Origin of the sequence: Streptomyces asoensis, from assembly GCF_016860545.1 — a bacterium.
In the GTDB taxonomy this organism is placed as follows: Bacteria; Actinomycetota; Actinomycetes; order Streptomycetales; family Streptomycetaceae; genus Streptomyces; species Streptomyces asoensis.
Map to the genome: position 1 here is coordinate 1602398 of NZ_BNEB01000002.1, position 230686 is coordinate 1833083.

Here is a 230686-nt window from a genome sequence, read left to right on the forward strand (position 1 = left end):
TCTCCTACTGGGCGCGCGGCAGCGGTCAGCAGCCCGAGTCGGGACCGCACTGCGCACCGGCCGCCTACGTCGTCGACCACCTCGACCCGGCCGGCACCGCGGCGGTCACCGGTTTCTGGGAGCGCCGGCTGCTGACGCCCGCCGTGCGGGGACTGCTGAGGACGGCGGGCGGCGCCTTCTTCGAGGACTCCGTCGAGCTCGAGACGGACGGTCTGACCTGGACGGCCTCCCTGCCGGACGCCTTCGCCCGGCACACCGGCCGGCCCCTGCTGCCCTGCCTGCCCGCCCTGATCCTCAGCGGCGGCAATCAGGTGTTCGCCTTCGAGGCGCAGCTCACCCGGCAGATCCGGCACGACTTCTGGGAGACGTTCTCGGACCTGTTCAACCGCCACCACGTCCGCGCGCTGCGGGACTGGGCCCACTCGCTCGGCATGTCCCTGCGCTCCCAGCCCTACGGTCTCCAGACGGACGCGATCGAGTCCGCGGCGCTGCTCGACATCCCCGAGGGCGAGTCCCTCGGCTTCAAGAACCTGGACGACTACCGCTGTCTGGCCGGCGGCCGGGACATGGCCGGGCACACGGTCCTGTCCTGTGAGGCGGGCGCCTACAACGGCACCGCGTACAGCACCACTTGGGACCGTTTCCTGCGCACCATGGGCGGCGCCTACGCCGCGGGGGTCAACCAGACCGTCGTCCACGGTTTCTCCTACGCCACCGTCCCCGGCGCGAGCTGGCCGGGCTTCGCCGCCTTCAGCCCCTACAACGGCGGCCCCGGGTACGGCGAGTCGTGGGGGCCGCGGCAGCCCAGCTGGCAGCACGTGCCGGACATCGCCGCCTACCTCGGCCGCGTGCACGGCGTCCTCCAGTCCGGTACCGTCCGCGCCGATGTCGCCGTCTTCCGGCAGACCGGTTACGCCGCCACCGGGATCGGCGCCTCCTGGTTCACCGCGACGGGCGTACCGCTCGGCTGGAGCCATCAGTTCCTCAGCGGACCGCTGCTGGACCTGCCGAACGCCACCGTCTCGGGCGGCCGGCTCGCCCCGCACGGACCGGCCTACAAGGCCCTGTTCGTCGAGGGGGACTTCTTCTACTCCTCCACCCCCACCCTCGCCGTCGCCGACGCCCGCCGCATCCTGGCCCTGGCCGGAGCCGGACTGCCGGTGGTCCTGCTGGGCGCCTTCGACCAGCCGCTCACGCCGGGCGTCCCCGACGACGGCGAGAGCGACCGGCTGCGCGACCTCCTCGGCCGTCTGCTCGCCCTGCCGAACGTCACCCGGGTCACCGACAAGGCCGCCGTCGCGGACGCGCTCGCCGGGCTCGGCGTCACCCCGGACGTGCGTCACGCCACCGCCTCCACGCTGCTCAACGCCCACCGCGTCTCAGGGGACACCGACTTCTACTACCTCTGCAACGGCAAGCACGCGGAGACCGTCAAACCCGCCGTCGCCGCGATCGACCACGAGGTGACGCTGCGCCACACCCGCCGGACCCGGGGCGGCACGACGATCCCGTATCTGCTGGACCCCTGGACGGGCGAGGTCTCACGGATCGCCCGGTACGCCGAGCGGGACGGCGACGTCACCGTGCGGGTCGCACTCCAGCCCGGCCAGGTCATGATCGTCGCGCTGGGCCGCCCGGGCCTCTTCGGCGACCGCGGCGGCGCACGGCCGCACGTCGTCGACTCGGACGCGTCCGAAGTCCTCTTCAAGGGCCGGGCGCTGACGGTCCGTTCGACCGGGACACGGACCCTCACGACGCGTCTGTCCTCGGGCCGTACGGTCACCACGGCACTCCCGGCCGTGCCCGCTCCCCTCAGCCCGGGCAGCTGGCAGCTGGAGGTCGAGGACCGGTACCCCGGACCGTCCCCGACCCGCACCGAGTACGTGCGCCGCACGCTGACCCTCGACACCCTGCTGCCCTGGTCGCGGATCCCCGAACTGGCCGACTCCGCGGGCATCGGCCGGTACCGGACGACCGTCGACCTGCCGTACGACTGGACCTCCTCGCACGGCGCCCATCTGGAGCTCGGCCAGGTCTCGGACACGGCCCGCGTCACCGTCAACGGCGTCGCCGCGCCGCCGCTGGACCGGCTCCACCAGGTCGTGGACGTCGGCTCCCTGCTCAGGCGCGGCCGCAACGTCATCGAGGTGGAGGTGGCGGTCCCTCTCGTCAACCGGCTCCGGGTCACCCAGCCGGCGGTCTTCGGCGCCGTCGCCCGGCAGGACCACGGTCTCGTCGGTCCGGTACGCCTCGTGCCGTACGCGCAGGCCACCGTCGGCTGAGGCTGAGGCTGAGGCTGAGGTCGGTGTCGGGCGGTGGATGCGGGCGGCCGCCGCCGGGAGGGGTGAGCAGGGCCGGTCCGGGTGGGCGTCGGGCCGTGCCGTCGGACCCGGTCCGACGGCCGAAGTGACCGCGGTCCGGGGCCCTTTCACCGACCTTCGGCACGTGGAGGGAGACCATCGGCCGACTGCGGCTGCCGCGTCCGCTCCGGCACCGTGAGCGCATGGAGCGGACGAACAGGATCAGCAGGGCCGGGTTCCTCGCGGGGACCGCGGCGGTCGGCGCGGCGGCCGCGCTGGGACCGGCGGCAGCGGCGCACGCCACCGGGCGGCGGCGCGGGCTGCGGCGCAGAGGGGTCGTCTACACCGTCGGGGAGGGCGAGACCCCGGCCACCGGATGGAACGCCGAGCGGATACGGGCGGATCTGCGCGCCGTCCGCCGCGATCTGCACGCCGACACGGTGGACGTCACCGGTGACGGCGTCGAGCGCCTCGCGGCGACCGCGGCCGAGGCCGCCGAGAACGGCCTGCACGTCTGGCTCCAGCCCACGCTGGGGGACGTGCCGGCGGCGGACATCCTCGACCACCTCGCGGAGACCGGCCGGATGGCGCAGCGCCTGCGTCGCCAGGGCGCGAGCGTCGACTTCAGCGTGGGCTGCGAGTTCTGGCTGTTCGTGCCGGGCATCGTGCCGGGGGACACCGTGCTGGAGCGGGTGCGCAACCTCATGAACGGGACCTTCGACCCGGTCGTCATGCAGCGGCGGCTGGACGCGTTCACGGCGCGCGCCGCCCGGACCGGCCGCGCGGTCTTCGACGGCCGGCTGTCCTACGCCGCCGCACAGGACGACCGGGTCGACTGGTCGCTGTTCGACGTCGTGGGCATCGACTACTACTGCTCTTTCCCCCGCCCGGCCGACCACGTGCGGGAACTGCGCCGCCATCTGCGGTGGGGCAAGCCGCTGGCCGTCACCGAGTTCGGCACCTGCGCGTACGTGGGGGCACCCGACACCGGGGGCATGGGATGGGACGTGGTCGACCACGACAAGGATCCCGCGGAGATCAAGGGCCACCTCGTCCGCAGTGAACGCACCCAGGCGGACTACGTGGCAGGGCTCGTCGACGTGTTCGAGGTGATGGGACTGTACGCGGCGATGGCCTTCGAGTTCGTCACCCCGGACGCCCCGCACCGCCCCGGCGACCCGCGTCACGACCTGGACATGGCCTCCTACGCGATCACCAGGACCGTCGAGAACCGCCCGGGCCGGCCCGAGTGCGGTTGGCACTGGGAACCCAAGGAGGCCTTCCACGCCCTGGCCCGCCGGTACGCGGCGGCGGTCGCACGCACGCCGCACCGGGGCGGCGCCCGTCGGTGAATCGGGCCCGAGGGGCGGCGGGCGCCGTACGGACGTTCCGCGGTTGCCGTCCCGCGTGAGGAATGGAGCGGCCCTTCGCGGTTACTCCGGTGTCATGGCAGGAACATCGAGACCCGGACCCGACGGACTCACGTCGTCGGCGCCCGGACAGGAGCAGACCGCGGGCCCCGACGAGCAGGTGGAGCGGCGGGCGCCGGACGGACCGGGGAAGTTGCCGAAGCGGTCCTGGGCGGCCGTACTGAAGGGCACGCTGCGGGAGTTCAAGGACGACGAGCTGACGGACCGGGCCGCGGCACTGACGTACTACGGCGTCCTGTCGCTCTTCCCGGCCCTGCTGGTCCTGGTGTCGTTCCTCGGCCTTGCGGGGAAGTCGGCGACCGACGAGGTGCTGGCCAACCTGCGCAAGGTGGCGCCGGGATCGGCCCGGGACATCATCAGCGACGCGGTGCAGCAGTTGCAGGGGCGGGGCGGTGTCGGCTCGGTGATGGCCGTCGTCGGTCTCGTGCTGGCGGTGTGGTCCGCCTCCGGTTACACGGCGGCCTTCATCCGCAGTGCCAACGCGGTGTACGACATGCCCGAGGGCCGGCCGGTGTGGAAGGTGCTGCCGCTGCGCGTGGGCGTGACGGTGGTGCTCCTGGTGCTCGCGGTCGCCAGCGCGCTGATCGTGGTCTTCACCGGCGGCCTCGCCAGTCAGGCCGGAGCCGCGCTCGGCATCGGGGACACGGCGCTGACGGTGTGGTCGATCGTCAAGTGGCCCGTGCTGGTCGTGCTGGTCACGATCATGATCGCCCTGCTGTACTGGGCGACCCCCAACGTCCGCGGCCGCGGCCTGCGGTGGATCACGCCCGGGAGCGTCCTGGCGCTGCTGATGTGGCTGGTCGCCTCGGCCGGTTTCGCGTTCTACGTGGCCAACTTCGGCTCCTACAACAAGACCTACGGCACTCTCGCGGGAGTGATCGTCTTCCTGGTGTGGCTGTGGATCAGCAACATCGCGATCCTGCTCGGCCTGGAGTTCGACGCCGAACTGGCCCGCCAGCGCGCGGTCGCCGGCGGGCTGCCCCGGGACGAGGAACCCTACGTACAGCCCCGGGACACCCGCGCGTGGAGCGACGAGGAGAAGCGGCGGGTGGAGTGAGCCCGCGGCTCACCGCACGGGGAAGCCGAAGGTGTACCCCTGCTGACGGAGCCACGGCAGGATCTCGCCCAGGGCCGCCACGGTCTGCGAGCGTTCCCCGCCCGCGTCGTGGAAGAGGATCGTCGGGCCGCCCGCCACCTCGCTCTTGACGGTGGCGACGATGGCGGCGGTACCCGGCCGCTCGAAGTCCTTGGTGTCGACGTTCCAGCCCAGCGGCCGCATCCCGCGGGAGGCGGCGAGGGTGCGGCTGTAGGGGGTGAAGGCACCGCCGGGCGCACGGTAGTACTGCGGCCGGACACCGCCGGACGCCTCGGTGATCATCCGCTCGGCGTCCAGGATCTGCTGCGACTGGTAGGACTCCGGCTTCTTGTCCATGCTCGTGTCGTGCGAGACCGTGTGGTCGCACAGCCGGTGACCGGCCGCCACCACGGCCTTGACCAGGTCCGGGTGGGCCTTGGCCTGGGTGCCGACCATGCAGAACGTGGCCTTCACCCCGTTCTCCCGCAGCACGTCGAGGACCTTTGGCGTCCACTCGGGGTCCGGGCCGTCGTCGATGGTGATGTTGACGGCGTGGGCGCCGCCTTCCGAGGCGTGGGCGATGTCCACCGACACCTTGGCAGGGGCGGAGCCCGCGGCGGACGGGCGCGCCTGGGCTCCGGCCTGGCTGCCGCCGGCGGGGCCGGCCTGCGCGGTCCATACCGAGGTGGCGGCGGCCACCGCCGTCACGCCGACCGCCGCCGCGAGTACCCGGCCGTACCATCCCCGCCCGCCATGCCGCGCCATGTCTGCCCTGTTCTCGTCGTGTCCGTGGATCGCCGTGTGTGGGGTGATCCCGTGCAGCTGTGATGACGGTGAAAGGGCGTGCCGGGATCCGCCTGTTACGGATCGCGGACATTTCTGCGCAGGTTCCGGGACGAAAGCGGGTCCGTCCCGGCAACCAGGGGGCGGGGAGAGCCGGTTGGTCCCTGTGTTCAGGGCCGCAGCGCGACGCACAGCAGGGCGGCCGGGCCCGGCGCGGCGGCGAACCGGGTGGTGAACGCGATGCCCGCCGCGTACTCGTCGGCGGCGCACTGGCCCTTGTACCGCCCCTGGGCGAAGTCGCCCCCGTTGTCGTCGGCGGGCCGGTTGTCGGACCGGTCGAACCAGACGGTCCGCCCGGAGCGGCCCAGGGCGCTGCCGGCGGGCACGCACAGCGCGGCCGACACGCGTTCGCCACGGCGGCTGTAACCGATGAGGAACTGACCGGCGGGGCACTGGAATTTGGTGTAGCCGCCCGCCCAGTCGCCGCCGGAGGGCACGTACCGCTCGTCGGTGACGACCGTCTGTGCGGCGCTCGTGGCGCGCAGGTCGCCCGCCGACGTGTCGGTGCACAGGCCCCGGCCGCCGGAGTGGCTCAGACCGATCAGCCGCAGACCGTCCGGGCACGCCGCCTTGGAGGCTCCTTGGTCCCAGTCCCCGCCGGCCCGCACCCGCCGGGACTGCACGGCGTCGCCGTGATCCGTGGTGAGCATCCGGCGCACGGGTACCTGGGGGACGGTCCCGGTGCGGGACGCGGCGGTCATCAGGTGGTTCCAGGCGGTGCCGCGCCAGTCCGCCTGGTCGAGGAGGCCGTACCGGCGCCCGGCGGTGTCGTAGCGCAGGAGGGCCCAGTCGTCGTGGCCTTCCCAGCCGACGAGGGGCCAGTAGGCGAAGTCGGCGTCGTGGTCGGCGAAGTAGTCGGTGATGTTGCCGAACCAGGTGCGGGCGGCGGCGCCGGTCTCCTGGGAGCCGATGCCGAACTCGCTGATCCACAGGGGCGCGGTGTAGTGCTGTCCGTCCCCGGTCACGAAGAAGGCCTGGTCGGTGAGGGTCTGGAACAGCTGGTCCCTGGTGAGGTCCTGGTAGCGCGCGTCGTGCGTCTCGCCGATCCCGGTGGCGCCGCTGTGCCGGGGGCCGGTGTAGCCGTAGAAGTGGGCCGAGTACACCAGCTTGTGGCTGTCGAGGAGGGTGTGCGACAGCGTGCGGACGGGGGCGAGCGTGGGGCGCTCGTGGGGCAGGCCGTCCACGGGCAGCCCGGTCCAGTTGATGCCCTCGACGACGATGAGCAGGTCGGGGTTGCCCTCGGTGAGGATGCGGTCCGCGGCGAGCTGGGCGGCCGCGTACCAGTCGTGGTTGTCGCCGAGCCCCCAGTTGGGGTCGTCGAGCACGTCACGCCGTACCTCGTTGTAGAGGTCCGCGCCCACGACGCGGGCGTTCGCGGCGTAGCGGCGGGCCATGAAGACCCAGTCGTCCGCCCATCGCCCGGTGGACTGGCCGCTGTTCCAGCGTTCGTTGCCGTCCACGCCGCAGCACCAGCGCGAGGTGTTGGTGTGGTTGTTGAGGACGACCGCGAACCCGTCCCCGGTGAGCGCGGCCACGACGGCGTCGTAGACCTGGAGGGGCGTCCTGCCGCGCAGTTCGGGGTTGGCCGCGACGGCGGTGTCCGGCACCGGGGCCGTCGCGTGGATCATCTCGTTGGCGAACGGCAGCCGGATGCTGTTGATGCCGAGCCGGTGGAAGTCGGCGAGCAGGGCGGACAGCGGGGCGCGGTCCAGGCCCAGGGGGATGTCGGAGGAGTTCTGGCCCGCGTGGTGGTTCGCGGGGTCGGCGGCGCTGCCGCTTCCGGACCAGGAGCCCTGGGCACCGTCCCAGTTGGCGGACTTGAGACGGAAACGCTGTCCCTGGGCGTCGACGACGTAGCGGCCCCGGGTGGACAGGGGAGGCTGCCAGGTGGCGGCCGCCGGGGCGGTCGCGGTCGCGGCCGGGGTCCCGGCGGGGACGGTGACCGGGACGGCGGCGAGCGCGGTGGGCGCGGGGGTCAGCAGGGCGAGAACGGCACCTGCTGCTGTCAGGTACTTGACAAGTCTGGAGGTCTGCATCCGGTCCTCTGCGGGGCGCGGCGGGGGTGGCGAACGGCGGACGACAGCCTACGAAATCCGCGCCGCGATGTCCCGGGGCCGGACGTACGGATGTGCGCCCGTCCCTCGGCCGCCGACGGCCACCAATCAATACTTGGCGCCCCGCCGTCCGTTCATGGCGCCCGGCGCCGGCTCCTTCGGGGAGCCGGCGCGCGAGGACCGGACCGGCGGCGGTCGTCACCAGGTGTGCGCGACGTCCACCACGAGGTGGTCGGCCAGCCGCTGCACGCGGAACGGCAAGCGGGCGCGCACGCCGAGTCCGAACTGCGTCACCCCTTCGAAGCTCCCGGCGTACCGGGTGTCGCGGAAGGTGCTGTACCCGGCCAGGTTCACGCCCGGCAGCGGCTGCGCCACCCGGCCCGGATAAGTGGCGGCCCCCGTCCGGGGGTCGTAGGCGGGCGCGTTGACCCGCACCTCCAGGATGGCTCCGCCGCCGACGGGGATGAGCCGGCCCGACGCGTCCTGGTAGAGCCGGTCGACGTACGCGACCGAGAAGCCCAGCGTGTCCGCGCTCGCGCCCGGCACATCGACGACGAACCGGTCGTAGCAGTCGTGACGGCCGGTCCTGACGTCGGTCAGCGGTGTGGCGGTGCCGGCGTCGTAGGCCTTGGCGAGGCTGCCCCAGCCGGTGGGGCAGGCGGCGACCGCCCGTGCCGTCGCGGCGGAGGCGGTGCCGGCCGGGACGGCGGCCACGCCCAGCGTGGCGGCCAGAAGAGCGGCGGCGGCCCATACGGTTCTGCTTCGCACCATGATCTCCCCCAGAGGTCGTGTGTGTCGGATATGAAGTGAGACAACCCGAATGCCCCAGAGGTTGCACAGATCTCCCACCGGATGCGGCCCCGTCGCGCGCCGGACCCGGGCGCTCCCCGGGGAACTCGCCGGGTGGGCGGCGCGGCGCTCCGGCTCACCAGCCGGTCGCCAGGAGGTGGTTGAGCAGGAGGGCCAGCACCGCCTGCGCGGTGAGCCAGGCACGCGGGCGGGTGAGGAACGCGCAGGACGGCAGGAGCCAGACGACGAACGGGAGCCAGATGCGCTCCGTCTCCGCCTTGCTCATGCCGGACAGGTCGGCCACCAGCAGCGCGAGCAGCGCGGCGGACACGAGCAGGGCGAGCCGGACCTCCGCGTCGGGACGGCGCCGCTCCTGCGGCCGTCCGGCAGCCGCGCGGCGGTGGCCCCGCAGCGCCGCCCCGGTGCGCCGCAGCCCGGCCGCCGTCGCCGCACCCGTGATGAGGACCGTGCAGGCGAGATTGGCCCACACCCAGTAGCCGTAGGGGCGCACGCCGCCCGCGCCCTGCCGGTAGCGCGTGACCAGCAGCCGGTACGCCTCCCACCAGTCGAATCCGGCGAGGGTGAACGCCACCGGCACGACGGCCGCCCCGGCGAGCAGCGCGACGAGCAGGTGCGGACGCTCCCGGACCCGGCCCCGGCCGAGCAGCAGCACCGTCGCACCGATCAGCGCGACGAGCGTGAGGCCGTACGACAGGTAGCAGGTCAGGCCGAAGAGCAGACCCGCGCCCGCCGCCCCGCCCCACGTCCGCATCCGTGCGGGCCGGGAGGCGCCCGGGTCCTGCCGTGCCGTGACCGCCAGCGCGAGCAGTGCCAGGGACCACGCGGCGACCGCCGTGAAGTAGGCGTCGGCGGAGGTCCCCATCCACACCGCCGCCGGGGCCAGCACCAGGAAGGGCGCCGCCCGCCGGGCGAGCCGCTCGTCGGCCAGGGCGCGCACCGCCACCAGCACCGCCACGCACGCCGTCGCCCCGACGACGACGCACCAGGTGCCGGCCCAGCCCCCGCCCCGCAGCCCGGCCCGGTCGAGCAGCACGAACGTCAGCGTGGCCGCCGGAGGATGACCGGCGACGTGCGCGGGCCAGTTCTCGGGCGAGCCGAGGAGGATGTGCCCGGTGAAGCCGCGCAGCGCCGCCGGGATGTCGTGGAAGCGGCCGACGGCCTGGAGGTACTCGTGGCGGGTGGTGAGCCGGTCGGCGACGCCCCGCTGCCAGCCGTCGATCAGGGCGAGGGAGAGGATCCAGGCCGTGGCCGAGCCCCAGCAGGCCGCGAGCAGCGCCCGCCAGGGGAGCCGTGCCGCCAGCGTCGGGCCGTGGACCACCGTCAGGGCCGCGAGCAGCACGGACGCCGGTGTGCCGGGCCCGACATGCGGGTCCCAGCTGCCCAGGACGGGAGGCCAGTGCACCCGCAGGGTGTGGTGGGTGTGCTCGATGTGCAGGCCGATCAGCACGGCCGCGGTGACGAGCAGGACGGCGGCGCCCGCCGCGTACAGGTCGCGGCGGACGCCACGGCGCACGCCGTCGTCGGCCTTGTCGGAGCGGGAGGCGCGCGGTCCGGTGCTCAGCTGGGTGCGGTTCACATCGGCACGCTAGGCCGGGAAGCAGGGCGCGGGCCGTCGTCCGGGCCGGACGTCAGCGTTTCGTCATGGGTCGCGCGCCCTTTACCCGGGGTCCCGCGGCCTACGGTCGGGGCATGCGAGACGACTCACGGCTCCCCACCTCTCCCGCCTTCTGGCGCAGTCCGCTGCGCGGCCCCTGGTTCACCTCGGTGCTCGGGCTGGTCCTGCTCGTCGGTGTCACCGTGCTGTTCGTGACCGGCCTGGCCTCGTACGCCGCCTACAACCCGGACCTCTCCCCGGTGAACGACAAGACCCCGGACAAGGGGATCCTCGGCTTCTACCTCTTCGCCTGGCCGACCGACCCGCACTGGCTGTACCGGCTGACCCAAGGTGTCCACGTCACCCTCGGCATCACCCTCGTCCCCGTCCTGCTGGCGAAGCTGTGGTCGGTGGTGCCGAAGCTGTTCGCCCTGCCGCCGGCCCGCTCGCTCGCCCACGCACTCGAGCGGATCTCCCTGCTGCTGCTCGTCGGGGGCGCCCTGTTCGAGTTCACCACCGGCGTCCTCAACATCCAGCTCGACTACGTCTTCCCCGGCTCCTTCTACCCCCTGCACTTCTACGGCGCCTGGGTCTTCTTCGCCGCGTTCGCCGCCCACGCCGTCCTGAAGACCCCGGCGGCCGTACGCAACCTGCGCCGGCTGCGCGCCGAGGACGAACCGGCACCCGCCGCACCGGCGGACGAGACGGGACGGGAGCTGGTCGCCCCGTCTCCCGACGCCCCCACCGTGTCCCGGCGCGGGGCGCTCGGGTTCGTCGGGGGCGGCTCGCTGCTCCTGTTCGCCACGACGGCCGGACAGAGTTTTGACGCGCTGCGCGGCACCGCCCTGCTCGCTCCGCACGGCGGGGCCGACCCGGGCGGCCCGGGCGGCTTCCAGATCAACAAGACCGCCGCGTACGCCGGCGTCACCGCCGCGCAGACGCGGGAGGACACCTGGCAGCTCGTCGTCACGGGGCGCACGGGCACCGTCCGCCTCGACCTGGACCGGCTCCACCGGCTGCCCCTGCACACCTCGTCGCTGCCCATCGCGTGCGTCGAGGGCTGGTCCACCTCGGACCAGCGGTGGCGCGGCGTACGGCTGCGGGACCTGGCCGCGCTCGTCGGCCACGACGGCGATCCGCCGGACGTGATCGTCGAGTCCCTCCAGCTGCACGGCGCGTTCCGGCACGCCGCGCTGCGCGCGAACCAGGTCGCCGACCCGCGCTCCCTGCTCGCCCTGTACGTCAACGGTGGGCCGCTGACCGCGGACCACGGATACCCGGCGCGGGTGATCGTCCCCGCGGCGCCCGGCGTCCTCAACACCAAGTGGGTGGCCCGGATGACGTTCGGAGAGGTGCGATGACCCCGGCACGACGACGCCCGTTGATCGGCAGCCCCTTCCAACTCCTGCTGCTGGCCTGCTCGTTCGCGCTCGCCGCGTACGCGGGGGTGCGCCTGCTCGCCGACGACTGGTTCGGGGTGGCGCTGTGGTGGGTGGGGGCCGCCCTGCTCCACGACCTGGTGCTGCTGCCCCTGTACGCGACGGCCGACCGGGCCGTCCTGCGAGGGCTCGGGGCGGCCGGACACCGGAGCCGGGCCATGTACGTCCGGGTTCCGGCCGCGCTCTCGGCCCTGCTGCTGCTCGTGTGGTTCCCGCTGATCAGCGGGATGGTGGACGTCCGCTACCGGTCCGCCACCGGCCGCTCGGCGGAGGGGTACCTCGACCACTGGCTGCTGATCACCGCCGTGCTCTTCGGCGGCTCGGCGCTGCTGCTCGCGCTGCGGCTGCGCAGGGCCACGAAGGAGCGGCCGCCGGCCGTCCACTGACCGGCCGTCCGCCAGCCCTCCCGCCCCGCGTACCCGAGCAGGGCGGGAGTGCCGAGCCGGGCCCAGGGGAAGACACGGCCGGTGCCGGGAGCCTGGGGCAGACCGACGACCTCGACCTCGGCGCGCTCGTCCACGTCCACCGGCAGGGTCTCCGCGATCAGCAGGCCACCGGGCACCACCAGGGCGGCCGTCCGCCGAAGGAGGGCGAGCGGATCGCCGCCGATGCCCACATTGCCGTCGATGAGCAGGACGGTGCCCCAGCGTCCCTCACCGGGCAGCGGATCGAAGACCGAGCGCCGCAGCGCCTGCCCGCCCAGCCCCAGGGTGTGCGCGACGGCGGCCGCGCTGACGTCGATGCCCAGCACCGCCCGTCCTCGCGCGGCGAGTTCGGCCACCAGCCGGCCGGGCCCGCAGCCCACGTCGAGGACGGTCCCCTCGCAGCGGTCCAGGATCCCCAGGTCGGCCGGGTCGGCGCGGGCGCACCAGCGTTCCACCTCCAGGGGCAGGAGCCAGCCGTCGGCTCGGCGCAGGAACAGCGGCCCCCGGCCGGCGCGCACGGCGTCGTCATAGGGGTCCGCGGCGGCCCAGGCGGCGCCGGCGCCCGCGCTGCCGGCGCCCGCAGGTGCGGGACCCGGGGCGGCGGCCGGGTCGGCGGCCCCGGTGAGGTCGTACGCGGTGCTCACCGGCCCGCCGCCGCCGTGAATCCGGCCAGCCGCGCGGCGAACCTGCCGTGCGGCGCCGACGCGGCGACGGCCGTCGCGTCCGGGGCGGTGTCGACGTCGCGCAGACACGGCAGGTCCCGCACCCGTAGCCCGGCGCCCACCAGCCGGGCCCGCTGCACGGCGCCGGTCAGCGCCGTCGACATGGGAACGCCCCGCAGCAGGGCGGGATCGGGCTCCGCGAGCCCCAGCGCCCAGAAGCCCCCGTCCTGCGCCGGACCGAAGTAGGCGTCGCAGCCCTCGAAGTCGGCCGTCAGCAGCTCCGGCGTCACCTGCGGGGTGTCCATCCCGATCAGCAGGGCCGGACCGTCGCACCGGCCGAAAGCGTCCGCGAGGCGCTCGTCGAGCCCGCCCCCGCACTGCGCCACGACGTCGAAGCCGGACGGCAGCCAGGGGCCGGGCGCGCCGTCGAGCACCAGCACACGGCGGGTCGCCGGGGCGGCCGCCACGGCCCGCAGCGTGTCGGCCAGCGCCGCCTCCGCGAGCGCCGCCGCCTCCCGCGGGGTGAACGGCGGGGTCAGCCTGGTCTTCACGCGCCCGGGCCGGGGTTCCTTCGCGATGACGAGCAGGGTGGTCACCGGGCCGCCTCCTCACGGGCCGGAAGGCCGCCGAGGACGCGGCTCATGTCCCGCACCGCCTGCCAGGTCCCGCGCCAGGTGCCGGTCACCTTCGAGTCGCCCGTGCGGGGCAGGTAGGGGACGTCGTGCTCGGCGATCCGCCAGCCCGCGTCCGCCGCCCGCACCACCATCTCCAGCGGGTAGCCGCTGCGCCGGTCGGTGAGGCCGAGGGCGAGCAGCGGCTCACGCCGGGCGGCCCGCAACGGGCCCAGGTCGTGCAGCCCGAGTCCGGTGCGGCGGCGCAGCAGCCGGGCGAGCGCGAGGTTCCCGGCCCGGGCGTGCGCGGGCCACGCGCCCCGGCCCTGCGGCCGTCTGCGGCCGAGCACCAGGTCGGCCGCGCCGGAGCGCACCTCCTCGACGAACGGCACAAGGAGCGCCGGGTCGAGCGAGGCGTCGCAGTCGCAGAAGCACACCACCTCGGCGGTCGCGGCGGTCAGTCCGGCGTGGCAGGCGGCGCCGAACCCCCGCCGCGGCTCGTGGACGACTCTCGCGCCCAGCGCGCGGGCGATCCCGGCCGAGCCGTCGGTGGAGCCGTTGTCCACGACGAGGGCCCGCCAGCCGTCCGGAATACGGCCTAGCACCCAGGGGAGGGCCTCGGCCTCGTTCAGACAGGGGAGCACGACGTCTACTTCTGTGTCCGTGGTCACGGTCTCACCCTACGAATACGAATCGGGCAAAACGGGCTACGGCTCCTTACGAAACGCGGACGTCGGGGCGCCGGGCCCCCGCCGACGCCGCACCCGGGGGAGCGCGGTGCGAGGCTGGGCGCATGCAGCAGTCGTACGAGTCCCCGCCCTCTCCACCGGGACCGGCCCGGGTCCTGGTCGTCGACGACGACCCCACGGTGTCGGAGGTGGTCGCCGGCTACCTCGACCGGGCCGGCTACGTCGTCGACCGGGCGGACGACGGCCCCACCGCCCTGACCCGGGCCGCCGCGCACCGGCCCGACCTGGTGGTGCTGGACCTGATGCTGCCCGGCATGGACGGCCTGGAGGTCTGCCGGCGGCTGCGCGGACACGGGCCCGTGCCGGTCATCATGCTCACCGCGCGCGGTGAGGAGGACGACCGTGTCCTCGGGCTGGAGGTCGGCGCCGACGACTACGTCACCAAGCCCTTCAGTCCGCGCGAACTCGTCCTGCGGGTGGAGTCGGTGCTGCGCCGCAGCCGGCCCGTGACGGGCGGGCGGACCCTCGGCGCGGCCGGTCTGACCCTGGACCCCGGCGCCCGCCGCGCCACCAAGGACGGCGAGGAACTCGCCCTCACCCTGCGAGAGTTCGACCTCCTCGCGTTCTTCCTGCGGCACCCCGGGCGGGCGTTCGGCCGCGAGGACCTCATGCACGAGGTGTGGGGCTGGGAGTTCGGCGACCTGTCCACCGTGACCGTCCATGTGCGCCGGCTGCGCGGCAAGGTCGAGGACGACCCCGCCCGACCCCGTCTGATCCGCACGGTGTGGGGTGTGGGCTACCGCTTCGAACCCGGCCCCGCGCAAGAGGGGGAGTGACCGTGCGCGACACCCTGCTCATCGCCCTGTTCGCGTTCGTCGGCGCCGCGGCCGCCGGGCTCGTCGGCGCGGGCGCGCTGTGGCTGCTGCGCCGCCGCTCGTTCGTCGCCTCGCTCACCGTGGTGGCCGCCGTCGCCGTGACCGCGATGATGGCGGGCACCCTCGCCGTGGCGCAGGCGATGTTCCTGTCGGGGCACGACCTGAGCGTGGTGACGACGGTCGTCGCCATGGCGGCCGTGGTCTCCCTGGTCACCGCGCTGCTCCTCGGCCGCTGGGTGGTCGCCCGCAGCCGCGAACTCACCCGTGCCGCACGCTCGTTCGGCGACGGCGGCGCCTTCACCGCGCCCGACGGCCCGACAACCGCCGAACTGGACGCGATCAGCCGCGAACTGGCCGCCACCAGCGCGAGACTCGCCGAGTCCCGGGACCGCGAACGGGCGCTGGAGACGTCCCGACGTGAACTCGTCGCCTGGATCTCGCACGACCTGCGCACCCCGCTGGCCGGACTGCGCGCGATGTCGGAGGCACTGGAGGACGGCGTGGCGGCCGATCCGGCCCGTTACCTGCGGCAGATCCGCACCGAGGTCGAGCGGCTCAACGACATGGTGGGCGACCTGTTCGAGCTGTCCCGCATCCACGCCGGTGCGCTCGCGCTCTCCCCCTCCCGCATGTCGGTGTACGACCTCGTCGGCGACGCCCTCGCCGGGGCCGACCCGCTCGCCCGCGAGCACGGCGTACGGCTCGTCGGCGACCGCGTCGAGCCGCTCCCGGTCGAGGTCGACGGCAAGGAGATGAGCCGGGTGCTGGGCAATCTGCTCGTCAACGCCATCCGCCGTACCCCCGCCGACGGCACGGTCGCCGTCGCCGCCGAACGCTCGCCCGCCGGGGTCGTCGTGTCCGTCACCGACGGCTGCGGCGGCATCCCGGAGGAGGACCTGCACCGGGTCTTCGACACCGGCTGGCGCGGCACCCACGCCCGGACACCCCCGGCCGGCGCGGGACTGGGCCTCGCCATCGTGCGCGGCATCGTGGAAGCCCACCAGGGCCGGGCCTCGGTCCGCAACATCCCGGGCGGCTGCCGTTTCGAGGTAACCCTCCCATCGGCCCCCTGAAGCCCGACGCCCCCCGGCCCACGGGCCAGGGGGCGCACGCCCCGCGGCTCGCCGCCGCCCCCCGGGCCGGACGCCCCGCGGCTTGCCGCCGTCCCCGGCCCGGATGCCTTGAGCCCTCACCGCCCCGGGCCGGACGTTCCGCTGGCTGGGGCCGGGCTGGATCCGCTCGACCTGGGGGCGGGCCGAACGCCCCCGGCTCGCCGGCTTGGGTCGGATGCCCCCTGGCCTCCGGGGTCGGGCTGGATCCCCCTCTGGCGGGCCCAGCCGGATGCCCTCGGCCTGCGGGCCTGGGCGGGATGCCCTCGGGTCGCAGGCCCAGGCCGGGTGTCCGCTGACCTGCGGGCTGGGGCCGGATGCCGTTCGGGGCTCGGGCCGGGGTGTCCGACGGACGCCCCGGTCAGGTTTGCGCCTCGTGGAGCCCCGCGCGGGCGAACTCGCGCATGCCCTCCTCGAAGCCGATGCGGGGGCTCCAGCCCAGGTCGGCGCGGAGCCGGGCGGAGTCCGCCGTGATGTGGCGGACGTCGCCCAGCCGGTACTCGCCCGTGACCACCGGGTCGGGCCCGCCGTAGGCCGCGGCCAGGGCGCGCGCCATGGCGCCCACCGTGCGCGGCTCACCGCTGCCGGTGTTGTAGGCCGTCAGCGTGCCGCTCGCCGCGCCGGCCTCCAGCGCCGCCACGTTGGCGTCGGCCACGTCCCGTACGTGCACGAAGTCCCGTCGCTGCCGCCCGTCCTCGAAGACGCGGGGTGCCTCGCCCCGGGCGAGGGCGGAGCGGAAGAAGGAGGCGACCCCGGCGTAGGGGGTGTCGCGGGGCATCCGGGGGCCGTAGACGTTGTGGTAGCGCAGCGACACCGCCGTCCCGCCCGTCGACCTGGCCCAGGCGGCGGCCAGGTGTTCCTGGGCGAGCTTGGTCGTGGCGTACACGTTGCGCGGATCGGCGGGAGCGTCCTCGGCGACGAGCCCCGGGGCGAGGTCCCGCCCGCACACCGGGCACGGCGGCTCGAACCGTCCCGCTTGCAAGGCGGCGACGGCCCGCGGCAGCGGCCGGACCACCCCGTGCTCGCCGCACTCGTAGCGCCCCTCCCCGTACACGACCATCGATCCGGCCAGCACGAGCCGGGGCACACCGGCCCCGGCCATGGCGGCGAGCAGGACGGCCGTCCCGAGGTCGTTGCGCGAGACGTACTCCGCCGCGTCCGTGACCCCGTCGCCGAGCCCGACCATCGCCGCCTGGTGACAGACGGCGTCGACGCCGTCGAGGGCGCGGCCGACGGCCACGGGGTCGCGCACGTCCGCGTCGGGGTCCTGCCTTACGTCGTACACGAGCGCCTCGTGCCCGCGGGCGCGCAGGGCGTCGACGACATGGGACCCGATGAACCCGGCACCGCCGGTGACCAGTACACGCATGAGGCCACGCTAGGGCCGCGGCCGGGCCGGCCCCCGTGACCCGCCCGGCACGTCATCACTCCGTAAGACCCGCCATCAAGAAGCCGCCGGTCGAGGTGACCCTGGCCCGGCCTGTGGGACGCGGGCCGCCAGGGGTACGCGGTGCGCGTCACCGATGTGAGCGAGGCACCGTCCGAGAACCCGGCGGGGGCGTCCGGGTCCGCACATGTCGCCCAGCCGGTGATCCGGCGGGCCTTCACCGTCTACGACCTGCACGCGCGGGACAGGGCGGCGCCGGTCCACTCGTCCGCCGCGCCCGCCGCGGACTGAGCCCCGGGCGTCCCCCGCGGGGGAGGCTCGGGGCGCGGCTCGGCGCCGGCCGGGGGACGCCCCCGGCCGGCGGCGGGTGACCGGCCGGTCAGAGCTGGCCGGACTCCGCGATGGTGACCTTGGCCGAGGTGGCACCGCTGCGCGAGCCGTAGGACTCGATCTTCTTGACGAGGGCCATGCTGGACTCGTCGGCGACCTCGCCGAACACGACGTGCTTGCCGTCGAGCCAGTCGGTGACGACCGTCGTGATGAAGAACTGCGAGCCGTTGCTGTTCGGGCCCGCGTTGGCCATGGACAGCAGGCCCGGACGGTCGTGCTTGAGGTCGAAGTTCTCGTCGGCGAACTTCTCGCCGTAGATGCTCTTGCCGCCCGTGCCGTTGCCGCGGGTGAAGTCGCCGCCCTGGAGCATGAACTGCGGGATGACGCGGTGGAAGGAGGAACCGGCGAAGCCGAAGCCCTTCTCCCCGGTGGCCAGCGCGCGGAAGTTCTCGGCCGTCTTCGGGACGACGTCCTCGAAGAGGTTGAAGGTGATCCGCCCGGCGGGCTCGTCGTTGATGGTGATGTCGAAGTAGATCTTGGTGGTCATGGTTCTATCCTGCACGCTCCCGGCGGCACAGCCGAATCGAGGGGTCGTGTCGGTCGCGCGGACCCCCCTTGAACAGCCCTTTCACCGGCCCGTCAGTCGACCGGCCAGGTGTGGGCGGGGGCGTTGAGATGCATGTAGTCGATGTACAGCCGGGTCATGCGGCGCAGCGCCTCGTGGCGGCCCACGTGCGCGAGGGCCGTGATGTGGTGCAGGGTCTCCTTCTGCCAGACCGCTCCGTTGCGGCCCGTCACGCACCGCTGCTCGATGATCCCGAGCAGCGGCTCCCGCCAGGCCGCGTCCATCCCGGACAGCTCCAGCCCCCGGTGGGCCAGCGGCAGCAGCCGCCGCAGGACGAGCTCGGGCACCGGTACCTCACCCATGCCCGGCCAGTACAGCCGGGCGTCGATGCCGTGGCGTGCCGCCGTGTGCAGGTTGTCCTCCGCGGCCCGGAACGACATCCGTGACCAGACCGGCCGCTCGTCCTCGACCAGGGCCCGGGTGAGCCCGTAGTAGAAGGCGCCGTTGGCGAGGGTGTCGGCGACGGTCGGACCGGCCGGCAGGCAGCGGTTCTCCACGCGCACGTGCGGCCGGTCGCCCGCGACGGCGTAGACCGGGCGGTTCCAGCGGTAGATGGTGCCGTTGTGCAGGGTCAGCTCGCCCAGTTCCGGCACGTCCCCCGCCGCCAGCGTCTCGCGCGGGTCCTGTTCGTCGCACAGGGGCAGCAGCGCGGGGAAATAGCGCAGGTTCTCCTCGAAGAGGTCGAACACGCTGGTGATCCAGCGCTCCCCGAACCACACCCGGGGCCGTACCCCCTGCGCCTTGATCTCCTGCGGCCGGGTGTCGGTCGCCTGCTCGAACAGCGGGATGCGGGTCTCGTGCCAGAGTTCCTTCCCGAACAGGAAGGGGGAGTTGGCCGCCAGCGCCACCTGCACGCCCGCCACGGCCTGTGCCGCGTTCCAGTACGGGGCGAACTCCTCGGGGGAGACCTGGAGATGGAACTGCGTGCTGGTGCAGGCGGCCTCCGGTGTGATCGTGTCCGCGTAGGTCCGCAGCCGGTCGACACCGTCCAGCTCGATGTGCAGGTCCTCGCCCCGCGCGGCGAACACCTGGTCGTTGAGCAGCCGGTAGCGGGCGTTCTCCGACAGCGCCGACTCGCCCACGTCCTCCTGTCGCAGCGTCGGGAGGACACCGATCATGATCAGACGCGTGCCGACCGACCTGGCCCGCTCCTCGGCGTGGTTGAGCGCGGCACGGATCTCGGCCTCCCAGGCGTCGGGGCCGCCCTGCGTCAGCCGGCGCGGCGGTACGTTGATCTCCAGGTTGAAGCGGCCGAGCTCCGTCGACCAGGCGGGGTCCGCGATCGCCTCCAGGACGTCGCTGTTGCGCATCGCCGGCTCGGCCTCGTCGTCGACGAGGTTCAGCTCGATCTCCAGGCCCACCTGGGGCCGCTCGGCCTCGAACCGTGACTCGCGCAGCATCCGCGCGAACACGTCCAGGCACTCCTGCATCTTGATCCGGTACCGGCGGCGGTCCTCTCGGGTGAAGACCAGCGCCGGGACGTCACGTCCCATCGGCCCTCCCGGCTCGCCCCTCGTCGGACGCCCCTGCCTCCAGCGTCGCACCACCGGACGCCCCTCACCATGCGGAGCCCCGCTCTCAGGGCCCGGCCAGGCGGGACACCTCCCGTTCGGCGTCCCGGGCCGCCGTCCGCGCCCCGGCCACCGCCTCGCCGGCCGTCCTCCGCCGCTCCCGCGCCTCCCGCAGCTCCTCGTCGGCCCGCCCGGCGTCCTCGCGGGCCTGCCGCAACCGCTCCTCGCTCTCGCTCACGTGCCGGTGCGTCCGGTCCGCCAGGTCACGGGCCTCCTCGAGCGAGGCCTCGGCGTCGGCCCGTGCGGCCTCCAGCTCGCCGAGCCGCCGCCCGGCCTCCTCGGCCGCCCGACGGGCTTCGGCGAGCTGTTCCCGCCGACGGCGGCGCCGCTCGGCGACTTCGTCCTCGGCCCGGGACCGCGCTTCCGGCCGCTCGGGCCCCGGCCGGGCGGGCCGGCGCGCGGGACGGGCCGCCGCGCCGCCGGAGGGGAAGTCGGCCGGCGGGACGAGGGCGCTCTCCAGCCGCCCGGTGGCCCACCGGTCCGCCGCGTCCTGGTCGGCGAGCACGGCGCGCAGGGTGGACTCCACGTCCCGCAGCGCCGTCTCCGACAGCCGGTGCCCCGCCTCCCGAGCCAGCTCGGCAGCCTGGCGCGACAGCGCGCAGACCACGCTCCGGCGCTGCTCGGACAACTCCTTGACCCCGTCGGCGTCCAGGGTCCGGTACGCCTCGCGCAGCGCCCGCCCCAGCTCCAGGAACCGCTCGCTCTCCCGCGGCTGTGTACGCAGCAGCACATTCGCCGCCCACGCGGCGAGCGTGGGGCGCCGGGCGGCGTGGATCCGCCGGGCGTCGTCCGCCCGCCCGTCCCGCTTCGCCGCGACGGCCAGCTCCTCACGCCGGGCGACGAAGCCGGACGGCGGCGTGGCGTACAGCCCGTCGAGCAGGTCCTCCACGTCGTGCCGCGCCCCGGGCTTTCCGCCCTTTCGCACCATGACCAGCAGATTCCACCCGGCCGGGCGCCCGCGCATCCCGGGGCCCGGCCGTGGTGCGGCACCCGCACGCACGGGGAACGCCGACGGGCGCACCGGATGCGTCGTCAGGGCGGCGGGAGCAGACTGAGGGCGTGACTGGCATGTACACCAAACAGCAGGCGGGGGCGCCCGGTGATGCGTCCGCACCCTCGCAGTCGGTGGCACTCGCGGCCATGATGTTCGCGGTCGCGATGACGTTCATCGACCAGACCATCGTGGCGATCGCCGCGCCGGACATCGTCAGCGAACTGGGTCTGTCCGCCTCCGGCATGCAGTGGGTGGTCAACGCCTATCTCCTCGCCCTGGCCGCGTTCTTCGCGCTGGGTGGACGTCTCGCGGACCTGCTGGGCCCCCGGCGCGTCGTCGTCGTGGGCACCCTGGTGTTCGTCGTGTCGTCCGTCCTGTGCGGCTGCGTGCCCCGAGGCGACTACGCACTGGCCTGGCTCGTGGTCTTCCGGTCGACGCAGGGGCTGGGTGCCGCCCTGCTCTTCCCCGCCGCGCTCGCGGTCGTCGTGGCGGTCTTCCCGGTGGAGCGACGCGGTCGCGCGCTGGCTCTGTTCTTCGGCGTCACCGGCGCGCTCACCGCGATCGGACCGCTGCTCGGCGGCTGGCTCACGGACTGGACCTGGCGGGCGATCTTCTGGGTCAACGTACCCGTGGCGATCGTCGCGTTGATCCTGACGGCGCTCGCCCATGTGTCGGACCGCCGCCGCGAAGAATCCCTGGACGTGCGGGGCGCGGTCCTCATCGCGATCGGCATGGGCGCGAGCGTCCTCGGGTTCCAGCAGGCGTCTGCCTGGGGCTGGGACAGCGTGCTCACCTGGGTCTGCATCGTGGGCGGTCTCGCCGTGCTGTGGCTGTTCTGCCGGTACGAACTGCGCACCGCCCACCCGCTGGTCAGGCTCGCCGTCTTCCGCGACCGTGCCTTCGTGGTGGACGGGCTCGTGCTGTTCTTCGCCATGCTCGCGTTCGTCCCGCTGTTCTTCTTCGCCTCCGTCTACGCGCAGGTGTCCCTGAGCGCCTCGCCCAACCAGGCGGCCCTGTACCTGCTGTACTTCTTCGTCGGGTTCGCGCTGGCCTCGCAGTGGGGCGGGCGGATCCTCGACAAGCGGGGCGCGCGGCCGGCCATGAAGACCGGGTGTCTGGTGGGCGCCGTGGGGTTCGCGCTCTGGGCGGGCAAACTCACCGACCTGTCCATGCACGACCAGTGGCCCTACGCCGCCCTCTCGGGGGCCGGGATCGGCTTCATCCTCGCGCCCGCCTCGACCGACGCCGTCAACCGGGCGATCGACGCCTCGTACGGGGAGGTCACCGGCATCACGCAGACCATCCGCAACTACGCGGCGAGCGTGGGCCTCGCCATCTTCGGCACCCTGCTGACCCACTCCATGACCGACAACGTCCGCGACACGCTGGAGTCGCGCGGTGTGCCCCCGGCGACCGCCGACAGCGCGGCGCGGGGCGTCGCCGAGGCGATCACCGGCAACGCCGACGACCGGCAGCTCACCGGCTCCGGCCCGGTCGCGCGGACGGTGGAGCAGGCGATGTCCTCGATCCGGGCGGACTTCGCCGAGGCCAACCAGTACGTGTTCTACGGGATGGCGATCGCCCTCGGCATCGGCTACCTGTGCGCCCTGCGGCATCCCGGCGGCACGATCGGCACGGAGCGGAACGAGGCGGCACCGGCACCCGGCGACCGCACGCCGGCCGGCGGCCGTCCTTCCTGACGGGGACGCGGGCCGGGGCGACGGCGGCAGGAGGCAGCCGGGAACGACGGCGGCGGGCCCGGCGGTACCGGAGCCGGGGAAACGCGCGGCCTCCCCGGCCCGCGCGGGTCAGCGGCTGCGAAAGACGCTGGTCGTGAAGAATCCCGTGGCCGCGGCGCTGAGCAGGGCACAGACGGCGAAGAGGGCGGTACGTCGCATCGGGGGGCCTTTCCGGTGAGGACGGTCGGTCGTCCGGGGGACGGGTTCTGCACAACGCCGGCCGCCCCCGTCCCGCTTCGCCGCGCGCCCCACCCCCACCCGTACGGATGCGGCCAAGCGGGTCCGTACGCCCGGGAACCCGCTCCCGCCGGCCGGGCGGTTTGCGCGTCCGGCCGGCCCGTTCCGCGGCGCGCCGAGCGGCTCCGCGACAGCCCGGCCGGCGGACACCGGCCCGTCCCGTACGGCGCCCGGGGGCCGTCGGCCGGGCGGCGGTTCAGCTGTTCGCCTCCTGCGTCCGCACCGGCCGCCGCAGCAGATAGGCGGCCGCGCCGGAGACGAGGACGGCCATGCAGGCGATGAACACCAGCCCGGCGCCCTCGAGTCCGAGGGGACCGACCAGCACGCCCACACCGATCACCGGCAACGAGATGCCCGTGTAGGCCACCACGAACAGCGCCGAGATCACCGCCGCCCGCCGGTCCGCCGGAGACGCACCGGCCACCGCGGACAGCGCCCCGCGGAACGCCAGCCCCTGCCCGCCCCCGCCCACGAGGGCGCTCAGCACCACCAGGGCCAGCGAGTCCCACAGCAGCGCGCCCGCGAGCAGCGCCAGTCCGGTCAGCAGCGCCGCGCTGCCCAGCGGCAGCGACCGGCCGACCCCGACCCGCCCGACCACCGACTGCCCGGCGGTGGAGGCGAAGAAGGCCAGCGCGACGACCAGACCGCTCACCGCGTGGTTGTCCACGTCCAGCGATTCGGCGAGGAACGCAGGGCTGACAGAGGTGAACACGCCGAACAGCGCGAACCCGACGAACGAGGCGATCGCCGCCGGTCCGAACACCGGCCGCACCCGCGGCGGCAGGCCGGGTCGCTGCGGCCGCACGGCGCTCACCGGCGCTCGGTCGCGCACGGTCTCCGGAAGCCGCAGGACGACGGCGACGGAGCAGGCCACCAGGGCCAGATGCACGGCGAACGGCAGGTACAGCGGCCAGGCGGCGTACTGCGCCAGCAGTCCGGCGAGCAACGGCCCGCAGCCCAGGCCGCCCATGTTGGCGGCGGTCGCGACGAAGGTGGCCCGTGACCCGCCGCCGGACGGCGCCAGGTCCATCACGTACGCCGTGGCCGCCCCGGTGAACAGACCGGCGGACAGCCCCGACAGCAGCCGCCCCGCGTACAGCCAGCCGACGCCGGTGGCGGCGAGGAAGCAGAGGGCGCTCGCCGCCGCGCAGCCCAGGCCGACCAGCAGCACCGGCCGTCTGCCCACCGTGTCCGAGGCGTTGCCGGCCAGCAGCAGCACACCGATGACCCCGAAGGCGTACACGGCGTAGACGACCGTGACGGTCAGCTCCGAGAAGCCGAACTTCTCCCGGTACAGGCCGTAGAGAGGGGTCGGCAGCGTGGTGCCGGCCATGCACACGGCGAAGACGGCGCCGCCGAGCAGACAGGGGAGCCATCCTCGCCGTTCACGGTCCATGCGGGCGACAGTAACCCCGGACGCGGCCGCCCGCGGCCGGGCGGGACGGGACCCGCCGCCCCGTCAGCCGCCGCCCGGGGAAGGCGGCGACAGACGTCCGCGGTCGAACCAGTCCCTGGCCCGCTCCCCGCCGACGAGACCCACCAGCAGGGCGCCCGCGGCCGATCCGGCGCTCCACGCGGCGTGATGGACCAGTCCCGCGGCCGCGCCCGCCACGGCGAAGCCCCAGCCGACGGCCGCGGCGGCCCTGCGCACCCGGCCGCCGCCCTCGGCGAACCGCGCCGCGACGGCCAGCGCCGTCACCGCGGTCGCTCCGCACGCGGCGGCCGCGAGCAGCAGCACGGCGAGGACCGGGCCGCCCAGCGCACCGGACTCGAAGCCGGCCGCGGCGACCGCCAACCGTCCGGCGCAGACGAGGCCCGACACGCCCAGCAGGAGGAGCAGAGCGCGGGCGCACCGTGCGGTGCCGGGCATTCGGGTCATCAGGGGATCTTCCGGGAAGGGCGGGCGTCGGCACCGGCGGTGCGCGAGACGCGACCGGCCGGCCGGGCCACCGTAGTCGCGCCGCCCGCGCCCCGGCACCCCTCGGACGAAGGCGGCGACCGGGATGTGACGGCCCTCCTTGCACGGACGCCATCGCACCGGTGAGTCTCTCCTCGCACGAATTTCCGAGGAACTGTTATCCGGCGCGTCCACAGGGATCCCCCATGTGACGGACAACAGCGTCCGGCGTCGAGGACAGGGAAGTCGCAATGAGTACACGGCACACGGCGGAGGCGCTGGTCACCGCTGCACGATCGGGCGACCAGGCGGCCCAGGACGCGCTCGTCGGTGCGTACCTCCCGCTCGTCTACAACATCGTGGGCCGGGCGCTGAACGGCTCCGTGGACGTGGACGACGTCGTGCAGGACACCATGCTGCGCGTCCTGGACTCGCTGGACGGACTGCGGGACCCGGCGAGCTTCCGCTCCTGGCTGGTGGCGATCGCGATGAACCAGGTGCGGGCGCACTGGCACCGGCAGCAGCCCGCCCAGGGCGCGATGGACGAGGCCGACGACGTCGCCGACCCGGGCGCCGACTTCGTCGACCTGACGATCGTCCAGCTCCAGTTGTCCGGCCAGCGGCAGGAGACCGCACGCGCGACCCGCTGGCTGGAGCCCGACGACCGCGGACTGCTGTCCTTGTGGTGGCTGGAGTGCGCGGGCGAACTGACCCGCCCCGAGATCGCCGCGGCCCTCGCCCTGTCGCCGCAGCACACGGCGGTCCGCGTCCAGCGGATGAAGGCTCAGCTGGAGGCGGCCCGTGTCGTGGTGCGGGCGCTGGACGCGCGCCCGCAGTGCCAGGAACTGCGCGCCGAACTCGCGGGCTGGGACGGCCGGCCCTCGGCGCTGTGGCGCAAGCGCGTCGCCCGGCACGCGCGCGGCTGCGCCCGGTGCTCGGGCCTGTGGAGCGGGCTGATGCCCGCCGAAGGGCTGCTGGCGGGGCTGGCGCTGGTCGGCGTGTCGTCCGCGCTCCTGGCGAGGACCGGCTCCGCCGCGGGCACGGCGGTCGCCGCCGGCTCGGCCTCCCCGCTCGACGGGACCGAGGACCTGGGCGGACTCGTCCCCCCGGTCGGTCACCGTGCCGCCAGGGACCGGACCGGCTCCCGGGCCGACGCCCGGCGCAGGCGGCGCACCCGGCGCAGGGCGGTCGGCGGCGCGGTCGTGGCCGCCTGCGTGGCGGGCGGGGGCTTCTGGTACTTCGGCACCCAGCCCGACGACGGCACGCAGAAGAGCACCGCCGTGCAGCCCGCGGACGACGTGCTCGTCACCGGCAGTCCCACCCCGGACGCCGCCCGCGGCGCCTCGCCGTCGCCTTCCTCCTCGCCCACCCCGTCCCCGTCCGCGTCGGCGTCGAAGTCGCCTGCCGCCGGCTCGAAGCCTTCGCCGCGCGCGAGCAGGACCGCGTCGGCGGCGGCCCCCGTCAAGTCGCCCGAGCCCGAGCGGTCCGCGTCCAGGACCCCGATCGTCATGTCCGGTTCGTCGTCCCGCTCCAGCCAGGTGATCGCCCTGGTCAACGAGGAGCGGGCGAAGGCGGGCTGCGGCCCCCTCACCGAGGACCCCCAGCTGCGCCGGTCCGCCCAGGGCCACTCCGACGACATGGCCGCCCGCGACTTCTTCGACCACGTCAACCCCGACGGGGCCGACCCCGGTCAGCGCATCACCGCCGCCGGGTACCGCTGGTCCACCTACGGCGAGAACATAGCCAAGGGGCAGCAGACGGCCGAGTCGGTGATGACGTCCTGGATGAACAGCGAGGGCCACCGCGCCAACATCCTGAACTGCTCCTTCAAGAACATCGGCATCGGGATCCACGACGGGTCCGGCGGCCCGTGGTGGACCCAGAACTTCGGCGCAAAGCTGTGACCCGGTGCGGGGCGGGCGGCCGCCCCGCACCAGGGCTCACTCCGCGGCCGGCGGTGCGGGCGGCGCCAGATGACCGCCCGGATCCCGCAGCAGCTCCGTGCCGGCCGCGTCGGCCAGCATGCGCCGCACCGCGGGCGCGGGCATCCGCACCACCACCGGCTCCGGCAGGGTGACCTCCTGCACGGCCGTCGCACGGCGACCCTCACGCACCCGGTCGGCCACCTCGGCCACCACCCGGACCGTCAGCGTGAACTGCACCAGCACCGACTCGGACTTGGGCTTGTGCAACGGCATCGACCCCGCCCCTCCGGCGGCGGTCGCGGTGGAGCCGCCCGAACCGTCCACGGCGCCGAGGAACTGGTTGAGCCGGAACTCGTCCGCGTTCAGCACCCCCGCGCCGAGCAGACCGCGCGCCGACCGGCCGTGGTCGTTCGCCTGCTGACCATCGGCACCCGAAGGGCGCGGTGCGTCCAGCCCGCTCTGCGCGACCGTCTCGAAGGTCATCTTGTCGCCCACGCCCAGCACCCGGCCGCCACTCAGCCTGGCGTGCAGCGAGGCGCGCAGATCCTGCCCCGACGCGCCGGTCGCGTGCACCGGCGGCAGGTCCACGCCCGCGGCGGTCAGCAACGGCAGCGCCGCCGTCAGCCACTCCGTGGAGACGGCCTCCCGCAGCAGGTGGAACGCCGCCTCACCGCCCGTGCGGAACCGTGCGCCGCCGCCCGCCCGCCGGACCGCGTCGTCCACCGCCTGCTGCACCCGGGGCGCTCCCCGGAACCCGTTGACCTGGGCCTCCATCGGCAGCCGGACGCCGGACGCCCGCCAGGGGCCGAGCCGGTCGGCGCCCGCGTCCTCGGCGGCCGCCGCGCGCGCCCCCGCCTGCCGGGGCGGCACCGGCACGATCCGCGACAGCGCCCGCAGATCCGCGGCGAGCACCCGGTGGGTCAGGCTCAGCCCCTTCTGCGCCGCGAGAGCCACCCGGCGGTCGCCCGAGAAGACCTCCAAGGTGGCCTCGATCGGCAGATTCATCAGCGCCGACGGAGCCGAACCCGCCTCGGCGACGGTCTTGACGCCCAGCTGCGCCCGCCCCACGCTCGCGGAGCGGCGCGCGTCGCTCGCGGCGAGACCGAGGCCGCCCGCCGCGCCGAGACTCTTCAACTGCCCGGCACCGCCGTCCGGTTTGCCCGACCCGGCGAGGATCGCCTCGACGCCCCGGCTGTCGCTCTCGTCGTGGGCCGAGGCCCGCTGGGCGGCGGCCGAGGTGATGTACTCCATGTCCCGGCCGTCGGACGCGGTGTCCACATAACTGCCCTGACCGGTCCTGCGGACACGGAACACCGCCCGGTAGGGGCGCTTGCGCCCGTCGAGCAGCTCCACCCCCACCCCGCCGTCCATCGCGCTCGACAGCAGGCCCGCCGAGCCGTCGCGGTCGAGCACCCGCAGCAGCCGCTGCACGTTGTCGTTGCGGTCGGTCAGCCGGGTGCGCGGCAGCAGGTCGTCGGCCAGGGACGCGCCGAGCCGGCCGCGGACCGCCTCCAGCAGCGGCACGAAGTCGGGCATGTCCTCGATCATGCCGAAGCCGAGCGGCAGCGACCGGTCCAGCGCGGGGACCGGAGCCGGGGGGAGCAGGGGCGCGCTCCCGGACGCCGCGCCGGTGTGCGTCCCGGCCGCCGTCGACGACCCTGCCCGCTCCTCGGCCCGCGCCTTCCCGTCGGACCGCGCCGCCTTTCCGGACGAGCCCGCCGCCTTCCCGTCGGCCCGCGACGACGACGTCCCGGACGACCCCGCTGCCGTGGGCACCGTGCCCGACCCCGGGGCCGCACCGTCGCGCCGTTCCTCGCCCGGCAACCTCAGTCCGGCGGCGCGCACCTGACGCTCGGTGAGCCACACCGCGACCCCACCGGGCACCGTACGGCCCCCGCGCGACACATACGGTCCGCCGCCCGTGACCGCGACCTCCGCGACCATCCGCACCACCAGATCGCACTGGACGAGATACAGCGGACTCTTGCGGGAGGTGTGCGCGTTGCGTTCGACGGTCCCGACCAGGGTGGACGCCGTCGTGTCGCCCTGACCGAGCGTGCGGCCCGCCGAGACACCTTCGGCGAGCCGCCACTCGGCGCCGTTCTCCGACCCCGTCAGGCCGCCCTGCACGGTGACGTGACGACTCTTTCCCTCCTGCCCGGTGACCTGGTGGCCGCCCAGCACGAAGGTCTCGGTGCCCGCGCCCGTGCCCTGGTGCACGATCCGCGGCCGGGTCAGCGCGAACCGGGTGCCGACCGCGCCGTCGAGCCCGGCCAGCCGCCGTGCGTGCCGCAGGTTGCGCACCACCCAGCCGGACGACACTCCCTGCCGCAGCGCCGCGGTCACCGCCTGCGGACTCAACCGGTCCTCGATCGCCAGCCGCGGCGCGAGACCCTCCGTCTCCAGCGCGCGGTCCTCCCGCGCCTCGCGGTTGCGGGCGGCCGCACGCGCCAGCAACTCGAAGGCCAGGTCCCGCACCGGTTGAGCGTCGCCGACGGTCTCCACGAGCGTCCAGTCGCGCACGCCCCGCACGCCGCCCATCTGCCGGGCCGTCAGACCGGCCAGGTCGCCGATGCCGGCCGCCGCGAACTCCACCCGCGGCTCACGGTGACGTGCCGTGCGGGTGGCGGTCGCCTCGTCCAGGCCCCGCTTGGAGTCGCCGTCCAGGGTGAACGCGCTCGGCGTGAGCAGACGCACGTCCTGCGGGTCGAGCGGCAGCGTGCCGACGTGTTCGGGAACGGGCACGTCCCGGCCCGGCGCGCCGGGGGTCAGCGCACGGGCGGCCTTGCGCTGCCGCGACGTCATGGTGACGTCGACGGCGAGGCTCAGCGACCCGCCGAACACGCTCGCCTCCTCCGAACCGTTGGTCAGCACGTCCGTGCGCACGGTCGGGCCGCCCTGGCCGCGCCGGGTCGTCGTCCGGCCCTTCTCCGCACGCGCCGACATGGTCAGCGCACCCGGGACCAGCCGGAACTGGCCGAGCGCCATCCCGCCGATGGTGCGCGAACTCGCCCTGCCACTTTGGACGTTGCTCGTCACACCGGAATGGCTGCGCACCAGCCAGTCCTTGGTCTCACCGAGATGACCGGTCTCCCGCAGCGAACCCGTGACCTTCACCTGCACGTCGTGCGCGTGGAAGCGGGACTTGCGGCGCAGCCGCACCCGGATGCCGGTCGACAGCAACTGGTCCTTGTTGACCCGCAGGTTGGTCTCCGACAGCACGGCCACCAGCTCGCGGTAGTTGCGCCGCTGGACCTCGGCCTCCTCGGGGCTGAGACCGCGCGGCTGCTCCTCCTCGCCGAACGCGGGCAGGTAGCCCGCCAGTCGGGCGTCCGTCGCGAACATCCGTGTCACGGCCCGCATCATCGGCTCGGTGTCCAGACGGCTGATCGCCACGCTGGCACCCATCGCGCCGAAGGGCAGGTGCCGCGTGTCCTCCTCGGCCGCCCGGCCCTCGGCGCCGGCGGCGCTCTCGCCGTTCTCCGCCGCCAGGTCCTGTTCCGTCGCCCTGGCCTTCCCCTTGCCCTTGACGTCAGCCGCGGCGCCCTGCGGACGCTTGACGAACTCGCCCGCCGTCACTCCCTCGGGCAGCGGCAGCCCCAACTCCCTTGCCTCGTCGGCCCGCAGCGACACCCAGACCCGCATCGTGTGCTGCGCGGTACGGCCGCCGCCCCGGGCCCGGGTCAGCGGCGAGGTCGGACCGGACCCCTCGACGGTGAACAGCACGGTGCCCAGGTAGAGCACCTTCTCACCGCGGACCTCCGCGCCCTGCCGGCTGGACACCGTCTGCTCGGCCACGCTGAACCGCGCCTTGCGCGCCCCGGCGACCGGCATGACCGTCCCCCGGACGGCGGCCGCGTTGCCGAGCACGCCGAACCCTGCCGCGGGTCCCACGCCCAGGGCGCCGCCCCGGCCCTTGCCCGCCGTGTCCGCCACCCCGTGCTGGGCCTGCTGATGGGTGCGCAGCTGGGTCTTGCCGGTGCTCCAGCCGGGAGCCAGTTCGGTGATCGCGGCGCGCATCCGGTAGGTACCCGTCGTGGTGCCGTCCCTGCTGGTCAGATCCTCGCCCACGACACCGTCGCGCAGCAGCCGGGGCAGGTCCTCCAGCACCGTCGCGGTGGCCGTCGCCTCGTACAGCCGGGCCCGGCCGGGAGCGCCCGGCCAGGTGAGGGACGGGTGCAGGGCGGAGGCGACCGCGTCGAACAGGCCGCCGCCGCCCTGGTGCGGGGCCGCCCGGTCCGACACGGCGAGCGGGGCCATCGAATCGGCGAGGGACACCGCCTTGGCGGTCTGCGGGGTCACCGGCCGCGGCCGCGGCGCGGGACCGGCGGTCACCGGAACCAGGTGCTCCACCGGCACTCGCATGGTGAGGGCGCCGGTCCCGGCGGCGTGCCGGGCGGTCCGCTCCCCGTCCTTCATGATCCGCACGTGGTAGCCGACCCGGCGCGGCACCTCGACCGACCCCTTGTCGCTGCGCAGCACCCGCGGCTCGGCCACGTTGCGCTGACTGCGGGAGTCCTGGGACGACTGGAAGGGCTGGGCGTTGACGGTGGCCGCCCCGCCCGCCCAGACGCCGGGCGCGACCGGGGCCATCCCGAAGGCGGTGAACGCCACGCCCTTCGACGCGGAACCTCCCGCGCTCTGGGCGACCGTGGCCGCCGAGTTGTGCTGCACGTCCACCTTGGTGGCGGCGTCCTCGGCCCCGGGACCCGCGGGCGAGAAGACGCCCGGCCGGTCGTCGTCCGCGGGGGCCAGGCGCACCGTGACGTCGTAACGGTCCGTGCCACTGGCCCCCGTGACGGCGAACGCCCGGCCCGAGCCGTAGAAGGACTCGGGCCGCCCGGCGAGTTCCGCGGCGATCTCGGCGACCACGCCGTCGCGCCGCCCGACCGCGCCGGCCAGGGTGGTGGTGACGAACTCGTGCCCGGACAGGCCGTACGCCGTGGACAGTCCCGCTGCCTCCATGTCCCGCAGATACGAAGGGAGTTCGAGGGAGTCGTCGCCGACTTCCGTGATGGCGGCCGGTACCTGTGCGGGCCGGCGGCGGCCGGTGGAGGGACCGGCCGCGCCGAGGGCGGCGACGGTCGCCGCGTTGCCGGCCGTCTGCTGGAGCCCCAGCAGCGGGTTGCGGGCGGCCCCGCGGCCCGGCGCCCGGACCGCCGTCGCCACCCGCGGGGTCCGCTCGCGGGCACTGCCGTGACGGTCGTCGCCCGCCTGTCGCTGATCTCGCACGCGCGTCAGCGTAAGGACGCGTTCGGGGGCCCGGCAGGCCGCGCGTCAAGTGTTCAACTCCCGTACGCCCAGAAGTCGTCGATTCAACGACAGCAGCCGCGAACACCCCGGACGAGCTGCGCGTTCCCTGCCGTGAGCAGCGGCCTCCGGCCCTTCCGAGTCCTTTACGGGGCCGGGTACTTGGCCGGTCGCACCGGCGGTTCTGGCCGATCGGACGGGCCCGTCGTATCGGCCGCTTGGTGCGCCGGGACCGGCGGGGACGCCGGTCCAGGAGGGGACGCCGAGACGCCGGGAGCGAGCGGGCGCCGGACCCAACCGGGGGCCGGCCGTCACGGCGACTCCGGGCCCGACGGGGGTGCCGGGATCGGCCGGGGGCCTGTTTCGGCTGGGGGTGCGGGACCCGGTCGGGGGGCTGGGTCGACCGGGTCGACGGGACCGGTCGGGTTACCGGGGCCGTGGGGTGGTGGCCGGGGAGCCGGTGCGCCGCAGGAAGGCGAGGACGCAGCCGACGGCGATGAGGGCGGCCAGCGCGGCGTACCCGTAGGCGAGGGTCGCGGCGGTGCCGACCCCGGCGACGAGAAGGGGACCGCCCGCGTCGCCGAGTTCGCGCCCCAGTTCGGCGGCACCCATCGTCTGGCCCATGCGTTCCTCGGGGGTGCGCGTGGCGAGGGCGGCGAATCCGAGCGGGGTGATCACCCCCGTGCCGGCACCGATCAGCACGGCGGCGAGCAGGACCCCCGCGAGGCCGGACACCATGGCGCACCCGAGACCCGCGGCGGTGAGGGCCAGCCCCGCGGCGAGACCCGTCCCGGAGGTCACGCGCCGCTCGTCGAGGGCGCGTCCCGCGTACGGCTGGACGACCGCGCCGGTGGCGGCGAGGACGGAGACGGCGGCGCCGGTCGCGAGCGGACCGAGGCCGGCGGCCGCGCCGGAGACCGGCAGGAAGCCGACACCGGCCGAGAGCGCGGCGGTCGCGGCGGCCAGCGCGGCGGTCGGACCGAGGAAGACGGGATCGGCCAGACGGCGGGCGAGGTCGAGGACGGTCTGACGCCGCCTGGGCAGGGGCGGTACGGCGGGTACGGCCGCCGCGGCCCACGCGGCGACGGCCCCGCCGAGCACGGCGAGGACCGTGAACAGCAGGCGCAGGCCGCCGGCCCGCACAAGGACGCCGCCGAGCAGCGGGCCGAGGGTGTAGCCGAGCGACTTGGAGAACCCGTAACCGCCGAACGCGCGCCCGCGCCGGGCGGCCGGGTTGAGGCGGGCCACCAGCGCGGAGGCGGACGGCGAGAACGCGGAGGCGGCGGCGCCCTGGCCCAGGCGGGCGGCCCACAGCCAACCGGGGCTGTCGGCCAGGGCGTAGAGGGCGGAGGCCGCGCCGAAGGCGGTCAGACCGCCGACGAGGACGGGCTTGGCCCCGACACGGTCGGCGAGGCTGCCGAACACCGGCTTCAGGACGACCTCGGCGCCGTCGTAGAGGGCGAGCAGACCGCCAAGGACGAGGAGGGAGGTGACGGCGCCGTCGGACAGTCCGCCGAGGTTCGCGGCGATGCCGTGGGCGCCGAAGGCGGTCGTGAACCCGGCCGCGTACAACGGCCACATGCGGACCGGCGGCGCGGGCCGGGCGGACGGGGTGGCGCTCATCGCGCGTCCTTCGTACTCGGTGCGGACCCGAGCTCCCGCTCGGACACTCCTCCACACGGTGCCGCAGTCCACCGCCCCTGTCGAAGCCCCGGCCGCGGGCGTCCCCGACCCGCGCGGCACGGCTTCCGGCGCCGCGAGCCGGGGCAGCACCGGGGCCGCGGGTGCCGGACCGGTGGGCGCCGGACGGGCGGGCGCCGTGCGTCGCCGGGCCCGGGGGACGCGCCCCGTACCCTTTTCGGGTGTCGTCCTCTCGTCTGCAACGCGTCGCCGTCCTCGTGCTCGAAGGGGCCAAACCGCTCGACGTGGGCATCCCGGCACAGGTGTTCACGACCCGCGCGAGCATGCCGTACGAGGTGCGGGTGTGCGGGGCGGCCCCCGGGCTGGTGACGGGCGGCGACGGGCTGTCGTACCACGTCGCCCACGGCCTGGAGGCCCTCGACCGGGCGGACGTCGTCTTCCTCCCCGGCTACCGCACGCCGGACCGGGAGGACCCGCCGGAAGCGGTCCTGCGGGCGCTGCTGGCCGCCCACGCCCGCGGAGCGCGGCTCGCGGCCATCTCGACGGGCGCCTTCGCGCTCGCCGCCACCGGCCTGCTCGACGGCAGGCGCGCCACGACCCACTGGCACTACACCCGGGCGCTCGCGGCGAAGCACCCGCTCGTCCAGGTCGACGAGAACGTCCTCTTCGTCGACGAGGGCAGCGTGCTGACGTCGGCCGGCGCCGCCTCCGGCATCGACCTGTGCCTGCACATCCTGCGCCGCGACCTCGGCGTGGCCGCGTCGAACCACGCGGCCCGGCGCCTGGTCGCCGCCCCCTACCGCAGCGGCGGCCAGGCGCAGTACGTGCCGCGCAGCGTGCCCGAGCCGCTGGGGGAGAGGTTCGCCGCCACCCGCGAATGGGCGCTGCACCGGCTGGACGAGCCCCTGACCCTGGAGGCGCTGGCCCGGCACGCGGCGGTCTCGGACCGTACCTTCTCGCGGCGGTTCGTCGAGGACACCGGGTACACACCGATGCAGTGGGTCATGCGCGCGCGGATCGACCTGGCCCGCGAACTGCTCGAACGCTCCGAGCGCAGCGTCGAGCAGATCGCGAACGACGTCGGACTCGGCACGGGCGCGAATCTGCGCACCCACTTCCAGCAGATCCTCGGCACCACCCCGAGCGAGTACCGCCGCACCTTCACGAAGGGCGAGTGACCGGGGGAGGGGAGAGGGCGAGCAGGGCGCGTGCGGCGACTACGCCGGGTACGGCGGGTACGGCGACTACGGCGGGTTCGCGGGGTATGGCGAGATCCTTTCGAACCATGGCGCTCGCGCCTACGGCGCGGCCGCCCGCCGCACGCGAGGCTGGTGGCGAACCGCAGGGAAGGGACCCCACTCATGACTCGCATCGCCGTCAACGGATTCGGCCGCATCGGACGCAACGTGCTGCGCGCGCTCCTGGAGCGCGACAGCGACCTCGAGATCGTCGCCGTCAACGACCTCACGGACCCCGCCGCCCTCGCCCGGCTGCTCGCCTTCGACTCCACGTCCGGCCGGCTGGGCCGCCCGGTCAGCGTCGAAGGCGACGTCCTCGTGGTCGACGGCCGGCGGATCAAGGTGCTCGCCGAGCGCGAGCCGGCCCGCCTGCCCTGGGCCGAGCTCGAGGTCGACCTGGTGCTGGAGGCGACCGGCCGGTTCACCTCGGCCAAGGCCGCCCGCGCCCACCTCGACGCGGGCGCCCGCAAGGTGCTGGTCAGCGCGCCCTCCGACGGCGCCGACGTCACGCTCGCCTACGGCGTCAACACCGACGCGTACGACCCCGAACTGCACACGATCGTCTCCAACGCCTCCTGCACGACCAACGCGCTCGCCCCGCTGGCGGCCGTCCTGGACGACCTGGCCGGGATCGAGCACGGCTTCATGACGACGGTGCACGCCTACACGCAGGAGCAGAACCTCCAGGACGGCCCGCACCGCGACCCGCGCCGCGCCCGTGCCGCGGGCGTCAACATCGTGCCGACCACGACGGGCGCCGCGAAGGCGATCGGTCACGTGCTGCCGAACCTCGACGGCAAGCTGTCCGGCGACTCGATCCGGGTGCCGGTGCCGGTGGGCTCGATCGTCGAGCTCAACACCACCGTCGCCCGCGACGTGACGCGCGAGGACGTGCTGGCGGCCTACCGCGCCGCGGCCGAGGGGCCGCTCGCCGGTGTCCTCGAGTACTCGGAGGACCCGCTGGTCTCGTCCGACATCACGGGCAACCCGGCGTCGTCCATCTTCGACTCCGCCCTCACCCGGGTCGACGGCCGGCACATCAAGGTGGTGGCCTGGTACGACAACGAGTGGGGCTTCTCCCACCGCGTGATCGACACCCTGGAACTGCTCGCCGCGGGCTGACCACCCGCCGCACCGCGCCCACCCTCCGTCCACCTGGCCCTCCGTCCACCGGACCCTCCGTCCACGGGACGCTCTGTCCACCGGGCGATCGACGCCCGGGCGGGCAGGGGTCGGGGGCGGGGGGCCGCCTCGCGAACCGGCGCGCCCGTACGGCGTGCAATCGGCGTCTGCCTTTGGGGGATCCACGACAAGGAGAGCCGTCCCGTGCGGGCGGCGCCCGTCGGTCGCGGCCTCCTCAGGCCCCTTGCCGCCGGGCCGGCTCCGGTTCGCGGCGCGGTCGTCAGGCGGCGTGGCGGGCTGTGGGCGGAGGGTGCAGGCGCCGTGCGGCCTGGCGGCGGGCCGACGTCGCCGACAGGACCAGGTAGCGGATCTTGCTGGCGTCCAGGCCCATGACGGCGGCGGCACGGGCGCTGGTGTAGCCGAGCTTGCAGTGCAGGACGAGCGCGTCGTACTGGTGCGGGGGGCAGGTCTCGAGCGCGGGCAGGGCGGGGGCGGCCATCTGCACCCGGGTGCGCAGTTGTGTCCAGGCCCTGCCCTGGGGGTCGGGGCTGCTGATGATGTCGAGCCAGCCGACGGCGAGTTCGCCGAGCAGGCGGCGTACCAGGCGATGGGCCTGGACGTCGGGCAGGTGGGCACGGGCGTAGTCGAGGTAGCTGCTGCGGTTGAGGGCGCAGAACGCCTCGAAGGCGGGGGGCAGTGCCGCGGTGAGGTCGGTCGGCTCCCGGGGCAGTCCGCTGTGCGGGCGGGGGCGCGGGAGTCGCGTCGCCGTGGCGCGGGTGGGTGCGGTGGGACGGTATGTGGTGGAGGTGGAGGTGGTCATCCGGTCACCTTGGTTGCGGGGTCGGCGGTGCGGGGCGGCGGGCCGCTGAGGGCGGCGCAGGCGGCGTTCCACAGGGGCCGCAGCGGCTGGGCTTCGGCGTGGAGTGCGTGGGCGAGTTCCTCGACGTCCTCCCAGGAGGGGAGGGCCGTGCCGTCGAGCATTCCGGTGATGGTGTGCTCGGTCAGGCGGGTGCTCAGGCCGATCTGGTCGGTGTGGGGCCGGGCGGCGGCCAGGTGCAGTCCGCGCAGGGCGGCGGGAAGGCTCTGGCGTTGGCTCGGGATCCGGCCGCGGGCGGCCGCCCACAAGGGCTGGACCTCTGCCGGGTCTCCGCCGCAGGCGAGGGTGAGCCGGCGGGCGACCTTCCAGGACGGGCAGCGTTCGCCGTTCAGGACACGCGACACGTAGGAGGCGGACACCTCGACGTCGGTGGCGAGTTCGCGACGGGACTTGCCGCTCGCGTAGTGCAGTTGGGCCAGGGCCCGTGTGAGTACGGCGGCCGGGCCGTGGGTGTGCCGGTCGGGAGCTCTGGCACGGGATGTCGTCATCTCTCCACCGCCGTCGGGTGTGCGGCGGTGGGCCGGCAGCCGCGTCGCCGGAGTCGTCTGCGGCACGGGGGAGGGCGCGGGCGTGGCCTGGCGTGGCAGGCGGACCCGGGTCCTGGTGCGCAGGGGGCGGCTCTCCTTCCGGCGGCGCACGGCTTCGGTGGAGTACTTGCGGGTGAGCTGTTCCGAGGGCAGCCCCAGGCACTGGGCGATGTCGGCGTTCCTCTGCCGGTCGTCGCGGGCCTGCTGGATCAGTGCGGCTTTGAGGTCCTCGAGGTCGGCCTCGGCCACCCGCATCAGGCTCAGCGCCGCCAGGGGCTGGCGTGTGTGGGCCAACTGCAACAGGCGCGTGATGACTTGGGCCAGCTCGTCGGCGACCTGGCCGGTGAAGGCCTGGTGGGCGAGGGCGTCCGGGGTGAGGGACTTCTCGCGGGCCTTGCGGTAGGCGCGGCCGCAGGCGTCGCTGCAATACGCGCGGGGCCGGCCGGACCCGATGGTGCGGCCGATGGGCTTGCCGCACGCCGGGTTGAGGCAGTAGGCGGGGCCTGGGTCTTTCGGTGTCATGACAGGGGGCATCCCTTCCGCGAAGTGCCGCCGGAAACAGGCCGGTGCGTAAATGGAGAGATTCGGCAGATCCCGACACGGCGTGGCGCCGGCCGTGCGGGTCCGGGTGGATGAATCCTCCGTGCACCCGGTGCCTGCCGCCCGGCAGCCTGCTGCTGCCGGGCGACGGACACCTGCTTGTCAGGCGGTGCGTAGCCGCCGGTAGCGCAGGTGCGAGCGACGTGTCGCGGCCAGCAGCATGCAGACCGCCGCTGCGGCGAGGTCGTACGCCTCGGGCCGCAGGACCAGCACGATGCCGAGGACGGGGGCCGCGATGAACGCCCCTACCTGCATGGTGACTTCCCTGTCACGCAGATCGCGAGTTTCAACCGCGGCTTGCTGCGGGATGTTACGGTCGAACCGCTTCGGCCGAGCCGGATCCAGTGACCGGCCGAAGAGAGAAGTGGGGTCAGGGGGCATATCAACTCCTTGATCTAGAAGAAGAGTTGAGTCGAGCCCCGGTTTGGTATCCCGCCGTCGCCGGGGCTCACTCGCGCGTTGAGGGGAACGTACATGCTCACTCAAACAAACGCATAGCACTACCGTACGTAAATGACATCGCTGCGGTATCCGACACCGGTGCACGTGCAAGACGGTCAGCTTCGAACGCCATGCGGTCGGAAACGGTCCCCATAGCCCGCCGGGTGGCTCAACTTCCTCGCCCGGAGCAGCCATCTTCGTAAGGCACACCCCCCTCGGCCACCTCGCACGCAACCACCGTCCCGACGCATCCGCACTGACCGCCGCCGCCCCGAGCACCCCCGCGTGGCTGGGGCATGATCTCTGCTGTGCATGAGAACGAGAAGGCGCACCGCAGCACGCCGTACGCGCTCACCGAGACGGGGCACGCCCCTGTGTGGGGCGTCTGCGCCGAAGCGGAGGAGACTGCCGGGGAGATGCTTCGTCGGGGAGGTGGCGAGGTGATCCGTCTGTATGTGGCCGCTTGTGCCGAGCGGATGGCGCCCCTGTTCGTGGGCCTGCGGGCGGGCGAGGCGGGGCGCGAGGCCGACCTGGACCTCTACGCGGAGTCCGTGCGCGATCTCTGGTATGTCGACCGGCCCTTGGCCGACGCAGCCGAGCGCGTGAGCCTGCTGGAGCAGTTTTCTGAGCTCCGGCCGGACGAGGAGGGGATCACCGAGGTCGGCGACACCTACGCCTTCTTCGCTGTCCTGTGCCTACGGCATGCCTTGTCGGCCCATGGGTCGGGAAGCGTCGACGACGCGCTGTCCTGCGGCCATGCGGCGCTCACCGCGATGGGGATGCTTGACCGGAACGTGGCAGGTGCCGGCTTTCTCGCCGACGAACAGCGGCTCCAGTCGTTGTCTCTGAGCGGCGACGCCTCCGGTCTGTGGGACGCGAGCGTCGCCGTGGGGCGGGAAAGGTTCCGCGCTGTGCTGGACCGGCTGCCGCGTTAGACATGCTTCCTGATCGTTGCCGGTGAGTTGTGCCGCACCCCGCCCGCTGCCGTGCGAGCACATCGCAGCCGAACAGGCGCCACGACGGCATGTGACCATGCTGATATGACATCTGGCCGGATCATCTTCCTCAACGGCACCTCCAGCTCGGGGAAGTCGAGCATCGCGCGCGAGCTGCTGGACATCCTGGACGACGGTGTCTTCTTCCACCTGGCAGTCGACGCCTTCAACGCGATGCGCAGCAAGCGGGAGCTGGGGGCCGCGGAGCTCGACGCCGCGCTGCGGCGCACCCGGATGGGCTTCCACCGCTCGATCGCGGCGATGGCCGAGGCGGGCAACGACGTCGTGGTCGACCATGTGCTGAGCGAGCCGTGGCGGCTGCTCGACTGTCTGACGGTGCTGCGGCCCGAGGATGTCCTGTTCGTAGGCGTCCGCTGTCCGCGCGAGGAACTGACCCGCCGAGAGTCGGCTCGGGGCGACCGTCCGCCAGGCCTCGCGGCGCACCAGTACGACCTGGTTCACCGCCATGGCGACTACGACCTGGAGTGCGACACCAGCACGGCGAGTCCACGCGAATGCGCTGAGCAGATCAAGGAGTTCCTCCCGCGCCGCCCCAGCCCCACCGCCTTCACCCGCCTCCGTCGGCGCTGTCTCACGGACGGCGGGCAACCGCCGAACGACGGCCGGCCGCACTCGGTGAGCACGGCAGGAGCTCGACCGGACCCAGGGTGAGCTGGAGTTTGGTCTCGTCCTCGCTGCCGGGTGCGGCGGTCATGATGACGATCTTGAGCTCGGAGTCGCCGTCGGTCAGGACGTCGCAGTCGACCATGACCGGGCCCACCGACGGGTGGTGAATCGTCTTGTGGTCCTCGCGGTGTGCGGTGACCCCTCCCGTCGCCCACAGCTCGGCGAACCTCTCGTTGCCCGCGTTCAGTTCACGGATCAGCGTGGTCAAGCGGCCGTCCTGAGGGAAACGGCCGGTGGCGCGGCGCAGGTCGGAGACGACGGCGGCGTCGGTGCCGTCGCGGTCCGCCTCGGTCACCGGCCACAGCGCGAGGCGGGCGGGGCCGGCGTCCACCGGGAACCTGTCGCGGGCGAAGTTGCGCAGCGGTGCCGGCGAGGCGGCCGGGTCGCCCAGCAGGGCCGCCCACCCGCGGTTCCACCACACCAGTCGCCAGTCCGCCGCGAACACGGCGACCGCCACGTCCGCGAGGCGGGCGAGCACCCGCTGCATGCCGGGCGGAAGACGGTCGGAGATCGTCCCGCCCACCGGCGGCAGGAGCCGGGCCAGCCGGTACAGGTGGTCCCGCTCGGCGGTGGACAGCTGGAGGGCACGCGCAAGGGACCCCACCACAGGCGCCGACGGTGTCGTGGCCCGCCCCTGCTCCAGACGCACGACGTAGTCGACCGACACCCCGGCGAGGTCCGCCAGCTCTTCGCGCCGCAGTCCGGTGGCCCGGCGCCCGCGGGCGACCGGCAGCCCGGCGGCCGACGGGGGCAGCCGCTCCCGCCACGTGCGGATCATCGCGCCCAGACCGGTTCCAGGGGTCGTCGACATGGTCTCCATCCTCCCGCATCCCCGGTCGTGCGCCGGCTCGCGAAGGTGGTACCGGTCGTCCTACCGTCGGGGCGTCCCTGGCCCGCCTCCCGCGGCGAGGCGAGGATCGAACGCATGACGATCACCTTCATCACCGGAGCCAACAAGGGGCTCGGCCGTGAGACCGCCCGCCGCCTGATCGAGCACGGCCACACCGTGCTGGTCGGCGCCCGCGACCGTGAGCGGGGCGAGGAGACCGCCGCCGCCCTCGGCGCACGCCACGTCCCCATCGACGTGACCGACGACGCCTCCGTGGCCGCCGCGGCCGCGAACGTCGCCGCACGCGAGGGCAGGATCGACGTCCTGATCAACAACGCCGGTGTGCACGGTCCCGTCGGCGACCCCGGTGACCTCACCGCCGCCGACGCCTTCGCCGTCCTCGACGTCAATGTCCTCGGTGTCGTCCGCACCACCACCGCGTTCCTGCCGCTGCTGCGCCGCTCGGCGGACCCTGTCGTCATCAACGTCAGCAGCGGCATGGGCTCCCTCGCCCTCACCCACGACCCCGACCGGCCCGAGTCGCACGTCGTAGCGCCGCTGTACACCTCCTCGAAGGCGGCGCTGACGATGCTGACCACGCAGTACGCCAAGGGACTCGACGGCATCCGCGTCAACGCCGCCGACCCCGGCTACACCGCCACCGACCTCAACGGTCACAGCGGCCCCCAGACCGTCACCGAGGGAACGGACGCGATCGTCGCCCTCGCCACCGAGGAGCCCGGTGCCGGCACCGGGCGTTTCGTCTCCCGCCACGGAGAGATCGCCTGGTCCTGAAACCGGCCGTGCCGGACCGGTCCTCGTCTCAGGAGACCGCGGGACGGACCTGTGGGCCGTGGAGCCCGGGCCCGTCGGGCCGTGCGGGAGGTGTCCAGGCGGCGGCTGTCAGGCGCAGGGTGCGTTCGCGGCCGGCGGCGGTGATGTCGTACGGGACGAGCATGATCTCGTCGGCGCCCAGCGTGGCGGCCAGCCGCCGCAGGCCCGCGGCGACGGTGGCCGGGCCGCCGCGCACGAGCTGGAGGTCCTCCAGCATCCTGCCGATCAGGTACCGCTCCCGTGGTGCGGGCAGGGAGACGTCCGGGGACGTCGCCGTGTGCTTCTGGCGGAACCGTGCGGCGACGGTGTCGTGGGCGAGGCGCTCGGCCTCGTCGTCGGACTCCGCGCACTGCACGTTGACGGACGCGACGACGTACGGACTCGCGCCCAGCGGGCCGGGGGAGAAGGCCGACCGGTAGCGGTCCAGGGCCGCGGGGCGCGACTTGGGTCCGAGATGGGCGCCGTAGGCGAAGGGCAGCCCGCGCGCGGCGGCGGTGCGGGCGCCGTTCTCCGAGGTACCGAGGACGAACACGTCCGGTGGCACCGGCAGTGCCGGGGAGAGCTCCAGGTCCTGGAAGGCGTGCTCGGCCGGCCAGCGGCCGTGGAGGAAGCCGACGAGTTCGTCGAGGAGCTGCGGGAACTGCGCGCGAGCCTGCGGCGGACGGCGCAGGGCCCGGTCGAGGAGGGTGCTGCTGTCCGTGCCGCCGGTCGCGCGGCCGACGCCCAGGTCGATCCGGTCGTCGTGCAGCGACTGAAGCACGGCGAACTGCTCCGCGACGGTGAGCGGCGCGTGGTTGGTCAGCATCACCCCGCCGGAACCGACCCGGATGCGGCGGGTCACCGCCGCGATGTGCGAGATCAGCACGGCCGGTGAACTGCCCGCACATCGAGGGGAGTTGTGATGCTCTGCCACCCAGAAGCGGTGGTAGCCGCAGGCGTCGGCGGCCACCGCCGTGCGCACGACGTCGTGCAAGGCCTGCCGGGCGGTGCCGCCGGGCGCGACCAGCGCCACGTCCAGCACGGACAGCGAAACCATGGAACCTCCCTGGAGGGGTCGGGCGGCGCTCGTGGTGGTCAGGCCGCGGCCGTTTCCGGGCTCGGCGCGGCCGGTGGCGACGGCATCATCAGGGCGACGACCGCGAGCACGGCGAAGGCCAGGGCGAACACGGCGGCGGTGCCCGACAGCGACAGGTACGCCAGCAGCAGGCCCGCCGTCAGAGGGCCGAGCGGCTGGAGGATCTCCGTGATGAACCCCAGGGCCGTCGTGGTGCGGCCGTAGATGTTCTCCGGCACCGTCGTGGCCAGAATGGTCCCGAACACGGCGCCGTTGACCGGAGTGAGCAGGCACAGCGCGGAGTATCCGGCGGCGAACGCGATGCCGCTCCCGGTGTACCAGGCGAGGGCGAGCATGACGCCGGCGAGCGCGGGACCGGCCGCCATGACGGTCTGCATGCGCAGTCTGCGCTGCACGAAGGGGGCGATCAGCGACCCGGTCAGTCCGGTCACCGCCGCCGCGCTCATCGCGAGACCCACCGCCGCGGCGCCGTTGTGCTCCCGCCCGATGCCCAGCAGCAGGGCGTAGGCGAGGGCCTGGAACGCGAAGTTGTCGCCCGCGGCCAGCCCGGCGAGCGTGCGCAGGAAGGGGTCGCGGACGACATGGCGCAGCCCCGCGGTCAGCCTGGGCAGGAAGCGCTCGCGCGGCGCGGCCTTCGTCCCGCCGTCCGACACCGTCCCCCGCGCACCTCCGCCTGTTTCCGCCTCTGCCTCTGCCGCTGCCTCGGTCGCTCCGTCGCCTGCCTCCGCCTCCGCCTTCGCCTCCTGCGACCCGTCCTGCGTCCCGCCCTGCCCCGGTGCCCCGTCCGCGTGGCTGTCGGGCCGGGCGGCCTGAGCGGCCCCGGTCCGGCGCAGGGGCCGGTACAGGGCCAGTACGCACAGCGCGGACACCGCGTAGGTGACGGCGTCGATGGCGAACGGCAGCCACATCGAAGCCGCGATGAGCACACCGGCCACGGCCGGGGCGACGATCCCGGCGGCGTAGGCCCGCGCCTGGTTAAGGGAGATGGCGGTGCCCAGCTGCGAGGCGGGCACGACCCGGCGGACGGTGGCGTTCTGACTCGGCCGGAACAGCTCCACCCCCACCTGCGCCACGACCACCGTGATCACGGCGAGCGCGATCGGCAGCCGGTCCAGGTACGTCCACACGGCGACGGTGGCGACCGTGACCAGGCGGGCCAGGTCGGCGACGAGCATCAGGAGCCGGTGACTGTAGTGATCGGTGAGGTACCCGGCCGGCATCCGCAGCACCATCGCCGTCACCAGCACGGCGGTGCCGATGGTGCTGGTGGCCGACGTCGAGTACCCGCTGCTCAGCAGGGCGAGCGGCAGCACCAGCGCGGTCATGGACGTACCGAAGTCGGACAGCGCCTGCCCCACCCACAGGAGCCGGAACTCGCGGTTGGCCCGCAGCGGTACCGGGGCGGCGGCCGCTCGTGAGGCGGCCGTGGTCGCCTTCATCACGCACCGGTCCGGCCCGCGGCGGCGGGCAGCAGGTCGTCCAGCAGGAAGTTGCCGTTGGTGCGGCCGCCGGGGCGGGCCGTGCGCAGGCGGTCCAGGAACAGCGCCACCCCGGCCGACCCGCTCGCGAGGTCGCAGCTCTCCCGCACGGTCTGTTCACCGGGGAAGACGATGCCCTCCGGTCGCTCTATCGCCATGCACAGAACGGACTCGGCCACCCGCTCCGCCTCCGCCAGCAACTCGGCGTCGCCGAGGAACTCGTAGGCGTCGAGCAGGACGTTGCCCAGTCCGCTCGTCCCGTGGAACAGCTGCGGGAACACCGTGTACTTGCGGCGGACGTCGGGCAGCAGCGCGGCGATCCGCTCGCGCAGCACGGGATCGCCGGTGACGTGGTGGTAGCGCAGCAGGGTGGTGAGGACACCGGCCGTGCCGTGGTCCCAGTAGTGCCGTACGACCATGACGGGTCTGTCGTCCGTGGACACCGTCGCGGGGAACGACAGCCGGCCTCCGGCTCCGGCGACCACCTGGGACAGGTCGAAGTCGAGTGCGGCCCGGCCCAGTTCCAGCGACGCCGCATCCCCGGTGGCGCAGTGCAGGGCGAGCAGGAACAGGGCGATGCCGGCGGCGCCGTCCGCGTAGCCGATCGGGGTCGGCCGGCCCGCGTCGGGCCAGTGGGCCAGGCCGTCCTCGCGGTGCGCCGTGCGGGTCAGGTGAGCGCCGACGGCGACGGCGCGGTCGAGGAACTCCGTGAGCCCCGCATCGAGCCACAGCCGCAGGCACGCCATGCCGTAGCCGGCCGCGCCGGTCAGTACACCGGGCTCGGACAGGGCCTGCGGGTGGCCGTGCGCGTCGTGGAGTGTCCGTACGGCGATGTCCAGGTGGCCGAGGGCCGACTGCGCCCAGGCCACGCCCGCCGCGCCGAAGTACAGGCCGGCCGGCATCACGTCGTGCCCGGTGGAGTGCCGCAGAGCCCAGGCGTGCAGCTCGTCGGGCACCGTGCCCCGCAGCCGGTGCAGCACGTACAGCGGGCCGTACGCCCCGTGGGCGAGCGAGAGCGGATTGGTCCGGAACACCGTGACGTCGGCGGGGAACAACCGGTCCTGACGGTCGAGGTCGGCGGTTGCGGTCCAGAAGTCGGCGACACCCTCGAGCGTGGCCTCCACCCGCTTGTGCAGCTCGGCGCGCGCCGGCGCGTCCGTCACCGGGGGCAGACCCAGCGGGGGCGGCTGTCGCCAGGCGTCCGCGAGGGGCAGCGCCTCGATCCGCCGGCGCAGGTCGGCGGGGTCGGGCAGGTCGGCGTCCTCGTCGTACAGGTCGGTGATCAACCGGGTGAGTTCCGCCGGGAGTTCGAGGTCGGCGGCCGCCAGGGCCAGCAGTCTGCGCGGCATCGTCGGGTCGATGAAGTCGGTCTGGTGGCAGAGCAGGACGCAGCCCAGGATCAGACCGCCGAGGGCGTAGTGATCGGTGCGCCGGTCGCCCTGCGCGGCGAGCCTCGCGCGACGGGTCACCATGCCGGGGGTGTAGAGCCGGGCCCCGCGCGCCGGGCCTGCGGGGGCGTCCTCGTGGAAGGCGGACTCCATGTCGATGATCACGGCCCGGTCGTCCCCGGTGACCATGACGTTGGTCAGCGACAGATCGCCCATCACGATGCCGCGTTCGTGGCACACGGCGATGGCGTCGGCCACCTGGAGCCACAGGGTGCGGAACCGCTCGTAGTAGTCGGTCAGGCGCTCGGCGCTCAGATCGAGGTTGTAGACGGGGTTCTCGACGATGCCGAGGTGCCCGAGATGGGTGCCCTCGATGAACTCCTCGACGAGGAACGAATGTTCCCAGTCGGTGAAGAACGCGATCGGGCGGACGAACAGGCCCGTGTCGGCGAGTTCCGTGAGGATGTCGTACTCGTGCCGCAGCAGCCGGACGGCGTCCGTTCCCTCCGGTCCGATCTGCACGCCGGGCCGGGCCTCACGGACGACCACGTCCGCGCCCGTCTCGTTGTCGATGCCGCGGTAGATGCCGCCGCGGTTGCAGAACTTCATCGCGCTCACGACGGTGAAGCGCCCGTCGGCGAGGGTGATGCCGGTGTCACCGCCCGCGGACCCGGTCGTCGCCCCGGGCGCGGCGTCGGCCCGTTGCGGGGCCGCGGGCTGCTCCGGGGCGGATTCCCCGGTGAAGGGATCCGTCACCCAGGCCGGGAGATGGAAGTACGGGTGCCGGATGTCCACGACCGGCTCGCCGTCCGGGGTGCGGATCAGCAGTTCCTTCATCCCGGAGGGCCGCATCCGGGAGATCGACACGAAACCACCGTAGCGGTAGTGGACCACCCGCGATCCGGGATAGCGCCGGTCGGAGAGGATGTGCGGGCCGTCGAAGCCGGCCAGGGCCTCGGTCAGCGCGTCGCCGACCGCCCGGAACTCCCGCTCGTCGGCCGGATACACGGTGATGAACTTCCCGCTCGAACCCCTGGGGAAGGACTTGCCGTTGGACTCCAGCATCGCCGCCGGGTCCATCAGGAACTTGAAGTGCACGCCGGCGTCACGCAGCAGCGGCAGCACGGCGCGCAGGGTGGCGGCGCAGGTCGCGGAGGTGGCCGACACATGCAGCTTCCACCCCTGGGCGACGGCCGGCACCTGCGGCGGCGAGGCCAGCAGCCAGTAGCCCCGGCGCCACAGCGGCCAGGAGGCGGGCATCACCGCCCGGTACTCGCGCAAGTGCTCTCCGCCGGGCGCGCGGCGCTCGAAGTCCTCGAACCAGCGCGGGTGGTTTGTCATATAGGTCTGGATGATTTCCCACTCGAGCTGCATTCCGCCCATCCCCTCTGCCGAGACCGGAAGTTGATGACGCGCCGTCCGGACGGGCCGGGGAACCGCTGTCCCCGGCCCGGCGGAACGCCGCGATCGCGCGAACGCCAGCTGTCAGAAACAGCTGATGTTGTGGCAGGAGCCCCCGCTTCCGGCGGGGTCGCTGATGATGGAGGCCTCCCTCTCGGGGTTGAGCTTCTGCAGACCCAGAACGGCGTCCTGGCCGGCCGCCAGGTGTGCCTCCACGTCGCCGTCGGCCTGTGCGGCGTCCCCGGGCTCGACGGGCTCGGTGTCGGGACGGATCTCCTCGGACATGGCGTCACTCCTCACATCGACTGGTACGGGGTGTACGGCGTTGCCGCGGTTCTCCGGCCGCAGGGCTCCCTGGACGCCCGGCGCCGGTCATCGGCCCTCTAGAAGCAGCTGATGTTGTGGCAGGAGCCCCCGCTTCCCGCGGGGTCGCTGATGATGGAGGCCTCCTTCTCCGGGTCGAGCCGCTGAAGTTGCAGGACGGCGTCGGCGAGCGAGTGGGCGGCCACCTCGGCCGCGCGGGCCACCTCGGCGGCCTTCTCGACCTTGGTGGAGTCGTCCTCGCCCTGCACGGGTACCTGCTCCGCTTCCGCCATGGGATCTCCCTCCCTCGTGAGCATGAGGCCGGTCCGGCCCATCCCGGTCCGGCTGGCCCCAGACGGTAGGAACCCCCGCCACAAGAGCGGTTGACGGACGGTGAACACGCAGCTCCGGCCCCCTGTGGAGGGATGCCGAGGAGCCCCTCCGGGTGTGCGCCGACCGCCGCCGTTCCGCACCACGCAGGCCTGACCTGCACATATACCGTTTTCGAACCGCTTCGCAGCCACGGGTTCGACACTCGGGCCGGTGAAGGACGACCTGTGCCGGACCACGGCCTCACCGAGAAGGGGGCGGCCATGCGGCTGGCCGAGCTGATGGCGCTGCGCCAGAGGATCGCGGCGGGCGTCCTGGTCTCGCTCACCGAGCGCTGCCCGCTGAGCTGCGCCCACTGCTCCACGGCCGCCACCCGCCTCGGCCGCGACCTCGACGAGGCGGCGCTGCTCGGCTTCCTGCGGACCTTCACGTCCGCGGACCGCCCGGACGTGCTGATGCTGACCGGCGGCGAGCCCCTGCTGCGGCCCGGCCTGGTGATCGAAGCGGCCACCGCCGCCCGCTCGCGCGGCACCCGCACGGCGGTGCTCTCCGGCGCGTTCTTCGCCGACGGCGGCCCGCTGCCGTCCACCGTGCGGGAAGTCGCCCGCGCCGTCGACCACTTCTCGCTCAGCCTCGACGCGTTCCACGAGCGCTACGTCCCGCGCCGGAACGTGTTCGACGTGCTCGACGCACTGCTCGGCACCGGCGTCCACGTCAGCCTGCACCTCCTCGCGGACGGCCCGGCGGACCCCTACCCCGACGAGGTCGGCGCGCAGGTCCGGCGCCGCTTCGGAACCGACGTACCGATGCTCGTCGGGCAGGTGCGCCCGGTGGGCCGCGGCGGCACGCTGCGCCCGCGCCCCCGCCCGCCGGCCGGCCCCGACCCGTGGGCGGCCGCCCCCTGCGACATGGCCGCCTGGCCGGTCGTCACCACCGACGGCGCCGTCACTGCCTGCTGCAACCAGGACGTCGCCGACCGCCGGGTGCGCCCCGGCCACCTCGGCCTCGGCGACATCCGTACGACGACCTGGCAGACCGTGCGCGAGCGGGCGCGGGCCCGCCCGATGCTGCGGATGATCCGCACGGTGGGCCCCGTGCACATCGCCACCCGCGCCGGCCTTCCCGCCGACGGCTACTGCGCCACCTGCCACCGGCTCGACGGTTCGGACGCGGCACGGGAGTGGACCGACCGCGCGGGCACCGGCCCGGCCGGCGAGCTGCTCCAGTCGGCCGCGGTGCACAGGGGCGAGGCGGGGGGCCCCGCGGCGCTCGTGGCCCGCCACGGCCCCGCGCGCCACGCGCACCTGGTCGACCCGGGCCAGGGCCCGGCCGTCCGCCCCCGGCAGGAGCACACGCCGTGACGACGCCGTCCGGCCCCCTCGCCGCCGCACCGGGCGTGTGCCACACCCGGGCACCTCTCGGAGCGGAACTGCGCACCGTCCTCGCGCTGGTGGCCCCCGTCCTGCACCACAGCGCCGCCCGGCTGTGGCAGCCGCAGGACCTGCGGGCACGCTATCTGCGCTATCTCGTCACGATGCACACGGTCATCCGGGCCTCCGTACCGTTGATGGAACGGGCCCGGGCCGCCTGCCGCGACGCGCCCGCCACCGACCCGGCGGCCGGGCCGCTGTACCGCTACCTGACGGCGCACATCCCGCGCGAACGCCACCACGACACCTGGCTGCTGCGGGACATGGAGGCCGCCGGGCTCCACCCCGGTCACGAACTCGCCCGGCCCCCCTCACCGGAGGTCGCCCGGCTGGTCGGCGCCCAGTACTACTGGATCGACCACTTCCACCCGCTGAGCCTGCTCGGCTATGTGGCGGTACTCGAACTCAACGCTCCCGCACCGTCGTTGATCCCCCTGCTGGCCGCCCGCACGGGTCTGCCCCCGGCCGCCTTCGACACCCTGCGCCTGCATGCGGAGATCGACGACGGCCACAGTACGGCGGTGCTGGGAGCCCTCGACGAGAGCGCGCCGGCGCCACAGGTGCGGGCGGCGGTCAGGCTGAGCGCACTGCACACCGTGACGGCGCTCGCCGACGTACTGAACTCCCTGGCCGACCTGACGGACCGCACCGGTGGTCCCGCGGAATGAGAGGAGCCCTGACATGACAGCGGACAGCGGTGGGGAAAGCGCCGTCGACGGCGCGGGGGAGCACGACACCGGATCCGTCCTGCGGGCCCTGGAACAAGCAGGCTTCCCCGTGCGGGCGTTCACCGGCGAACAGCGTGCCGTCTTCGCCGGGCTCACCCCGCAGGAGCTCGCACTGATCCTCGACCTGAAGACGCGGCTCGACGCCGTGGAGCCGGAAGTGCAGGCGCACACCGTCGTCGCGGGCGCGGCCCTGTTCTGAGCGGCCCGCACGAGCGGCCGGGCACCACGGGCCGCACGAGGGGCCGGCGGCGCACGACCGGCCGTACCCGCGACGACGTCCGACGGCGAACAGCGAGGGGACCGCTCATGCAGCAACGCAAGGTCATCACCGCGCTCTTCTGCGATCTGGTCGGGTCCACCGAGCTGTCCGGGACGCTGGAGCCGGAGACGCTGCGCTCCGTGGTGCTGCGCTACTTCGACGCGATGCGCGGCGGGATCGAGTCGCACGGGGGGACGGTGGAGAAGTTCATCGGGGACGCCGTGATGGCCGTGTTCGGCGTGCCGCACGTCCACGAGGACGACGCGCACCGGGCCGCCTCGGCGGCCCTGGAGATGATCGCCGCCCTGGACGGGCTCAACACCGAGCTGGACCGGGACTTCGGCAGCACCCTCGCGGTCCGCATCGGCCTGAACAGCGGGGAGGCCGTCACCTCGCAGGACCTGGAGAACGACGGCACGGTCGTCTCGGGCGAGGTGGTCAACGTCGCCGCCCGGCTCGAGCAGGCGGCGCAGCCCGGACACATCCTCATCGGCCCCGCGACCCGCACGCTCCTGGGCCCCGCGGCGGTCGTCGAAGCCGTCGGCCCCCTCACCCTCAAGGGCAAGCGCGACCCCGTCGACGCGTTCCGGCTGCTCCGCCTCACAGCCCAGGACGGGCCCCCGGGTGCGGCGCGGCCCGCTGCCGACCTCGTCGCACGGACGCGGGAGTATGACCGGCTGGCGACGGCGTGGAGGCGGGCTTCGCGCGACGGCACCGGCCGTCTGATCCGGCTCACCGGAGACGCCGGCATCGGCAAGACGCGCCTGCTGCGGGAATGGCTCGCGGCCCGGTCCGCCGAGGGCTCCCTCGTCGGCACCGGCCGCTGCCACTCCTACCGCGACGAGGCCAGCCTGGCCCCGCTGGCGGCCGCGATCAGGGAGGTGCTGGACACCGCGACCGCCGGAACGGCACCGGCGGCCGTACGCTCCGGGGCACCGCAGGGCCCCGCCCCGGCCCGGCCGTGGGACGGCGCCGCCTACGAGGTGCTGCGCGGCGGACTGCTCGCGGACGGCACGCCGAGCCCGTCCGCCGAGGCGACCTGGGCGGCCGCCGCGGCGGTGCTGCGCGGCCTGACCGCCGTGGGACCGGTCGCGCTCGTCCTGGACGAGCTCCAGTGGGCCCGACCTCAACTCCTCGAAGGCATAGTCCGGTTGACCGAGGTTCTGGCCAAATCACCCGTCCTGCTGATCTGCTCGCAGCGCCCTGGCGAGGACGAGCGGCCGACCACCGCCGACGAGATCCGTCTGCGCCCGCTGTCCCGGGCCGACTCGCTGCGCCTGGCCCGGGCCCTCGCCGGCGCCGGCCCCGACGACGGCGTACTGCACACGGTCGTGGAGCGCGCCGAGGGCAACCCGCTGCACCTGGAACAGCTGCTGACCATGGTCGAGGACGGGGCCGACCCGGGCGGGCTGCCCGTGACCGTCACCGCCGTCCTCGCGGCCCGCATCGACGTCCTGCCGCAGCCGCAGCGAACGGTGCTCGACGCGGGCGCGGTGATCGGCCGCCGGTTCACCGTCGAGGAGGTCCGCCGGCTCCTCGACGACCCGCCCGCGGAGACCGCCCTCCCGGAGCACACGCCCGTGACGGGCGCGGTGCACGAACTGGTACGACGCGGCCTCGTCGAACCGGCTCCCGGGGCCCCGGCGACGTACCGCTTCAGCTCCGGGCTGTTGCGCGACGTCACCTACCGGTGCCTGAGCAAGAGCCGGCGGGCCGCCTGGCACGAGCGACTGGCGACCCGCCCAGGCACCGCGCCCGCCCTGGCCTCGCACCACCTGGAAGCGGCCTACGTGCTCCGGCGCGACCTCGGGCTGCGGGGTGAACACGTCGAGGGCCTGCGGGGCCGGGCCGCCGACGCACTCAGCCGGGCCGGCCGGCACGCGCTCGCCCGCGCCGACCTGTCCTGGTCGGCGGAGCTGCACGCCCGTTCCCTGGCCCACTGCGCCCCCGGCGAGGCGCGGTGGCGCCATGCCGCGCAGGGACTGGGAGAGACCTGGCTGGCACTCGGCCGGACCGGCGAGGGCGGGGACCTGCTCACCCAGGTGCGTGACGCGGCGGCCACGGCCGAGGACCGGCTCTCCGGCGCCCACGCCGGCCTGCAACTGGCCTCCCTGTATCCCGACGCCTCGCCGACGGCGGCCGCCGACGCCGCACGCGCCGCACTCGCGGTGTTCGGGGAGTTCGACGACCGGCTGGGCCTGGCACGCGCCCATGTCCGGCTCGCGCAGGAGCAGCAGTACGCCGGGCGGCATCGCGCCGCGAGCGATCTGCTGGCCGTCGCGCTGGGCCACGCACTGGCCGCCGACGCCGCGCCGGAGCGGGCGATGGCGCTCGGCGCGCTCGGCATCTCCCTGTGGCACGGACCCACCCCGGCCGGCGAAGCGATCGAGCGCTGCCGGGCCCTGCTCGCCGAGCACGGCCCCGGCAACCCCGTCGTGGTGGTCGCGCTGAACTATCCGCTGGCGAATCTGCTCGCCCTGTGCGGCCGGACCGGCGAGGCGCGTGGCTGCCTGACGGACGCGGAGCGGTTCGCCGTCGGGCTCGGCTACGCGGAAGTGGCCGCGTTCGGGCCGCTGTTCGCCGCCGGGGTGGAGGTCCTCGCGGGATCGACGGCGCAGGCGGAGCGGTTGTTGCGGCAGGCCGTGGAGACGTTCCGCACGGTGGGCGGTCCGCAGCTGCACGCGGCCGCCTGCCGGGACCTCGCACGGGTGCTCCTGGCCCGCGGCCTGCCCTGGCCCGCGGCGCCGGACGACATCCGTGACGTCACCCCGGGCCCCGAGCCCGCCGGTGCGGGCCGGCCGGGCGAGGCCGTCCCGGCGCCGGCCATGGCGCTGCCCCCGGCGGACGCTGCCGACGACTTCGGGGTGCGTGCCCTGGCCGCCGCCGCGGCCGGGAACGCCCCAGACGCGCTGCGGCTGGCCCGCCGCGCGGTGGCGGCGGCGGACACCACGGACTCACCGATCGGACGCGCCACCGCCCGGCTCGACATGGCGCAGGTCCTGTACACGACGGGCCGTCCGCAGGCCGCCGTCCGCAGCGCCGACCGGGCGGCCCTGCTGTTCCGGGCCAAGGGCCATGCCGTGGGAGCGACGGCCGCGGCACACCTGGCCGCCCGGGCGGCCGAGTCGATCCCGGACCGTACCGAGGCGAGCGGAGACGGCCGGTGACGAATGCGCTGAGCTGGGGACTGGGGGACCGGCGGCCGGACGACATCCGGGTCCCGGCGGCGGCCATGGGCGGCCCCGTCACGCCCGACTGGGCGTGGGGCGGCTCCACCGGCCGCGGTGTCCGGGTGTGCATCGTCGACAGCGGGGTGGAGCGCGACCACCTCATGGTCGGGCGGGTGGCGTCGGCGCACGTGGTCGTCGAGGGGGACGACGGCCGCCCGCGTACGGTGCCGTCGGACAGCGGCGACGCGTGCGGCCACGGGACCGCCTGCGCGGGGATCGTCCGCGAGGTCGCCCCCGACTGCGAGCTGCACAGCGTGCGGGTGCTCGGCGAACGGTTCACCGGTACCGGCGACTTCCTGCTGGCCGGTCTGCGGTGGGCCGTCGAACAGGGCTTCGACGTCATCAACATGAGCCTTTCGACCACCCACGAACGCTTCCTGCGCGAGCTGCACGAGCTGGCCGACGAGGCGTACTTCCGCCGGTGCGTCGTCGTCGCGTCGGCGCACAACAGCCCCGTGGTCAGCTTCCCCTGGCGGTTCAGCTCCGTCGTCTCGGTCGGGAGCCACCAGGAGGACGACACCGGACTGCACCTGTACAACCCGGATCCGCCGGTGGAGTTCTACGCCAAGGGTCAGGACGTACGCGTGGCGTGGCTGGACAACTGCGTCACCCGCACGACGGGCAACAGCTTCGCCACACCGCGCGTCGCGGGACTGTGCGCGCTGATCCTGGCCAAGCATCCGGCCCTGACCGTCTTCCAGCTCAAGACCGTGCTCTACCTGACGGCGGCCAACGTCCGGGTGCCGGACCGGGCCGACGGGACCACGCCTACGCCCGCCGATCCTGTGACCGCCGCCGCCGCCCCGCCCCGGCCCGGGTCCGGCGCGGACCCGGTGGGCGACGGCCTCGCACACGCGCACGGTGCCGGCCCGCCGGCCGCGCCGGGGGACGACGGGCAACGCCACGACGGCCGGCCCGGATCACCCCCGCCCCCAGAAACCGAACCGGAGAAGTGAGGTCCGCGGTGTCCCCGATTCTTCCTTCCGACGACACCCACGCGCTGTTGCAGTCCGTGGTCGACGTGGCCCGGGCCATCTTCGCCGCCGCCGCGAGCTCGGTGTTCCTGCTGGACGACACGGCCGGCGAACTGGTCTTCCAGGCCGTCTCCGGGGAAGGCGAGGACATGCTCGTCGGCACCCGATTCCCGGCCCACCGGGGCATCGCCGGCTGGGTGGCCTCCTCGGGGCAGGCGATGATCGCCGACGATCTGGCGAGCACCCGGACCTTCGCCCGGGATCTCGCCGAGTCCACCGGCTACGTCCCGAACGCCCTCATGGCCGCACCGCTGTTGTCGCAGCAGAGGGTCCTGGGCGTCCTGGAGGTGCTCGACCCCTCGCCCCGGCCCCGGGCGGGCCTCGAAGACCTCGACCTGCTCTCCCTGTTCGCCGCGCAGGCGGCCATCGCCCTGCGCGTCACCGGCCGTTCCTCCGGCACCGGCACCACGGCCCCGGGCGCCACCGACGAGCAGCTGACGGACGCGTTCCGCGCCTTCCTGCGCGATCGCTCCCACTGACGGCGGACCGACGAAGCCCAGGCGTGCCGCAGTTCAAGCCCCGACGGATGATAAGCATGATCATGACAATCCGAGAGGGCGATGTCCGGTTCGGCGGCACGCCGTTCGCCGCTCACGTGCCCGCCACCGGCGGCAGGTCCACGGCCGTCAGGCCGGTGACCCGGCGGCCGAACTCATGGGTGAACCCGGACATGCCGTACGCGGCGAAATGGGCACTGACCTCTCCCGCGGGCGGCATCAGCAGATTGCACTCGTGCAACTCCTCCACCTCGGCGATCACCTGGTCGTACCGGAACGGCGGAGTGAGCGACGACAGTCTCCGATAGGCCAGCCGCTGCTGCTGCGGAAGATCGCGCCAGAAGGCCTCGTACCGCTCCCGCAGCACGAGTTCACCGACCGCCATCTCGTCCAGCAGGGAGGGAGCCACGCTCAGCCGGTCGGCGTAGTCGGCCAGCCGCACATGGCGCAGCGATTCGAGTTTCGCAGCGATGATCCGGATGGCCAGCGGAAGCCCCTCGCAGCACTGGACGATCCGCCGCGCCGACGCCTGGTCGCTCATCACCCGCCCGAACCCGACGATCCGGCCCAGCAGTTCGATCGACTCTCCCCCCTGGAACGGGGGAAGTTCCACCCGCGCCACCGCCTCCAGCCCGCTGAGCCGGTACCGGCTGGTCACCAGGGTGCAGCTGGCACCGGACCCGGGCAGCAGCGCCAGCACGGTCTGCTGCCCCACGGCGTCGTCCAGCACGAGCAGGATCCGTCGGCCCGCCACCCAGGTCCGCCACCGGGCCAGAGCCTGCGCGACGTTCTGCGTCCCCGGCAGACCAACGCTGTCCAGCAGTGCCCGCAGCACCGACCCCAGCGGGCGGTTGCCCAGCTCGGTCATGATCAGCCCGTCCGGGAAGGCGTCGGCGAGGAGATGCGCCACCCGGACGGCCAGCGCGGACTTGCCCACCCCCACGGGCCCGGACACGACCATCACACCGCTCTCCCGACGGGCACGGAAATACCCGAGCGCCCGCTGCACCTCGTCGGCACGGCCCACGAAGTCCGGCAGGTCGCGCGGCAGTTGATTGCCCGGCCCCGGACGGCGCTCCGGCGCGGGAGCCCCCAGGAGACGCCGGTGCAGCGCCGCCAGCGCGGGACCCGGCGTCACGCCCAACTCCCTTGTCAGCGCCCGCCGTACGCTGTCGAAGTGGGCCGCGGCCTCGCTCTGCCGGCCGGTCGCCGCGAGCGCCGTGATCCATGCGGCGGCGAGCCGTTCGCGCAGGAGGTGACGCACGACGTGTTCCTGGAGCCGGTCGAGCACGAGGGCGTGGCGGCCGCGGCCGTTCTCCAGCTCCGCCCAGTCCTCCAGGACCGACACCTGCATCTCCTGGAGCCGGTCCACCGCCGCGGTCAGATACGGCACATCGCCGAACTCCCGCAGCGGGCGGTCCTGCCAGAGTTCCAGGGCCCTGACGAGCGCGTCGCACGCGGAGTCCGTGTCCCCGTCACGGGTGCGCCGCCTGCCGATCCGGGCCAGTTCCTCGAACCGCAGCAGATCGCACTCCGACGGTTCGAGCCGCAGCAGGTATCCGCCCGGCGTGTGCGTCAACCGGCCGCCCAGCACGCGGCGCAGACGGGAGACGTAGACCTGAAGGTTCTTTCTCGCGGTCCGCGGGGGCCGGCCGTCCCACAGGGCGTCGATGAGGCCGTCGACCGATAACACGTTGTTGGCCTGGCTGACGAGAACGGCCAGTAACAGACGCGGTTTCGGCCCGCCGAGATCGGCTGTCCCGCCCCCGTCGACCCGCACACAGATTTCCCCGAATGCAGTGATCAACCGATTCATACATCGACATTGGCACAAGCCCTTCCTCCCCGCAGGAGGTCCCGACCAGCAAGTTCCTGCTGTTTAGACGCATGACCCCGGCGCACGCCGACACCGCCTCGGCGACCGCGTACGGGCCGCGAGTTTGCGATGATGCGACTGCGGAGACGCGAAGGGCGGACCCGGATTCCACTCCGCCCGAACGGCACATCGGGAATGCATGTGTCGCACACGTTTTGTCCCTGTCGGAACGCCGCATTCAGTCACCTCGGTGCACGACACGGGCGAGCGGTCCCCTCGCCCTTCCCGCAGGCAACGGACCCGGGAACCCGGAACTAGCTGCCACGACCGCCCCACGACACCACACCCCGTACCGCAGCCCGACGACGGCTCCGCGAACCGCGCCGGCCACAGCAGCCCCGCACTGCCCCACCCACCCCGCCGTCAACCGTGCCCCTGCGCCCGGGGGAGGCCTGCCGATCCCTCGACGCGGCGGGCTCAGTTCCGACGGGGGCGGTCAGTAGCTCCAGCTGTAGAGGCCGCCACCCGTGTCCACGGCAGACACCGCAAGCCGGGCGACCCCCTTGAGGACGGCCGTCAGATCGTCGTCGGTCATGTCGTCGCGGTCCTCGGACCGCAGCCGCGCGCTCCAGCGGCCTGCGAGCTCGTCGAGTGCGGCGGCGCTCGCGCCGGCCAGTGCCCGGGTCAGCCGCATCGGGAAGGCGAACACCTCGATGCCGTCGTTCAGGGGAGCGGTGACGTACTCCGGCCATGTCCATTCATGGAGTCGCCCGAGCGGGGGAAGTTCGGCCGAGGGCTTCTCGAAGTACATGTCCCACTCCGCGATGGCACTGTCCGCCTCGATGAAATGGCAGGTCACCGATCTCAAGGCCCTGCCCGGTCCCCGCAGACGTGTCGCGGCGGCGGCCTCGTCGTCGGGGGCGAGGAAGAAGGCTATGTCGTGGGCCATCCGACCATGATCGCAGCACGGCGGACGAAGGGAGCCGGGAGTGGGGCCGCCGCGTTTGAGGCTCGGTGCCGGAGGACCAGCGGCGGTGTACGTCGTATGCCGTATGTGTGACGTGTCGTCATCTGTCCCGTACAGTCCGCGTGTCGGTGGCCGGGACCGGTCGCCGGGTACGCAGCGGCCGACAGGAGAAGGCTCATGGGCCCCGAAGCCGGACTCGGCTCCGAGACGCACCCGCACACGCCCGCAGCCGCGGGTCCGGTCCCCGAGGCGGAGCCGGAGCTCGTGCGGCGGTGGCGTTCGCGGGGCGGGGAGCTGGTCGAGCTGCTGACCGAGGTGCGTGAACGGTTCGGCGGCGTCGCCGCGTTCCGCCTGGGGCCCGCCCCCACCGTCCTCGTCACCGACCCGCTCGCGGTGCAACACGTACTCGCCCGGCACCCGGACCGGTACGTCAAGCGTTCCCATCGCGCCCGGCTGCTGGTGGGCGACGGGGTCCTCTCCGCCACCGGTGAGGCGTGGAAGCGCCAACGCAGGTTGCTCCAGTCCCAGTTCACCGGCACGGGGATGCGCCGCCACGAACAGCGGATCACCGAGGCGGCCCGGACCACCGCCGACCGCTGGGCCGGATACGCCCGCAGCGGCCAGAGCTTCGACGTCGGCCGCGAGATGCGCCGCTTCGCCCTGGACGCCATCTGGCGCTCCCTGACCGGGCACGCGCTGGACGACGGGACGGAGCGCGAGCTGGACGCCGTGGCGGCCGTGGCGACCGCCCTGCCGACGCTGCCCTCGGACACAACCGAGGCGCGGGACGCCGTGGCCGACGAGCTGGCCCGGATCGACGCGGTCGCCCGGCAGGCCGTCGAGGCCGCCCGGGACGGGGCGGCGGGACCGCACGGTCCCGGCCTGCTGCACGTCCTGACCGGCGCCGCCGCCGAGCACCCGCAGTACACCGACCGGCTGGTGCGGGACGAACTGGTCACGCTGCTCGCGGCCGGACACGAGACCACCGCCACCACGTTGACCTGGCTGTACCTGCTCCTCGACCGGCACCCCGCGGCCCGCGAGGAGGCGCTGGCCGCCGGGCCCGACGGCTCGCCCCGACGCCGTCAGGCCGTCCAGGCCCTGGTCCACGAGACACTCCGGCTCTACCCGTCCGCCTGGATCCTGCCCCGGTACGCCACCGAGGACGACACCCTCGCCGGGTACAGCGTGCAGGCCGGCAGCGACATCCTCGTGTGCCCGTACCTCACGCACCGCGATCCTCGCCTCTGGGCGGAGCCGGAGCGCTTCGACCCCCGGCGCTTCGTCACCCCGGACGGCCGGCCCGCGCAACCCGGTGCCTACTTCCCCTTCGGCCTCGGTCCGCGCGCCTGCCTCGGTCTTCAGTTCGCGCTCCGCGAGTCGACCGTCCTGCTCGAACATCTGCTGCCGGCCTGCACCCCGTCCTTCTCGTCCACGCCCACGAAGACGGCGTACGGCTTCACGGTCCGCCCCGTCGGCCCCACCACCGCGACGCTGGCGGGCTAGGGCGTGTTTCGAAAGTCCCGTCTGCCCGGCGACGCCTGGCACGCACGCTCGCCGCGTTGTCGGGATCACCCCGATACAACCAGTATCGGGGCGACCCTCCGCCTTGCGATCGCACGCACCAGACGCCACCGGGCCCGCCCTCCGGGCGGACGACGCTACTTTCGAAACACGCCCTAGGGGGCGCCGGTCACGAGGTGTCCTTCTCGGCGCCCACCGTCATGGCCCCGGGGGAGTCGGGGTGGCCGGTGCCGGTGCGGAGGTCGGACGCGAGAGCGCCGAGCCACACCTCGACGTCGGCCAGGAGCGACAGGACGTGGGGCGGGGTGTCGGGGGTCGGCGCGGGTGGAGGTTTCGGCCGGAACGGGATGCCGCCCGGCGGGAAGTCCGCGGCCCGGAGGACGGCCGCCTCCGCCTCCTCGGCGGCCTCCCTGGCCCAGCGCAGTGCGGCGGGAGGGAGATCCGGGGAGCGGTCGGTGCGGGGCAGCCAGTACGCGCCGACCATGACACGCGAGGCGAAGTTCAGGGTGGCGAGGTAGTCGGGCTCCCTCGCCCGGCCGGGTCCGTCCTCGTCCGGGCGGCCGAGCCCCCGCCCCTGCCCGTCCGGGTGCCTGTGCGGGTGGGCGCGGGCCGAGGGTTCCGTGCGGTACTGCGCGTAGGAGCCCTCCGCCATGCGGAGCCGGTGCAGGGTCAGCCGTACGGCCCGGTCGGCTGGATCGCGGCCGCCCGCGGAGCCGTCCCCGTCCACCGGACCCCCACCGTCCACCGGACCCCCGCCGGTCGCTGCCACCGTCGTCGCCCGTACCACCGGCGCGGCGGCCCGCAGCAGGGCCGCCATGCTGCGCCGGGTCTCCGCGCGGGCGCCGAAGGGCCAGGCCAGCACACCGCACAGCAGGCCGACGGCGCTGCCCGTCAGGACGTCCACGACGCGCATCTCCGCGAGCCGCCATGTCACGGGCGCGATCTGGGCGAACGCCGTGGAGACGACCAGGGTGAACAGCCCCTGAGCCCAGGCGGGCCCCTCCAGGGGGCCGACCGCGAACGCGATCAGCATCATCGGGACGAGCAGACAGGCGTACACCCCGGTGGCCCCGCCCGCCCCGATGAGCAGCAGTCCGGCGACGAGCGCGCCCGCCAGGGTCCCCACGACGGCCGCGCGGACGGCGGACCAGGCGGCGACCGCGGTGGTCCGCCCCAGGGTCAGTACGGTCAGCAGCACCCAGAAGCCGTGCGAGAGGTCGAGCGAGCCCGCCACGAGACGGGCCAGCGCCAGACCGCACGCGCTGCGCATCGCGTTCTGGAAGACGACCGAACGCCGTGTCAGATTGCCGTCGAGCCGGACGAGGAACAGGCGGACCGTCGAAGTCCGCGCGTACCAGAACTGCTCACGGGGCAGGCCGTACACCGGCCGGCGGCCCCCGTACGCCAGGTCGACGGCCGTACGGACGGTCACGGCCGAGACCGCCACGGTCAGCACCGTGGACTGCCACCGCAGCACCCGGTGCGCGCGGGGGACACGTGCGCCCGGCGGACCGTCCCGAGAGGCCCGGAACTGGGCGATCATCTCCTCGATCCGCTCGGGACCGGTCCCCGGGCGCGCCCGGCGCAGCGCGTCGGCCGTCTCGGCGCACGCGGCCGCCACACCGCGCAGGAGCTCCTGCGAGGCCAGGTCCCCGGGTACCGGCCGCATCTCGGTGAGGGCGGCCAGCTGGTCCACGAGCCGCCGGGTCGCGGAGCCGGCCTGCGCCAGCGCCCGGTCCGTCCGCCCCGCACCGGTCGGCCGCGAACCGGCCGGCTGCTGCGAGAAGCGCAGACCGCGGCCGGCCGCCCTCAGCCGTCCGGCCGTCCCGGGCCCCGGGGGCCCGCCGCGGACCAGCGAGCGGGCGGCCCGGTCGGCGAGGCCGAGCGTGTCGGCGATCCTCGCGCGGTACGGCGGATCCGGCGGGTCCGGGAAGACCGCCACCTCGCACAGGACGAGCGCCGCCCCGCCCAGGGCGACCCCGGCCAACCGCTGGGGGAGCGTGTCCGGGGCGAAGGGCGGGAAGCAGGCCAGGATGTAGAACAGTTCGAGGCCGGGGACGGTACCCGCCAGCCGCGGCCCGCACACGGCGCCGAACGTCAGCACGAACCCGACGACCAGCATGCCCGCGACGGCCGACCAGGTGTCCACGGCGAGGGCCGTCCCCGCGACGGTGAGGACGGCGGCGGCCGGCCAGGCGCGCAGCACCGTCGCGGCCCGCCTGCGGCCTGGCCCCGGCACGGGGGAGAGCACACCGAACGCGATGGGCGTGAACAGGGCGTATACGGCCGTCACCGGCTGATCGAGCAGGTACGCCGCCGGATAGAACCCGGCCGCCGCGGCGGCCGACACACGCGCGGCACGCCGGCCGGCCCCCACGGTTTCTGCGAGCGACGGCCGTTCGGCCATCAGCGCTCCTCCCGAGATCGTCCGCGGCTTCCAGTGTCGCGCGGGCCGGGTGATCACGCAGGTGGGCGCCGTCCTGCCGGGGCCGGCCCCCGTGACCGCGGGCACGAGCGGGACCGGGCGCGGGCAAACGGAGATCGACAGCCCTTCGCGGGGTAGGCGAGGAACAGGACCGAGGAATCAGGACCCAGTGCTCCATGCCCATGACCCAGGATGCGAGGAAAGGAAGACGATGACGACGTACGTGATCACCGTGCCCGGCACCTTCACGGCCGAGGTCGGTCAGGAGACGCGCGCCCGGCTCGGTCGGGCCCTGCGCCCGGTCGATCCGCACCACACGCGGATGGGCAGCGAGCAGGACCTCGACCCCCTGACCGTGAACGAGGACGACACCTTCACGATCCGGCTCGCCGTCGACGCGGACAGCGCCCCCCTCGCGGAGGAGGACGCCCGCCGGCTCGCTGACTCGGCCCTGCGCGCCGTCGGCCTGGACGACACCGAGGCGCCGCTGGGACCCGCGGTCGTCACCGGCATCGACTCCGACCTCTGAAGCCTGGCCGAAGCCGCGGGAGGAGGCGGCCGCAGACCGGGCGCGGGCCGGCGGTCAGCGGCCGCCTCGCCCGTGGGCCAGGCGCTGCCACACCGCCCCCGCCATGGCCGCCTCGCCCTTGGCGTTGGGGTGCGCGGGGGCCGCCGGAGACGTGGGCTGCAACGGTTCGATCCACCGGTCGGCCGGCGACTTGCACATGTCGTGGCCGATGGTGGGACCGTAGGTGTCGACGTACTCCGCGTGGTTCCAGCGGGCCACCAGACGGAGCATCAGGTTGAGGTGCTTGCCGGTGTCCCGCAGGTAGGGGAAGTCCCGGGTCGCGAACGGCACCGTGGGCGCGCAGCCGCTGCCGTCGTCGGGCAGCAGGTCGGGGTAGCCGACGACGAGGATCCGGGCGTGCGGGGCCCGCTCGTGCACGGCGCGCAGGACCTTGGAGACCTTGGGCGCCGTCCGGGCGATGGCCAGGGTGAGGTGGTCGACCCCGGAGGCGCCGTAGTGACGCTGGCACGGGTTGCCGGTCGGGTCCTGCGGGGCGAGCTGCGCACAGGTGCCGATGATCGAGCCGAAACCGATGTCGTTGCCGCCGATCTGGACGGTCACGAGGTCGCTCTTGCGGTCCACCGCGTCGAGCTGGGGCCCGTTGGTCCCCTGCGCCTTCCACATCTGTTCGGTCGTGGCCCCGCCGCAGCTGACGTCCTTGAAGCCGGACGCCTTCAGCCGCCCGGCCACGATCGACGGGTAATTGTGGTCGGAGCGGGCGCAGTTGGCGTCCACCTGGCGAGGGATGAGGGGGCCCGAGGTGTACGAGTCGCCGAGGGCCACATAGCGGGTGCCCCCGCCCCCACCGCTCCCGCCGTGCGCCGCCGCGGGCACCGCCGAGGCCGCGACCAGGGCGCAACTGCCCAGTGCCGCGAGCAGGGTGACACTCTTCCGGCCGCGCCCCACCGGTACGCCCGTGCTCTTGCCGCGCCGCGCCGAGTCCCGCTGCGTCGAATCCCGCTGCATCGAGGTCCCTCCCCCTTGAAGTCCCTGGAGGCCTCGGGGGCATGGAGCAGCCCCCGCAGGCCCGTGCCTCGCCGACGACGTCGTCCCGTACGGCCGGCACGCCGTTTGCCTGGGCTTGTATACCGCCCGGTAGGTCACCTGGGCCAGAGCCCGGAGCGAACGGGTTGACCATCAGGTCCCGATGCCCCGCCACAGGTTGGCGACGAGGCTGTCCGCGAAGTCCTCGTCCACGGGGAGATTGGGCAGCAGCAGGCGGTGGTAACAGGCGCCCCACAGCTGGTCCACCACGACCTCCGGGTCGACGTCGGGGCGCAGCCGGCCCTCGGCCTGTGCCCCGCGCATCCGCAGGACCGCCAGGTCCCGCCGGGGGCCCGAGTAGCGTTCCAGCAAGGCGGCGGAGAGCTCGGGGTCCGTCTGCGCCTGGCCGATCAGCTCGGCGATCACCCGCCCGGCGGGGGTGAGGGTGAGTATCCGCACGAACGCGCGGAGCTGGGCCGTCAGGTCCGCCCGGAGGTCGCCGGTGTCCGGGAAGGCCAGCGCGGACTCCACGGCGTGGAAGTAGCCGTCGAGGGCGAGCGCGCCCTTGGAGGGCCACCATTTGTAGAGGGTCGTCTTGCTGACCCCGGCGCGTTCCGCGACCGCCTCGATGGTGAACGAGCCCATGCCCGCGTCGAGGAGCAGGCCGCCCGCCGCGTCCAGGACGTCCGAGCGCACCTCGGCGGCGGGCCGGCGCCCCCGGCCCCTGCGCCGGCGCGGTGGCGGACCGGCCTCGGCCGGCTTCTGGGCGTCCTGCACGGCGTCCTGTGTCACGCCTGCCTCCCGGGGGTCGTACGAGCGACCTTCAGCCTCGCATATGGACGCAGCGTTCACAACATGGTTATATGGACTCAGCGTTCATAAACAGAGTGGAGGCACACCATGTCCGAGATCACGCGCGTCGCCCTTGTCACCGGCGCTTCCGGGGGGATCGGCCGCGCCGTGGCGCGACGGCTCGCGGCCGCGGGAACGGCCGTCGGAGTGCACTACGCGGGCAACAAGGCGGCGGCGGAGGAGACCGTCGCCGCCGTCGAGGCGGCGGGCGGCCGGGCGATCGCGGTCAACGGCGACGTGGCCGACGAGGGCGCCATGTCCGACGCCTTCTCCGCCGTGGAAGAGGCGTTCGGCGGGGTCGACGTCGTGATCCACACCGCCGGTGTGATGACCCTGGGGCCGGTGGCCGCGTTCGACCTCGACGCGTTCGACCGGCTGATGCGCACCAACGTCCGCGGCGCCTTCGTCGTGGCCCAGCAGGCGGCCCGCCGGGTCCGTGACGGTGGCGCCGTCGTCACCTTCTCCACCTCGGTGACCCGGCTCGCGTTCCCCGACTACGCGCCCTACGCGGCGAGCAAGGGGGCGGTGGAGGCCATGACCCTGGTGCTCGCCCGCGAGCTGCGCGGCCGGGACATCACCGTCAACGCCGTCGCGCCCGGCCCGACCGCGACCCCGCTCTTCCTCGACGGCAAGGACCGGCAGACCGTCGACCGGCTCGCCGCACAGCCCCCGCTCGAGCGCCTCGGCACACCGGAGGACATCGCGGAGACCGTCGCCTTCCTGGCCGGACCGGGGCGCTGGGTCAACGGACAGGTCCTCTACGTGAACGGCGGCATCGCCTGAGCAGACCTGAGCGGAGGTGAGGTGTTCCCGGCGGCGGGAGGCGCGGACGCCGGTGGCCGGCCCCCCGGTCCGGCCGGGGATTACTCCACCCGTGGGTGGCGATCGCCCGTTCGGCCGTACGCCGGCCGCCGTGGCACCTCCCTCGCCACCTCGAGCCGCGAGGATGACCGGTGACTCACGTCATGGCGAGAGCGAACCGCGAGCATCAGGGAGAAAGACACCTGTGACCATCCTCAACGGCCCGGAGCAGTCGGCCGCCGCCTCGTACGACAGCGAAGTGCCGGTACGGGGCAGGCAACCCGGCAACATCGTGGTGAAGTGGCTGACCACCACCGACCACAAGACGATCGGCACCCTCTATCTGAGCACGTCCTTCGCGTTCTTCCTGATCGGCGGCGTCATGGCGCTGCTCATGCGCGCCGAACTCGCCCGGCCGGGTCTTCAGATCGTCTCGCCCGAGCAGTACAACCAGGCGTTCACGATGCACGGCACCGTGATGCTGCTGATGTTCGCCACCCCGCTCTTCGCCGGTTTCACCAACTGGATCATGCCGCTCCAGATCGGCGCCCCGGACGTCGCGTTCCCGCGGCTGAACATGTTCGCCTACTGGCTGTACCTGTTCGGCTCGTCCATCGCCATGGGCGGCTTCTTCACCCCGCAGGGCGCCGCCGACTTCGGGTGGTTCGCCTACACCCCGCTGTCGGACGCGATCCGGACGCCCGGACTCGGCGCCGACCTGTGGATCATGGGCCTGGCGTTCTCCGGCTTCGGCACCATCCTGGGCGCGGTCAACTTCATCACCACGATCGTCTGCCTGCGCGCGCCCGGCATGACGATGTTCCGGTTGCCGATCTTCACCTGGAACGTCCTGCTGACCGGTGTCCTGGTCCTGTTCGCCTTCCCCGTGCTGGCGGCCGCGCTGTTCGCCCTGGAGGCGGACCGCAAGTTCGGCGCCCACATCTACGATCCGTCCAACGGCGGCCCCCTGTTGTGGCAGCACCTCTTCTGGTTCTTCGGCCACCCGGAGGTGTACATCATCGCCCTGCCGTTCTTCGGCATCATCACCGAGATCATCCCGGTGTTCTCCCGCAAGCCGATCTTCGGCTACATGGGCCTGGTCGCCGCCACCATCTCCATCGCGGGCCTCTCGGTCACCGTGTGGGCGCACCACATGTACGTCACGGGCGGCGTGCTGCTGCCGTTCTTCTCCTTCATGACGTTCCTCATCGCCGTCCCGACGGGCGTGAAGTTCTTCAACTGGATCGGCACGATGTGGAAGGGCTCGCTGTCGTTCGAGACACCGATGCTGTGGGCCGCGGGCTTCCTGGTCACGTTCCTCTTCGGTGGTCTGACCGGCGTCATCCTGGCCTCGCCGCCGATGGACTTCCACGTCTCGGACTCGTACTTCGTGGTGGCGCACTTCCACTACGTCGTCTTCGGCACCGTCGTCTTCGCGATGTTCGCGGGCTTCCACTTCTGGTGGCCGAAGTTCACCGGCAAGATGCTCGACGAACGCCTCGGCAAGGTCACCTTCTGGACGCTGTTCGTCGGCTTCCACGGCACCTTCCTGATCCAGCACTGGCTCGGCGCCGAGGGCATGCCCCGCCGGTACGCCGACTACCTCGCGGCCGACGGCTTCACCACCCTCAACACCATCTCGACGATCAGCTCGTTCCTGCTCGGTCTGTCGATGCTCCCCTTCCTCTACAACGTGTGGAAGACCGCCCGGTACGGCAAGCCGGTCGGCGTCGACGACCCGTGGGGTTACGGCCGCTCCCTGGAGTGGGCGACGTCGTGCCCGCCCCCGCGCCACAACTTCCTCACCCTGCCCCGGATCCGCAGCGAATCGCCCGCGTTCGACCTGCACCACCCCGACATCGCCCTGGCCGAGGCCGAGGCCCATGGGGTCCGCTGAGGACCGGCGGGGGACACCTGCGAACGAGGTGTCCGGGCCGGACGACGCGGGGGCCCGCCTCGGGAACGAGGCCGAGGGATACCTCCTGTGGCAGTCCAGGATCGCCGTGGCCGAGGAGCGCGCGCGTGTGTTCGTCGAGCCGATGGACTGGCTGACCACCTCGCAGCGCGTGGAGATCCAGGGCCACTACGTCACCGACAGCCTCGACCGCGCCCGTCAGGACCTGGAACGGATCGCCGCCCGCTGCGTGTCCCTGCGCGCGGAGTACGAGCAGCGCTACCGGAAGCTGCGGCTTCGCTGCGTGGCGTGGACGCTGACCGTGTGCGGGGGACTGGTCGTCGCCACGGCCGTGTCACTGACCCGCTGACCCGGCTCCCGCCCGGGCCCCACGGCTTCGATCCGTCGGCGGTCGCGCCGCGGCAGGCGCGGGCCTGAGGACCGTGGACCTTGGACCCGACGTGGTCCCCCCGTCCGCGGGGGACCCGCCGCGCATGGATCTCTTCAGCCGCCCCCTCGTGGACGGCTTCGACTGACGCGGGGCTCCGCGCTTCAGTCGTGGCGGTGCGCGCCACCGTGTCCGGCTCCGCCGGTGCGGATTCCCAGCTCGGCCCTGGTCAGGTCGGCGACCGGCGCGGGGTCGGAGAGCCCCGGAACGCAGACCACCCGCCCCTGCTCCAGGGCGGTCAGCGAGGCGTCGACGACCCGGCCCACCGGCATGCCGCCGTCGTCATGGACGGACGGCTCCCGCCCGGGGACGGGCTCCTCTCCGCGCGAGCGGTGGAACTCCGTCGCCGTCAGACCCGGGCACAGCACCTGGACGCGCAACGGCGTCCCGGCCAGCTCGGCGGCGAGGGTACGGGTGAACGTGACCACATACCCCTTGGTGCCGGCGTAGACGGCGCGCTCGGGCAGCGGATGCGGTGGCAGGGAGCCGGCGAAGGCGAGCTGCGAAGCCACGTTGACGACGGTGCCCCGTCCCCGGTCCAGCATCGCCGGAACCGCCGCGCGGGTCAGCGCGGTCACCGCGAGCACGTTGAGGGTCAGGACCTTGGTCATGAGCGCGGGGTCGAGTCCGGCGAAAGGGCCGTAGCCGTTGATGCCCGCGTTGTTGAGCAGGAATCCCACGTCGGGGCCGGCCGCCCGCCGCGCCACACGGGTCAGGTCCTCCTGGTCCGACAGGTCGGCGACCAGGGTCTCCACCTTCGTCCCCGTCTCCTCGCGCAGCCGGTCCGCGAGGTCCTCCAGCCGCTGCGCCCGCCGGGCCACCAGCACGGTGTCCCAGCCGTCGGCGGCCAACCGGGCGGCGTAGGCCGCGCCGATCCCCGACGACGCTCCCGTCACCAGCGCCGTGCCGAGTTCCGCGTCCATCCGTCCCTCGCCCTCTCGTCGCGTACGGGCCTCAGAGCACGTCGGACGGGCGGGACGCCGACGTCACGGGCGTCCGCCCCCTCGTGTCGGGGCAGACGAACCGGTAGAGCCGCACCTTGAGGCGGGTGCGGACCGTGGACGCCGGGGGGCGGGGTGAGGCCGTCGCCGCCGCACAGCACACCTCGGTCCGTTCCCGGGCCTGTGACAGCGTGCGGGTGACGCGCAATATGCGCTCCAGACCGGCCTCGCGCAGCGCCTGCGCGGCCTGCGGGTCGCGTGCCGTGACACACAGGAAGACGCGGTACCGCTCCGCGAACCGGCGCAGGCGCACCAGGAGGTTCATGACGGCGGGCGGCGGTTCCTCGCACTCCAGGTCCACGATGACGGCGGGGGTGTCGCAACGTCGCAGCAAGGCCCGCAGTTCCTGTTCGGCGGCCAGCGCGTCATCGGCATCGGTGATCCCGCTCAGCTCGACGACCCGGTGGGTCGGGTCGAGGCGGTAGCTCTTCACAGACAAGGCCCACTTCCCGGCAGAAACAGGACATCCAGCGCGTCCTGACCAGCCTTACGCCTGCCCCTTTCCACGCCCCCCACACGCCCCCGACGGCACGGGCCGCACCGATCGCTCCCGCCGCGACCGCGGGGCCGCGAGGCCCGCCATGCCCGGCCGCCGTCTGCCGGTGTCCTGTCGCCCGGCCGTCCCGGAGCGTCGGCCCGGGGACGCCGGGCCACGGCCGCCGAGGGCGTCGCGCCCGCCGACGTGCCGTGCCCATCGGCCCGGCTGTGCTCGCCGTCCGGCTGCGGCTTGCCCCGGCCAGGGGCGCCGTCCGGCCGCCGTGGCCGCCGTCCGACCGCGCCCCGCGCGAGCGCTGCCGTCGAGCCGTGACTCGCGTGACCGCCGAGGTCGTCCGGCCGTGCCCGCACAATCGCCGTCGTCGGGCCGTGCCCCGCGCGGGCGCCGCCGCTCGGACGTGTCCGGGGGTGACCGTCGCCGGGACGCGACCGGACTCGCGGTGGTCGGGACGACGGGGACCCGTCGTCCCGGCCGCGCTGCCCGCCCGGTGGTGCTGCCGCTGGGTTCAGCCCGGGAAGCGGCCCGTGGAGCGCAGGTGCCAGCGCCGTTCGGCGTAGGCCAGGTCGTCGCGCCACAGGCGTCCGGCGGCGGCCCGCATGAGCGGCCGCAGGGCCGGGGCCATCGTGCGCGCGACGGCGAAGCCGCGGCGGTCGGAGGCCGCCACGACGGCCTCGACGACGGCGGTCCGCGGCCTGCCCCGGTCATCGGGACCGAGCGGCGTCGCATGGGTCTCGACGACGGAGCCCTGCCCCTCGCCCTCGGTGATGTGCATGACGACCGTACGCGGCTCCGGCGCGGTGAACACGGCCCGCACCGGGACGACGAGCCGCCCGGCCAGTTTGAAGGAGACGTCGACGGCGAACCCGTCCTCCCCTTTCCCTTCCGCCTCGTTGCTCCCGGTTCCCGGCGCTTCGACGACGGTGAGGTCGACGAAGGAGTAGGGGTGGAACCAGGCGCCGTGCCAGGGGTCGAGCCGGTTGGCGACGACGTCCTCCGGCTCGCAGCTCCCGACGCCCACGTAGACGGCCGACAGCGCGCCCGGCAGCGCCGGCCGGACCGGCACCACAGGTGCGTCGAGCGGGGTCTCGCCGCCCACGTCGTCGAGCCGGACCCACACCAGGACACCGTCGTCGTGGACGGGAAGCGGTTCCCAGCCCGCGAAGGGCGTGCCCTTCAGGGCGAGTCCGTGCCAGTGGCAGACCAGCGTGCCGCAGCGCACGGGGCTGTCCTTCAGCGGCGCGCCCAGGTGCGGGCAGACGCCGGGCCCGGCGACGAGCCGGCCCTCGGCGTCGCGCCAGACGACCACCTCCCGTGCGGCGACGGTGCGCGCGAGCGGCCGGTCGGCGCGGACGTCACGGGTGGCGCCCACCACGTACCAGTTGCCGGAAGGGCGGGCCTGCGCCCGCTTCAGCGCCTGGGCGATCACGGCGGGCCGGGCCTCGCGCCAGGTGGGGCGCTGACGTTCCCACGGCACGGCACGCCGGCGCACGGACAACGGGAACCGGCCGCCCGGCATGCGACGGCCCGCGCGGCCGGAGGGCCCGGGAAGACGGCCCAAGGGCCCAGGACGGCGGCCGGAAGGCTCGGTGCTCACGCGACCTCCTCGTGAAGGTGCTCGGGCGAGTGCCCGGTCGCCCCCGCCGCCGGTCGGCGAGGGGCCCGGAGCGCGACCGGCCGGGAACCCGTGACCCGTGACCCGGTCCGGGCCGCGGCCACGCGCACCAGGCCGTCGAGGGCCACGACGGCACGGCGCCGCCGGGGCACCACGGCGCGCCGGTGCACCACCGTGTACCCGTCCGCGGCGATGGCCTCCAGGATGCCCCCGTACAGCACGAAGGCCGTCCGGATCGCCGGACGGGACACCGGGTCGAGCATGGCCAGGCCCGGCGCCGCTTCCCGGTACACCCCGCGCGTGAGGTCCTCGACGGCCCGCAGCGCCTCGGTGATGCGGGGGTCGCGGCGGCCGGTGCGCCGGCTCCAGTGCAGCAGCTCACGGTCCACGCCGTGGGCGGCCAGCAGGTCGGCCGGCAGGTAGACGCGGCCGCGGTCGAGGTCCTCGCCCACGTCCCGCAGGAAGTTGGTCAGCTGGAAGGCGACGCCGAGGGCGGCCGCGTGCGGCGCGGCCTCCTCGCGCGGGACCACCGTGCCGAGCACCGGCAGCATCTGGAGTCCGATGACCGCCGCCGAGCCGTGCATGTACGTCCGCAGATCGGCGTAGGTCGGGTAGTCGGTGACCTCGAGATCGCTGCGCATGGAGATCATGAAGTCGGCGAAGTGCCGGTGGTCGATGCCGTACCGCTCCGCCGTGTCGGCCACCGCGAGGACCACCGGGTCGGTGGCGTCCCCGCCTTGCAGCCCGTGCTCCAGTCGCGTGCGCAGACGGTCGAGGTCCGCGGCACGGCCCTCCGTCGTGAGGGTGGCGTCCAGGGAGTCGACGATGTCGTCCGCCCAGCGGGCGAAGCCGTACAGGGCGTGCACGGCGGGCCGGCGTTCGACCGGCAGCAGCCGGGTGGCGAGGAAGTACGTCTTGCCGTGCCGGGCGTTGAGCCGACGGCAGCGCGTGTAGGCGTCACGCAGCGCCGGATCCGTGATGCCCGCCGCGTCGAGTTCGCGGTCGGTCATGAGGGCGTTCCTTCCGGGGTGGCCCGCGGCGCGGACGCCGGGCGGGGGGTACGGGTCGTGCGTCCGGTGACGCGGGCCGCGGCGAGCTTGCCGGACAGCAGGACGGTCGGCACGCCCACTCCGGGTGTGGTGCCGCAACCGGCGAGCACGGCGTTCTCGGTGCCCCGCACCAGGTTGCGGGGGCGGAACGGACCGGTCTGGGCGAAGGTGTGGGCCGCGGAGAACGGCGTGCCCGCCGCGTGGCCCTGTGCCTGCCAGTCGGCCGGTGTGATCAGGCACTCCTCCTCGATCGCCGAGCCGATGCCGTCCAGGCCGCGCTGCTCCAGCTCCTTGAGGACGCTGTCGCGGTAGCGCGGCGCCAGGTCGCCCCACGCGGCGGCGCCGGGTCCGATGTCGGTGTTGGGGCAGGGCGCGAGGATGTAGTGCAGGTGGTGTCCGGGCGGGGCGAGTCCGGGGTCGGTGGCCGTCGGGCGGGTGATGAGCAGCGACGGGTCGCTCATCAGCTCGCCGGTCCGGGTCAGTTCCTCGAAGGTGCTCCGCCAGGCCGCGCCGAACGACAGCGTGTGGTGGGCCAGTTCGGGCCAGGTGCGGTCGGTCCCGGCGTGCAGGACGACGGCCGAAGGGGAGTGCCGGATCCGCAGGGGCCGTCGCGGGGCCCGCCCGAGGAGGCGGTAGGTGACGGGCAGGTCGGGGGTGAGGACGACCGCGTCGCACGGGATGCGCTCCTCGGCGGTCACGACCGCGGTGATGCGGTCGCCGGACCGCTCCAGCCGGGTGACGTCCTGCCCGAACCGCAGGTCGGCGCCCGCCTCCGCCGCGGCGTCCGCCATCGCCTGCGGCACCGCGTGCATGCCGCCGCGCGGGAAGTGGACGCCGGCGATCGTGTCCATGTAGGCGATGACGGCGTAGGCGGCCAGCGCCCGGGCCGGCGGTACGCCCGCGTACAGGGCCTGGAAGGAGAAGACGCGGCGCAGGCGTTCGTCCTTGAGGTACCGGCCGATGCCCGCGTCGAGCCGGCCGAAGCCGCCGAGGGCCGCCAGCCGGGCCAGATCGGGCGTCAGCAACTGCCAGGGGGAGTCGAAGTTGACGTCGATGAAGCGGCGCATCTGGGCCCGGTAGAGCCCCTCCAGCCAGCCGCGCAGACGACGGTACCCGGCGGCCTCGTCGGCGCCGGCGAACCGCCTGACCTCTTCCTCCATCGCCTCGGCGCCGGTGTGCACGTCGAGACTGCTGCCGTCGGCGAACCGGGCCCGGTAGGCCGGGTGGAGCGGGATCAGGTCGACCCGGTCGTACAGGCTGTCGCCGACCGCGGCGAACGCCTCGTCGGCGAGTTCCGGCATGGTCAGCACGGTGGGGCCGGTGTCGATGCGGTAGCCGCCGCGCTCGAGGAGGCCGGCCCGTCCGCCGGGCAGCCGATCGCGCTCGACGACGGTGACCCGCCGCCCCGCCCCGAGCAGGTGCAGCGCGGCCGACAGCCCGGACAGACCGGCGCCGACCACCACGACGTGGTCGGTGCGGCCGGGGATCGTTCTGGTCATCGGGTGGCCCCTTCGGCGCCGGCGGTGAGCAGCAGTGAGCCGGACGGGCCGCCCGCGGCCGCGGTCCGGTCGACGGGCGGGTCGGACGGGGCAGCCGTGTCGGACGGGCCGTACGGCGTGCGTCCGGCGGGCGGGGCTCCCGCCGCCGAGCGCAGCAGTGCGCGCAGACGCAGCCGTCCGTCCCCGCGGAGGGTCACGGAGTCCAGATGGCGCATGCCCTGGACCGCCAGCCGCTCGATGCGGGCCTCGACCGCCTCGCGCGCCCCGGTGGCGACCAGCACGCCCCGCACCTCGGCGAGACCGGTCTCGGACAGGTCGGCCCGGCCCAGCGAGCGCCGCAGCACCGACAGGGCGCCCCGGTCGCCCGCCGCCTCGGCCCGGGCCTGGGCCACCGCGACGAGGTAGGTGGGCTTGCCCGAGCGGATGTCGTCCCCCGAGGCCTTGCCGGTGCGGGTCGCGCTGCCGAAGACGTCGTTCAGGTCGTCGCGGAGCTGGAAGGCGATGCCGACGCACCGGCCGGCCGAGCACAGGGCGGCGGTCGTGGCGGCGTCCGCGCCCGCCAGGGCCGCGCCGAGGGCCAGCGGCCGTTCCACCGAGTACAGGGCACTCTTGAGGCAGGCGGCGCGCACGGCGCGGGCGGACGAGCGCGACGAGGTGATCTGGCCCTGGAGGTCCAGGTACTGCCCGGCCACCATCTCCATCCGCATGGCGCTCCACACGCCGCGCACCCGGCGCGCGGTGTCCGGCGCGAGTTCGGTGTCGGCGAGCACGTCGTCCGCCCAGGCCAGTGCCAGATCCCCGGCGAGGATGGCCGCGGCCTCGCCGAACCGCGCGTCCTGCGCGGTGGGAGCCACGGCCGCGTACTGGGTCTCGACGTCCGCGTGCAGGGCGGGCCGGCCGCGGCGCAGCCGGGAGCCGTCCATCACGTCGTCGTGGACCAGCGCGCAGGTCTGGATGAGTTCGAGGGCGGCGCCGACCCGCAGCGCGGCCGCCGCCGCACGGCCCTCGCCGCCGCAGGCGCGCAGCGCCCACCACACGAACTGCGAGCGGGTGCGCTTGCCGCCGTCCAGGGTGAACCGGGCCACGCGCTCCGCGAGATCGTGCGCGAACACCTGGTCGAGGACGGCGGCCTGCGCGGTGCGCTCGGCCAGCAGTTCGCCGAGCAGGCGTCCGACGGCCGCGGGTACGTCGTCGTCGACCACCCGCAGGTCGCTCACGTCCGGCAGGAGCGGGACGCCGACGGCACCTTCGGGCAGGCTGCCGGGTGACGCGCCGAAGTCCACGGGACGCGGATGCGTCCCGGCGGCGGAGGTCTGCCTGGACGCGTGGGACGGGCCGGGCGGCTGCGGTACGGCCGCATGGTGGTCCTTCGCCTTGCTGGGGCGCATCCCGGTTCCTCTCGTGTGCTCGAAAGCTCGCCTTGTGTAGACGCATTCCGCGCCGACGGCGAAGTCGGATGCGCCATGCGGTGGAATTGCGGTTGCCCGTCCGAGGACGGGACCGGCCGCACGACGCGAGTAACGAGTGCCACGCACGGGCCTCCGCCTCACCTGCCGGCTCCCACCCGCCACCGCGACACCGACCGAACGGCGGACCCGCCGGGGCGGCACACCGTGCCCGGGCCGCGCCGCGCCGGGGCACGAGTACGGTCCGCACGACCGCTCGGCTCCCGCGCGCCGAGTGAACGCCGTTCCGACGCGGTCGGTATGTCGTGCCCGGTCGGCTCGTACGGCCGGCCGGCGCCTGATCGCACGGGTGGCCCCCTGCCCAGCGTGGCCTGCATCCGCCGGGGCACCCGGGCGGGAATGCTTCCGACAGCGCGCACGCCGACGCGCCCGGGGAAAGGAGTGGAGCGCTCATGCTCGACGCGGACGTCGCCATCGTGGGCGCGGGAGCCGCGGGGCTGTCCCTGGCCCACCGGCTGGCGCACCGCGCCCCGGCGACCCGTCGTCTCTCGGTGGTGCTGGTGGACGCCCCGCCCGGCCCCCTGCGGCCGCCGAGCCGTACGTGGTGCTTCTGGGAGCGCGGCCGGGGCCGCTACGACGCTGCCGTGACCGCGACCTGGCGGCGGCTGCGGGTGCGCACCCCGGGCGGCGCGGTCATCGAGGACGACATCACGCCGCTGCGCTACAAGATGATCCGCTCGGAGGACTTCGAGAGCCTGGTCGAGCACGACCTCGGGCGGAGCGGACAGGTGCGGCGCATCGAGGCGGCCGTCGAGACGGTGGAGGGCGTCCCCGAAGGCGCCCGGGTCCTCGCCCGCACGGCCGACGGGCACCCCCTCACCCTGCGGGCCCGCTGGGTCTTCGACTCGCGCCCGCTCGGCAGTCTCCCGGCGGCCCGCACGACCCTGCTCCAGCACTTCCACGGCTGGTTCGTCCGCTCCGACCGGCCCGTCTTCGACGCCGGGACGGTCGAGCTCATGGACTTCCGCATGCCCCAGCCTGCGTCGGGCCTGTCCTTCGGCTACGTGCTGCCCACCGGCGACCGGCAGGCACTCGTGGAGTACACCGAGTTCTCCCCGCACCTGCTGTCCCGGAGCGGCTACGAGAGCGCGCTGCGCCACTACACCGAGGACGTCCTCGGCCTCACCGGGCTGGAGGTCGTGTCGACGGAGACCGGCGTGATCCCGATGACCGACGCCCCGTTCGCCCGGCAGACCGCCCCCTGCGTCTTCCGGATCGGTGCGGCGGGCGGCGCGACCCGCCCCTCGACCGGCTACACCTTCGCCGCCGTGCAGCGCCAGACGGGAGCCGTCGCGCAAGCCCTGGCGGCAGGACGCCGGCCCGTGCCGCCGCCCGCGCACTCGGCGCGGTCCCGGGCGATGGACGCCGTCATGCTGCGGGCCCTGGACAGCGGCCGGGTCGACGGCGCCGACTTCTTCGCGCACCTCTTCACCCGGGTGCCGATGGAACGCCTGCTGCGCTTCCTCGACGGCCGCACCCGCCTGCACGAGGACCTCTCCGTGGGGGTCCGCACCCCCGTGCTGCCGATGCTCCGTTCCGCCGCGGAGCTGCCCTACCTGCCCCGCCGTCCTTTTCCCGGACCGTGACCGCCCCGCGGGCGCGCTCCGTGCCCCCATCCGAGGAGACCGCATGACCCTGCTGCGCGACGCGGACCTGGCCGCCGCGTTCGATCTCGCCGCCCGCAGCTACGACACGCTCGTGGCCGCCAACCCCGGCTACCACGCCCATCTGCGCCGCTCGGCACGCCGTCTCGGGCTGCCGGACGGCGGCCACGGGATGCGCGTGCTGGACCTCGGCTGCGGCACCGGCGCCTCGACGGCCGCGCTCGCCGCCGTCCTCCCGGGCGCCGAGATCACGGCGGTGGACGCCTCCGCCGGCATGCTGGAGCGGGCCGCCGCGAAACCCTGGCCGGACAACGTGACGTTCGTGCGCGCCTCGGCGGAGGGCCTGGCGCGGGCGGGCGTCGAGGGCCCGTTCGACGCGGTGTTCGCCGCCTACCTGTTCCGCAACGCGGCCGACCCCGACGCCGTACTGGCCACCGTGCGCGACCTGCTGGGCCCGCACGGCCGGCTGGCGGTCCACGAGTACACGCTCAGCGGCCGCGCCGCGCATCGCGCGGTGTGGACGGCGGTCTGCGGCGGCTTCGTCCTGCCCGTGGCGACCGCCCTCGGGGACGGGCGGCTGTACCGCCACCTGTGGCGCAGTGTCGTCGACTTCGACACTGCCGGCGAGTTCGCCGCACGGGTCCGCGCGGCCGGGTTCGACCATGTCCGGGTGCTGCCCCTGCCCGGCTGGCAGACCGGCATCACCCACACCTTCGTCGCCCGTCGCGAGCTCCTCGACACGGCGGGCGACCGATGAGGGCCACCGAGCGGCCCGCGGCCGCCCGCCGCGGCAGGGACCGGCGCGCCCGGATGCTGACGCCCCGGCCCGGGGCGCCGCGGGTCCGCGGCGACCACCCGCCGACGACCGCCGTCGTGGGGGGCGGCATCGCGGGACTCGCGGCCGCCACCGCCCTGGCCGAGCGCGGCGTGCGCGTCACGCTCCTCGAACGCGAACCGGCGCTCGGCGGGCGCCTGGCGGGCCAGTCGGTGAAGCTGAACGACGGCTCCACCGTGACGATGAGCCGCGGCTTCCACGCGTTCTTCCGTCAGTACTACAACCTGCGCGGCCTGCTGCGCCGGACCGATCCAGGACTCACGCGGCTGACCGGCCTGCCCGACTACCCGCTGCGCCACAGCTCGGGCCTGCACGACAGCTTCCGCCGCGTGCCGCGCACCCCGCCCTGGAGCGCCCTCGGGTTCGTCGCCCTGAGCCCCACCTTCGGTCTGCGGGACCTGGCCCGTATGAACCCGGTGGCGGCGCTGCCCCTGCTCGACGTCCGCGTCCCCGAGGTGTACGAGCGCCTGGACGGCGTCAGCGCCCACGACTTCCTGCACTCGGTCCGCTTCCCCGAGGCCGCGCACCACCTCGCCTTCGAGGTGTTCTCCCGCAGCTTCTTCGCCGACCCGCGGGAGCTGTCGGCGGCCGAGATGGTGCTGATGTTCCACATCTACTTCCTCGGGTCCGCCGAGGGGCTGCTCTTCGACGTGCCCGACGAGCCCTTCCCCGACGCGCTCTGGGAACCCCTCGCCGGCTATCTGCGCGGCCACGGCGCCGAGTTGCGCACCTCCACGGCCGTCGAGAGCGTCGAACCCACCGCGGACGGCGGTCACGTCGTCGCCACCCGGGACGGGGAACAGCGCTACGACGCGGTCGTCCTGGCCCTGGACACGGCGGGTCTGCGGTCCGTCGTCGGCAGCTCCCCGCGGCTGGCCGACGAGGCGTGGCGCGAGCGGGTGGCCCTGCTGCGCAACGCGCCGCCGTTCCTGGTCTCCCGCCTCTGGCTGGACCGGCCCGTGGCCTCGGACCGCCCCGGCTTCCTGGGCACCAGCGGGTTCGGAACCCTGGACAACGTCAGCGTCCTCGAACGCTGGGAGGGCGAGGCGGCCCGCTGGGCGGCCCGTACCGGCGGCTCCGTCGTCGAACTGCACGCCTACGCGCTGCCCGAGGGCGCGGCCCGTGACGTGGAGCAGAAACGCCTGGTCGAGCGGCTGCACGACGTGTACCCGGAGACGCGGGCGGCGAGGATCGTCGACGAGCGTCACGAGTGGCGGGCCGACTGCCCGCTGTTCCCGGTCGGCGGCTACGCGGCCCGTCCCACCGTCCGGACCGTAGATCCGGGCCTGGTGGTCGCCGGCGACCTGGTGCGTACGGAACTCCCCGTGGCGCTGATGGAACGAGCGGCGACCAGCGGATTCATGGCGGCCAACGCCCTGCTGGAGCGCTGGGGGGTCCGTGGTCAGACCTTGTGGACGGTGCCCGACCGGGGGTACAGCCCCGCCCTGCGCGCGCTGGCCCGCTGGGGGAGCACCTGACCGGGCGGACCCGCTCGGACCGACCCGCTCGGACGGACCTTGCCGGTGGCGCGCTCCGAAGGCCGTTGACCTCGACCGGGCTTGAGCTTCTAGGTTCCCTTCCGGAGCCGCGGGAGCCGACCGGCGGCGCCGTCACCCGGGAGGTACGCCATGACCGAGAACGCCGTGCACGCCGAGATCCCCGACCGGTACCGCTACGCGGTGGTCCCGCACATCATGGTCGACGACGCCGCCGCGGCCATCGACTTCTACCGGCGTGCGTTCGGCGCCCGCGAGGACTTCAGGATCGACGCGCCCGGCGGCGGGATCCTGCACGCCGAGATCACGGTCGGGCGCTCCGTGCTGATGCTGGGCGACGCGGGCGGTGGCGAGGGGCCGTCCGCCTTCACCGCGCCCGCCTCGCTCGGCGGCACCTCCGTCGCCCTGCACGTCCATGTCCCCGACGTCGACGGCCTGGCGGAGCGCGCGACAGCCGCCGGCGCCGAACTCCTCCAGCCGCCGACGGACATGTTCCACGGCGACCGCACCGCGGTCCTCCGCGACCCGTCGGGCCACCTGTGGATCTTCCTGACCCATGTCGAGGACGTCCCGCCGGAGGAGCTCGCGCGCCGGCTCGCCGCCGCCGGGTGACCGCACGCCGGACCTCGAAGGGCCGGACCGCTCCCGGGCCACACGACTGAGGCGCCGTCAGACATGTACAACCAAAAGGCGGTTCGAGTGGTCGAGGGTGTCAGGACGTCGACGTCTTCGATGGGGGACCGGGATGAAGAACTCCGGGCACAGAATCCGTTCCGCTCTGGTGGCGGCCACCGTACTGGCGCTGGGCGCCTCCGTGGTGTCGGCCGGGAACGCCGTCGCCGGACCCGGCGGCGCCAGGGCGGCCGAGGACGTGGTGATCACCCTGGGGACCCGTGACGGCGCCGTAGTGCCGCCCGAGGGCCTGACGCTGTCCGGCGGCCGGCTCCACGTCACCGGCCGCCCCGACGACGCCGGCCGGCGCAGCCTCTACGAGTACGACCTCGCCGTCACCGGGGTGCCGACCGCGGGCCCGCGCCGCCTGGCCGTCGACGACTTCTGGAACGCCTACCCGTGCCCCGGCGAACCCGGCTCGTCCTGCTCGGAGTTCGACGCGCGGCTGTGGGGCCTCGGCGACGGCCGTATCGCCTACCAGGACCCGTCGGGCGTCCACCGGTCGGTGGGCGGCACGCGCGCGCCGAAGCAGCGCGACCTCCAGTGGGGGCACGACGAGGACCGGCTGACCTCGGCGGCGGGGCGCTACATCGCCGTGTACGACGGATTCCACACCCGCGTGGGCGACCTGGACGGAGACCCCGAGGCGCAGTACATCGCCGAAGGCCGGCCCGCGTCCGTCTGGGGGACGACCGTGTGGGTCCGCGGTGAACGGCCCGGCACCGTCAAGTCGTTCGAGATCAAGAGCCGCACGGAGTCCGCGGACCTCGACCTCGGGACGGGGTGCACGGCGGAGGAGCTCCAGGTGGTGGGCCGGTGGCTCTACTGGCGCTGCCCCTCGGTCGCCAGGGCGGGCGTGTGGGACTTCGCGACGGGCAGGAACATCGCCGTCCCCTCGCAGGACGGCGTCCGGATGGGCGACGGGTTCCTCGTCTGGCACGAACCGGCGGTGAGCCGGATGGAGTTGCTCGACTTCCACCGGGGCGGCGGCTTCCCGTACGTGGAGAAGACCTTCGTCTCCGGCGTGCCGGCGGGACCGTGGGACGTGGACCGGTTCGGCGGTCACGTGGCGTTCACGGACACGGACGGCAGGATCCACCTCCGGTCGGTGACCGTGCCGCGCCGGCCGGTCGCCGTCACCGACAGCTCCGTCGACAACGGCTGGGGCCCCTGGGAAGGGGACTGGCGGCTCAGCCGCCCGGCGGCGTCCTGGACCCTCACCGTCAAGGATCCGTACGGCAACCTCGTGAAGGAGATCCGCGGACGCACCCGCGAGGGCGCCTCGGTGCAGACCGGCTGGGACGGATCCGACGCGGACGGCGTCCCGGCCGCCTCCGGCGCGTACACCTGGACGCTCGGGGTCGACTCGGGCGACGGCACGGGAGAGCGGGAACTGACCAGCGGCGCCCTGACGTTGACCCGGGAGGGAGGCGGACGCAGCGCCTTCCGGGACACCGACGCCGACGGCTACGGCGAGATGTTCTCCATGACGAGCGCCGGCAAGCTCGCCCTCCACCACCTCTCCCGTGACAACGGCTCCTGGACGTCCACCGGATGGGACACCCGTACCCGCTTCGTCTCGGCGGGGGACCTGACCGGCGACGGCTGCGGCGACGTCGTGGCCCGCACCCCGGACGGCGACCTGTGGCGCTACGCCCCGGGCTGCGGCAGCCCCGTCACCCCGACCACCCCGCGGACCCTGGTCGGCGCGGGCTGGGCCGGCTTCGACGTGATCGTCCCGGCGGCCGACGACGACGGGCAGTTCCGCACGCCGGACCTGATCGCCCGGCAGGCGTCGACCGGCCGCCTCTACCTGTACCCCGGTCACGTGGGCGTGACCGGATACGGCAGGCCGGTCCTGATCGGTTCCGGCTGGAACGGCTGCACGATCCTCGGCGCCGCCGATCTGACCGGCGACGGCTTCGGCGATCTGGTGGCCAGGGACAGCGGCGGCGAGGTCTGGCGTTACGACGGCCTGGGAGGCGGGCGGTTCTTGCCCCGCAAGCTGCTCCTGAGCGACTGGGGCGCCGGGCGCCGGGAGATGTTCGTGGCCGGCGACGTGACGCGGGACGGCTACCCGGACCTGGTCTCGCGGCACGCGGACGGCAGACTGCTGCTCAACAAGGGCAACGCGGCGGGCTCGTTCGGGGCGACGGTCAGGATCGGCACCGGCTGGGGCGCCTACACCCGCCTGTACTGACGGGCGCGTGCACCGACGGACGCGTGCATTGACGGGCTCGTGCACCGACGGGCGGGCGGGCCGTGCGTCACCACGGCCCGCGCGCGTCCGCCGGATCAGTTCGGCATCGCCGCGCGCACGAGCGCGGTGTCCACGAACTGCTCGAAGCGCACGATCAGTCCGCCGCGCACCACGAAGTGGTGCGCCACCCGGACGTCGACGGGCTTGCCCGTGGCCCGGTTCGTCGCGGTGTAGCGGGCGAGGACGACCACGTTCTCGCCGTCGACCACATAGGTGTCGTCGTGGGCGGTCCAGCCTTCCCAGTCCTTGCCCAGCTGCTCCATCACGTTGCTCGTGACGCCGTCGGGGGTGCGGTAGGTGCCGGCGAGGGGGAAGCCGGCCATCTCCGTCCACTCCACGTCGGGGGCCAGGGTCGCGCGCAGGGCCGTCAGGTCGCCCGCCGCGGACGCCAGGTACTGGCGCCGTACGACGTCGGCGGGCGCCGCGGAGGTGTCGAAGTCGCTCATGTCAGCCCCACTTCATCTCGCCCTTGGCGACCTTGGCGCCGATCTGGGCGGCGATCAGCATGCCGTTGCCGGGGTAGCGGCCGACCAGCGCCTCGGTGAGCGCGGCGCCGTCGGCGGTCCGGCCGAGTTCCTCCTCGAAGGCGAGCAGGTACGCGCGGGTGGCGGCGATCGCGGAGGCGTCGGCCGCGGTGCCGGGGAGCCGGTGGCCGGGCACGACCAGGTCCGGCTCCAGCGCGGCCATCTCGTCCAGGAGGCCGATCCAGGCGGCGCGGTCGCCGGGGGTGGGGGTGTCGGCGACCCAGACGTGCTCCTGCTGGAAGAGCAGGACGCCGCCGAGCAGCGCGCGGTGGTCGGCCTGCCACAGGTAGTGGCGGTCCGCCAGCGCGGCCGGACCGCCCTTGAGCTCGAAGCGGTGGCCCTCGAGCGTGAGGTCACCGGTCAGCGGCTCGATCTCGACCAGCCGGGTGGGCAGGTTCGGGCCGAGGGCCGCCCAGGCCTTGAGCTTGCCCTCGTAGGAGTCCCGGATGTGCTCGATGACGAGCGGTGTCGCGACGAACCTCGCCTCGGGGAAGGCGTCGGCGACGACCTCGGCGCCGAAGTAGAAGTCGGGGTCGGCATGGCTGACGAAGACGGTGGTCAGCTTCTTGCCGGAGTCGAGGACCTCGGCGGCCAGGCGGTGGCCGTCGGCCCGGGTGAAGGCCGCGTCGATCAGCAGGGCCTCCTCCTCGCCGGTGACCAGCGTGGCCGTCTTGTTCTTGCTGCCGGCCGGGAAGTCCAGATCGAGGACCTTGAAGGAGAGGGTGCTCATGGTGTGCTCCTTGAGGGGGACGGTGGAACGGCGGATCAGGAGGCGTGGGTGGCGCCGAGCGAGGCGAGACGGCGGTCCACCTCGTCGGGGGTGGCGTAGCCGCGGGCCAGGGTGACGGTGCGCGGGCCGTCGACGGCGAGGAGCGTGGGGAAGCCCCCGACGCCGAGTGCGGCGGCGCGCGCGAAGTCGGCCTCGGCCTCCGCCCGGGCCGTCGGCCCTTCGAAGGAGGCCACCACGCGGTCGGCGTCCAGGCCCGCCGCGTGAGCGAGCTCCCGGTACGTGCCCGGAGCGGACAGGCTTCGTCCATCGTGGAAGAACGCGCGCTGAAGCGCCACAGCGAGCTCCGCGGCGCGGTCGGGCGCGCCGTGCCGCAGGGCCGCCAGCCCGCGGGCGGCGGCCTCGGAGTCCATCACGAAGGAACCCTCGGCGGCGAGCCGCCGGTACGGCTCGCCGAACCGGGCGCCCGTCTGCCTGCCGATCTCGGCGTTGGCGCTCCCGATGTGGGCGAAGCCGCGCATCGGCACCCGGCGTTGCGAGGTGAACAGTCCGCCGGAGATCACGTCCACCGGCAGCTCGGGGTGCCGGGCGAGGACCTCACGCAGCGTTCCGGAGAATCCGTGCGACCAGCCGCAGTAGGCGTCGAAAACGTAGATGAGCTTCATCGGGAACCTCGGCACAGGGGTGCGGTCCACGGGGTGCGGACGCTTCACCTGACACAACAGTAGCTGACTCGTCAGATATTTCCAGGCGGGGCCCTGATCATGGATGTCTGGCCGCCCTCGGCGGAGGTCCGGTTCGGCGGTGCTCGGGAGGGCGCGGCAGTGCGTGCCCGGGTCGACCGTCCGCAGGTCAGGTCAGGTCAGGGCGGGGCGGGTGAGGTCGGGTCGGTCGGGCCGCGTCAGGGCAGGTCAGGGCAGGCGCGGGAGGGTGTCCCGGGCCGAGTGGCTGAGGATGCGGAGATCCTCGGCGAACCGTTCACGGTCCCCGGCGGGCAGCGGCTCCACGAAATAGCGCTTGATGTTCTCCACGTGCACCCGGGAGGCCCGGACGGCCGTCTCCTCGCCCAGCGCGGTGAGCGTCACCAGTTTCCCGCGCCGGTCCTCGGGGGACTCGGCCCGCGCCACCAGCCCGGCGGCCTCCATGCGGTCCACCAGGCGGGTGGCGCCCCCCGTGGTGAGCACCTGCTCCTGGGCCACGGCCCGCATCGGCAGACCCGGAGCGCCCGCGCGGCCCAGGATCAGCAGCACCTCGAACATCAGGTGGCTGATCCCGCACTCCACCTCCAGCGCCCGGCCGAGGATGTACTCCAGACGGTTCGCCGCCCCCTGCAAGCGCCCGAAGGCCAGGATCAACTCGTGGTCCGCGGCTTCCTTCGCCGTCGTGATCCCCGCTTGCTCGTCCACGGTCCGCAACCCCTCTCGTCGTACAGCCCCACCACCGTACCGATCATGCCGTGCGCCGCCCCGGGGCCCGGCCCCCGGCTCAGGCGCTGTTCGCCAGTGCTGCCCGGTGGACCGGGTGGGCCGGAGGCCGGCCGGCGACGAGGCGTTCGAGTTCGTCCACCACGGTGGTGCCCATGCGGGCCAGTTCGTTGCCGAGGGATCCCGCGATGTGCGGGGTGAGGAACACGTTGGGGAGGTCGAAGAGAGGCGAGTCCGCAGGCAGCGGCTCGGGGTCCGTCACGTCCAGCACCGCGCTGAGCCGGCCGCCGGTCAGTTCGCCGACGAGCGCGTTCTGGTCGACGAGGGCACCGCGCGAGGTGTTGATGAGCACGCCCCCGTCGGGGATGAGGGCCAGCCGCTCACGGCTGAGCATGTGGCGTGTCTGCGGGATGTCCGGGGCGTGCACGCTGACGATGTCGCTGGTGCGCAGCAGCTCGTCGAGCGGCAGCGAGACGGCGCCCAGGTCCGCGGCCTGCGCCGCGTCCACGTAGGGGTCGTACAGGTTCACCGAGAAGTCGAAGGGCCGCAGCAGTTCCAGCACCCGCCGGCCCACGCGCGAGGCGCCGACGATGCCGACCCGGCGACCGAGGTTGCCCACCTTCGCGTACTCCGCCGGGCCGGGATGTGCGCGCTCGGTCCGCAGGCGCTCGCGCAGCCCGAAGGCGTCCTTCCCGGCGAGCAGGATCGCGGCGAGCGTGTACTCCGCGACCGGGAGCGCGTTGGCCTGCACCGCGCTCGAAAGGGTGAGCCCCCGCTCCCAGAACGGGTCGCCCACCAACTGCCGGACGCTGCCCGCCGCGTGCAGCACGGTCCGCAAGCGAGGTGCCGCCTCCAGCACCTCGGCCCCGAGGTGCGGGCAGCCCCAGCCTGTGATGAGCACCTCTGCCCGGGCCAGTGCGACGGCCGCCGCCGGATCGGAGAAGTCCCGTACGACGAACTCCGGGTCGATCTCCGCCAGTTGCCGCAGCCGTTCCATCACCGCCGGCGGGAAGAGTCCTCCCAGGTGCACCGGGTCCATGGCGAACAGGGCGACGGGGGAGGCGGAGTGCGACATGGGGCTCCTGCTGGTCGGCCGGGACGCCGGCGGCGCGGCGGTAGGCGTATTCCATGTCAGGGCCGTGCCCCTGGTCAATGGCATGCCCGGTCGGCGGGCGCCAGGGGCGCAGGGGGCCGATGCCGGTCGGTCCCCGCGGGATCCCTCGGCGTGGTGCCGCTCGCCTGCCGCAGGTGGTGAGCCTCCGGCCTTCCGCGGGGATCACCCGACGGAGCGGCCCTCTGCGGACACGAGCGGGTCCGTCCCCCGCGCCCGGTACCGGCTCCTGAACACCGCCCGGTCGCCCGCGAACAGGCCGGTCATGGCGGCCGCCGCGAGCCGGTCGGCGAAACGCCCGTAGGCCGCGTGCTCCTGCTCGGAGAGGTCCACCCGGTGCGGTCGTGCGCCGGCCGCCGCGGGGGCCAGGGCCGCGGCGAGCAACTCGACGTCCTCGTCCGGAGAGAGACCGAGGACCGCCACGGTCCGGTCGACCGTGCCGCGGTAGTCACCGGGTCCGGGCACGGCCTCGACGGCCACCGAGCCGTCGGTGCCGTGGGTCACCAGCAGTGACGGCCGGGCCCTCGCTCCGGCGCGGAGGGCACGTCGTACGCGGACGAGCGCCTTCACGTCGGCCTCGTCGAGCAGGACGGGGTGCAGCGGGACCAGGCGTCCGCCGTCCGGGGCCCGCAGAAGGCTGCGGCGGGCGGGGTCCCGCGCGGTCCGTGGGGTGCGTCCGCGCAGGACGGGAGGGAAGGCCCGGTGGACGTTGCGCCAGGCGTCAAGGGCGGCGGGCGCGTCCAGACCCTTCAGATCCTCCAGCCCCGCCGGGTAGGGGGGTGCGAGGTGTTCGCGCACGCCGCGCCGCCTGGCGGACCAGGCCGCGTGGTACGGCGCGAGCAGAAGGTCGTGGGTCTCGCGGAAGTCGTGGAGCCACTCGGGGTCCTGCGGGACGAGACGGAGCGTGCTGGTGCCGCCGGCTGACCGGGCGGGAGTGCTGCGTGCGGGAGCCAAGGCGGGACCCTCTCGATGGTGGCGGCGGACGGCGTGCGCTCGCGCCCGTGCGGCAGCTCGTCGACGCGTTCGGAGCTTTCCGGTTCGGCTGCGCCCGGCGGCACCGACACCATATCGTCAGAACGACGATATGCCCAGGGGGTGCGGCGATCACGGGGAAGTGGGCGGTGCCATCCGGCGGGCGTATGGTCCGTATATGGGTGGTGCTCCGTACTGCCGCAGCCGAGCCCCCGCGCGAGGGCCGTCGGGCCGGGTGCGCCCGTGCCCGTGTCCGCGTCCGGCGCGGCGGCAGGTGGCCGTGCCCGCCCGTCGACGGCACCCGACCGGCCCGGCAGGAGACCGGACGGCGGCGACGGCGCACGTCACGGGGCGGCCGTCCGGTTGCCTGCCCGCACCGGCCGGTGCTTACGGGAGAAGGTGAGCGCGTGTCCGACTGCGCGTCCGCCGATGACCTTCCGGGTTCCGGCCCGTCGGCATCCGGGCCGTCGCCGCGGCCGCTGAGGCCGTCGGAATCCCTGACGTCCTCGGAACGGCAGGCGTCGCCGGAGGGCCAGGCACCGCCGAGCCCGCTGGAGGCGTCGCCGACTCCGTCCGGACGACAGGGTCCGCCGGCGCCACTGGTCTCGCCCGGGCCGCGGGCATCACCCGAACCTCCGGCCCCGCCGGAGCGGCAGGAGCCGGGACAGCCGGAGGGGCCAGAGGGCCAGGAGGGGCCGACGGGACGGCTGGAGAGGGTGCTGCTCCGGTTCGCGCAGGAGAGCGGCGCCAGCGTGGGCGCCCTCTATCTGCTGCTGCCGGACGAGCCCGCCCTCCAGATGGCGCTGCTGAGCGGAGTCTCGTGGCGGATCGCCGTTCCCTGGGCGAAGGTGACGCTGGACGCGGCCACCCCGGTGGCCGACGCCGTACGGGAGCGCCGACTGGTGTGGATCGGCAACGAAGAGGAACGGGCCCGCCGTTACCCCAAGATGGCGCTGGTCCTGCCCCATGCCTTCGCCCTCGCGGCCGCTCCCGTCGCGACCGGCCCGAACGTCTGGGGCGGCCTGGTGCTGCACTGGCCCGCCTCGCACCCCCCGACGCTGAGCGCGCACGAGCGCGACGCGATCCGGGAGGTCTGCGACCGTCTGGGCGCGATCCTGCGGGAGGCCGCCGCCGGGGGCCGGCCGGTCCTGGCCGGCACCGAGCCACGCATCCTGCCCCCGTCGCGCGGCCGCTCCGCCGACCAGGACGAGGCACAGGCCGCGGTCGACTTCGCCGAGCGCCTGCCGGACGGCTGCTGCTCGCTGGACATCGACGGCCGCATCACCTTCATCACCACCGCCGCCGCGGACCTCCTCGGCGTCGGTGTTCCCGACCTGCTGGGGGCCCGGCCCTGGGAGGCGCTGCCGTGGCTGGACACCCCGGTGGCCGAGGACCGCTACCGGTCCGCCGCGCTCAGCCGCCGGGCCACGTCCTTCACCACGCTGCGCCCGCCCGACCACTGGCTCTCCTTCCACCTCTACCCGGACGCCACCGGCATCAGTGTGCGCGTCGTCCGCACCCCGCCGGCCCACACCCCGGACCCGCCGCTCCTCGTCCGCCCCGCGCCGCCCGCCGAACCCGGCCGGGCCACCGCCCTGTACGCCCTGACCCACCTCGCCGTCGCCCTCACCGAGGCCGTCGGCGTGAACGACGTCGTGGAGAGGGTCGCCGACCAGGTCCAGGCGGCTTTCGGGGCGCGGGCCTTGGCGTTGATGACGGCGGAGGAGGGCAGACTGCGGATCATCGGCTACCGCAACTTCCCCGCCGACCTGATGGACCGCTTCGACGCGATCCCGCTGACCGCCGACACGCCCGCCGTGCGCGTCCTCACCACCGGCAACCCCCGCTTCTTCACGGACTTCGCTCAGCTCAGACGTGAACATCCGACGGCCGTGCTCCAGGACGGCATGTCCTCGTGGGCGTTCCTGCCGCTGATCACCACCGGCCGCCCCGTCGGCTCCATGGTGCTCGCCTATGACCGGCCCCATCACTTCGCCCCGCAGGAACGCTCCGTCCTCACGGCCCTCGCCGGGCTGATCGCGCAGGCCCTGGACCGCGCCCACCTCTACGACGCCGAACACCACCTGGCCCGCAACCTCCAGGCCGGTCTGCTGCCGCGTACGCTGCCCTGCGTCCCCGGGCTCGACGTGGCCGCCCGCTACCTCCCGGCCGGCCGCGGCATGGGCATCGGCGGCGACTTCTACGACTTCATCCGCCTCGACGAGACGACGGCGGCGGCCATCGGCGACGTCCAGGGGCACAACGTGCAGGCCGCCACGCTCATGGGACAGGTCCGCACCGCCGTCCACGCGAGCGCGGGCGCGCCTCCCGGCGAGGTCCTGGCCCGCACCAACCGCCTGCTCACCGACCTCGACCCGGGCCTGTTCACCAGCTGCACCTACCTCGCCCTCGACATGGCCCGTCATCACGCCTGTCTGGCGACGGCCGGGCATCCGCCCCCGATCGTGCGCCACCCGGACGGCCGCACCGAGGTGCTTCCCGTGCGGCCCGGTCTGCTGCTCGGCATCGACCCCGCGGCCGACTATCCCGCCACCGAGATCCCGCTCCCGCCCGGGGCCCTGCTCGCGCTGTACACCGACGGACTCGTCGAAGCCCCGGGCGTGGACATCGAGGACGCCATCGACGGCCTGGCCCGCCGGCTGGCCCTGGCCCCCGCGCAGAGCATGCAGACGCTGGCCGACACCCTGGTCGACCAGGCCCAGCCGTTCGGGCCGCCCAGCGACGACATCGCCCTGCTGCTCATCCGCGCGTGGTGAGCGCGAGGCCGGGGTACACGGTCCGCCGCCGACGCGCCTGGTGTCCGGCGTACCGGCGGTGACCGTGACGGCGTCGGCCTACCGGCGGTGACGGCGTCACCAGCCCCTCAGCCCTCTGAGGTCGCATCCGTCTGGTCGGTCTCGTCGGTCCCGTCAGGCTTGCGGCCCCAGGCGGTGAGCATGCCTGCCGACAGCGCGGCGCAGTCGCCGGAGTCCAGACAGCTGACCGCCGTGTCCAGGGACGCGTCGTCGACCAGGCCGGTGGCGAGCATCGCCTCCCGGCTGCGCTCCCACGTATCGGCCCAGAAACGGCTGAGGGGACCGCCCGGCAGCAGCGGCGGCACATGGATCTCGGCGGCGACGGACCGCAGCCCCGCCGCGCGCAGCAGCCGAGGATACGACGGCACCCAGGAGACGTCCGTGCCGATGGTGGCCCGCAATCCCTGCCACATCGCCCGCATGGCGTCGCCGTACGGCGTGCCGGGCGACAGGTCGCTGGTCAGGTCCACCGCGTCGCTGAGCACCAGGAGACCGCCGGGCGCGACCAGCGCGGCCAGCGAGGAGAGGACACGCTCCCGATCGGCCAGGTGCATCAGCACGAAGCGGGCGTGAACGAGGGAGAAACGGCCCCGGACGGAACCCGGGGCGGTGAGGTCGGCCTCCAGCACATCGAGGCCGGGCACGGGGGGCCGTGCGCGGAGGAAGCGCGTGTCCCGGTCCACGGCGAGCACGCTCGTCACCCCGGCCTCCTCCAGCAGCCGGCGCGAGACCGTGCCCGTACCGGCGCCCACGTCCAGGCAGCGCCACCCCGGGCCGACGCCGAGCGCCCGCAGCCGGGCCATGGTGATGTCGTCGTAGGCGAGGGCACCGAGGTCGATGCGCTCGTCCTCGCCCGCCTGCTCGGGACGGAAGACGTCCTCGCCGTAGCGCCCGACGCCCGGCCCGTCCCCGGGTGCGGCGGCGCTCATGCGGTGACGCCCGGGGAGCGGGCTCCGGAAAGGGTTCGTGCCGGTGCCGGTGCCGGTGCCGGTGCCGGTGTCGCTGTTGGTGCCGGTGCTCGGTCGGCGGGGGAGAGGAACAACGGGTCGTCGAACGGTCGCAAGGCTGGACCCCTTCACGCGGTGTGCGGTGCCGGGCGACCCGTCGCCGGGCCACCGCGCCACCGATCCTGCACGGGCGCCGGGCCGCCGCCCCGAGGCGCGCCGCGTCCGACCCGTTCGGGCCCCGACCGACCGTACGGCGCACCCGCGCGACAGAGCCGCGGCCGCCCCCGAACCCTGCCCGGGGGGCCTCCGCAAGGACCGGACCCGCGGGCGTGGAATTGTTCGGCCCTCCCACGCGCTGTTGTAGCCACGTAGAACGGAAGCCGACGGTGTGCGAGCGGTCAGCGCACGGCGGAGGCGACAGATCGAAAGGTGCCGACATGGCAGCGCAGACGCAGAGGGCCGTGCTCGCGGGCGGATGCTTCTGGGGAATGCAGGACCTGATCCGCCGCCAGCCGGGGGTGACGGCGACCCGGGTCGGTTACACCGGCGGGGACGTGCCGAACGCCACGTACCGTAACCACGGCACCCACGCGGAGGCCATCGAGATCCTCTTCGACACCGAGAAGACCGACTTCCGGACGATCCTGGAGCTGTTCTTCCAGATCCACGACCCGAGCACCAAGAACCGCCAGGGCAACGACATCGGCCTCAGCTACCGCTCGGCGATCTACTACGTGGACGACGAGCAGAAGCGGATCGCCGAGGACACCATCGCGGACGTGGACGCCTCCGGGCTGTGGCCGGGCAAGGTCGTCACCGAGGTCGAGCCGGTCGGCCCCTTCTGGGAGGCCGAGCCCGAGCACCAGGACTACCTGGAGCGCTACCCCGACGGCTACACCTGCCACTTCCCGCGCCCGGGATGGCGCCTGCCGGCCCGCACGGAAGGCTGACCGACGGCTCGCTGATCGGGCGACAGCCCCTCCCGGGAAGCCCGGGAAGCCCGCTTCGCGTGGCCACGCGCCACGCGAAGCGGGCTTTTTCGCGGCACCCACGCGGCACCGCAGACGCACGGCCCGTCCACCAGGACGGCTGCCGCCGACGCACGGGCCCGCCGCCGACGCTCCTCGCGTGCCGCGTGCCGGGCCGGCCCCCCCCGGCTACTCCCGCGGACCTCGACCGGCTGACCGCTCACGCCCCCAGGCGGCCAGTGGCCCGAGCGCGGCGTTGAGGCGCACCCCGTCCTCGGTCAGCGAGTACTCCACGCGCGGCGGCACCTCGTCGTAGGAGGCGCGGTGCACGACACCGTCCGCCTCCAGCTCACGCAGGTGCGAGGCCAGCACCTTCTCGGTGATGCCGGGCAGCAGCCGGCGCAACTCGCCGAAGCGACGGCAGGGCTGCTCGTGCAGTGCCCAGAGGATCAGCACCTTCCACTTGCCGCCGATCACCTCCATCGCGGCGTCGATCCCGCAGACGTGCCCCTGCGGTGCGCCCGGTCGGTTCAGCGTCGTCATGCCCCACCCTTCTGACGTGCCGGCTCACCCCGGGGTAACCACCCACCGCCAAGTGCGTACTTGATCACCTCCGGCCCTGCGGCCAGCCTAATCGGCATGACACACCACCCTGTCGAGAAGACACCCGTCACCCTGCTGGGCCTCGGCGCGATGGGCACGGCACTGGCCCGCGCCTGGCTCGCGGCCGGCCATCCGCTCACCGTATGGAACCGCACCCCGGCCCGCGCCGCCGCGCTCGCCGCCGAGGGCGCCACGGTCGCGGAGACCGCTGCCGAGGCGGTCGCGGCGAACGGCCTGGTCGTCGTCTGCCTGCTGGACGACGCGTCGGTCGAGGAGGTGCTGGCCGGCACCGATCTGGCCGGCAAGGACCTGGTCGACCTGGTCACCGGCACCCCCGCCCAGGCCCGCGCACGTGCCGCCCGGTCCCGCGAGCGGGGCGCCCGCTACCTCGACGGCGCCGTCATGGCCGTCCCTCCCATGATCGGTGCCGCGCAAGCGGGCGGCTACGTCCTCTACAGCGGCTCGACGGAGGTGTTCGAGCGGCACCGCGAGACCCTGGCCGTCCCGGCGGGCACCGTCCACGTCGGCGAGGACGCGGGCTTCGCCGCCCTGTACGACGTGGCCCTGCTGAGCGCCATGTACGGGATGTTCGCCGGTGCCGCGCACGCGTTCGCCCTGATCCGCAAGGAGGACATCGATCCCGCGGCGCTCGCCCCGCTGCTGGCCGACTGGCTCGTCGCGATGGCCCCGTCGGTGCACACGACCGCCGGCCGGCTGCGCAGCGGCGACTACACGGGGAGCGTCGTCTCCAGCCTCGCCATGCAGGTGGCGGGCACGCCGACGTTCCTGAGTACCGCCGAAGAACAGGGGGTCAGCCCGGAACTGCTCAGCCCCTACTTCACGCTCATGCGGCGCCGCCTGGCCGAGGGGGGTGGCGCGGAGGACCTGACGGGGGTGATCGACCTGCTGGTGCGGCACGGTTGAGGCGAGCGGGACGCAGCGGCGGCGGGCCGCCGCCGGGGCGGGAGACTACGGCCGTGGCTCGGACGCGGTGGTCAGTACGCCTCGACCGTGCCCGGCCCCCCTGTGATCTCCCCGCGCAGCAGGGCTTCGAAGGCGTCGGCGAACTTCAGGAGGACGTCCGTGTCCAGGTCCCGGCCGAAGGAGGACCCGTGGCCCCCGGTCCCGAACCCGTTGACGACATCCCTGGGGATGGCCGGGGCCCATCGCAGCAGCCGCTCACGCAGCCGTAGCGACAGGGCGAGGACGGTGGCGACCCTGTCGGGCGCGGTGCCGAGGTGTTCGTCGAGGCACGGCGAGACGAAGCCAGTGAAGCCGGCCGTGGCCTGGAGGTGCCAGTCGCTCCTCGCCGCGTCGAGCCAGTCCGGACGCCCGGTGAGGCGGGCGGCCTCCTCGGACAGGAGGAAGAGCCACACCTCGGCCTGGAAGTCACGTGCCCAGAAACCCTGTTCGCGGTAGTCCATGTACGAGCTGCCCATGCGGCCAGTAGAGCATCCCGCCGGACCGGGAGATCCAGGCTGCCCGGGAGGGGGCGGGCAGCAGATGTCCGGAATCGGCGGGCGCCGAGGAGGAAGGAGGATCTCGGTGGTCTGTCCGTTGAACCGCCGGGCCGCACCTCTCGTACCAGTCGACCGGGGGGACACTGTGCCGCCCGGTCACGGCCAGGCAGACAGGTCGGCGGGCACACGCCTGCCGCTGTCGTTGCACCGGGCGGCGGTCGTCGAGGCATCATCGGCGTGAGGCCTGCACGGTGTCCGAGAAGGGGTTGAAGGATTCCAGTGGATTCGAGCCGTTCGGTCAGCAGCACTCTCGACCCGGCCGTCCCGGTGAGACAGGAGGAGGGGGAGAGCCGACCGCCCGTCCGGGGGCAGGTGTCGGGGCTGGACGGCCTGCGGGGCTTGGCCGCGTTATACGTGGTGCTCTTCCACTGCTGGCTGTACACCTTCCCGGGCTACCCCAGCAGTTCGGCACCGTGGTGGCTGGACGGGCTGATGTTCGGGCGGCTCGCGGTGGTCTTCTTCCTGGTGCTGTCGGGGTTCTCGCTGGCGATCTCCCCGGCGCGCCACGGCTGGCGCTCCGGGGGTGTCGGAGAGTTCCTGCGGCGACGTGCCTGGCGCATTCTGCCTCCCTACTGGGCGGCGCTGGCCATGAGTCTCGTCATCTCCCTGTTCGTGGTGCCGGCTTCCCACTTCGGACCGCCCACCGGATCATCGGTCCTGGTGTACGGGCTCGTCCTCCAGGACGTGTTCACCGCCCCGACGCCGAACGGCGCGTTCTGGTCGATCGCCGTGGAGGCCGAACTCTACGTCGTCTTCCCGCTGTTGCTCCTCGTGCGGCGACGGCTGAACGCGGTGGCCCTGGTCGTGGGCGTGACCCTTCCGGTGGTCGTCGGCGGTCTGCTGGCGGCGGGCTCGAACCCGGTGGAGGGCGACAACTGGCTCACTCCGCATCTGGCCCCCGTGTTCGTGGCGGGCATGGTGGGCGCGGGTGTGGTCGTCGCGGCGGACAGGGTCCGGCGGCTGCCGTGGGCCTGGTTCGCCCTTCTGGCCGCCCTGCCCGTCGTGGCGCTCATCGTCCTGCGGGGCGGTGTCTGGACGGTCCACCACTACTTCTGGATCGACCTCGCGATCGCCCCGGCCATGACGATGCTCATCGCCGCGGTGGCCACCGGCCGCCCCGCCCTCCTCGTACGGCTCCTGACCGCACGACCCGTCCGGAGCCTCGGGGACTTCTCCTACAGCCTCTACCTGATCCACCTCCCGATCGTGATGGCCGTGATCCGCCGGGTGGCGCCGCACTTCGTCTCCCCCGGCCTGCCGACCTTCGTCTTCACCCTCGCGGTGGCCCTCCCGGTCTCGGTCCTCGCGGCCCGGACCTTCTCCCGCCTCTTCGAACTCCCCTTCAAGCGCAACAGATCCTGGAAGTCCCTGATCACACAAGGGAGTTCGAGCCTTACCGGTACAACAGCGGGGGACCGTCGGCCGCTGCACGAAGAACAGGTCCGCGAGGTATGACCGTCCGGCTGCCTCCTGTTCCCGCGCGCCCGCTCAGCCGGGCAGGGCACGCGAACGGAGGCGGACCGACGGGCGCTCCTGTGCGACAGGATGTGCGCATGATGCGAACCGCGCGTGCGCTGCTTCCCTTCCTCCTGCTGCCCGTCCTCGTCACGGGCTGCGGTACGGACGACGAGGGCGGGACACGAGACACACGGCCCGGGGCGGCCGCCGACGCCTCGGGCCTCGACGCTGCCGCGCGCGCCTGGGGCGTCGCCCCGGAACTCGTCCGGATCACCGACGTCCACGGTTTCACCGTGGAGCCGCAGTCGGTCGGGGCGTACGGCCATGGCGGGTTCGCCGCCGTGTACCGGTCCGACACGGGGACCGCCCGGTTCGGTCTCTTCGGGGAACGCGGCACGCTGACGGCGCAGAGCTGTCCCCGGCAGCCGCTGGTCGACGGGTCGGACGAGCGGGTCACCTGTGAACGCGACGGCGACGCCTGGTACCGCAAGGCGGGTGATCACCACGAATACGCGGTACCCGCGGACGGCGTGCTGATCCGGCTGAGCGCCGACGTGGACAAGGTCGGCAGGGCCACTCTGCGCAAGGCGGCCGAGTCGGCCCATCGCCCCGACCCGGCCGAACTGGCCGAGCTGCTGCCTGCCGCGCAGGGCGCGGACACCTGACGTCGGCGACGCGCCGGGATCCCTCGCTGCAAGGGTCCATGACAAAAGGGTCACCCGTGCCGAAGCGCGGTGAAGCTGCGTGACAAACGTGAAGTAATTCACGTCCGGGCTCGGCCGGTAAGTAGATCTTGTTTGCTTTGTCCGCTCGCGAGGCTCTGGTGAACGCGCTTGCCCCGCCCGTAAGTTGCGACCTTGCCGTCGGTACGACGAACGACGGTTGTGGCTCAACTGGGCTTTGTGGGGGAGTAGTTCATATGAATACGTACGGGGGGAGACGTCGGCTGCGTGCCGTCGGCGTCGTGCTCTGCGCGGCCCTGGTGCTGGGGGCGGGCGCATCCGGGGAAGCCGCGGCGGTGCCCGACGGGAACGCCGGCGCCTCGGCCGTCGAGGCCGACGGGAGCGCAGCGGCCCCCGCGGCGGACGGGACAGCCGATTCCCGGGAGTCCGGGCAGGATGAGGGCGCGGGCGAGGACTCCAAGGCGCTCGCCCGGGCCGCACGCACGGGCAAACCGGTGGAGATCGCCTCGCTGCGCGGTGAGAGCAGTGAGGTGTACGCCACCCCGCAAGGACACCTGGAGGCGCGGGAACACCTGCGCCCGGTGCGGACCCGGGTGGACGGCGTGTGGCGTGACATCGACACCACACTGACCCGTGCGGCGGACGGCGCGGTGACGCCGAAGGCCACGACGGTCGGCCTGACGTTCTCCGGCGGCGGCACGGCCCCGCTGGTGCGCATGACCAAGAACGGCCGCGAGCTGGCTCTGTCGTGGCCCGGGGAGCTGCCTGCCCCGCAACTGGACGCGAACACCGTCACCTATCCCGAGGTGCTGCCCGGCGTGGATCTGCGGATGACGGCCCAGCAGGACGGCTTCACCCAGCTCCTGGTCGTCAAGTCGGCCGGAGCCGCAGCGAGCAGCGAACTGAAGTCCCTGCACCTGGCCATGGAAGCCGGCGGGCTGCGGGTCGAGGAGACGGGTGATGGAGGCCTGGCGGCGATCGACCGGGGCGCCGGCAGCGCCGTCTTCGAGGCCCCCCGTCCCGTGATGTGGGACTCGAGCACCCGCACACCCGCGGCGACACAGTCTGCCACGCCGACGGCATCGGCGGCGGCGCAGGGCACCGCGAAGCGTGCGGCCGCCGGTGCGGCGGACACGGCCGGTGCCGCTGCGTCGGCGTCCGCCATCGCGTCCCCGGCCGCGGGCGACGCCGACGCGCCGGAGGCCGTCGCGGCGGAGTCCGCGAACGTGGCGCCTGTCGGCGTGGACGTGCCCGTGGGGCAGAACACGCTGGTGCTGACGCCGGACAGCACTGTCCTGAAGGGCAAGAACACGGTGTACCCCGTGTTCATCGACCCGCAGTGGTACTCCCCGAAGGCCACGGCGTGGACCATGGCCTCCAAGTACTGGGCGTCGTCCCCGCAGTGGAAGTTCAACGGCGACTCGGACGCGGGCATGGGCTACTGCAACTGGTCGTACTGCGCGCCGTACGACACCAAACGGCTCTTCTACCGGATCCCGACCTCGAAGTTCGCCGGACGCACCGTGCTCCAGGCGGAGTTCGTGGTCCGCAACACCTGGTCGGCGTCGTGCACCGCCAAGAGCGTGGAGCTCTGGCGCACCAAGGACATCTCCTCGTCGACCACGTGGAACTCGCAGGACAACGACGCTTTCTGGATCGATCACCTCAGGACGGCGTCCTTCGCCTACGGCTTCACGGGCTGCGCGGCCAAGGACGCGGAGTTCGACGTGAAGTCCGCGGTGCAGCAGGCCGCGGACAAGAAGTGGTCGACCATGACCTTCGGGCTGAGGGCGGCGAGCGAGAGCGACGGCTACGCCTGGAAGCGGTTCTCGGACGACGCCTACCTGCGCGTGCAGTACAACCGGCCGCCTCCGCAGGTCAAGATGTCGCAGCTCACGATGGAGTACGGCGGATCGTGCAAGAAGCCCGCGAGCGCAGCGCGCGTGCGTACTCTGGGCAAGATCTACGCGAACGACGTCACCGACCCCGACGGCGACTCCGTGTCGGTGGAGTTCCGCGCGAGCTGGGACACCGGTGACGGCAAGGGCGTCGTCACCCGCTGGAAGTCCGGACTGACGACAGCGAAGAAGTCCGGCTCCGACTTCGCCATCGGTCTGCCGTCCTCCGTACCCCCCGACAAGACGGTGAACTGGTACGTCCACTCCTACGACGGAGCACAGTATTCGCCCTGGTCGTACACGGGCGACCCGACCGCCTGCTACTTCGTGTACGACAAGAGCGTGCCCAAAGCGCCCACCATCGCCTCGGCCATCTACCCGGCCTCGAATCCCGAGGACCCGGAAGACCCCTGGTACGACGGAGTGGGACAGTACGGCGACTTCGTGATCACGGGGGCCGTCTCGGACGTCACGAAGTACTGGTACGGCATCAACGGCGACCCGGTGTCCGCCAACACGGTGACTACCTCGGGCGGAGCGGCCAGGACCGTTCCCGTACTGCCGCTCAAGCCGGGCCTCAACACCTTCACCGCGCGGTCCTGGGACGCCGCCGGCAACGGCTCCGAGATCCGCACCTACCAGTTCCGGGTCAAGTCGGGGCAGCTCGAACGCGCCGACTGGTCGATGGACGAGGCGACCGGCGCCACGCAGGTCGCGGGAGGCGCACCGGAGCAGACCGCGGCCCTGCACGGCGCTCCCACACCGAACGTGGAGGGCAAGTTCGGCAAGGCGGTGCAGTTCGACGGCGTCGACGACTACGCCGCCACCGACATCGCCACGATCAACACCGACGTCAGCTTCTCCGTCTCCGCATGGGTGAAGCTCTCGGCCATGCCGTCCGGAGCGGCGGTCGTCGCCTCCCAGCGGGGCAACAACGCACCGGGCTTCGAGCTGTACTACTCCAAGGGCTACGACCGCTGGGTGTTCAACCAGTACGGCGCCGACAGCGCCGACGCCACCCCCGTGCGCGCGATGCAGGCCGCGGCCGGCGGCGTCAAGGCGGGGGAGTGGACCCACCTGGTCGGCATGTACGCGGCCGGTGAGAAGCTGCTGAAGCTGTACGTGAACGGCACGCTCGCCGGAACCACTTCCTACAGCACGGCGTGGAACGCGCGCCGGGGCCTGGTGATCGGGGGCAGCTTCCTCGGCGGGACACCCACCTCGCCCTTCCCGGGCGCCATCGACGAGGTGAAGACCTTCGAGAAGCCCCTGTCCGCCGCCGAGGTGTCCAGCCTGTACAGCTCCAACTCGATCGGCGCCGGCCGCCCGGCTCGCGCGGTCTTCCACCTGGACGACGCGGCCGACGCGACCGTGCTCAGCGGGCGGGCGGACGTCAACCCGGCGGTCCTCAAGGGCGGCGCCACCACCGGTGCCGCGGGAGTCGACGGCAACGCGCTCACCCTGGACGGCACCGACGACTACGCCGCCACCAGCGGCCCGCACATCAACACCTCGTACAGCTTCGCCGTCTCGGCCTGGGTGAAGCTGCCGAAGACGAAACCGGCACATGCCGCGACCGTCGCCTCGCAGATCGGCACCACGGTGACAGGCCCCGAGCTGTACTACTCCAACTCCTACGACCGCTGGGTGTTCAACGAACACAGCGCCGACACCGCCGACTCCACGGTGGTGCGGGCCATGCAGCCCGACGGCACCACCGCGTACGGCGGTGAGTGGACGCATCTCGTCGGCGTGCAGGACACCGAGGCCGACAAGCTGTCCCTGTACGTCAACGGGACCCTGGCCGGCACCGCAGCACTGCCCTCCAGCTGGTACGCGGGAGGGGCCGTGCAGATCGGCGCCAGCGCCTTCCAGGGGGTGCCCACCTCGTTCTTCCCGGGCCAGATCGACGACGTGCGGCTCTTCGACCGGCCGGTGTCGGCCGGTGAGGTGCAGCAGCTGTTCAAGCAGCGGGCGGTGGTCAAGGGCCGCTGGAAGTTCGAGACCGCCACGGGCACTCCGCCGGTCTCGCCGGACGCCTCTTCCTCCGGCAACGCCATGACCCTCTACAACGGCGCCCGCACCGACGCGGGATGGGTCGACGGTGCCGTCGCCCTGGACGGCACGGACGACTATGCCGCGGCCCCCGTGGTGCCGGTCGACACCAGCACCAGCTTCACCGTCAGCGCCTACGTCCAGGCGGCCGCCGCACCCACGGCTCCCGTCACGGTCATGAGCGCCCCCGGCACCAGGAAGAGCGCGTTCGCCGTCCGGTACGAACCCAGCGCGAACCCGTCCACCGATCCCGGCCGCTGGCGGATCACCACGGCCGACTCCGACAGCGACTCCGCCGCGGTCTCCGACATCGGCAACGGCATGTTCTACAGTCCCACCGACTGGAACCACGTCGCCCTCGTCTACGACGGCTTCGCCAAGGAGCTCCGCCTCTACGTCAACGGCGAGCTCCAGGAGACCGCCTGCGCCGACGCCGACGACGACGGGGTGCAGGACGACACGGGCTGCACCGACATCGTGTCCTGGTCCGACGACGTGCTGACCTACAAGGCCGCGAAGACCCTGCAACTCGGGCGGGACACGAGCGGGACGACGTCCGGCCAGTACTTCCCCGGCTCTCTGTCCGACATCTGGGTTTTCCAGGGAGCGCTGACCGAGACCCAGATCGACCACCTCGCCCTCGGCATGCCGGGTGAGGCGACCGCCGTGCCCAGCGGCGGCTGAGGTCCAGCCGACGGGGACGGGCCGGCCGCCGCACGCGACCGGCCCGTCCCCGCCCCCTACCACCCGGCACCACCGCGCATCCCGCTCCGCCGAGCGCGGCTTCCCGCTGCCCGCGGAGCACTCAACGGGAGGACGACACCACCGCATGAGAGTCAGAGCACGTACACGAACGGGCCGGTACTGGCGCCGCACGGCCATGGCCACGGCCGCCGTGCTGACCGGAACCTTGCTCCAGGCGTCGGGCGTGCCCGCCGTCGCGCAGGGCTGGACCAGGCCGCCGCTGCCCCGGGCGGAGTCGCCGGTGGCCGGTGGGCCGGTGGGCAAGGCGATCCCGCGCACACTGACCAAGGGTCCCCGCACACCCGCCGAGGCTCCGGCCACCGGGTGGCCGAAGGCGGGCACGGCTGCGGTGACGCTGGGGTCGCGGACGACCCGGGTCGAGGGCGCGCCGCTCACTCTCGCCACCCGGGCCGCACGCCCGGCGGAGGCGGCCGCCGGCCGCTACACCGTGACCACGCTGTCCCGCGAGGTGTCGAAGAGGGCAGGTGCCGACGGGCCGGTCTTCGCCCTCACCCCCCGGCCGGACGGCGCGCCACGCGGCGGCAAGGTGCGGGCCGCGCTGGACTATTCCTCGTTCGCTGGCCTGTACGGCGGCGGCTACGCAGACCGGCTGACCCTGGTCCGGCTGCCTGCCTGTGCGCTCACGACACCCGAGAAGACCCGGTGCCGTGCGGCCCGACCGGTGCCGACCGTCAACGACACCGAGAAGCACACGCTGACGACGGATTCGGTCGCTCTCAGCGCGAGCTCGGCCACCGTGCTCGCGGCGACCACGGCGGCCGCCGGTGACACGGGCGACTACACGGCCACCTCCCTGGCGGCCTCGTCGGCCTGGTCCACGGACCAGAGCAGCGGCGCGTTCGCCTGGTCGTACGACATGGCGGTGCCGCAGGTGCCCGGCGGCCTCACCCCGAAGGTCGGACTGTCCTACTCCTCGGGCGGGATGGACGGCCGCACCGGCAACACCAACAACCAGGCCTCGTGGGTCGGCGACGGCTTCGACCTGGCACCCGGCTTCATCGAGCGCAGCTACAAGAGCTGCACGGACGACGGTGCGACCAACGCCGATGGCAACAAGCCGGGTGACCTGTGCTGGGCCTACGACAACGCCACCCTGTCGCTGAACGGCTCGGGCGGCGAACTGGTCCCGACCGGCGCCAACTCCTTCAAGCTCCAGAACGACGACGGCACGAAGGTCGACCGCATCTACGGCTCGTCGTCCGACGTGCGCTCCAACGGCGCCCGCAACGACGAGTACTGGCGGGTGACGACCCCCGACGGCACGCAGTACTACTTCGGCTACAACCGGCTGCCCGGCTGGACGAGCGGCGCCGAGACCACCGACTCGGCCTGGACGGTGCCGGTCTTCGGTAACAACACCGACGAACCGTGCAACGCCTCGACCTTCGCTGCGTCCTGGTGCCAGCAGGGATGGCGCTGGAACCTGGACTACGTCGTGGACCCGCACGGCGACGCCGTCGCGTACTACTACGACAAGGAGACCAATTCCTACGGCCGCAACCTGAAGGCCGCCGACGACACCCCCTACGTGCGCGGTGGCACGCTGGACCGCGTCGAGTACGGCCTGAGGTCCACGGCCGTGTACTCGGCGAAGGCACTGGCCAAGGTCGACTTCACCAGCAGCGAGCGCTGCATCGCCGACGCCACGACCACCTGTTCGTCCATCTCCACGGACCCCGCCCACTGGTACGACACCCCGTGGGACCTGAACTGCGAGGCGGGCACCGACTGCGACGACGGCCGCTTCTCCCCGGTGTTCTTCACCCGCAAGCGGTTGACGTCCGTCACCACCCAGGTGCTCGTGTCCGGCGCCTACAGCAACGTCGACGGCTGGAAGCTGGCCCATCGGTGGGGCATGGCCGACACCGACTACCAGCTGCTGCTCGACTCCGTCGAACGCACCGGCTACGACGCGACCACCTCGGTCACCCTGCCGAAGGTCACCTTCGCCTACACCCAGCTCGCCAACCGGCTCGACAAGATCGGCGACGGCTACGCCCCGTACATCAAGTCCCGGCTGTCCACGGTCGCCGACGAGTCCGGCGGGCAGATCGACGTCGGCTACTCCGCCCCGGTGTGCGACGCCGCCGCGCTGCCCACGCCGGAGACCAACACCACCCGCTGCTTCCCCCAGTACATCGGCGGCAGTTCCACCGACGACCCGGACCGGCAGTGGTTCAACAAGTACGTCGTGAACACGGTCACCTCCACCGACCGCACCGGCGGCGCACCCGACCAGGTCACCATGTACGACTACCTGGACGGCGCCGCCTGGCACTACGACGATGACGACGGCATGACCAAGGAGAAGTCCAAGACCTGGTCACAGTGGCGCGGTTACGGCCACGTGCGCGTGCGCACCGGCGGGCAGGGCGGCGCGTCGGCGATGAAGACGCAGACCGACAGCTACTTCCTGCGCGGCATGGACGGCGACCGCAAGACGATCTCCGGCGGCACCAAGAGCGTCTCCGTCACCCTCGACTCCGGTGAGGGCGACCCGATCACCGACCACGACTCGCAGGCCGGTTTCGCCTACAGGACGGTCACCTATTCCGGACCGGGCGGCAAGGTGCTCGCCAAGACGGTGAACAGGCCCTGGTACAAGGAGACCGCGAAGAAGGTCCGCACCTGGGGCACCGTCACCGCCGACCTCACGGGCAACGCCTCCAGCAGGTCGTGGACGTCACTGGACGACGGCGCGGGTGCCAAGTGGCAGACCACGGCGACCTCCGACACCCACGACCCCGCCACCGGCCTGGTCACCCAGACCGAGGACCTGGGCGACACGACCACCTCCGCCGACGACCAGTGCACCCGCACCACCTTCGTCTCCGGCAGCGTTCCCGTCGCGGCCCCCGCCCGGGTCGAGACGGTCGCCAAGGCCTGCGACGCCGCCACCAGCCGCCCCGCCGACGTCATGTCCGACGTGCGCACCGCCTACGACGGCGCGGCGTACGGCGCCGCGGCGACCAAGGGCGACGCCACCAGGACGGCGAAACTCAAGACGTACAGCGGCTCCAGCGCGCTCTACCTCGAGTCCACGTCCACCTATGACGGCTACGGCCGGGCGCTGACCACCACCGACCTGACCGCCGACGTCACGGTCACTTCCGCCGGCGCGCTCACCCGCGCCGCCCGTACCGACGGCCGCACCACCACCACCGCCTACAACCCCACCACCGGATTCCCCACCAGCAGCTCGGTCACCACCCCGCCCGCCACACCCGGCGACAGCACGACCGCCCAGACGTCCACCACCGCCTACGAAGCGCTGCGCGGACAGCCTCTCACGGAGACCGACACCAACGGCAAGGTCATCACCTACGCCTACGACCCGCTGGGCCGCACGTCCAAGGTATGGCTCGCGGACCGGCTCACCGGCCAGACACCGACCTACGAGTTCACCTACACCATCACCGACAACAAGCCGGTCGTGGTCGGCACGAAGACCATCGGCAACAACGGAGCCCAGGACACCTCGTACGCCTTTTACGACGGCTTCCTGCGCCCCCGCCAGACACAGTCCCCCGGCCCGAACGGCAAGACCCTGCTCGCGGACACCTTCTACGACGAACGCGGCCTGACCGCGAAGGAGTTCGCCACCTACTACACCGACACCACCGCCCCGTCCACGACCATGTTCAAGCCCGCGGACGCACTCACCGTCGAGACACAGAACCGCTACACCTACGACGGACTGGGCCGCGTCACCGAGCTGAAGCAGATCGCCGGCAACGGCGACGGCGGAGCGGTCCTCGGCGTCACCCGGACGATCTACGGCGGCGACCGCACCACGGTCATCCCCCCGGTCGGCGGTACCGCGCGGACCACTCTCACCGACGCCCGCGGCAACACCACCGAACTGCGCCTGCTGCACGCCCGGGCCGCCGAGGCCGCCTACGACAGCACGCTGTACGGCTACTCGCCGCGCGGTGAGCTCACCAAGGTCACCGACCCGGCGGGCAACGCCTGGACCTGGACCTACGACCTGATGGGCCGGGTCACCGACACCACCGACCCCGACAAGGGCGCCGGGCACACCGACTACGACGACCGCTCCCAGGTGACCAGCACCAAGGACGGCCGCAACGCGGTCCTCGCCCACGTCTACGACGGCCTGGGCCGCAAGACCGAACTGCGGGACACGTCCGCGACCGGCACCCTGCGTGCCAAGTGGGTCTACGACACCGTCAGCGGAGCCAAGGGACAGCTCGCGTCCAGCTCGCGCTACGTCGGCGGCCAGGAGTACAAGTCCAGCGTCGTCGCCTACGACCGCCAGTACCGGCCGCTGCGCACGTCCGTGACGATCCCGTCGACCGAGGGCGACCTCCAGGGCACCTATCTGTCGACGACCTCGTACAACGCCTCGGGCACCGTGCAGGGCGTCGGCTACCCCAAGGCGGGTGCCCTGGCCGCCGGCAGCGTCACCTACACCTACGAGGACGGCACACTGCGGCCCGTGAAGGTCAGCGGTCCGCAGGACCTGACCGCCACGACGGCCTACAGCTTCGTGGGCAAGCCCCTGCAATACAGCATGGCCGCGGGGGGCGGCAAGAACACGCTCGAGACCAACACCTACCAGTGGGGCACCCAGCGGCTGGCCACCTCGCGGGTGGACCGCCAGGACGTCACGGGCGTCGACCAGTTCAACACCTACTCCTACGACGAGGCGGGCAACGTCCTGTCCGTCGCCGACAGTTCCCGCTCCGGCACCGACAACCAGTGCTTCTCCTACGACTACCTCGGCCGGCTGACCGAGGCGTGGGCCCAGTCGGCCACCAGCTGCGCCACCGCGCCCAGCGGCACCGTGCTGGGCGGCCCGGCCCCGTACTGGACGTCGTACAGCTACGACAAGGTCGGCAACCGGCTCTCCGAGACCCAGCACGCCACCACCTCCGGTGCCTCGGACACCAGCCGCACCTACCACTACCCCGACGCGGGTGCCGTACGGCCGCACGCCCTGAGCTCGATCGACACGACCACCGGAACCGTCAAGTCCACCGACAGCTTCACCTACGACACGGGCGGCAACACCCACACCCGCCAGCTGGGCAACGGCACCTCCCAGACCCTGGACTGGGACGCCGAGGGCCACCTCGCCAAGGTCACCCAGCCGGTCGAGGGCGGCAGCGACAAGGTCACCGACTACCTCTACGACGCCGCCGGCAACCGGCTGATCGGCCGTACCCCGACCGAGACCACCCTGTACCTCGGCTCCACCGAGGTCACGCTGGCCAAGGGCGCCACGACCGCCAAGGGCACCCGCTACTTCGACCTGGGCGGCGGACACCAGGCCGTCCAGGCCGACGACGGCACCATCTCCTTCACCCTGGCCGACCACCACGGCACCTCCCAGCTGTCCGTCAACGCGGCGAGCCAGGCGCTCACCCAGCGCCGCACGCTGCCCTTCGGCGGCCTGCGCGGCACCGTCCCGGGCACCTGGACCGGCACCAAGGGCTTCGTCGGCGGCACCACCGACACCGTCACCGGCCTCACCCACCTCGGCGCCCGCGAGTACGACCCGGCCATCGGCCGCTTCCTTTCGGTGGACCCGGTCTTCACGGCCGCCGACCCGCAGCAGATGCACGGGTACAGCTACGCCAACAGCAACCCGCTCACCTACTCCGACCCGGCCGGCACGGAGATCGGCTCCCGCCCCAACTCCTGCCAGTACGACATCAAGTACTGCTCCAAGCACCAGCAGAAGGAAGTCGGCTACGACGCGAAGTCGGGCACGTCCGACTACCACCGCGGCAACATCTACAAGCGCTCCCAGGCCGCCAAGAAGCACTGGGTGGCGTCGAACACCCCGGTCACCAAGGACATCGACAAGCTGGCCGACCAGTACTGGTCCCCGCGGATGAACGGGGAGTTCACGGACGACTTCTGGTACAACCCGGTCTACGAGTCGTCCAAGGAGGGCTCCGCCTGCTACGGGCGCGAGGGGTGCCGTCAGGCCTATCTCTACGTGCTGCACGGCGGCAAGGACGTCGACAAGGCGAAGGAGATCGCGGCCACCTACTGCGTCTACAACGCCGAGGAATGCAACGACAAGGCCGCGGCGGTCGCCCGCGGCAACGTCATCCGGGACGCCGTGGCCACCGCGTTGCTGGCCTATGTGGGCGGGGCCGCCGGCGCGGAGAGACCCTGCAACAGCTTCGTCCCGGGCACCGAAGTCCTCATGGCCGACGGCACCACCAAACCCATCGAGGACGTGAAGACAGGCGACAAGGTCCTCGCCACCGACCCGGAGACGGGCCGCACCAAGGTCAAGACCGTCACCGCCGAGATCACCGGCAAGGGCCTGAAGAACCTGGTCCGGATCACCCTCTCCATCACGGCCGACGGCAAGGAGCTGACCACGTCGATCACGGCGACCGACGGACACCCCTTCTGGGTCCCGGAACTCGGCGCATGGGTCGACGCCACCCGCCTGGCCGCCGGCGAACGACTCACTTCGTCCGCCCACGCCGAAGTCCGCATCACCACGATCCGACGCTGGACCCAGCCGGCCACGGTCCACAACCTGATCGTCGCCGACATTCACACCTACTACGCACTGGCCGGGGACACACCCGTCCTGGTGCACAACGGCTGCGGTGATTCTTCGCACGCCGCCGACTGCTACTGCAATTGGGGGCAGCCGGTCGTACCGCGTGCCAAGGCTCCCTCCGGAAACTCCGGAACCGCGACTCGAGACGTGCACGGCACCGACCGGACAGCGATGCGCGGAGTCGACGTCGACCATGTGTGGCAGAACGGGACGCTGTACACCCAGGAAGACGGCCAGATAGTCAGAGTCCTGAACACCGGAAACGGAACATACGATGTCGTCGTGCGCGATATGAGCAACCCGACCGGTGCACCCACCACCGTCATCAAGGATGCGACGCAGAATTACCTGGACAACAAACTCAACAGCGGGAGATGGGGATGATCGACGATCAGCCCTCCTGGACCGGTGCGGTCACGGAGCGATTGCGGTGCTGCGTCTGTGGAGGGTCGACCGACGACTCGCCCGACTACGTACTCGTCGAGTTGACCGCCCCCTCCGCCGATACACGCCAGTGGCTCGGCGCCCATGCCGGACATCTGAATGAGGTGCTTGCGGAGGGATTCCACGTCGAGGTCCACTTGATGTGACTCCCAGGGTGGCCGCTCCCTTGCACGGAAGGGGAGCGGCTTCCCTTTTCCCGACGAGCGGCCGAGTCCCTCCTGCCCCCGGTTCGCGTCAGGTTCGTGCGGGGCCCGGGAGCCGGGGTGCGGACGTCCTCAGCAGCCGGGGGAGACCACGGGCGTCGGAACGTCGATCCTGTCCACCGGGCCGCAGGGGCCCGTCGGGGGTGCCCTCGGGCGATCGCGGTGGGGTGTCACTCGTAGCGGTACTTCAGGGAATCCGCTTCCGCCTGTTCGATGTCGGCGATCGTCAGGTCGGGCATGCGCAGTTGGGCCAGGGTGACCTCGGCCGAGGTCGGCTGGGCGTCCGCCGGGAGCCACTGGTCCGGCTTCCACGCGCCGCTGCGCAGCAGCGACTTGGGGCAGTGCGGGTAGACCTCCTCGATGCCCAGCACCAGTGCGCTGGCCGGTGGCTTCCCCACGGCGGTCAGCTGGGACAGCAAGTCCGGGCGGGTGGAGACGCAGGCCCGGCCGTTCACCCTGAGGGTCGTCGTGCGCCCGGGGATGACGAACAGCAGCCCGGCCCGGCCGGTGGCGAGGACGTTCTGAAGCGTGTCGAGACGCTTGTTGCCGGTCGCGTCGGGTATCGCCACCGTCCGTGAGTCGAGGACGGCGACGAACCCTGCGGGGCCGCCGCGCGGGGAGACGTCACAGTTGCCCTCGGCGTCGGCGCTGGCGATCAGGACCAGCGCGGAGCATGCGATCAACCGCCGCGTCTGCTCGGTGAGTTCCGTCATCTGCTTGCGCACGGCGGCGTCGCCGGGGAGTGCGTAGACCCGGCGCAGCGTCTCCTGGTCGGGCACGGCGTCGAGGCGGAGCGAGTCGAAGGCACTGGCGGCAAGGGGTGGCGTCATGCCCCGACCCTACGTGGCCGACCTGCGTCGATCGCCGGTCGTGCGGAGAGTGGCCCGCTGAGCGGACCGCCGGGCGACAGGCCGGTTCGCGTGCAACACACTGGCGGCCGGTCGCTGACGAGCCCGAGGGTGCCGCCGACGGCACCCGTCGCACGGGGGCACAGCGGAAGACGAGAAGGGGGAACCGGGAGTCATGGACAGACGATCGAGTGCGGGATCTCGCCGGAGCAACGGAGGCGGAGACGGGGGCGCGGGGCCGCGCGGTCGGGCGGGCCGGTGGGCGCGGTCGCCCAGGGCCGGGGTGCTGGTGGTCGTGGCGCTGCTGGCGGGCGCCTTCGCCGTCACGCCGGCGTACGCGGACGACCCGGGGCTCAACTGTGCGCTCACCGCGACCGCCACGGTCTCGGTCTCCCCGTCACCCGTGGTGTTCGGGCAGAACGCCCAGGTGCAGTGGAGCGCGGACGGTGTGAACTGCTTCTCCGAAGACGCGTTGCAGATCAGCGGGCCCGGCTTCGATCCGGCCACGGAGATCTTCCCGGTCGGCGGCGGTTCGCGTGCGGTGTTCGTCGGCTTCACGGGCACCGCCACCTGGGACGTGACGGTCGTCGACCTGTCGTCGGACACCGGGTTCTCCCGGCATCTGGCGTCCGTCACGACATCGGTCTCCCAGGTCACCACCGTTCCCGACCTGACGGGCGACACCCTCGCCCAGGCCCGGCAGGCGCTGACGAACGAGGGGTACGTGCTCGGCAGTGTGGGCAGTGTCGTCGACTGCGAGAACGTGCAGAGGGTGAGCAGCCAGAGCCCCTCCGCGGGTACTCCGCTGGTGCGCGGTTCCTCGGTGTCGATCGACATCGGACGCAGGCCCGCGCCCCCCAGACAGTGCAACTGACCTGTCAACTCCTTCCCTGTGCGCCGGGATCGCGGAACTCGCGGTCCCGGCGCACGTGCGTGAGCCTGCCCTGCCCTGCCCTGCCCTGCCCTGACCGGCCCGGCGGGGCGCCGGTGCCGGCGCCGGGGGCTGTCGACGCGTTGCGAACGCACTGTCGACGGCCCTCGGCAGACTGAAGGTGTCGAGGCCGGACGGGCTCCCGCTTCGCCGGTTCCTCGGCACGGCGACGCCTCGCCGCCTCGTCACAACGTCACATCGCCACATCGGCACTTGTCACATCGGCACCTCGCCGCATGGCGACGCCGATCTGTCGATGCGTCGACTCGTCGATCCCGTCGGTCTCGTCTACGGGGTCCCGATGCCTCAGGAGAGTTCAGCATGAGAAAGCACGTGACGACCCTCATCGCCGCGGTCGCCCTCACCGCGGGCGCCGCGGTGAGCACGGCTCCCTCGGCCCTCGCCGCCGCCCCGGACGCGGCCGGCGGCACGGCGCGGGCGGCCGCCGCCCGGGCGTCGCACCCCGCGGCGAACGTCAACCGCAACGTCAGGCGGGTGCCGGCCACGCCGGCCGCGGCGAACGTGATCTACAGCCCCGGCTGCTCCGGAACGACCCTCCCCATCGACTGCACCATCACCGAGCCGGTGGTCACGCAGCGCGAGACGACGTACCCCTTCTCGTTCCTGCCGGGCGACCACGTCACCGTGACCGCGGGGGGCTGCGTGCAGACGGGCGGCCACGGGCTGACCTGGAAGCGGTACGTCGACCCGGCCTCGGACAACGACCTCTACCACGGGCTCATCACCGTGCCGGGGGCGACGGCCGACCTGGCACGGCTGGTGAACGTCGTCGGACGGCCGTACGTCGTCGGCGGCCGGGGCGGGAGCCTCAAACTGGGCTACGAGGACGACGGTTACTCCGACAACGGGTACACGGCGCACGACAACGGCACCGGGAACCAGTGCCTGAACTCCGTGAACGCCTACGTGCGCATCGTCGTCTCCTGACCGTCGTCTCCGTCCCCGGAGCGGCCGGGGCGGGGCACGCGGGACGACCGTCGGGCCCGGCGCGTGTCCCGCGCCCGACGGCCGTCCCGGTGGGCGCGGGCCCGCGCTACCCGTGCGCCAGGGTGACGTCGTGCCGGAGGATCCGGTGGTGGATCTCGGCCAGGGCAGGCGAGGGGTCGACCCCGTGTCCGTCCATCAGCAGGGCGCGGGCCGTGCGGAACGCGGCCAGGGCGTCGGCCTGCCGCCCCAGGCGGTACAGCGCGATCATCAGCTGGCCCCACAGCAGCTCGCGCGTGGGGTGGGTCCGCTCGAGTCCCTCCAGTTCGACGGCCGTCTGGGCGTCGAGCCTCAGGGCGAGCGCGGCCTCGATCCGGGTCTCGACCGCCGAGAGCCGGAGCTGTTCCAGCTGGGTCGAGCGGGCGGCCGTCGCGGGCAGGTGGCGGAACTCGGCGTACGCGTCTCCGCGCCACAGCGCGAGCGCGTCGGTGAGGTGCTCGAACGCGAGCCCGGGCCGGGTGGCCAGCGCCTGCCGGCCCGCACTCACCAGCCGCTCGAACCGTACGGCGTCCACCGCGGCCGGGTCGATCCGCAGCTGGTAGCCCGGCGGCCGGGTGACCAGTGCGTTCGCGGCGTCGGAGCCACCGGTGCGGCGAAGGGCCGCGCGCAGCCGGGAGACGTACGTGCGGACCGTCCGGTGCGCGCCCTCCGGAGGGCGCGCACCCCATAACTCGTCGACCAGCACCCATACGCCGACGGTCCGGCCGGGTGCGGCGGCCAGCAGGGCCAGGACACCGCGTGGCTGGGGACCGCCGAGAGCGACGGGCCGGCCGTGCACGGCTGCTTCCAGTGGTCCCAGTACGCGCAGTTCCAGCCCGGGAGTCTCCATCGTCCTCATCCCTGCTCTCGAAACGCTGGTGCGGGCGGCGGGGCCGCTCGCGGGGCCGTCAGGTGGTCCGAAACTGTGGCCCGGCGGAGCGCGGTTGTCATGCCCAGTTCCACTGAACGGTCCGTCGCGGATCCGGTGGACGGCCGGTCAGGCGCGGTCCGGGAGCACGGTGTCGGCGGGGTCCTTGCCGAGGTGGTGCAGGAGTCTGGCCCGCAGCGCATCGACGTCGGGATGCCCGAGTTCCTCGAAGAGGCCCAGGGAGCGGGTCCAGGCGTCGCGGGCGGCGTCCGGCCTGCGGGCGGCGTGGTGGGTGTCACCGAGGTGGGCGAGGATGTCCGCCTCGAAGTAGCGGTCCCCCAGCTCATGGAAGAGGACGGTGGCCTGTTCGTAGCAGGTGGCGGCCTCCTCGTGCCGGCCGAGATGGTGGTGGGCGTAGCCGAGCGTGTCCCAGGTGTGCGCCTCGCCGGAGGTGTGCCCGGTGTGCGCGACCAGCGCGAGTGCCTGTCTGCCGTGCACGATGGCCTCCTCGTAGTGGCCGAGTTCGGCCTGGTCCCAGCCGACGTTGTTCAGGGCCATCGCCTGCCAGGCGCGGTCGCCCGCGGCGCCGAACAGGTCCACCGCCCTGCGCGAGTGGTCCAGTGCCTGCGAGCGGAGTCCCTGGCGGGTGGAGACCCGGCCGAGGGCGAGGCAGGTGTGGCCCGCGCCCCCGGGATCACCGAGCTCCCGGTACAGCTCGGCGGCGCGTTCGAGATGGTCCCGCGCCTCGGCCTGCCGCCCGAGGGCCGAGGCGGCGTTGCCGAGGTTGCGCCGGGCGCACGCCTCCGCCGCCGGGTCGGCCAGCCGGTGGGCCGAGGCCAGCGCGACCGTGTGGACGGCGGTCCAGTCGGACCACAGGACGCTGCGCTGCTGGAACGTGGTCAGCGCCGCGGCCAGCTGCCACACGTGACGGTCGCAGCCCGCGTCGAAGGCGTGGTGGACGGCGTTGAGGAGGACGGGGTGCTCGGCGGTGAACCACGCTGTCGCGGCCTCCCGGTCGGCCGGTCGCTCGGGCGCCACCCCGGGCCGGGCCGGTGCGGGGACGACGCGGTCGGCCGGCGGCCCGAGGAGGCGCTGTGCCTCCACGGCGGTGTGCAGGTAGTGGTCGAGCATCCGGTGCGTCGCCTCGAGACGGTCGTCCCGCGGGTCCTCGGCCCGGGCCAGCTCCCCTGCGTACTCCCGCAGCAGATCGTGGAAGGTGTAGCGGCCGGGGACGGGCTCGGCGAGCAGGTGCGTCCGGGTCAGTTCCGACAGCTGCGCCCTGACCTGCGCGGGTGACGAACCGGCCAGACTCGCCGCGGCGGACGCGGTGACGTCCGGGCCGGGGTGCAGTCCGAGCAGTCGGAACAGCCGGGCGGCCGCGGGACCGAGGGAGTCGTAGGACCAGGAGAAGACGGCCCGCACCTGGCTCGCCGGGTCGCCGCCGTCGAGCGCGTCCAGCCGGTCGCCGGTGCCGGTGAGTTCGTCCGCGAGCGTGGCGAGCGGGATGTGCGGCTGGGCGGCGGCGCGCGCGGCGACGACGGCGAGGGCCAGGGGCAGACCCGCGCAGCTTTCCACGACGGCCGCGACGGCGGCGGGCTCGGCCGCGGTGCGGGCGGCGCCGAGCCGGTCGGCCAGCATGGACCCGGCCTCGGCCGGGGTGAGCACGTCGAGGGCGAGCAGATGGGCGCCCTCGGCCACGGCCAGACTGGTGAGGCGGTTGCGGCTGGTGACCAGCGCCAGGCAGCCGGGTGCGCCCGGCAGCAGCGGCCGGACCTGTTCGGCGTCCCGGGCGTTGTCCAGGACCACCAGCACCCGCCGGTCGGCCAGCAGACTGCGGTAGAGGGCGGCCTGGGCCTCCACGCCCGCGGGGATCCTGGCCGGGGGCACCTGGAAGGCGTCCAGGAACCCCCGCAGTGCCTCGGCCGGGTCGCGGGCGGGTCCGCCCGGGTCGAAGCCGCGCAGGTTGACGTACAACTGGCCGTCCGGGAAGTGCCCGCGCATCCGGTGTCCCCAGTGCACGGCCAGGGTCGTCTTGCCGACGCCGGCGGTGCCGGACACCGCCGAGATCACCACGGGGGCCGACGACCGTGCCGTGTCGACGATGCCGTCCAGGTGCGACAACTCCTTCTCCCGGCCGGTGAACCCCCTTACCGAAAGCGGCAGTTGGGCGGGGATCACCTCGCGCTGCGGACGGGGGCGCGGGGGCTCCGGCGCGGCCGCGGGACCCGTCGAGCCGAGCGACCGGCCCCGCAGGACGAGCTGATGGACCTCGCGCAGCGCGGTGCCGGGATCCGTCCCCAGCTCCTCCGCGAGACGCTGTCGCACCGCGGCGTAGCACTCCAGCGCCTCCGGGCCCCGTCCGGCGGAGTACAGCGCCCGCATCAGCGCCTCGGCCAGCGGCTCCACGAGCGGGTGTTCGCCCAGCAGCGCGGAGAGCGGCCCGATCGCGGAGGCGGGGTCACCGAGCCGGGTCCGGACGCTGGCCCACTGGACGGTCGCGTCCACCCGCTCGCGCCGCCACGCCTCCCGTGTCCGCTCCGCCCAGATACCGTCCAGTCCGCTGAGCGGCTCGCCGCGCCACAGACCGAGGGCCTCGCCCAGCAGCGACGCCCGCGCGGGGTCCGGCAGCGCGTCCGTCCGTGCCTGACCGATCAGGTGTCGGAAGCGGTGTACGTCGACCTCTTCCCGGCCGGCCTCCAGGACGTAGCCGCCGGACCGGCGCGTCAGCCGCAGCCGCCGGTCCGCGGGTTCCGGCGTCTGTTCGCAGATCTGACGGATCCGGGCTATGTGCGAGTAGACCGAGCGGCGGGCCCCCTGCGGCGGGGCCGGGCCCCACACCCGTGTGATCACCACGTCGGCGGCCACCGGCCGGCCCGCGTCCACGGCCAACGCCGCGAGTACGGCGCGCCGTTGCGGTGGTCCCACCTCCGTCGTCCGCTCCGGCCCGGCCAGTTCGACGGGTCCGAGTAATCGCACTTGCGGCATGTTGGCCCCCCAGGTCCTTCGGCGTCGCACGAGTCTGCCCGCGTCCGGACCGGGAGCGACAGCGTCCTCGGCGGGGGACGACAAACTATTGACAACATTTCGCCCAGACCTGGCTCTCACCATGGAAGCGCGGCGCGGCGGCCGACCACCGGACGCGCCACGACACGCGCCCGCGCGGGGCGCACCGGGGACACGGGGAATCGGGGACGTGGGGGGATCATGCGGGACGGCGGAGGATCCGTACGCGCGCGCACCGGTATCGGCGCGGAACGCATCGCGGCGGGCGAAGACAGTGGCAGTGGCCGTGGCAGTGGCAGTGGCGGGCGGAGTGTGCTCGCGGGAGCGTTCGCGCTGCTGGCCGCGGTGGAACGGACCGGGGGAGCGGGGCTGACCCGGCTCGCCTGCGAGAGCGGACTGCCCAAGGCCACGGCACACCGGCTGCTGGAGCAACTGCTCGGCCTGGGCGCGGTGGAGCGGGACGCGGACGGCTACCGGATCGGCTCGCGGATGTTCCAGCTGGGCAACGCGTGGCAGCCGCACCCGGGGCTGCGGGCCGCGGCCGCCGGACCCGCCCGCCGGCTCGCGGCGGTCACGGGCGCGGCCGTCGGGGTCGCCGTGCTCCGCCACGACCGCACCCTCGTCCTGGACTGGGCGCCCGGCGACGCCGTGGCGCTCCCGGCGCTGTGCGACCGGTCGGCCTGGCCCTGGTACACCGCGGCGGGCAAGGTGCTCGCCGCGGCACCGGAGTACCGCTTCCCGCCCACGGTGACGCCTGCCTCGTGGCCCCGCGAGGGGCGCGCGATCCGGGAGCGCGGTGTCGCGGTCGACCGGGGCGTCCTGACGCCCGGCGTGTGCTGCGTGGCGGCCCCGCTGTACGACATGAGCGGCGCCCCGGTCGCCGCGCTGTTCGCGGCGACCGGCCCGGCCCGCCGTCCGGAGCGGCTGGCCGACGTCGTACGGCGGACCGGCACCGCGATCAGCGCGGGCCTCGGGGGCGGCCGCTCCCGGCGGATCACCTGAACCCGGGACGACCGGCGTGCCGGGCGCGGCTCCGTTCCCGGGGCCCCGCCCGACCGCACCACGTGCGCAGCGCGGGACGACCACGTCCTACTCTTCTCCTGATCATGACAATGCCGGCCTCCAGGGTCGGAGCGGTACGGGGGAGAGCACATGACGTATCGGCGTGCGGTGATACCGGCACTCGTCGGGGGCCTGCTGGTCACACTGCTGCTGTGGTGGGCCGGATCGAGCGCGCAGGCCCTGCAACTGCGCGGTGCTGGCGGCGTGTTCGACATCGACTCCATGAACGAACTCCGGCGGTGGCTCGCCCCGTGGTCCTACGACCCGTCGGTGCCCTCGCTGCCCGGTGGGCCGGCGGGTGGCGATCCGGCGTCGGGCGCAGCCACCCGGTACACAGATCTGTACCGCACCGGGATGCAGATCAGGTTCGTGGTCGTGTTCGCCGTCTTCGTGGCCGGCGCCCTGCTCCTGGTGCGCCGCATCCCGCCGACGCGAGGCCGTACGCCGGCCACCGTGCTCGCCCTGTGGGCCTGGGGCCCGGTGGCCGGCACGCTGGCCGTCACGCTCTCCGCGCCGTGGCTGATCGCGTCCCGGGGCAACGGCAGTTACCGGCTGCTGCCCCAACTCGCGGGCGTGGCCGCGTCGAGCGGACCGGTCGTGGTGTTCGTGTCGCTGGTGACCGCCCTGCTCACGGTGGCCGTGGCGCGCGTCACCGCCAAGGGGGAGGAGCCGGCCGCCCGGCAGAGCGTGCCGCCGCGCGCCGCTCGCCTCGCCGCGAGCGTCGGCACCGCGGCGATCGCGCTGTCCCTGGTGGTCCTGTCCTACGAGCGGGTGGCCGCGGCGATCCAGACCTCGTTCGGTGGCTCCGGGCTGCTGTCCGAACCCGGCGACCTCCTGCGCCAGTGGCTGCTGCTCGGTGGCTGGAGCGGACCGGGGACCGCTCCGCTCGGTGACTGGCTGCTCTACCGGGCCATCGACGCGCTGGTGCTGGCCGTCGTGTGGTGGGCGCTGCGGCTGCTGCCCGGGATGCTCACCCGGACCACCGTGCCGGGGGTCGTCGCCGGCGCGATCTGCGCGACCGTGCTGGGTCTCCTCGTGAGCCGGCTGCTGCTGACGGCGATCGACGGCACGGTCGGCGTCTGGGGGCCGGTGCACCTGTTCTCCAGGCTCGGCGAGGGCGTGCCCGCCGCCGTCACCTTCGGCGTCGTGGCCGGACTGGCCGCCTTCGTGACGCTGCGGCTGGCGCAGGGCCGTAGGACCGCCGGGAGTCCGGAGGGATCCGACGGCGTGAGTGTCACGGAGTGACCCGGCGCCGCAGGCCCGGCGCCGGTGGCCGGGGCGCCGCGCAACCGTCACCGCCCTACAGGCCTGAGCCGCGCCCGCCGTACGTTCCTGAGCCGCGCCTGCCGTCCGGTGCTACGCCGCGCCCGCAGTCCGGTGCTACGCCGCGCCCGTCGTCCGCGGCTGTGCCGGGCCTGCCGTCCGGTGCTGCGCCGCGCCCGCAGTGCGGTGTTGCGCCGTGCCCGTCGTCCGCGGCTGTGCCGGGCCTGCCGTCCGGTGCTACGCCGCGCCCGCGGTCCGGGCCTGAGTCGCGCCCGCAGTCCGGTGCTGCGCAGTGCCCGCCGTACGCCCCTGAGTCGCGCCCGCAGTCTGGTGCTGCGCCGTGGCCGCCGTACGCCCCTGAGTCGCGCCCGCAGTCTGGTGCTGCGCCGTGGCCGCCGTCCGCTGCTGTGCCGGGCCCTCCGGGCCCGCCGGGCCGGGCGGCCGGGGCGGCCCGGAGCCCGTGCCGCCGCCTGCGGCCGTCACACCGTGGAACGGTTCCGCACCCGGCCGCCGGCGGGCCAGGGCGTACAGGCACACGCCGAGCCAGCCGGCGGCGAAGAGCCAGCCGCCGACGACGTCGCTGAACCAATGCACCCCGAGGTAGACGCGGGTCAGCCCGACCAGCGCGGCCCACGCGCCGGCGGCCACGGCGAGCGGGGCGCCGCCTCGCGCACCGCGCACCCGGAGGGCGACGATCAGCAGTCCCGCGGCGAGCGCCGAGGTGGTGGTGTGCCCGGACGGGAACGCCCAGCCGGAGGCATGGGTCTGCCAGTCCGTCAGGGGCGGACGGGGCCGGGCCACGAGTGTCATCACGCCGTACCGCAGCGCCTGGCCCGCTCCCAGACAGCCCAGGCAGAGCGCGACGGCGAGCGCGCGCTGCCGTGGGGTACGCCCCGCGACGACCCCGGCGACCGCGGCCAGGACGAAGGGGACGACGCCCGTCCCCGTGGCGGTCACTCCGCGGGCGAACGCCAGCGCCACGTCCGGCCGGTGGCCGACCGACCACGAGAGCAGCGCACGGTCCACGGGAAGGGGCCTGCCGTCATGCCCGACGACGACCGCGGTCAGCAGACCGAACGCCGCCCATGCGCCGAGGCCGCAGCCGCCCGCCCGGGCGGCGGTCCTGTCGCCCCTCATACCGCCACCACCCGCAGGGGACGCGGCGGCCGGACGGCCGTGTGTCGCGCCGCAGAAGCCCCGGCCTGCCCGCGCCGAGCGGACGGCGGCCCCGCCGCGGTGGGCAGTGGCCCCGCCCGGCCGGACAGCGGCCCCGCCTCGCCGGACAGCACCGCATCGACCCCCGGCACGCCGGACGAGAACAGCGGGGACCGGGCCTCCGGCACCTCGGCGACGAGCTGCGACGATAGGTGCATGGCTGTGGCCATCGCGGGGAGCCCCTTCCTCCTTCGTCCGGACCGCCGGAGGCGATGACGACACCGGTAAGGCGGCACCCGACGGATGACTACAATCCTGTAGACGGTCTACTGAACTGTAGACGATGGCGGAATGAGGAACGTTCCCATGACGGACGCGAGGGACGAGAGGCGGCCGGCCGGCGAGCTCGAGGCCGCCGTCATGGCCGCGCTGTGGGCGGCCGGAGCCCCGCTCACCGCGGGCCGGGTACAGGCCGAGCTCGGCTCCGGTCTGGCCCGTACGACGGTGGCGACGATACTGACCCGGCTGCACGAGAAGGGCGTCGTCGCCCGCGAGCGACAGGGCCGCGGGTACGCCTACTTCCCCGTGCAGGACGCCCCCGGACTGACGGCCCGGCGCATGCACACCGAACTCGACCGGGACGACGACCGGGAGACGGTCCTGGCCCGCTTCGTCGCCCAGCTCAGCCCCGGCGACGAGCAGCACCTGCGGCGGCTCCTGGAGGGCGGCGAGTGATGACCGCCCTGCTGCTCGTACCGCTGGTCCTGCCCTTCCTCGCGCCGGCGCTGGCCCGCCGCACCCTGGACCGCCTCGCCCCCGCCACCGCGCTGTGGATCGTCACCGCCTCGGTCCTGGCCCTCGCCGGAGCCTGTGTCGCGGCCCTCGGCGCACTGGTCCTCACCGGGCTGCTCCAGATCCCCGCCCTCGCCGCCCTCGGGGAACTCGTCCACCCCCTGCGGACGCCCTCGGACCTCGTCGTCGTCCCCGTCGCCGCGGCGGCCACGGGGGTGCTCACCCTCAGCGCCTGGACCCTCGTGCGCTCGGCCCTGCGGCAGGCGCGCGCCCTGCGTACGGCCCGTACGCTGGCCGACCGCCGTCCCGCCGCCGGGGACCTGTGCGTCGTCGAGTCGCCCCACGCGGACGCCTACGCCCTGCCCGGACGCCCCCACCGCATCGTCGTCACCACCGCCATGCTGCGCACCCTGGGGCCCGCCGAGCGCGAGGCGCTCTTCGCCCACGAGCGGGCCCACAACCGGTCCGGCCACCACTACTTCCTGGCCGCCGCCGAGATCGCCGCCCACTGCCACCCCGCCCTGCGCGCCGCGCGCGACAGCGTCCGGCTCGCCGCCGAGCGCGCCGCCGACGAGGCGGCCGCCGAGGTCACCGGGGACCGGCGCCTGATCGCCACGGCCATCGCCCGCGCCGCCCTCGCCGGGCAGACCTCGCCCTCGACCCGTCCGGACATCGCGCCCGCGGCGACGGCCGGACCCGTTCCGCAGCGCGTCGCGGCCCTTCTCGCGCCCGTCCGCAAGCGCCCGCGCGCCACCCGTCGTACCGCGTTCCTCCTGGTGGCCTGCACCGTCCTGTCCGTCGCCGCCGGAGCGGCGGGCGTCGTCGACTTCCACCACGAGGTCGAGGTCGCCCAGGGCGAAGAGGCCCCCTGACCGGCCCGTGCGAGGCCGACGGGCCGGGCGGGACGCCGGGGAAGGCGGCGCGCGGACGTAGTACCGCGGTACCACGCGCACGGCCGGGTTCAGCCTTGCGGTACCACCGCGGCGCGGTGATCGGCGCCTAGCGTTGCCGGTGTGGCGTCGATGGCGACGGACGCCCGAGTCCGACAGGAAGAACGAGCATGATCGAGGCACGGCAGCTGACCAAGAAGTACGGCGAGAAGACGGCCGTCGACGGGCTGGACTTCGTCGTCGAGCCGGGAACCGTGACGGGGTTCCTCGGGCCCAACGGCGCGGGCAAGTCCACCACCATGCGCATGATCGTCGGTCTGGACGCCCCGACGAGCGGCTCCGTCACCGTGAACGGCCGTCACTACGCCCGGCACCGGGCCCCGCTCCAGGAGGTCGGCGCCCTCCTCGAGGCGAAGTCGATCCATCCGGGCCGCTCGGCGTACAACCACCTCAGGGCGCTCGCCCTCACCCACGGCATCCCCGGCAGCCGGGTCGACGAGGTCATCGCTCTCGCGGGTCTCGGCAGCGTGGCGAAGCAGCGGGCCGGGGCCTTCTCCCTCGGCATGGGCCAGCGGCTCGGTATCGCGGCGGCCCTGCTGGGCGATCCGCAGACGGTGATGCTGGACGAGCCGGTCAACGGACTGGACCCGGAGGGGGTGCTCTGGATCCGCAACCTCCTCAAGGGGCTCGCCGACGAGGGCCGGACGGTGTTCGTGTCCTCGCACCTCATGAGCGAGATGGCACTGGTGGCCGACCATCTGATCATCGTCGGACGCGGCCGGCTGCTGGCCGACACGACCGTGGCGGACCTGATCCGCGAGGCGGGCGGCGACACGGTGAGGGTGGCGACCGGTGAGCCGGCGCGGCTGCGGGACGTGCTGGCCGGGCCCGGCGTCGGCGTCACCGGACGGATCGGCTCCGAGGAGCTTCAGGTGACCGGGCTGACCGCCCGCGAGATCGGCCTGAAGGCCGCCGAGCACGGCATCGCGCTGTTCGAACTGAGCGCGCGGACGGTGTCACTGGAGGAGGCGTTCATGGACCTGACCAGGGATGCGGTGGAGTACCACGGCACCACGACCGGCGACGAGAACCTCGGGAGGCCCGCGTGAGCACCCTCACCACGACCCCCCAGGAGAACCGGGCCACGCCCGCCCGCCCCGCCTACCGGGTGACCGGACGGCGCGTCCTGGCCTCGGAATGGGCCAAGCTGTGGTCCCTGCGCTCGACCTGGATCACCCTGGGCCTCGCCCTGGTGTTCCTGGTGGCGTTCGGCCTGATCGCCTCGAGCCGCTACCGCTCGGGGATCGGCACCGGCCGCATCGACCGCGACTTCGCCGACTCGACGGCCGTCAGCCTGTCCCTCTTCGGCACGAACTTCGCCCAACTGGCCCTGGGCGTGCTCGGCGTGCTGGTCACGGCGGGGGAGTACTCGACCGGCATGATCCGGTCGACACTCGCCGCGGTGCCCCGCCGTCTGCCCGTGCTGTGGTCGAAGGCGGCCGTCTTCGGGCTGGTCGCGCTGGCCGTGGGGACGCTCGGCGCGTTCGCCGCCTTCCTGATCGGCAGCGGGATCGTCTCGGACACACCCGCGGCCATGAACCTCTCGCACGCCGGTGTCCTGCGCAGCCTGCTGGGCGCGGGCCTCTACCTGGGCCTGGTCGGCGTGATCGGTGCGGCCCTGGGCGCGCTGCTGCGGTCGGTGGCGGGCGGCATCTCCGTACTGGTGGCCGGCCTCATGCTCGTCCCGGGACTGATCTCGCTGCTGCCGAGCTCCTGGCAGGGCGACATCAGCCCCTATCTGCCGTCCGAGGCGGGCGGGGCGATGTTCGCCCTCACCCACGACTCCACCACCCTCTCGCCGGGCGCCGGACTGCTGGTGCTCCTCTGCTGGACGGCACTGGCGCTGGGCGGCGCGGCGTACCGGCTCGTGCGCACCGACGTCTGACGGCCGCACCATGGACGAGTGACACCTGTGACCACCGACGAACTCAGCGGGATGGGACCGCTGGTCGCCCGGCTCACCCGGGGCGGCCAGCGGCTCAGACACGCCGACCGCGCCCGGCCGTGGGTGCTGGACACCGCGGTCGTGGTCGTCGTCTTCCTGATGTTCTGCCTGCCGGACCTCGTCCACGGCGTGCGGGACGACGGCGACGGCCCCCGCCGTTTCCGTCTGGCGTTCACCGGGCTCCCCGTCCCCGCGATGCTGGCGTTCCAGGCCGGACTCGTGCTGCCCCTGCTGTGGCGACGGCGCAAGCCCGCGGTGGCCTTCGGGGTGACAGCGGCGGTGTTCGTCCTCCAGTGGGCGATCGGCGCGGCACTGCGCGCCGACGTCGCCCTTCTCGTCGCCCTCTACAGCCTGGCCCTGCACGGGTGGCTGCGGCAGCTGCCGTGGGCCTGCGCGGTGATGACGGGCGCCCTGGCCCTGGTCGCGGTCCGCGCGTCCCCCGCCGTGTCGGTCTGGGACGGGCTGTTCTTCCTGCTGAGCACGGCGACCGCGGCCCTGGCGCTCGGCCTGGTGGTACGGATCCGCAGGGCCCAGCTCGCCGGGCTGAGGGACCGGGCCACCCGGCTGGAGATAGAGCGCGACCAGCGCAGCAGGCTCGCCGCGGCCACCGAACGCACCCGGGTGGCACGCGAGATGCACGACATCGTCGGACACAACCTGTCCGTCATCATCACGCTCGCGGACGCCGGCGCCTACGCCGCCGACGCCGCCCCGGAACGCGGCAAGGAGGCCCTGCGGCTCATCGGCGACACCGGCCGGCAGGCCCTCGGCGAACTGCGGCGGGTCCTGGGCGTGCTGCGCGAGGCGGCGGACGGCACGGCCGAGGGGCCCGAACTCAGCCCGCAGCCCGGCATCCCCGACATCGAGGCACTGTGCGCCAAGGTGCGCGCCGCGGGCCTCGGCATCGTCTACCGGACCTCGGGGGACATGGACGCCCTGGACAGCGGCGTGCAGCTGACCGTGTACCGCATCGTGCAGGAAGCCCTCACCAACACCCTCAAGCACGCCGACCCGGACACCGTCGTCCGGCTGGCGATCGTCGAGAAGGACGCCCGGCTGACCGTCCGGGTCCAGGACACCGGCCCGGCCGCACCGTCCGGCCGGCCGAACGAGGAAGGGCACGGCCTGGTGGGCATGCGGGAGAGAGCGGCTCTGTACGGCGGCACGGTCAGCGCGGGTCCGGCGGGCGGCGGATGGAGCGTCGAGGCCGTCCTGGACCTGGCGCCCCAGGGCGGTGCCCGGTGACCACCGTCCTCATCGTCGACGACCAGCCGCTGCAACGCTACGGCTTCCGCATGCTCCTGGAGTCCGTCGCCGGGACGGACGTCGTCGGCGAGGCCGTCCACGGCGCCGAGGCCGTCCGCAAGACGGCCGAACTGCGCCCGGACGTCGTCCTGATGGACGTCCGCATGCCCGGCATGGACGGCATCGAGGCCACCCGCCGCATCGCCGCCGCCGGCGGCCGCTCACGCGTCCTCGTACTCACCACCTTCGACCTCGACGAATACGTCCACGCCGCCCTGCGGGCCGGTGCCAGCGGCTTCCTCCTCAAGGACGCGCGCCCCGAGGAACTCCTCGCCGGCATCCGCGCCGTCGCCGTGGGCGACGCCGTCATCGCGCCCGCCCTCACCCGCCGCCTCCTGGACGAGTTCGCCCGCTACGTGCCCGCGCGCCGGGACGCCGCCGAGGACCCGGGGCTCGGCTCGCTCACCGACCGGGAACGCGAGATCCTCGTCGCCGTCGGCAAGGGCTGGACCAACGGCGAGATCGCGGCCCGTTTCGTGCTGTCCGAGTCCACCGTCAAGACCCATGTGGGCCGTGTCCTGGCCAAGATCGGCGCCCGGGACCGCGTACAGGCCGTGATCTTCGCCTACGACCACGGGCTCGCCCGCCCCAACGACGACCGGACCGGCGGCGGCTGAAGCCGCGGCGGCCGAACCGGTGACGCCGACTGGTTGGATGTGATGCCGGCGATCACCGTCCACCTGGGGGTACCACATGATCCGAACCGGCGAGCTCCTGCCGTCCGACCGGGAGGCCTGGGAGGCGCTGTTCCGCGCCTACATCGACTTCTACCAGCGGGTCGAGCCGCCCGAGATGTACGAGCGGGCGTGGCGGGACTTCCGGGCCGGCACACGCGTGCACGCACTCGGGGCCAGGCTCGACGACCGGCTGGTGGGCATCGCCCACTTCTTCGTCCACCCCAACACCTCGGGGCCGGACGTCTGCTACCTCCAGGACCTCTACACCGCGCCGGAAGTCCGCGGCCAGGGTGTCGCCCGCGCGCTGATCGCCGCCGTCACCGAGTGGTCGCGGGCCCAGGGCTGCTGCCGCGTCTACTGGAACACCCACGAGTCCAACACCACGGCCCGGCGCCTCTACGACAAGGTCGCCGAGAACCGCGGGTTCATCCGCTACCAGATCGAACTGCCCCGCTGAGGGCCCGACCGGACGGGTTCCGCCCCGGGGCGGGGGCCGCCCTCTTTCCCGGCTCCGCGAACTGACTTGGCCCGGACACGTTTGTTCGGACGCGGACGGTGCACACGAGAACCTAACACTGTCCTTACAAGACGAAGCGGAGACGCATCATGGGCATCATCGCGTGGATCATCATCGGCCTGCTCGCCGGGGCCATCGCCAAGGCCCTGATGCCGGGCAAGGACCCCGGCGGCATCATCATCACCATGCTCATCGGCATCGCCGGTGGTCTGCTCGGTGGCTGGCTGGGCAAGGTGATCTTCGGTGTCGACTCGATCGACGGGTTCTTCGACCTGTCCACCTGGATCGCCGCGATCGTCGGCTCCTTCATCCTGCTGGCCCTCTACCGCCTCGTCACCGGCAACCGGCACTCCCACCGGCACGCATGACATGACGCGCTGACGGTGCGCGCGCCGAGGCGCGTGGCGCGTGAACGGCTCCCCCCTGATGCCAGGGCGGGAGCCGTCGGCGTGTTCACCGCCGTGCGGACCGGCCGATCGCCCGGGAGCCCGGCGGACCGTCGCGCCGCGCGGTCAGCCGTCGCTGCTCTGCCGTGCCGCCCGCTGACGCAGCGAGATCCGGTTGCCGTCGGGGTCCACGGCCTCGGCGCGGATCCCGAAGCCGTAGTCCTCCGGCTCGGGCCGGTCGAAGGGCACCCCGCGGTCGCGGAGGACCTCGAAGTCCGCGCGCAGGTCGTCCGATTCGAGGAAGACCGGCCCCGGGGCGGTCGTGCTGCCCGGCTGCCCCGCGGCGGCGGCGTGCGGCCACAGGACGATCTCCAGCGGGCTGCCGGGAACGCCCACCGTGAGGAAGCGTCCCTCGGGACCCGGATGGTCGACGCGCTTCTCCAGACCCAGCTGCTCCGTGTAGAACCTCAGCGCGCGGTCCTGGTCGGTGACATAGAGCGTCACGTACATGATGTTCTTCAGCATGGCCCGTCCTTCTCGTGCTTCTCGCCTGTTTCGTTCTTCGGTCCGACGCCGGGTGTCCGGCGTGCTGCTCCACTGACGGACCCCGCCGGGAGAATGTGACCGGAGGGCTCCGCTACCTTCGGGCCATGTCGATCACCGCACAACTGCGCGACTCGGTGAAGCTGCCGGGCGGACGCGCGCTGGTCAACGGCTTCGCCTTCGAGAGCCGTGGGGCGACGCAGTGCCGCGCTCTCCTCCGCAACGGCCACGAGCTGGAGGTCCACGACCTGCACCAGGTCTTCGCCGGGGAACGCGCGCCGATGGCCGTCTTCCCCTGTCCCTGGCCCGGTTGGGAGCGCGGAGTCCACTCGGTCGGCCCCGACGGCTCGTTCGCGGTGTTCTCGGGCCAGCGGGCGGTGAGGGCCGTGGGGTCCGGCGGACAGACCTTGTGGGAGTACCGGCACGGCTGCTGGGGTCCCGAGATCGGTCACCCGCACACGGGGGACGAGCAGGAGGTGTGCCGCGGCCTCGAACACGGCTCCTGCCGGATCTCCGACGACGGCCGGCTGGTCTGGGCGCACGTCGTCGGCGCGGACGCGGAGGACGGGGCGGAGCGCTGGGTCGTCCTCGACGCCCGCGACGGGCGGGAGCTGGCCGGTCTGCCGCTCGACGGCGCCGCCGCCGGTTCGCACCACCTCTCCCACCCCGACGGGGTCCACATGGGCCTGTGCGTCGGCATGGGCCAGGACGGCATCCTGCTGCACTGGGCCCGCCTGGACGGCGAGCGGCTGACCGGCTGGGACCTGAACGTGACCATGGACCGCATCCTCACGGACGTCCACGCGGGGCATCCGGGGTTCCTCACCGTCGAGCACTACGGGGCGGACCTGCAACTGCACGCCCTGGACGGCACCGTGCTCGCGGAGCGGGAGCCCGGCCCGGCCGGCGACGAGGACCTGTCCTGGGACTACGGCGGCGGCTTCGTCGACGCCGACACCGTCATCGCCGGCACGGTCGGGGACGACGAGGACCCGGAACAGGCCGTCCACTGGCTGCTCGACGCCCGCACCCTGGAGACGCGCGAGGCGGTCGCGTATCCGTCGGGCCCCGTCACGGGCGGGGTGCGCCCGCTGGGCGACGGGACCTGGCTCACCTACGACGAGGAGAGCGGGACGCTCGACCGCTGGGGCGTGGCCGGGAGCCGGACGCCGTCACCGGCCGGCTGAGCCGCGGCTGCCGGCGCGCCGGGCCCGCCGCGCGACGGGCCCCCACGACACCCCGGCCGCCGGTCTGCCTGCCCGACGGCTACCCGGCGTCGTCGGGGCCGGGGTGCGAGGCCCGGTGATGTTCCGTCAGAAGGGTGAGCAGGGAGACCAGTTCGCGCTGCTGCTCCGGGGCGAGGGGGGGCCAGCAGTTCGCGCTGGGCGTCCGCGACGAGCGTGTCGAGACGCTCCAGGCGCCGGCGGCCGGCGGGGGTCAGGCTGACGACGTTGCGGCGGCGGTCGCCGGGATCCGGTTCGCGGCGCACGCACGCGCCGGCGGCGCATCCGGCACTGGTCGGAGTTCGAGCGCGGCGGCCACTTCGCCGCGACGGAGGTACCGGAACTGCTCGCCGAGGACGTCCGGGAGTTCTTCCTCGCCCGTGTCGGACAGGACTGAGGGCGGCGCGCGCGAAGGCCGGGCACACTGGCCGTCATGCCCGTCTCGCTGCACCACCTCGTCATCGATGCCCACGATCTGCCCGCGCTCGCCCGGTTCTGGGCCGAGGTACTGCACTGGCGCGTCCTGTCCGAACGGGAGCGCGAGATCGTCATCGGGCCCGAGGAGACGGCGCCGGTGGGCATCTGCTTCATGCCGGTGACGGAGCCGAAGGCCGTCAAGAACCGACTGCATCTCGACCTGACGTGCGGCGCCGAGGACCGGGAGGCGGAGATCGAGCGCATCCTCGCGCTCGGCGCCCGCCGGGCGGACGTCGGCCAGAGCGGCGCCGAGTCCTGGACGGTGCTGGCCGACCCCGAGGGCAACGAGTTCTGCGTGGTCCGCCCGAAGCGGACTCTGATCGGCTAGCACCGGACTACTTGCCCTTGCCCGGCCCCGACCTTGCGCGGGGTGTGTCCCGCGTCCCGTCGGGGGCGGGTGGAGACGGCGGTGTGTGAGGCTCCCCCGAGTCTCCCTCACACACCGCCCGTATGGGTGTCAGCTGCACGTGCGGTAGTTGTAGCCCGCGATGCGCCCGCTGCCGTCGCCGTCGGTGAAGTGGTAGTAGCCGTCGCTGTCGCGCGAGACGCTGATCACGTGGCTGGTGCCGATGTAGTACGCCACGGTGTTGCCGCTCGTGCCGTAGTCGGAGTTGCGCAGCCAGTTGCCGGCCGCGGTCCAGGTGTTCTGACCGGCCGAACCGTCGCTGCCCACCTGGAACTTGGTCTGCCATCTCGCGGTCGCCGCCGCGGTGTTGCTCCCGAAGTCGCCGTCGATGCCGGAGGCGGCGAGTTCGCCGTCGGCCCACAGGATCTTCTGCCACAGGCAGGTCGCGTTGGACTGCTTGTTGTGCCCGGTGTCCACGATGCCTTCGTTGTCCCAGTCGTCGGCGAACACCCCGCCGCCGTAGACGTAGTCCAGGCCGCTGTAGGTCCCGCTCGCGGATGCCGGGGTGGCGCTCAGCGCGAGGACGCCGGCGGTCAGGGCGCCGATGGTGCAGGCGGCGAACCGGGCTCTCTTCGAGGTCACGGAAATCCCTCCTGGTTCGGGCGACGGCGGACCGTCTGATTCAGGCCACGGGAACTACTTGGCCTGGCGGAACCTTTGCAGGGTCCCGTCAGGGGCGACACACTCTTGCGGCTGAGCGCAAACAGGGAGATCCCCGGGGGGAGCCGCGTGCTCCGTATTCACTTCACCGACGCCGATCTGGCCCGTGTGCGGGTCGCCACGGAGCCGGACCCCCTGTGGGAAGTGCTCGCGACGCTGCACCGTCTCCAGTCGCGCTTCGGCCGCCGGCGGTTCGCCGCCTGGCACCGCACGGTCCGTGCCGAGCTGGGGGCGGCCGGACTGGCGCGCCCCGTGCGGGAGGTCCTGTTCGCCCTGTACCCCCTCGGGCCGTACCTGCCCGACTTCCTGACCCCGCCGGAGTCCGAGGGCGGCCTCGACGCGGGCCTCGACGGCATCCTGGGCAAGCCCCGGCGGGAGATTCTCGACGAGGTCGCGCTCCTCGACCGCGTGCGCGGTGTGCCCTCCTGGGCCCCTCGGCTGGGACAAGCGGCCGAGCGCAGGGAACTCACCGACCTGATCCGCCGGTTCCACGCCGTGGCGGTCGCGCCCTTCGCGGAGCACATGGACGGCGGGCTCATCGCCAACCGGAGCCTGCTCGGCCGGGCCCTGCTGACCGACGGGATCGACGGGCTGCTGTCAGGCCTCGGGCCCCGGATGCGCTGGCGCAGACCCGTCCTCGAAGTGGACTACCGCAACGACCGCGACCTGTACCTGCGCGGACGCGGGCTCCGGATCGTACCGACGTACTTCTCCTGCGGGACACCCGTCGCGCTGGCCAACGCCGACCTGCCGCCCGTGATGTCGTACCCGCTGAACCACCCGACGGCGCCGCAGGCCCCGCCCGGGGTCGGCGAGGCGCCCCTGGGAGCCCTGCTCGGCGCCACACGGGCCCGTGTCCTGCGATGCGTGGCCGACGGCCTCACCACGGGGGAGCTCGCCCGCGCCGCAGGCGTCTCGCTCTCCGCCGCCAGCCGGCACGCCTCGGTGCTCAGGGACGCCGGGCTGACGACCAGCAGTCAGGTCGGCCCGGCGGTGCTCCACACCCTCACCCCGCTGGGCGCGGCCCTGCTGCGCCGGACGCAGGACCTCCCGACGCCGGACCGCACCCGGCCGTAGCCGGAACACCGCCGCCCCGTGCCCGCGGCGACCGGCGGGAGGGCGTGTCCACGGTCACTGCGTGAGGCGTGCGAAAACGGGCAGCAGGCTCTGTACGCATCGAAAGCACCTCGTGCCTCTTCTTCACGCACAGGTCGTCCCACGCAAGACAGGTAAGGAACCGCAGTGGCTGACGCATCGACCGACGGGCAGCCGGGACCGGCCGGGTCCGGGAAGAGCGAGATCGCCGGACTGCCCGCGCAGGTCCGCCAGGACCTGACGCGCAGGCTCAAACGGAACAAGCGTCCCTTCCGTGACGACGACGTCCAGGTCGTCGAGCGACCGCTGCTGCGGCGCGCGGTCGGCGCCTCGGCGCTCGGCAACTGCATGGAATGGTTCGACTTCGGTGTCTACAGCTACCTCGCCGCGACACTCGGGAAGGTCTTCTTCCCCGGGGCGTCTCCCGCGGCGCAGGTGATCTCGTCCTTCGCCACCTTCGCGGCGGCGTTCGTGGTGCGCCCGCTCGGCGGTCTCGTCTTCGGTCCGCTCGGGGACCGCCTCGGACGGCAGAAGGTGCTCGCCACCACCATGATCATGATGGCGGCCGGCACGTTCGCCATCGGCCTGATCCCCAGCTACGCCACGATCGGCATCGCCGCGCCGGTCCTGCTGCTGCTCGCCCGGATGGTGCAGGGCTTCTCCACGGGCGGTGAGTACGGCGGCGCCACGACGTTCGTCGCCGAGTACTCGCCCGACCGCCGCCGCGGCTTCCTCTCCAGCTGGCTCGACTTCGGCACCTTCGTCGGGTACGCGCTGGGATCCGCCCTGGTCACCGCGTTGAACCTGGCCCTCAGCGATGCGCAGATGCTCTCCTGGGGCTGGCGCGTCCCGTTCCTGATCGCGGGTCCGCTCGGGGTGATCGGCCTCTACATGCGTCTCAAGCTGGAGGAGTCGCCCGCCTTCCAGCAGCAGCTCGACGAACACGAGCAGAGCCTCGCCAAGGAGTCGGCGGGCACCGAGTTCCGGACCATCGTCAAGGAGCACTGGCGGGCCCTGCTCATCTGCATGGGACTCGTCCTGCTCTACAACGTCACCAACTACATGGTCACGGGCTTCCTGCCGACGTACCAGACGGAGACGCTCGGCCGCTCCAGCAGTTCCGCCGACGTCCTCGTGCTCGTGGGCATGGTGTGGATCGTGGTGCTGATCACCTTCCTCGGCAGGCTCAGCGACCGCGTCGGCCGGCGCCCGCTCTACGGCTACGCGGCCGCGGGGATGATCCTGCTCGCCGTGCCCTCCTTCGCCCTGATCAAGGCGGACGGGACCTGGCTGCCGATCCTCGGGGTGCTGATCCTGTCCACCCTGCTGGCGTGCTTCGCCGCGCCGAGCGCCGCGACGCTGCCCGCACTGTTCCCGACGGCCGTCCGGTACGCCGCCATGGGCATCGGCTTCAACTTCGCGGTCGCCGCGTTCGGCGGTACCACCCCGCTGGTCACGGAAGCGCTGGTGAGCCTCACCGGGAACGACATGATGCCCGCGTACTACCTCATGGCGGCCGGCGCCATCGGGCTGCTCACGGTCCGCCACCTCCCGGAGAGCGCCCAGGTGTCCCTGCGCGGCTCGCAGCCCATGGTGGGCTCGAAGAAGGAGCGTCGGGAGCTGATCGCCACCTCGCGGGAGCTGTACCGGGCCGGCCGGGAGATGTCCGGCCGCCGCTGAGCCGGCCCCGCGCTCCCTGTGTCCCTGTGCCCGGACGGTGCCCGTCTCCCTCGGGAGGCGGGCTTCCGGGTCAGCAGGCGTCGTACTTCCAGGCGTCGCCCTCCAGCGCCCACGGCTGCTTCGTCCGGTCGAACTTGGGCAGCCCCTCCACCTTGTAGGTCGCGAGACCCTTCTTGCCCGACACGTCGGCCCGGACCTCGCTCGCCAGGTGGTCGGGCCCGTAGTCCGTCTTCGCCTGCCGCAGGACGCCCGCGTACGCGTCCTTGGTGACCTTCTCGGCGCAGCGCGCGGACAGCATGGCGTACGCGGTGTCGGCGTCCCCGGCGAAGTAGGCGGCGGTGTAGACGGCGACGGCGGCCTCGAGGTCGTCGCCCTCGTGCTCGGCGGGAACGCTGACGGTGGGTTCGGCGGACGGCGTCCCGTCGTCGCGGGCGGCCGGGGCTTCGTCGGACGAGGAGCAGGCGCTGAGCGCGCCGAGGAGCAGGGCCGCGATGGCGATGGTCGCGCGAGTGCGCATGGTGGTCGTCCCCCCTGGACAGTGATGTCTGCGGGACGATGCTGCCACGCCAGGGCAGGTCAGGGCTTCGGGGGGTGTGGTTTCGGCGGCGCCCTGTGACCGGGCCGCCACGAGGACGTGACAGTCGGGCGCGGTGTCCGCGGTGTGCGCGGTGGAGGGCGGCCGTGGGCGGGAAGCGGTGTGACGCCGCACGGCGCGGGTGCCCTCCTGGCAGGATGGCGGCATGGAACGCGTACTCGGAATCGGCGGATACTTCCTGCGGGCGGCCGACCCCGTCGCCCTGAGCGCCTGGTACCGCGACTGCCTGGGGCTGGAGGCCGACGAACACGGCCTGTGGCGGCAGGAGCCGGGACCGACGGTGTTCGCGGCGTTTGAGTCCGACACGGACTACTTCGGCTCCCGGTCGCAGCGGACGATGCTCAACTTCCGGGTCCGCGACCTGGACGCGATGCTCGCGCAGCTGCGCGCCGCGGGCGCGGAGGTGGCCGCGGGGACGCAGGACATGGAGGGGGTCGGCCGGTTCGGCTGGGTCACCGATCCCGAGGGGAACCGCGTCGAACTGTGGCAGCCCGCCTGACACCGGTTCCGGGCGGCTGTCGCGGACACTGGAGAGCAGGAGACGGGAGACCGATCATGCTGACCGCAGTGCGCGCACAACTCGGCGGGGCGCTGTTCCGCCGCGTCGCCGGCCCCGACGGACCCGCCACCCGGGCCCGCATCCACGAGACCCCCGGTCCGCGCTGGTTCGCGCCGGACCGGCCGATCCGCACCGTCCACGGTGACGCGTCGATGTTCATCGGCGGGCTGAGCGCCCTGCTGCTCCAGTCCCTGCACCCGCTCGCCATGGCGGCCGTGGCCGGGCACTCCGGGTACCGCGGCGACCCCTGGGGCCGGTTGCAGCGCACCAGCACCTTCCTGGCCGTGACGACCTACGGCACGTCGGCGGACGCCCAGCGCGCCGTCGACCACGTCCGCGCCATCCATGAGCGCATCCGCGGCACGACGTCCGACGGCGCGGCCTACCACGCGGCCGATCCGCACCTCCTCGGCTGGGTGCACGCCGCCGAGACGGACAGCTTCCTGCGCGCCCACGCACGCTTCGGGGCCCGTCCGCTGGACGCCGCCGGGTACGACGGCTATGTCGCCGACACCGCGCGCGTCGCCGAGGCGCTGGGCGTGAGCGACCCACCGCGTGACCGCCGCCAGCTGGCCGAGCGCCTGACCGCCTACCGGCCCGAACTCGGGGCGACCTCAGAGGCCCGGGCCGCCGCCCGCTTCCTGCTGTTGCGGCCGCCGGTGCCGCTCGCGGTGCGCCCCTTCTACGGCGGGCTGGCCGCCAACGCCGTCGTGCTCCTGCCGCCCTGGGCCCGCGCCATGCTGGGGCTGCCGCGGGTACCGGTCGTCGAGAGCCTCACCGTACGGCCCACCGGACAGGCCCTGACCCGGGCCATCCGCTGGGCCATGAGCCCGCCGCCGGGCCGGTCGGGACCGGCGTGAGCGGGCGGCCCGGCGGGCTCAGGCCGTGCTCGCGTACAGCTCTTGGAGGGGCTGGGCCGAGTCGGTTCCCGAATGGCCGAACGGAGCGTCGAAACTCCACACCAGGAAGAGCAGGAAGACGACCAGGGCGCTGAACGCGGTGGCCAGCATCAGCTCCCGGGCCGAGCGGCGGATCTGGAGCGCGTAGAGCAGTCCGAGGGTGACCACCCCGCCCGCGATCAACCCGAACCACACGACGCCCGGCAGGGTGCTGCCGGCGCTGTCGAGGCGCTGGTGGCGGGCGTCGTCGGCGGCGGCGACCTGGTCGAGGAGCGGCTGATAGGCCTGGGCCTGGAGTTCGTCGGTGGGCGTGCGGTGGGCGATGTCGCTGCGGATGCGGGTCAGCAGGCGGCCGCCGGAGGCGTCGACCGCGCCGTCGTCCTCCATGGCCGGCCACTCCTCGGTGACGGCGTGCCGGGCGTAGGCGTCGATGTGCCGGCGCACCTGGGTGTGGAAGGCGGCGGGGTAGACGTCCAGGCGCTGGTCGATCTCGTAGAGCGCCTGGGCCTCGCGCTGCACGGTGTCCTCGGCGGCGCCGCGGGCCTCCCAGACTCCCGCGATGGCCAGCCCCAGGACGATGGCGTAGACGACGCCGACCATCATCACCATGTACTCCAGCACGTCGGGAGTCTGCGAGGTGTCCTCGTCGTCGGCGACACGGCGGTGGCGCATCACGGTGGCGGCGACGACGAAGGCGCAGACCAGCGCACAGGCCAGGGTGTAGATCAGCCATTCCGGCACAGCGGTACTCCAGGGCGAGCGGGTGGACGGGGGAGCGGTGGGCCCGGGGTCAGCGGCCGTTGCGGCGGCGGGAACCCGGGCGCAGCGCGGCGGCGGCGAGGACGGCCGGCGTGGTGATCACGACGGTGGTCGTCATGGTGGACAGACCGCCGGGCGCCGGGCGGGCGGCCCGGCTGCCGTAGTGGAAGCGGGGCACCCAGCGGAAGGGCGCGGGACGGGGCGGGGCCGCCGCCGGGGCGGGCGCGTCGTGGGCCACGGCGGGGGGCGTCGGCCGCGGCGCGGGCGACGGCCGTTGCGCGGGCCGTTGCGCGGGCCGGGGGAGCGCCACGAGGGGCCGCGGGGCCTTCGGGCGGCCCATGGGGCGGGGCGCCGGCGTGGCGGGGGCCGGGGCGCGTGGCGGCCGTCGGACAGGTGAGGGCGAGGGGGTGGCCGGACCGCGCTCGGGGGAGGTGCCGATCTCCACCCGTCCGTCGGCGGCGCACAGCACCACATGGGCGGTGGGGGGAGTGGTGTCGACGACGACCGCGGGTCCGCCGGCGCCCGGCAGGGGACACAGCGCGGCGGCCGTTCCGATACCGAGGGTGATCCAGCCGCTCACCGGTGCTGTTCCTCTCCGCTGACGGTGTGTGTGCCTCGGGGGAGACACACACGGGGTGACGCCGACGCGCTCACCGGGTGGTGCGGGTTCGGCAACGGAAGCAACGATCATGCTCGGCCCGGGGTCACGGGCGGGGCCGGACCGGGCGGGTTCAGCGGCTCCGGGGGCGTGGTGGGCCGGCGAGGAGGAGGGGTTCGATGGCCGCGTACCGTTCGCGTTCGCGCGCGGTCGCCTTCCGGCCGGACAGGAGGGTGCCGAGCAGGCCGCACAGGAAGCCCGCCGGTACCGAGACGAGCGCGGTGGTGGTGAACGGGAACCAGTTGAAGTCGACTTCGGGGAAGGCCGATCCGGGAGAGCCGGAGACGAGGTTGGTGCCGGTCATCAGGACGAGGACGCTGACGGTTCCGCCGATGAGCGTGGACAGCAGCCCCGCACGGGTGAATCGCCGCCAGAAGAGGCTGTAGACGAGGGCGGGGGCGATGGCCGAGGCGCCGAGGCAGAAGGAGACGGTGGCGAGCGGCTGGAGACTGCGGTGCTGGGCGACGACGGCCAGCACGATGACGGGCAGGCCCACGGCGAGCGCGGCCGCCCGGGCCAGTGCCATCTCGCGCAGCGGCGAGACGCCCGGGCGGGCGGCCGCGATGTCGTGGGCCAGCGAGTTCGCGCAGGCCAGCGTCATGCTGGCCACGGACGCCAGCAGGGTCAGGAAGATCGCCGTCGTGACGGTGGCGAACAGCAGGCTCTCCGGACGGGACAGGTGCATCCCGAACGCGGCTCGTGAGCCGAGCAGGTAGGCGGTGTTGCCGCGCGGGTCGGCGCCGGCGACCCCCGCGCGCCCGATGAGGGCGGTGGCGCCCACGCCGATCACGGTGATCACGGCGATGAAGAGGGTGACCGTGGAGATCGCCCAGGACATCGCGCGGCGCACCTGGGGGGCGCTGCCCGCGGTGTACATCCGCATGGTGACGTGCGGCAGACAGGCGCCGCCCAGGACGATGGCGCACTGGGTGCTCACCATGTCGAGTCCGCGGTGCGGCCCGTCCGCGAACTGGAGTCCGTAGTGCAGGAAGTTCTGCTCGGCGCCGCTGCCGTGGGCGGCTGCCCGGAACAGGGCCCCGGGGCTCCAGCCGAAGGTGTGCAGGACGAGCCCGGAGACGACGAGCCCGGACCCGAGCAGGATGACCGTCTTGAGGATCTGGATCAGCGCGGTGCCCCGCATGCCCCCGATGGCGGCGTAGCTGATCATCAGGGTGCCCGCCCCGATGACGCAGCCGGTGCGCGTCGCGCCGTCGGGGAAGCCGAGGACGTAGGCCAGCAACTGGCCGACACCGGCGAGCTGGACGACCATCATCGGCACGAGCGAGGCGAGGGTGACCAGGCACGCGGTGATGCGCACCGCGCGGCCGGGCAGGCGTCGGCCGAGGGCGTCGGCCATCGTGAACCGGCCGGTGTGGTGCAGGGGTTCGGCCAGGAGGACCATCAGGAGCAGCAGGGAGAGCACGGTGCTCAGTGCCAGGACGACACCGTCGTAGCCGCACAGCGCGATGACGCCTCCGATGGTGAGGACGGTGGCGGCGGAGATGTAGTCACCGGCGATGGCGAGGCCGTTGCGCAGGGGCGAGAGGGAGCGGTAGCCGGTGTAGAACTCGTCGAGGTCGTCACGGTCGGGACCGGTGAGCACGCACAGCATGAGGGTCACGGTCACGACGCTGACGAACGCCACCAGGGACCAGGACTGCGCGGTGCCGTCGAGCTCCGTCACGACCGTGTCCCTTCGTGCGGGACGTGGTCGGGCCCGCGGTGCACGCGCCGGGCCAGCGGGTCGACGTAGCGGCGCGCCGTGAACTCGTAGAGGATCACGGCCAGCCAGGTGACGGGCAGTTGGACCAGGGCGAGGAGGAGCCCGGTGGGCAGGCCGCCGGGTGCCGGGCGGGTCATCACGGAGGGGGCCTCGACGGTGAGGCCGAGGAAGACGGCGAAGTAGCCCAGTGCGGCGAAGGTGGCGACGCGCCGCTGCCAGCGGCAGGCCCGGCGCAGGCGCCGGAGGTCGCGGTGGCCGCCGGTGCTCGCCCGGGCGGGTGCGGGCAGCGGGGTCCCGTCCGGTGGGGCGGCCCACCGCGGGGCGGCGGCGGGGAAGGCGTGGCGTCCGGGCCGGCGGTGGGCCGGGTGTAACTCGGAGCTGTCGGAGGACATCCCAGGATCTCCTACTGGGTCGTGGGCCCCAGGAGTGCGGACCGCGAGAAATGGGAGAGCGGTTCAACTGTTCGGGATCCGCACGTTATGCGGGCGCCGGAGCGTGCGCAGAGACTTCCGTGAACTCGCTGGTGAGGGCCGTCAAGGGGCTCTGACCTCGGGTGTTGTGGAAGTGGGCGGTGTGGCGAGGGGGCACGCCGGTGATCTGCGGGGCGTCCGCGTCCCGCCGCCCGCGCGGGTGCCCCGGACGGTGCGCGGGGCCCGTGGGCCGCTCCCGGCGAGGGCGCAGGCGGGGTGCGTCAGCGGTGCGGGGTGTCCGGACGGGGGCCGCCCAGCGTGCTGTGGACGACGTGTGCCGCGGCCACGTCCAGGGCCGCGTGGCCGGTGGACTTGAAGACGGTGAGCTGATCGGTCGAGGTCCGGCCGGGGGCCTTGCCGCACAGGACCGAGCCGAGGAGACGGACGGCTTGGCCGTGGGGCAGCCCTTGCAGTTCGTGGGCGCCGGAGGGAGGCGGGGTGGCGGCGGCGCCGGGCCATTCGGCGAACAGCGTGGCGTCCCGGACGGTGTCCTCGTCGAGCTCGGGGCCGTGCGAACCGCCGACCGAGCTGACGTGGGCGCCCGGAGCGAGCCATGCGCGGCGCAGGACCGGGCGGGTCGCTCCCGTGCAGCAGTAGACGGTGGCCGCCTCGCGTACGGCGGATTCGATGGAGTCCGTCGCGCTGCCCGCCGGGTGGAGGCCGGCCAGCGTGCGGGCCGCCGCGCGGTCGCGGCCGGCGACGGTGACGGGGTCGGCCGGGCGCAGGGCGGCCAGGAGGCAGACCTGGGCCCGGGCCTGGGCGCCGGTCCCCACGACCACGACGGGGCCCGGCCGGGCCAGCGCCAGGGCGCTGTGGGTGGCAGCCGCCGCGGTGCGCCAGGCGGTGACGGGTTCGGCGTCCATGACGGCGAGCGGTCGGCCGTCCTCGGGATCGAAGAGGGCGACGATGCCCCGGTGGCTGCTGCGCCCCGCGTGCTCCGGGTCGGCGAACACGGAGACGAGCTTGGCCGCGAGTCCCAGCCCCGGCACGTATCCGGGCATGGCGCCCAGCAGCCCGCCGGGCGCGAAGGCCGCGGTACGCGGTGGCGCGGACGCAGTGCCCCGTGCCACGGCGACGAGCGCGTCGGCGACGGCGGCCATCAGACGGCGGGGGTCCAGCGCCGCCGCGGTGGCCGCCCGGTCGAGGACGAGGAGCTCGTTCACGCGTCACCCGACCGGTCCTGACCGGACAGCAGGGCGCCGAGGGCGTCCACCGCCGAGGCGAGTTCCTCCCGGAGCAGCGGCATCCGGGACGCGTCGGTCTCGGCGGCGGGCCCGACCAGGGTGACGGCGCACACCGGCGCCCCGGGCGACGGGACGACGGCGCGGCTCAGGGAGGAGACGAGGTGCTCGTTGCGGCCGTGCTCGACGGCGAACCCGTCGGCCCGTGTCCGGTCGAGGTCGGCCAGCAGTCCCGCATCGCCCTCGATCGGGTGGCCGGCCCTGCGGGCCACGTCGAGATAGGGGCCGCGCGCCTGCGGGGGCAGGGCGGCGACCAGGGCCAGCGGACCGGCGAAGCGATGGACGGGCAGTGCCTCGTCGCGGAGCGTGCTGATCATCGCGAGGCGGTCCGGGCGGACCACGTCCACCACGCGCGAGCCGTCGTTCTCGAGGACCTGGAGGTTGACCATCATGCCGGTCCGCGCGCAGAGGTCCTCCAGGACGGGACGGGCCAGCGTGGTGAGCGAGTTGTGGGCGGCCCGGGCCGAGAGGCGCAGGACGGCGGTGCCCGGCAGATAGCGGTCGTCGGCGCGCAGGACCCAGCCGCGGCGGACCAGGTCCACCAGGATGCGGTAGGCGGTGGCCCGGTGCAGTCCGACCTCGTCGGCGAGATCGGTCAGCCGGGGCGGCCGCGGTGCCCGGGCGACCGCCTCGACCAGGTCGAGCGCCTTGTCCACGGCGGTGCGCGTGGCCTGGGCGGTGTGCGGCATCGGAACCCTTCCCGTACGAGTGGGCGGACCCTCCCGGCGCGGGCGTGCTCCGCGCGGAGGTTCGGGGGTAGGGTACCGCTGTTTCGTAGAGCGAGAGACTTGTTACTTAGAGCGTAACAGATCGAGAGTGGTGACCTTGACGAACGAGAGTCCCGGGGCGGCGACCCCCTTCGCGCCGCCCGCCGAAGGCGAACTGGTGGTCTACCGCGGCCTCACGCTCTTCGACGGCACCGGTGGCGCGCAGCGGCCCGGCGTGTCGATCGTCGTCGACGGGCCGGTGATCCGGTCGGTCGGGGACGACGCGGACACCGCGGCCGCCGTCGCCGAGGGGGCCGAAGTCGTCGGTCTCGACGGCCTGTTCGTCACGCCCGGTCTCGTCGACGCCCATCAGCACCTCGCCACTCCGCCCGACCGCCCGGTCGCCGAGGCGGTCCTGCGCCGGCTCGTCCACAGCGGGGTCACGGCCGTGCGGGACATGGCGGACGACCTGCGCCAGGTCGGCGACCTCGCGCGGGCCGCCCGGGTGGGCGAGATCGCCGCCCCGGACATCCACTACGCGGCGCTCATGGCGGGGCCCGGCTTCTTCGACGACCCCCGCACGCACCAGGTGACCCGGGGCGCCGTGCCCGGACACGTGCCCTGGATGCAGGCCGTCACCGACACGACCGACCTTCCCCTCGCGGTGGCCATGGCCCGCGGCACCTCCGCCCGCGCCATCAAGATCTACGCCGATCTGGACGCGCCGCTCGTCGCCGCGATCACCGCCGAGGCGCACCGGCAGGGCATCCCCGTCTGGGCGCACGCGGCCGTGTTCCCCGCGACGCCCGGCGAGGTCGTCGCGGCCGGCGTCGACACCGTCTCGCACGTGACCCTGCTCGCCCACGAGGCCGCCGAGGGGCCGCTGACCAGTTACCGGGACAAGCCGCCCGTCGCGCACGAGAGCCTCGTCACCGGCGAGGACGCGCGGCTCGACGCGCTCTTCGCCCGGATGCGCGGACAGGGCGTCGTCCTCGACGCGACCGCGGGCATGTGGGCGAGCGACGCACTCGCGGGCGACGACCCCGAGAGCGGCGAACGCGCCCGCCGGCAGACGGAGCTGGCCGTCGCCCTCACCGCCCAGGCACACCGGGCCGGGGTGGAACTGGCCACCGGAACCGACTACGAGACCCCTCCCGGCGAGCCGTTCCCCGCCCTGTACGAGGAACTCGCCTTCCTGGTGAAGCGGTGCGGCATCCCCGTCCGGGACGTGCTGCGTTCCGCGACGCTCGTCGGCGCCCGCAGCGCCGGGACGGCGGACCTGACGGGCACCGTCGAGCCGGGCCGGCAGGCCGACTTCGCGGTCTTCGGGCGGGACCCGCTCGCCGACATCGACCACCTGCGCACCATCACCCTGACCGTCAAGCGCGGCCGCCGCTTCCCGCGCGAGGCCTACGCCGCCCCCTCACCCCGGGAGACCCGTTGACCCGCACGCCCCTGATCGTCAACGCGCTGGGACAGCTCGACAACCCCAACGCCCCGCAGTCGATGGCGGCCGCGGCGGAGCTGAACCCGACCGGCGAGCAGTACACCGTGGACGCCCGCGCGCTCGCCGACGCGCGGGCCTCCGGCCTCACCGCCGTCAACATCACCCTGGGCTACGTGATGGGCGACCTGCCGCCCTACGAGCACACCCTGCACGAGATCGACGTCTGGGACGGCATCGTCGAGCGTCATCCGGACGACCTGCTGAAGGTCACGACCGCCGCGGACATCCGCACGGCCGCACGCGACGGACGGATCGGTGTCGTCTACGGGTTCCAGAACGCCGAGGCGGTCGAGGAGGACGCCGGGCGGGTCGCGACCTTCGCCGGACGCGGGGTGCGCGTGGTCCAGTTGACCTACAACCAGGCCAACCGGCTCGGCGGCGGCTCCATGGCGCCCGCGGGCACGGGTCTGACCGCGCTCGGACACGAGGTGGTCGACGCCCTCAACGAGCACCACCTCATGGTCGACCTCTCGCACAGCGGGGAACGGACCTGCCTGGACGCGGCCGCGTACTCCCGCGTGCCGGTGTCGGTCAACCACACCGGGTGCCGCGCACTCGCCGACCTGCCCCGCAACAAGACCGACGAGGAACTGCGCCTGGTGGCCTCCCGCGGCGGCTTCGTCGGCATCTACTTCATGCCGTTCCTCAGCCCCACCGGGCACGCCCGCGCCGCCGACGTCGTCGAGCACCTCGCGCACGCCGTCGACGTCTGCGGCGAGGACCACGTCGGCATCGGCACCGACGGACCCGTCACCGCGATCGACGACCTCGACGCCTACCGGGACCGGCTGGCCGCGCACGTGGCCCAGCGCCGGGCGGCCGGGGTGTCCGCGGCCGGCGAGCGCCCCGACACCTACCCGTTCGTGGTCGATCTGCGGGGCGTGGACCAGTTCCGCGAGCTGATCCGGCTGCTCGAACGGCGCGGGTTCCCCTCCCGCGTCATAGAGAAGGTCATGGGGCGCAACTTCGTCGACTACGCGGAACGGGTGTGGACCGCATAGTCCGCCGAGCCGCCCGCCGTCCCGTGCCACGCGCCCCGTCCCGCACGTCTGCCGGGCGCCTCACGGGGTACCCGCACGGCAGGACGACAGGGAGGACATCGTGACCCAGTACCGCGCACAGCACGTGCCGACCGCCGGCCACACCCCGGACGACGACCTGACCGGATACCAGGTGGACGCCACCGACGGCCACATCGGGAAGATCAGCAAGTACTCCAGGGACCTCGGTCCGCGGTTCCTGGTCGTGCACACCGGCCTGTGGGTGCTCGGCACCGACGTCGTGGTCCCGGCGGACGCCGTCATGGGAATCGACCACGACGCGCGCATCGTGCAGCTGTCCCGGACGAAGGAGCAGGTCAAGTCGGCGCCCGTCTTCGACGCCGACACCTACCTGGGCGATCCGCGCCACCGCGACCAGCTGGGCGGACGGCACGGCTCGGGCCACTGACCGCAGCGGCCCCGCGGCCCGCACCCACGAGGGGTGCGGGCCGTCCGCGTCCGGACCCCCCTCGCGGACTCTTACGATCTCTTGGTGCGAGCGGGCGCATGGGAAGCGGGCGGCGGGCAACGCGTCAGGGGTGACACGCGTCGGAATCGTCCTCCTGCTCCTGCTCGCCGCCCTCACGGCGGCGGCCGCGACGGCCCGGATCTCGCTCTACTGGCTGTTCGCGGCCCTCCCGCTGATGTTCCTGGCCCTGCTGGGAGCGTGGGACCTCGCACAGCGCCGCCACTCCGTGCTGCGCAACTACCCGGTCCTGGGCCACGCCCGGTTCCTCATGGAGCGGATCCGTCCGGAACTCCAGCAGTACTTCATCGAGCGCAACTACGACGGGCGCCCCTTCGACCGGGACGTACGCAGCATCGTCTACGAGCGGGCCAAGGGCACCGCCGCCGAGGAGCCGTACGGCACCGAACGGGACGTGTACCGGCCCGGCTACGAGTTCCTCGTCCCGTCGATGGCACCCCGTGAGGCACCGCAGACCCCGCCGAGGGTGCGCATCGGCGGCCCCGACTGCACCCGCCCCTACGACATGGCGCTGCTGAACGTGTCTGCCATGAGCTTCGGCTCGCTGTCCGCCAACGCGATCCTCTCGCTGAACGGCGGCGCCGCCGCGGGCGGCTTCGCCCACGACACCGGGGAGGGCGGGCTCTCCGCGTACCACCTGCGCCCGGGCGGCGACCTCGTCTGGGAGATCGGCACCGGATACTTCGGCTGCCGCACACCGGACGGCGACTTCGATCCCGGCGAGTTCGCGGACAAGGCGGCGCACGACCACGTCAAGTGCGTCTCCCTGAAACTCTCGCAGGGCGCCAAACCGGGCATCGGCGGCGTCCTGCCCGGGGCCAAGGTCAACGCCGAGATCGCCGAGGTCCGGGACGTCCCCCGCGGACGCACGGTCGTCTCGCCGCCCTATCACCGGGTGTTCTCCACCCCGCGGGAACTCGTCCGCTTCCTCGCCCGCATGCGGGAACTGTCGGGCGGCAAGCCCACCGGGTTCAAGCTCTGCGTGGGATCGCGCCGGCAGTTCCTCGCCGTCTGCAAGGCGATGCTGGAGGAGGGCACCACCCCCGACTTCATCGTCGTGGACGGAGGCGAGGGCGGGACCGGAGCCGCGCCCCTGGAGTTCGCCGACCACGTGGGCACCCCGCTCACCGAAGGGTTGCTCACCGTGCACAACGCCCTCGTCGGCACCGGCCTGCGCGACCGGATCAAGATCGGCGCGAGCGGCAAGATCGCCACCGGTACCGACCTGGTCAAACGCATGGTCCAGGGCGCCGACTACGGCAACGCCGCGCGGGCGATGATGTTCGCCGTCGGCTGCATCCAGGCCCAGCGCTGCCACACGAACACCTGCCCCACCGGAGTCACCACCCAGGACCCCCGGCGCGCCCGCGCCCTCGACGTCCGCGACAAGACACCGCGCGTCCAGCGCTTCCAGGAAGCCACCGTCGCCAGCGCCCTCCAGCTCATGGCGTCCATGGGCGTCACCGACCCGGCCGAACTGCGCCCCCACATGCTCCGGCGGCGGATCGACCCCTGGACGGAACGCTCCTACGCGGACCTGTACGAGTGGCTGGAGCCGGGACGGCTGCTCGCCGAGCCCCCGCGGTCCTGGGCGGCCGACTGGCAGGCCGCCGACCCCGACCGCTTCACCGTCTGACCCCCGGATCCCGAGATCCGGCCCCCGACCGCCGCCCGCCCCGTCCGACCGGAGGACCCCATGGCCCGAACCGTTGCCCGCGTCATCGTGGACGCACTGAGCGAACTCGGCGTACGCCAGGTGTTCGGTGTGGTCGGAGACGCCCTCAACCCGCTGACCGACGCCATCCGCACCACCGAGGGACTGGAGTGGGTCGGCTGCCGCCACGAGGAGGCGGCCGCCTTCGCGGCGAGCGCCCAGTCGCAGCTCGGCGACACCCTCGGCGTCTGCATGGGCACCGTGGGGCCGGGCTCCCTCCACCTCCTGAACGGGCTGTACGACGCGGCCAAGAGCCACACCCCGGTGCTGGCGATCGCCGGCCAGGTACCGCTCGCCGAGATCGGCAGCGACTACTTCCAGGAGATCGACAACGACGCCGTCTTCAGCGACGTGGCCGTCTTCCGCGCGACCATCACCTCTCCCGACCAACTGCCCCAGATGCTGGAGACGGCGGTGCGCACCGCGCTCGGCCGCAAGGGCGTGGCCGTTCTCACCGTGCCGGGCGACCTGGGCGAACGGGAACTGACCGCGGACCGGCCGGCGCGCTTCTCCCTCAACGCGCCCCTCAGCCGCCCCGACGAGTCCGCCGTGCGGCGCGCCGCGGAACTCCTCGACCGCGCCGAACGGGTCACGCTGCTCGTCGGCCGGGGCGCGCGCGGCACGCGACGACGTGCTCGCGCTGGCCGACCGGCTGGCCGCGCCGATGGTGCTCACCCTGAAGGCCAAGGCCGGGTTCGAGGGCGACACCAACCCCTACCAGGTCGGACAGACGGGCCTCATCGGCAATCCGGCGGCCGCCTCTGCGCTCCAGGACGCGGACACCCTGCTGCTGCTCGGCACCGACTTCCCCTACCGGGACTGGTATCCCGAGGGCCGCACCGTCATCCAGGTCGACACCGAGGCCACGCACATCGGACGGCGGGTCCCGGTCGAGCTCGGCCTGGTGGGGGACACCGGCGCCACCGTGCGCGACCTGCTGGCCCTGCTCGGCACCGCGCCGTCCGAGGGCGGGGAAGGCGCCCGCGACCGCGCGCACCTGGAGAAGGCCCGCGACCGCTTCGACACCTGGCGCGCCGGCCAGGCCCGGCTGGCCGACCCGTCGCACGACAAGGGACTCCTCGGCCGTGTCCGCTCCGCGCTGGACAACCGCACCCACGACATCCGCCCGGAGGCGCTGGCCGCCCTCGTCGACAGGATCGCCGCGGACGACGCCGTCTTCACCTCCGACACGGGCATGGCGACGGTGTGGCTCTCCCGCTTCGTCGAGATGCGCGGCGAGCGGCGGCTGATCGGGTCCTACAACCTCGGCTCGATGGCCAACGCGATGCCCCAGGCGCTGGGCGCCCAGTTCCTGGACCGCGAGCGCCAGGTCGTGGCCTTCTGCGGCGACGGCGGACTCGCCATGCTCCTCGGCGACCTCATGACCCTGAAGACGTACCGTCTGCCCGTCAAGCTCGTGGTCTTCGACAACCGTCGCCTCGGAATGGTCAAGCTGGAACAGGAGCAGGCCGGACTCCCCGAGTTCGGCACCGTCCTCGACAACCCCGACTTCGCCGCCGTCGCCCGGGCGATGGGCATCCCCGGCATCCGGGTGACCGACCCGGAGCGACTGGAGGACGCCGTACGCGAGGCCTTCGCCGCTCCCGGTCCGGTGCTGCTCGACGTCCTCACCAACCCCGACGAGATCGCCGTGCCCGCCAAGCCGACCGTCGAGCAGGGCTGGGGGTTCGCCGTCGCCAAGGTGAAGGAGATCGTCCGCAGCCACGGGGACGCCGCCGAGGACTGAGCGCCGCGCGGTCAGGCGGGGGGCGTCGGTCGCGTGCCGCTCCAGCGGAGGGTGACGTCGAGATGGGTGCTCGTGCCGGCGCTCGCCAGGACCGCGCCGAGCTTGGCGTCCAGGACGACACCGAAGGTGACCTCCACCTCGTCGGGCCGCTCGGCGATGTCACGGAACCGGCCGATCACCTCGGAGGCGGCGGCGGTGATCGGCGCCAGGGCCTCGCGCAGCGTGGCTCCCGCGGTCTCCAGGCGGGTCCCGAGCCCCACGGCTCCGGTGCCGGAGCGGGCGGGTGGCGCCACGAGGACGGCGGTGCCGTCGTCGAGGGTGAACCGTACGGCGTCCGGCATGGTGGCTCCCGTGTGCGTCAGGGCTGGTTCAGCGGGCGGCAGAGCGGTCCGGGGGGCGGCGGGGACGCGCCCCGGGTGTAACCCAGTTCCTTCTGGACCTTGTCGAGGGCTTCCAGCAGCGGCGTCAGCGGCTTGCCGTTCGCGTAGTCCAGGACCGCGCGGTAGAAGGCGGCGGACACGTCGGGATCCATCGCGTCCGCGGCGCTGAAGCACAGCGTGTAGCGGGGCGAGCGGAGCATCCCGGCGATCCGGCCCTGCGTGGCGTCGGCGTACGTCGTCACCCGGCTGTCGGCGGAGAGGGCGAAACCGGGTTCGTCCACCCAGGCCTGCTGCGCCCGCGCGCCGGCCAGGTAGGCGATGAACTCGTCGGCGCTGCGGTTCCCGGTGAACTTCCCGACGAAGTCCGCCGAGACCTCCAGGGTCTCCCGCGAGGACGGAACGTACGTGTACCCGCCGTCCCTCACCCGGGTCGGCGCGAAGGCCATCGCGGACAGGGCGCCGTGGCTCAGCGCGCACCCCCTTCTCGTCATCTCCTCGGCTGCGTCACGGAAGTTGAACGTGGCCGCGTCCTCGCGGGCGCCGGCCACGAGGTCCCCCCACGCGGTCCACGCCTTCTCGACGGCACCCGCACGCCAGGGCGCGTCGCCCGAGGCCCACGCGGTGTACGGCCCGACTCCCCGCTCGGCGAGCAGGATGTCCGCGATCCAGTCGGCGCCCGGCCAGCCCGAGGTCGGACCGGACTCCAGGCCCAGGCACCACCGGTCGGCACGGGAGCGCAGCGCCGTCAGGTCCGTCGGGGGACGCGGGGTGACGGCGGCGTCGTACCAGATCAGGCTCTTGACGTCGGCCTTGACGGGAACGGCGTAGACGTCCGCGCCGTGCATGCCGAGCCCGCGGAACGGCTGCACGAACGCGTCCGTGTCGACGTCGAGTCTGCGCAGGGCCCCCTCCTCGCGGTACTTGGCGATCGCCCCGACGCTGGGCAGCACCGCCAGATCGGGCTCCGCGTCCGCGGCCACCGCCGCGTCGAGCTGCTGCGTCAGGGCGCGGGTGACCTGCGGTTCGACGTCGATGTCGTGGTCCTTCTCGAAGGCCTTGACGACCGCGTAGAACGCCTTGAACTCGGTCCCGGACCACGGGACCATGACCGTCACCTTGGCCTTCTCCGGTTCGCCGCACGCGACCGGCGCCACGATCAGCGCGAGGACCAGGGCGCAGCGCACGAGAGGTGCCGTGAGTCCTCTCATGGGCGCGGGAACCGGTACTCGGCGAGGCGCGGACGGTAGGCCAGGTATGCGAGCGCGCCGGCGGCGGCGAGCACCGGCAGGGCGATCGCCGCGGCGGGCGGCGCGGTCGTGCACATGGCGACGCCGACCGCCGCGGTGGCCAGTACGGCCACGCCGAGCGCCGGGCTCGGGTAGCGGCGGAAACGACGCACGACGATACGGCCGGTCACGCCGACCAGCAGCAGCATGACCACGAGCGGCCCGGTGAACAGCGGCCACAGCAGGCCGGGATCGCGCCAGCCCGAGCGGAGCTGGTCCTTCCTGGCCCGGTCCTCCAGCAGCGCGAGGTCCCTGAGCGACTGTCTGAGGCCGCCGGTGAAGGGCACCGGCCGGCTCCCTTCGTACTCCGGCGCGTCGTCCAGCGCGTCGCGTGCCCGGGCCACGCCCGGCGCCCCGTCCAGCACGGCCGTGTTGGCCAGCTGCACGCACGTCGCCAACTGGCCCTGGACGAACTGGATGTGGCTCAGTCCCCGTTCCCCGGCCGCGTTGCCCTCCGTCGCCGAGGTGAGGTGGGAACGGACGCGGGCGGTGGCGTTGGCGAAGTCGTCGCCGGTACCGGTCAGACCGATCGCGCCGATCCCGGACACGGCGTCGAGCGCGTCGTTCGCCTTCCCTGCCTGGTCGTACGCCTCCCGGATGTGCCGGACGGCCGCGCCCGTGCGGTCGGCGGCGGCGATCTGCTCCCCGGCCCGGTCCGCCACGACCAGGTACAGCAGCGCCGTCACCGCCACCGTGCCCAGCACCCCCGCCCTGAGCCGCCGCAGCGCCACGACCGGATGCGGGACGCGCAGCCGTGCGCGGGTCACGGCGCGTCCCTCGGCCGGTCGGTGAGGTCCGCGTCCGCGTAACGGTGTCCGCACTCCTCGCAGAACCTCGCCGTGGGCGACGTGGACGTCGTACCGCACCGGGGGCACACGCGCGGCAGCCCGGCCTCCCGGGGCGGCGGACCGCCGGCGTCGACCGCCCTTCTCGCGGTCTTGGTCGAATCGACGCCGATGCCGAGGATCCGGCCCCGGGAGACGTCCCGCCGCAGCCGCAGCGCGCCGTCGGGGCCCCCGGCCGCCACCGAGCGCAGCAGCCGCAGGCGGGTGGTGTCCCCGAGGGACTGCGCGAGGCCGATCGCGAGACGCAGTTCGCGGTCCGCGCGGTCGAGGTCCCCGCGCAGATGGGCGTCGGCGCAGGCGCGCATGGCCATGCCGAGTTCGCGTTCGTTCTCCACGCGGGTGAGGTCGGGGGAGCGCGGGATCCCGAAGCCGGGCGTCGAGCGGCGGCGCACGATCATGGGCATGGTCGGTGAGCAGGGCCGCCGCCCTCCGTCGGGGAACTCGGCATGCAGCGTGACGCGGGCGGCCCGCAGGGTCTCGTCTACGGTCAGGCTTCCCGGGTCCACCCGCAGCGACATCTGGTACTGCCGGGTCTCCGGGGGCCAGGAGCCGAGAGGTATGTGGGTCTCCTCGCCGCGCTGCTGACGCGCCGTCAGCTCCGCCTCGACCGGGCGGGTCTGCCGGACGAACGCCAGCCGGAACAGGCTGTTGAGCCGCAGGCCGAGATACACCCTCGGCACGACGATCCGCTGCGCCGCGTCCATCAGCCGGGTGAAGTCCGCCGTGAGGTCGGAGAGGGTGACGACGGCCTCGGCGCCGCCGTGCAGGGCCTCCGTGACGCGCAGGAGTTCGGTGTAGTGCCAGTCGTCGCCCAGGCCCCGTGCGTCGCAGACGAAACGGTCGGTGCAGCTCGCGAGGACCTCGTCGAGCTGCCCGGGTGTCTCGTGCTCGTCCTTGCCGTCCGTGTACAGCACCGCGTGGCGCACGGTGGCGGGGGAGTCCACCGACGCGAACAGCTCACGGGCACAGGCCAGCCACCGGCCGATCGCCGTGCCCCCCTCGGGCAGCTGGCCCGCGATCCGGAGTCTGGCGTCCTCCCGGGTCCGGGCGTCGACACGGGCCAGGCCACCCGTCGCCGGGAAGATCACCTCGGCCTCGTGGTGCCCGGCGACGACCGCCAGGAGGGTGCCGTCGCGCAGGGTGTCCACGGCCGCGCACATCGCGCGTTTCGCCTCGTCCAGCTTGTGACCCGCCATGGACAGCGAGCGGTCCATGATGAGGACCTCGGCACGGCGGGCCCCCGCGGCCGGGCCTGCGACGGACCGCGCAGTGACGGTGATCAGGGCGTCCGCCCGCTCCTCGTCGTAGGGCAGATCCGCGGGTGCGTCCACTTCCAGGGCGAAGCCGAGCCCCAAGGGCGAGCTGTCCCCCACCGGCACCACCCGATCGTGTCGCTGCGTCTTCCCCTACGGAGCGTGCTCACCATCCCGACGGAAAGCGCCTAGGAGCTTAGCCTGCCGGACGCCGCTCCGAAACGGGAACGACCCGTTCTGCCGCGCCTGCCCTGCCGTCCCCGGCCCAGCGGCGGCCGCAGCCGGTTCGCCAGGTCCACCAGGGCCACGTACTCCCGTTCGGTCGCCGCGTGCGGTCCGAGCGCGCGGACCGCGTCGGACAGCTTCAGCCGGTCGCGGGTGCGCAGGAACTCCGCGTACTGGATCTCGGCCCGCAGCGAGGCGGCCGCCGCCTCGTCCACGTCCAGGCCGGGCAGGGCCGCCCGCGCCCGGTCCACGTCCTCGCCGGTCGGTGCCGGCCGGGCCCGCCCGGGCAGCACCACGACACGCAGCCGTACCGCGGCCACCCGGGCCTCGCGCTCGTAGCGGAACTCCTCCGCCAGCTGTTCGGCCACCTCCACCGCCTTCGCCCGCTCACCCGCGAGGAGCAGCACCCGCGCCAGTCCGAAGCCGCCCGCGCCGAGCGCCGGGGTGGTGTCGAAGACCATGCGGTAGTGCGCCCGCGCGACCTCCCCGTCCCCGCACAGCTCGGCGCACAGGCCGAGGGCCAGCGGCGGTATCAGCTCTCCGGGCAGGGCCCTGCGCACCTGGTTCAGCACCTCTGCGGCCCGCTCGGGCCGACCGTCGGCCAGCGCGACCAGGCCGCGGTACCAGTCGGACAGCCAGTGCCAGTCGGGCAGCGCGGCCGCCGTGAGCCGCTCCGCCGCCGACACGGCGTCCCGCCTGCGCAGGGCGAGCCTGCTCTCGGCCAGCGCGCCGCCCGCCGGGCCGGTGACACCCGGGTCGTCGGGATCGGACAGGGGCGCCGGGAGAGCGGCCGCGACGTCGCCGGGCTCCGGCGAGGAGAACGGCGCGAGGATGTCCAGCAGCCCGCTCTCGTCCGCCCGCGCCGCGACCCAGTGCGCCAGGGGCCGGGCCGCGCCCAGCCCGCCGTGCAGAGGTTCGGGCATGGAGCCGAACAGCGCCGAGGGGCGCGTGACCTGACGGCACGTCGGCGCGGCCGCCACGACCTGCCGGATGACCCCGCTGAGCTGTTCCGCGAACTGCCGGGCCGACACGAACCGCCACCACGGCCGTTCGGGGTCCGTGGCCCGGTCCAGGAGCAGCCGCAGCGAGTCGACGCCCGGCGTGGCGGGATCCGTCCACCGGGAGCGGCACACCTCGCGCAAGGTCATGCCCAGCCCGAACAGGTCGAAGCCGGGGGTGGGGCGCAGATGCTCGGGATCGGTCTCCGGTGGGGCGTAGGCCCTCGTGTACGCCACCACCGGGCCGGTGTCCTTGGTGTGGCTGCGCACCGCGCCGAAGTCGATGAGCCGGACCCGGTCCAGCGCCCCCGCCGGACCTTCCTCACGGAAGCGGATGATGTTCAGCGGCTTGACGTCGCAGTGCAGCAGGCCCCGGGCGTGCAGGTAGTCGAGCGCCTGGAGCACCCGGACGCCATGGGCGAGCAGGGTCTCCAGACGGTCGCCGTCCCGGGCCGAGAGCGGCTCCCCGGGCACGTACTCGAGGACGAGGTGCGGCCCCTCGGGCTCGTAGCCGAGGATCCGGACGATGCTGTCGTGCCGGAGGCCCACGAGGACGTCCCGTTCGTGCCGGGCCGTCTTGGCGACCGACCTGTGCAGCGCCTTGAGGACGACCTGGGTCGCGAGGTTGCGGTCGTGGGCCAGATAGGCCGCGCCGTACGCCCCCGAGCCGACGACCCGGGCGACGTCGTAACGGCCGGCGATGGTGAGGCCGTCGGGCCGGTCGAAGTCGAACCGGGTGCCGCAGTGCGGGCAGAAGCCCGCGGTCCGTCCCGGCCCGCCGCCGTGACCGCGGCCGACCGGCTGCCGGCAGGAGGGGTCCGGGCAGAAGCGATGCGCCTCGGCCACCGGGTCCGACGAGATCACCGGGACGTCCGGGGCCTGATCGGCGTCGACCAGACCGAGGCCGTACCAGGGGTCAGGACGGACGTGCGCCACACCCACCCGCGCGCCGGCCCGCACCGTCCGCTCCGGTTCCGCGGCGCCGTCGCGCACCGCGGCGCCGTCCCGCGGTACCGGGCGCGGCGGCGCGGGCAGCGGCGGGCGGTCGCACACGTCGCAGAAGCCCTGTTCGTCGATCGGGCCGCGCCCGCAGTCCGGCCGTTCGCACATCTGACGGCTCATCCCCGTGGCTCATCCTTCCTCGGACCGTCGGTTCACCTCGTCGACGTAGCGCCCGACCAGCGTGCGGGCGGCCCCCAGATCGATGGGTTCGGTGTGCAGCGCGCGGGCGGCCGGGGCATGCCGCTCGGCGAGCCGCCGGTCCTCGTCCCCGAAGTACCGCGCGGCCCGCACCCGGTGGAGTTCGAGGACGGCGGTGAGGTCCTCGTGGGCCGCGATCAGCCGGCGCACGTCCCGGTCGAAGCGGGCCAGCACGGCGCGGGCGCCGTCCGCCAGGTCCCGGATCGCGGCGAGTTCGTGATGCGGTTCCGTCGCCCGGGCCACGGCCAGGCGGACCCGCAGCCGCGGCGCCACGCAGGGCGGCAACCGGGGCGCCGCGAAGAACCGCACGCCCCGCTCCCGGTACAGGGCGGACGCCGCGTCCTCGGCCTGCGCGAGCCGTCCGACGGCCGTGCGGGCCTCGGCGGCCGTCGCTCGCCGGGCCGCGTCGCCGCTCACGGGTTCCGGGTCGAGGCACACGTCGTGCGGGACGTCGGCCGGCGGCACGCCCTCGAAGCCGAGGACGAGACGGATGCCGCGCGAGCGGGCACGGGCGGCCAGCTCCCCCAGCAGATCACCGACGAGCGCCCGCGGATCCTCGGCCCGGTCCACACCGCCGACCACCAGACAGGCGGGCGGCCTGCGGCGCAGCAGCCGACGCCGCACCTCGTCGGCGTCGCCGCCGCCGGGGAACCCGAACCGCCGCGCGAGGTAACCGCCGACCTCGGCGACGGACCTGCCCCGCGCGTCGCAGGCCGCGTCGATGGCGCCCAGCCCGAGGACGGTGCCGCCGGGAGCGCCGGTGAGCTCGGCGTCCGTGACGGTGGCCCGCGCCGCCGGATCGGCGGTCCGCACCAGCCGGACGAGCCAGGAGTCGCCCACCGCCGTCGTGCCGCCGGTCCCGACGACGACGGTGCCGCACCAGTCGCTGTCGAGCAGCCGGGTGAGCTCCTGCGTCAGCGCGAGCCGCAGCGGATCGTCCAGCGGGTCCCCGGCCGGCCCCGGCCCCGGGGAGCCCAGTTCGTTGGTGCGGTCCCCGCCGGTGAACTCCTCGATCCGGGGCAGGTACGTCAGGATCGTCTCCGTCGGCAGCATCCAGGCCGCCTTCGCGTCGCCCTGGACGTAGTCGGCCACCACGATGCCGATGACGTGCCCGTCGAACTCGCCGCCGACCGCCATCGCCCCGGCGCCCGAGTACCCCCGCTCGATCCACGGGTCGCCCTCGCGGATCCGCTTCAGCAGACCCCACTCGCCCTGCCGGTGACCGGAGCCCGCCAGCCGCGCGTCCGCCCCCATGCCGAACGGTTCGTCCCGTGGGAAGCCGTACACCTGCACCGTGCCACCGGACAGGGGCGCCTTCCACAAGGTGGTCCGGACACCGCAGCCGGCCGGCTCGTCGAGCTCCAGGAGGGCCACGTCACCACGCTGGGTGCCGTGGTCGTGCACCCAGGTGCCCGGCGCCACGCGCGCGGTGCGGGTCCACTCGGGCCGGCACGCCGCACTGCTGACCCGCACCCGGGACGTGACGCCTCCCGGTGCCGCCCCGGCGAACCGGACCACGTGCGCGCAGGTGAGCACGTGCCGGTCGTCCAGCAGTACTCCGGCGCCACAGGGCGTGCCTTCCTCGTCGTCCACCCTCACGCGCCACGGACGGTCACTGTGGTGATGCAGCGCCATACGCCCAAGGTAGGGCAACGAGCGCCACATTCACCCGGCCCCGCGAGCGTTGCCCGGCCGTTCCCGGCTCGCCGACGGCCGCCCTCGTACGTCCCGTTCGGCCGCCGCCACCCCCGGCCGCAGGACCCGCCCCGGCCGCCCGCGTCCCGGGCCCGTCCCAGCGCCGGTCCGTCCGCGCAGGTCGCAGCCGTGCCGGCGTCCCGGCGTCCCGATCCCGGCCGGACGCGACCACGACGGGACGTCCGCTGCCAGCATCACTCGGGCCGGGAGCGCTCCCGGCCACTCACCAGCAAGAGGGGGAACACCAGATGGGAAAGAGGACGCTTCTGCGGGGTCTGACCCTCGCCGTGGCAGCGCTCCTGCCCCTGTACGGGCAAACGGCCACACAGGCGGCACAGGCCGCGGCCACCGCGGTCGCGGTCTGCGGGCACACGAGCGCACAGCCCACGCTTCAGCAGGGATCGACGGGAGACGCGACGGTCGAGGCGCAGTGCCAGCTCGACCTCGCGACGAAGCCGAGCCGGTACGCGCCGATCGCGGCCGACGGCACGTTCGGATCGGCGACCGAGACGCGCGTCAAGGAGTTCCAGAGGTGCGCCGGGCTGAGCGCGGACGGCGTCCTCGGCCCGAACACCTGGGCCGCGCTCAACACCTGGGCCGCCCAGCCGCACACCTGCGCGACCCAGGGCACGGCGGCCACGGCGCAGGCGACCGTGTGCGGTCACACCGACGCACGCCCGACCCTGAAGAAGGGGGCGAAGAGCGACGAGGTCAAGGAGGTGCAGTGCCGGCTGAACCTCGCCATGGAGCCGTACCACTATGCGCCGCTGACGATCGACGGCGACTTCGGGGGCGGCACCGAGGAGCGGGTCATCGAGCTCCAGCACTGCGCCAACCTCAGCGCCGACGGCACCGTTGGCCCGAACACGTGGGCGAAACTGGTCGACTGGTCGAGCCGTAACACGTACTGCACCCCGCCCCGCCCGGCCGGGCACCCGATCGACGGGCTGGACACGGCCAAGTACCAGCACCCGGGCGGCGCGCCGATCGACTGGAAGGCCGTCCGTGCCTCGGGCGTCGAGTTCGCGACGGTCAAGGCCACCCGGGGCATGAACGTCACCGACGAGTACCTCGCCACCGACCTGGAGGCGGCCCGGGCGGCGGGGCTGGCCGTCGCGCCGTACCACTTCTACACGGGCTCGGCCGCCGACACGGGGGCCGCGCAGGCCGACCGGTTCATCGCCGCCGTGCGGACGACCGGCTACACCGGCAAGCGCGCGGGCGACCTGCCGCCGATCTTCGACCTGGAGCGCATGGACGACGGCAGCGGACGCTGTCCCACCTACGGCACGGTGGCCGACGCCAAGGCCTGGCTCGACCGGGTCGAGAGCGCCTTCGGCCGCGTCCCGATGATCTACACCCAGAAGTCCTTCCTGGACGACTGCATGGGGTCGACCACCGCCTTCGCCCGGTATCCGCTCCAGCTCGCGGACTACCGCCAGTCCATCACCCAGCCTCCGCTGCCGAACGGCTCGACGACCTGGGCGATGTGGCAGTACACGGACGCCGCGGTCTTCCCCGGCCTGCGGGCGCCGGCGACCGGGGACGTGTTCAACGGCACCCAGGCCGACCTCGACCGGCTGGCCAACCGGTGATCCCGCCCGTGGCCATCGCCCTTCCGAGGAGGAACACCATGACCGACCGACTCTCCCGCGCGGCCCTCGTCGCCGTGCTCGCCGTCCTGGGTTTCGTCGTCCCGGCGCCCGCGGCGGTGGCCGCCACCGCCGCCACGAGCTGCTACGGCGGAGCGGTCACGGTCCACTACGGGGAGGTCCGCGACTTCGGCCCGTACGTGACCACGAGCCGCTGCACGGACATCAACATGCGGATGACCGGCGGCGACGCCGACTTCGGCTGGGCCTGTGTGCAGTTCGCGCGGGCCGGCGGCTGCAACTACTGGACCAAGATCGGCCGGAGCTGGACGACCATCGCCACCGACGTCCTGAACGGAACGAAGTTCACCGTGCCCAACGGCGTGGACCTGGAGGGCAGTTCCGCCACCTTCCAGATCGCCTTCTGACGTCCCACCCACTTCACCGAACGGAGACCACCATGATCAAGACCCGGGCGCTCGCCTCGGCTCTCGTCACCGTGGCCGCACTGCTGGCAGCGGGTGCCGCGCCCGCCGCCGCACAGTCCTCGGCCGCGGCGACCAGCTGCTACGGCGGCGCGAAGAACCTCAACTACCGCTACCAGGTGGGGCCCAAGGACTTCGGGCCGTTCACCACGTCCTCGCGGTGCGGTGACATCAACATGCGGCTCACCACGGACAACGGCGCGTTCCTCTACGCCTGCGTGGTGTTCGTCGACCACACCGACAAGTGCAACCACGACAACACCTACTCCCTGCACGGCACTCCGTGGGCGACGGTCGCCACCGACGTCAAGGACGGCACCCGCTTCGTCCTGCGCGTCGGCCCCTACGACACCGACGCGCAGAACGTGAACTTCCAGCTCGCCTACTGATCTCCTGCCGCACTTCTCGCACCACCGTTCCGACCGTTCCGAAAGGACGACGATGACCTTCCTCTTCCGGTCCGCCGCCGGGCGCTCCGCCGCCCGCCCCCTCGACCGCCGAAGCATGCTGCGCGGCACGCTGGCCGTCGGCGCCGGCCTGGCGTTCGGCCCGCTGCTGCTCTCCGGAACCGCACAGGCCTATTCCTGGTCGCGCACCATGAAGCAGGGCGACAGCGGCGCCGACGTGCTCGAGCTCCAGATCCGGGTCTCCGGCTGGGCCGCCGACAGCGCGAGCCACACCCGGGTCGGCCTCGACGGCGACTTCGGCCCCGGCACGCTCGCGGCCGTCAAGCGGTTCCAGGCCGCGTACGGCCTCGACGACGACGGGGTCGCCGGCCCCAACACCCAGGCGAAGCTGACCGCGCTGGAGCAGTCGGACGGCTCCACGGCCCACTTCAACTGGAGCGAGTTCGTCGACCAGTCGAGCGGCACCTTCAACGGCGGCAAGCTGAGCGCGGCGCAGACCAAGGAGAACGCCCGCCGCTGCATGTACAAGCTGGAGGCGCTGCGCAAGAAGCTCGGGGACAAGCCGATCACGGTCAACTCCGGCTTCCGCAGCATCGCGCACAACGCCGACATCGGCGGGGCCAGCGACAGCATGCACCTGTACGGCACGGCGGCCGACCTCGACGTGCCCGGCGTCGCCACCAAGACCGTCTACCAGAAGGCGGAGACCTGCGGGTTCTCCGGCCTGGAGCGGTACACCGTCGACCACCAGCACGTCGACAGCCGGGCCGACCTGGGCCGCGACTGGTGGTGGGAGAGCGGCACGATCTGACGCGGTCGCGGCCCGGCCGCGACCGTGCACCCCGGGTACCGCGGCGGCGGTACCCGGGGCTTCGCGCCTTCAGCCCTTCGGCTCGTCCTTGAGCGCGGCCTCGCAGGAGGGCCAGTCGTGGAAGTCGTGCTGCGCACTCCACAGGCGGTGGGCCGCCTTGATGTTCCACTCCGGGTCGAACGCCCGCAGCGGGGTGCCGCCGAGCTCGCGCAGGCGGCCGTCGGAGATCTGGAAGACACCCCAGTTGCGGCTGCCGTTGGTGTTGGGCAGGACCCACAGCGGGTCCAGGAACGACGCGCAGCGGGCGACGGCCACCGCGGACGCGGGATCCTCGGTGAACACCTGGCGGATCCGCTCCGCCACCCGGACCGGTGACCAGGTCGACATGCTCACCTTCCGCGCGTAGAGCGCCTTCTTGGTGGTCTCGTCGACCACGTTGCTGGCCGGCAGGCCCGCCAGCACCTGGAAGGCGGTCAGCCTGCGCAGGGTCTCCGGCCCGAAGTCCCCGTCGACGGCGAGCCGGCCCTTCGCCGCCACCAGCAGGTTCTGGACCTCGCGCACGCACTCGTCGTGCTGGCCCATGCTCACCGTTCTGCACGCGGGGGAGTACAGCAGTCCGTCCTCCGCCGTCGGCGACCCGTCGGCGGAACGGCCACCGGGCAGCCACACGAAACCGGCCACCAGCAGCACCGCGACCACGGCCGCCAGTACCGCGAAACGGGGCGAGAGCTTCTCGGGCATCCGGGACCGCCCGGGCCGCCGCGCCGCACCGAGCTCTATCTCCAGCGGGACCACGTCGTCCGCCCCCGCCCCCGCCCCCGCGTCCGCGGGTGCTGCGCCCTGCCGGGACCCGGGCTCCGCAGCCGTGTCCGCGGCCCCGGCCGCAGCCGTGGTCGCCGCCGGGCCGTCCGCGGGGCTCGCCTCGGCGTCGGATCGCCCGCCCTTCTCCGCTGCGGCCTCGCGTTCCGACGCGGGGTCCTCCTTGGCGGTCCCGGCGGATGCGTCCCGGTCGGTGTCCGCCAGTGCCCAGAGCCGGTGCAGTTCGCGGAGTTCCTCCGCGCTGGCGCCGCACACCTTGGCGAAGGAGTGCACGACCCGGTAGTCCGCCGGAACACCGAGCCCCGAGCAGTACCGATGCAGACTGGAACCACTGACGCCCGCCTCCTTGCCGAGGCGGTCGTAACCCCGGCCGCTGCGCTCCTTCAGCATGCGAAGACAGGCGGCGAACTTATCGGTATGCGGAGAGGCAACCACACTTCCACCCTTGCTCAAGCCCCTACTGACGGGTAGAAGCTACACCGCACGCCGGAGCGCGTGCGCCCTTTCGCCCACGCAATACGATCGTCAATAGCCTTTCTCTCGACGCAATTTGAAACAATGTCAAACACCTCTTATATCCGGGTGTCCCCTTGGGGTCTTCGCGGTGATGTGCCCCCCGGCCACTACGGTCCCGACCGCCTTTCCCGGGTCCGTACGACGCTCGCGCGCACGCTGTTTCCGGACCCCCGATCGAATCGGTGTTCCATTTGCACCGGATGACGGGTTAGGGTCGCGTTCAGCGAAGATCTTGTACGGAGGTGCCGGGATGGAGAACACGACCCCCGCCCGCCGGGGCCGTCCACCGGGCCCCCGGGCGGCCGAAGGAGAGCTGACCGACCGCCAGTCGGCCATCGTCCGCTTCATCACGGAGTCGGTCGACCGACGGGGCTACCCGCCGTCGATGCGGGAGATCGGCCAGGCCGTGGACCTCGCCAGCACCTCCTCGGTCGCCCACCAGCTCATGGTCCTGGAACGCAAGGGCGTCCTGTGCCGCGACCCCCATCGTCCGCGCGCCTACCGCGTGCGGACCGCCTGGTCGCCCGACCCGGCCGAGGGGAACGCCTCCCGGGTGGACGTGCCGCTCGTCGGGCGGATCGCCGCGGGCGCCCCGCTGCTGGCGGAGGAGATGGTGGAGGACGTCTACTCGCTGCCCCGCCAGGTGGTCGGGGACGGCGACCTCTTCGCCCTGGCCGTCTCGGGCGACTCCATGATCGACGCGGCGATCTGCGACGGCGACATCGTGACCGTGCGCCGCCAGGACAGCGCCGATCACGGTGACATGGTCGCCGCGCTCCTCGGCGACGAGGCCACCGTGAAGATACTGCGCCGCCAGGACGGGCAGGTGTGGCTGATGCCGCGCAACCCGGCCTACGAACCGATCCGCGGCGACCAGGCGCAGATCCTGGGCAAGGTCGTCGGCGTCCTGCGCCTGCTCTAGCGGGCGTCCGACGACCGCCGCCGCACCCACGAACTCCGGGGAACGGTTCTACGATCCCGGTCCATGACGACTCCCGACTGTTACACGTGCGGCAGGGAAGCGGAGTTCGCGGACCTCCCGCCGCGTGAGTGCGTGGCGTACGACGAGCACTGGCGGGTGGCCCACGCCGTCGGGACCGCGCTGCCCGGCTGGCTGGTGCTGCTGCCGCGGCGGCACGTCACCGCCGTCCACGACCTCACCGACGCCGAGGCGGCCGCCCTGGGCACGTGGCAGGTGGAGCTGTCCCGCGCGCTGCGCGGCGTCACCGGCTGCGCCAAGACCTACGTCGTCCAGTTCGCCGAAGCCGAGGGCTTCTCGCACGTGCACTTCCACATCGTCGCGCGCGCCGCGGACCTGCCGCCGGAGCACCGGGGGCCGGGCGTCTTCGCCCTGCTCCGGCGGCCCGGGAGCGAGCAGGTGACGGCTGACGAGGCCGACCGGATCGCCCGGTCGCTGCGCGCCCGGCTGCATGTCCCAGCGGCTGCCGCGCACGGTGCCGGGGCCGTCCGCGGGGCCGCACCGGGGCATCATGGTGACGACATCGAGGGGACCGGAGGCGGTCGGAGAGGGGCGAAGGGTGACGGGGACCTGGATGTATGACGCGTTGAGCTGGCGGGGGCCGCTGTCGGTGAACGTGTTCGTCGTCGGCGCGGGCAACACGCCCCTGCCGGACGAGGCCTTCCGCCTCGCCGGTCTGGTTCCCGACGCCGTCCTGCCGTACCCGCTGCAGGAGCAGCCCGAAGCCGTCCGGCCGCTGGGCCTGGTGTCGTACGACGTCGACTTCGACGACACCTCGCTCGACCTGCGCGACTACACGCGCGCGGTGCTCCGGCGGCTGTGCGCGGACACGCCGGCGGTGGCCTGGGCGGCCTTCGAGGGGACGTTCGACTACGACGAACTGCTCGGCGACCGGGTGGCCGACCAGATCTACGGCCACTGCGCGCACCGCGCCGAGCCGGCGGTCGCCCAGGACGCCGAGGTCCTGCGGGGCGAGGAGTGGCGGCGGGGAGTCGCCGGGGCGCGCGCGGCGCTGGACGCCCTGCTCGCCGGCCCGGTGGCGCCCGGCGGGAGGTGACCTGCGGATCGTCGCCCGAGGGTCGCGCCGGCGGGGGCCTTGTCGCCCCAGCTGTCCCACCCGCCTCACCCGCAACCGAGGGCCCTGCTGGTGCGTCGCACCACACATGCAACGTGAATGGCTCTTCTCCCTCATCCCGCTCGTCATCGGCACGGTCCTCCTCGGCTTCGGCGGGTACGGACTGCGGCGGGCGGCCGCGCTGCGGCGCACCGGTGTCACCGCGGAGGGCCGGATCGTCCGCCACGACAGCCGGCGCGACGACGACGGGGTCACCTACCACCACCCCGTGGCGGCCTGGACGACCCGCGACGGCCGGGCGTGTGAGCACGCCTCCCGGTTCGGCCGGGGGTCCGTCGCGGGCGCCTACCGCGTGGGCGCCCGCGTCGTGGTCCTGTACGACCCGGAGGACCCCCGCCGCTTCGAGATCCGGGGCTGGGACGCGCGGACGGTCGACCTCGTGTTCACCGTCGTGGGATCCGTCCTCACGGCAGGTATGGCGCTGGCCGTGGCCGTCCGTCTGCTGACCCTCTGACACCCGCGGTCCGGTCCCGCACCGCATCCGGATTCCCTCCTTCTCCGAGGTCGCGCCGAGCCCGGCTACAGATGGTGATGTTCCATTTGTGCGATTAGTCCATGATCGCCCTATGCTGTTCTACGGGAGACCTCGAGCAGTCGACGTGCCGGCTCGATGCCGGCGGGAAGCGGGCTTCCATGGCTGAGCGGTTCAAAAGGTCCGGATTGGTCGGCGAGCTGGCGGCCGAATTCACCGGCACCATGATTCTCATCCTCTTCGGCTGTGGCGTGGTGGCCCAGGTGGTCGCCGGTGGAGCGCTCACCACACCGCCGGGAGGACTCGGAAACCACGACAGCATCGCCTGGGCCTGGGGCCTCGGCGTCACCCTGGGCGTCTACGTCGCCGCGCGACTGAGCGGCGCCCACCTCAATCCGGCGGTGACGGTAGCCCTCGCCACCTTCAAGGGATTCCCCTGGAAGAAGGTGGCGCCCTATGCGCTGGCCCAGTTCGCCGGCGCCTTCGTGGCCGCGCTGATCGTGCGGTGGAACTACACCGAGGCCCTGGCGAAAGCCGACCCCGGACACACCATCAAGACACAGGGCGTGTTCTCCACCCTCCCCGCCAACGGCAACCCGAACCTGCCGGTCCACGAGTGGGGTGCGTTCCGTGACCAGGTCATCGGCACCGCCATCCTGCTTCTGCTGATCCTGGCCGTCACGGACCTGCTGAACACCCCTCCGGGTGCCAACCTCGCCCCGTTCATCGTCGGTCTGATCGTCGTGGCCATCGGTATGGCGTGGGGCACGAACGCCGGATACGCGATCAACCCGGCACGTGACTTCGGGCCGAGACTGGCCAGTTTCATCACGGGCTACGGAACGGCCTGGCGAGATCAGTACGGGAATCTCTACTTCTGGGTGCCGATCGTCGGTCCGCTGATCGGCGGCGTACTCGGCGCCGGCCTCTACAAGATGTTCATCGGCCGGTTCCTGCCGACCGCGGAGCCGGAGCCTCCCGGCCGTGTCCCGGCCCCCGAGGAATGACCCCGACAGCAGAGGCGGCAACCCATGGCTGACTTCGTGGGCGCGGTGGACCAAGGCACCACCAGCACCCGATTCATGATCTTCGACCACTCCGGCAACGAGGTGGCGAAGCACCAGCTGGAGCACGCGCAGATCCTGCCGCGCTCCGGATGGGTCGAGCACGACCCGGTGGAGATCTGGGAGCGCACCAACTCGGTGATGCAGAACGCGCTGCGGCACGGCAACCTCGCCCCCGAGGACCTGGCCGCGATCGGCATCACCAACCAGCGCGAGACCACTGTGGTGTGGGACCCGCGCAACGGACGCCCCTACTACAACGCCATCGTCTGGCAGGACACCCGCACCGACTCCATCGCGGCGGCCCTGGAGCGCTCCGGCCGGGGCGACGTCATCCGCCGCAAGGCGGGCCTGCCACCGGCGACCTACTTCTCCGGCGGCAAGATCCAGTGGATCCTGGAGAACGTCGACGGCGTCCGCGAGGCGGCGGAAGTCGGTCACGCCGTCTTCGGCAACACGGACGCGTGGGTCCTGTGGAACCTCACCGGTGGTCCCGACGGCGGCGTCCACGCCACCGACGTGACCAACGCCAGCCGCACCATGCTGATGGACCTGGAGACCCTCGACTGGGACGACGAGCTGCTGAGCTTCTTCGACATCCCCCGGCAGATGCTCCCGACCATCAACCCGTCCTCCCACCGCGAGGCGTTCGGCGTGACCCGCAGCTCCCGGCCGCTGCGCGCCGCCATCCCCATCGCCGGGGTGCTGGGCGACCAGCAGGCGGCCACCGTGGGGCAGGTCTGCTACTCGCCGGGCGAGGCCAAGAACACCTACGGCACCGGCAACTTCCTGGTCCTCAACACCGGTACGGAGCTGGTCCGTTCCCAGCACGGACTGCTCACGACCGTGGCGTACCAGTTCGGTGACAGCCCGGCGGTCTACGCGCTGGAGGGCTCCATCGCCGTCACCGGGTCCGCGGTGCAGTGGCTGCGCGACCAGATGAAGATCATCAAGGACGCGGCGGAGAGCGAGACGCTGGCGCGCACCGTCGAGGACAACGGCGGGATGTACTTCGTGCCCGCGTTCTCGGGTCTGTTCGCCCCCTACTGGCGCTCCGACGCCCGCGGCGCGATCGTCGGCCTGGCCCGCTACAACGACAACGGTCACCTGGCCCGGGCGACCCTGGAGTCCATCTGCTACCAGAGCCGCGACGTCGTCGAGGCCATGGAGCAGGACTCCGGGGTCCACCTCGACGTGCTCAAGGTCGACGGCGGCGTCACCGCCAACGACCTGTGCATGCAGATCCAGGCCGACGTCCTCGGAGTACCGGTCAGCCGCCCGGTGGTCGCCGAGACCACCGCCCTCGGCGCCGCCTACGCCGCGGGTCTCGCCACCGGATTCTGGCGTGACACCGACGAACTGCGCACCCACTGGCAGGAGTCGAAGCGCTGGGAGCCCCAGTGGTCCGAGGACCGGCGTGCCGAGGGGTACGCCGGCTGGAAGAAGGCGGTGGAACGCACGCTCGACTGGGCCAAGGTCGAGTGACGCACCCGGCACGTCAGGCGCCGCCCGTGAACGTACGGGCGGCGCCCGGCATGTGCCGTGCCGCCGCGGGCGCCGTCAGCCGAACTGCCCCGGCTGGTAGTCGCCGGCGGGCTGCCGGACGATGACGTTGAGGCGGTTGTAGGCGTTGATGAGGGCGATGAGGGAGACCAGTGCGGCCAGTTGCTCCCCGTCGAAGTGCTTGGCGGCGTTCGCCCACGCCTCGTCGCCGACCCCGCCCGCGGCGTCGGCGATGCGGGTGCCTTCCTCGGTCAGCTCCAGGGCGGCCCGCTCGGCGTCGGTGAACACCGTGGCCTCCCTCCAGACCGCGACCAGGTGGAGGCGCTGCGCGGTCTCGCCCGCGTGCGCCGCGTCCTTGGTGTGCATGTCGGTGCAGAATCCGCAGCCGTTGATCTGACTGGCGCGGATCTTCACCAGCTCCTGGGTCGCGGCCGGCAGCGGGGACTCCGAGACGGCCTTGCCCGCGGCGTTGAGGTACTTGGCGAACTTGGCGGCCAGCGGGCTGGTGTAGAAGTCGAGACGAGCGTCCATGGTGATCTCCCTGCCGTGATGACGTCTGTACAGCACTGACGATCCGCGCCTCCGAGATGTGACAGGCGAGCGGCCCGGAACGATGTGACCTGCATCTCACCTGGGCGGCGGTGCCGTCGGGACCGCGTTGGCTACGCTCGGCCCGTGTTCGGAGCGACGACGGCATCACGGATCAAGGGCGATCGAGGCCTCCTGGCGCGCTGGAACACCCTCGGCGTGCCGGTACGTGACGGGCTGTTCACGCTCGCGCTGGCGCCGGTCGTGTTCGCGCCCGTGACCGCGCCGCTCGGCGCCGAGTTCGGCGACCTCGCCAAGCGCCCCCTCGACGGTCCCGGCGTCCTGGTGACGACGTTCCTGTGGCTGCCCCTGATGCTGCGTCGGCGCTCACCGGGGGTGTGCCTGGCCCTGGTCGCCGCGGCCTTCGCACTGCATCAACTGGCCGCCTATCCCTCCACGTTCGCCAGTGTGGGGCTGTACGTCGCCCTGTACGGCGCGGGAGCCCACGCCGAACGCGCCGACGGGACAGGCCTCGTGGCGGCGCTCGCCGCGGCCGTGGGGTCGTACGTGTTGTTCGCCGTCGCGCTGCACGGGAGGGGTTCACCGCAGCGGGTTTCCGACTTCTGTCTCATCTTCCTCGCGCTGGCGGCCTGTTGGGGGGCGGGCCGGGCGGTCCGGTCCCGGCGGGCGGGGGAGGGGGAGCGGCGTCGCCGCAGTGTGCAGGCGGCGATCGCCCAGGAACGGGCCCGCATCGCACGGGAGTTGCACGATGTGGTGACCCACCATGTCACCGCGATGGTCGTGCAGGCGGACGCGGCCCGGTATCTGCTCGCCGACGCCCCTGGCCGGGCGGCCGACGGACTCGACGCGATCGGCGACTCGGGCCGCCACGCACTGACCGACCTGCGGCACCTGCTGGGCCTGCTGAAGGCCCCCGGCGACCCGGGGTCAGGCGGCACGGCCTTTGGCGACAAGGACTCCGGCGTCTCGGACTTTGTCGCCGCGGCGGCCGACGGGAGGCCGGGCGTGGCCGATCCGGCGGACCGCGCGCCGGCGCCCGGGCGGCTGGCCGACCTCGTCGACCAGCTGCGGGCGGCGGGCCAGCCCGTGGAACTGACCCGGACGGGGGAGCGGCCGGTGATGGCTTCGGGTGTCGAGCTCGCCGTCTACCGTGTGGTGCAGGAGGCGCTGACCAACGCCCTCAAGCACGCACCGGGCCACCGGACGTCCGTCACCGTCCGCTACGAACCGCACGGCATCGAGGTGGAAGTGATGACGGAGGGCAAGCCCGCCGCAGGGGCCGTGGCCGTCACCGGGCTGGGCCGCGGCGGCGGGTACGGCCTGATCGGACTGCGTGAGCGGGTGGGGGTGTTCGGCGGTGAACTGACGGCCGGCGCGGGCCCGGACGGCGGCTTCACCGTGACCGCCCGGATCCCCTCCACGAGCCACGAAACCCCTTCCGGCCCCGACACCCCTCCCGGCCGCGACGGCCGGCGGACGGCTGCGGGCCCCCGATGACGAACACGGTCAGGGTCCTGGTGTGCGACGACCAGGAACTCGTGCGCGCGGGCTACGTCACCATCATCGGCGCCCAGCCCGATCTTGAGGTCGTGGGGGAGGCGGCCGACGGCCACGCGGCGGTCCGGGCGGCGGCACGGCTGCGCCCGGACGTGGTGGTGATGGACATCCGGATGCCACTGCTGGACGGCATCGAGGCGACCCGGCTGCTGGCCGGACCCGCTGTCACCGACCCGGTGAAGGTCCTCGTGGTCACCACGTTCAACCTCGACGAGTACGTGTACGAGGCCCTGCGGGCCGGTGCGAGCGGGTTCCTGCTCAAGGACTCACCGCCGCGCGAACTCGTGCAGGGCATCCGTACCGTCGCCCTGGGGGAGTCCCTGCTGGCGCCCGCCGTCACCCGGCAGTTGGTCGGCAGGTTCGCCGACCGCATCCGTCCGGCCGAGGCGCGCGGGGCGGCCCGGGCCGGGGCGGTGTCGGCCCTGGCACCCCGCGAGACCGAGGTGCTCGCACTCATCGCCGAGGGGCTGTCCAACGCCGAGATCGCCGAGCGGATGGTCCTCAGCCGGGAGACGGTCAAGACGTACGTGTCACGCATCCTGACCAAGCTCGGTCTGCGCGACCGCGTCCAGGCGGTCGTGTTCGCCCACCGGGCGGGCCTGGTCGACGCGCGGGACTGAGCCCGCGAAGCGCCCGCTCCCGCCTCCGCCGGCAACTGCGCTCGCGAGCACCCTCGTTGGGGGCCGAGGACCGTCTGCCCGCTGCGTTGTCCCCCGTGCGAGCTACACGTGATCGTCCACCCCGGGGTGACGCCCGGGGGCCTGCCCCGCTCATAGCGTTCCTCCCGACGCAGGGGCGGCCGGGCCGCCGGTCGACGAGGGAGGAACGTGATGTCGCTTCGGGACGCGCAGGCGGTGCGGTGGGTGAAGGGCCGCTTCTCGCAGACCCCGTTCGAGCCCACGCGGCGGGTGTGGCCGGCCGGGGCCCGGCTGCCGCTGCTCGTGGTGCTGTTCGTGCTGGTGACGGGGGTCGCCGCCGGGATGCGGGGCGTGGCGGGCGACAACCCGGTGCTGTCCCTGGTGGCCGGTGCGGCGACCGTGCTGCTGTCCCTGACGGTCTACGCGGCGGCGGTGCGGTTCCTGGAGCAGCGTCCCGTACCCGAACTGGACCCGGCCGGGGCCCGGTCCGGGCTGCGCACGGGCGTCTTGACCGGCCTCGGCGCCTTCATGGTGACGCTCGCGGCGATCGCCCTGTGCGGCGGATACGGAACGAAGGGCGGGGTGTCCGTGGGCGGTGCGGTGACCGTCCTCGGGATGATGGCGGGGATCGCGGTCGTCGAGGAACTGCTCTTCCGGGGCGTCGTCTTCCGCCTCGTCGAGGATCTCCTCGGCACCCGAGGGGCGTTGGCCGTCTCAGGGCTGCTGTTCGGAGCCCTGCACCTGGTCAACTCGGGCGCCACCGTGTGGGGTGCGCTCGCCATCGCCATCGAGGCGGGCCTGATGCTCGGCGCGGCCTACGCCGCCGCCCGCACGCTCTGGCTGCCGATCGGCCTGCACTTCGGCTGGAACTTCGCCCTGAGCGGGATCTTCGGTGTCACGGTCTCGGGGAACGAGGACATGCCCGCCGGGCTGCTCCACGGGGTCCTGTCGGGTCCCGAGGCGATCACCGGAGGCGGCTTCGGTCCCGAGGCCAGTGTCTTCGCCATCGTCGTCTGCGCCGTCCCCACGGTCGTGTTCCTGCGCACGGCCGGGCGCCGGGGCCGGCTGCGCACCCGCCGCCAGGCCCGGTCCGCGGGAACACCCACCCCGTCCTGACCACCGCCGCGCTCCCGCACCCGCGCTCCCTCTCCCCTGTCCACCGCTCCGGGCCTCTCTTGCCGTGCGCCGGGCCCGGCCGCTAATATAGGTAGACCTACCTACCTAGATCGGCTGTGATGAGAGTGCCCGAGAGCGGGAGCGGCCGTCGGCGGCCGGCGCGGGAGCGGCTGCTGGCGGCGGCGGCGCGCCGGTTCTACGCCGACGGTGTGGCGGCGACGGGCATCGACACGATCACGGCCGAGGCCGGCGTGGCCAAGATGAGCCTGTACAACAACTTCTCCTCCAAGGCCGACCTGGTCCGGGTCTACCTCGACGCCCGGCACGAGGAGTGGCTCGGTCTCTACCGGGCGCGCCTGGAGCGGGCGCGGGGGCCGCGCGAGGGCGTACTGGCCGTGTTCGACGCCTACGCCGACCACGCCGCCTTCGCCTACGAGCACGGCTTCCGGGGCTGCGGCCTGCTCAACGCCGCCGCGGAACTGCCCGTCGGCGACGAAGGGCGGGACGTGGTCCGCGCCCACAAGGAGGAGGTGGAGCGGCTGCTCGCCGCGCATGTCGAGGAGCTGCTGCCCGGCAGGCCGGACGAGGCGCGCACGCTGGCCGAGCACCTCGCCTTCCTGCTGGAGGGCGCGATGGCGCGCGCCGGCCTGGAGGGCGACGGCGAACGGGTCCGGCACGCCAGGTCGATGGCCGTCACGCTGCTGGACCGGCTGTGACGGGCTCGGGCCGGGGCCGGTCCGCGGGCGCGGGGGCGCTGTGCGTGCTGGTCGCCTCGGTGCTGTGGGGGACCACGGGCACCGCCGCCACCCTCGCCCCCGGTGTCGGGCCGCTCGCCATCGGCGCCGTCGCCATGGGCCTGGGCGGAATCCTCCAGGCCCTCACCGCGACGCGGCAGATCGCCCGCAGCTCCGCCGCCCTGCGCGACCGGCGCGGCACGGTGGTGCTGGGCGCCGTCTCGGTGGTTGTCTACCCGCCGGCGTTCTACAGCTCCATGCATCTGGCCGGAGTGGCCGTCGGCACGGTGGTGTCCATCGGTACCGCGCCGCTCGTCTCCGCACTGATCGAACGGGTCGTGGACGGCCGCCGTCTCACCCGTCGCTGGACGGCCTCGGCCGCTCTCGGTCTGCTCGGCACGCTCCTGCTGTGCGTGGCCGAAGCCGCCCGTGCCGGCGACGGCGCGCAGGCGGCCTCCCCGGCCCGCACGCTGCTCGGGATCGGACTCGGCCTCGTCGCCGCCGCGACCTACGCGCTCTACTCCTGGGCGGCGCACCGGCTCATCACCCGGGGGGTCCCCTCCCGGGCGGCGATGGGAGCCGTCTTCGGGCTCGGCGGGCTGCTCCTGCTGCCCGTGCTGCTCGTCACCGGGGCTCCGCTCGTCGCCTCCTGGCCGCACGCGGCCGTAGGCGCCTACATGGCGCTCGTCCCGATGTTCGCCGGGTACGTCCTGTTCGGCCGGGGTCTCGCGCGCGTGCCGGCCAGCACCGCCACCACCCTGTCCCTGCTCGAACCGGCCGTCGCGGCGGTCCTGGCGGTCGCGGTCGTGGGTGAACGCCTGCCCGCCGCGGGCTGGACGGGCATCGCCCTGGTCGTCGCCTGCCTCGCGGTCCTCACCGCCCCCGCGTCCCCTCGTCGGCGCCCGGACCTCGGGGCGCGCGGACGGGCGGACCGTGACAGCGTCTCCCGTCCGGCCCACGCCGACTGAGACGGCCGCCAATTCGCTTGCCGCCGCTCGACCCGGTCGGATAGGAAGCTCGCATGCTGAGGGGCAACAAGGTCGGGCTCAGGGCCCGCCACGAGGAGGACATCCCGGTCCTGCGGACCGAGCTCTACGACGACGTGGCCGGTTCCTCGCGGGCCGAGTCCAGGCCGTGGCGGCCGATCGCGCCCGGCGCGAAGGATCCGCGGCTCGTGGTGGACGACAAGAACGACGGAGCCGTCCCGTTCTCCGTGGTGGAGCTGGAGGGCGGCACCCTGCTCGGCACGGCGACGCTGTGGGGCATCGACACCCATCACCGGTCCGCGCACATCGGACTGGGACTGCTGCCGTCCGCGCGCGGCAAGGGCTACGGCACCGACGTGGTCGGCGTGCTGTGTCACTACGGCTTCGTCGTGCGCAGCCTGCACCGGCTCCAGATCGAGACGCTCGAGGACAACGCCGCCATGCTGCGGGCCGCCGAGAGCAACGGCTTCGTCCGTGAGGGCCGGCTGCGCTCCTCGGCCTGGGTGATGGGCGAGTTCCTCGACGAGGTGCTCCTCGGACTCCTGGCCCAGGACTGGAAGACGGACGCGAAGAGCTGAACCAGGTGCGGGCGGACATGTCTGTGGGCCCCGGGTTGTCCTGGGGCCCACGAAAGTGACATTGTGCGGCGGGATTACCAGCGATACCAGCGGCCCTTGCGGCCGCCCGTGTCGGCGCTGCGCACGACGAAGCCCAGCAGCCAGACGACCAGCACGATGACGGCGATCCACCACAGTGCCTTGAGGGCGAAGCCGGCACCGAAGAGGATCAGGGCGAGCAGAAGAACGAGAAGCAGGGGAACCATAGTTATCAACCTCCATTGGTCCTCGTGCCCGACGAATGGAAGAACATACGGCCGGTTCACCTGGTTTCTTCACCACTCTTCCGGGCAGTCGTCCCAGTTTCTTCACCCAGTTCCACCGTCGTGGTGACCCGGACGAGGGCGGGCCTCGCGGGCACCGAACCGAAGCCGAACCGCACGGGCGGCTCCACGGGTGCGCACCGGCCCAGGTCCGCGCCCTCGAACACCCCGGTCACGGAGCGGACGGGACGCAGGTCCCGCGCGCCGTACCACTCCCTGCGGCCGCCACCGGCGCTGCCGCGCGTGCGTACACCGGTCAGCAGCACGCGCGCGGGCAGGTCGACGCACGCGCTCCAGGCCGGACAGCCGGCCAGCACCCCGGGGACGGCGCGCAGCAGCAGGCCCAGGACGCCCCGGCGTCCGGTGGTGAAGCGCAGGCGGAGCGGACCCGCCTCCACGGTCCAGACGTCTCCCAGGACGTTCACCTCGACCGGGACCACCCGCACGGCGTCGAAGGTGTAGGTGCCGCTGATGAACTCCGCCGTCTCCCGGGACGGTGCCAGCAGCAGCCGCTCCCCGTCGGCCCGTTCCACCATCACGTCGCTGAACGGGCCGAAGGGCGACCGCGGCCAGTGCCCCAGCACCACACGCGTGCCGCCGGACGTGCCGAGGCCCGCGATCCAGCCGTCGAAGCGCAGCCGCTCGCGCCGCCGGGACAGCCGCTTCCACCACGCGGCCGCACTCCACCGTCGTTCTGTTCCGTAGGTCACCACGGACGGCGAGTTCCCCTCACCGGGGTCCCGGGAAACGGGCGGGAGACCGCGGGTACGCCGAGCGGGCGACACAGGACCCACGCGCCGAGTCTTGGAACACGCTTTACGTGGTACACGCAACTGGGGCCCGCCCTGTCGCTGTCTGACAGTGAGTGGGCCCGTCGGGGCCGAGGAACGAGAGAGCGGGGCAGGTTGTGGGACGGCGCAAGGGCGGCACGATGATCGCGCTCGTCACCGGTGTGGTGCTGATGGGCGCGAGCGCCTGTGGCGGGGGCGGCAGCGGCAAGGCGGGCGGCGACGACGCGAAGGCGTCGGGGAAGCCGGGTACGAGCTCCTCGCCGTCACCGACGAAGCCCGCGGGCCCGCCGATGCTCCTGGAGACGATCATGCCCCAGACGGGGACCACGGTCGGTGTGGCCATGCCGATATCGGTGGTCTTCACCGACCCGGTGGCGCAGAAGGCGCGGGCCGCGGTCGAGAAGCACATGAAGGTGAGCGCCTCGCAGCCGGTGGCCGGTGCCTGGCACTGGTTCGGCGACAAGCGCGCCGACTGGCGCCCCAAGTCGTACTGGCCGTCCGGCACCACGGTGAAGATCGACGCCGACATGCAGGGCGTCGGCAACGGCAACGGACGCTTCGGCGTACGCACCTACACGCACACCTTCAAGGTCGGTGACGATGTGCGCGCGGACGTCTCGGTGACCGGCCACACCATGAAGGTGACCCGCAACGGCGCGACGGTCCGCACCCTGTCCATCAACGCGGGCAGCGCCGAGTACCCGACGTGGAACGGCACGATGGCCGTCATCGACAAGCAGGAGAAGGTCCACATGACCTCCTGCAGCGTCGGCATCAGCTGCGACAAGGGAAGCCCGAACTACTACGACCTGACGCTGCCCTGGGACGTCCACCTGACCCAGTCCGGCACCTATGTGCACTACTCCACCGGCGACCCGAATCCGGGCAGCGGCAGCGCGCGCGGCTCGCACGGCTGCGTCCACCTGTCCATGTCGGACGCCAAGTGGTTCTACGGCCAGGTCAAGCAGGGCGACCCGGTCACCATCACCGGCTCGCCCCGCGCCAAGGCACCCGCGGACAACGGCTACGCCGCCTTCAACCTGGACTGGGCCCAGTGGCTCCAGGGCAGCGCCTCCGGTGAGGGAACGACCGCCGCGCTGTGAGCCGGCGTCCGCCGCGCCTTCCCGGCCGCACCGGGTTCCCGGCCCTGCCCGTTCCGGGGCCCGGTGCGCCGATAGCGTGGAGCCCATGATCGTATGGCTCAACGGCACCCATGGCGCGGGCAAGACCACGACCAGTACGCTCGTGCAGCAACTGCTGCCGGATTCCCGGGTGTTCGACGCCGAGAAGGTCGGCGAGACACTCATGGACATCAAGCCGGGACTGCCCGGTGCCGGAGTGGACAACTTCCAGCACTGGCCGCCGTGGCGGCCCCTGGTCGTCGACACCGCCCGCCGCGTCCTCGACTACACCGGCGGCACCCTGGTCGTCCCCATGACCGTCCTGGTCGAGCGGTACTGGCACGAGATCAGCACCGGTCTCGCCCGATACGGCATCCCGGTAAGGCACTTCGTGCTCCACGCCGACCAGGACACCCTGCGCCGGCGCATCGAGGGGGACACGGTCCTCGGCCCGTCCGCGTTCCGGCTGCGTTATCTGGAGCCGTACGCCGAGGCCGCGCGTACCTGGCTGCACGGCGCGGCCGAGGTCGTCGACACCACTCACCTCACGCCCGCCCTCGCCGCCCGCCGGATCGCGCGGGCCGTGACGGGCTGACGCCGGCCCCGTGGCGGACCGCTGCTCTCGCGCCCGCGAATCCCCCTCAGGCTACGGTCCCCTCGCCGTAGAAGCGTACGTAGTCGACCGTCATCGTCGCGGGTGACGGCGTCGAGGCGTCGGGAGGGCCGGGCCAGTCGCCTCCGACGGCGACGTTGAGCAGCAGATGCATGTCCTGTTCGAAGACCCAGTCGTCGGGCGAGGGCAGCTTCGCGGGTGTCAGCGTGAAGTACGGCCTGCCGTCGACGGACCACGTGATGCGTCGCGGCTGCTTGTCCACGGCGTAGGTGTGGAACGCGCTCGACGCGTCCGACGGGAGGGTGGCGGAGTCGCCGATCCCGTTCTCGTTGAAGTAGGTCGGTCCGTGCGCGGTGCCGTACACCGTGCGCGGTTCCCCGCCGACCACTTCGCAGATGTCGATCTCGCCCTGCCCGGGCCATTCGACCCCGTTGTCGCCCAGCATCCAGATCGCCGGCAACAACCCGGTGCCGGTGGGCAGTTTCGCCCGGATCTCCGCGCGACCGTGTGTCAGGGCGACCTTTCCCTCGGTGGTCAGCCGGGCCGACGTCCAGGGGCAGAACTCCTGGGTGTAGCAGGGCAGCCGGGCCGACGCGGGAGCCCGCCGCGCGGAGATCAGGAGATGACCCGAACCGTCCAGGCCGGAGTCGGCCGGGTCCGCCGTGTAGTACTGCAACTCGTTGTTGCCCCACCCCTCGGCGTCCCGGTTCCCGGTCTCGGTGTTCCAGGACTTCTCCGACGGGCGGGTGGCCGCCGCCCCGTCGAACTCCGCCTGCCAGAAAGGCTCTTCCCCGGTCGAAGCAGAGGAGCGCGCGTCCGGGGCGGGAGCAGGGGCCGGTCCGCACCCGCCGAGCACCGCGACCAGCGCGAGCACGACTGCGGACACGGACCGTCGGTTCACCGTGCTGCTCCTGGGGATCGTGAGTGGGGGCGATGAGCAAGGTACCAAGATCGGGTGCGCGCGGACCGGGCCCCCCGGTGGACCGGGCCCCCGCGGACCGCGCGCCCCCCGTCCAACACCGCATCGGAAGGGACGAGTTCAGGTGCGCCGTTCCTTTCCTGTGCGCCGATGCAGTTCGACGGCGAGCGGGGTGGCCGTGAACATCGAGGAGTAGGTGCCCACCGCGAGGCCGACGAGCAGGGCGAGAGCGAAGTCCCTCAGGGTGTCGCCGCCGAGGACGGCCAGCGCGGTGAGGATGAACGCGGCGCCCGTACCGGTGTTGACCGTGCGGGGCAGCGTCTGGAGGAGCGCCTGGTCGGCGACGCGGGCGAACGGCTTCCCGCGAGCGCGGCGGCCGAGTTCCCTGATCCGGTCGAAGACGACGACCGAGTCGTTGACGGAGTAGCCGATGACGGTCAGCAGCGCCGCGAGGAAGACGCCGTCCACGGGCTTGCCGAGCCAGGCGAAGACGCCGACGAGGATCACGACGTCGTGGGCGAGGGCGGCGACCGCGGAGCTGCCCAGCAACCAGCGGAACCGCGCCGCGAGGTAGACCAGTTGGGCGCCGAGGGCCACCGCGAGCGCGATGACGGCGCCGCGGCGCAGTTCCTTGCCGAGGCTGGGCCCGACGGCCTCGTCGCGGATCCGTTCGGCGCCGACCCCCAGGCCGGTGACGGCATCGGTGAGGGCGGCCGCCCGGGCTTCGCCGAGCCCGGGGGTGCGGACGGTGAACTGCCGGTCGCCGGAACTCTGCACGACGGCCCGCGGGAAGCCGGCCTCGGCGAGCGCGGCACGGGTCCGGTCGGGGTCGACGGGGGCCGTCGTGGAGTACTCGACGAGCCGTCCGCCCGTGAACTCGACGCCGAGGTCGAGGCCGCGCACCACGATCCCGGAGCCCGCCAGGACGAGCGCCGCCGCCGAGACGGCCAGCCACCTGCGCGGGTGACGCATCAGATGCGGGCCGGACCGGTCGAGCCGGGCCCGTACGAAGCCCGTGTGGGCGATACCCGTCAGGCGGGGCCGGCGACGCAGGCCGGGGCGGGCGACGGCGTGCTCGGCGAGGACGCGGGTGACGACGAGGGCGCTGAACATCGAGGCGAGGACCCCGATGCCCAGCGTGACGCCGAACCCGCGCACCGGACCGGACGCGAGGAAGAAGAGCAGCGCGGCCGCGATGAGGGTGGTGACGTTGGAGTCGGCGATCGCGCTGAAGGCGCCCCGGAAGCCGGCGGTCAGGGACGACCGGGGCGTGGGGCGGTGGCGAGCGACGTACTCCTCGCGGGCACGTTCGAAGACGAGCACGTTGGCGTCGACCGCCATGCCGATGGCCAGCACGAACCCGGCGAGTCCGGGCAGGGTGAGGGTGGCGCCGAGCGCGGCCAGGGCGGCGTAGGAGACGAGGCCGTAGCAGGCCAGCGCCAGCACGGCCAGAGCCCCCACGACCCGGTAGACGGCGACGATGAACAGCGAGGTCAGGGCGGTGCCGATGGCGGCGGCCCAGGCACTGGCCGCGATGGCGCGGGCCCCCAGGGTGGGGCCGACGGTGCGCTGCTCGACGGTCTCGACCGGCACCGGGAGAGCGCCGCCGTTGATGAGCAGCGCCAGTTCCCTGGCCTCCTCGTCGTCGAAGGAGCCGGTGATGAGGGTGGCGCCGCCGCCGATGCCGGACCGGCACCCGACCGAAGGGTCGACCTGCGGCGACGAGATGATCCTGCCGTCCAGGACGACGGCGACCCGGCGGCCAGGATCCCCGGGCGCCCGGCAGGCGGCCTCACCCGTGAGCCGCGCCCACTCCTGGCCGCCGGCCCCCTTGAAATCGACGGTGACGTGCCAACCGGCGCCACTGTGCGGGTCGAACCGGGCCGCCGCCTTGTCCACGTCCTTCCCGGTCAGCGCAGCCGTTTGCAAGCGCAGGAAGCGGCCCGTCTCGTCGGCCGTCACCTGCTCGTGGGGCCGCTCGGGCGACGGACCGGCGGCCCGGTCGGCTGCGGTCGCCGGGCCGAGCACCTGGTGGAAGGTGAGCCGGGCGGTCCGGCCGATCACGTCGGCCGCCCTGCGCGGATCCTGCACGCCGGGCAACTCGACGACGATGCGGTCGTCGCCCGAGCGGGCGATGGTGGGTTCGGCCACACCGAGCGCGTCGATACGGCCGCGGAGCACCTCCACCGTGCGGTCCGTCGCCTCGGCGCCGGCGTCGGCCGCGGTGGTGGGGCGGGTCTCCAGCACGATCTGGGTGCCGCCGCGCAGATCCAGTCCGAGCTGGACGGGCACGGTGAGCGCGACATACAGGGACAGGGCTACGACGGCGAGGGCGAACAGCCCTCTGAGGTGCGGGGATCGTTTCACGGGGGGGCCTCCGGCAGGCACACCGCGGCCAGGGCGGTGGCGTCGTTCGGGAAGAAGAGGGGGTTCAGCAGCCGGAGGACGAAGGGGGTGCCCGCACGCCGTGGCGCGGCGCGGGCCGTGTCGGCGCGGACGGTTCCGCCGCCCGCGGGACCGGTGCGAGCCGCAGCGGGGCGGCCGGTGAGTCGGGTGCCGGGGCGAGGGCGGGGACCGCGGGTGTCCGGGGCTCGCCTCCGGCGTCCCGCTGGCTCCGCGCGACGGCGGGGGAGACGGCGGACCGGGCGTCGTCCGCGGACGGCCCGTCGGGTACCGACGCGCTCAGGGCCGCCGGAGCCGTACCGGCCCCGGCGGAAGTCCCCTGACAGACGAGCGCCGACAGCCCGGACAGGGCGACGAGCACCGCGAACAGGACAGCCGCCGCGACCGGGGCCAGGCTCCGGCCACCCGCGCGCGCGACGGTGTGCGGGCAGCGTGCCATGACCGTCCTCTTCGCGTGGGTGGCGGGCTCAGGGCTCGATGAGGCCGGCCCGGATCGCGTAGCGGGTGAGTTCCAGGCGATCGCGCAGACCGAGCTTGTGCAGCAGGTTCGCCCGGTGCCGGTGGACGGTCTTGATGCTGATGAAGAGCAGTTCGGCGATCTCCTTGGAGGAGTGCCCCTCGGCCACGAGCTTGAGGACCTCCTCCTCGCGCGCCGTCAGCACCTGCTCGCGCGGCTCCTCGCCGTGGCGGACCCGGTCGAGGTAGTTCCGGATGAGCGCGGTGACCGCGCCCGGATACAGGAACGGCTCGTCGCGCACGGCGGCCCGGCAGGCGGCCACCAGGTCGCGGTCGGCCACGGACTTCAGCACGTACCCGCTGGCCCCGGCCTTGAGCGCCTGGAAGAGGTACTGCTCGTTGTCGTGCATCGTCAGCATCAGCACCCGCAGGTCCGGCCGGAGCGCGACGAGTTCGCGGGTGGCCCGCAGACCGGTCATCCGGGGCATGGCGATGTCCAGCACCGCCAGGTCGACCTCGTGGGTGCGGGCCAGCTCGACCGCCTCCGCACCGTCCCCGGCCTCGGCGACCACCTCCAGGTCCGGCTCCCGGTCGAGGATCAGCCGGACACCACGACGTACCAGGGCGTGGTCGTCGGCGAGAAGAACGCGGACCGGGGAGGTGACTGGGGTGCTCATGACTGCTTCCTGAGGAGGGGTACGGTCAGCCGGACCTGCGTTCCGGTCCGCGGCGGGGAGACGACGTCCAGCGTGGCCCCGATCAGCAGGGCCCGTTCGCGCATGCCCCGGATTCCTGCCCCCTCGGGGGCGGCGCCGGTGCCGCGGCCGTCGTCGCCGACGGTCAGCTCCACCGCCTCGGCGGTGTGCCGCAGCCGCACCTCGACCCGCTCGGCCCCGGCGTGCCGCGCCGCGTTCGTCAGGGCTTCCTGCGCGACCCGGTACAGCACCAGTTCCGTCTGCTCGTCCAGCCCGGGCAGGCCGCTGTCGAAACGGCGCACCACGCGCATCCCGGCGTGCGTGGAGAACTCCGTGGTGAGCGAGGTGAGGGCACTGATGAGACCGAGGTCCTCCAGCACGCCCGGCCGCAGCCGTCGCGCAAGCCGGCGCACCTCGTCGAGGCTTCCCCTGGTGATCTCCTGGACATGGCGCAGCTCGCCGCGCAGCGGCTCGTCCGCCTCGTCGGCGGAGCGCTCCAGCGCGAGCAGGATCGCGGTCATGCTCTGGCCCACCTCGTCGTGCAGCTCCTGGGCGATACGCCGCCGCTCCGCCTCCTGGGCGACCAGGACGCGGGCGCTGCTGGAGGCACGCTCGTGCTCCAGCCGTTCGAGCATGGCGTTGAAGGTGCGGATCAGCTCCGCGGTCTCGCCGCGGCCCCCCTCCGGCAACCGCTGACCGGGGCGCAGCAGGTCGACGGTGTCCATCAGCCGGGTGAGCCGGTCGAGCGGGGCCAGGCCGATCCGCAGCAGGGCCGCGTTGGCGACCAGCATGACGATCAGACCGGCCACGAGGATGACCGCTTCGGTCAGTACCACCGGCACGGAAACGGTCACCGGAGCCCACAGCAGCAACGCGGTGGCACTGCCCAGCACCACCGCGTTGAGCGCGAAGATCCGCCAGAACAGGGACACCGCGACGACGCCTTTCTCCTTGCGGGACCGGCACGGTCCCGACGGACGGCCGCCGCGAGGACCTGCTCGGCCGCGGCCACCGGTCTTGGCCGGCCTGCCCCCAGGCTGCCCCGTCCCGCACGCCGCGTCGATGGGGGTCAATGCCCATTTCCCGGGGTGGCCCGCCCCCGCCGCTATGGGTGCCCGGCCCGTCGTAGATGGGTATCGCGCCCGATGGTTTCCGGCCGTTCCCGCGTCCAGGGTGGAGACCGAGGGCAGCCACGGACGTCACCGGCCGTCGGCGGCCACCCGCCCGCACACGGAAAGAAGGAACGCCCATGTCACCCGACACGCCCCGGACCGATACCCGCCGAGAGCGGCTGACGGCGCACGAGGCCCTCCAGCGCCTCGAACAAGAACGTGCCTCCCGGCTCACCCAGCTGCGCGCCATCGGCGAGGCGGGACCGGCCGGGGAGGAACAGATGATGTCCACGCAGAAGGCCGTGATCCGGCAGGTCCTCGCCGAGGTGGAGGCCGCCGTCGTCCGGGTCCGCAACGGCAGTTACGGCATCTGTCCCGCCTGCTCCGGACCCATCCCCGTCGAGCGCCTCGAGATCCTCCCGTACACGCGCTTCTGCGTGCCCTGCCGGCGCGACGCCGTCTGACGAACCCAGATCCCCGCTCCTGTCCGCCCTGCCCGAGGGGTGATTCGGTGAACCACCAGATCATCGACGACCACCGCACGACCCTGTCCGCCGAGGACCTCGCCGCCCTGCGCGAGAACCTGCACGAGCAGCTCCTGTTCCGGCGGGAACAGCTGCACCAGCTCTCCACCCCCGCCGCGGACCGGGCCGACGCGCTCCGCGACCGCGGGGCCGCCTCCCAGACCGAGGTCCGCGTCAAGCTCGCGGCCTCGGCCCGCATGGTCCTCACCGACGTCGAGGCCGCCCTCGCACGCATGGACCGGGGCAGCTACGGCCTCTGCCACCTGTGCCGCGGGCCCATCGACCGCGCACGCCTGTCGATCGTGCCGCAGGCCCGCTACTGCGGCCGGTGCCAGCAGGTGAGGGAGGGCGGGCGGTGACCACGCCCGCCGGGCCCGGCCCCGTCATCCCGCGTCAGCGGTCCTGGCACCGGCACCGGCGGTGTCCGGGCGTCGCCCTCGACCTCGGCAGCGACCGCACGCGTGCCTGGATGTCGGGTCGACGGACGATCCTGGACGTGCCCACGGTCACTTTCCCGGGCGCCGGACCCTCCTACCCGGTGCGGCGCGGCACCATCGTCGACAGCGACGGGACCGCGCGGATGCTGCACCGGCTGCTCGGCCACCGGCTGCCCCGCGTCGGCCGCCCCCTGCTGATCCTGACCACGCCCGCGCTGGGCGGCACGGCCTACCGCACCGCGGCCCGCGCCGCCGTACAGGTCCTGCGTCCGCGCACGGTGCTGACCGTCCCCACCGCGCGCGCCGTGGCGGCCGCCACGGAGGCCGACCTGACCCGGCCCCTGCTCGTCCTGGACCTCGGCGCCCAGCTCACCGAGGTCACGCTGCTGGTCGACGGGGCGGTCACCGACGCCCGTACCACCGCTCTGGGCACGAGCGACCTGGACGGCCGCACACCGCCCTCGCGGATCTCCGACGCGGTCGTCGCGATGGTGAGCGCCATGCTGGAGCAGGACCGCACCGTCCAGACGCTCGACGCCCTGCGGCGCGGCGCGCTGCTCGCGGGCGGCGGCGCGCTGCGACCCGACATCACCTACCCCCTCGCCGGCCGGCTGCACGCTCCCGTCCAGCCGGTCCCGGCCCCGCACACCGCCGCGGTCCGCGGCGCCGCGAGCCTCCTGCGCAGCGCCGACTTCTCCTCCTGACCCGCGCGGGCGCACCGAGCGGTGCGGTGCGGCCCGCGTCCGAGCACGCGGCCGCGGTGCCGTTGGCCGGGCGCGCCGAGCCCGGTCAGGCCAGGTCGGTGAGGTCCTCCGCGAACACCTGCGACAGCGGCTGGGGCCCCACGTACTGCTGGCAGTTGCACTGTCCGGCCTCGTACCGCAGCGGCTTCTTGTTCTCGTCCCAGGCCGTGGGCACTTCGACGCGCTCGTGGCAACGGCCCTGCTTGTCGTGCTTGGCGAGATGGTGCGTGCACCCGCACACCGGCTCCGGCGCCCTGTGCGCGGCCTCCACGGCCAGCCGCTCCTGCTTCGCCGCCTCCAGCAGCTGCAACTTCCGCTCGTGCCGATTGCGCAGCGCCGTACGGACGTTGTCGGCGACCCACGCGAAGCCGCCCGTCCAGAAGATGATGAGGACCCACCAGAACCAGTCCACCCGCCGCCCCTTCCCCCGTCTCCGACGCAACCAGCGTAGTCGGCGACACCGGACCCGACCCAGGCCGGTGGCCCCGAGGTCGGCTCATGCGTCAGGGGCTTGTGGGGCTGGACCGTCGTCCGGGCGAATTCCCGTCCAGGTGTGGAAGCTCAAGCGGCTGACTTCACGGCACCATCTCTGATACGGGCGGGTCGTGGAAGGGAAACCCTGTCGGGTGCCGATCTGCCGAAGGACGTGTGCGACGTCGCTGCCTTGAGGTCCGGCAGCCTCCAGGGATGTCGTGAGATCGTCCGACGGGCCGGCTCCCTGAATGGCGGCGAGCAGGAGCGGGGCGGCATTCGGGCGGCCCACCAGGAGGGCCAGGAGAAGCTGGACGGCCTGGTGGTCGGAGTGCTCCTCGGAGGAGCCGAGGAAGCGAGGCAGTTCGGCTTCCGGAATGCCGAAGCGGATCAGTCGGTAGAGGTTGACCAGCTTCTTGGCGGCCCGGGGTGTGGGAAGCAGCGGGGCGAGGGCAGCCAGGCAGTCGATTTCCGCCTCGGTCAGCAGCAGTGGCGACGGCCGGACCTCCAGCGGCGTCCACCCGGGGCCGGGATGGCCGGGCGACCGCGAAGTGTCCTGACGGACGGGTTCATCCGAGGAGACCGGGGACGGGCGCGAGCGGGGAGGTCGTTCTTCGGGGCCGAGGCGCGCTGCCCCGAGGCGGGTTCCGTCGTTCGGCCCGGCCCGTTCGGTGCTCGGTGGCGGACCGTGGCGGTCGGTGAGCAGTGCCTTGATGTAACTTTCGGCCGCTTCCTGCGAACTGGTCGGTACGGTCCACGGAATCTGGAAGATCTTGTCCAAGTAGTCGAGCGGAGTGACCGGGAGCGATGCTTCCGAACGATCTGGGTGGTTCTCGGCTGGAAAGAGTTCGCTGTAGTGGTGTTCCAGAGCGCCCAGCAACCAGCGCGGATCCACGGCGACCACGACCACGAACAGTCGCAGTGCCAGCATGAGGTGCACTGCGGCCAGCAACTCGACCACCCGCGCGGGTGGGCAGCGGTCGAGGTCGTCGATGTAGAGAATGATTCGTTCGAGAGGAGGTTGTCCGCTCGGGTACGTGGACCACTGCCGACGGGCCTGGTCGAGATCGTCCTGCAAGTGTTCGAGGTCTTTGTGGATACGGCCGAGCAATCCCCGGTCGGCGGCGTAGGTGTCCGAACGGCCGAGGTCGTCCAGCAGTCGGGAGAGGCGTGCGGTTGCGTCCGCCTGAGCCAGCCTGTCCTCGACCTCGGCGATCCGGGCGCTGAGCTGTTCCTGTACGGAGCCGAGGTCGGTCATCGTGCCGGTGACCGACCGGAGGTCCGTCACGATACCGCTGATGGTGTGCAGGGCAGTGAACAGAGCCAGGACGGCTGCACCGGCAGGGGCGTAGGCCGAGTCGAGCCAGCGGTAAGCGGCATAGGCGGCAACGGCCAGCAGGCCCCATCCCGTCAGTGCACGAAGGATGTGCGGGGTGACGATTCTCAGTCGGCGCCATGTCCGGTTGCCCGTGCGGACCGGCGATTGCAGCCCGCTGCCTTGTTCCTGGGTGATGATGTCGAACAGTTCGGCTTCCTGCGCCTTGTAGTGGGCCAACTCGTCGCGCAGCTCCTGACGTCGTGCCTCGGCCTGGTCGGTGGAGTACTCCGGCGCCTCCGGGAGGTCCGGCTCGGCGAGGGCACGGAAAAGATGGGTCGCCAGCCCCGCCCAGAGCCGGTCGTCGCTGTAGTGCCAGGCGTTGAAGGTCACCTGGCGCACATGGGACACGAAAGCGCTCTGACCGCTGTTTCCCATGGCGGCTGACGAACGCGCGACCAGCTCACCCACCTGTTTCTGCATCTGGAGCATGACACTGGACTTTCCCGCTCCCCAGCCTCCGAGCAGTGCGATGGCCAGGGGCGGATCGGTATCGCGGGCACATACCAGGCTCGTGAGGGTGCGTACATGGCGCGCCGTTCCCAGCAGGTCGTCGGCAGTGGGCTGATCCGGATGGGTCCTGGTCACGTTGGGTGCCCGCAGTTGCGGCACATCGGCGCCGCCGATCCGTTGACCGCTGTGCGCCTGCCAGAGGCGCACGGCGCCGTCGCGACCGCCTGTCGCCAGGACGGACCTGCGCGGCTCGAAGCACAGGACGGTCACCGGTCCGACATGGGCCTGGAAACCGGTGGCGCGTGCGCCTGTCGCGCTGTACCAGACCCGGACGTACCCGTCTTCCGCCCCTGCGGCGCACAGGGTCCCGTCCGGGCTCAGAGCCACGGCGCTCACCCTGCCGGAAGGCTCTCCCGGCAGGGGACGTGCCAGGTCCACGAGTGGCTCGCCGGTGTGGGCATCCAGCAACACCAGTCCGTCGTCCCCGTGGATCAGTGCTGTCGCGCGCCGGCCGCCCATGTGCAGGGACGCGTGTCCGGGCCGGCAGGGAAGATCGATGTCGGGGGCGCTCTCCAGAGCCGGAAAGGACGGGGCGTGGCGGAGCTTCGAGCCCGCCACGACGGCGATCCCCTGGCCGTCACAGCTGCGTACCGCGAGGATCTTCCCGGGCATTTCCAGGCTGTACTCGGGCTCTTCCGCTTCCGCTGCCTCGTTCCACAGGTGCAGCGTTTCTCCGCCGGAGACGATCAGCGATGAACCGATGAATCCAACGGACGACGGAGGAGCCTGTGGGCTGATCGAGGGAATGAGCGTCACGAGACGCTCGCCGGTCCGCAGGTCCCACACTTTCACCATGCCGCCGCCTCCGGTCGACGCCAGCCGCTCGCCCGGTCCGTCGAAGGCCAGGCCGGAGGTGCTGGCGTAGATGTGGGCGAGGTCGTTCAGGTGCTCCTCGGACAGGCGCAGAGCCTGGAGACCGGAGGCCGTGTGCCACACGCGCACCGTCCCGGAATCGGAACCGGTGGCGAGCAGTCGGCCGTCCGGGCTGAACGCGGCACTCGTCACCTTGCCGATGTCGCCGACGAAAGTGTGCCGCCGCTCGTGTGCAGCGGTGTCCCACAACGCGATGGTCCCGTCCCAGCCCGCGCTGGCGAAGGTTTGGCCACTCGGACTGAAGGCAACACGACTGACGCGTTCGTCCCCGTGTCCACCGAGCTCCGCGACGCACTCCCTCCGCTCGTAGTCCCAGAGCCAGACGCTGGACGCGTCTCCGGCACCGCCTGCGAGGAGCAAGGGGCGGTGGGGATGGAAGGCGATCGACCAGACGCCCTCGAAGTATCTGTTCCGGTCTCCCCACCGCTGCGGGAGTTCAGGGCGGGCCGCACCGTCCCGGACGTCCCACAGACGGATGCCCGGGCTCTCCCCGCCCGCCGCGAGAAGGTCACCGTCCGGGCTGAACGCCACGGCCCTGGGCCAGCGTTCCGGATGGTCCATCTCGATCTGCGGTCGGTCACCCTCGACCGCGTGGACGCGGGTCCTGCCGTGCATGTTCGCCCCGGCGAGCCGGTTCCCGTCGGGGTGGAAGGCCACTCCCTGCACCATGCCGTGGCCCGGCAGCCGGGGAAGGCTTCTGAGGCGGGACAGGGACGGTACGTCCCACACACTCCATTGCCCGTCGTCCTCACCCACCACCAGCATCCGGTCGTCGGGGCTGAAAGCGACCGACCACGCGGACCGGGACTGTTCCGTGGACGCCACCTGCTTGAGCTCCCGCTCCGGTACATCCCACAGCCGTATCTCTCCGTCGCGCGAGACGCTGGCCAGCATCCGGCCGTCGCTGCTGGCAGCTATGGCCCGTACGAGCGCACGGTGACCGGCCAGCACCGCCACCGGTCGTCCCTCGGAGCAGTCCCACAGCCGCACTGCCCCGTCGCCGCCTGCGCCCGCGAGCAGATTCTCGGAGCAGAAGACCAGCCCCCAGAGGCTTCCGGGATGTCCGGCGAACTGCCCGTCAGGGCCATGACGTTGTCCAGCCACCGAGCCCCCCCACGGCGCAGTTTCCCGGAACCGAGCCTGCCCCCGACACGCTTGCACACAACAGAAGTCGTCGCCTAGTGCCGTGACCGCAGGGCCGGAAAACCCCGGGGCGGTGAGCCGTCCTGCCATGTGATGATCCAGCCGGTGCGCCGGGCTGCCGGCCCACCGGTCCGTCACCACACCCTTGGGAGCAGCAATGAGACCGCTCTTCGCTGGACGCCTGTTACGCCTCGGATCCGCCGCCGTGGCCTGTCTGCTGACCGCCGGCACCGCCGGGCCCGCGTCGGCCGCCGACGACCTGCCACAGACCGACGAGTTGTCCGTCCACACTCCGTACAGCCGGACGCTGCCGCTCGGCACCGACGACGGCCGGCCGCAGGTCCGCACGCTCGGCGTCGGGCTCTACCACGACAACGACAACTTCACGGTGACCGACGGCAGACTCACCGTCGATGTGACCGGCCTCGCCGGGGTCGCCGAGGTGACCTGGCCCGAGAACTGCACACCGAACGGTGCGAGCGCGGTGTGCGACGTTCCCCTGGTCCCTGCGATCGGCGACTTCGAGGACCAGGTGCTGCTGACGGTGCGCGCGGCCGACGGCGCCGGGACGGGCGCGCAGGGCAGGATCACCTACGAGGCGACCGCCACCGGCGGGCCCGAGGGCACCCTCACCGCGCCGCACGAGAGCTTCTCCACCACGCTCACCATCGGCTCCGGGCCCGACCTCGCCATCGACCCCCTCGTCGACATCAAGGACGCTCGGCCCGGCGACGAGCGGACGATCCCGTTCAAGATCACCAACAACGGCGACCGGAGCGCGGACGGGTTCACCGTCTCGCTGAACACCTCGCACGGCCTCGCGGATCTGACCCGGTACGACGCCTGCACTTACACCGCGGCGGAAGTCAACGGCTACCCGCCGACGGAAAAGGCCCTGTGCGCCTTCGACCGGGTGCTCGCGCCGGGCGACTCCTTCGAGCTGCCCGAGCCGCTGACGGTACGACTCGCGCCGCACGCACTGGCCGAACGGCTCGACATCGATGTCGAACCGCTCGGCGATGCCCAGGACATCGACCCCAGGAACGACTATGTCGCCCTTCAGATCGGCGCCGTGAACACCGCGGACTTCTCCGTGACCGGTGACGCCGTCTCCGGCGCGGCGGGCGAGACGGCCACGGCCGAGCTCACGTTCAGGAACAACGGCCCGGCCTGGGTCGGCCACCTCGGCTCGGGCGATCCGGTCGCCGAGGTCCGGCTGATCGTGCCCGCGGGTACCAAGGTCACCGGTGTGCCGACCGGCTGCTACCCGCACACCCTCACCGGCGGCTACTACCCCAGGCAGACGGGCGCTCCGCGCTACGACTGCGAGTTGCCGTACTGGGTGCTGGAGGACACAGGGCGTACGTTCGCGTTCTCCGTGCGTATCGACACCGTGATCCCCGGCGTGACCGGCGCGGTGAGCATCCACCCCGAGTACGGTGAGTTCGGCGAGTACCCGTTCGACTTCGACCCGGACCTCACGAACAACACGGCGGTCCTGGCCGTCAACTGACCGGTCACGTAGGTTCGGCGCAGCCGTGAGCGGCTGGGCCGAACCGGGGTGCGCCGTTGCGGCAGCCGGGTGGGCTGGTGCGGCTCTCCTCCAGGACGGAGAGAGTCACCCGGCCGGCAAGGCCTGTTCCGCCCAGATGGTCTTGCCTCGGGGGGTGTGCCGGGCGCCCCAGCTGTGGCTGAGCTGGGCGACCAGGAGCAGTCCGCGGCCGCCCTCGTCGTTGTCGCGGGCGCGGCGCAGGTGCGGGGCGGTGCTGCTGGCGTCGGACACCTCGCAGATCAGGCTGCGGTCCAGGATCAGCCGGAGTTCGATGGGCGGCTCGCCGTAGCGGATGGCGTTGGTGACCAGTTCGCTCACGACGAGTTCGGTCACGAAGCCGGTCTCCTCCAGGCCCCACTCCCGCAGCCGCCGGCCGACGCCGCGGCGGATCCCGGCCACCGCCGCCGGTTCCGCGGGTACGTCCCAGACGGCCACGTGGGCCGAGTCCAGGGTGTGCGGGCGCGCCAGCAGCAGGGCCACGTCGTCGTCGGGCCGCTCCGGCAGCAGCGCCCGCAGCACGGTGTCGCAGGTGTCGTCCAGGGACGGCCCGGCGCGGGCCAGGGCGGACAGCAGGACGTCGATGCCCTGGTCGATGTCCTGGCCGTGGCCTTCGACGAGCCCGTCGGTGTACAGCGCGAGCAGGCTTCCCTCGGGCAGTTCGATCTCGGCGGACTCGAACGGCAGGCCCCCGAGCCCGAGCGGCGGGCCGGCGGGGAGGTCGAGGATGCGGGGCTCGCCGCCGGGGGTCAACAGTGCGGGTGGCGGGTGCCCGGCCCGGGCCAGGCAGCAGCGGCCGCTGACCGGGTCGTGAACGGCGTACAGGCAGGTCGCGCCGATGTCGGCGAAGCTGCCGGACAGGTCGTCGGCCTCGGCCGACAGCCGGTTGACGAGATCGTCCAGATGGGTCAGGAGCTCGTCGGGGGGAAGATCGACGTCGGCGAGGGTGCGTACGGCGGTGCGCAGCCGTCCCATGGCGGCCGAGGCCTGGATCCCGTGGCCCACGACATCGCCGACGACGAGGGCCACGCGGGCCCCGGAGAGCGGGATGACGTCGAACCAGTCGCCGCCCACCCCCGACTGCGCGCTGGCCGGCAGATAGCGGGAGGCGACCTCGACCGCGAGCCGCTGCGGCAGCCGTTGCGGCAGCAGGCTGCTCTGGAGGGTGAGCGCGGTGGTCCGCTCGCGGGTGTAGCGGCGGGCGTTGTCGATGCTCAGCGCGGCCCTGGCGGTGATCTCGGCGCCGAGGAGCAGGTCGTCGCGGGTGAAGGGGTCCGGGCGGCGGTGGCGGGAGAAGGTGGCGACACCGAGGGTGATGCCGCGTGCGCGCATGGGTACGGCGAGCACCGAGTGGAAGCCGAACCGGCTCATGCGCCGGGCGCGTTCGGGGGCCTCCGCCGCCCACTGGGCGACTCCCTCGGTGGTCACCCGCACGATCGTGGGTTCGCCGGAGACCAGGCACTCGGCCGCCGGCGAGGTACCCGGGTAGGCGGCCACCGCACCCTGCGCCACCACGGCTTCCGGGCAGCCCGGCAGCACGGACTGGTTGGCGACCCGGCGCAGCGTGATCGGGTCGGGGAGTTCGAGGGGGCGCAGTTCCTGGTCGTCGTCGATGTCGGGGAGCAGGTCCACCGTGACGAAGTCCGCGAGCGGGCCGGTGGCCACGTCGGCGAGCTCCTGGGCGGTGCGGGTCAGATCGAGGGTCGAGCCGACGCGCACCCCCGCCTCGGCGATCAGGGCCAGCCGCTGTCTGGCCAGGTGTTCCTCGGTCGTGTTGTGGGCGGACAGGAGCACTCCGCGCACCGTGCCGTCCGCGTCGCGCACGGGGGCCAGCGACACCGACCACGAGCTCTCGTGCGGGTCGCCGGCCAGTTGCAGAGCGGCGCGCAGGTACTGGCGCTCGCCCGTCTCGATGACCCGTTGCATGAGGTCCTCGGTGCGGTCGCTCTCGGGGTCGAGGACGATCTCCGAGACGCGCAGCCCGCGCATCTCTGCCTCGGACAGTCCCAGCACGCGCTCCATGTCGGCGTTGGCGCGCAGCAGTTGCAGGTCCCTGTCGTAGAGGGCCATGGTGCAGGGGGAGTGGACCATCGACCACACCAGCATGCTGTCCTCGTCCGGTTCCCGGAGCGAGCCCGGTCTCGGCACGACGATGAGCCAGTCGACGGAGGCGGGCGATCCGTTCCCGTCGGCGTGGCCGGGCTCGCGGCGGTGGGCGAGCAGGCTGACCGTGACCCGGTGGCCGTCCCGGTGGCGCAGGTTCACCGTGCCGCTCCATCTGCGTGCTCCCGCGACCGATGTCAGCAGGGTCCCGACCGGGTCCTCGGCGAGCAGGAGGCCCGCGGAACGGCCGGTGACCTCCGAGGCGGGATAGCCGACCAGTCGCTGCGCGCCCTCGCTCCAGCCGGTCACCGTGCCTCGCGCGTCGACGACCGCCCGGGCGGACGCCGTCCCACCGCCGGCCCGCGCCCGCCGTCCTGCCGCGTCTTTCCCGGTGGTTCCGGTTCGCGTCATCGCGTGCTTCCTGCCCTCGGCGGCATCGGCTCAGAACCGACATCTAAGCAAAATATTACATATTGGAAATAAAGGGTATGTTGTCCGCCTGTGCGTGAAGCGTGCGGGCGGGAAAATGCCGGGCGCCCGGTCGCCGGATCATGAGAAAGTGCCCGTCGGACCGGTGGACGGGGGGCGTATGGGGCTGGTCTACAGCTACGAGATCTATCTGCGCCGGCGGGACGTCGCGGGGGCGCTGACCGCGCTCGCCGGACTGGCGCCACCGGCCCGTGCCGTACCGCCGCTCGACGTCACCCTGCCGGACGGAGAGCGGCTCGTCCTGCCCTTCACCTCGCGTTTCGAGAGCGAGCCGGTCGACTGCTCCGGCAGTCCCACGCTCGAACTCGACACGTCCATCAGGTTCGGGGTGGACGACGCGGTGCGCGCCTTCGAGGGGCCGAGCGGCCGCGAGCCCGACGAGGACGGTCGGATCGCGATCGGGTACGTCTATCTGACGGTCCGGTTCGCTTCCCTGCCGCATCCAGGTTACGCGTCGATGGAGTTCTGGGCGGCGACGTCGGGAATGAGCCGCATGTTCGCCCGCTCGGCACGCGTGAGGGAGCTGTTCACCGACCTCACCGCGGCGGTCGGCGGAGTGTGCTGCCTGTTCGACACCGGTGACGGCGGTCCCGAGGAGGTGTGCTGGCTCGACGGTGCGACGATGCGGGAGAAGGTCCCCGGCGACCGCTTCCCGGACCTGCGGTCCCTCACCGCGACCTGGCCCGACCCCGGCCGCTGAGTCCCCCCGTGATGGGGCGGCGGTGCTGGGCGCGCTGTACGGAGACTCCGCCGACCGGGCCCCAGGCGTCGATCCGGACCGTCGGGCCGCCGGACTCGCTCGGGCCCTCGTCCCGCACCCCGCCCAGACGCAGCCCGTGCACCTCCACCCGGACGTCGGCGCGGACCTTGAGGCTCACGCCTCCGATCAGGCTCAGCTTGGTGATGCGCAGCTCGGCGCCGTCCGGGAGGTCGACGTCCGTCAGGTCGATGTCCGCGCCGCCGATGAGGGAGGCGGTGACCGTCCGCGGGGCGAAGTCACGCTACGGACGGCGGTACTTGGGCCACAGTGCCCGCCGTCCCGCGTGGCGCATGACATGTGTCATGGTCCGGTGTGCGGGTCGCCGTCACGCCTCCAGCATCAGCCGGAGCAGGTCGCGCAGTGACTCGCGCTGCTGTGTGCTGAGCGGCGCCAGCGGGGTGCCCGCGAAGGGCATGCGGGCGCGCAGGTCGGCGATGGCGGTGCGCCCGGCGGCCGTGGCGGCGACGAGTTTGACCCGGCGGTCGCCCGGGTCGGGACGGCGCTCGACCAGGCCGCGGCCCTCCAGGCGGTCGATGATCGCGGTGACGTTGGACGGCTCGGCGTGCAGGTGGTCGGCGATGCGGCGCATGGGGACCGGGTCCTCGGTGGTGAGCAGTGCCTTGGCCTGGAGCGGGGTGAGGTCGTGCGCGGTGGCGGCGGCCTCCGACTCCTGGGCGTAGCGGCGGTTGACGGCCGCGAAGAGGCCGACGACCTCTCTGGTCAGCTCGTCCGGTGACTTCGGCATGGTGCTCAGTCTAGCGATGTGCTTGACAAGGTGAAATATCGCGGTCCATAGTTATGACACATGGTAGTTATGATCCATAAATAAACTGTTCCCCGCATGAGTTCGGAGTGCTGAGAGATGAGCGTCAAGACCGTCCTGATCACCGGGACTTCCACGGGAATCGGGCTGGCCACGGCTGTCGCCGCCGCGCGGAACGGCTGGCACGTCGTGGCCACCATGCGTGACACCGGCAAGGCGGGCGCGCTGCTGGCCGCGGCCGAGGCGGCCGGGGTCACCGTCGAGGTCAAGCCCCTGGACGTCACCGACCCGGCCTCGGTCAGGGACTGCCTGGCCGGCCTGGACCGCCTGGACGCGCTGGTCAACAACGCCGGCGCCGGCCACCTCGGCACCCTCGAACAGGAGGAGGTCGACGACGTCCGGGCCGTCATGGAGGTCAACTTCTTCGGCGTCCTGCACGTCACCAAGGCGGCGCTGCCCCTGCTGCGGGCCGCGAAGGGGCGCGTGGTGACCGTCACCAGCGTCGGGGGAGTGGTCGGCCAGCCCTTCAACGAGGCTTATTGCGCGGCCAAGTTCGCCGTCGAGGGCTTCATGGAGTCCCTCGCCCCGGTCGCCGCGACCGTCGGCGTGGCCGTCAGTGTGGTCGAGCCGGGCGCGGTGGGCAGCGCGTTCGTCAGCAACGTCGGCGGACGCGACACGGTGCTGGACGCGGCAGGCCCGTACACGCCCGCGCTGACCTCCTACCTGGCCCGCACCCGCGACGCCTTCGCCGCCGCGCAGACGCCGCAGGACGCGGCGGCGCCGATCGTCGGTCTGCTGGAGGCCGAGCGGCCCGCCTTCCGGGTGCAGACCTCGGACGCCGCGCGGGCGTTCACCGCCACGAAGCTCTCGGACGGTGACGGCTCGGCCGTGCAGACCATGACCGGCGCATGGATCGCCTGAGCGCTAGGCGAGGCTGTTGAACTTGCCTCCCTCGCCCGCGTAGAGGTCGGTCGTCAGCCGGCTGAACGGCGCGGTCGCCGAACCGGTCGACCGGTAGACGTACGTGCCGTTCGGGCCGTGGGCGACCAGATCGGGCCGGCCGTCGGCGGTGACGTCCGCGGCGCCGACCACCTGGGAGAAGGCGTTCCAGCCGGAACCGATCCTGACCCGGGCGGTGAAGTTGCCCGTGCCGTTGCCCTGGTACAGCCACAGGACGCCCGAGGTGTCACGGGCGACGAGGTCGCCGGCCGTGCTGCCCGCGATGTCACCGACGGCGGTGATCTGGTTGTAGACCTGCCAGCCGGAGCCGACCCGGACGCGCGGGGCGAACGGGGCGGTCGAGCTGCCGGTGCCCTTGTACAGCCACAGGATTCCGGAGCCGTCGGTGGCGACGAGGTCGGTCCGGCCGTCTCCGGTGAGGTCGTCGCCCCCGGCGAGCTGCTTGTAGATCTGCCAGCCGGTGCCGACCTTGACCCGCGTGGCGAAGGTGCCGTCCCCCTTGCCCAGGTACAGCCACAGGACGCCCGAGGTGTCACGGGCGACGAGGTCGCCGGTGGACGTGCCGGCCAGGTTCCCCGCGGCCTCGATCTGGTTGTAGACCTGCCAGCCCGAGCCGAGCCTCGTCCGCCCGGCCGTCTTCACCTGACCGCCCGACGGCCAGTCGAAGAGGTCGTCCCGCCACAGCACACCCGAGGCGTCCCGCGCGAGGACGTCCGTCGACCCGTTGTCCGTGTAGTCGTGCGGGTTGGGGGTGCGCGAGACCTGGAAGGTCCCCCGGGCGGTCGCCGGCGCGCCCACGCCGTCGGCCGGGGTGGCGGTGATCTGCCACGTGTAGACGCCGTTGGGGGCGCTGACGCCCGCCAGGACGCCGTCCCAGACGAAGGCGGCGGGGCTGCCGGGGGCGGGCTGCGCAAGGCGCGCGGTGAGCTTCCGGCCGGTCGCCGCGTGCGTCAGCGTGAGGTCGACGGTCGCACCCGCGCGGGACAGGGTCCACTCCATCGCGACCGTGGCCCCCGGCTTCTCCAGGCTCACCGCGGCGGGGACCTTCGACCCGGTCACCTCCAGGGCCGGGACCCGGTCCGTGCGGGCCACGAGCGTGCCGCTCGGCCGGCCGTCGTCGCCCTGCGCGAAACGGAACAGCCCGTCGGCGCCGGCCGTGGCGCCGCGCACCAGCAGGCGGCCGTCCGGCGCCCGGGCCGCGCTGGAGAAGCGCTCCAGGATCTCGTACGGCGCCGCGGTGGGATCGGTGACGCTGCGCGCGTACAGCGGGCTCGGAGTCTCGTCGGCCGCCCTGCCCGGGACCCCGTAGAGCAGCGTGTCCCCGATGACGCCCACGACGACGGCACCGCTCAGGGAACTGTCCATGGCGAACCTGGGGTGCGCGTACGTGCCGTCCACGACGAGTTCGGTCACACCGCCCCGGTACTCGACCCATGCCTCGTGGTCGGCCGTACGGGCGCCCGTGGACGCCTGGGGCCACGCGGCGATGTTCTGCCTGCTGCCCGACTCGATCACCGCGTCACCGGCGACGCTGGTGCGCGTCTTCCAGTACTCGGTCCGGAAGGTCGACGAACTCGGGAAGACCCGGTTGCTGCTCAGCACCAGCATGACGTCGCCCGTGGAGGCGACCACCTTGAAGTCCATGCTGTACGGATTCGACGAGCGCTTCGTCTTGTGCACCGCCCCGTCGGCCCGGGAGAGCTGCCACAGCTCCCGGTAACCCCCGCCGCCCGCGGGGACCTTCACGAAGAGGCTGTCGCCGACCACCCCGACGAGTTCGGCGCCGGGCGCGAACTCGGACGCGAGGTCGTAGGTCGCGGACCAGGTGCCGCCCTCGCTCATGTCCCGCAGGAAGACCGTGCTGCCGCCGTCGCTCGTCACGACGGTGTCGGAGTCGCTGTCGTGGCCCACGGTGCCCGCGCCGATCGGCAGCACCGAGCCGTCGGCGTACGTGTGCCACTCCAGGACCGCGCGGCCCGAGTCGTCCGTGCGGGACGTCAGGTAGCCGGTGTCGCCGCTGCTGACGATCTCGGCGCCGGCGGGCAGGGCGGCTTCGTCCGCGGTGGCGGTCCCGGCCACCGCGGGGGGAGCGGCCACGGCCCCGGGCGAGGCCAGGACGCCGGCGCCGGCCGTCACGGCGAGAACGGTGGCGACGCAGACGCCGAGACGGCGCCGGGAGGTGCGCAGGGGAGGCAAGGAAGCCCTTTCACGGTGAGGTGAGCGGCACGCACGCGCGCGTACCGCAAGATCGGACCTGTGAAGCGGGCCGGTGGTTGTACGTGTGGCCGCACCTACTTCCGGGACGACGAGCGCCCCTGCCGTGCGGTGGTCCGGCGGGCCGTGCGGTCGTCCGGCCGCCCGTGCGGTAATCCTGGAGCACCCGGCGGCGGCTTCTCGGACAATGGCCGTCATGCTGCCCCTTCACGCCAACCCGCTCTTCACCCGGCTCGCCGACGCCGAACGGATCCTCGTCGCGGGCGCGGGCGGCGGATTCGACATCTACTCGGGCCTGCCGCTCGCGCTCTCGCTCCTGCACCAGGGCAGGCAGGTCCATCTCGCCAACCTCTCCTTCAGCGGGCTCGACGGGCTGCCCCTCGACGACTGGGCCGCTCCCGACCTCGCGGCCGTCACCGCCGACTCCGCGCCGCACCAGAGCTACTTCCCGGAGCGGACCCTCGCCCGGTGGCTGCGGGAGCACGACTACCCCGACACCGTCTACGCCTTCCCGCAGACCGGCGTGCTCCCGCTGCGCGCCGCGTACCGGGCGCTGATCGAACTGCACGCCATCGACGCCGTGGTCCTGGTCGACGGCGGCACGGACATCCTGCTGCGCGGTGACGAGTCCGGTCTGGGCACGCCGGAGGAGGATCTGGCCAGCGTGGCGGCGCTGGCCGGGCTGGACGGCGTGCCCACCCGGCTCGTGGTGTCGGTCGGCTTCGGCGTGGACGCCTACCACGGCGTCAACCACGTCCAGGTGCTGGAGAACATGGCCGCGCTGGAACGCGACGGCGCGTACCTCGGCGCGTTCTCGATGTCGCGCGCCACCCGGGAGGGGGCGCTCTACCTCGACGCGGTGGCGCACGCCCAGCAGCACACCCCCGACCGTCCCAGCATCGTGAACGGCTCGATCGCCGCGGCGGTGCGCGGGTCGTTCGGCGATGTGCGGTTCACCGAACGCACCCGGGGGAGCGAACTGTTCGTGAACCCGCTGATGTCGCTGTACTTCGCCTTCGACCTGCCGGGCCTGGCGGCCCGGTGCCTCTACCTGGACCGGATCGAGGACACCCATCTGATGCGTCAGGTGCACTCCCGTATCGCCGAGTTCCGCGACACCACGGTGACCCGGCCGCCCCGCCGTTTCCCGCACTGACGCCGGCCGGGGTCCTGGCGCGCGGCGCCCGGCCTGCGCGCCGCCCGTCCCGCCCTCGCACCTCGCCCTGGCCTTCGCCCGCGGGACACCTCACCCTGGGAGGGAGCGGACCTGCGACGTGCCGTCGGGCCGCCATGAGGCGCGAGGGGTGATCGGGATGACGGGGACTCGGCAGATCCTGTTCGTCCAGGGCGGCGGCGAGGGCACGCACGACGCATGGGACGACAAGCTCGTCGGCAGCCTGCGGCGGGCCCTCGGCGAGGGGTACGAGGTCCGCTATCCGCGGATGCCCGACGAAGACGACCCGGGGTACGCCGCCTGGGGACCGGCGATCCTGCGCGGGACGGCCGGGCTGGGGGACGGGGCGGCCGTGGTCGGTCACTCGGTGGGCGGGACGATGCTCGTCCGGGCGCTCGCCGAGCGGCCGCCGCGGGGCCGGCTCGCGGCGATCGTGCTGATCTCCGCCCCGTTCGTCGGCGAGGGCGGCTGGCCGGACGAGGAGTCCGGGCTGCCCGCCGACCTCGGCGCGCGGCTGCCGCAGGGTGTGCCGGTGCACGTCTTCCACGGGCTCGACGACGACACCGTCCCGCCGTCGCACGCCGATCTCTACGCCCGGGCGATCCCGCAGGCCCGGGTGCACCGGCTGCCCGGGCGCGACCACCAGCTCGGCGACGATCTGCGCGAGGTGGCCGCGGTCCTCGTCCCCGGCGGGGGTCAGTCCCCGGGCCGGACGAACTCCGGCTGGTCGAGCAGCCGCAGCCAGCTCCCGTCGGGCTGACGGCGGACGACCTGGGCCCGCGCGCCGGCTCCGTCGCGGGGCGGGGTCGACGTCAGGGCGATGCCGTCGCCGGCCAGCGTCGGCAGCGGTTCCTCCGGTTCGAACCGGGGGCGGTGGGCCAGCACCTTCTCCCACAGTTCGCGGATCGCCTCGCGCCCCACGGTCAGTTCGCCGGGCGGGTAGGCCATCACTGCTCCCTCCTCGTAGAGCGCGGCGACCCCGGCCGCGTCCCCGGCGTTGGACCGCTCGACGAACAGACGGGTGAGGTCCTCGGGCCGCATGGCCCGCTCGTACTCCGGCATGGTTCCTCCTGACGACGCTCTCCGGTGCCCCGGCACTGCCTGCTCCGGCGCGGTGCTGCGGTGCTGCGTGCTGCGGTCCTTCCCAGCGTGGTCGCCGCCCGGTCAGAAGTCCAACAGATGGTTGTGCTCGCAGCTAGAATCCACAGTCATGGAGCTCAGGCAGCTGGAGTACTTCGTCGCGGTCGCCGAGGAGCAGAACTTCACCCGGGCCGCCGAGCGTGTGCGCATCAGCCAGTCCGGGGTCAGCGCCCAGATCCGCCGGCTGGAGCGGGAACTCGGAGCGGAGCTGTTCGAGCGGTCCGCGCGCACGGTGACCCTCACCGTCGCCGGGAAAGCAGCGATCCTGCACGCGCGCGCCGCGCTCGCCGCGGCGGAGGCGGTCGGGCAGGCGGTGGGCGAGGTGACCGGCCTGGTCCGCGGCCGGATCGGGGTCGGCATGGTCATCGGCTGCACCCTCACCCCCCTCTTCGACGCCCTCTCCGCGTTCCACCGGGCTCGTCCCGGCGTGGAGATCGCGCTGCTGGAGGACAACTCCGACCGGCTCGTCGAGCAGGTGCGCAGCGGCGCCCTGGACCTGGCCCTCGTCGGCACCGCTACCGCCGCCCCCGACGGGCTGGAGGCGCTGACGATCGTCAGTGAACGGCTCGTCGCGGCCGCCCCGCCCGGGCATCCCCTCGTGGCACGCGAGCGGGTCACCCTCCGGGACCTGGCCGGCTGCCCCCTCGTGTGCATGCCCCCCGGCACCGGTCTGCGCACGGTCTTCGACCTCGCCTGCGCCGCACAGGGGCTGTCTCCCTCGATCGCCCTCCAGGCCAGTGCCGCGGACGCCGTCGCCGACCTCGCCGCCCGCGGGCTCGGCGTCGCCGTCCTCAGCGCGTCGATGGCCGCGGGCCACCGCGACCGCCTCACGGCCCGCACCATCGAGGACGCCGAGACACCCGCGCTGCTCGCGCTCGTCTGGAAGGACACGCACAATCCCGCGCTGCGCGAGCTGCTCGGGCACGCCCGGCGGGCGTTCACCGAGCCCCCTCGGCGGGCCCGGGCCGCTCGGTGACCCTCGCGGTCTCCGGATGTGTGGCCCGGCCCGGTAGATTTGCGCGGGTCGGGCGGGCGCCCAGTGAACGCCTGCCGCTGTCCGCCGTCGGAACCCGCCCGGAGAAGCATGCAGATGGACCAGGCCTTGCGCCGCCGCCGGCAGGCCCTGTTCCTGCTCTTCCTGCTCGCCGGGATCACGATGTCCTCGTGGGTGACCCGCACGCCCGCCATCCGGGACCGGCTGGACGTGACCACCGGCCAGATGGGGCTGGTGCTCTTCGGGCTGTCGCTCGGTTCGATGGCGGGCATCACCTCCTCCGGGCGTCTGGTGTCCCGGTTCGGGACCCGGCCCGTCGTCGTCTGGGGCACGGTGCTGCTGCTCGCCGGGATGGCCACCATCAGCGTCGGCAGCGCCGCCGTCTCGATCCCGCTGGTCACGGCGGGCCTGTGCGCCTTCGGCGCCGGCATGGGCGTCAGCGACGTGGCGGTGAACGTGGACGGCACGGACGTGGAGCGCCTCTGCGGCGCCACCACCCTGCCCGCGCTGCACGGCTGCTTCAGCCTGGGAACCGTGCTGGGGGCCGGTGCGGGCATGGCGGCCACGGCGGCCGGAGTGCCGGTGCACTGGCACCTCGCCGCCGTCACCGTGCCGGCCACCGGGATCTTCGTCCACGCGGTGCGTTCCGTCCCGGCCGGCACCGGACGCGAGACGGCCGAGGGATCCCGGCGGGGCGACGGCGGTGAACGGCGCCCCGCGGTGTGGCGCGACGGCCGGCTCCTCCTCATCGGCGTGATCGTGCTCGCCATGGCGCTGGCCGAGGGATCGGCCAACGACTGGCTGCCGCTCCTGATGGTCGACGGACACGGCATGGACGCCACCTCGGGTTCCTTCGTCTACGCCGCATTCGCGGCGGCCATGACGCTGGGCCGGTTCGGCGGAACGTTCTTCCTCGACCGCTTCGGCCGGACCGCCGTGGTGCGCGCCAGCGCCGTCAGCGGCGCGCTCGGCCTGCTCGTCGTGATCGTCTCGGACAGCGCCGTACTGGCCGGGCCGGCCGTCCTGCTGTGGGGGCTGGGCGCCTCGCTGGGCTTCCCGCTCACCCTCTCCGCGGCCGGGGAGTCCGGACCCGACGAGACGGCCCGGGTCGCCCTGGTCGCCACCATCGGTTACGTCGCCTTCCTCGTCGGGCCCCCCGGCCTCGGCTTCCTGGGCGAGCACATAGGCCTGCGCCCCGCGATGTTCGTCGTCCTGGCGTGCGTCGCCTGCGCCGCCTTCCTGGCCCCCGCCGTCGACATCGCGCCGCGTGAGGCCGAGGCCGAGGCCGAGGCAGATACCGGTGTCGATGCCGACGCCGACCCGGGATCCGGCCTGGAACCCGGCTCCGACTCCGCGCACGACGGCCTCACCGCCCCGCGACCGGCGGCCGATCCCCGTCACGGAGCCGAGCGGATGGCGGGTTCGTAGGAGCTGATCGTGTACAGGGCCTCGTCGTCGATGGAGTTCTCGTCCCGGTCCAGGACGATCCGCAGGGGACGGCCGTCGTCCGCGTAGTCCGCCTCGGCCGTGTGGGCGTGCTCGGCACGGGCCCGGTCGAGGGTCTCCAGGAGCTTGCCGATCGTCGGGATCTCGGTATGCGGGTCCAGAGCCTGGCGTCGGCTGTCCGCGTCGGCCCCGGCCACACCGACGACCTTCCCGTCGCGCACCTCCACCCGGAACGTCCCCGCCAGCACCTGGGTGCTCGACGTCAGCGTGTACGTGTACGCGGCGGGCTCCTGCCAGGTGCGCTCGGGTCCGGCGGCCGCGGTGGCTCCGGCGGACGGGGCGGAGCCGCACCCCGCGCCCGCGCAGGCAAGGGCTCCGAGGAGGGCGGCCGCGGCCGCCGATCGGGAACGGAAAGGTCCGGCGGTCATGACGACTCCCAGGGATCGACTACCGCTTCGACGCCCGGCGCCCGGGAAACGTTCACGTCGGCCGGGGGGGCGGGGGTGCCGCGGAGCGGACCGCTGCCGCTCCGGGGCACCCACGCACGCGGGTCAGCCCGCGTCGGAGGAGACGGCCCGGCGCCTGAGCACCCACAGGGCGCCGCCCCCGAGCACCAGCAGAGCGACGACGATCACCCCCACGAGGGCGCCCGTGGAGATGCCGCCGCCCTCGTCCGCCGCCGCTTCATCGGCTGCCGCCGACGTCTTCGGCGCGGCCGCCGCCACGGAACGGGTCGGCGCCGCAGCCGCACCGGCATCCGCGCCGACGGTCGCGGTGGGGCTGGGGCTGGGGGTGGCGCCGACGGGCCGGGCGCCCGGGGCGGCGGCCTTCAGCTTCAGCACCGGCGCGGGCTGCTCGGGCTCCTCGCCGCCGGAGGGCACTTCGATCCACCGGGACACCTCGCCGTCGCTGTAGGTCTCGACGGTCTTGAACGCGATCTCCTTCGCCGACGGCAGCTGCCGGACCCTGATCTCGTGTTCGGCGTCGACACCGGCCTTCAGCGCCGGGCCCGCGACGGTGTAGCCGTCCTCGGTGGCGGTCAGCTTCCAGCCCCGGGGGGCCGCGCCGAGACTCACGTCGGCCGGGGTGATGCCCCGGGGCAGGACGATCCGCAGCGCGGTGAAGCCCGCGGAGTCGGACTCGGCCTCGGAGACGAAGCGCAGGGTGACGTTCTCTGCCAGGGCCTGGGGCTTGTCGGCCTCGACCTCGGCGTGCGCGGCGGCCGGAGCTGCCAGGGCGAGCGCGGCCGTCAGCGTGACGGCAGCGGTGACGACGAGACGACGGCCGGTGCGACCGGCCGTACGGACGGACCGGGGGCCGCGTCCGGTGCGCGCGGACGGACGGGCGGACAGGGGTGTGGACACGGGAGGACTCCTCGCGGTCGAGGGGGAACCGGCCCCGTCGGTCGAGGGGCCGGTGAAGCGCTGAGGCGTGCTCCCGTCGTGGCGGTCCCCTGCGCACCACCGCGTGCTTCAGCTCTTCCTCCCGCACCCGGCCCGCCATGTCGGCAAACACCCCGGTCCGCGGGCCGGACAGCCGGAGCGCCGACGGCTCGCCGTCCGCGACGCCGCGCGGAGGCAGGCGGACGAGTCGGGCGGCGGCCGCCCCGACGAGCGTGCGGAGCGCTCCGAGCGCCCCCGAGACCCGGGTGTCGGCCCGGTGGAGCAGCCAGGCCACGAGCAGAGCGGCGGTCGTGTGCACCGCGACCATGGCCGCTCCGGCGTGGTGCCAGGAGTGGCCGTCACCCGTGGAGTTCGCCAGGTGGGCGGCATGCGCCGTGTGCCGGGCGAGCGCGGCCGACCGCGCGGCGCCGTCCGCGAGGGACAGCGCGCAGTGCAGGGCCGCCTGCATCGCCGCCGTGGCCGCGGCGGTCGCCGCCGGGGCGCGCCGGAGCCGTGCGAGTGGCCGGACCGCGCAGAACTGCGCCAGCGCCATCAAGAGCACCGGCCGCCAGGGCGCCGGGCCTTCGACGATCGTGTGGTGGCCGAGACCCGCGAGGAGGCTGCCGAGCGCGGCGGAGAGCCCGGCCCGTGCGTACACGCCCGCGTGGCCGGTCCGGCCCGCCGCAGGTATGCCGAGCACGGTCGTGCGCTCAGGCGGCACGGCCGCCCGCCGCCCACCGGCGGCCCCGCGCCGTGGGCCCGGTTCGGGAGGCGGCCCGGGGCGGGCGGGCCGGCCGGCGGAGGTCGTGGGGGGTCACGCCGTCGAATACGGCGGTGCGGACGACGCCGTTCACGTGGTCCCGGTGCGACGGCCTGTCGGTGGTTACCGCTCCGGGGACGACCCGGGTGGAGGGACTCCGTCTCACGCGGCGCCGGGGCCGTCGAGGAAGCGGAGCAGTACGGCGGCCTCGGCCCGCAGTCGGGCGGCCCGGTCGGCGTGCGCGGGCGTGGTGAGCCGTTCCGCGGCTTCCAGCCGCTCGGCGGCCTCGGCCCGTACGACGTCGGCCACGGCCCCCTCGGTCAGCTCACGGCGTGCCGCCTCGGTGACGCCGACGCCGACCGGTGACTGTTCGAGGGCCGAGGCACGGGGCCCGGCTTCGTCCACGGGCACCGCCTCGGCGTTGTCCAGCGCGGCGAGCGTGGTGCGCAGGGCGCTCACCGCGGCCTTGTCACGGGCGCGCATCGCGTCGGGGAGCGCCTGACGCATACGAAGACGTAGGGACATGCCGGTGACCCTATGGCGGGGCGCCGGGACCGGCCAAGCGATATCGAGTGCCCCCGTCGGTCAGGGCTCGGGGCGGGCGTCGACCAGTTCCGGTTCCAGGCCCTCGCTGACGTCGGCGTGGCCCCGGCCGGACTCGGTGCGCCAGGCCTCGAAGGCCCAGGCGGTGAGGGCGACGACGGCCAGGCCGAGCAGCCAGCCGCCGACCACGTCGCTGAACCAGTGCACGCCGAGCGCGACACGCGTGAAGCCGACGCCGAGCACCGACACCACCGCGACCCCCCAGCACAGGGGACGCCAGGCACGCGGCACCAAGGGCAGCAGGACCAGCAGCAGGACGGCGAACGACGTGGTGGCCGTCATCGCGTGACCCGACGGGAACGAGAAGCCCGGGGCGTGCGCCACCGGGTCCGCCAGCGACGGCCTGGCCCGCTCGACGACCGTCTTGACCAGCAGCCCGATCAGTCCGCCGGCCACGGCCGTCACGGCGGACCAGGCGGCCAGCCGCCAGGCCCTGCGGTACAGCAGCCACAGGGTCAGCAGCGCGACGGCGGTCCGCAGCACGGCCGGGTCCCAGACCCAGTCGGACAGGAACCGCAGCACGTCCGTCCACGCGGGATGGGTCACGGCCGTGTGGTGCAGGCGCCGGGCGGCGCCCATGTCCAGGCGGCGCAGCGGCCCCCAATGTCCCTCGACGAGGACCAGCAGCAGCGCGAAGGGCACGGCGGCTACGGCGGCGACGACGGCCGCCCCCACCAAGCGGGCGCCGAATCTGTGGTCGGCCGCCCGGCGGCGACGGTCACGGAGGCGCAGGACCGCGGCTCGTACAACCATTCAGACTCCAGGATCGGGTTCGATCGGCTCGGACCGCAGGGCCCGAGCGGCCTCCAGCTGTGCGGCGAACGCCAGCCCGAGGAACAGGGCGATGGAGGTCAGGTAGGCCCACAGCAGCAGCGACATGAAGGCGCTGAGCGGGCCGTAGACCGTGTCGAAGGAGCCGCTGAGCCCGAGGTACAGGCTCAGCAGCCAGGTCAGCGCCGTCCACAGCACCAGGTACACGGCCGCGCCGAAGGCCAGCCAGGTGTATCCGGGCTGCTTGCGGCGCGGCGACCGGCGGAAGATCACACTGGCCGAGATGAGCGCGAGCAGCAGTCCGAACGGCCAGCGCAGTATCTGCCAGGCGCCCTGGGCGCCGTCGTCGAGCCCGTAGACGGTCACGGCCGCCGAGGCCAGGTCGCCGCCCGCCACCATGAGAATGAAGCCGAGACCGAGGGGAAGTCCGGCGCAGAGGGACATCACCAGACCGCGCAGGTACTTCTGCACGAAGGGCCGGTCGCGTTCGTTGCCGTATATCCGGTTGGCGCCCCGTTCCACCTGGCACATCGCTGTGGTCGTGTTGACCAGGGAGAAGAGCAGCCCGAACCAGAGGGCGACCTGCGCGCCGTCGCCCGCCGTGCGGCGGCTGCGCTCCAGTGCGTCGTCGACGACGTCGGCGCTCGGTCCCTCGGCGATCCGGTGGATGGTCAGTTCGGCTATCCGGCCGATGTTCTCGGTGTGCAGGGTGGTGGACAGTCCGACGAACGCTATGGCCAGCGGCACCACCGACAGCACGGTCTGGAGGGCCAGCGCGCGGGAGTGGGTGAAGCCGTCGGCGTACCGGAAACGCACGAAGGAGTCGCGCAGCAGTGCCCAGCGGCCGTAGCGGCGCAGCGACGCCAGCGCCTCGTCGGCGGACAGTTCGTCGCCGCTCATGTCACGGGTCTCGGGGACCTTCGTCGCGGTACCCACGTCACGCACCCCCGGTCGGCAGCAGCACGGTCAGCGCGCCCGGCCTGACCTCGGCGGTCAGCCGGCGGCCCGGCGTCACCGGGTCGCCGTCCAGCTCGCGGGACTGCGGGGCGTCGAAGGCGAGTTCGGCCCGGCGGAACGTGAAGAACTCGACCGGTACGCCGCTCCTGTCGCCGTCCTGCGCCGTGACGGTGTCCACGGCCGTCGGCCGGGGTGCCTTCGCGCCGCCGCGCAGCAGCGTCGTCAGCGCGCGTATCCAGCCGCCGACGCCGCGCGGGTCCAGGATCAGCAGGTCGAGCAGGCCGTCGTCGGGACGGGCGGCGGGAAGCAGCGTCGTCCCGCCCTGCACGGTCCCGACGTTGCCGACGAGGACCATCCGGGCGGTGCGGTGCAGTGCGGTCGCGTCGTCGAGCCGGACGGTCACCCGCATCCGCGGGGTGCGCAGGGTGCCGACGCCGGCCAGCACGTAAGCGGGCCAGCCCAGGACGGACTTGGCGCGGTCGTCGGTGTGCTCCATGATCGCGGCGTCGAGCCCGGCGCCGGACATGGCGGCGAAGTGGGTGCCGGGCAGGTCGTCGCCCTCCACGCGGCCGAGGTCGATGCGGTGCGGTGTGCCCCGCAGGGCGGCGTCGAGCGCGGCGGTGGGGGACAGCGGCAGACCGAGGTTGCGGGCCAGGAGGTTGCCCGTGCCGCAGGGCACCAAGGCGAGCGGGACACCGCTCCCGGCCAGCGCGTCCGCGGCGGCCCGCAGGGTGCCGTCACCCCCGCAGACCACCACCAGTCCCGCGCCGTCCCGCACCGCGGCGGCGGTCTGACCGGTGCCCGGGTCCTGCGCCGTGGTCTCGACGAACTCCGCTCCGGTGCGACCGTGCCGTGCAAGGACTGCCCGCAACGCCTCGCGGTCGGCTTCGTGGGTCACGGTGGGGTTGAAGATCACCACGGTCCTGCCCTTGTCCGGCGTCGCGCCCCGGTCCGCCCGCGCGGTCGCCGGAGAAGGTGCCGGAACCGCTCCGCCCGCGGCGCTCGCACCTGAGTCGGTCGCGCCCGCGGGGGTGGTACCGGCGGCGGTCGCGCCCCCGTCCTTCCCGGCGTCGGCCGGTGCCGTCACGCTGCCGTCGACGAAGAGGGCACGGCCGACGATCAGCAGGGACAGACTGCCGTTGACGAGCCCGCCGACGACGTCCGTGGGGTGATGCATGCCCCGGTAGAGACGGGCCACGGCCACCATCAACGGCAGGAGGAGCAGCAGACCGCCCACGATCCGCCGCCAGGGTCCGCGGAGCCGGGACAGCGCCAGCACCGCGAGCCCGCCGTACAGCGCGGTGGCGGCCCCGGTGTGGCCGGAGGTGTAACTCGACGTGGGCGGAGAGGCGTCGAGACGGTCCACCTCGGGCCGGTGGCGGTCCACGCACTCGGTGATGACCAGGAAGACCAGCGCCTGGAGCGACACGGCGACGGCCAGGAAGGCCGCCTGGCGCCACATCGGCAGACGGGGGATCAGGATCAGTCCGGCGCACACCAGGAGGGTGATGGCGATGATGGTCATGGTGTTGCCGGCTTCGGACGCGAAGGACGACAAGGTGGTGAGGGTGCCGGTCCTGGCGCGTTCGAAGCCCTCGTTGACGTCGTCCTCGACCGTCATCGGCCACAGGCCCCGGGCGGGCCCGGTGATCAGCAGTCCGAACCCCACCATGAGCGCGCCCTGGCACACCGTCAGCGCCCCGATGCGCGCGGCTGTGCGGCCCGTGCCTCGCGGCAGCGTGATCGAGCGGCTGCTCCGGTCGGGTCCTGGTCCGCGCCCAGGAAGCTCGGCCGGTCTCTCGGCTGCGGCGGTCGGCATCGGTTCTCCCACGGGTAGGCACGGCACACAGTCGTCGGCCCGGGACACCGGAGCCGATGCACCGCCGTCTGCCCCGGATGCCCCCGCGCAGACCTGCCGCTGGTGAACGGCGGTGAAGCCGGCCCGGGAATGCGTCGCGGGCGCCGCACCGGCGAGGGAGCAACTCCGTTACCGGCAGCGGTAGTCGGGGAGATCGGTCCGCGGCACGGTCGGCGCCACCGCTCCGTGGCTTTTGATCGTTTTCTGTGCCGTCCCAGGAGTCCGCGCCGTCGGGAACCGCGAAAACCCGTGGACGGACCGGCGGAGGAACACATACGGTGTGGCTCCACGCCCGATGCGGACGGAAGGAGGCGAGTGCCGTGCAGTCCATCTCTCTTCAGCGCTCCCTTCCCCATGGTCCCGGCGTGATGGTCCAGTTCTGACCGGGAGCGCTCCAGCAGCTTTTTCTTCCCGGAGGAATCCATGACCGATCTGGTCATCCGCGCGCTCTCCGCGAGCGACGCTCCTGTTTTCGACGCACTTCCCGACCCGCTGGGCGCCCGTGAAGGACATCGGCGCACCCGGTTCCGCCCCGAGTGGAAGCGTGTCGCCCTGCGCGACGGCGAGGTCGTCGCACGCGGCGCCTGGTGGGGCGGGCCCGACGACCCCGAGCCCATCAACGTGAACTGGTTCGATGTGGCAGAGGGCGAGGAGGAGGCGGGTGCGGAACTCCTGCGCTCCGCGCCCTGGCAGGTCGAACTCGAGATCAACCTGCCCGGCCACTGGCGCGACGAACCCGTCCTGCGGGCCGCCGCCGAGGCTCGTTTCGCGGCTGCGCGTGCCGCCGGGTACGAACTCCTGGTGGAACGCTTCCTGTACCGCTGGACCCCGGAGCGGGGTCTGCCCGAGCGGCCCGGACGCCTGCGCTTCAGCGCCGAACCCGACGACGGCGTGTTCTTCGACGTGCTGCGCCGGATCCACTCCGCCACCCTGGACGCCCACGCGCTTCAGGCCGTGGAGGAGGGGGGCCTCGACCGGGCCGCGCAGGAGGAGCTCGACTTCTTCCACTGGTGCCCCTCCCCGCGGGAGTGGTGGCAGACGGCGTACACCCCGCAGGGCGAGCTGGCCGGCATCCACATCCCGGCACACAACCCCTCCGGCCCGACCGTCGGCTTCATCGGGGTGGTCCCGGAACACCGCGGCCGCGGCTACGCCTACGACCTCCTGACGGAGTGCACCCGCTTCCTGGTCGAGCAGGGAGCGGAGTCGGTCACCGGCGCGACCGACCGGGGCAACTTCCCCATGGCGGCGAACTTCGCCAAGGCCGGTTTCCCCGTCGTCAGGGAACGCATCAACTTCCGCCCGCCGGTTCCGTCTCCGGCCGGCTGACGCCGCATTTCCGCGGGCGGTGCGACCCTCTCCGGGGTTGTGCCGCCCGTGCCCCGGCCGTCCGTCGCCCGTCCCGCTCGGCGGCGGCGGTCAGGCCGGGGTCACCCAGTCCGGTGTCCACGTCCCGGCCGCGTCGTGGCCGGGCGCACCCGCGGCGAGATGGGCGCGCAGGGTGGGCAGTGCCGGGTGGGGGTTGTCGCGGTGCCAGAGCAGGGAGTGCGGGTAGACGGGCGTCGGGTCGGTCACCGGGACGAGGCGAAGGCCGTGGCCGGCGGGCCACACGAGACGGGTCCGCCCGCCCATGAAGGTGGCCAGCGCGGGCGTGTCGGCGATCGTGTCGAGGAGCGCGTCCGAACCGAAGTTGGGGCCCGTGGCCTCGATGGTGAGGCCGAATGCGGCGACCAGGTCGTCGTAGTAGGCCGCCCACTCGGTGCCCGGGACGATGCCGGGCATCCAGATCCGGTGCCCCACGAGTTCGGTGAGCGGCACCGACCGGGCACCCGCGAGCGCGTGGGCCGGCCCGGTGAGGAGTTCGAGCGGCTCGTCGAGGACCCGGACGGACGCGATGTCCGGCGGGAGGGGCCGGCCCGGCGCGCCGACGGCGCGGAACGAGGCGTCGACGGCACCCGACCGGACGGCGGCGACTGCCGTGTCGATGTCGAACAGCATCACCACGTCGAGCTCGATGTCGGGGTGCGCGCGGTGGAAGGCCCGCATCAGGGCGGACTGCGCGCTGCGGGAGGTGATGACGTCGACGCGCAGCGGACGGCGGCCGGTCTGCACGGACGCGGCCGCCCGCTCGGCCACCCGCAGCAGCTCGCGCGCATGGGGCAGGAAGGCCTGTCCGTCGATGGTGAGATCGGCGCCGCGCGCGTTGCGGGTGAACAGCCGCACGCCGAGCTCGCGCTCCAGGGCCGCGATGCGCTTGGAGACGGCCTGCTGGGTGACCGCCAGCTCTGCGGCAACCTCCTGGAACCGCCCCGCGTCGGCGGCGGCGACGAAGGTCCGGACGGTGTCGAGATCCATGCCGCCACCCTAGGGGTACAACCGTTGGTTGTGGCTGAGCGGGCCCGTGGTTGTTTGATCTCAGGTCACGGCACTCGGTTTGATGTCCCCGATCCCGGACGGGTTGTACGGCGACCCAGGGCGAGGTGTGCGGGGACACGGACGAGGGGCGGCGGACATGAGAAGCGGGTCCGGACCCGGCCGGCGGTCGGGGCGGAGCCTCGGGCGGCCGTTCGGATGGCTCTGGGGCGCGTACGCGACCAGCGAACTCGGCACCTGGCTCGCTTTCGGCGCGTTCCCGCTGATCGCCGTCCAGGTGCTGCACGCCGGACCGGCCGAGGTCGCCGCGCTGGCCTCCGTGGGGGCCGCGGTGGGCGCGGCCGCGGCGGTGCCGCTCGGCCCGTGGGTGGAGTTCCGCCGCAAGCGGCCCGTGCTCGTCGCGACGGACCTGGTGCGGTGCGCCGCGCTGCTCACGGTCCCCGCCGCCTTCGCGTTCGGCGTGCTGACCTTCCTCCAGCTCCTGCTGGTCGGCGTCGTCGTCGCCGCGGCCGACATCGCCTTCCGCGCCGCCTCCGGCGCGTACCTGAAGTCGCTCCTCCCGCCCGGGGACCTGCTCGTGGCCAACGCCCGACTGGAGTCCACGGCCTGGACGGTCACGATCGTCGGACCACCCCTGGGCGGTCTGGCGATCGGACTCCTCGGGCCGGTGACGACCGTGGTGGCCGACGCGCTCAGCTACCTGCTCTCGGCCCTCGGCATCCGCGCGGCGGGCGGCCGTGAGCCGCGCCCCGAACGTCCCGTGGCCGTGCGCGTCCGGGCGGGAGACCTGCTCGACGGCTGGCGCCACATCCTCGCCGACGGGGCGCTGCGCCCGCTGTTCCTCAACACCGCCCTCTTCAACGGCCTCGTCATGGCCTGCCAGCCGCTGCTCGCCGTCCTGATGCTCGGCCGCCTCGGCTTCACCCCCTGGGAGTACGGGCTCGCCTTCGCCGCGCCCTCCGTCGGGGGGTTGCTCGGCGCGCAGCTGGCCCGGCCGCTGGTCGCCCGGTTCGGGGAGCGGGAGGTCCTCGTCGCGGCGGGGACGCTGCGCGCGTTCTGGCCCGTCGGCCTGGCCTGCACGGGACCGGGTGCCGCAGGGCTGCTGCTGGTGATGGGGGTCCAGTTCGGACTCGTCCTGTGCTGCGGGATCTTCAACCCCGTCTGCACCACCTACCGCCTCCGGCGCACCCCGGCCGATCGGGTCGCCCGCACCCTGACCGCCTGGGCGGTGACGACCAAGGGCACGACCGCGCTCCTGACGGCCCTCTGGGGCGTCCTGGGCGCTCTGCTCGGTCCGCGTACGGCGGTGGGCGTGGCCGGAGTGCTCCTGATGACGACCCCGCTGTTCCTTGCCCGGCGCGACCGCGCACCTCGCCGTCACCCCGAGCCGGACCCCGGTCGCACCTGAGGCGACGCCGTCGCCCTGCCGCTGCGCGCCGGCCCCGTGTCCCGGGTATGGGAATCGGCCGCATGGTCGGTCACAGTGGACGTGTTCGGTGGAGGGAACAGCCGTCGCGGGGGAGGGGGGGCCGATGCCGGACACCGGTCTTTTCGATTCGGCGGCCGTCGTGGTGGAGCAGCCGAGGCGTTCCTGGTGGCGCAGGTACCGCGGCCCGGCCCTGACCGTGGCCACGGTGGAGGGGACCGAGCTCGCCCGGATCACCTTCACCGACCACTCCCGTTCGCTCCTGACGACGTCGTCCGGCACGCTGGTCGTCCGCATCGACAGGCACACCCGGTTCGGGCAGTTCGGGACCGTCCGGTTCCGGTTCACCGGCGCGGCCGGCGAGGAGATCGGCGCCGTCACCGCCCGCGGGCTCGTCAAGACCCGGCAACTGGGCCTGCGCACCGAGGGAGGACGTCCGCTCCTGCTCACCCGGCCGGGGCAGCTCTACCGGGAATGGCAGCTGACGGAGACCGACCCGGAGGAGGTCCCGGCCCCCGTGATCCTCGGCCGGGTCACGGTGAGCACCGTCGACGCGTGGATCGGGTTGCAGCGGTACCTCGTCGAGACGGACCCCGGACTGGACGCCTCCGAGCGGCGGACGGTCGTCGCCGCGGTGGTCTGCCTGCACCTGCTCCGCCGCCCGCCCGGCGAGGGCGGCGCGGTGGGGTGAACCGACCGCGACGGACCCCGCCGCCCCGACGGACCTGACCGCCCCGGCGGACCGAAGCCTGCGGAGGTTGCCCACGTGCCGCCGTCCTCGCCGGTCGCGGGCGGTTTCCCTGCCCGGCGCGTGGACGGGAAACAGGAAACCCGTCGACCTCCCCCGATCCGGCGGCCAGGCTCGTGCCGAGAGACCGAGCACGACCTGCGACCAGGCAGGACACCGCAAGGGGGAAACATGCGCAAGTTGTTCAGTGGAGTCGTCGCCCTGGCCACCGCCGGCACGGCGATGGTGGCACTGACCGGCACGGCCGAGGCCAGGCCGGCCGCCGACTGGGCGGGATGCCCGTCCGGCGCCGTCTGTATCTACCCGCAGAACCAGAACCCCGCCCAGAGCCCGAGCAACATCTACTGGAGCTACGGCGCCCACAACCTGAGCAACCAGGTCGGCTGGCACTGGGTGCTCAACAACCAGACCGGTGGCGCCTCGGCGGAACTGTGCCTCAACTACGGGGGCACGAACTGCAACTACACCATCGGCAACCCCCCGAGGGGCGTGTGGGCCGACCTCACGCCCGTCAACTCCATCAAGCTGAACCGGCCGTAGGGCCGATCCGCACGGGGGAACGTCCGGGACCGCGCCCGCGGTTCCGGACGTCCGCGTTCTTCACCCCTTCGCGCCACACCGGGGAAAGCATCGATGGGCTGTCACACCCCCGCAGTACTCTGGATGTCGGCCGTCCCACGGCCCACGCGCGCGACACCCGGGGGATGTGGTGGGGGAGCAGCAGCACACCGGCGACCGACGGGAATCGCCTCCACTCGACGCGAACATCCCTGAGTTTCCGGCCCAGTTGAGACGGCTCCGCAGACAGCGCGGGCTCTCGCTCGCCGACCTGGCCCGCCGCTCGCACTACAGCAAGGGCTACCTCAGCAAGATCGAGACGGGTGCCAAGCGGGCCACCGTCGACGTGGCGAGGCGGTGCGACCTGATCCTCGAGGCGGAGGGCGGCCTGCTGCGGCTCCTCACGGACGCCATGGCGGCGGCCGAGGCGTCCGACGGCACGGCGGCCACCGGGCGGACGGCGCGTCCGGGGCAGGCGCCCGATTCGGGTCCCGGTCAGGGCGGCGCCGGATCCGGGCGGACGGATCCCGACGCCGTCTGTCCCTACCGGGGTCTGTCGGCCTTCACCACCGATGACGCGGGCTGGTTCTTCGGCCGGGAGCGGGCCACCGCCGCCCTGGTCGAGCGGGTCTTCGAACGGATCGGCAGCGGACCGCTGATGGTCGTCGCCCCGTCGGGCGCGGGCAAGTCGTCCCTGTTCAACGCCGGGCTCGTGCCCGCCTTCCGCGAGCCCGGCGGCTTCCCCATGCCGGGCGCCGAGCGCTGGCCCGTGGTGGTGTTCACGCCCACCGCGCATCCGCTGGAGGAACTCCTGACCGGCGTCGCGAAGGCGCTGGACGGCGATCCCGGCCTCTCCGTGAGGCAGTTACGGGACCGGCCCGAAGCCCTGCTGGAGGCCGTACGGCGCATGGTGGACGACGGAGCCCTCCCCGACGGCGACCGGCAGCCGCCGCCGGTGCGTCCGGTGTTCCTCGTCGACCAGTTCGAGGAACTCTTCACGCTCTGCTCCGACGACGACGAGCGACGTGCGTTCGTCCGTGTCCTGTGCGCCCTGTCGACCTCCCACGGTCCGTCGGAGGGGGCGCGGGGAGCGAGCGGCGACCCGGCCGTCGTGGTCCTGGGCGTACGGGCCGACGTGTCCGGCCGCTGCCTCGAAATCCCCGACCTGGTACCGGTGTTCACCGACGGCCTGTTCGTGCTGGCCTCGATGTCCGTCTCCGGGCTGCGGGAGGCCGTCACCCGTCCCGCGGACCTCGCCGGACTCACCCTGGAACCCGGCCTGGTCCCCCTCCTGCTGCGCGACGCCGGTCTGCGCGACGAACCCGCGGATCCGTCCGGCGGCGCACCGGAGCCCGGGCACCCCCTGCCGGACGTCACCCCCTCCGGCGCGCTGCCGCTGATCTCCCACGCGCTGCTGACCACCTGGCAGCGCCGCGAGGGCGCCACCCTGACCGTCGCGGGGTACGAACGCACCGGCGGGATCCGCGGAGCGGTCGCACGCACCGCCGAGGACGTGTTCGCGGGCCTGTACCCGAGCGAGCAGCAGACCATCCGCAGGATCCTGGTGCGCCTGGTCCACGTGGCCGAGGGCACGGGACCCGCCAGGTGCCGGATGAGCCGGGCCGCGCTGATGGAGCGCCTGACCGACACCGACGGCGCCACCGCCGCCCTGGACGCCTTCGTGCGGGCCCGTCTGATCACCGCCGACCGCGACACCGTCGAGATCGCGCACGAGGCCCTGCTGCACGCCTGGCCCCGGCTGCGCGGCTGGATCGACGCCGACCGCGACGGACTGCTGATCCACCAGCAGCTCGCGCACGCCGCCGAGGAGTGGGCGCGCGAGGACGGCGACCCGTCCGCCCTCTACCGCGGGACCCGGCTGGACACCGTCCGGGCGTGGGCCGGGGACCAGGACGGCCGCAGCCGGCTCGGCGCGCGGGAGGAGGCGTTCCTGCGCGCCAGTCTGGCCGAGGAGGCCGAGCGCCAGCGCCAGGGCCGGCGGCGGATCAGGCGCCGCCAGGGCACCCTGGCCACGCTGGTCGTGCTGCTCACCCTGGCCGTCGCCGCCGGGGCCCTGGCCTACCGGCAGCGCTCCGACGCGCTGCACCAGGAGCGGGTCGCCCGTTCCCGGGCCCTGGCCGCGCAGTCCGTCTCGCTGGCCGCCGGACAGCCGGAGGCCTCGATGCGGCTCGCCGAGGAGGCCTACCGCTCCCAGGCGACGCCCGAGGCGCGCGGCGCCCTCCTGAGCACCCAGGCCCAGCCCTTCTCGGCCCGGCTCGGCGGGCACCGGGGCCCGGTCAACGCGGTGGCCTTCGCGCCCGACGGGCGCACGCTGGCGACCGCCAGCTCGGACGGCACGGTGACCCTGCGGCGCCTCGCGGACCGCCGTACGACCGCCCGGTTCACGCTGCCCGGGCCGGTGCGGTCGGTCGCCTTCAGCCCCGACGGCCGGACCCTCGCGGCGGGTGCCGTGAACGCGCCGGTGCGGCTCTGGGACGCGGTCGGCCGGCGTCCGAAGGCGGTGCTGCCGACGGGCACCGAGGGCGCCCGCGCCGTGGCCTTCGACCCCCGGGGGCGCGAGCTGGCCGTCGCGGCGGGCGACGGCACCGTCCAACTGTGGGACACCGAACGCGGGCGCCGGGTCGCGTCCTTCCCGGGTCATGCCGGACAGGTCGACGCGCTCGCGTACGCCCCGGACGGCCGGACGCTTGCGTCGGGCGGCGCCGACCGTACCGTCCGCCTGTGGGACACCGTGCGCCACCGGCCGGCGGGCGTGCTGCGGGGGCACAGCGACGAGGTGTACGGGGTCGCGTTCGCGCCGGACGGACACGGTCTCGTCAGCGGGGGAGCGGACCGGACCGTACGGCTGTGGGACCCGGCACGGCGGCGGACGACCAAGATCCTGACCGGGCACAGCGACGACGTCAACGCGGTCGCCTACACCCCGGACGGCGGCACGGTCGTCAGCGGGGGAGGGGACGGCACGACCCGGCTGTGGGACGTGCACAGCGGGACCCAGACGCTCACGCTCACCGGGCACACCGACTACACGATGGGCGTGGCCGTCAGCGCCGACGGGACCGTGCTCGCCACCGCCGGGTTCGACCAGTCGGTGGTGCTGTGGAACCTGGGCGGGCCGGTGCTGACGGCCCGCCCGTACACCGAGGTCTGGCGGTCCGCGTTCAGCCCCGACGGAGCGCTGCTGGCGACCGCCGACACCGATCACACGGTGCGGTTGTGGGACGTGGCACGGCACCGTTCCCTCGCGACCCTGCGGGGGCACCGCTCGGCCGTGTTCTCGGTGGCCTTCGCCCCCGACGGGCGGACGCTCGCCTCGTCCGGCTCCGACGGCACCGTCCGCCTGTGGGACGTCGTCGGCCACCGCCTCCTCGGCACGCTGACGGGGCACCGCGGGGACGTCTTCGCGGTGGCGTTCTCCCCGGACGGCGCGCTGCTGGCCTCGGCGGGCGCCGACCGCACCGTGCGCCTGTGGGACGTGCCCACCCGGCGCCTGCTGCACACGCTCACCGGACACACGGACTTCGTCAACGACGTCACCTTCAGCCCCGACGGCCGCACGCTCGCGAGCGCGGGCGACGACCTGACCGTCCGCCTGTGGGACGTCGCCTCCCGCCGCCCACTGGCCGCGCTCACCGGGCACACCGGAGCGGTCCGGGCGCTGGCGTTCTCCCCGGACGGCCGTGCGCTGGCCAGCAGCGGCAACGACGGGACCGTCCGGCTGTGGGACGTCCGCCGCGAGCGGGCCACGGCGGTGCTGCGGGGCCACACCGGCTCGGTGCGCGGCATCGCGTTCTCCCCCGACGGCCGTCTGCTGGCCAGCAGCGGGAGCGACCGTACGGTGCGGCTGTGGGACGTGGCCGGACGGGCGCCGTGGGCCACCCTGACCGGGCACACGAACGCGGTCTGGGGCACCGTGTTCGCCCCGGACGGGCGGACGGTCGCCAGCAGCAGCAACGACGGGACCGTACGCCTGTGGAACCTGGACGTCCCGGCCCGGCTCGCCGCCATCTGCCGCCTGCGGCTCTCCCCGGCGGCCGGCGGGCCGTGCCCGCCCCGCTGAGGCCCGCCCGACAGACGCCGGCCCGCAGGACCCATCCGCCCGTCGACCGGCGCAACCGCGCACCTGCCGTCCGGTTCGCGGCACCCGGAGGACACTGGAGGAGTGACCGACGAGAAACGGGGGACGGACCGGCAGGCGGACCGGCGGATGGACCGGCGCCTGGAGCGAGCCGTCCTGGAGCTGCTGGACCGGCGCGCCCCGACGGCGACGATCTGCCCCTCGGACGCCGCCCGCGCCGTGTACGAGGGCGACGACGACGGCTGGCGCGCGCTCATGGAACCGGCCCGCCGGGCGGCCCGGCGCCTGGTCACGGCAGGCGAGGTGGAGATCACGCAGGGAGGCCGCCCGGTCGACCCGGCGGACGCCCGCGGCCCCCTCCGCATCCGTCGCGTCCGCTGACGCGCCGCACTACAGCGGCGTCGCCGCGTGCAGGACCAGCAGCAGGGTCACCGCGGAGTTCGCCGAGAACAGCGCGGACAGCGCGGATCCCGCGGCGGCGCTCCACAGCGCGAGGCCGGCGCCGGTGAACAGCGGCGGCCAGGTGCGCGCGGTGGGCGGCGGGGCCAGCAGGGCGGCGACCCGGCGCGGGAGCGGGCCCGGCGCCGCGAAGGCGGTCAGCACGGGTGACGGCGACGGTGTCCGGGTACCGCGCGAGACGAGGGCCGCCTTGCCGATGGCGCGGGCGACGGTCCTGCGACTGCCGACCCGCTCGGCCGCTTCCTCGTCGGCCCACCGCTCGGTGACGTAGGAGACGGCCGTCCACAGCGGCAGCAGGAAGGGGTTGGCGCGGGCCGCGAGACGGACGAGCAGCAGGGGCCGGTGGTGCCGAGCGGTGAGATGCGCCCGCTCGTGGGCGAACAGGGCCCGGCGCTCCCGCGGATCCAGGCAGTCGAGCATCCCGGTGGACACCACGATCCGGTCCCGGGGCCCGCCGGGCAGGGCGTAGGCGTACGGTTCGGCGGCCGGGAGAACGGCGACCGTGGTGTCGCGCAGCCCGGCGAGCGCCGCGTGGGCCTGCCCGCGCACCCGGCGGAGCCGCCACAGGAGACGGCCGCAGCCGGCGACCACCGCCAGCAGGGCGGGGATCGCGGCCTTCCCGGCGATCTCGTCGTACGGGACGCTCGCCCGCACCTGCGGGTCCGACCAGCCGTCCGGCAGCGGATTGCCCGGCAGTTGGGCCGTGCCGACCACCACCAGCAGCCCGAGGCAGAGCGTGCTGCACAGGGCCATGACGGCGGCCACGGTACTCAACAGGACGGTGGCCGTGCGCGGATGGAGGTGCTGGGTGGCCAGGCGGGAGACCGGCCAGGCCGTCAGCGGCAGGACGAGGGGGAGGAAGACGAAGACGCCCACGAGAGCTCAGTCCGCCGATTCGTCGCATGCCTGGTCGAGAAGGTCGCGCAGCAGTTGCTCGTCGCCCTCCGGCAGGGAGGTGACGAAGCTGGCGAGCACCGCACGGCGGTCCCGTTCGCCGTCCAGCACCTTGTGCATCTTCAGCGCCGCGAGACCGGCCTCGTCCGCCGCGGCCGACCACACGAAGGAGCGGCCCTCCCGCCTGCGCGTCACGGCCCGCTTCTCCAGCAGCCGCACCAGGACGGTCATCACCGTCGTGTACGCGAGTTCGGCGTCGACGTGCTCCTGCACCCAGGCCGCGGTCACCGGGGCCTCGGCCGTGTGCAGTGCCGCGAGCACCTGGGTCTCGAGCTCGCCCTGCGCCCGGCGCTGACGACGCAAGTCCGGGTTCACCACTGTGCGTCTCCCTCCTGCCGCCGCCTCGGGCGGGCGCCGCCGCGCGCCGGCGGGCACGGTCCCGTCCGCGAAGCCCTCATCCTACGATTCTACGGCGGTGTAGAAACCGGCCGGGACCGTGCGGCCGCCCGGCGAGGAGGGCCGTCCCGGTGCCGCGCGGCGCTCGGCACCGGCCGCCCGTGCGGCTCCCCTGCCGTCAGCCGCGCGGGGAAGGACCGTCCCGGTCGACGACGGTGCCGGAGACGGCCGGACCGGCCGGCGCGGGGCCGGCCGGGGCGTCCTGTTCCTTGAGGGCCTTGGCCTCGCTCTTGAAGATCCGGGCGGCCTTGCCCGCCGAACGCGTCAGCTCGGGCAGCTTCTTGATGCCGAGGACGACCACGACGACGAGCAGGATCAGGGCCAGTTCGCTCATTCCGAACATCGTGCGGTCTCTCCCGGGGGTCACGGCGACCGGCCGGCGGACCGGTGTCGCACGAAAATCTACGTTGCTGTAGAAGTCTCTCCTGGAACACGCCGCTCAACAACCCTGCCCTCCGGCCACCGGCCGGAACCGGCACCCGCACCAGGAGCACAGACAGCCCGATGTCCCACCGTCACGACCCCGCCGCCCCCGCGGCGGATCACCCCACCCGGCAGGAACTGTCCCGTCGCTGCCGCACCGTCACCGAGGCCCGCTGGTTCGCCCTCACCGTCTTCGCGGTCATCCTCGCCAACGCGACACTGCTGGGGCTGGAGACCTACAGCGGTCTGGCCGCGGACTGGCACCGCTGGTTACGGCTCGCCGAGCACCTCTGCCTCGCCGTCTTCACCGCCGAGATCCTGCTGCGCCTGGCCGCGCACGCCGACCGGCCCAGGGAGTTCTTCCGCGACCCCTGGAACCTCTTCGACCTGGCCGTCGTCCTGTCCGCCTTCGTGCCCGTCGTCCGGGAGAACACCACGGTGCTGCGGCTGTTGCGGCTGGCCCGCGTCCTGCGTACCGCGCGCTTCCTGCCCCAACTGCGGGTCGTCCTGGTCGCGGTCGCCCGCAGCCTGCCCGGCACCCTGAGTTTCCTGCTCGTCGGCGCCCTGCTGCTCTACGTGTACGCCATGGTCGGCTGGGTCTTCTTCGCCCGCCACGATCCCGAGCACTACGGCTCCATCGGCCGTTCCGTCCTCACCCTGTTCCTGCTGATGACCCTCGACGGCATCGGTGACGCGGTCCGCGCCGGCCTCGAGATCTCCCGCTGGAGCCTGGTCTATTACGCCTCCTACGTCCTCATCGCCTCCTTCGTCCTGGTCAACGTCCTCATCGGGGTGGTCCTCACCTCGCTGGAGGAGGCCAAGGAACTGGAGCGGGACGAACACCCCGGCGTTCCGGGGCAGTCGACGCAGGGGCAGCCCCCCTCCGGCGAGGGGCGGCCGCTCGTCGATCGCGTCACCGAGGTACGCAACGCCCTGGACGCACTGGAACGCGAACTCGCCCGCACGGCGCCCGGCGCACGCTCCGACTGAGCGTCGGACGCCACGCCGGGCGGGTGCCGGTCGGGCCCGGTCCGCGGACCCTGAGGCCGTCGCGTCGGCCCCCTCGGACCGATCGCTGGTCCTCGCACCGCTCGCCCCGGCCGGCCGCCCGCCGCCGGACATGGCCTTCTCGGCGCTCGGACGCAGCTACGTCGTTCCCTACGCCGTCTGGGACGACCCCCGCCGGGACGCCGCCCGCACCGGCCGGCCGCGGGACGCGATGCACCGGGTCGAGCCCCTCGGAACCGGGCACTGCATCGCCGAGACGGACCTCACCGCCGCACCCTCCCGCGCCGCCGCTCCACCGCCGACGAATGGCAGCTGCTGACGAGCCTGCGCGGCCGGTACGACCCGGACGGCGTCTCCTACCTGACCACGGACGAGGCCGCCGCCGACCCGTCCGCTCCGTGACCCCCCGCGTGGAACCGCGAGGGCACCAGGCAGACTCTGTCCCGTAGTCACTTGAGGCAGAAAGCGGAGTCACGGATGATCACCCTCACGAAGGAAGACGGCCCGGCCGACCTGGACGGGGTGACCCACCTGTCCATCGGGGTCTCCTGGGACCCCACCGCGGGCAGCAGCGGCGGCGTGCTCGGCAAGCTGCGCCGCAAGACCGGCACCGACCTCGACCTCATCGCCGTCGCCCTTCAGGGCGGGGACCCGGTGCGCCTCGCGGGCCTCGACTCGCTCGACCCCATGGGCAACGGATCGCTGGTCCACAGCGGCGACAACCAGACCGGCCACGGCGACGGCGACGACGAGACGGTGACCGTCGAGTTCGCCCGCATACCGCAGAACATCACGTCGATCGTTTTCGTCGCCGCCGCGTACAAGAAGGGCAGCTCCTTCCAGAAGGCCCGCAACATCAGCTTCAAGGTCTACGACGCGACCGGCGGCAACTCCCAGCAGGTCGCCGACATCTGGCCCAGCCTGCTCACCCAGGACAACGGCTGCGCCGTGGCCAAGGCGGTCCGGGTGGGCGGCAGCTGGAAACTCGAGGTGATCAACGTGACGGGCAAGGTCAAGCAGGGAGACGAACACGCCCTGATGCGTTTCGCCGTCAGCAAGTAGCGGACACCGGAGCCTCCGTCAGCCGCCGCCCTGGGCGTGGACGCCGGTGTGCGGGTGGCGGGGGCGCTCGCGGCGCCGGTGACGGAGGAGCCCGGCGGCGGTCACCGCGAGGACGGCCGAGACGACGGTCCCCGCGGCCTCGACGTACAGGGTCGGACGGACCAGCTCCGCGTCGAGGGTCTCGACGAACCCGAACAGGCCCGTGGTGAGGCTGAGCACCAGGGCGCCGAGGGTGCCGGCCGTGAACAGGGCCGTGACGGCGGCGACCGCGGGAAGCCCGCGCACGGGCGTGAGGAGCAGCGCCACGGCCAGGACGGCGCCGATGACCGCGTTGAGCAGGAAGAGCGGCCCGATGGTGGCGAGATCCCGGTAGCCCTCCGCCCACAGCCGCAGATGGATGGCGGCCATCGTGGCTGTCAGTCCCGCGCCGGCCACGCGCAGGACGAGCCGCGTGGCCGTCGCCTCAGTAACCATGGCCGGAGGAGGTGCTGCCGGAGGTGGACGGCGCGGCGGATCCGCCGACGGTGATGCTCGTCTTCATGCCGAGGTCCTTGTGCCCGTCGACGGGGCAGAAGACCTGGTAGGAGCCGGACCTCAGTGTCACCGTGAACGCCGTGGACTGTCCGGGCTCCAGCGTCCTGCTGCGGTTGTGGCCGCCGGGGCCGTCGAGCTCCAGGGCGTGCTCGTGGTGCCCCTTGTTCTCGGCGGTGAAGGTGTACTGGCCCGGCTGGTACTTCTGCGTCGAGAGCTGGATGTGGAAATCCGTGAGCGCGGCCGTGACCCGGGTCGCCGAGGCGGCGGTCGTCGCCGGCGGGGTCGTGGCCGTCGGGCCGGCGCCGCCGCCCCCTCCGCAGGCGGCGAGCAGGGCGGCCAGGCCTCCGGCGGCGACACCGATGAGCACGCGATCGCGGGTATTCGGAATGATCATGACTCGGTCCTCCAGAACGTCCCCCTGCAAGGGGTACGGCCGGACCGCCCGGAGGGATTGCGCCGCGGTGGAGCGCGGCCTCCCGGCGCGCGGGCGGAGAATGGGCTGAGGCAATCCCTTCGGGGCCGCGGAACGTATCCCTGGTATGTGGCGCATGGGCCTGTCCTTCGGGCGGGTGCCCGACGAGGCACTGCTCAGCGGTCTGGCGACGGGCGATCCCGAGTTCGTCGTGGCTTTCGTACGCCGTTTCCAGCGCACGGTCTTCGGCGTGGCGTTCGCGGTGCTCGGGGATCCGCAGCTCGCCGAGGACGTCGCCCAGCAGACCTTCGAGCGGGCCTGGCGGCACGCCCAGGTGTACGACACCCGGCGCGGATCCGTACGGTCCTGGCTGACGACGATCGCCCACAACCTGGCGATCGACACGGCACGGGCCCGCCGGGCGAGCCCGGTCGCGCCCGAGGACCTCGACGCGCTGCTGGGCGTCGTGACCGAGACGCCCGAACGGCGCGCCCTCGCCGACGACAGCGCGGAGCGGGTCCGGCGGGCGGTGGCCGAACTGCCCAGGGAGCAGGCACGGGCCCTGGTGATGGCCGGGATCTACGGGATGACGGCGCGGGAGGTCGCCGACACCGAACACGTTCCGCTGGGTACCGCGAAGACGCGGATCCGGACCGGGACGCTCAAGGTACGGGCCCTGCTGGAGACCGAGGAGAAGCGGTGAGCGGCATGGAGTGCGAGCGGCTGCGGGAGCTCGACGCCGAGCTGGCCCTCGGGGTCCTGCCCGCCCGGGAGCGGGCCGACGCGGTCGCTCACCTGGACCGCTGTCCGGACTGCCGCGAGCACGTCGAGCGGCTGACCGCGGTGGGCGACGGTCTGCTCGCGCTGCTGCCGGGCGCCGAGCCGCCGGTCGGGTTCGAGAGCCGTGTCCTGCGCTCCCTGGGCGCGCGGTCCGCGCCGAAGCGCCGGGTGCGACGGCAGCGGCTGCGGCTCGCGGCGGCCGCCGCGGCCGCCGCCCTCGTCTGCGGGTTCGGCGGATGGACCGTCGGCACCGTCGTCGAGGGCGCGGCCCCCGCGGTCTCGCAGCGGACCGACGGCACTCTGCGCGAGGCCGCCCTGCGCTCCGGCGGCCACGAGGTGGGCCGGATCTACGCGCACTCCGGCAGCGGGGGCTGGGTGTACATGTCCGTCGACCTCGGGCCCACCGCCAGGGGCCCGGTCCGGTGCCTGCTGGTGCACGCCGACGGGTCCACGTCCCCGGCGGGTTCCTTCCCGCTCAAGGACGGATACGGCTACTGGGGAGCGCCGTCCGGCACCGACCCGGCGAGCGTGACCGGCGCGCGGCTGACGGCCACGGACGGGACGGTCCTCGCCGCGGCGCAGTTCCCGCACGCGTGACGCGACCTCCCGTCCGTACCGGCGATCCTGCGTACCGGCGCTCCGGCCGCCCGCCTGCGTCGGTCAGTCCTCGCCCTCGTCGTCTCCCTCGTCCTCGAAGAAGTCCCCGATCTCGTCGACGGCCTCGGCCGCGACCATCCCGCCGACGACGCCGACCGCGAGACCGGCCGCGCCGGCGGCGACGGCGGTGCCGATGCCCGGGCCCGAGCGACGGCCGCCGTCGTGATGCTCGTCGTGACGCTGATCGTGCCCGTACCCGTGAGCGCCGTACGCGCCGTCGTGTCCGTACGTGCCCTCGTGCCCGTACGAGGTGTGGGCTCCGTACGACGCCCGGTGTTCGACCAGGTGCCGGATCCAGCCGTCGACCTCGGTGTTCCAGTCGCGTACGTCGTGGTGGCCGACGGTGAACCTGGTGAGGGCGTCATGGCCCTCGGAGAAGAGCCCGCCCCGCTTGTCCGCCTCCAGGACCACCTCCAGACCGGCCGGGCCCGCGAGGAACGTCAGCTCGATCTCGTTCACCTGGTGGGCGTACCGCGGGGCCGGCGTGAGCTCGATCTCCTGGTAGAACGGCAGTTGCTGGCCGGTGCCGCCGATCCGCCCGTACTCCAGGTCCGCGGACCGGAAGCCGAACCCGAGCTGACCGAGGGCCTCCAGGACCGCTTCCTGGGCAGGCAGCGGTCCCACGGTCAGCTGGTCGAGGTCGCCCTTGTCCTTGGCGCCCGCGACGGACAGTTCGGTGCGCACGCCCAGGACGATGCCCAGCTGCTGCCCGTACAGCTCGGTGACCGGGGTCTCCCACGGCAGGGCGACGGCGAAGGGGGCGCTGCGGTGTTCGCCCGCCGCCAGCCGGAAGGCGCCCGCGACGGTGAAGCGGTCGAAGACCACGGTCCCTTCGCTCTCGCCGTCCTCGTGTTCGGCCTCGACCCGCGCCACCAGCTCCAGCGTGATGTGCTCGATGTCGAAGTCGGCGTCCCCGCCCTTGAGATGAACCTGGCCCGTGAGGCTTCCGCCCGGCCGGAACGCGCCCGGGTCCAGCACCGTGTCCACCGTGGGTCCGCCGACACCGAGCGACCCGAGCAGCCGTTTGAACACCATCGAGGCGTTCACTCCTTTACGTCCGTCCGTACCGTGAGCTGGGACGACCGTGACCGTCCAGCCTTCTTCTACAAACGAGTAGAAGCATAGGCTGCGCGGTACCGCGGAAGTCGGCGTCACGGCCCCGGGTGAGGAAACGTCCGAAAACAGCCGCGCCTGTCCGGCAGCCGACCTGGCCCGACCCGGCTGCCGGGGGGTGGGGCGTGGCCGCGCGCCGCGTGTTCAGGCCGACGGCGCGTCCCGCTCCGCCGCCTCGGCGACGCGTTTGATGGTGGCCAGTCGCCTGTCCCAGTCGGCCGCCAGCGAGGCCATCCACCGAGCCGTGGCGTCCAGGGCCGCGGGCCGCACCGCGTACCGCACCTCGCGCCCGACCCTGGCTCCGGAGACCAGCCCGGCGGCGTCCAGCACGGCGAGGTGCTTGACCACCGCCTGCCGTGACACGGGCAGCCGCTCGGCCAGCGTCGTGGCCGTGGCCTCGCCCTGTGCGGCGAGCACCTCCAGCAGCAGACGCCGCGTGGGGTCGGCCAGCGCGCCGATGACGTGGTCGACGGCCTCGGCGGCGCCGGGGGGTCGCTCCGTCATGCGGAGGGCTGTTCGGCGCGGTCCTTGAGGGCGCCGAGCTCCAGGGGCCAGCCCTCGCTGTGGTCCTTGTGGTTCTGGCTGCGCAGCTCCGCGGACCCGGCCAGCGCGGTGAACCCGCTCTCGACGACGCGGAGCCTGGTGCGGTCACCCTCCCGGCTCAGCGTGAACTCCACGAGGGTGCTGTTGTCCTCGCGCAGTTCCTGTCCCGGGAAGGCGCTGGTCCAGCGGTAGGCCAGATAGGTCGGAGGCTCCACCTTCTCCACGCGCACCGGGAAGTCACCGTGCTCGGGGTTCCTGGCGATCATCGTCTTCCCCTCCTCGGCCACGGTCCCGGGCAGGCTCGCCTTGTCGGCCACCCAGAACCCGGGCTGGGCCACCAGGGACCAGACCCGCTCCAGGGGTGCGGCGATCAGGATCTCGCGTTCGATGCGGTCCTCGGTCATCGGGGTCTCCTTCGTCGTCACCGTCATCGTCGAGTGCAACTTCAGGGTTGCACATCGGCCCATCATGCGCAACCTTCCGGTTGCACGTCGGTCGGACGGGTCAGGAGCTCGGCCGGCCGCAGGCATCAGTCCGGGACGTCCGGGAGGTCCGGGACATCCAAGGTGCCCGAGACGGCCGAGCGGGGACACGGCCATCACCACGGGGGACAGCAGCATGCCCGCGGCCGTCGCCAGAAGGCCGGTGCGCAGCCCCCACTGCCCGGCGAGTACTCCGCCGAGCAGGGAACCGACAGGGGACAGCCCGAAGCCGACGAACGTGATCGTCGCCGCCGCGCGGCCCTGCATCGCAGCCGGGGTGACCTGCTGCCGCACGGCCATGAGAGCCACGTTCACCAGCTGACCGCCCGCGCCGAAGACGAAGTCGACCGCGACGAGAGCGGCGACAGTCAAGACCGGGGAGCCGTGCAGCGCGGGTACGCACAGGAACACACCGTCGCCGATTGCCGCCGCGGCCACCAGCACCGGTCCGTACCCGAACCGGTCCGGCAGACGGGCGGCGAGCAAGGAGCCCACCAGCGCACCCGGTCCCGTCGCCGCGAGCGCCGATCCGATGGCGAGACCCGGCAGATGGAGTTCCCGCGACAGGAAGAGCAGATAGACGGTCGTCATGGCCGCGAACGAGAACTGGAACACGGCCGAGGCCAGGCACACGGCCCGCAACACCCGGCTGCCGAAGACGAATCGAAGGCCGTCATGGATCCGCCGCCGGACCGCGAGCGGGCGTTCCGGGCGTCCCGGAGCGGCCTCGGTCCGACGGATCCGGCGGACCGACAGGCACGACAGCGCGAAGAGGAGCGCGGCGCAGACGGCCGCGACCGGCGCCGACAGCAGCGACACGAGGGCGCCGCCGAGCGCGGGACCGCCGGTCCCGGCCGCGGACCTGCTGCCCTCGAGCGCGCTGTTGCCCCGCACCAGCTGTGCGCGAGGTACCAGTCGGACGAGGGACACCTGGTACGCCACGTCGAAGAACACGGACAGGGTTCCGGCGGCGAACGCGATCAGGAAGAGCGCGGGCAGCCCGAGCCGGCCACAGAGACCTGCCGCCGCGGCGGCTCCCAGCGCGAGGGCGCGGCCGACGTCGGCCAGCATCATCACCGTGCGGGTCCGCCATCGGTCGACCCACGCGCCGACGAAGAGGGTGAGCAGCAGGACCGGAGCCTGACCCACGGCGCGCAGGACACCGAGCTGGGCGCCTCCGACGTCGAGCGTCAGGACGGCCATGAGCACGAGCACCACCGCGGCGGTGTGTTCGCCGAGTTGGGAGGCGGTCTGCCCGAACCACAGGTTGCGGAAGTCGCCGTTCCGCCACAGGTCCGACGGATCGGGGCGGCCGGGATCGGACGGAGCGCGGAAGACGGACGGCACAGGGGTCCCTCGGGTTGCCACGACGAGGCCCGCCGCCGGGTACCCGCACCACGGGGGTACCGGTGGTCCGGGCAGGAGAAGGCTCGCTGTGCCGCAGCGGCGAGGGCGGCACGCGATGACGGGCCGACAGGCCTACGGCGTCAACGCGCGCCCGGGCGACCGACCATCTCTTCGACTCCTCGTGCGGCTGCCCCCGGACACTAGCGGCCTGGTGGCCCGCCGCGACAGCCGTTTTACGGGCCACGGCCGCTCGCGGCGGCCGCCCGGCGCGCCGGGGCGGTTCGCGTCCGACCGGGGCCGGGTGTGCGGGAATGAAGTGGCGGCGGCCGCATGTTGACCACCGCTGGACCGACTCTCCTACCCGGGAAGAAGACCGCTCATGACGTCCTCGCCGACCACGATGCGCGCCGTCCGGCTCTTTGCCCCCGGCCCCGCGGACAACCTGCGGCTCACCACGCTCCCGCTCCCGGCCGAGAGGGAGGGATGGGTGCGCATCCGTGTCGAGGCGTTCGGCCTCAACCGCTCGGAGCTCAAGCTCCGCCTGGGCGTGAGCGTGGGCGTCAGTTTCCCCCGGGTGCCGGGCATCGAGGCAGCCGGCACCGTCGACGCGGCGCCTGCGGGCAGCGGACTTGCCCCCGGGCAGAAGGTCGTCGCCATGATGGGCGACATGGGACGCACCTACGACGGCGGCTACGCCGAGTACACGTCGGTGCCGCTCTCCCAGGTCATCCCCGTCGACACCGAGCTGCCCTGGGAGGTGCTGGGAGCCCTGCCGGAGATGGTGCAGACCGCCTACGGATCCCTCACCGTGGGGCTCGACCTGAAACCCGGTCAGACGCTGCTGATCCGCGGCGGCACCTCCTCGGTGGGCCTGGCCGCCGCCGCCCTGGCCCGCTGGCGCGGCGCCACGGTGCTGTCCACCTCCCGGCGGGCCGACCGTCTGGCCTCGCTGAAGGAACACGGCGTCGACCACCCGCTGCTCGACACGGGCGAGGTGGCGCCCGCCGTGCGCGAGCTCTACCCGGACGGGGTCGACGCCGCCCTCGACCTCGTCGGTACGCCGACCCTGCCCGACACGCTGCGCGCGGTGCGCGTGCACGGCACGGGCTGCTTCGGCGGCAGCCTCTCCAACCAGTGGACGGTCCGGGACTTCTCACCGAACGAGTACCTGCCGAAGGGCGTGCGCCTGGCCGGGTACTTCGGCGACGCGGCCGACCTGCCCCGGGAGGCCCTCCAGGAGATCCTCGACGCGGTCGCCGCCGGCCGGCTGGCCTTCCCCGTGGACCGCGTCTACGACGGCCTGGAGCAGGTGCCCCGGGCCCACGACGACATGGAGCACGACCGCGCCATGGGCAAACTCGTCGTCCGTGTACGGCACGGCGACCGGGGCGCGCGGCCCTGAGCGGGAGCGGTCCCGGGTCCGCGCGGAAGGAGCCGGTCACCAGCTGACCGTGGCCGCCACCGGCAGGTGGTCGCTGCCGGTGGCGGGCAGCGACCAGGAGCTGCGAGGTGTCACGCCCCGCACCAGGACGTGGTCGATCCGCACCAGCGGGAAGGCCGCGGGCCAGGTGAGACCGAAGCCGTCGCCCGCCACCTCCTGGGCCGACCGCAGGCGTGAGGTGACGGAGGCGAACGCACGGTCGTCCAGGGTGCCGTTCAGGTCGCCGAGCAGCACCACGCGCCCGGACCGTTCGGCGGCGACGGCCCGCCCGAGCGCCCTCGCGCCCCTGTCCCGCGCGTCCGTCCAGAAGCCGGCCCCGGGGTTCACCCGCGCGGACCCGAGGTGGGCCACGTACACCGCCAGGGGACCCCGGGCGGTGGTCACCGTGGCCCGCAGGGCCCGGTTGTAGGTCAGCTTGACCGCCTCGGACTTGGCGTCCCCCAGCGGGCCGTAGTCCGTCTCGACGTCCACCGGCCGGATGTCCGACAGGGGCAGGCTGCTCCACAGCCCGACCGTGCCCAGCACCGTGCGGTACCGGTACGTCCTCGCCAGTTCCCCCTCGTACAGCGGCTTCGCGCGCGAGGTGATCTCCTCCAGCGCCAGCACGTCCGCGCCGGAGGCGGCCAGAGCGCGGGCCGTGCGCACCGGGTCCGGATTGCCCGCGCCGACGTTGTGGCTCACCACGGTGAGATCGCCGCCCGGGTGGCTCTTGTCGAGGAGCAGCCCGCCGAAGAGGTTCAGCCACACCGAGACCGGCAGCAGCAGCGCGACCAGCGCGCCGGCCGAGCGGCGCCACAGCGCCCCGGCCAGGAGCAGGGGGACGAACAGGCCGGACCACGGCAGCACGGTCTCCACCAGACTGCCGAGGTTCCCGATCCGGTTCGGGATCGCCGCGTGCAGCAGCATGACGAGCCCCAGCAGCAGTGCCGACGCCGTGAGCACGGGGCCGCGCCGGTACGGCTCCGGACGCAAGAGCGCGCGGACCGCCCGGCGGACGCCCGTGGGCCGGGGGTCCGGGCCGGTGTCCGGGCGTGCGGCGCCGGGCCGTCCGGGTCGCGCCGTGTCCGCCCCCGTCATCGTCCGTCCCCGCCCGCCGGACGCGCGGCGGGGAGCCGGCGGGTCCACGGGGACATCGGGCGCGCAGAGTGCAGGGGAGAGACCGGGGCAGGGAGCGGGGCAGAGGGTGACGCGGAGGCTGGGGCGGAGGCTGAGGTTCGCAACATGCCGCCAGTCCATACGGCCGGGTGTCGCCGCCCCGTACGGGTTTCTGGATACGCGGACGATACGTGCGGGCTCGTAGCATCGACCGCATGCGTGTCTTGATCGTCGAGGACGAACCGTACCTGGCCGAAGCGGTCCGCGACGGTCTGCGCCTGGAGGCGATCGCGGCCGACATCGCGGGCGACGGAGCCACCGCCCTGGAGCTGCTGAGCGTCAACACGTACGACATCGCGGTCCTCGACCGGGACGTTCCGGCCCCGTCGGGTGACGAGATCGCCGCACGCATCGTCGCCTCCGGCAGCGGCATGCCGATCCTGATGCTCACCGCGGCCGACCGTCTCGACGACAAGGCCTCCGGCTTCGAACTCGGCGCCGACGACTACCTCACGAAGCCCTTCGAGCTCAAGGAGCTCGCGCTCCGGCTGCGGGCGCTGGACCGCAGACGTGCCCACAGCAGGCCGCCGGTGCGGGAGCTCGCGGGCCTGCGGGTGGACCCGTTCCGCAGGGAGGTCTACCGGGACGGCCGTTATGTGGCGCTGACCAGGAAACAGTTCGCCGTCCTGGAGGTCCTCGTCGCCGCACAGGGCGGTGTCGTCAGCGCCGAGGCACTCCTGGAACGCGCCTGGGACGAGAACGCCGACCCCTTCACCAACGCCGTGCGCATCACCGTCTCGGCGCTGCGCAAGCGCCTCGGCGAACCCTGGATCATCGCGACCGTGCCGGGCGTCGGCTACCGCATCGACGCACCGCCCGGTACCGGACCCGGGGGAGGCGGACATGGCGGCGCGCACGCGGGCGGACGGGGGTAGGGCGCCCGGGACGAGCGTCCGCCTCAAGCTGACCCTCAGCTACGCCGGATTCCTCATGCTCGCCGGTGCCCTGCTGCTCGGAGCGGTGTGGGTGTTCCTCCTGCGCTACGTCCCCGACCGCGCCCTGCTGCTCGACGCCGACGGCACCACCCCCACCGGGGTGTTCCCCGTCCGGTCCAACCTTCTGCGCGTGTTCGCGCCGAGGGCGGCCGTCGTGACGGGGTTCCTGCTGGTGTTCGGCCTCCTGGGAGGGTGGCTCCTCGCGGGACGGATGCTCGCCCCGCTGACCGTGCTCACGCGCGCCACCCGCAGGGCCGCGGACGGTTCGCTCTCGCACCGGATCCGGCTGCCGGGGCGCAACGACGAGTTCCGCGAACTGGCCGACGCCTTCGACACGATGCTGGCCCGGCTCGAAGCGCACGTCGCCGAACAGCGGAGGTTCGCGGCCAACGCCTCCCACGAACTGCGCACCCCACTGGCCGTCTCGAAGGCGCTCCTCGAGGTGGCCCGCACCGATCCGGACCGGGACACCGGCGAGGTCATCGACCGCCTGCACGCCGTCAACACCCGGGCCATCGAGCTCACCGAAGCACTGCTCCTGCTCGGCCGGGCGAACCAGGGGACGTTCGCACGGGAGGCGGTCGACCTGTCCCTGCTGGTCGAGGAGGCGGCCGAGACCCTCCTTCCCCTCGCGGAGAGGCGCGGCGTCACCGTCGAGACCACCGGCGACGTCACCCCGGTGAACGGGTCGCAGGCGCTCCTGCTCCAGTTGACCACCAACCTCCTGCACAACGCGATCGTCCACAACCTCCCCGTGGGAGGCACCGTCCGGATCGACACGAGGGCGCGGGGGCCGAAGCCCGGGACCACGGTGCTCACGGTCGAGAACACCGGCGGACGGCTCACCGCGGAACAGGTCCCGAGGCTCACCGAGCCCTTCCAGCGCGGCACCGAGCGCCTGCACGCCGACGATGCGGGCGTCGGCCTGGGACTGGCCATCGTCCGGACGATCACCGAAGCGCACGACGGGACCCTCACCCTGGAGCCCCGCGCCCGGGGCGGCCTGCGCGTCACCGTGGCACTCCCCACGGCCGACGCGAACTGACCCTGCCCGGCGGCCGGGACGCTCGGCCCGGGGACGGCTCCACCGGGCCGACCGCCGGCCCCGCTCCGGACCGGTCATGTCTCCTGGGCGCAGGACCGCAGGCGGTCGGCGAACGCACTGACGAGCGCGCGCAGTTCGGCGGGGCGCTCGACGACGAAGGGCCGGTCGAGCGAGGCGAGGACCGCGGGCAGCCAGTCCAGCCGCTCGGCCCGGAGCTCGGCGCGCATCCAGCGTTCACCGGCCGCAGCCTCCTGGCCCGCCAGGGGTTCGGCTTCCTCCAGGGTCGCGACGCCGGCGGGGAGGCGGGCGCGGATCTGCTCGGCCGTCCCGTGGATCCGCAGGGTCACCTCGTGCCGGTAGGGGGCCGTGGCCAGGGACGACAGCAGGCGCTGCGCCGGATCCGGACCCGGTGGCGCTTCGAACGAGCCGGGCAGGGTCCGCGCGCCGGCCACGCGATCGAGCCGCAGGGTCCGGTCCTCACCGATCCCGGCGTCCCGGCCCGTGACGTACCACCGGCCCGCATGGGCGACGATCCCGTACGCGTGCAGGACGCGTTCGCTGCGGCGCCCGTCGCGGTCCTCGTAGCGGACCGAAACCGGGCGGCGGTGGCGCACCGCGTCGGCGAGGGTGAGCAGGACCCCGGTGTCCGGGGTGTCGAACGCGCCGGGCCGGTCCGTGAAGGCGAGGGCTTCCAGGAGTGTGTCGAGCCGCCGGGCCACATGCGCGGGCAGCACGCGCCGGATCTTCGCCGACGCCGTCTCGCCGGCCGCGTGCTCCGCGGCCGTCAGCCCGGTCCGGCGCCCTGCCACCAGGCCGAGCAGGACGGCCAGCGCCTCGTCGTCGCTCAGCATGAGCGGAGGCAGACGGTATCCGGGGGAGAGCCGGTAGCCGCCGTAACGGCCCCGGACCGACTCCACGGGCACGTCCAGGTCGAGCAGGTGGTCCACGTACCGCCGCACGGTGCGCTCGTCGACCCCGAGCCGCCCGGCCAGCTCGGCCGTGGTGCGCGTGCCGCCGGACTGCAAGAGCTCCAGGAGTGTCAGCACGCGGCCGGTGGGTCGAGGCACGGGTCGAAGCCTAGCCCGAATACCGGGCGGGTTCTGCCCGGTATTCCTCCTAGCCTGCGACGTGCAAGCACACGGCACGGCCAAGGAGCTTCCGATGGACTTCGTCTCGATCCGCATCATCACCGGCGACGTGGCGCGCCTCGTCGCGTTCTACGAGCGCGTCATCGGCGTGCAGGCCGGCTGGGCCACCCCGGACTTCGCCGAGCTCCGGGCCGGGGGCGCCACCCTCGCGATCGCCGGGACCCGCACCGTCCCGCTGTTCGCCCCCGGCTCGGCCCGCCCGGCGGACAACCACAGCGTGATCACCGAGTTCCTCGTCGACGACGTGGACCGCGTCCACCGGGACCTGACCGGCTTCGTCGACGCGTTCGTCACCGAGCCCACCACCATGCCGTGGGGCAACCGGTCGCTGCTCCTGCGCGACCCCGACGGCAACCTCGTCAACTTCTTCACGCCCGTCACCGCGGCCGCCGTCGAGAAGTTCGCACACCGGCACGGGAGGTGAGCGGTACGCCCGGCGGCGCAGGCGAGGGCACCGTCGGAAGCCGCCGCATAGGATCACCGGCATGGCACTGCGACCTGTCCAGGTGAACATCAAGGCCCTCGACGGCCGCGCGGTCGGCCGGTTCTGGGCGCAGGCCCTCGGCTGGAGTGCGTTCAGCCCCGGCGTCACCACCTATGTCGGACCGGCCGTGGCCGGGGCCGTCCGCGGCTTCGACTGGCCCGACCCGGTCTTCCTCGGTATCGACGTCGTCCCGGTGCCGGAGGCCAAGACGCCGGTGAAGAACCGTGTGCACCTCGATCTCGCCACCACGTCCGCGGCTCATCACGAGGAACTGGTCGCGCGCCTGAGGGCGCTCGGTGCGACACCCGTCGACGTGGGACAGGGCGATGTGCCGTGGACGGTCCTCGCGGACCCGGAGGGCAACGAGTTCTGCGTGCTGGAGCCCCGGGAGGTCTACCGGGACACCGGTCCGGTGGCCGCGGTGGTGGTCGACTGCGTGGATCCGCGGGACATGGCCCGCTTCTGGGGTGCCGCGACGAACTGGACGCCGCTCGACGTGAGCGACGACCACGCGACGTTCCGTTCGCCCGGAGGCGGCGGCCCGCACCTCGAGTTCCTCCGCACGCCCGGCGTGAAGACCGTCCCGGACCGCCTGCACCTCGATCTGCTGCCCTACCCGGGCGACGACCGGGCGGCGGAGGTGGACCGGCTGCGCGCACTCGGCGCCACCGACCTCGATCTCGGCCAGGGAGACGTCCCGTGGACCTGCCTGGCCGATCCCGAGGGCCACGAGTTCTGCGTCCTGTCCCTGCCCTGACGCGGTGATCGCCCCGTCACGGCGATGGGCTCCGAGGCGGGGCGGTCACCGGGTCCGCGATGCCGCGGCGGCCGGGACGCCGTGGTCGTCGAGGGCTGCCCGCATGGTCCGCAGACGCCGCTGCTGACGGTTGCCGGCGACGACGCTCCAGGACAGGAAGCCGACCGTCAGCAGGGCGAACCCGATCGTCTGCCGGGTGCCGGAGGTGAGGGCCACCATCGCCGTCACGGTGCAGAACATGACGGCGAGGAACACCAGGGCCGCCACACGGTGCCGCGTGCGGTGCAGGCGCTCCGCGACCAGGCTCCGCATCGCCTCGCGCTCGGCCGGTTCGCCGGGCACCTCACCCCTGCGCAGCTTCGTGTCCATGGAGACGAGGCCGTTCGTGCTGCCGCCCGCCGTCTTCTTCTCCCTGTTCCGCCTGACGAGCACGACGACGATGCCGCCGACGGAGACGACGGCGGTACGCAGCACCACCGAGACGGCCGAGCGGCCCGGGTACAGGACCATCACCAGCGCACTGGCGAGGAGGATCGACAGCGCGAACTGGAGCCACAGGTGTCTGCCCAGAAAGGAGTTGAGGCGTTCCACGGTTACCGGTCCCTTCCGTGTGGATGCGGACCGTCCGCGTACCCCGGCTCGGTGGACACACTCCGTCATATCCGCCTGTCCAAACGGAAGTTGACGGTCCGCAGGGTGCCCACCGCGCCGCCCGCGGCGGGAGTGGCCGGCCGTCAGCCGTGGAAGCCGATGTAGCCGTTGCCGTCGGCGTCGTTGGCGCGCTTGGTGTAGGAGTGGGTGTCCGCCCGGGCGGCGGTGGGCTTGAGCAGGTAGACGGTGTCCTTGTCGTTGTTCCAGATGAAGTTGCAGTTCTGGCGGTACACGACGTTGCCCGCGTCCGAGTCGGTGCCCCGGCCGCCGCGCAGCTTCACGTAGTCGCCCGGCTCGAGCCTGTGGGTGGCGGGGAAGGTGAACTTGTTGCCCGTGGCGTCCTTGACGACGTAGCCCTTGAGGTCGACGGTCGCGGTGCGCGAGTAGTTCTTGATCGTCAGGTACTCGTCCTTGGTGTTGCCGCCGGAGCACCGGTTGGAGTCACTGCCCGGAGCGTCGTACTGGACACCCTTGATCTTCAGTGCGGACGTGTACTCGGTGGCCTGGGCCGGTCCGGCGGCCGTCACGGCGATCGTGCCGGCGGCGGCGACCGCGGCAACGGCGGCCAGGCTGTGGCGCATACGCATGAGGAAACCCCCCTGAGTGGTGCGAATGGAGCGTCAGGAGCCTAGCCGAAGTGATCGGAAGGTGTTCGGATCGTGTGAATTTCGTGAAGGCTCGCCCCGGCGGTAAGCGCTACCTATCCTGGCTCGTGTGGATCAGGAAGGCGCTGCCGAGGATTCCTCTTTCGACTACTGCCCCTGGAACTTCGCGCGCGGGGCGTCCTCCGCGCAGCGAGCGGCGCAGGCCGAGCGTCAGCGGGCGCTGACCGCGACGGGGGCGCGTCTCGGGCCCCGCTGCTTCGTCTCCGCGGCCGCAGCCGTGTTCGCCGACGTTCTCAGCCTGGGCGCCGACTCCTACATCGCGGGCTACGCCTATGTCACGGGCGAGGTGCGGGCCGGGCGTGACTGTTCGGTCAATCCGTACGCGACGGTGCGGGGGCGGGTGACGCTCGGCGACGGGGTGCGCATCGGCGCGCACGCCTCCCTGCTCGGCTTCAACCACGGGTTCGCGCCGGAAGAGCCCGTGCACCGGCAGCCGTTGACGAGCAAGGGCATCGTCGTCGGGGACGACGTCTGGATCGGCTCGAACGTCGTCGTCCTGGACGGCGTGACGATCGGCGATCACTGTGTGGTGGGGGCGGGGGCGGTCGTCACCAAGGACCTGGCGCCGTGGACGATAGCCGCCGGCAACCCGGCCCGCCCCCTGCGCGACCGTCGCGGACCCACGGGACCGAACGGACGGGGTCGATCGGACGGGCCGGGCGGGCCGGGCGGCCGAAGTCGGTCGGACGAGCAGGGTGGCGCGAGCAGGGCGGCAGATCCGGACGCGGCGGGCGGTGCCGGCGGAGCGCGGACCCGTACGCCGGGAGCCGAACAGGGCGACGCCCTCGCGGAGTTCGCCGAGCGGGCCCGCACGCAGGCCGCCGCCGTGCTGGCCCGTTGCTGGAACGACGACACCGGCCGCTACGCCGACCGGCCGGGCGCCGCGCCGACGGTGCGCGCGCACTGCGACGCCGTGGAGATCGCCGATCTCCTGCTGGGTGCGCCCCCGGAGCAGATGACCGCCGTCGAACACGCGGAGCGGCTGCGCGTGTTGCAGGATCCGGCGAGCGGGCTGGTGCCCGAGCTCGCGCCCGGGGGCCTGCCGGGGGTGCCGGCGGCACCGGCCGAGGACGGATGGATCGAGGACGGCGCGGCCGAGTACCACGTGCTGTCGGTGGGCTCGGCGCTGGAGCTGCTCGGCTCCCGGTTCGCTCATCCGGTGC

The 230686-nt window shown here is 73.4% G+C and carries 202 protein-coding genes and 4 pseudogenes (2 of these 206 cut by a window edge); 107 read left to right on the plus strand and 99 right to left on the minus strand.

The genetic code is table 11. The annotated features are described in order from the left end of the window. From Saso_RS10070 to Saso_RS10080, 3 genes are all read left to right on the plus strand, one after another. Positions 1-2282: the 3' portion of a glycosyl hydrolase gene (locus tag Saso_RS10070; protein WP_189918717.1), read on the plus strand. The gene continues 751 nt to the left of window position 1, outside the view; the window shows 2282 of its 3033 coding nt (coding positions 752-3033); its start codon lies off the left edge, out of view; the stop codon is at positions 2280-2282. A 221-nt stretch (positions 2283-2503) separates the two neighbouring features. After that, positions 2504-3652, plus strand: a complete 1149-nt coding sequence (locus Saso_RS10075) for an abortive phage infection protein (RefSeq protein WP_189918719.1) — start codon at positions 2504-2506, stop codon at positions 3650-3652. A gap of 94 nt (positions 3653-3746) precedes the next feature. After that, positions 3747-4787, plus strand: coding sequence for a YihY/virulence factor BrkB family protein (locus Saso_RS10080; RefSeq protein ID WP_189918721.1), 1041 nt, complete (start codon positions 3747-3749; stop codon positions 4785-4787). Positions 4788-4796: 9 nt separating this feature from the next. Here Saso_RS10080 and Saso_RS10085 read toward each other — a convergent pair whose 3' ends face one another. The 4 genes from Saso_RS10085 to Saso_RS10100 all read right to left on the minus strand — a co-directional run bounded on the left by Saso_RS10085 (position 4797) and on the right by Saso_RS10100 (position 10073). Continuing rightward, complete coding sequence (locus tag Saso_RS10085) at positions 4797-5570, minus strand: polysaccharide deacetylase family protein (RefSeq protein ID WP_189918722.1); 774 nt, start codon at positions 5568-5570, stop codon at positions 4797-4799. Positions 5571-5758: 188 nt separating this feature from the next. Further along, positions 5759-7684: a glycoside hydrolase family 5 protein gene (locus tag Saso_RS10090; RefSeq protein WP_189918724.1), complete on the minus strand. Its 1926-nt coding sequence runs from the start codon at positions 7682-7684 to the stop codon at positions 5759-5761. Between the two features lie 216 nt (positions 7685-7900). Continuing rightward, entirely contained in the window at positions 7901-8473 is a 573-nt protein-coding gene (locus tag Saso_RS10095) for an AMIN-like domain-containing (lipo)protein (RefSeq protein WP_189918726.1), read from the minus strand. A gap of 154 nt (positions 8474-8627) precedes the next feature. Continuing rightward, positions 8628-10073 (minus strand): hypothetical protein, encoded by a 1446-nt coding sequence (locus tag Saso_RS10100; RefSeq protein WP_372442431.1) that lies wholly within the window; start codon positions 10071-10073, stop codon positions 8628-8630. Between the two features lie 128 nt (positions 10074-10201). Here Saso_RS10100 and Saso_RS10105 point away from each other — a divergent pair, with 128 nt between their 5' ends. Continuing rightward, positions 10202-11467, plus strand: a complete 1266-nt coding sequence (locus Saso_RS10105) for a molybdopterin-dependent oxidoreductase (protein WP_189918728.1) — start codon at positions 10202-10204, stop codon at positions 11465-11467. Between the two features lie 319 nt (positions 11468-11786). On the opposite strand, the gene Saso_RS10110 is transcribed toward Saso_RS10105, so the two are convergent. The 3 genes from Saso_RS10110 to Saso_RS10120 are packed head-to-tail and all read right to left on the minus strand — an operon-like array spanning position 11787 to position 13914. Then, positions 11787-12614, minus strand: a complete 828-nt coding sequence (locus Saso_RS10110; protein ID WP_229901099.1) for a class I SAM-dependent methyltransferase — start codon at positions 12612-12614, stop codon at positions 11787-11789. Next, complete coding sequence (locus tag Saso_RS10115) at positions 12611-13228, minus strand: TIGR04282 family arsenosugar biosynthesis glycosyltransferase (RefSeq protein ID WP_189918730.1); 618 nt, start codon at positions 13226-13228, stop codon at positions 12611-12613. The genes Saso_RS10110 and Saso_RS10115 overlap by 4 nt, the downstream gene beginning before the upstream one ends. Beyond that, positions 13225-13914, minus strand: a complete 690-nt coding sequence (locus tag Saso_RS10120) for a glycosyltransferase family 2 protein (protein WP_189918732.1) — start codon at positions 13912-13914, stop codon at positions 13225-13227. Before Saso_RS10120 ends, Saso_RS10115 begins: the two co-directional genes overlap by 4 nt. 122 nt (positions 13915-14036) lie before the next feature. Between Saso_RS10120 and Saso_RS10125 the strand changes: the two genes are divergently transcribed. Together Saso_RS10125 and Saso_RS10130 are read left to right on the plus strand one after the other, a co-directional pair. After that, entirely contained in the window at positions 14037-14768 is a 732-nt protein-coding gene (locus Saso_RS10125) for a response regulator transcription factor (RefSeq protein ID WP_189918734.1), read from the plus strand. A gap of 2 nt (positions 14769-14770) precedes the next feature. After that, entirely contained in the window at positions 14771-15880 is a 1110-nt protein-coding gene (locus tag Saso_RS10130) for a sensor histidine kinase (RefSeq protein ID WP_189918736.1), read from the plus strand. Positions 15881-16277: 397 nt separating this feature from the next. Here the strand turns inward: Saso_RS10130 and Saso_RS10135 are convergent, their stop codons facing one another. After that, entirely contained in the window at positions 16278-17285 is a 1008-nt protein-coding gene (locus tag Saso_RS10135) for an NAD-dependent epimerase/dehydratase family protein (protein ID WP_189918738.1), read from the minus strand. A gap of 141 nt (positions 17286-17426) precedes the next feature. Between Saso_RS10135 and Saso_RS10140 the strand changes: the two genes are divergently transcribed. Next, positions 17427-17594, plus strand: a complete 168-nt coding sequence (locus Saso_RS10140) for a hypothetical protein (RefSeq protein ID WP_189918740.1) — start codon at positions 17427-17429, stop codon at positions 17592-17594. Between the two features lie 88 nt (positions 17595-17682). Here Saso_RS10140 and Saso_RS10145 read toward each other — a convergent pair whose 3' ends face one another. From Saso_RS10145 to Saso_RS10155, 3 genes are all read right to left on the minus strand, one after another. After that, a complete protein-coding gene (locus tag Saso_RS10145) occupies positions 17683-18180 on the minus strand; it encodes a peptidylprolyl isomerase (protein WP_189918743.1) in 498 nt (165 codons plus the stop codon). 92 nt (positions 18181-18272) lie between these two features. Further along, on the minus strand, positions 18273-19751 hold the full coding sequence (locus tag Saso_RS10150; RefSeq protein WP_189918745.1) for a glutamate-cysteine ligase family protein: 1479 nt from the start codon (positions 19749-19751) through the stop codon (positions 18273-18275). An 85-nt stretch (positions 19752-19836) separates the two neighbouring features. Continuing rightward, positions 19837-20757: a hypothetical protein gene (locus Saso_RS10155; RefSeq protein ID WP_189918747.1), complete on the minus strand. Its 921-nt coding sequence runs from the start codon at positions 20755-20757 to the stop codon at positions 19837-19839. Positions 20758-20897: 140 nt separating this feature from the next. On the opposite strand from Saso_RS10155, the gene Saso_RS10160 reads away from it, so the two are divergent. Then, positions 20898-22523 carry an MFS transporter gene (locus tag Saso_RS10160; RefSeq protein WP_189919486.1) on the plus strand — a complete coding sequence of 542 codons (1626 nt, stop codon included), beginning with the start codon at positions 20898-20900 and terminating at the stop codon, positions 22521-22523. A 472-nt stretch (positions 22524-22995) separates the two neighbouring features. Here Saso_RS10160 and Saso_RS10165 read toward each other — a convergent pair whose 3' ends face one another. Further along, positions 22996-24195 carry an MFS transporter gene (locus tag Saso_RS10165; RefSeq protein WP_189918749.1) on the minus strand — a complete coding sequence of 400 codons (1200 nt, stop codon included), beginning with the start codon at positions 24193-24195 and terminating at the stop codon, positions 22996-22998. A 63-nt stretch (positions 24196-24258) separates the two neighbouring features. After that, on the minus strand, positions 24259-24678 hold the full coding sequence (locus Saso_RS10170) for a hypothetical protein (protein ID WP_189918751.1): 420 nt from the start codon (positions 24676-24678) through the stop codon (positions 24259-24261). A gap of 269 nt (positions 24679-24947) precedes the next feature. Here Saso_RS10170 and Saso_RS10175 point away from each other — a divergent pair, with 269 nt between their 5' ends. Further along, entirely contained in the window at positions 24948-26600 is a 1653-nt protein-coding gene (locus Saso_RS10175) for a sigma-70 family RNA polymerase sigma factor (protein WP_189918753.1), read from the plus strand. Between the two features lie 36 nt (positions 26601-26636). On the opposite strand, the gene Saso_RS10180 is transcribed toward Saso_RS10175, so the two are convergent. Together Saso_RS10180 and Saso_RS10185 are read right to left on the minus strand one after the other, a co-directional pair. Then, positions 26637-31853, minus strand: a complete 5217-nt coding sequence (locus Saso_RS10180) for a hypothetical protein (protein ID WP_189918755.1) — start codon at positions 31851-31853, stop codon at positions 26637-26639. Positions 31854-32297: 444 nt separating this feature from the next. After that, the gene (locus Saso_RS10185) at positions 32298-33452 is read right to left on the minus strand and encodes an MFS transporter (protein WP_189919488.1); all 1155 of its coding nucleotides are present in this window, start codon (positions 33450-33452) and stop codon (positions 32298-32300) included. A gap of 281 nt (positions 33453-33733) precedes the next feature. On the opposite strand from Saso_RS10185, the gene Saso_RS10190 reads away from it, so the two are divergent. Further along, positions 33734-34690: a GlxA family transcriptional regulator gene (locus Saso_RS10190; RefSeq protein WP_189918757.1), complete on the plus strand. Its 957-nt coding sequence runs from the start codon at positions 33734-33736 to the stop codon at positions 34688-34690. A 183-nt stretch (positions 34691-34873) separates the two neighbouring features. After that, positions 34874-35872, plus strand: a complete 999-nt coding sequence (gene gap / locus Saso_RS10195) for a type I glyceraldehyde-3-phosphate dehydrogenase (RefSeq protein ID WP_189918759.1) — start codon at positions 34874-34876, stop codon at positions 35870-35872. 280 nt (positions 35873-36152) lie between these two features. Here gap and Saso_RS10200 read toward each other — a convergent pair whose 3' ends face one another. The 3 genes from Saso_RS10200 to Saso_RS10210 all read right to left on the minus strand — a co-directional run bounded on the left by Saso_RS10200 (position 36153) and on the right by Saso_RS10210 (position 38131). After that, entirely contained in the window at positions 36153-36692 is a 540-nt protein-coding gene (locus tag Saso_RS10200; protein WP_189918761.1) for a hypothetical protein, read from the minus strand. Then, on the minus strand, positions 36689-37798 hold the full coding sequence (locus tag Saso_RS10205; RefSeq protein ID WP_203833516.1) for a helix-turn-helix domain-containing protein: 1110 nt from the start codon (positions 37796-37798) through the stop codon (positions 36689-36691). The genes Saso_RS10200 and Saso_RS10205 overlap by 4 nt, the downstream gene beginning before the upstream one ends. Before the next feature lie 180 nt (positions 37799-37978). Further along, positions 37979-38131, minus strand: coding sequence for a hypothetical protein (locus tag Saso_RS10210; protein ID WP_189918765.1), 153 nt, complete (start codon positions 38129-38131; stop codon positions 37979-37981). Positions 38132-38625: 494 nt separating this feature from the next. Between Saso_RS10210 and Saso_RS10215 the strand changes: the two genes are divergently transcribed. Together Saso_RS10215 and Saso_RS10220 are read left to right on the plus strand one after the other, a co-directional pair. Continuing rightward, complete coding sequence (locus tag Saso_RS10215; RefSeq protein WP_229901101.1) at positions 38626-39252, plus strand: hypothetical protein; 627 nt, start codon at positions 38626-38628, stop codon at positions 39250-39252. A 105-nt stretch (positions 39253-39357) separates the two neighbouring features. Further along, positions 39358-39984: a chloramphenicol phosphotransferase CPT family protein gene (locus tag Saso_RS10220; protein WP_189918767.1), complete on the plus strand. Its 627-nt coding sequence runs from the start codon at positions 39358-39360 to the stop codon at positions 39982-39984. On the opposite strand, the gene Saso_RS10225 is transcribed toward Saso_RS10220, so the two are convergent. Then, positions 39905-40810, minus strand: a complete 906-nt coding sequence (locus tag Saso_RS10225; RefSeq protein WP_372442417.1) for a helix-turn-helix transcriptional regulator — start codon at positions 40808-40810, stop codon at positions 39905-39907. The two genes, Saso_RS10220 and Saso_RS10225, sit on opposite strands and share 80 nt — an antisense overlap. 114 nt (positions 40811-40924) lie before the next feature. On the opposite strand from Saso_RS10225, the gene Saso_RS10230 reads away from it, so the two are divergent. Then, on the plus strand, positions 40925-41623 hold the full coding sequence (locus Saso_RS10230; protein WP_189918771.1) for an SDR family NAD(P)-dependent oxidoreductase: 699 nt from the start codon (positions 40925-40927) through the stop codon (positions 41621-41623). Positions 41624-41651: 28 nt separating this feature from the next. Here the strand turns inward: Saso_RS10230 and Saso_RS10235 are convergent, their stop codons facing one another. From Saso_RS10235 to Saso_RS10255, 5 genes are all read right to left on the minus strand, one after another. Next, positions 41652-42698 carry an LLM class flavin-dependent oxidoreductase gene (locus Saso_RS10235; RefSeq protein ID WP_189918773.1) on the minus strand — a complete coding sequence of 349 codons (1047 nt, stop codon included), beginning with the start codon at positions 42696-42698 and terminating at the stop codon, positions 41652-41654. 38 nt (positions 42699-42736) lie between these two features. After that, complete coding sequence (locus Saso_RS10240; protein ID WP_189918775.1) at positions 42737-44176, minus strand: MFS transporter; 1440 nt, start codon at positions 44174-44176, stop codon at positions 42737-42739. Beyond that, positions 44176-46944 (minus strand): class III lanthionine synthetase LanKC, encoded by a 2769-nt coding sequence (gene lanKC, locus Saso_RS10245; RefSeq protein ID WP_189918777.1) that lies wholly within the window; start codon positions 46942-46944, stop codon positions 44176-44178. Before lanKC ends, Saso_RS10240 begins: the two co-directional genes overlap by 1 nt. A gap of 144 nt (positions 46945-47088) precedes the next feature. Beyond that, on the minus strand, positions 47089-47289 hold the full coding sequence (locus Saso_RS10250; protein ID WP_189918779.1) for a hypothetical protein: 201 nt from the start codon (positions 47287-47289) through the stop codon (positions 47089-47091). Positions 47290-47387: 98 nt separating this feature from the next. Continuing rightward, positions 47388-47600, minus strand: a complete 213-nt coding sequence (locus tag Saso_RS10255) for a hypothetical protein (RefSeq protein ID WP_189918781.1) — start codon at positions 47598-47600, stop codon at positions 47388-47390. Between the two features lie 264 nt (positions 47601-47864). Here Saso_RS10255 and Saso_RS10260 point away from each other — a divergent pair, with 264 nt between their 5' ends. The 6 genes and pseudogenes from Saso_RS10260 (at position 47865) to Saso_RS10285 (ending at position 54797) form a co-directional block, all read left to right on the plus strand. Continuing rightward, positions 47865-48998, plus strand: a complete 1134-nt coding sequence (locus Saso_RS10260) for a radical SAM protein (RefSeq protein WP_307822217.1) — start codon at positions 47865-47867, stop codon at positions 48996-48998. Then, positions 48995-49735 carry an iron-containing redox enzyme family protein gene (locus Saso_RS10265; protein ID WP_229901102.1) on the plus strand — a complete coding sequence of 247 codons (741 nt, stop codon included), beginning with the start codon at positions 48995-48997 and terminating at the stop codon, positions 49733-49735. Before Saso_RS10260 ends, Saso_RS10265 begins: the two co-directional genes overlap by 4 nt. A gap of 13 nt (positions 49736-49748) precedes the next feature. Beyond that, positions 49749-49994: an aroma-sacti cluster domain-containing protein gene (locus Saso_RS10270; RefSeq protein WP_229901103.1), complete on the plus strand. Its 246-nt coding sequence runs from the start codon at positions 49749-49751 to the stop codon at positions 49992-49994. Positions 49995-50101: 107 nt separating this feature from the next. Beyond that, a complete protein-coding gene (locus Saso_RS10275) occupies positions 50102-53221 on the plus strand; it encodes an adenylate/guanylate cyclase domain-containing protein (protein ID WP_189918783.1) in 3120 nt (1039 codons plus the stop codon). Positions 53222-53286: 65 nt separating this feature from the next. After that, positions 53287-54036: pseudogene (locus tag Saso_RS10280) on the plus strand (S8 family peptidase); the annotation flags it as partial. A gap of 212 nt (positions 54037-54248) precedes the next feature. Continuing rightward, positions 54249-54797: a GAF domain-containing protein gene (locus Saso_RS10285; RefSeq protein WP_189918785.1), complete on the plus strand. Its 549-nt coding sequence runs from the start codon at positions 54249-54251 to the stop codon at positions 54795-54797. A 112-nt stretch (positions 54798-54909) separates the two neighbouring features. Here the strand turns inward: Saso_RS10285 and Saso_RS10290 are convergent, their stop codons facing one another. Together Saso_RS10290 and Saso_RS10295 are read right to left on the minus strand one after the other, a co-directional pair. Beyond that, entirely contained in the window at positions 54910-56595 is a 1686-nt protein-coding gene (locus tag Saso_RS10290; protein WP_189918787.1) for an AfsR/SARP family transcriptional regulator, read from the minus strand. A 532-nt stretch (positions 56596-57127) separates the two neighbouring features. Further along, complete coding sequence (locus Saso_RS10295) at positions 57128-57580, minus strand: hypothetical protein (RefSeq protein ID WP_189918789.1); 453 nt, start codon at positions 57578-57580, stop codon at positions 57128-57130. 195 nt (positions 57581-57775) lie between these two features. On the opposite strand from Saso_RS10295, the gene Saso_RS10300 reads away from it, so the two are divergent. Continuing rightward, positions 57776-59104 (plus strand): cytochrome P450, encoded by a 1329-nt coding sequence (locus tag Saso_RS10300; protein ID WP_189918791.1) that lies wholly within the window; start codon positions 57776-57778, stop codon positions 59102-59104. Positions 59105-59291: 187 nt separating this feature from the next. Here Saso_RS10300 and Saso_RS10305 read toward each other — a convergent pair whose 3' ends face one another. Then, entirely contained in the window at positions 59292-61529 is a 2238-nt protein-coding gene (locus Saso_RS10305; protein WP_189918793.1) for an FUSC family protein, read from the minus strand. Positions 61530-61758: 229 nt separating this feature from the next. Here Saso_RS10305 and Saso_RS10310 point away from each other — a divergent pair, with 229 nt between their 5' ends. Next, a complete protein-coding gene (locus Saso_RS10310; RefSeq protein ID WP_189918795.1) occupies positions 61759-62076 on the plus strand; it encodes a hypothetical protein in 318 nt (105 codons plus the stop codon). A gap of 54 nt (positions 62077-62130) precedes the next feature. On the opposite strand, the gene Saso_RS10315 is transcribed toward Saso_RS10310, so the two are convergent. Both Saso_RS10315 and Saso_RS10320 read right to left on the minus strand, forming a co-directional pair. After that, complete coding sequence (locus Saso_RS10315; RefSeq protein WP_229901104.1) at positions 62131-63081, minus strand: SGNH/GDSL hydrolase family protein; 951 nt, start codon at positions 63079-63081, stop codon at positions 62131-62133. A 171-nt stretch (positions 63082-63252) separates the two neighbouring features. Next, positions 63253-63891 (minus strand): TetR/AcrR family transcriptional regulator, encoded by a 639-nt coding sequence (locus Saso_RS10320; RefSeq protein WP_229901105.1) that lies wholly within the window; start codon positions 63889-63891, stop codon positions 63253-63255. Between the two features lie 108 nt (positions 63892-63999). Between Saso_RS10320 and Saso_RS10325 the strand changes: the two genes are divergently transcribed. The 3 genes from Saso_RS10325 (at position 64000) to Saso_RS10335 (ending at position 67016) form a co-directional block, all read left to right on the plus strand. Continuing rightward, positions 64000-64734, plus strand: a complete 735-nt coding sequence (locus Saso_RS10325) for an SDR family oxidoreductase (RefSeq protein WP_189918798.1) — start codon at positions 64000-64002, stop codon at positions 64732-64734. 223 nt (positions 64735-64957) lie between these two features. Then, positions 64958-66649, plus strand: a complete 1692-nt coding sequence (ctaD, locus tag Saso_RS10330; RefSeq protein ID WP_189918799.1) for an aa3-type cytochrome oxidase subunit I — start codon at positions 64958-64960, stop codon at positions 66647-66649. Continuing rightward, positions 66636-67016 (plus strand): cytochrome C oxidase subunit I, encoded by a 381-nt coding sequence (locus Saso_RS10335; protein ID WP_229901106.1) that lies wholly within the window; start codon positions 66636-66638, stop codon positions 67014-67016. The genes ctaD and Saso_RS10335 overlap by 14 nt, the downstream gene beginning before the upstream one ends. A gap of 182 nt (positions 67017-67198) precedes the next feature. On the opposite strand, the gene Saso_RS10340 is transcribed toward Saso_RS10335, so the two are convergent. The 6 genes from Saso_RS10340 to Saso_RS10365 form a co-directional block, all read right to left on the minus strand. Beyond that, positions 67199-68017, minus strand: coding sequence for an SDR family NAD(P)-dependent oxidoreductase (locus tag Saso_RS10340; protein WP_189918801.1), 819 nt, complete (start codon positions 68015-68017; stop codon positions 67199-67201). Positions 68018-68048: 31 nt separating this feature from the next. After that, on the minus strand, positions 68049-68534 hold the full coding sequence (locus Saso_RS10345; RefSeq protein ID WP_189918803.1) for an STAS domain-containing protein: 486 nt from the start codon (positions 68532-68534) through the stop codon (positions 68049-68051). A gap of 562 nt (positions 68535-69096) precedes the next feature. Next, the gene (locus Saso_RS10350) at positions 69097-70107 is read right to left on the minus strand and encodes a DUF5914 domain-containing protein (protein WP_189919499.1); all 1011 of its coding nucleotides are present in this window, start codon (positions 70105-70107) and stop codon (positions 69097-69099) included. Positions 70108-70181: 74 nt separating this feature from the next. Next, positions 70182-71213 (minus strand): phytoene/squalene synthase family protein, encoded by a 1032-nt coding sequence (locus Saso_RS10355; RefSeq protein ID WP_189918805.1) that lies wholly within the window; start codon positions 71211-71213, stop codon positions 70182-70184. Beyond that, on the minus strand, positions 71210-72751 hold the full coding sequence (locus Saso_RS10360) for a phytoene desaturase (RefSeq protein WP_189918808.1): 1542 nt from the start codon (positions 72749-72751) through the stop codon (positions 71210-71212). Before Saso_RS10360 ends, Saso_RS10355 begins: the two co-directional genes overlap by 4 nt. Beyond that, positions 72748-74139 carry a polyprenyl synthetase family protein gene (locus Saso_RS10365; RefSeq protein ID WP_189918810.1) on the minus strand — a complete coding sequence of 464 codons (1392 nt, stop codon included), beginning with the start codon at positions 74137-74139 and terminating at the stop codon, positions 72748-72750. Before Saso_RS10365 ends, Saso_RS10360 begins: the two co-directional genes overlap by 4 nt. A gap of 470 nt (positions 74140-74609) precedes the next feature. Here Saso_RS10365 and Saso_RS10370 point away from each other — a divergent pair, with 470 nt between their 5' ends. The 5 genes from Saso_RS10370 to Saso_RS10390 all read left to right on the plus strand — a co-directional run bounded on the left by Saso_RS10370 (position 74610) and on the right by Saso_RS10390 (position 81024). Beyond that, a complete protein-coding gene (locus Saso_RS10370) occupies positions 74610-75803 on the plus strand; it encodes a lycopene cyclase family protein (RefSeq protein WP_189918812.1) in 1194 nt (397 codons plus the stop codon). A 43-nt stretch (positions 75804-75846) separates the two neighbouring features. Further along, complete coding sequence (locus Saso_RS10375; RefSeq protein ID WP_189918814.1) at positions 75847-76578, plus strand: class I SAM-dependent methyltransferase; 732 nt, start codon at positions 75847-75849, stop codon at positions 76576-76578. Continuing rightward, positions 76575-78134 carry an FAD-dependent oxidoreductase gene (locus Saso_RS10380; RefSeq protein ID WP_189918816.1) on the plus strand — a complete coding sequence of 520 codons (1560 nt, stop codon included), beginning with the start codon at positions 76575-76577 and terminating at the stop codon, positions 78132-78134. Before Saso_RS10375 ends, Saso_RS10380 begins: the two co-directional genes overlap by 4 nt. 150 nt (positions 78135-78284) lie before the next feature. Further along, entirely contained in the window at positions 78285-78764 is a 480-nt protein-coding gene (locus Saso_RS10385) for a VOC family protein (RefSeq protein ID WP_189918818.1), read from the plus strand. Positions 78765-78933: 169 nt separating this feature from the next. Next, entirely contained in the window at positions 78934-81024 is a 2091-nt protein-coding gene (locus Saso_RS10390) for an FG-GAP-like repeat-containing protein (RefSeq protein ID WP_189918819.1), read from the plus strand. Positions 81025-81119: 95 nt separating this feature from the next. On the opposite strand, the gene Saso_RS10395 is transcribed toward Saso_RS10390, so the two are convergent. From Saso_RS10395 to Saso_RS10420, 6 genes are all read right to left on the minus strand, one after another. Next, complete coding sequence (locus Saso_RS10395; RefSeq protein ID WP_189918821.1) at positions 81120-81530, minus strand: nuclear transport factor 2 family protein; 411 nt, start codon at positions 81528-81530, stop codon at positions 81120-81122. Position 81531: 1 nt separating this feature from the next. After that, positions 81532-82338, minus strand: a complete 807-nt coding sequence (locus Saso_RS10400) for an MBL fold metallo-hydrolase (RefSeq protein WP_189918823.1) — start codon at positions 82336-82338, stop codon at positions 81532-81534. 35 nt (positions 82339-82373) lie between these two features. After that, the gene (locus Saso_RS10405; protein WP_189918825.1) at positions 82374-83000 is read right to left on the minus strand and encodes a DsbA family protein; all 627 of its coding nucleotides are present in this window, start codon (positions 82998-83000) and stop codon (positions 82374-82376) included. A gap of 246 nt (positions 83001-83246) precedes the next feature. Further along, positions 83247-83741: a MarR family winged helix-turn-helix transcriptional regulator gene (locus Saso_RS10410; RefSeq protein WP_189918827.1), complete on the minus strand. Its 495-nt coding sequence runs from the start codon at positions 83739-83741 to the stop codon at positions 83247-83249. A 79-nt stretch (positions 83742-83820) separates the two neighbouring features. Beyond that, positions 83821-84834: a hydroxyacid dehydrogenase gene (locus tag Saso_RS10415; protein ID WP_189918829.1), complete on the minus strand. Its 1014-nt coding sequence runs from the start codon at positions 84832-84834 to the stop codon at positions 83821-83823. 201 nt (positions 84835-85035) lie between these two features. Next, positions 85036-85824, minus strand: coding sequence for a hypothetical protein (locus Saso_RS10420; RefSeq protein WP_189918831.1), 789 nt, complete (start codon positions 85822-85824; stop codon positions 85036-85038). A gap of 734 nt (positions 85825-86558) precedes the next feature. Between Saso_RS10420 and Saso_RS10425 the strand changes: the two genes are divergently transcribed. Continuing rightward, positions 86559-88619: a SpoIIE family protein phosphatase gene (locus Saso_RS10425; RefSeq protein ID WP_229901107.1), complete on the plus strand. Its 2061-nt coding sequence runs from the start codon at positions 86559-86561 to the stop codon at positions 88617-88619. A 107-nt stretch (positions 88620-88726) separates the two neighbouring features. Here the strand turns inward: Saso_RS10425 and Saso_RS10430 are convergent, their stop codons facing one another. Further along, the gene (locus Saso_RS10430) at positions 88727-89587 is read right to left on the minus strand and encodes a class I SAM-dependent methyltransferase (RefSeq protein ID WP_189918833.1); all 861 of its coding nucleotides are present in this window, start codon (positions 89585-89587) and stop codon (positions 88727-88729) included. Positions 89588-90042: 455 nt separating this feature from the next. Here Saso_RS10430 and msrA point away from each other — a divergent pair, with 455 nt between their 5' ends. After that, positions 90043-90555 (plus strand): peptide-methionine (S)-S-oxide reductase MsrA, encoded by a 513-nt coding sequence (gene msrA, locus Saso_RS10435; protein WP_189918835.1) that lies wholly within the window; start codon positions 90043-90045, stop codon positions 90553-90555. 207 nt (positions 90556-90762) lie between these two features. Here msrA and Saso_RS10440 read toward each other — a convergent pair whose 3' ends face one another. Beyond that, positions 90763-91116, minus strand: coding sequence for a winged helix-turn-helix transcriptional regulator (locus tag Saso_RS10440; protein WP_189918837.1), 354 nt, complete (start codon positions 91114-91116; stop codon positions 90763-90765). 96 nt (positions 91117-91212) lie between these two features. Between Saso_RS10440 and Saso_RS10445 the strand changes: the two genes are divergently transcribed. Then, positions 91213-92100, plus strand: coding sequence for an NAD(P)-dependent oxidoreductase (locus Saso_RS10445; protein ID WP_189918839.1), 888 nt, complete (start codon positions 91213-91215; stop codon positions 92098-92100). 71 nt (positions 92101-92171) lie between these two features. Here Saso_RS10445 and Saso_RS10450 read toward each other — a convergent pair whose 3' ends face one another. Further along, positions 92172-92615, minus strand: coding sequence for a hypothetical protein (locus Saso_RS10450; RefSeq protein WP_189918841.1), 444 nt, complete (start codon positions 92613-92615; stop codon positions 92172-92174). A 420-nt stretch (positions 92616-93035) separates the two neighbouring features. Between Saso_RS10450 and Saso_RS10455 the strand changes: the two genes are divergently transcribed. From Saso_RS10455 to Saso_RS10475, 5 genes are all read left to right on the plus strand, one after another. Then, on the plus strand, positions 93036-94151 hold the full coding sequence (locus tag Saso_RS10455; protein WP_229901108.1) for an acyltransferase family protein: 1116 nt from the start codon (positions 93036-93038) through the stop codon (positions 94149-94151). Between the two features lie 98 nt (positions 94152-94249). Then, complete coding sequence (locus tag Saso_RS10460) at positions 94250-94819, plus strand: hypothetical protein (protein ID WP_189918843.1); 570 nt, start codon at positions 94250-94252, stop codon at positions 94817-94819. A 254-nt stretch (positions 94820-95073) separates the two neighbouring features. Beyond that, positions 95074-99474, plus strand: coding sequence for a LamG-like jellyroll fold domain-containing protein (locus Saso_RS10465; protein ID WP_189918845.1), 4401 nt, complete (start codon positions 95074-95076; stop codon positions 99472-99474). 145 nt (positions 99475-99619) lie between these two features. Then, a complete protein-coding gene (locus Saso_RS10470) occupies positions 99620-106492 on the plus strand; it encodes a polymorphic toxin-type HINT domain-containing protein (protein WP_189918848.1) in 6873 nt (2290 codons plus the stop codon). Beyond that, on the plus strand, positions 106489-106698 hold the full coding sequence (locus tag Saso_RS10475; RefSeq protein ID WP_189918850.1) for a hypothetical protein: 210 nt from the start codon (positions 106489-106491) through the stop codon (positions 106696-106698). Before Saso_RS10470 ends, Saso_RS10475 begins: the two co-directional genes overlap by 4 nt. 227 nt (positions 106699-106925) lie before the next feature. On the opposite strand, the gene Saso_RS10480 is transcribed toward Saso_RS10475, so the two are convergent. Further along, on the minus strand, positions 106926-107585 hold the full coding sequence (locus Saso_RS10480; protein WP_189918852.1) for an MSMEG_1061 family FMN-dependent PPOX-type flavoprotein: 660 nt from the start codon (positions 107583-107585) through the stop codon (positions 106926-106928). Between the two features lie 313 nt (positions 107586-107898). On the opposite strand from Saso_RS10480, the gene Saso_RS10485 reads away from it, so the two are divergent. Continuing rightward, positions 107899-108477: a PASTA domain-containing protein gene (locus Saso_RS10485; protein ID WP_203833517.1), complete on the plus strand. Its 579-nt coding sequence runs from the start codon at positions 107899-107901 to the stop codon at positions 108475-108477. A gap of 378 nt (positions 108478-108855) precedes the next feature. Next, complete coding sequence (locus tag Saso_RS10490) at positions 108856-109482, plus strand: hypothetical protein (RefSeq protein ID WP_189918857.1); 627 nt, start codon at positions 108856-108858, stop codon at positions 109480-109482. A 106-nt stretch (positions 109483-109588) separates the two neighbouring features. Here Saso_RS10490 and Saso_RS10495 read toward each other — a convergent pair whose 3' ends face one another. Further along, positions 109589-110368 carry an AfsR/SARP family transcriptional regulator gene (locus tag Saso_RS10495; RefSeq protein WP_189918859.1) on the minus strand — a complete coding sequence of 260 codons (780 nt, stop codon included), beginning with the start codon at positions 110366-110368 and terminating at the stop codon, positions 109589-109591. A gap of 147 nt (positions 110369-110515) precedes the next feature. Continuing rightward, the gene (locus Saso_RS10500) at positions 110516-113371 is read right to left on the minus strand and encodes an AfsR/SARP family transcriptional regulator (RefSeq protein ID WP_189918861.1); all 2856 of its coding nucleotides are present in this window, start codon (positions 113369-113371) and stop codon (positions 110516-110518) included. Between the two features lie 330 nt (positions 113372-113701). On the opposite strand from Saso_RS10500, the gene Saso_RS10505 reads away from it, so the two are divergent. Then, positions 113702-114391, plus strand: coding sequence for an IclR family transcriptional regulator (locus Saso_RS10505; protein ID WP_229901110.1), 690 nt, complete (start codon positions 113702-113704; stop codon positions 114389-114391). Positions 114392-114541: 150 nt separating this feature from the next. Next, the gene (locus tag Saso_RS10510) at positions 114542-115696 is read left to right on the plus strand and encodes a hypothetical protein (protein WP_189918864.1); all 1155 of its coding nucleotides are present in this window, start codon (positions 114542-114544) and stop codon (positions 115694-115696) included. Between the two features lie 255 nt (positions 115697-115951). Here the strand turns inward: Saso_RS10510 and Saso_RS10515 are convergent, their stop codons facing one another. Then, complete coding sequence (locus Saso_RS10515; RefSeq protein ID WP_189918865.1) at positions 115952-116851, minus strand: phosphatase PAP2 family protein; 900 nt, start codon at positions 116849-116851, stop codon at positions 115952-115954. Between the two features lie 384 nt (positions 116852-117235). Between Saso_RS10515 and Saso_RS10520 the strand changes: the two genes are divergently transcribed. From Saso_RS10520 to Saso_RS10555, 8 genes are all read left to right on the plus strand, one after another. Next, complete coding sequence (locus Saso_RS10520; RefSeq protein ID WP_189918866.1) at positions 117236-117604, plus strand: BlaI/MecI/CopY family transcriptional regulator; 369 nt, start codon at positions 117236-117238, stop codon at positions 117602-117604. Next, on the plus strand, positions 117604-118533 hold the full coding sequence (locus tag Saso_RS10525; protein ID WP_189918867.1) for a M48 family metalloprotease: 930 nt from the start codon (positions 117604-117606) through the stop codon (positions 118531-118533). The genes Saso_RS10520 and Saso_RS10525 overlap by 1 nt, the downstream gene beginning before the upstream one ends. 188 nt (positions 118534-118721) lie before the next feature. After that, a complete protein-coding gene (locus Saso_RS10530; protein ID WP_189918868.1) occupies positions 118722-119660 on the plus strand; it encodes an ABC transporter ATP-binding protein in 939 nt (312 codons plus the stop codon). Beyond that, positions 119657-120496 (plus strand): ABC transporter permease, encoded by an 840-nt coding sequence (locus tag Saso_RS10535; protein ID WP_189918869.1) that lies wholly within the window; start codon positions 119657-119659, stop codon positions 120494-120496. Before Saso_RS10530 ends, Saso_RS10535 begins: the two co-directional genes overlap by 4 nt. An 18-nt stretch (positions 120497-120514) precedes the next feature. Then, positions 120515-121801 (plus strand): sensor histidine kinase, encoded by a 1287-nt coding sequence (locus Saso_RS10540; RefSeq protein WP_372442419.1) that lies wholly within the window; start codon positions 120515-120517, stop codon positions 121799-121801. After that, positions 121798-122478 (plus strand): response regulator, encoded by a 681-nt coding sequence (locus Saso_RS10545; protein WP_189918870.1) that lies wholly within the window; start codon positions 121798-121800, stop codon positions 122476-122478. Before Saso_RS10540 ends, Saso_RS10545 begins: the two co-directional genes overlap by 4 nt. Before the next feature lie 76 nt (positions 122479-122554). Then, on the plus strand, positions 122555-122995 hold the full coding sequence (locus tag Saso_RS10550; RefSeq protein ID WP_189918871.1) for a GNAT family N-acetyltransferase: 441 nt from the start codon (positions 122555-122557) through the stop codon (positions 122993-122995). 149 nt (positions 122996-123144) lie between these two features. Further along, on the plus strand, positions 123145-123423 hold the full coding sequence (locus Saso_RS10555; protein ID WP_069773456.1) for a GlsB/YeaQ/YmgE family stress response membrane protein: 279 nt from the start codon (positions 123145-123147) through the stop codon (positions 123421-123423). 144 nt (positions 123424-123567) lie between these two features. Here the strand turns inward: Saso_RS10555 and Saso_RS10560 are convergent, their stop codons facing one another. Further along, positions 123568-123966: a VOC family protein gene (locus Saso_RS10560; protein WP_189918872.1), complete on the minus strand. Its 399-nt coding sequence runs from the start codon at positions 123964-123966 to the stop codon at positions 123568-123570. Positions 123967-124091: 125 nt separating this feature from the next. On the opposite strand from Saso_RS10560, the gene Saso_RS10565 reads away from it, so the two are divergent. The 3 genes and pseudogenes from Saso_RS10565 (at position 124092) to Saso_RS10570 (ending at position 126012) form a co-directional block, all read left to right on the plus strand. Beyond that, positions 124092-125171, plus strand: coding sequence for a hypothetical protein (locus tag Saso_RS10565; protein WP_189918873.1), 1080 nt, complete (start codon positions 124092-124094; stop codon positions 125169-125171). A gap of 319 nt (positions 125172-125490) precedes the next feature. Beyond that, positions 125491-125604, plus strand: a pseudogene (locus tag Saso_RS38200) (epoxide hydrolase); the annotation flags it as partial. 36 nt (positions 125605-125640) lie between these two features. Continuing rightward, positions 125641-126012, plus strand: coding sequence for a VOC family protein (locus tag Saso_RS10570; RefSeq protein WP_189918874.1), 372 nt, complete (start codon positions 125641-125643; stop codon positions 126010-126012). A 129-nt stretch (positions 126013-126141) separates the two neighbouring features. Here the strand turns inward: Saso_RS10570 and Saso_RS10575 are convergent, their stop codons facing one another. Further along, a complete protein-coding gene (locus tag Saso_RS10575; protein WP_189918875.1) occupies positions 126142-126672 on the minus strand; it encodes a peptidoglycan-binding domain-containing protein in 531 nt (176 codons plus the stop codon). Positions 126673-126819: 147 nt separating this feature from the next. Between Saso_RS10575 and Saso_RS10580 the strand changes: the two genes are divergently transcribed. Together Saso_RS10580 and Saso_RS10585 are read left to right on the plus strand one after the other, a co-directional pair. Continuing rightward, positions 126820-127827 carry an ArsR/SmtB family transcription factor gene (locus tag Saso_RS10580; RefSeq protein ID WP_189918876.1) on the plus strand — a complete coding sequence of 336 codons (1008 nt, stop codon included), beginning with the start codon at positions 126820-126822 and terminating at the stop codon, positions 127825-127827. A 165-nt stretch (positions 127828-127992) separates the two neighbouring features. Continuing rightward, entirely contained in the window at positions 127993-129525 is a 1533-nt protein-coding gene (locus Saso_RS10585; RefSeq protein ID WP_189918877.1) for an MFS transporter, read from the plus strand. A 70-nt stretch (positions 129526-129595) separates the two neighbouring features. Here the strand turns inward: Saso_RS10585 and Saso_RS10590 are convergent, their stop codons facing one another. Further along, a complete protein-coding gene (locus tag Saso_RS10590) occupies positions 129596-130042 on the minus strand; it encodes a hypothetical protein (protein WP_189918878.1) in 447 nt (148 codons plus the stop codon). A gap of 223 nt (positions 130043-130265) precedes the next feature. Here Saso_RS10590 and Saso_RS10595 point away from each other — a divergent pair, with 223 nt between their 5' ends. Continuing rightward, the gene (locus Saso_RS10595; RefSeq protein WP_189918879.1) at positions 130266-130619 is read left to right on the plus strand and encodes a VOC family protein; all 354 of its coding nucleotides are present in this window, start codon (positions 130266-130268) and stop codon (positions 130617-130619) included. Between the two features lie 56 nt (positions 130620-130675). Next, positions 130676-131539, plus strand: a complete 864-nt coding sequence (locus Saso_RS10600; protein WP_189918880.1) for an oxygenase MpaB family protein — start codon at positions 130676-130678, stop codon at positions 131537-131539. Positions 131540-131557: 18 nt separating this feature from the next. On the opposite strand, the gene Saso_RS10605 is transcribed toward Saso_RS10600, so the two are convergent. The 6 genes from Saso_RS10605 to Saso_RS10630 all read right to left on the minus strand — a co-directional run bounded on the left by Saso_RS10605 (position 131558) and on the right by Saso_RS10630 (position 137118). Continuing rightward, positions 131558-132319: a bestrophin-like domain gene (locus tag Saso_RS10605; RefSeq protein ID WP_189918882.1), complete on the minus strand. Its 762-nt coding sequence runs from the start codon at positions 132317-132319 to the stop codon at positions 131558-131560. Between the two features lie 49 nt (positions 132320-132368). Next, positions 132369-132917: a hypothetical protein gene (locus tag Saso_RS10610; RefSeq protein WP_189918884.1), complete on the minus strand. Its 549-nt coding sequence runs from the start codon at positions 132915-132917 to the stop codon at positions 132369-132371. Between the two features lie 151 nt (positions 132918-133068). Next, positions 133069-134679, minus strand: a complete 1611-nt coding sequence (locus tag Saso_RS10615; protein ID WP_189918886.1) for a sodium/solute symporter — start codon at positions 134677-134679, stop codon at positions 133069-133071. Then, on the minus strand, positions 134676-135110 hold the full coding sequence (locus Saso_RS10620) for a DUF485 domain-containing protein (protein ID WP_189918888.1): 435 nt from the start codon (positions 135108-135110) through the stop codon (positions 134676-134678). Before Saso_RS10620 ends, Saso_RS10615 begins: the two co-directional genes overlap by 4 nt. Before the next feature lie 299 nt (positions 135111-135409). Then, entirely contained in the window at positions 135410-136351 is a 942-nt protein-coding gene (locus Saso_RS10625) for an ornithine cyclodeaminase family protein (protein ID WP_189918890.1), read from the minus strand. Next, positions 136348-137118, minus strand: a complete 771-nt coding sequence (locus Saso_RS10630; protein WP_229901111.1) for an IclR family transcriptional regulator — start codon at positions 137116-137118, stop codon at positions 136348-136350. Before Saso_RS10630 ends, Saso_RS10625 begins: the two co-directional genes overlap by 4 nt. Positions 137119-137248: 130 nt before the next feature. On the opposite strand from Saso_RS10630, the gene Saso_RS10635 reads away from it, so the two are divergent. The 5 genes and pseudogenes from Saso_RS10635 (at position 137249) to Saso_RS10655 (ending at position 143631) form a co-directional block, all read left to right on the plus strand. Next, positions 137249-138580 (plus strand): amidohydrolase family protein, encoded by a 1332-nt coding sequence (locus tag Saso_RS10635; RefSeq protein WP_189919507.1) that lies wholly within the window; start codon positions 137249-137251, stop codon positions 138578-138580. Then, positions 138577-139644: a dipeptidase gene (locus Saso_RS10640; RefSeq protein WP_189918892.1), complete on the plus strand. Its 1068-nt coding sequence runs from the start codon at positions 138577-138579 to the stop codon at positions 139642-139644. Before Saso_RS10635 ends, Saso_RS10640 begins: the two co-directional genes overlap by 4 nt. Positions 139645-139744: 100 nt before the next feature. Continuing rightward, positions 139745-140092, plus strand: a complete 348-nt coding sequence (locus Saso_RS10645) for a PRC-barrel domain containing protein (protein ID WP_229901112.1) — start codon at positions 139745-139747, stop codon at positions 140090-140092. Between the two features lie 130 nt (positions 140093-140222). Next, complete coding sequence (locus Saso_RS10650) at positions 140223-141806, plus strand: FMN-binding glutamate synthase family protein (RefSeq protein ID WP_189918894.1); 1584 nt, start codon at positions 140223-140225, stop codon at positions 141804-141806. A gap of 60 nt (positions 141807-141866) precedes the next feature. After that, positions 141867-143631, plus strand: a pseudogene (locus Saso_RS10655) (thiamine pyrophosphate-dependent enzyme). An 11-nt stretch (positions 143632-143642) separates the two neighbouring features. Here Saso_RS10655 and Saso_RS10660 read toward each other — a convergent pair. From Saso_RS10660 to Saso_RS10685, 6 genes are all read right to left on the minus strand, one after another. Continuing rightward, on the minus strand, positions 143643-143972 hold the full coding sequence (locus Saso_RS10660; RefSeq protein WP_189918896.1) for a CU044_2847 family protein: 330 nt from the start codon (positions 143970-143972) through the stop codon (positions 143643-143645). Between the two features lie 17 nt (positions 143973-143989). Next, complete coding sequence (locus Saso_RS10665; protein WP_189918898.1) at positions 143990-145219, minus strand: ABC transporter substrate-binding protein; 1230 nt, start codon at positions 145217-145219, stop codon at positions 143990-143992. After that, the gene (locus tag Saso_RS10670; RefSeq protein ID WP_189918900.1) at positions 145216-146064 is read right to left on the minus strand and encodes a hypothetical protein; all 849 of its coding nucleotides are present in this window, start codon (positions 146062-146064) and stop codon (positions 145216-145218) included. Before Saso_RS10670 ends, Saso_RS10665 begins: the two co-directional genes overlap by 4 nt. Next, positions 146061-147521: a VWA domain-containing protein gene (locus tag Saso_RS10675; RefSeq protein ID WP_189918902.1), complete on the minus strand. Its 1461-nt coding sequence runs from the start codon at positions 147519-147521 to the stop codon at positions 146061-146063. Before Saso_RS10675 ends, Saso_RS10670 begins: the two co-directional genes overlap by 4 nt. Positions 147522-147583: 62 nt before the next feature. Then, positions 147584-149740, minus strand: a complete 2157-nt coding sequence (locus Saso_RS10680; RefSeq protein ID WP_189918904.1) for a tetratricopeptide repeat protein — start codon at positions 149738-149740, stop codon at positions 147584-147586. A 9-nt stretch (positions 149741-149749) separates the two neighbouring features. Beyond that, on the minus strand, positions 149750-151453 hold the full coding sequence (locus Saso_RS10685; RefSeq protein WP_189918906.1) for a trypsin-like serine peptidase: 1704 nt from the start codon (positions 151451-151453) through the stop codon (positions 149750-149752). Positions 151454-151761: 308 nt separating this feature from the next. Here Saso_RS10685 and Saso_RS10690 point away from each other — a divergent pair, with 308 nt between their 5' ends. The 4 genes from Saso_RS10690 to Saso_RS10705 are packed head-to-tail and all read left to right on the plus strand — an operon-like array spanning position 151762 to position 154808. Further along, positions 151762-153108 (plus strand): GH25 family lysozyme, encoded by a 1347-nt coding sequence (locus Saso_RS10690; protein ID WP_189918908.1) that lies wholly within the window; start codon positions 151762-151764, stop codon positions 153106-153108. 38 nt (positions 153109-153146) lie between these two features. Continuing rightward, complete coding sequence (locus Saso_RS10695; RefSeq protein WP_189918910.1) at positions 153147-153533, plus strand: hypothetical protein; 387 nt, start codon at positions 153147-153149, stop codon at positions 153531-153533. A gap of 32 nt (positions 153534-153565) precedes the next feature. After that, positions 153566-153979 (plus strand): hypothetical protein, encoded by a 414-nt coding sequence (locus Saso_RS10700; RefSeq protein WP_189918912.1) that lies wholly within the window; start codon positions 153566-153568, stop codon positions 153977-153979. Between the two features lie 52 nt (positions 153980-154031). Then, positions 154032-154808, plus strand: a complete 777-nt coding sequence (locus Saso_RS10705; protein WP_189918914.1) for a D-Ala-D-Ala carboxypeptidase family metallohydrolase — start codon at positions 154032-154034, stop codon at positions 154806-154808. A gap of 69 nt (positions 154809-154877) precedes the next feature. Here the strand turns inward: Saso_RS10705 and Saso_RS10710 are convergent, their stop codons facing one another. Then, the gene (locus Saso_RS10710; RefSeq protein WP_268253197.1) at positions 154878-156062 is read right to left on the minus strand and encodes a helix-turn-helix domain-containing protein; all 1185 of its coding nucleotides are present in this window, start codon (positions 156060-156062) and stop codon (positions 154878-154880) included. A gap of 331 nt (positions 156063-156393) precedes the next feature. Here Saso_RS10710 and lexA point away from each other — a divergent pair, with 331 nt between their 5' ends. The 6 genes from lexA (at position 156394) to glpK (ending at position 161278) form a co-directional block, all read left to right on the plus strand. Beyond that, on the plus strand, positions 156394-157065 hold the full coding sequence (gene lexA / locus Saso_RS10715) for a transcriptional repressor LexA (protein WP_189918918.1): 672 nt from the start codon (positions 156394-156396) through the stop codon (positions 157063-157065). Between the two features lie 63 nt (positions 157066-157128). After that, positions 157129-157704, plus strand: coding sequence for an HIT family protein (locus tag Saso_RS10720; protein WP_189918920.1), 576 nt, complete (start codon positions 157129-157131; stop codon positions 157702-157704). After that, complete coding sequence (locus Saso_RS10725) at positions 157697-158179, plus strand: hypothetical protein (RefSeq protein ID WP_189918922.1); 483 nt, start codon at positions 157697-157699, stop codon at positions 158177-158179. The genes Saso_RS10720 and Saso_RS10725 overlap by 8 nt, the downstream gene beginning before the upstream one ends. Before the next feature lie 106 nt (positions 158180-158285). Beyond that, positions 158286-158711 (plus strand): DUF3592 domain-containing protein, encoded by a 426-nt coding sequence (locus tag Saso_RS10730; RefSeq protein ID WP_189918924.1) that lies wholly within the window; start codon positions 158286-158288, stop codon positions 158709-158711. Between the two features lie 179 nt (positions 158712-158890). Further along, a complete protein-coding gene (locus Saso_RS10735; RefSeq protein WP_189918926.1) occupies positions 158891-159736 on the plus strand; it encodes an MIP/aquaporin family protein in 846 nt (281 codons plus the stop codon). 24 nt (positions 159737-159760) lie between these two features. Continuing rightward, entirely contained in the window at positions 159761-161278 is a 1518-nt protein-coding gene (gene glpK / locus Saso_RS10740; protein WP_189918928.1) for a glycerol kinase GlpK, read from the plus strand. Between the two features lie 75 nt (positions 161279-161353). Here glpK and Saso_RS10745 read toward each other — a convergent pair whose 3' ends face one another. Next, the gene (locus Saso_RS10745) at positions 161354-161827 is read right to left on the minus strand and encodes a carboxymuconolactone decarboxylase family protein (RefSeq protein ID WP_189918931.1); all 474 of its coding nucleotides are present in this window, start codon (positions 161825-161827) and stop codon (positions 161354-161356) included. 144 nt (positions 161828-161971) lie between these two features. Between Saso_RS10745 and Saso_RS10750 the strand changes: the two genes are divergently transcribed. From Saso_RS10750 to Saso_RS10775, 6 genes are all read left to right on the plus strand, one after another. After that, positions 161972-163342: a sensor histidine kinase gene (locus Saso_RS10750; protein WP_229901113.1), complete on the plus strand. Its 1371-nt coding sequence runs from the start codon at positions 161972-161974 to the stop codon at positions 163340-163342. Beyond that, positions 163339-164022, plus strand: coding sequence for a response regulator (locus Saso_RS10755; protein WP_189918933.1), 684 nt, complete (start codon positions 163339-163341; stop codon positions 164020-164022). The genes Saso_RS10750 and Saso_RS10755 overlap by 4 nt, the downstream gene beginning before the upstream one ends. 210 nt (positions 164023-164232) lie before the next feature. Further along, positions 164233-165156, plus strand: coding sequence for a CPBP family intramembrane glutamic endopeptidase (locus Saso_RS10760; protein WP_189918935.1), 924 nt, complete (start codon positions 164233-164235; stop codon positions 165154-165156). A gap of 119 nt (positions 165157-165275) precedes the next feature. Next, positions 165276-165872, plus strand: a complete 597-nt coding sequence (locus Saso_RS10765; RefSeq protein WP_189918937.1) for a TetR/AcrR family transcriptional regulator — start codon at positions 165276-165278, stop codon at positions 165870-165872. After that, positions 165869-166858, plus strand: coding sequence for a DMT family transporter (locus Saso_RS10770; protein ID WP_229901114.1), 990 nt, complete (start codon positions 165869-165871; stop codon positions 166856-166858). The genes Saso_RS10765 and Saso_RS10770 overlap by 4 nt, the downstream gene beginning before the upstream one ends. A gap of 53 nt (positions 166859-166911) precedes the next feature. Next, positions 166912-167454, plus strand: coding sequence for a GNAT family N-acetyltransferase (locus tag Saso_RS10775; protein WP_189918939.1), 543 nt, complete (start codon positions 166912-166914; stop codon positions 167452-167454). 74 nt (positions 167455-167528) lie between these two features. Here the strand turns inward: Saso_RS10775 and Saso_RS10780 are convergent, their stop codons facing one another. Continuing rightward, positions 167529-167699 (minus strand): hydrophobic protein, encoded by a 171-nt coding sequence (locus Saso_RS10780; RefSeq protein WP_189918941.1) that lies wholly within the window; start codon positions 167697-167699, stop codon positions 167529-167531. 56 nt (positions 167700-167755) lie between these two features. Beyond that, entirely contained in the window at positions 167756-168415 is a 660-nt protein-coding gene (locus tag Saso_RS10785; protein WP_307822225.1) for a hypothetical protein, read from the minus strand. Between the two features lie 248 nt (positions 168416-168663). Here Saso_RS10785 and Saso_RS10790 point away from each other — a divergent pair, with 248 nt between their 5' ends. Next, on the plus strand, positions 168664-169650 hold the full coding sequence (locus Saso_RS10790) for a L,D-transpeptidase (protein WP_229901115.1): 987 nt from the start codon (positions 168664-168666) through the stop codon (positions 169648-169650). 85 nt (positions 169651-169735) lie between these two features. Further along, positions 169736-170263 carry a P-loop nucleotide/nucleoside kinase family protein gene (locus Saso_RS10795; RefSeq protein ID WP_189918943.1) on the plus strand — a complete coding sequence of 176 codons (528 nt, stop codon included), beginning with the start codon at positions 169736-169738 and terminating at the stop codon, positions 170261-170263. 46 nt (positions 170264-170309) lie between these two features. Here the strand turns inward: Saso_RS10795 and Saso_RS10800 are convergent, their stop codons facing one another. The 5 genes from Saso_RS10800 to Saso_RS10820 form a co-directional block, all read right to left on the minus strand. Beyond that, on the minus strand, positions 170310-171167 hold the full coding sequence (locus Saso_RS10800) for a glycoside hydrolase family 16 protein (protein ID WP_229901116.1): 858 nt from the start codon (positions 171165-171167) through the stop codon (positions 170310-170312). A 153-nt stretch (positions 171168-171320) separates the two neighbouring features. Then, a complete protein-coding gene (secD, locus tag Saso_RS10805) occupies positions 171321-173567 on the minus strand; it encodes a protein translocase subunit SecD (protein ID WP_189918947.1) in 2247 nt (748 codons plus the stop codon). A gap of 64 nt (positions 173568-173631) precedes the next feature. After that, positions 173632-174042: a hypothetical protein gene (locus Saso_RS10810; protein WP_189918949.1), complete on the minus strand. Its 411-nt coding sequence runs from the start codon at positions 174040-174042 to the stop codon at positions 173632-173634. Positions 174043-174070: 28 nt separating this feature from the next. Then, positions 174071-174736, minus strand: coding sequence for a response regulator (locus Saso_RS10815; RefSeq protein ID WP_189918951.1), 666 nt, complete (start codon positions 174734-174736; stop codon positions 174071-174073). Then, the gene (locus Saso_RS10820; RefSeq protein ID WP_189918953.1) at positions 174733-175686 is read right to left on the minus strand and encodes a HAMP domain-containing sensor histidine kinase; all 954 of its coding nucleotides are present in this window, start codon (positions 175684-175686) and stop codon (positions 174733-174735) included. Before Saso_RS10820 ends, Saso_RS10815 begins: the two co-directional genes overlap by 4 nt. 317 nt (positions 175687-176003) lie before the next feature. On the opposite strand from Saso_RS10820, the gene Saso_RS10825 reads away from it, so the two are divergent. The 3 genes from Saso_RS10825 to Saso_RS10835 are packed head-to-tail and all read left to right on the plus strand — an operon-like array spanning position 176004 to position 177531. After that, positions 176004-176330 (plus strand): TraR/DksA family transcriptional regulator, encoded by a 327-nt coding sequence (locus Saso_RS10825; RefSeq protein WP_189918955.1) that lies wholly within the window; start codon positions 176004-176006, stop codon positions 176328-176330. A 47-nt stretch (positions 176331-176377) separates the two neighbouring features. Continuing rightward, on the plus strand, positions 176378-176749 hold the full coding sequence (locus Saso_RS10830; protein ID WP_189918956.1) for a TraR/DksA family transcriptional regulator: 372 nt from the start codon (positions 176378-176380) through the stop codon (positions 176747-176749). Next, positions 176746-177531: a rod shape-determining protein gene (locus Saso_RS10835; RefSeq protein ID WP_229901117.1), complete on the plus strand. Its 786-nt coding sequence runs from the start codon at positions 176746-176748 to the stop codon at positions 177529-177531. The genes Saso_RS10830 and Saso_RS10835 overlap by 4 nt, the downstream gene beginning before the upstream one ends. 85 nt (positions 177532-177616) lie before the next feature. On the opposite strand, the gene Saso_RS10840 is transcribed toward Saso_RS10835, so the two are convergent. Continuing rightward, positions 177617-177982 carry a hypothetical protein gene (locus Saso_RS10840; protein ID WP_189918959.1) on the minus strand — a complete coding sequence of 122 codons (366 nt, stop codon included), beginning with the start codon at positions 177980-177982 and terminating at the stop codon, positions 177617-177619. 84 nt (positions 177983-178066) lie between these two features. Beyond that, positions 178067-182035 (minus strand): P-loop NTPase fold protein, encoded by a 3969-nt coding sequence (locus tag Saso_RS10845; protein ID WP_268253198.1) that lies wholly within the window; start codon positions 182033-182035, stop codon positions 178067-178069. A gap of 67 nt (positions 182036-182102) precedes the next feature. Here Saso_RS10845 and Saso_RS10850 point away from each other — a divergent pair, with 67 nt between their 5' ends. Continuing rightward, positions 182103-183458 carry a COG1361 family protein gene (locus Saso_RS10850; RefSeq protein ID WP_189918962.1) on the plus strand — a complete coding sequence of 452 codons (1356 nt, stop codon included), beginning with the start codon at positions 182103-182105 and terminating at the stop codon, positions 183456-183458. A gap of 105 nt (positions 183459-183563) precedes the next feature. On the opposite strand, the gene Saso_RS10855 is transcribed toward Saso_RS10850, so the two are convergent. Continuing rightward, positions 183564-186008: a SpoIIE family protein phosphatase gene (locus tag Saso_RS10855; protein WP_189918964.1), complete on the minus strand. Its 2445-nt coding sequence runs from the start codon at positions 186006-186008 to the stop codon at positions 183564-183566. Positions 186009-186186: 178 nt separating this feature from the next. On the opposite strand from Saso_RS10855, the gene Saso_RS10860 reads away from it, so the two are divergent. Next, positions 186187-186786 (plus strand): hypothetical protein, encoded by a 600-nt coding sequence (locus tag Saso_RS10860; protein WP_189919520.1) that lies wholly within the window; start codon positions 186187-186189, stop codon positions 186784-186786. On the opposite strand, the gene Saso_RS10865 is transcribed toward Saso_RS10860, so the two are convergent. Beyond that, positions 186755-186964, minus strand: a complete 210-nt coding sequence (locus tag Saso_RS10865; protein ID WP_189918966.1) for a hypothetical protein — start codon at positions 186962-186964, stop codon at positions 186755-186757. The genes Saso_RS10860 and Saso_RS10865 overlap by 32 nt on opposite strands. A 207-nt stretch (positions 186965-187171) precedes the next feature. Then, positions 187172-187591, minus strand: a complete 420-nt coding sequence (locus Saso_RS10870; RefSeq protein WP_189918968.1) for a MarR family winged helix-turn-helix transcriptional regulator — start codon at positions 187589-187591, stop codon at positions 187172-187174. A 117-nt stretch (positions 187592-187708) separates the two neighbouring features. On the opposite strand from Saso_RS10870, the gene Saso_RS10875 reads away from it, so the two are divergent. After that, positions 187709-188530, plus strand: a complete 822-nt coding sequence (locus tag Saso_RS10875) for an SDR family NAD(P)-dependent oxidoreductase (RefSeq protein ID WP_189918970.1) — start codon at positions 187709-187711, stop codon at positions 188528-188530. A 3-nt stretch (positions 188531-188533) separates the two neighbouring features. On the opposite strand, the gene Saso_RS10880 is transcribed toward Saso_RS10875, so the two are convergent. Next, positions 188534-190765: an FG-GAP repeat domain-containing protein gene (locus tag Saso_RS10880; protein WP_189918973.1), complete on the minus strand. Its 2232-nt coding sequence runs from the start codon at positions 190763-190765 to the stop codon at positions 188534-188536. A gap of 214 nt (positions 190766-190979) precedes the next feature. Here Saso_RS10880 and Saso_RS10885 point away from each other — a divergent pair, with 214 nt between their 5' ends. Continuing rightward, positions 190980-191939 carry a DUF1152 domain-containing protein gene (locus Saso_RS10885; protein WP_189918975.1) on the plus strand — a complete coding sequence of 320 codons (960 nt, stop codon included), beginning with the start codon at positions 190980-190982 and terminating at the stop codon, positions 191937-191939. 157 nt (positions 191940-192096) lie between these two features. Further along, positions 192097-192717 (plus strand): alpha/beta fold hydrolase, encoded by a 621-nt coding sequence (locus Saso_RS10890; protein WP_203833518.1) that lies wholly within the window; start codon positions 192097-192099, stop codon positions 192715-192717. Here Saso_RS10890 and Saso_RS10895 read toward each other — a convergent pair. Next, complete coding sequence (locus Saso_RS10895; RefSeq protein ID WP_189918976.1) at positions 192654-193019, minus strand: YybH family protein; 366 nt, start codon at positions 193017-193019, stop codon at positions 192654-192656. The two genes, Saso_RS10890 and Saso_RS10895, sit on opposite strands and share 64 nt — an antisense overlap. A gap of 148 nt (positions 193020-193167) precedes the next feature. Between Saso_RS10895 and Saso_RS10900 the strand changes: the two genes are divergently transcribed. Next, positions 193168-194073 (plus strand): LysR family transcriptional regulator, encoded by a 906-nt coding sequence (locus Saso_RS10900; RefSeq protein ID WP_189918977.1) that lies wholly within the window; start codon positions 193168-193170, stop codon positions 194071-194073. A 114-nt stretch (positions 194074-194187) separates the two neighbouring features. Continuing rightward, complete coding sequence (locus Saso_RS10905; protein ID WP_189918979.1) at positions 194188-195519, plus strand: MFS transporter; 1332 nt, start codon at positions 194188-194190, stop codon at positions 195517-195519. Here Saso_RS10905 and Saso_RS10910 read toward each other — a convergent pair. The 6 genes from Saso_RS10910 to Saso_RS10935 all read right to left on the minus strand — a co-directional run bounded on the left by Saso_RS10910 (position 195489) and on the right by Saso_RS10935 (position 201829). Continuing rightward, positions 195489-195965, minus strand: coding sequence for a DUF6174 domain-containing protein (locus tag Saso_RS10910; RefSeq protein ID WP_189918981.1), 477 nt, complete (start codon positions 195963-195965; stop codon positions 195489-195491). The two genes, Saso_RS10905 and Saso_RS10910, sit on opposite strands and share 31 nt — an antisense overlap. 123 nt (positions 195966-196088) lie before the next feature. Next, positions 196089-196901, minus strand: a complete 813-nt coding sequence (locus Saso_RS10915; RefSeq protein WP_372442420.1) for a DUF1775 domain-containing protein — start codon at positions 196899-196901, stop codon at positions 196089-196091. A gap of 940 nt (positions 196902-197841) precedes the next feature. Beyond that, on the minus strand, positions 197842-198162 hold the full coding sequence (locus Saso_RS10920; protein WP_189919523.1) for a hypothetical protein: 321 nt from the start codon (positions 198160-198162) through the stop codon (positions 197842-197844). Between the two features lie 102 nt (positions 198163-198264). After that, positions 198265-199035, minus strand: a complete 771-nt coding sequence (locus Saso_RS10925; RefSeq protein WP_189918983.1) for a phosphatase PAP2 family protein — start codon at positions 199033-199035, stop codon at positions 198265-198267. Then, the gene (locus Saso_RS10930; RefSeq protein ID WP_189918985.1) at positions 199036-199989 is read right to left on the minus strand and encodes a YihY/virulence factor BrkB family protein; all 954 of its coding nucleotides are present in this window, start codon (positions 199987-199989) and stop codon (positions 199036-199038) included. It abuts the gene before it with no gap. A 1-nt stretch (position 199990) separates the two neighbouring features. After that, the gene (locus tag Saso_RS10935) at positions 199991-201829 is read right to left on the minus strand and encodes a bifunctional phosphatase PAP2/diacylglycerol kinase family protein (protein ID WP_189918987.1); all 1839 of its coding nucleotides are present in this window, start codon (positions 201827-201829) and stop codon (positions 199991-199993) included. A gap of 462 nt (positions 201830-202291) precedes the next feature. On the opposite strand from Saso_RS10935, the gene Saso_RS10940 reads away from it, so the two are divergent. Continuing rightward, on the plus strand, positions 202292-203197 hold the full coding sequence (locus Saso_RS10940) for a GNAT family N-acetyltransferase (protein ID WP_189918989.1): 906 nt from the start codon (positions 202292-202294) through the stop codon (positions 203195-203197). Positions 203198-203287: 90 nt separating this feature from the next. Here the strand turns inward: Saso_RS10940 and Saso_RS10945 are convergent, their stop codons facing one another. Then, positions 203288-204223: a LysR family transcriptional regulator gene (locus Saso_RS10945; RefSeq protein ID WP_189918990.1), complete on the minus strand. Its 936-nt coding sequence runs from the start codon at positions 204221-204223 to the stop codon at positions 203288-203290. Between the two features lie 157 nt (positions 204224-204380). Between Saso_RS10945 and Saso_RS10950 the strand changes: the two genes are divergently transcribed. The 5 genes from Saso_RS10950 (at position 204381) to Saso_RS10970 (ending at position 211453) form a co-directional block, all read left to right on the plus strand. Further along, on the plus strand, positions 204381-205649 hold the full coding sequence (locus Saso_RS10950) for an MFS transporter (protein ID WP_189918991.1): 1269 nt from the start codon (positions 204381-204383) through the stop codon (positions 205647-205649). A gap of 124 nt (positions 205650-205773) precedes the next feature. Continuing rightward, on the plus strand, positions 205774-206358 hold the full coding sequence (locus tag Saso_RS10955) for a hypothetical protein (RefSeq protein ID WP_189918992.1): 585 nt from the start codon (positions 205774-205776) through the stop codon (positions 206356-206358). A 228-nt stretch (positions 206359-206586) separates the two neighbouring features. Further along, positions 206587-206955 (plus strand): hypothetical protein, encoded by a 369-nt coding sequence (locus Saso_RS10960; protein ID WP_189918993.1) that lies wholly within the window; start codon positions 206587-206589, stop codon positions 206953-206955. Between the two features lie 247 nt (positions 206956-207202). Then, entirely contained in the window at positions 207203-211054 is a 3852-nt protein-coding gene (locus Saso_RS10965) for an nSTAND1 domain-containing NTPase (RefSeq protein WP_230426618.1), read from the plus strand. A 147-nt stretch (positions 211055-211201) separates the two neighbouring features. Beyond that, entirely contained in the window at positions 211202-211453 is a 252-nt protein-coding gene (locus Saso_RS10970) for a DUF3253 domain-containing protein (RefSeq protein WP_189919525.1), read from the plus strand. A 9-nt stretch (positions 211454-211462) separates the two neighbouring features. Here Saso_RS10970 and Saso_RS10975 read toward each other — a convergent pair whose 3' ends face one another. From Saso_RS10975 to Saso_RS10985, 3 genes are all read right to left on the minus strand, one after another. Continuing rightward, complete coding sequence (locus tag Saso_RS10975) at positions 211463-212407, minus strand: M56 family metallopeptidase (RefSeq protein ID WP_189918995.1); 945 nt, start codon at positions 212405-212407, stop codon at positions 211463-211465. A gap of 6 nt (positions 212408-212413) precedes the next feature. Continuing rightward, entirely contained in the window at positions 212414-212803 is a 390-nt protein-coding gene (locus Saso_RS10980) for a BlaI/MecI/CopY family transcriptional regulator (protein ID WP_189918996.1), read from the minus strand. A gap of 196 nt (positions 212804-212999) precedes the next feature. After that, the gene (locus tag Saso_RS10985; RefSeq protein WP_372442421.1) at positions 213000-213215 is read right to left on the minus strand and encodes a twin-arginine translocase TatA/TatE family subunit; all 216 of its coding nucleotides are present in this window, start codon (positions 213213-213215) and stop codon (positions 213000-213002) included. A 170-nt stretch (positions 213216-213385) separates the two neighbouring features. Here Saso_RS10985 and Saso_RS10990 point away from each other — a divergent pair, with 170 nt between their 5' ends. The 3 genes from Saso_RS10990 (at position 213386) to Saso_RS11000 (ending at position 215374) form a co-directional block, all read left to right on the plus strand. Next, positions 213386-214294, plus strand: coding sequence for an ion transporter (locus Saso_RS10990; protein WP_189918999.1), 909 nt, complete (start codon positions 213386-213388; stop codon positions 214292-214294). A gap of 130 nt (positions 214295-214424) precedes the next feature. Further along, complete coding sequence (locus Saso_RS10995) at positions 214425-214631, plus strand: hypothetical protein (protein ID WP_189919000.1); 207 nt, start codon at positions 214425-214427, stop codon at positions 214629-214631. Between the two features lie 158 nt (positions 214632-214789). Next, on the plus strand, positions 214790-215374 hold the full coding sequence (locus Saso_RS11000) for a TerD family protein (protein WP_189919001.1): 585 nt from the start codon (positions 214790-214792) through the stop codon (positions 215372-215374). A gap of 18 nt (positions 215375-215392) precedes the next feature. Here Saso_RS11000 and Saso_RS11005 read toward each other — a convergent pair whose 3' ends face one another. After that, positions 215393-215848: a hypothetical protein gene (locus tag Saso_RS11005; protein ID WP_189919002.1), complete on the minus strand. Its 456-nt coding sequence runs from the start codon at positions 215846-215848 to the stop codon at positions 215393-215395. Next, positions 215838-216302: a copper-binding protein gene (locus Saso_RS11010; RefSeq protein ID WP_189919003.1), complete on the minus strand. Its 465-nt coding sequence runs from the start codon at positions 216300-216302 to the stop codon at positions 215838-215840. The genes Saso_RS11005 and Saso_RS11010 overlap by 11 nt, the downstream gene beginning before the upstream one ends. Before the next feature lie 145 nt (positions 216303-216447). On the opposite strand from Saso_RS11010, the gene Saso_RS11015 reads away from it, so the two are divergent. Together Saso_RS11015 and Saso_RS11020 are read left to right on the plus strand one after the other, a co-directional pair. Next, a complete protein-coding gene (locus Saso_RS11015) occupies positions 216448-217023 on the plus strand; it encodes an RNA polymerase sigma factor (RefSeq protein WP_189919005.1) in 576 nt (191 codons plus the stop codon). A 5-nt stretch (positions 217024-217028) separates the two neighbouring features. Further along, complete coding sequence (locus tag Saso_RS11020; RefSeq protein WP_189919527.1) at positions 217029-217697, plus strand: anti-sigma factor family protein; 669 nt, start codon at positions 217029-217031, stop codon at positions 217695-217697. Between the two features lie 63 nt (positions 217698-217760). Here Saso_RS11020 and Saso_RS11025 read toward each other — a convergent pair whose 3' ends face one another. From Saso_RS11025 to Saso_RS11040, 4 genes and pseudogenes are all read right to left on the minus strand, one after another. Continuing rightward, positions 217761-218792: a sporulation protein gene (locus tag Saso_RS11025; RefSeq protein WP_189919007.1), complete on the minus strand. Its 1032-nt coding sequence runs from the start codon at positions 218790-218792 to the stop codon at positions 217761-217763. 222 nt (positions 218793-219014) lie between these two features. Beyond that, positions 219015-219374, minus strand: a complete 360-nt coding sequence (locus tag Saso_RS11030) for an ArsR/SmtB family transcription factor (protein ID WP_189919009.1) — start codon at positions 219372-219374, stop codon at positions 219015-219017. After that, a complete protein-coding gene (locus Saso_RS11035; protein ID WP_307822226.1) occupies positions 219371-219943 on the minus strand; it encodes an SRPBCC domain-containing protein in 573 nt (190 codons plus the stop codon). Before Saso_RS11035 ends, Saso_RS11030 begins: the two co-directional genes overlap by 4 nt. A gap of 18 nt (positions 219944-219961) precedes the next feature. Then, positions 219962-221242: pseudogene (locus Saso_RS11040) on the minus strand (MFS transporter); the annotation flags it as partial. A gap of 379 nt (positions 221243-221621) precedes the next feature. On the opposite strand from Saso_RS11040, the gene Saso_RS11045 reads away from it, so the two are divergent. Further along, a complete protein-coding gene (locus Saso_RS11045) occupies positions 221622-222644 on the plus strand; it encodes a zinc-binding dehydrogenase (protein ID WP_229901119.1) in 1023 nt (340 codons plus the stop codon). 36 nt (positions 222645-222680) lie between these two features. Here the strand turns inward: Saso_RS11045 and Saso_RS11050 are convergent, their stop codons facing one another. Next, positions 222681-223760 carry an endonuclease/exonuclease/phosphatase family protein gene (locus tag Saso_RS11050; RefSeq protein WP_189919011.1) on the minus strand — a complete coding sequence of 360 codons (1080 nt, stop codon included), beginning with the start codon at positions 223758-223760 and terminating at the stop codon, positions 222681-222683. Positions 223761-223993: 233 nt separating this feature from the next. Between Saso_RS11050 and Saso_RS11055 the strand changes: the two genes are divergently transcribed. Beyond that, a complete protein-coding gene (locus Saso_RS11055) occupies positions 223994-224713 on the plus strand; it encodes a response regulator transcription factor (protein ID WP_189919013.1) in 720 nt (239 codons plus the stop codon). Continuing rightward, a complete protein-coding gene (locus Saso_RS11060) occupies positions 224682-225818 on the plus strand; it encodes a sensor histidine kinase (protein ID WP_189919015.1) in 1137 nt (378 codons plus the stop codon). Before Saso_RS11055 ends, Saso_RS11060 begins: the two co-directional genes overlap by 32 nt. A gap of 74 nt (positions 225819-225892) precedes the next feature. Here Saso_RS11060 and Saso_RS11065 read toward each other — a convergent pair whose 3' ends face one another. Then, a complete protein-coding gene (locus tag Saso_RS11065; RefSeq protein WP_189919017.1) occupies positions 225893-226885 on the minus strand; it encodes a helix-turn-helix transcriptional regulator in 993 nt (330 codons plus the stop codon). A 94-nt stretch (positions 226886-226979) separates the two neighbouring features. On the opposite strand from Saso_RS11065, the gene Saso_RS11070 reads away from it, so the two are divergent. Beyond that, positions 226980-227390 (plus strand): VOC family protein, encoded by a 411-nt coding sequence (locus tag Saso_RS11070; RefSeq protein WP_189919019.1) that lies wholly within the window; start codon positions 226980-226982, stop codon positions 227388-227390. Between the two features lie 61 nt (positions 227391-227451). Beyond that, positions 227452-228207 carry a VOC family protein gene (locus Saso_RS11075; protein ID WP_189919021.1) on the plus strand — a complete coding sequence of 252 codons (756 nt, stop codon included), beginning with the start codon at positions 227452-227454 and terminating at the stop codon, positions 228205-228207. A gap of 45 nt (positions 228208-228252) precedes the next feature. Here the strand turns inward: Saso_RS11075 and Saso_RS11080 are convergent, their stop codons facing one another. Both Saso_RS11080 and Saso_RS11085 read right to left on the minus strand, forming a co-directional pair. Continuing rightward, positions 228253-228798: a hypothetical protein gene (locus tag Saso_RS11080; RefSeq protein WP_189919022.1), complete on the minus strand. Its 546-nt coding sequence runs from the start codon at positions 228796-228798 to the stop codon at positions 228253-228255. Between the two features lie 143 nt (positions 228799-228941). Continuing rightward, positions 228942-229445: a lamin tail domain-containing protein gene (locus Saso_RS11085; RefSeq protein ID WP_189919024.1), complete on the minus strand. Its 504-nt coding sequence runs from the start codon at positions 229443-229445 to the stop codon at positions 228942-228944. Between the two features lie 127 nt (positions 229446-229572). Here Saso_RS11085 and Saso_RS11090 point away from each other — a divergent pair, with 127 nt between their 5' ends. Beyond that, positions 229573-230686, plus strand: the 5' portion of a protein-coding gene (locus Saso_RS11090) for an acyltransferase (RefSeq protein WP_189919026.1). 734 nt of this gene lie beyond the right edge of the window; only the first 1114 of its 1848 coding nucleotides appear in the window; the start codon lies at positions 229573-229575; its stop codon lies off the right edge, out of view.

Excerpts from the sequence above, each read along its gene's own strand:
- Saso_RS10075 (WP_189918719.1), top strand. The coding sequence starts at position 2,504 with ATGGAGCGGACGAACAGGATCAGCAGGGCCGGGTTCCTCGCGGGGACC.
- Saso_RS10080 (WP_189918721.1), top strand. The coding sequence starts at position 3,747 with ATGGCAGGAACATCGAGACCCGGACCCGACGGACTCACGTCGTCGGCG.
- Saso_RS10085 (WP_189918722.1), bottom strand. The coding sequence starts at position 5,570 with ATGGCGCGGCATGGCGGGCGGGGATGGTACGGCCGGGTACTCGCGGCG.
- Saso_RS10090 (WP_189918724.1), bottom strand. The coding sequence starts at position 7,684 with ATGCAGACCTCCAGACTTGTCAAGTACCTGACAGCAGCAGGTGCCGTT.
- Saso_RS10095 (WP_189918726.1), bottom strand. The coding sequence starts at position 8,473 with ATGGTGCGAAGCAGAACCGTATGGGCCGCCGCCGCTCTTCTGGCCGCC.
- Saso_RS10105 (WP_189918728.1), top strand. The coding sequence starts at position 10,202 with ATGCGAGACGACTCACGGCTCCCCACCTCTCCCGCCTTCTGGCGCAGT.
- Saso_RS10125 (WP_189918734.1), top strand. The coding sequence starts at position 14,037 with ATGCAGCAGTCGTACGAGTCCCCGCCCTCTCCACCGGGACCGGCCCGG.
- Saso_RS10135 (WP_189918738.1), bottom strand. The coding sequence starts at position 17,285 with ATGCGTGTACTGGTCACCGGCGGTGCCGGGTTCATCGGGTCCCATGTC.
- Saso_RS10145 (WP_189918743.1), bottom strand. The coding sequence starts at position 18,180 with ATGACCACCAAGATCTACTTCGACATCACCATCAACGACGAGCCCGCC.
- Saso_RS10150 (WP_189918745.1), bottom strand. The coding sequence starts at position 19,751 with ATGGGACGTGACGTCCCGGCGCTGGTCTTCACCCGAGAGGACCGCCGC.
- Saso_RS10155 (WP_189918747.1), bottom strand. The coding sequence starts at position 20,757 with ATGGTGCGAAAGGGCGGAAAGCCCGGGGCGCGGCACGACGTGGAGGAC.
- Saso_RS10160 (WP_189919486.1), top strand. The coding sequence starts at position 20,898 with ATGTACACCAAACAGCAGGCGGGGGCGCCCGGTGATGCGTCCGCACCC.
- Saso_RS10165 (WP_189918749.1), bottom strand. The coding sequence starts at position 24,195 with ATGGACCGTGAACGGCGAGGATGGCTCCCCTGTCTGCTCGGCGGCGCC.
- Saso_RS10170 (WP_189918751.1), bottom strand. The coding sequence starts at position 24,678 with ATGACCCGAATGCCCGGCACCGCACGGTGCGCCCGCGCTCTGCTCCTC.
- Saso_RS10175 (WP_189918753.1), top strand. The coding sequence starts at position 24,948 with ATGAGTACACGGCACACGGCGGAGGCGCTGGTCACCGCTGCACGATCG.
- Saso_RS10185 (WP_189919488.1), bottom strand. The coding sequence starts at position 33,452 with ATGTGGCCGTTGTACGCGGCCGGGTTCACGACCGCCTTCGGCGCCCAC.
- gap (WP_189918759.1), top strand. The coding sequence starts at position 34,874 with ATGACTCGCATCGCCGTCAACGGATTCGGCCGCATCGGACGCAACGTG.
- Saso_RS10200 (WP_189918761.1), bottom strand. The coding sequence starts at position 36,692 with ATGACCACCTCCACCTCCACCACATACCGTCCCACCGCACCCACCCGC.
- Saso_RS10205 (WP_203833516.1), bottom strand. The coding sequence starts at position 37,798 with ATGACACCGAAAGACCCAGGCCCCGCCTACTGCCTCAACCCGGCGTGC.
- Saso_RS10210 (WP_189918765.1), bottom strand. The coding sequence starts at position 38,131 with ATGCAGGTAGGGGCGTTCATCGCGGCCCCCGTCCTCGGCATCGTGCTG.
- Saso_RS10220 (WP_189918767.1), top strand. The coding sequence starts at position 39,358 with ATGACATCTGGCCGGATCATCTTCCTCAACGGCACCTCCAGCTCGGGG.
- Saso_RS10225 (WP_372442417.1), bottom strand. The coding sequence starts at position 40,810 with ATGTCGACGACCCCTGGAACCGGTCTGGGCGCGATGATCCGCACGTGG.
- Saso_RS10230 (WP_189918771.1), top strand. The coding sequence starts at position 40,925 with ATGACGATCACCTTCATCACCGGAGCCAACAAGGGGCTCGGCCGTGAG.
- Saso_RS10235 (WP_189918773.1), bottom strand. The coding sequence starts at position 42,698 with ATGGTTTCGCTGTCCGTGCTGGACGTGGCGCTGGTCGCGCCCGGCGGC.
- Saso_RS10240 (WP_189918775.1), bottom strand. The coding sequence starts at position 44,176 with ATGAAGGCGACCACGGCCGCCTCACGAGCGGCCGCCGCCCCGGTACCG.
- lanKC (WP_189918777.1), bottom strand. The coding sequence starts at position 46,944 with ATGACAAACCACCCGCGCTGGTTCGAGGACTTCGAGCGCCGCGCGCCC.
- Saso_RS10250 (WP_189918779.1), bottom strand. The coding sequence starts at position 47,289 with ATGTCCGAGGAGATCCGTCCCGACACCGAGCCCGTCGAGCCCGGGGAC.
- Saso_RS10255 (WP_189918781.1), bottom strand. The coding sequence starts at position 47,600 with ATGGCGGAAGCGGAGCAGGTACCCGTGCAGGGCGAGGACGACTCCACC.
- Saso_RS10270 (WP_229901103.1), top strand. The coding sequence starts at position 49,749 with ATGACAGCGGACAGCGGTGGGGAAAGCGCCGTCGACGGCGCGGGGGAG.
- Saso_RS10275 (WP_189918783.1), top strand. The coding sequence starts at position 50,102 with ATGCAGCAACGCAAGGTCATCACCGCGCTCTTCTGCGATCTGGTCGGG.
- Saso_RS10295 (WP_189918789.1), bottom strand. The coding sequence starts at position 57,580 with ATGGCCCACGACATAGCCTTCTTCCTCGCCCCCGACGACGAGGCCGCC.
- Saso_RS10300 (WP_189918791.1), top strand. The coding sequence starts at position 57,776 with ATGGGCCCCGAAGCCGGACTCGGCTCCGAGACGCACCCGCACACGCCC.
- Saso_RS10305 (WP_189918793.1), bottom strand. The coding sequence starts at position 61,529 with ATGGCCGAACGGCCGTCGCTCGCAGAAACCGTGGGGGCCGGCCGGCGT.
- Saso_RS10310 (WP_189918795.1), top strand. The coding sequence starts at position 61,759 with ATGACGACGTACGTGATCACCGTGCCCGGCACCTTCACGGCCGAGGTC.
- Saso_RS10315 (WP_229901104.1), bottom strand. The coding sequence starts at position 63,081 with ATGCAGCGGGATTCGACGCAGCGGGACTCGGCGCGGCGCGGCAAGAGC.
- Saso_RS10325 (WP_189918798.1), top strand. The coding sequence starts at position 64,000 with ATGTCCGAGATCACGCGCGTCGCCCTTGTCACCGGCGCTTCCGGGGGG.
- Saso_RS10335 (WP_229901106.1), top strand. The coding sequence starts at position 66,636 with ATGGGGTCCGCTGAGGACCGGCGGGGGACACCTGCGAACGAGGTGTCC.
- Saso_RS10340 (WP_189918801.1), bottom strand. The coding sequence starts at position 68,017 with ATGGACGCGGAACTCGGCACGGCGCTGGTGACGGGAGCGTCGTCGGGG.
- Saso_RS10350 (WP_189919499.1), bottom strand. The coding sequence starts at position 70,107 with ATGCCGGGCGGCCGGTTCCCGTTGTCCGTGCGCCGGCGTGCCGTGCCG.
- Saso_RS10355 (WP_189918805.1), bottom strand. The coding sequence starts at position 71,213 with ATGACCGACCGCGAACTCGACGCGGCGGGCATCACGGATCCGGCGCTG.
- Saso_RS10360 (WP_189918808.1), bottom strand. The coding sequence starts at position 72,751 with ATGACCAGAACGATCCCCGGCCGCACCGACCACGTCGTGGTGGTCGGC.
- Saso_RS10365 (WP_189918810.1), bottom strand. The coding sequence starts at position 74,139 with ATGCGCCCCAGCAAGGCGAAGGACCACCATGCGGCCGTACCGCAGCCG.
- Saso_RS10370 (WP_189918812.1), top strand. The coding sequence starts at position 74,610 with ATGCTCGACGCGGACGTCGCCATCGTGGGCGCGGGAGCCGCGGGGCTG.
- Saso_RS10375 (WP_189918814.1), top strand. The coding sequence starts at position 75,847 with ATGACCCTGCTGCGCGACGCGGACCTGGCCGCCGCGTTCGATCTCGCC.
- Saso_RS10380 (WP_189918816.1), top strand. The coding sequence starts at position 76,575 with ATGAGGGCCACCGAGCGGCCCGCGGCCGCCCGCCGCGGCAGGGACCGG.
- Saso_RS10385 (WP_189918818.1), top strand. The coding sequence starts at position 78,285 with ATGACCGAGAACGCCGTGCACGCCGAGATCCCCGACCGGTACCGCTAC.
- Saso_RS10395 (WP_189918821.1), bottom strand. The coding sequence starts at position 81,530 with ATGAGCGACTTCGACACCTCCGCGGCGCCCGCCGACGTCGTACGGCGC.
- Saso_RS10400 (WP_189918823.1), bottom strand. The coding sequence starts at position 82,338 with ATGAGCACCCTCTCCTTCAAGGTCCTCGATCTGGACTTCCCGGCCGGC.
- Saso_RS10405 (WP_189918825.1), bottom strand. The coding sequence starts at position 83,000 with ATGAAGCTCATCTACGTTTTCGACGCCTACTGCGGCTGGTCGCACGGA.
- Saso_RS10415 (WP_189918829.1), bottom strand. The coding sequence starts at position 84,834 with ATGTCGCACTCCGCCTCCCCCGTCGCCCTGTTCGCCATGGACCCGGTG.
- Saso_RS10430 (WP_189918833.1), bottom strand. The coding sequence starts at position 89,587 with ATGAGCGCCGCCGCACCCGGGGACGGGCCGGGCGTCGGGCGCTACGGC.
- msrA (WP_189918835.1), top strand. The coding sequence starts at position 90,043 with ATGGCAGCGCAGACGCAGAGGGCCGTGCTCGCGGGCGGATGCTTCTGG.
- Saso_RS10440 (WP_189918837.1), bottom strand. The coding sequence starts at position 91,116 with ATGACGACGCTGAACCGACCGGGCGCACCGCAGGGGCACGTCTGCGGG.
- Saso_RS10445 (WP_189918839.1), top strand. The coding sequence starts at position 91,213 with ATGACACACCACCCTGTCGAGAAGACACCCGTCACCCTGCTGGGCCTC.
- Saso_RS10450 (WP_189918841.1), bottom strand. The coding sequence starts at position 92,615 with ATGGGCAGCTCGTACATGGACTACCGCGAACAGGGTTTCTGGGCACGT.
- Saso_RS10460 (WP_189918843.1), top strand. The coding sequence starts at position 94,250 with ATGATGCGAACCGCGCGTGCGCTGCTTCCCTTCCTCCTGCTGCCCGTC.
- Saso_RS10465 (WP_189918845.1), top strand. The coding sequence starts at position 95,074 with ATGAATACGTACGGGGGGAGACGTCGGCTGCGTGCCGTCGGCGTCGTG.
- Saso_RS10470 (WP_189918848.1), top strand. The coding sequence starts at position 99,620 with ATGAGAGTCAGAGCACGTACACGAACGGGCCGGTACTGGCGCCGCACG.
- Saso_RS10475 (WP_189918850.1), top strand. The coding sequence starts at position 106,489 with ATGATCGACGATCAGCCCTCCTGGACCGGTGCGGTCACGGAGCGATTG.
- Saso_RS10480 (WP_189918852.1), bottom strand. The coding sequence starts at position 107,585 with ATGACGCCACCCCTTGCCGCCAGTGCCTTCGACTCGCTCCGCCTCGAC.
- Saso_RS10490 (WP_189918857.1), top strand. The coding sequence starts at position 108,856 with ATGAGAAAGCACGTGACGACCCTCATCGCCGCGGTCGCCCTCACCGCG.
- Saso_RS10495 (WP_189918859.1), bottom strand. The coding sequence starts at position 110,368 with ATGGAGACTCCCGGGCTGGAACTGCGCGTACTGGGACCACTGGAAGCA.
- Saso_RS10500 (WP_189918861.1), bottom strand. The coding sequence starts at position 113,371 with ATGCCGCAAGTGCGATTACTCGGACCCGTCGAACTGGCCGGGCCGGAG.
- Saso_RS10510 (WP_189918864.1), top strand. The coding sequence starts at position 114,542 with ATGACGTATCGGCGTGCGGTGATACCGGCACTCGTCGGGGGCCTGCTG.
- Saso_RS10515 (WP_189918865.1), bottom strand. The coding sequence starts at position 116,851 with ATGAGGGGCGACAGGACCGCCGCCCGGGCGGGCGGCTGCGGCCTCGGC.
- Saso_RS10520 (WP_189918866.1), top strand. The coding sequence starts at position 117,236 with ATGACGGACGCGAGGGACGAGAGGCGGCCGGCCGGCGAGCTCGAGGCC.
- Saso_RS10525 (WP_189918867.1), top strand. The coding sequence starts at position 117,604 with ATGACCGCCCTGCTGCTCGTACCGCTGGTCCTGCCCTTCCTCGCGCCG.
- Saso_RS10530 (WP_189918868.1), top strand. The coding sequence starts at position 118,722 with ATGATCGAGGCACGGCAGCTGACCAAGAAGTACGGCGAGAAGACGGCC.
- Saso_RS10550 (WP_189918871.1), top strand. The coding sequence starts at position 122,555 with ATGATCCGAACCGGCGAGCTCCTGCCGTCCGACCGGGAGGCCTGGGAG.
- Saso_RS10555 (WP_069773456.1), top strand. The coding sequence starts at position 123,145 with ATGGGCATCATCGCGTGGATCATCATCGGCCTGCTCGCCGGGGCCATC.
- Saso_RS10560 (WP_189918872.1), bottom strand. The coding sequence starts at position 123,966 with ATGCTGAAGAACATCATGTACGTGACGCTCTATGTCACCGACCAGGAC.
- Saso_RS10565 (WP_189918873.1), top strand. The coding sequence starts at position 124,092 with ATGTCGATCACCGCACAACTGCGCGACTCGGTGAAGCTGCCGGGCGGA.
- Saso_RS10570 (WP_189918874.1), top strand. The coding sequence starts at position 125,641 with ATGCCCGTCTCGCTGCACCACCTCGTCATCGATGCCCACGATCTGCCC.
- Saso_RS10590 (WP_189918878.1), bottom strand. The coding sequence starts at position 130,042 with ATGCGCACTCGCGCGACCATCGCCATCGCGGCCCTGCTCCTCGGCGCG.
- Saso_RS10595 (WP_189918879.1), top strand. The coding sequence starts at position 130,266 with ATGGAACGCGTACTCGGAATCGGCGGATACTTCCTGCGGGCGGCCGAC.
- Saso_RS10600 (WP_189918880.1), top strand. The coding sequence starts at position 130,676 with ATGCTGACCGCAGTGCGCGCACAACTCGGCGGGGCGCTGTTCCGCCGC.
- Saso_RS10620 (WP_189918888.1), bottom strand. The coding sequence starts at position 135,110 with ATGTCCTCCGACAGCTCCGAGTTACACCCGGCCCACCGCCGGCCCGGA.
- Saso_RS10630 (WP_229901111.1), bottom strand. The coding sequence starts at position 137,118 with ATGCCGCACACCGCCCAGGCCACGCGCACCGCCGTGGACAAGGCGCTC.
- Saso_RS10660 (WP_189918896.1), bottom strand. The coding sequence starts at position 143,972 with ATGCCGGACGCCGTACGGTTCACCCTCGACGACGGCACCGCCGTCCTC.
- Saso_RS10665 (WP_189918898.1), bottom strand. The coding sequence starts at position 145,219 with ATGAGAGGACTCACGGCACCTCTCGTGCGCTGCGCCCTGGTCCTCGCG.
- Saso_RS10680 (WP_189918904.1), bottom strand. The coding sequence starts at position 149,740 with ATGAGCCGTCAGATGTGCGAACGGCCGGACTGCGGGCGCGGCCCGATC.
- Saso_RS10685 (WP_189918906.1), bottom strand. The coding sequence starts at position 151,453 with ATGGCGCTGCATCACCACAGTGACCGTCCGTGGCGCGTGAGGGTGGAC.
- Saso_RS10690 (WP_189918908.1), top strand. The coding sequence starts at position 151,762 with ATGGGAAAGAGGACGCTTCTGCGGGGTCTGACCCTCGCCGTGGCAGCG.
- Saso_RS10695 (WP_189918910.1), top strand. The coding sequence starts at position 153,147 with ATGACCGACCGACTCTCCCGCGCGGCCCTCGTCGCCGTGCTCGCCGTC.
- Saso_RS10700 (WP_189918912.1), top strand. The coding sequence starts at position 153,566 with ATGATCAAGACCCGGGCGCTCGCCTCGGCTCTCGTCACCGTGGCCGCA.
- Saso_RS10705 (WP_189918914.1), top strand. The coding sequence starts at position 154,032 with ATGACCTTCCTCTTCCGGTCCGCCGCCGGGCGCTCCGCCGCCCGCCCC.
- lexA (WP_189918918.1), top strand. The coding sequence starts at position 156,394 with ATGGAGAACACGACCCCCGCCCGCCGGGGCCGTCCACCGGGCCCCCGG.
- Saso_RS10720 (WP_189918920.1), top strand. The coding sequence starts at position 157,129 with ATGACGACTCCCGACTGTTACACGTGCGGCAGGGAAGCGGAGTTCGCG.
- Saso_RS10725 (WP_189918922.1), top strand. The coding sequence starts at position 157,697 with ATGTATGACGCGTTGAGCTGGCGGGGGCCGCTGTCGGTGAACGTGTTC.
- Saso_RS10730 (WP_189918924.1), top strand. The coding sequence starts at position 158,286 with ATGCAACGTGAATGGCTCTTCTCCCTCATCCCGCTCGTCATCGGCACG.
- Saso_RS10735 (WP_189918926.1), top strand. The coding sequence starts at position 158,891 with ATGGCTGAGCGGTTCAAAAGGTCCGGATTGGTCGGCGAGCTGGCGGCC.
- glpK (WP_189918928.1), top strand. The coding sequence starts at position 159,761 with ATGGCTGACTTCGTGGGCGCGGTGGACCAAGGCACCACCAGCACCCGA.
- Saso_RS10745 (WP_189918931.1), bottom strand. The coding sequence starts at position 161,827 with ATGGACGCTCGTCTCGACTTCTACACCAGCCCGCTGGCCGCCAAGTTC.
- Saso_RS10755 (WP_189918933.1), top strand. The coding sequence starts at position 163,339 with ATGACGAACACGGTCAGGGTCCTGGTGTGCGACGACCAGGAACTCGTG.
- Saso_RS10760 (WP_189918935.1), top strand. The coding sequence starts at position 164,233 with ATGTCGCTTCGGGACGCGCAGGCGGTGCGGTGGGTGAAGGGCCGCTTC.
- Saso_RS10765 (WP_189918937.1), top strand. The coding sequence starts at position 165,276 with ATGAGAGTGCCCGAGAGCGGGAGCGGCCGTCGGCGGCCGGCGCGGGAG.
- Saso_RS10775 (WP_189918939.1), top strand. The coding sequence starts at position 166,912 with ATGCTGAGGGGCAACAAGGTCGGGCTCAGGGCCCGCCACGAGGAGGAC.
- Saso_RS10780 (WP_189918941.1), bottom strand. The coding sequence starts at position 167,699 with ATGGTTCCCCTGCTTCTCGTTCTTCTGCTCGCCCTGATCCTCTTCGGT.
- Saso_RS10795 (WP_189918943.1), top strand. The coding sequence starts at position 169,736 with ATGATCGTATGGCTCAACGGCACCCATGGCGCGGGCAAGACCACGACC.
- Saso_RS10810 (WP_189918949.1), bottom strand. The coding sequence starts at position 174,042 with ATGGCACGCTGCCCGCACACCGTCGCGCGCGCGGGTGGCCGGAGCCTG.
- Saso_RS10815 (WP_189918951.1), bottom strand. The coding sequence starts at position 174,736 with ATGAGCACCCCAGTCACCTCCCCGGTCCGCGTTCTTCTCGCCGACGAC.
- Saso_RS10825 (WP_189918955.1), top strand. The coding sequence starts at position 176,004 with ATGTCACCCGACACGCCCCGGACCGATACCCGCCGAGAGCGGCTGACG.
- Saso_RS10845 (WP_268253198.1), bottom strand. The coding sequence starts at position 182,035 with ATGGCAGGACGGCTCACCGCCCCGGGGTTTTCCGGCCCTGCGGTCACG.
- Saso_RS10850 (WP_189918962.1), top strand. The coding sequence starts at position 182,103 with ATGAGACCGCTCTTCGCTGGACGCCTGTTACGCCTCGGATCCGCCGCC.
- Saso_RS10855 (WP_189918964.1), bottom strand. The coding sequence starts at position 186,008 with ATGACGCGAACCGGAACCACCGGGAAAGACGCGGCAGGACGGCGGGCG.
- Saso_RS10860 (WP_189919520.1), top strand. The coding sequence starts at position 186,187 with ATGGGGCTGGTCTACAGCTACGAGATCTATCTGCGCCGGCGGGACGTC.
- Saso_RS10870 (WP_189918968.1), bottom strand. The coding sequence starts at position 187,591 with ATGCCGAAGTCACCGGACGAGCTGACCAGAGAGGTCGTCGGCCTCTTC.
- Saso_RS10875 (WP_189918970.1), top strand. The coding sequence starts at position 187,709 with ATGAGCGTCAAGACCGTCCTGATCACCGGGACTTCCACGGGAATCGGG.
- Saso_RS10885 (WP_189918975.1), top strand. The coding sequence starts at position 190,980 with ATGCTGCCCCTTCACGCCAACCCGCTCTTCACCCGGCTCGCCGACGCC.
- Saso_RS10890 (WP_203833518.1), top strand. The coding sequence starts at position 192,097 with ATGACGGGGACTCGGCAGATCCTGTTCGTCCAGGGCGGCGGCGAGGGC.
- Saso_RS10895 (WP_189918976.1), bottom strand. The coding sequence starts at position 193,019 with ATGCCGGAGTACGAGCGGGCCATGCGGCCCGAGGACCTCACCCGTCTG.
- Saso_RS10900 (WP_189918977.1), top strand. The coding sequence starts at position 193,168 with ATGGAGCTCAGGCAGCTGGAGTACTTCGTCGCGGTCGCCGAGGAGCAG.
- Saso_RS10905 (WP_189918979.1), top strand. The coding sequence starts at position 194,188 with ATGGACCAGGCCTTGCGCCGCCGCCGGCAGGCCCTGTTCCTGCTCTTC.
- Saso_RS10910 (WP_189918981.1), bottom strand. The coding sequence starts at position 195,965 with ATGACCGCCGGACCTTTCCGTTCCCGATCGGCGGCCGCGGCCGCCCTC.
- Saso_RS10920 (WP_189919523.1), bottom strand. The coding sequence starts at position 198,162 with ATGCGCGCCCGTGACAAGGCCGCGGTGAGCGCCCTGCGCACCACGCTC.
- Saso_RS10925 (WP_189918983.1), bottom strand. The coding sequence starts at position 199,035 with ATGGTTGTACGAGCCGCGGTCCTGCGCCTCCGTGACCGTCGCCGCCGG.
- Saso_RS10935 (WP_189918987.1), bottom strand. The coding sequence starts at position 201,829 with ATGCCGACCGCCGCAGCCGAGAGACCGGCCGAGCTTCCTGGGCGCGGA.
- Saso_RS10940 (WP_189918989.1), top strand. The coding sequence starts at position 202,292 with ATGACCGATCTGGTCATCCGCGCGCTCTCCGCGAGCGACGCTCCTGTT.
- Saso_RS10945 (WP_189918990.1), bottom strand. The coding sequence starts at position 204,223 with ATGGATCTCGACACCGTCCGGACCTTCGTCGCCGCCGCCGACGCGGGG.
- Saso_RS10950 (WP_189918991.1), top strand. The coding sequence starts at position 204,381 with ATGAGAAGCGGGTCCGGACCCGGCCGGCGGTCGGGGCGGAGCCTCGGG.
- Saso_RS10955 (WP_189918992.1), top strand. The coding sequence starts at position 205,774 with ATGCCGGACACCGGTCTTTTCGATTCGGCGGCCGTCGTGGTGGAGCAG.
- Saso_RS10960 (WP_189918993.1), top strand. The coding sequence starts at position 206,587 with ATGCGCAAGTTGTTCAGTGGAGTCGTCGCCCTGGCCACCGCCGGCACG.
- Saso_RS10970 (WP_189919525.1), top strand. The coding sequence starts at position 211,202 with ATGGACCGGCGCCTGGAGCGAGCCGTCCTGGAGCTGCTGGACCGGCGC.
- Saso_RS10985 (WP_372442421.1), bottom strand. The coding sequence starts at position 213,215 with ATGAGCGAACTGGCCCTGATCCTGCTCGTCGTCGTGGTCGTCCTCGGC.
- Saso_RS10990 (WP_189918999.1), top strand. The coding sequence starts at position 213,386 with ATGTCCCACCGTCACGACCCCGCCGCCCCCGCGGCGGATCACCCCACC.
- Saso_RS10995 (WP_189919000.1), top strand. The coding sequence starts at position 214,425 with ATGGCCTTCTCGGCGCTCGGACGCAGCTACGTCGTTCCCTACGCCGTC.
- Saso_RS11000 (WP_189919001.1), top strand. The coding sequence starts at position 214,790 with ATGATCACCCTCACGAAGGAAGACGGCCCGGCCGACCTGGACGGGGTG.
- Saso_RS11005 (WP_189919002.1), bottom strand. The coding sequence starts at position 215,848 with ATGGTTACTGAGGCGACGGCCACGCGGCTCGTCCTGCGCGTGGCCGGC.
- Saso_RS11010 (WP_189919003.1), bottom strand. The coding sequence starts at position 216,302 with ATGATCATTCCGAATACCCGCGATCGCGTGCTCATCGGTGTCGCCGCC.
- Saso_RS11015 (WP_189919005.1), top strand. The coding sequence starts at position 216,448 with ATGTGGCGCATGGGCCTGTCCTTCGGGCGGGTGCCCGACGAGGCACTG.
- Saso_RS11020 (WP_189919527.1), top strand. The coding sequence starts at position 217,029 with ATGGAGTGCGAGCGGCTGCGGGAGCTCGACGCCGAGCTGGCCCTCGGG.
- Saso_RS11025 (WP_189919007.1), bottom strand. The coding sequence starts at position 218,792 with ATGGTGTTCAAACGGCTGCTCGGGTCGCTCGGTGTCGGCGGACCCACG.
- Saso_RS11030 (WP_189919009.1), bottom strand. The coding sequence starts at position 219,374 with ATGACGGAGCGACCCCCCGGCGCCGCCGAGGCCGTCGACCACGTCATC.
- Saso_RS11035 (WP_307822226.1), bottom strand. The coding sequence starts at position 219,943 with ATGCCTGCGGCCGGCCGAGCTCCTGACCCGTCCGACCGACGTGCAACC.
- Saso_RS11045 (WP_229901119.1), top strand. The coding sequence starts at position 221,622 with ATGACGTCCTCGCCGACCACGATGCGCGCCGTCCGGCTCTTTGCCCCC.
- Saso_RS11050 (WP_189919011.1), bottom strand. The coding sequence starts at position 223,760 with ATGACGGGGGCGGACACGGCGCGACCCGGACGGCCCGGCGCCGCACGC.
- Saso_RS11055 (WP_189919013.1), top strand. The coding sequence starts at position 223,994 with ATGCGTGTCTTGATCGTCGAGGACGAACCGTACCTGGCCGAAGCGGTC.
- Saso_RS11060 (WP_189919015.1), top strand. The coding sequence starts at position 224,682 with ATGGCGGCGCGCACGCGGGCGGACGGGGGTAGGGCGCCCGGGACGAGC.
- Saso_RS11070 (WP_189919019.1), top strand. The coding sequence starts at position 226,980 with ATGGACTTCGTCTCGATCCGCATCATCACCGGCGACGTGGCGCGCCTC.
- Saso_RS11075 (WP_189919021.1), top strand. The coding sequence starts at position 227,452 with ATGGCACTGCGACCTGTCCAGGTGAACATCAAGGCCCTCGACGGCCGC.
- Saso_RS11085 (WP_189919024.1), bottom strand. The coding sequence starts at position 229,445 with ATGCGTATGCGCCACAGCCTGGCCGCCGTTGCCGCGGTCGCCGCCGCC.